Genomic DNA, 227,447 nt, shown 5'->3' on the forward strand with positions numbered 1-227,447 from the left:
CCGGGCGGCACAGCCCTTGCCGGACCGGAACGCGGCCAGAAATACTCTTGTCGTTGCCGGGCTCCACGCCTCCGCGCCACACTCGCGTCAACAGGCGGTCCGGGACCTGTCGGCCGGGGTCGCTGTGCTTCCGGGTGGGTCGGGGGGCGGGCGCTCACGGTGATCGAACTGCGACCGGATACGCTGGCCAATGGTGGAGACAGCGACAGATCGACATTCAGTTTGATCGTCAGCAGACAGGAGTACCCCTCGTGACCGTCGTCGGGCCCTTCGGGCTGAGCGTGCGGGACCAGGCTCTTGAGGCCGATGTCCAGGCCGGGTTGGCGGCTGTCGAGGAGGGCCTGCTGGAGGCCACGAAGAGCGACGTGCCGTTCATCACCGAAGCCGCGCAGCACCTCGTGCGCGCGGGCGGCAAGCGGTTCCGGCCGCTGCTGGTGACGCTGGCCGCCCAGTTCGGCGACCCCTACAGCCCGGGTGTGGTGCCCTCCGCGGTCGTCGTGGAGCTGACGCACCTGGCGACGCTGTACCACGACGACGTGATGGACGAGGCCGATGTGCGCCGCGGCGTGGCCAGCGCCAACGCCCGCTGGGGCAACTCCGTCGCGGTGCTGACCGGCGACTTCCTGTTCGCCCGCGCCTCGCACATCCTGGCCGACCTCGGGCCGGAGGCGGTCCGGATCCAGGCCGAGGCGTTCGAACGCCTGGTGACCGGCCAGATCCTGGAGACCGCGGGCCCGCGCGACGGCCGCGACCCCATCGACCACTACCTGGACGTCCTCGCCGGCAAGACCGGTTCGCTGGTCGCCGTCGCCTGCCGGTTCGGCGCGATGATGTCGGGCGCCGAGGAGTCCACGGTCAACATCCTCACCCAGTACGGCGAGCGGCTGGGCACGGCCTTCCAGCTGGCCGACGACGTGCTGGACATCGCCAGCGATTCGCACGAATCGGGCAAGACGCCCGGTACCGACCTGCGCGAGGGCATTCCGACCCTGCCCGTGCTGCACCTGCGGGCCCGCGCCGAGAGCAGCGCCGGTACGCCCGAGGACCGCGCCCTGGTCGAGCTGCTGGCCGGCGACCTCACGGACGACGCCCGGCATGCCGAGGCGCTGGCCGGCCTGCGCGCCCACCCGGCGCTCGAACAGGCCCGCCGCGACACCGTGCGCTACGCGCAGGAGGCCCGCGCGATGCTGGCCCCGCTGCCGTCCTGCACCGCCAAGTCGGCCCTGGAGGGGCTCTGCGACGCGGTGGTGCACCGGGCGGGCTGAGGCCCGAGCACGCTGCGCCACCCCGCGTCCCCTACGTCCCCGCCGCGCATCCCCTAGGGAACGGTCCGACTCCGGAGGTACGGAGTCGGACCTGAGGTGACCATGTGTCATACCTCAGCAGTAGGAAGAGTTGCTCCCGCTGGTTGACGTTATCCGCCGGGCGATTTGGTGAGATGAGAACACCAGAGCGCGGCGGCGGGTCACAATGAGCCCCAGGGGGACGAGTGGACAGCGCAGCAGCCGCCGCATACGACGGAGGTAGGGCAGATGTCATGGAACGAACCGACTCAGGTCACCGGCGAATGGGACGAGGGGCACTCCCCGCGGCGCCGTAAGGCGGCGCGGTACGCCGTGCCGGTCGCGGTGGCGGGAGTTGCGGCGGCCACGATCGGGCTGGTCCCGGCGTTCGCCGGTTCCGGTTCTCCGGACCTGCCGAAGATCTCGGCGCAGGACCTGATAGCCAAGGTCGCCAAGTCGGATGTCCAGCAGCTCTCCGGCACGGTCCGGGTCACCACCGACCTCGGTCTGCCGTCCCTGCCGGGCGGCGCGGCGGGCGGCTTCGCCGGCGGCCAGGCCGGTGCCGGAGGGAAGGGCGGCGACGGCGCCTCCGCGGCGCCCCAGAGCAAGCTGATGGAGCTGGCGTCCGGTTCCCACACGCTGCGCGTCGCGGCCGACGGCCCCGAGAAGCAGCGGGTGTCGATCGTCGACAAGGCCGCCGAGTACAGCCTGGTCCACAACGGCAACGAGCTCTGGGCCTACGACAGCGGCAGCAACACCGCCCTGCACAGCACCGACCTCGACGCCCAGAAGCACGGCTCCCGGCACGGCTCGGCCGAGGGCCTCCCCAAGGACCTGAAGAACGCCACCCCGCAGGACCTCGCCCAGCAGGCCCTGAAGGCGGCCGGCGACACCACCTCGGTCACCGTCGACGGCACCGCCAAGGTCGCCGGGCGGGACGCCTACCAGCTGCTGATCAAGCCCAAGCAGGCCGCCTCGACGGTCGGCTCGATCCGGGTCGCGGTGGACGCCGAGAACGGCGTGCCGCTGAAGTTCACCCTGACCCCCAAGAGCGGCGGCGCGGCCGCCGTCGACGTCGGCTACACGAACGTCGAGTTCGCCAAGCCCGCCGCGAGCACGTTCTCCTTCACCCCTCCCAAGGGCGCCAAGGTCGTCGACGGCGACAAGGTCGAGGCGCAGCGCAAGCACGGCAAGGACCTCCCGTCCGAGGGCGCGCGGGACTTCGCCAAGGACAAGGGCGGACCGAACGTCATCGGCAAGGGCTGGACGTCCATCGCCACGATCAAGGGTGAGGGCTCCGGCATGCCCTCCGGCAAGGAGCAGGGCGGCGCCGGCGGCGACGCGGCCACGTTCCTGGACAGCATCGGCGAGAAGGCGCACGGCTCCTTCGGATCCGGCCGGATCTTCAGCACCCGCCTGGTCAATGCCCTGATCACGGACAAGGGCACGGTCTACGTCGGCGCCGTCGACAAGCAGGCCCTGATCGACGCGGCCAACGCCGCCAAGTAACGGGCCTCGCCCGCACCCGGGACCGCCGCGCCACCCCTCCGCGGGTGGCGCGGCGCGGCCCGTGGGCCATCCGTACGACGTCGGGGGAGCCGATGCCACAGCCGCCCGCCCCGGGTCCCGAAGGCACCCGGCCGGCCGACGACGGACCGGCTCCCCGGCCGGCCGGGGACCTGGCGATCGAGACGCGGGGGCTGAGCAAGGGCTACCGCGGCGGCCGGCTCGCCGTCGACGGCCTCGATCTGGCCGTCCCGCGCGGCAGCGTCTTCGGCTTCCTCGGCCCCAACGGCTCCGGCAAGACCACCACCATCCGCATGCTGATGGGCCTGATCGAAGCGAGCGCCGGCAGCGCCCGGGTGCTCGGGCAGCCGATGCCCGCCGCGGGCCGCCGGGTGCTCCCCAGGGTCGGCGCCCTCATCGAGGGCCCGGCCCTCTACGGCTTCCTCAGCGGGCGGGACAACCTCCGGCGGTTCGACGCCGCCGACCCGTACGCCGACCCCCGTACCCGCACCGCACGGGTCGGGCGGGCGCTGGAGCGGGTCGGCCTGGCGGCCGCGGCAGGAAAGAAGGCCCGCGCCTACTCCCTCGGCATGAAGCAGCGCCTCGGTCTGGCCGCGGCCCTGCTCCAGCCCCGTGAGCTGCTGGTCCTCGACGAGCCGACCAACGGCCTGGACCCCCAGGGCATGCGGGAGATCCGGGCGCTGATCCGCGCCCTCGCGGCGGACGGCACCACCGTCTTCCTCTCCTCCCACCTCCTCGACGAGATCGGACAGGTCTGCACCCACGCCGCGGTGATGGCCCGCGGCCGGCTGGTCACCCAGGGCACGGTCGCCGACCTCTTCGCCACGGTCCTCGACGCGCGCGGCCACGGCCGGCTGACGGTGACCACCCCCGACACCGCCGACACGGTCCGGGTCCTGAAGGAGCACGGCCTGACCGGCCTGCAGGCCGCCGACGGCCGGGTGACGGGCGAACTCCCGCACCCGGACGCGGCGATGGGCGCACCGGGCGGCGGCACCCCGCCGGATCTCGCGGACCTCAACGCCGCGCTGGTGCACGCCGGTGTGCGGGTCCGCGGCTTCGGCACCGAGCGCGCGTCCCTGGAGGACATCTTCGTGCGACTGACCGGGGAGGGCTTCGATGTCGCAGGCTGAGGCGGCGCCGCGCACGCCCCGACCGCTGTGGTCGCTGGGCCTGCTGCGCAGCGAGATCACGATGACGTTCCGGCGCTGGCGCACCCTCGCGCTGCTGGCGGTGCTCGCGGGCGTACCCGTCCTGGTCGGCGTCGCCGTCAAGACCGAGACGGGCGACGGCGGCGGTGGCCCGGGGGGACCGGCGTTCCTCTCCCAGGTCACCCACAACGGGCTCTTCCTCGTCTTCACCTCGCTCGCGGTGACGCTGCCGTTCTTCCTGCCGATGTCCGTGGGAGTGATCGCGGGCGACTCCCTCGCCGGCGAGGCGCACGCCGGGACGCTGCGCTACCTCCTGGTGGCCCCCGCGGGCCGCACCCGCCTCCTGCTGGTCAAATACGCCACGACCCTGACGTTCTGCCTGGTGGGCACCCTGGTCGTGGCGCTCTCCGCCCTGGTGACCGGCGCCCTGCTCTTCCCCGTGGGCGAGGTCACCCTGCTCTCGGGCACCTCCGTCCCCTTCGCCGAGGGACTGCTGCGGGCGCTGGCCGTCGCGGTCGCGGTGGCGCTGTCCCTCGTCGGGGTGGCCGCCGTCGGCCTTTTCGTCTCCGCGCTCACCACCAGCGGCATCGCGGCCATGGCGACCACGGTCGGCCTGCTGATCACCGTGCAGATCCTGGACGCCCTCCCGCAGTTGCACGCCCTCCAGCCCTACCTGTTCCCGCACTACTGGCTGTCGTTCGCGGACCTGCTCCGTGACCCCGTCTACTGGGACCAGTTGCAGAAGAACGCCGGCCTGCAGGCGCTGTACGCCCTCGTCTTCGGCTCGGCGGCCTGGGCACGCTTCACGACCAGGGACGTCACCGCGTGAGACGGGGCGCCGTGGAGCCGGCGGGGGAGGGGCCCGAGGGCCGCGGTGTCACTGCGTGGAGCGGGGAGGCCGCGAGGTCTCGGCCGGTGCGTCGGTGAGCGGCGCCGCCGCGGGCGCCGTTGCCGCCGGGGCCGCCCGGTCCGCGTCCGCCGCCTGTACGGCTACCGCCGCTCCCGCCTCGCCCGCCTGGGCCGCGGCGGCGGCCAGTGCCGCCCGTCCGCGCCGGGCGGTCCGCAGCGCGTCCCAGGTCAGTACGGTCAGGGCCGCCCACACCAGGGCGAACCCGGCCCAGCGCTCCGCCGGCATCCGCTCGTGGAAGACAGTGAGCCCCAGCACGAACTGGAAGCTCGGCGCCAGATACTGCAGCATCCCGATCATCGTCAGCGGCAGCCGCATGGCCGAGGCGCCGAAGCAGATCAGCGGCACCGCCGTCGCGACACCGCAGCCCGACAGCAGCAGCGCCTGGCCCACCCCGTCGCTGGTGAAGCTGCACTCGCCGCGCAGCGCGAGGAACACCAGGAACCCCAACGCGGGCAGCGCCTGCAGGGCCGTCTCGGCGCTGAAGCCCTCGATCCCGTCGAGCTTGACGCTCTTCTTGACCAGCCCGTACGTCGCGAACGAGAAGGCCAGCACGAGCGCGATCCAGGGCACCTTGCCGTAGGCGGCGGTCATCACGACCACGGCCAGGACGCCGATCCCCACGGCGACCCACTGCAGCGGCCGCAGCCGCTCGCGCAGGAACAGCACGCCGAAGGCGATGCTGACCAGCGGGTTGATGAAGTAGCCGAGCGAGGCTTCCAGGACGTGCCCGGCGTTGACGGCCCAGATGTACAGGAACCAGTTCGTCGAGATGACCACGGCGCAGATCAGGATCAGCCCGAGCCTCCTGGGCTGCCGCAGCAACGGGCGGATCCACGACCAGCGGCGCAGCGCGGCCAGGATGACGACGGCGACGGGCAGCGACCACGCCATGCGATGGGCCAGGATCTCGGACGCGGAGGCGGCGCCCAGCAGATGCCAGTAGAGCGGCAGCAGGCCCCACATGGTGTAGGCGGCGATGCCGTAGGCGAGACCGACACGCTGATCGCTTCGAGGCTGCAAGGGGGACCTCCTGAGAACGCTTCGCCGCCTTGAGTGAAAGTAACGTCGCCGGGCCCTTCTGTCATGCCTGTTTCGCCATACGGTCATGACATCCCGGTGAAGGATGGTGAAGGGCCGCACGCGCGGACCGGATCGACCGGGGCGGGAGCGGGGGGGGGAGGAAGCGGGAACGGTGGGAGGAGGGGGCGCCAGGCCCCGGCGGCCCCCTCAGGCCGGCAGTTCCTTCAGCGCCTCCGTGATCGCCTCGGCGATCGGCGTGGTCGGGCGGCCGATCAGCCGGGACAGCTCGCCGGGCGTCGCGGCGAGCTCGCCCCGGGCGATCCCGGCGTCCGCCTCGGCGACCGCCCGCGCGCCCAGCGCCGACACCCCCGCCTCGGTCATCAGCGCCGCGTACCGCTCCTGCGGCAGGTCGCGGTAGGGGATCTCCCGGCCGGTCTGCCGGGACACCTCGGCCGCGTACTCGGCCATCGTCCAGGCGGTGTCGCCGCTCAGCTCGTACACCGTGTTCTCCCGGCCGCCGCCGGCGAGGACGACGGCGGCGGCCTCCGCGTAGTCCCGGCGCGCGGCGGTGGCCACCCGGCCCCCGCCGGCGCTGCCGACGACGGCGCCGGTCCGCAGGGCGCCGGCGAGCGCCCCGGTGTAGTTCTCGTGGGACCAGCCGTTGCGCAGCAGGCAGTACGGCACCCCGGAGGCGAGCAGCGCCTGCTCGGTCGCGAGGTGCTCCTCGGCGAGGGAGAACGTGGCGGACGGCCCGCCCAGCACGCTCGTGTACGCCAGCAGCGCGACGCCCGCCTCCCGTGCGGCGTCGATGACCGCGCGGTGCTGGTCGAGGCGCGCTCCGGCCTCGTTCCCGGAGATGAGCAGCACCCGGTCGCCGGCCCCGAACACGCCCTGGAGCGACTCGGGCCTGCGGTGGTCCGCGATCCTGACCTCGACGCCGCGGGCCGCGAGGCCGGCGGCCTTGGCCCGGTCCCGGGCGACCGCGACGATCTCGCCGGGTTCCACGCGCTTCAGCAGCTCCTCGACGACGAGCCGGCCGAGTGCCCCGGTGGCGCCGGTGACGACGATGCTCATGAGTGCCCCCTGTGAACGGTGCGCTGGCTGACGGGACCCGACTGTACGCCTGCCTTAAACAGTCGTCTATGACACTCGTATGAAACGCCGTCACACACGCGCCGCCCACACAAACGGGTGCCCCCGGAAGCGTCGTCAGACGCTCCCGGGGGCACCCGCGGGGCCGGGGCCGGGCCGGTCAGCCGACGACGGTCCAGGTGTCGTTGCCGGTCAGCAGGGCGGCGAGGTCGCCCTTGCCCTTCTGCTGGATGGCGTCGTCGAGCTGGTCGGACATCAGGGTGTCGTAGACCGGGCGGTCGACGTTGCGCAGGACCCCGATGGGGGTGTGGTGCAGCGTGTCGGGGTCGGCGAGCCGGGAGAGGGCGAACGCCGTGGTGGGAGACGGGTTGTGGGCGTCGTGCACCAGCACGCCGCCGGTGCCCTCCTCGCGGACGTCGATGACCTTGAGGTCGCCGGTGGCCGGGTCGCGGACCACGCCCTTGGAGCCGAAGCCGTCGGGGGCCAGGGCGCCGAAGCGGATCGGCTGCCCGTGCTCCAGGCGGATGACGGCCTCCTCGGCCTGTTCCTTGTCCTTGAGGACCTCGAAGGCGCCGTCGTTGAAGATGTTGCAGTTCTGGTAGATCTCGACCAGGGCCGTGCCGGGGTGGGCGGCGGCCTCGCGCAGCACCGAGGTGAGGTGCTTGCGGTCGGAGTCGACGGTGCGGGCGACGAACGACGCCTCGGCGCCCAGGGCCAGCGAGACCGGGTTGAACGGCGCGTCCAGCGAGCCCATCGGCGTGGACTTGGTGATCTTGCCGACCTCGGAGGTGGGGCTGTACTGGCCCTTGGTCAGGCCGTAGATCCGGTTGTTGAACAGCAGGATCTTGAGGTTGACGTTGCGCCGCAGGGCGTGGATGAGGTGGTTGCCGCCGATGGACAGCGCGTCGCCGTCGCCGGTGACGACCCACACCGACAGGTCGCGCCGGGAGGAGGCCAGGCCGGTGGCGATGGCCGGCGCGCGGCCGTGGATGGAGTGCATCCCGTAGGTGTTCATGTAGTACGGGAAGCGGGAGGAGCAGCCGATGCCGGAGACGAAGACGATGTTCTCCTTGGCCAGGCCGAGCTCGGGCATGAAGCCCTGCACGGCGGCAAGGACGGCGTAGTCACCGCAGCCGGGGCACCAGCGCACTTCCTGATCGGACTTGAAGTCCTTCATGGACTGCTTGGCGTCGGCCTTGGGCACCAGGGAGAGCGCCTCGATCTGCGAGGACCCCTCCGTGATCGTCTCAGTCATTGATGGCCTCCTTAAAGACCTCCGCGAGCTGCTCGGCCTTGAACGGCATTCCGCTGACCTGGGTGTGCGACTGCGCGTCGACCAGGTACTTCGCCCGGATCAGCGTGGCGAGCTGCCCGAGGTTCATCTCCGGCACGATCACCTTGTCGTAACGCCCCAGGACGTCCCCGAGATTCCCGGGGAAGGGGTTGAGGTGGCGCAGATGGGCCTGGGCGATGCGCCCGCCGGCACGCCGGACGCGCCGGACCGCCGCGGTGATCGGGCCGTAGGTCGACCCCCAGCCCAGCACGAGGGTGCCGGCGCTGCGGCCGTCGTCGTCGGCGGGGTCGTCGACGTCGAGGTCGGGGACCTCGATGCCGTCGACCTTCGCCTGGCGGGTGCGCACCATGAAGTCGTGGTTGGCCGGGTCGTAGGAGATGTTGCCCGTGCCGTCCTGCTTCTCGATGCCGCCGATCCGGTGCTCCAGGCCCGGCGTGCCGGGCACCGCCCAGGGCCTGGCCAGGGTCTGCTCGTCCCGCTTGTACGGCCAGAACACCTCGGTGCCGTCCGCCTGCTGGTGGTTGGGGCCCGAGGCGAACTGGACGCGCAGGTCCGGAAGTTCGTCGACATCGGGGATCCGCCACGGCTCCGAGCCGTTGGCCAGGTAGCCGTCGGAGAGCAGGAAGACCGGCGTGCGGTAGGTCAGCGCGATCCGGGCCGCGTCCAGCGCCGCGTCGAAGCAGTCCGCGGGCGTCTTCGGCGCCACGATCGGCACCGGCGCCTCGCCGTTGCGCCCGTACATCGCCTGGAGCAGATCCGCCTGCTCGGTCTTCGTCGGCAGACCCGTCGACGGCCCGCCGCGCTGGATGTCCACGATCAGCAGCGGCAGCTCCAGGCTGACCGCCAGGCCGATGGTCTCCGACTTCAGCGCCACACCGGGACCCGACGTGGTCGTCACCGCCAGCGCACCGCCGAACGCGGCGCCCAGCGCCGCCCCGATCCCGGCGATCTCGTCCTCCGCCTGGAAGGTGCGCACCCCGAAGTTCTTGTGCTTGGACAGCTCGTGCAGGATGTCGGAGGCCGGGGTGATCGGGTACGAGCCCAGATACAGCGGCAGGTCCGCCTGCCGGCCGGCCGCGACCAGGCCGTAGGACAGCGCGAGGTTCCCGGAGATGTTGCGGTAGGTGCCGGTCGGGAAGGCCCTGGTCGCCGGCGCGACCTCGTAGGAGACGGCGAAGTCCTCCGTGGTCTCACCGAAGTTCCAGCCCGCCCGGAACGCCGTGACGTTGGCCTCCGCGATCTCCGGCTTCTTCGCGAACTTCGCCCGCAGGAACTTCTCGGTGCCCTCGGTCGGCCGGTGGTACATCCACGACAGCAGCCCCAGCGCGAACATGTTCTTGCTGCGCTCGGCCTCCTTGCGGGAGAGCCCGAACTCCTTGAGCGCCTCGATCGTCAGCGTCGTCAGCGGCACCGGGTGGACGTTGTAGGCCTCCAGCGACCCGTCCTCCAGGGGGCTGGTCGCATAGCCGACCTTCGCCATCGGGCGCTTGGTGAACTCATCGGTGTTGACGATGATGTCCGCGCCCCGCGGCACATCCGCCAGGTTCGCCTTCAGCGCGGCCGGGTTCATCGCCACCAGCACGTTCGGTGCGTCACCCGGCGTGAGGATGTCGTGGTCGGCGAAGTGCAGCTGGAAGCTGGAGACGCCCGGCAGGGTGCCGGCGGGCGCGCGGATCTCGGCGGGGAAGTTCGGCAGCGTCGACAGGTCGTTGCCGAACGACGCGGTCTCCGAGGTGAACCGGTCGCCGGTGAGCTGCATACCGTCACCGGAGTCACCGGCGAACCGGATGATGACCCGGTCGAGGCGTCGGACTTCTTTGCCTGCGCCGCCGTCTCCGGAATCGCGCGCTTCCCCGACAAGCGCTGCGTCGGTCTGCTCGGCTGTGCTGTTGACCTGGCTGGTCACTGCTTCGGACCTCCCTCGAGGGGTGCGGCGTCCCCGCCGGAGGCAGGGCTCGGGACGTGTCGTACTGACCGGTTGTCCCATAAGCATCGTACGTGGGTAAGGGTGGCCTTCCCTGGGTTGCTCGCATGGTGGACGTCACCATGAGACACCGATCTGGTGTGTATTGTCATGAAATCACCACCCCCCGTGCCCCCTCATTCATGACGCTCCGGACTCCTCCATTGGTTCTACGACCAAAGTCCTGGACCTCGCTGGAAAACGCCTCGGGCCACCTATCTGACAGGGTGTCAGATGGCTAGGAGTTGAGGTAGGTGAGCACCGCGAGCACCCGGCGGTGATCCCCGTCACTCTGCGACAGGCCCAGTTTCTGGAAGATGTTGCTGACGTGCTTCTCGACCGCGCCGTCGCTGACCACCAGCTGCCGGGCGACCGCGGAGTTCGTCCGGCCCTCGGCCATCAGGCCCAGCACCTCCCGCTCCCGGGGTGTCAGATGGGCCAGCACGTCCTGCTTGCGGCTGCGGCCCAGCAGCTGCGCCACCACCTCCGGGTCCAGCGCCGTCCCGCCCCCGGCGACCCGGACGACCGCGTCGACGAACTCCCGCACCTCGGCCACCCGGTCCTTGAGCAGGTAGCCGACGCCCCGGCTCGACCCGGCCAGCAGCTCCGTCGCGTACTGCTCCTCGACGTACTGGGAGAGCACCAGCACCCCCAGGCCGGGGTGCTCCCGGCGCAGCCGGACGGCGGCCCGGACCCCCTCGTCGGTGTGCGTGGGCGGCATCCGTACGTCCGCCACCACCACGTCCGGCAGCGCCCCCGCGCCGGCCAGCTCCCCGATCGTCCCGATCAGCGCCTCGGCGTCCCCCACGCCCGCCACGACCTCGTGCCCCCGGTCGGTGAGCAGCCGGGTCAGGCCCTCACGGAGCAGCACCGAGTCCTCGGCGATGACCACCCGCACCTTGTCCTCCACGGCTCAGATTCCCCCATGCCTCATCGCATTCCGCCCCTGCCGGCCTCCAGCATCCCAGCATCCGGACGACGGCGCGGCGGATGCGGCGGATCAAGGGACCGGGGGGCGGAACGGGGCGGGCGGGCGCGAATCCGGGCGCGATTCCGAGGGGGGCCGGGCCGGGGCGGTTCCGTGATCAGCCGCGGGGCGGGGGCGCCGTCAGCCGCGCCACGGCAGCTCCGCGCTGACGGCTGTCGGGCCGCCGGCCGGGGACTCCACGACCAGCAGGCCGTCGACGGCGCCCAGCCGTTCGGCGAGGCCGGCCAGGCCCCCTCCCGCCGCCGTGTGCGCGCCTCCCCGGCCGTCGTCCGTGACCAGCAGCATCAGCCGGTCGGCGGTGTGCCAGACGTCCAGCGTCGCGCCGGTGGCCCCGGAGTGCCGGGAGACGTTCTGCAGCAGTTCGGAGACGGTGAAGTACGCGATGCCCTCGATCGCCGCGGCCGGCCGGTGGTCCAGGTCCACGGTCACCGTCACCGGGACCGTGCAGCGCGCGGAGAGCGCCGACAGCGCCGGGCCGAGCCCCCGGTCCGTGAGGATCGCGGGGTGGATGCCGCGGGCCAGGTCCCGCAGCTCCTGGAGCGCGATCTTCACCTCGCCGTGCGCCTCGTCCACCATCTTCGCGGCGGCCTCCGGGTCCTGCGCGAGCTTCTCCTTGGCCAGGCCCAGGTCCATGGCGAGCGAGACCAGCCGGGCCTGCGCCCCGTCGTGCAGATCCCGCTCGATGCGCCGCAGATCCCCCGCCGCGGTGTCCGCGACCACCCCGCGGTCCGACTCCAGCTCCGAGACCCGGGCGGCGAGGGAGGAGGGCCCCAGCAGGCTCTGGACCATGAGCCGGTCCACCTGCGTCAGCCCGTGGATCACCCACGAGCCGGCCACCACCAGCAGCAGTCCGGCCGCGCTGGTGAGCACGGTCTCCACCGGGGTGCTGAGGTAGATGCCGTTGCCGCTGCCGTCCCACCCCAGCTGGATGCCCGAGCGGCCGAGGTAGGCCGGGAACGTCCACCGCCACAGCGGGTAGGCCAGCAGCAGCCAGCCGAGCGTCCAGAAGGTGAACGAGGTGATGAAGGCGAAGAGTGCCCACGGGAAGTGCAGCAGGCAGTAGAGCACGTGCCGCCAGGACACCCCGCTCTTCAGCACGGCCCCGACCCACCCCATCAGACCGGGCCTGGACGGCCGGACGGGCTCCGGATCGGCGACGTCCAGTCCCAGCAGCGCACGGGCCCGCCGGCGCTCCAGGGCGCCCAGCGCGCGGATGCCGGCCAGGCCGCCCGCCAGCACCGGGATGCCGAGGAACGTGATCAGCAGACCGGAGCCCGTGGTGACCGCCACCATCGTGAAGACGAACATCCCGACGGAGAGCGGGAAGTTGAGCATGAGGTGGAGGAACTCCCGCCAGGTGCGCGCGGAGAACGGGGCGCGCAGCCCCGCGGGCACGCGGGAGCCGCCGGGCCGGTGTGCGTATGCGGTGTCCATCGTCTCGTCGTCCGTTCTGCCGATGTGGCCCTTGCCCTGTCGGATGCGCCGCCCGGGGTCCGGGCGGCTCGTGCCGCTGTGACAAGGGTCCGCGCCCGCCGCCCCGCGCACCATGAGGCTCTTCGCAGTCTTCTCCGGGGGTTTTCCCCACCCCCGGACCGAGGCCGGCACCCCTCCGCGGCGGCGCCCCGCAGCTCCCTGCCCCGACCGTCGGACGCTCCGTCAGCGGCCCCTCGGCGCCGCCTTCGCCGCCCTCCTCGGCGCCGGTCCCGTCCCGGCCGCCGCCCGCTCCCGCGGCCACCACGGCAGTTCCGCCGTCACCCGCGTGGGCCCGCCCTCCGGCGAGTCCAGCACGAACAGGCCGTCCACCGACCCCAGCCGCTCGGCGAGCCCGGCCATGCCGCTGCCGCCGTCCAGCCGCGCCCCGCCCTTCCCGTCGTCCGTCACCTGGAGCAGCAGCCGGTCCCCGGCCCGCCACACCTCGACCGACGCCTGCCGTGCCGCGCTGTGCTTGGAGATGTTCTGCAGCAGCTCGGAGACCGTGAAATAGGCGATGCCCTCGATGGCGGGCGCGGGCCGCTCGGCCAGGTCCACGGCCGTGGTGGCGGGCACCGTGCAGCGCCCGGCCAGCGAGGCGAGGGCCGGGCCCAGCCCGCGGTCGGTGAGGATCGCCGGATGGATGCCCCGGGCCAGGTCCCGCAGCTCCTGCAGCGCCAGCTTCACCTCGCCGTGCGCCTCCTCCACCATCGCCGCCACGCTGTCGTCGGCCCGGCCCTCCAGCAGCTTCTCCTTCGCCAGGCCGAGCCCCATGGCGAGCGCCACGAGCCTGGCCTGCGCGCCGTCGTGCAGATCCCGTTCGATGCGCCGCAGGTCGGCGGCCGCGGTGTCGGTGACCGTCACCCGGTCCGACTCCAGCTCGGCGATCCGCCGCTCCAGCTCGTCGGAGGGCGAGAGCAGCCCGCGCACCATGGCCCGGTCCACGTTCGTCAGCCAGCGCGCCAGCCACGGCAGCGCCGGCCACGCCACCAGGAGCGAGACCAGGGCGACCGAGAAGGTGAACGCGGCCCAGGGCAGCCGGAGGAACGCGAACAGCGCGTGCCGCCAGGCGACCGGGTCCTTCAGGCACAGCCACATCCAGGGCAGGAACCCCTGCTCGCGGGCCCGCAGCCGGCTCGGCTCCGGCACCCGCACCCCGAGCAGCGCCCGCGCCCGCGCCCGTTCCAGCCTCCCGTACGCCCGGCACGTCACCAGGCCGCTCGCCAGCAGCGGCAGCCCCGTGACCGTGACGGCCAGTCCGATGCCGAGGGTCAGCCAGACCACCAGCACCACGAACCCGGCGAGACCCAGCGGGAGATTGGACAGCAGGTACGCGATCTCCCGCCAGGTGGCGCCGCTGAGCGGCCTTTCCGGCGGCGGCGCGACACCGTCAGGGGCTTCGTCGACAGCGTCGACGGCGTCGGCGGGATCGGCACCACGGGGCCGGGATCTCTCGGTCATGCGCCCAGACTGCCCGGCCGCCGCCGCGCGTGCCATGGGGTGGCTGGGGTGACGGGGGTGGGGTTTTCCCCACCTTTCCTCCGCATCGCCGCAGTTGGACCCGCACGGCGGCGGGCAGCCCGCCGGTGACCGTTGTGGACAAGCCGTCGCGACCGCGCCGTATCGTGTGTGCCGGTTGTGCGGGGGCGGTCGTTCATCGTCGGCGAGTTGGCCGGTGGTTTGCGCGGGTGGCCCCCGGGAGCAAGTCCTACTGGCAGCAACGCGGGGGCCGCGTCGGCATGGTGAGTGTGAGTTCGGGGATGGATTCGGGGGCCGCGTCGCGCACCTCCCTGGGCCGGGTGACCCTCGTGGGCGAGCGGCGGCGGGCCGACCTCGTGCTCCCCGCGCGAGAGCCCCTCGGCGCGCTGCTGCCGGACGTGCTGCGGCTGCTCGGCGACCGGCCGGGCGACGGGACGCGGCGACGGCTGGTGACCGCGGACGGCTCGGTGCTCTCGCCGGACGACTCGCTGGCCTCGGCGCGGGTGCCCGACGGGGCCGTGCTGCGGCTCGTGGGGGAGCGGCAGACCCCGGCGGGGCCGTCGGCGCACGACGCCACGGGCGAGGCCGCCGACGATCTGGACGCGCGCGGCCGGCACTGGGGCCGGCGGAGCCGGACGTGGACGGCCGGCGCGGCGAGCGTGGCGCCGGCGCTGGTGGCCGGGGTGGCGGCGGCGCGCTGGTACGGGCCGGGGCGGGCCGCGCTCTGGCTCGGTGTCGCCGGGGTGCTGGCCGCGGCCGCCGGGGCGGCCGGCGCACGGCTCGGGCGACTCGGAAGGCTCGGCGCGCTCGGACAGCGTGCGACGAGCACCGCGCTGCTCGCCCTGGGCGGCGCGCTCGGCGTGCTCGCCTCCTGGCAGGCCGCCTCGCCGGGCGGGGCGCGGCTGGCGGCCGTCGGACTGACCGTCGCGGCGGCGCTCGCGCTGCTCGGGGTCTGCACGGAGCTGGGGCGCGGCGGCCTCGTCGGCGCGGCGGCGGTCGCGGTCGCGGTCGGGGCGTGGGAGGCCGGGCTGGCGCTGGCCGACCTGACCCGTACGGGAGTCGCGCTCGGCGTGCTCTCGGTGCTCGTGCTGGGCTACCTGCCCCGACTGGCCCTGACGGCGGCCGGGTTGACCCGGCTCGACGACCGGCGGTCCGGTGACGCGCCCGTGAGCCGCCACCAGGTCGGGGCCGCCCTCGGCGCGACCCACCGCGATCTGGCGCCGGCCACGGTCGCGATGGCGGTCTCCGCGGGTGCCGCGGGAGTGGTGGCCGCCGGGTCCGGCGACGGGTGGCCGGCCGCGGCCGCGGCGCTGCTGTGTCTGGTGACGCTGTCGCGAGCGCGCGCCTACCCCCTGACGGCCGAGGTCGTCGCCCTGCTGGCGGCCGGTACGGCGGTGGGGATGTCCCTGGTGCTCCGGTGGGCGGCGGGCCCGGGGAGTCCGGCGGGTGCGCTGGCCGTGCTGTGCGTCTGCGCGGTGCTGCCGCTCGGGGTGCTCGCGGTGCGCGTCCCGGAGCACGTCCGCGCCCGCCTGCGCCGCCTGCTGAACCTCGTCGAGTCGGTCGCCGTGATGGCGCTGATCCCGGTGGCCCTCGGGGCCTTCGGGATCTACGGCCGGCTGCTCCCCACGCTCTGAACCGGAAAGGCGACCATGGACGTGACTGAGCACTCGACGGGGGACGCGGCCGGACCGGCGGCAGGCGACGCGGCCGGTGACATGACAGGGGCCCCGGCCGGTGACGCGACCGGTGACATGACCGGGGGCGCGACGGGTGACGTGACCGGGGGCGCGGCCACTGACGTGACCGGGGGCGCGACCGTGTGGGACACGCCGGTGCCGGCGAAGGCGCAGCCGGCCGGGCCGGGCCCGGCGCACGTGCCCGGAGGGCCCGCCCCGGCGTCCGCGTACTCCGCCGGGCCGGGCTACGGCGGTGCCGGGTACCCGCCGGTGCCCTCCGTGCCGCCGCAGACACCGGCCGCCGCGGAGTACCGGGACCGTGCGGAGTTCCGGGACGGCGCTCCGGCCGGCCCGGCTGCCTCCGGTCCCATGCCGGGCGCCGGTTACGCGCCGCCCGCGGGCCACGTGCCGCCCGCGGGCCACGTGCCGCCCGCGGGCCACATGCCCGCCCCTGGCGCTCTGCCCGCTGCCGGACCCATGCCCGCCGGTGCCCCGATGCCGTACCCCGCACCGGAGCCGGCCCCTGCGCCGAATCCGCACGCCCCGGCGGCTCCGCACACCACTCCGGCCCCGCCCGCCTCCGAGGCCCCTTCCACCGACCCCCGGACACCCGAGCCCGCCCGGACACCGGCCCCCGCCCGGACGCCCGCGTCCGCCCCCGTCCACACCCCCACCCCGCTCCGCAGGTCCCACCCCACCCCCGTCTCGGTGCCGCTGATGCCGCCCGAGCTGGACGCCCTGCGGGCCAAGCCGCGGCACGGCGAGTCCGTCGCGCAGCGCGCGGGGCGTGCCGTGCGGCGGGCGATCGCCTCGTCGCCCGCGGCGGAGACCGCCGCCGTCACCCACACCGCGTACGCCATCCAGCAGCCGGTGACCACCGGCCGGCAGATCTCCGTGACGAGCATCCGGGGCGGCGCGGGCAAGTCCACCGTCGCCGCGCTGCTGGCCCTCACCTATGCGCACTACCGCGCCGATCCGGTGCTGGCGATCGAGGCCGACCCGGCCCTGGGTACGCTGCCGCACCGGCTGGGCGCCCGCGAAGTGCGCTGGTCGGGCACCGATCTCGCGCAGATAGTGGACCCGTCGATGCTGATCACGGACCTGACGGGCTACCTGATTCCGTTCCCCGGGGGCGGCTGGCTGCTGCCCGGCAGCCAGGGCGCCATCGGGACGCGGCTGGACATCGACACCTACCGGGTGGTGATGACCTCGCTGCGCCGCTACTTCGCGACCACCGTCGTGGACTGCGAGACGCTCCCCGCCGAGGTGGCGCGCACCGCGCTGGTGACCACGCAGGCGCGGGTGCTGGTCTCGCCGGCGACCCCGGAGGGCGTGGCGGCCACCCGCTCGGTCCTGGACTGGGTCGGCGGGCTCCACCCCGGCATGCTGCCGACGACGGTGGTGGTTCTCAGCCATGTGTCGCCCGATTCCGGCCTGGACGTGCGCAAGGCCACCGAGCACCTGGGCATCGGCGGCGCGACGGTGCTCCCCCTCCCGTACGACCGCCATCTCGCCGCGGGCGGCGCGATCCGTACGGAGCTGCTCGGCGAGCGGACGCTCCAGGCCGCCGCCCGGATCGCCGCCGAGGCGATGAACCGCGCGGTCTCGCGGGGACCGGGCCGGCAGCGTCCGGGCGGCGGCCCGGCCGCCCCGGCGACGGCCCCCGGCAGCCCCACCCGCCCCGGACCGGCCGACCCCTACGGAGGCCACGCCGCACCGGCCGACCCCCACGCCGCCCCGCCCCGGTGACCGAGCGCCGGGCATGCCGCCCTTTCCGGCCACAACGCCCATTCCTCCTCAAGCCGGCCATACCGGCCGCCTCGGGGTGCGTCCGAGCGCCCGCCGAGTCCGATCCGTGAGACGCCTTCTGAGACAACCGGCCGGGCCGTCTACGCTGCCCGCCGCCCAGGTAGGGCGAAGTGGGGACAACCCCACCGTCCGCGACGATCCGGCTGCTCACCGCGGCCGGGGCAGGGCCTAGACTCCCGTCCGTACAGATCGTCGAAGTCGTTGAAACAAGCGCAGTCAGGGAGCGAGGGGCGGACGTGCCGGACGCGACCGTACGCACCACTGTCGCCGCGGACTATTTCCAGGGCTACTCGGTCGTCGGGATCATCGCCGTGATCGGGGTGCTCTTCGTGGCCGTGGCCTTCGGTGCCGGGCGGCTGCTGAGGCCCGTGGTGCCGACACCCGAGAAACTGTTGACGTACGAGTGCGGCGTGGACCCCGTCGGCGAGGGCTGGGCGCACACCCAGGTCCGCTACTACGTGTACGCCTTCCTCTACGTCATCTTCGCCGTCGACTCGATCTTCCTGTTCCCCTGGGCGACGATCTTCGCCGCCCCCGGTTTCGGTGGCGTGACGCTCGTGGAGATGTTCATCTTCCTCGGCTTCCTCGCCATCGGCCTGCTCTACGCATGGAAGAAGGGCGTCCTGGAATGGACGTGACCCCCGCCTCCCACAGCTCCGCAGCCGCGTCCGAGGGCGCCGAGCCGCAGTTCCTGCCGGAGCCGCGGCGCCTGGGGACCCTGGCCCGGCTCGCGCCCGAGCCGATGAAGGTGGTCCTCAACTGGGGCCGCCGCTACAGCCTCTGGGTCTTCAACTTCGGCCTCGCCTGCTGCGCCATCGAGTTCATCGCCGCGTCCATGGCGCGCCACGACTTCATCCGGCTCGGCGTGATCCCGTTCGCGCCCGGCCCGCGCCAGGCCGACCTGATGGTCGTCTCCGGCACGGTCACCGACAAGATGGCGCCCGCGGTCAAGCGGCTCTACGAGCAGATGCCCGAGCCGAAGTACGTCATCTCCTTCGGGGCCTGCTCCAACTGCGGCGGCCCGTACTGGGATTCGTACTCCGTCACCAAGGGCGTCGACCAGATCATCCCGGTGGACGTGTACGTACCGGGCTGCCCGCCGCGTCCGGAGGCGCTGCTGCAGGGCATCCTCAAGCTCCAGGAGAAGATCGCCCGCGAGTCGCTGGGGGAGCGGTACGCGCAGGGCGGTTCGGCCCGGCCCTCCGCGGCCGCGCTGCGCAGCGGACTGGTCGCGCCGCCCCCGCCGAAGCCCACGGACGAGCCGAAGCCCGCCGACGAGCCGAAGGCGCCGGGGGAGGAGCCCCGATGAGCGAGCAGCCGAAGCAGCAGCCGGATCAGCCGGATCAGCCGGACCAGCCGGAGCGCCGGGCAGAGACCACCGAGCAGGCCGCGCAGGCGGAAGCGCCGGTTGCCGAGCCCGCGGCCGAGCCCGTTGCCGAGCCGGTCGTCGGCTGGCTGCCGCGGCCCGCGAGCGAGATCTTCGGTACGGGGGCCACGGCGGAGCTCGCGTACGACGTGCTGACCGTGGACGTCCCCGTGGACGGCTGGCTCACCGCGCTGACGGCCGCCCGCGACGACCTCGGCTGCAGCTACTTCGACTGGCTGAGCGCCGTCGACGAGCCCGGCACCGGATTCCGGATCTGTGCGCACGTCGCCGACGTGGCGCGGCCCGGTACCGTCCACCGCCTCATCGTGCGGACGACCGTGCCGCACGACGCGCCCGCCCTGCCCACCGCCCTCGGCGTGTACGCGGGCGCGGGCTGGCACGAGCGCGAGACCCACGAGATGTTCGGCGTCGACTTCACCGGCCACCCGCACCTCGTACCCCTGCTGCTCCCGGACAGCTTCGAGGGCCACCCGCTGCGCAAGGACTTCGTGCTGGCGGCACGGGTGGCGAAGGCGTGGCCGGGCGCCAAGGAGCCGGGGGAGCCGGCGGCGGGTGCTGCGCACGGCGGGCCCAAGCGCCGCCAGATGCTGCCCCCGGGCGTCCCGGACCCGAACGAATGGGGTCCGCTGAAGGGCCAGCTGCCGCCCGCTCCGGCGCGTCCGGCGCGGGGCGCACGGGCGGCCGGCGGCGCGCGTGCCGCCGGCGGTGCCGGTGCGGCCGCGGGCGAGCGCCCGGCCCGCCGTACCCGGACCGCGAGCGCCGGATCGGCCAGCCAGCAGACGGCGGGGGCGGGGGCCGAGACACCGGCCGCCGAGGCCGGTCCCGAGCGGCCGGAGCGGCCGGCACGCCGTACGCGGTCGGCGGGCGAGGGCTCGGCCGGGCAGCGACGGGCCGCCGAGGAGGCCACGACGGCCCCGGCGCCCGAGACGGCTGCCGCCGACCAGACCCCGGCGACGGCGGAGTCCCCCGAGAAGCAGACACCCCCGCCCTCCTCGGACGCGCCCTGGCACCACGCCCGCCCGGCCTTCGACGAGCCGGGGGAGCTGGAGAAACAAGAGAAGCCGGTGCCCCCGGAGAAGCCGGTGCCCCCGGAGAAGCCGGAGCCCCCGGAGCAGGCGGCGCCCCCGGAGCAGCCCGAGAAGCCCGCCGCCCCCGAGCCCCCACAGGACACCCCCCGAGACCCGGCAGGAGGCGACACCCCGTGAGCGACGCCCTCGACATCGCGCTGCGGCTGGTCGCGGTCTTCGTCGTCTTCCTGGTCTTCCCTCTGGTCATCGGGCAGACCGAGCACAAGGTCATGGCCCATATGCAGGGCCGGCTCGGGCCGATGTACGCGGGCGGGTTCCACGGCTGGGCGCAGCTGGTGGCCGACGGGGTGAAGTTCGCGCAGAAGGAGGACATCGTCCCGGCCGGCGCCGACCGGCGGATCTTCCAGCTCGCGCCGGCCGTCGCCCTGCTGCCGTACCTCCTGGTGATGGTCGCCATCCCGATAGGCCCGCACAACGCCGTGGGCCAGGCGCTGGACGCCGGGATCTTCTTCGTCCTGGCCGTCATGGGCGTCGGCGTGCTCGGCTCGCTGATGGCGGGCTGGGCGTCGGCCAACAAGTTCTCGCTGCTCGGCGGCCTGCGCACGGCGGCGCAGCTGCTGGCGTACGAGCTGCCGATGCTGCTCGCCGCGGCCTCCGTCGCGATGGCGGCCGGCACGCTCTCGCTGCCGGGCATCGTCGAGGCGTTCCACTGGTGGTGGGTGCCCTGGCAGATCGTCGGCGGCGTCGTGTTCTTCACCGCCGGGCTCGCCGAGCTGCAGCGGCCGCCGTTCGACATGCCGGTCGCCGACTCGGAGATCATCTTCGGTGCGTACACCGAGTACACCGGACTGCGCTTCGCGCTCTTCCTGCTCGCCGAGTACGCCGGCATCGTCGTCCTCTGCGCCCTGACCTCCGTCCTCTTCCTCGGCGGCTGGCACGGCCCGTTCGGCGCCGACGGCCTGGGCTGGCTGTGGACGCTGCTGAAGACCGTGATCCTCGCCTTCGGCGTCATCTGGCTGCGGGTGACCTACCCGCGGCTGCGCGAGGACCAGCTGCAAAAGCTCGCCTGGACGGTCCTCATCCCGCTCGCCCTCGCCCAGATCGCCCTCACCGGCGTCGTCAAGGTGGTGATCTCGTCATGAGCTTCCCCGGCTCCGGCCTCGCCAAGGGGCTGGCCGTCACCCTGCGGACGATGACGAAACGATCGGTCACCGCGCAGTACCCGGACGTCCAGCCCGACCTCGCGCCCCGCACCCGCGGCGTCATCGGGCTGTTCGAGGAGAACTGCACGGTCTGCATGCTGTGCGCCCGGGAGTGCCCGGACTGGTGCATCTACATCGACTCCCACAAGGAGACGGTGCCGCCCGCCGCCCCCGGGGGCCGCGAGCGCAGCCGCAATGTGCTGGACCGCTTCGCGATCGACTTCGCGCTGTGCATGTACTGCGGGATCTGCATCGAGGTCTGCCCCTTCGACGCGCTCTTCTGGTCACCGGAGTTCGAGTACGCCGAGACGGACATCCGCGATCTGACCCATGAGCGCGACAAGCTGCGCGAGTGGATGTGGACGGTGCCCGAACCGCCGGCGCTCGACCCGGCCGCCGAGGAGCCCAAGGAGCTGGCCGCCGCCCGCAAGGCGGCCGACAAGCTCGCCGCCCAGCAGCAGGCCGAAGCCGAGGCCGCCCGCGCCGGGACCGCGGAAGCGGACACGGACCGGGCCACCGACCAGAACCGACCGGACACCCCAGGGGAGGGAACGTGACGCTCGCCGCCACCGCAGCCGGCCAGGGCTTCCTCTCGCCCACCGGCGTGGAGATCGCCTTCGTCCTCGTCGGCATCGCCACCCTCGGCGCGGCCGTCGTCACCGTCACCACCAAGCAGCTGGTGCACGCCGCCCTCTGGCTGGTCGTCGCGCTCGGCGGGATCGCCGTCGAATACCTGCTCCTGACGGCCGAGTTCATCGCCTGGGTGCAGGTGCTGATCTACGTCGGTTCCGTCGTCGTCCTCCTGCTCTTCGGGCTGATGCTCACCAAGGCGCCCATCGGCCGCTCCCCGGACGCCGATTCGGGCAACCGCTGGGCCGCGCTCGCGGTGGCCCTCGCCTCGGCCGCCGCCCTCGTCTGGGTCGTCGTGGACGGCTTCCGCGCGACCTGGATCAACCTCGACGGCGCCGCCCAGGGCTCCGCCGAGGCCTCCGGGCGCAGCCTCTTCCAGTACTGGGTGCTGCCCTTCGAGGCACTGTCCGTGCTGCTGCTGGCCGCGCTCGTCGGCGCGATCGTGCTGTCCCGCAGGACCGGGGAGGACGCGCCCGCGGCGGCCCTCGCGAAGGCCGCCGCCCGCACCCCCGCGGCCCCCGCCCCGCGAGAGGAGCAGCGCTGATGCATCTCGCCTACCCGGCCGTCCTCGCCGTCCTCCTCTTCTGCACCGGGCTGTACGGCGTGCTCGCGCGCCGCAACGCGGTCCTGGTGCTGCTGTCCGTCGAGCTGATGCTCAACGCCGTCAACCTCAACCTCGTCGCCTTCGACGTCTGGCTGCGCGACACCCTGCACGCCGGCCAGGCGCTCACCCTCTTCACCATCGCCATCGCCGCCGCCGAGATCGGCATCGGCCTGGCGATCGTGCTGCTCGTCTACCGCAACCGCGGCAGCTCCGACATCGACCGGCTCCGTGACCTCGCCGAACGGGCGGACGCCGGGGACGGGGACCCGCAGCCGGACACCACGGCGGAGGCCGCCGCGTGACCCTCACGACCACCGCCGTTCTCGTTCCCCTCCTGCCCTTCCTCGGGGCCGTCGCCGGTCTCCTCCTGGGCAGGCGGGCGCCCGGCTTCGTCCGGCCGCTGGCCGTGCTGCCGACGCTGGCCGCGGCCGTGCTCACCGTGACCGTCGCCGTCGGGCAGGGCACCGGACCGGCCACCGACGTCGCCACCCGGCTCACCCCGACCGGCTCGATCCCCATCGACCTGGCCCTGCACATCGACGGCTTCGCCGCGCTGATCGCCGTCCTGGTCGGTGTCGTGGCGACCTGTGTGCAGATCTACTCCACCGCCTATCTGCGCGACGACCCGCGCTACCCCTCCTACGCCGCGCTGGTCTCGCTCTTCACCTCCGCGATGCTGCTGGTCGTCTACACCGGCGACCTGATGCTGCTGCTGGTCGGCTGGGAAGTCATGGGCATCTGCTCCTACTTCCTCGTCGGCCACTACTGGGAGACCGAGGCCGCCCGCGCCGCCTCCCTCAAGGCGTTCCTCGTCACCAAGCTCGGGGACGTCCCCTTCCTCTTCGGCATCTTCGCGCTCGCCGCCGACGCCGGGACCTTCCGCATCACCGGCATCCTCGGCTCCGTCGCCGCCGGCGGCCTGGACCACCCGACGCTGATCGCGCTGCTGCTGCTCGCCGGAGTCGCGGGCAAGTCGGCGCAGTTCCCGCTGCACACCTGGCTCCCGGACGCGATGGCCGGCCCGACGCCGGTCTCCGCGCTGATCCACGCCGCGACGATGGTGGCGGCCGGTGTCTACCTCGTGGCCCGTCTCCTCCCGGTCTTCGCCGCCTCCGCGGCCGCGCTGGTGGTGCTCGCCGTCATGGCCGCGGTCACCATGGTCGGCTCGGGGCTGGCCGCCCTGGCGCAGGACGACATCAAGCGCGTGCTGGCCTACTCGACGGTCGGCCAGCTCGGCTACATGCTCGGCGCGCTGGCCGTCGGCGACCGTGGTGCCGCCGTCTTCCACCTCCTGACGCACGGTGCGTTCAAGGCCCTGCTGTTCCTCGGCGCCGGCGTGATCATCCACGCCGCCGGCACCAACTCGCTGGCCGCCATGTCCCGGCTGAGCGGCCTGGCCCGGCGCGTCCCGGACGCCTACTGGACGGTGACCGTGGCGCTGCTCGCGCTCGCCGCGATCCCGCCGTTCGCCGGCTTCTTCTCCAAGGAAGCCGTCCTGGGCGCCGCCGAACACGCCGCCACCGGCGACGCGCACGGCATCCCCGGCGCGGCCGGCTGGACCGTGCTGGTCTCCGGCCTGCTCACCGCCCTGCTCACCGCGGCCTACGCCACCCGCCTGTGGCTGCTGGTCTTCAAGGGCAAGGGCGCCGAAGCCCCCGACCACGGCCCGCAGCCGGTCGCCATGAACGCCATGCTGTGGGTGCTCTTCGTCCCGACCGTCGCCCTCGGCCTCGCCGCCCCCTTCCTGCCCGGCTGGTTCGACGGGCGTTCGCTCGCGCCGACCCTGGCCACCTCCGTGCTGGGCACCGGTGGCGCCCTCGTCGGCGGCCTGGTCACCTACGCGGCCTGGCGGCACACCACCGCGCTCGCCGCCCGCGTCCCCCTCGGCGCGGTCGTCGCCGCCCCGGACGCCACCCCCGCGGTCGCCGAGGAGGTCGCGATCGACACCCACGCCCCGGCCTACGGCGACAACGCCGCGGCCCCGGACCCGGCCGACCCCGGCCGTCTCCTCCTGGGCCCGCTGCAGCGCCACGCGGCGGTCGGCTTCCACCTCGACGCCGTCTACTCCGCCCTGTTCGTCCGGCCCGTACGCGCCGCCGCCACGCTCGTCCGCTTCCTGGACCGCGAGGTCGTCGACACCTACGTGCGCGGCGCGGGCACCGCCCCCGGCCTGCTGGGCGCCGCGGTCCGCCGCGCCCAGACCGGGAACGTGCAGACCTATCTCGGCGCGCTGCTGGCGGGCTCGCTCGTCCTGGCCGTCGCCGCCGTCCTCGTCGCCACGGGTACGGGAGCCTGACCGATGCCGCACACCACTGGTGCACGCACCCCGCACCCCCAGCCGACACCCCTCGCGGCCGGGCTCGCCGGAGCCGAAACCCTGAGGAGGGCCTGACCCGTGAACCCCACCGTTCTGCAGTACCTCCTCGCGGCGGTCGTCGTCCTCCCCCTGCTGGGCGCGGTCGGCGCCCTGCTCCCCGCGCCCCCTGGCCTGCGGGGCCGCGACCCCGGCCAGGCCGTGCTGCGCCACGGCGTGACCGTCACCGGCGTCGTGCTCGCCGCCGCCCTCGCGCTGGCCGCCGGCTTCGACCACGACCACCCGGCCCGTATGCAGGCCACCACCGACATCAGCTGGATCCCGGCGCTGGACATCCGCATCCACCTCGGCATCGACGGCATCTCGCTCCCCCTCGTCGTGCTGACCGCGCTGCTGACCTTCCTCTGCGCGCTCTACAGCTACTTCCACCTGCCGAAGGGCCCGTCCCCCAAGGCGTTCGTGGCGCTGCTGCTCACGCTCGAAGCCGGCACCCTCGCCAGCTTCGCCGTCCTCGACCTGATGCTGTTCTTCCTGGCCTTCGAGACGGTCCTCATCCCGATGTACTTCCTCATCGCCCGCTGGGGCGGCGCGGGGAAGCAGGCGGCGGCCTGGAAGTTCATCCTCTACACGCTGCTCGGCTCCGTCGTGATGCTGCTCGGCCTCCTCCTCATCGGCGTGAAGTCCGGCACGTTCGACATGGTGGCACTCGCCACTGACAACGGCCCGAAAGCCCAGCTCAGCCACACCGTTCAGATCCTGGCGGTGCTGGCGATCGGCATCGGACTGGCCGTCAAGTCCCCGCTGTGGCCGCTGCACAGCTGGCTGCCCGACGCCCACACCGCCGCCCCCACCGTCGGCTCGGTGCTGCTGGCCGGAGTCCTGTTGAAGATGGGCACCTACGGCTTCGTGCGGATCGCGCTGCCCATCACGCCCGAGGGCATGCAGACCTTCGCGCCGTACCTCGCCGCGCTGGCCGCCATCGGCATCATCTACGGCTCGCTCGCCTGCCTCGCCCTCGTCCGCAAGGGCGCGGGCGGCGACCTGAAGCGCCTGATCGCCTACAGCTCCGTCGGCCACATGGGCTTCGTGCTGCTCGGCATCGCCAGCATGACCCCCACCGGCGTCAACGGCGCGCTGTTCGCCAACATCGCCCACGGCCTGATCACCGGCCTGCTGTTCTTCCTGGTCGGCGCCCTCAAGGACCGCACCGGCAGTACCGACCTCGACGCCCTGGCGGGCAGCACCGGCGCCGCCCTCTACGGCAGGGCCCCCCGCTTCGGCGGCCTGCTCGCCTTCGCGGCGGTCGCCTCGCTCGGCATCCCCGGGCTGGCCGGCTTCTGGGGCGAGATGCTGGCGATGTTCGGTGCCTTCCGGCCCGCCGCCGGCCTCAGCCGCCCCGCCTTCCTGACGTTCATGGCGCTGGCCGGCCTCGGCACCCTGCTGACGGCCGCCTACCTGCTGCTCGTCGTCCGCCGCGTCTGCATGGGCGGCACCCCGGCGCTCGCCGAGGCCGCCCCGGCGGCGGGGGAAGGCACCGCGACGGCCGCCGGGGCCCCGGCCCCCGTCCTCCCCGACCTCGCGCGCTACGAGTACGCGGCCTGGACCCCCCTCGCCGCCCTCACCGTCCTCGCCGGACTGTGGCCCGCGGCCCTCCTCGGCCTCACCGACCCGGCCGTCCAGCAGCTCCTCGGAGGCGGTAAGTGATGAGCACGGTGACCTCCCTGGTCCAGTCCGTCGACTGGCGCGCCCTCGCCCCGCCCACCCTCGCCGGGGCCGTCGCCCTGGTCGTCCTCGTCGCCGACCTCTTCCTCCCGGCGGCCCGCAAGCCGCTGCTGGGCTGGATCGCGACGGCGGGCCTGGCGCTCGCCGCGCTGGCCCTGCTGCCCCTCCTGGACGGCGACCGCCGCACCTTCTGCCTGCCCGCCCACCCGGACGTGTGCAGCTACGCGGCCGACCCGTTCGCCCTGGTCGTGCAGTTCCTGGTGCTCGGCGGGGCGCTGCTGACCGCCCTGCTGTCCATCGACACCGTCCGGGACCAGGACCTGCCCGCCGGCGAGTACTGGTTCCTGCTGCTCTCCTCGGCGGCCGGCGCCGCCCTGCTGCCCGCCTCCCGGGACCTCGCCACCCTCGTCATCGCCCTCGAAGTCGCCTCGCTGCCCGCCTTCGCGCTGGTCGGCCTGCGGCGCGGCGACCGGCTGTCCTCCGAGGCCGCCCTCAAGTTCTTCCTGTCCTCGGTGGCCGCCACCGCCGTGATGCTCCTCGGCGTGAGCTTCCTCTACGCGGCCACCGGCAGCCTCCACCTCTCCCAGGTGGCCCACGCGCTCACGGCCCTGCCCGACCCGCGGCTGGCCACCCTGGCGAGCGCCGGCGTCGCCCTCACCCTGGTCGGCTTCGCCTTCAAGACCGCCGCCGCCCCGTTCCACTTCTGGGTGCCGGACACCTACGTCGGCGCGCCGCTGCCCATCGCCGGCTACCTCTCCGTGGTGGGCAAGGCCGTCGGCTTCTCCGGCCTGATCCTCGTCACCGTCCAGGGCTTCCCCTCGTACGCGGACGTCTGGGGCCCGGCCCTGGCCGTCCTCGCCGCGCTCACCATGACCGTCGGCAACGTCGCGGCCCTGCGCCAGGACCCCCGCCGCGCGCACAGCGCCGTACGCCTGCTCGCCTGGTCCTCGGTGAGCCAGGCCGGCTACCTCCTGGTGCCGATCGCGGCCGCGGGCTTCGAGCGGGACCCGGGGCACGCCATCGGCTCCACCCTCGCCTACGCCCTGATGTACGCGGCCGTGAACCTCGGCGCTTTCGCCGTCGCCGCCCTGGTGGCCCGCACCCGCCCGGCGAACCGCATCACCGACTACCGGGGGCTGTACCACCGGCGTCCCGTCGTGGCGCTCGCCCTGGGCTTCTTCCTGCTCTGCCTGGCCGGCCTGCCGCCCGGCATCATCGGCCTGTTCGCCAAGGTCACGGTGTTCTCCGCGGCCGTGGACGCGGGCCTGGCCTGGCTCGCCGTGATCATGGCCGTCAACGTCGTGATCGCGCTCTACTACTACCTGCAGTGGACCACGGTCCTCTTCCGGGGCGCCGGCGAAGCGGAGCGCGCCGGAGACGCGGCAGCCACCGCGACTCCCGCGCCCGCGGGACACCCGTCCGGCGGCGGCATCCCGGCCCCCCTCGCCACCGCCATCGCCCTCGCCGCCGTCCTCGGCATCGCCCTCTCCGGCGCTCCGCAGCTCGTCCTGCGCTTCGCCTCCGGCGCGCTGCTCTGACGGCCCGAGGGAGCCGCACACGCCCCGCAGGCGGCCGCCACCGGCCCCCGCCCCACCCGTACGGCCCACGGCCCCACCGGGCGCGTCCTCGTGCCGCGCCCGGTGCGCCGCGCGCGGACCGGGGAACCAGGCTCGTTCATCTCGCGTTGACCAGTGAGTAAGGGTCCACTGGAGAGTGGAGAAACGCAGCACAGGGTTCCCCTGCCGCACCGCTTGGAGGGCGTACCGTGCACCGCCGGCACAACGGGCTCAGGACCGCCGTCCTCCTCGGGGGACTGTCCGCCCTCATCATCGTCATCGGCAGCCTGTTCGGCCGTACGGGCCTGATCATCGCCGTCGTCGTCGCCCTGGGCACCAACGCCTACGCCTACTGGAACAGCGACAAACTGGCCCTGCGGGCGATGCGCGCCCGCCCGGTCAGCGAGTTCGAGGCGCCCCAGCTCTACCGCATGGTCCGCGAGCTCTCCACGGCGGCCCGCCAGCCCATGCCGCGCCTGTACATCTCCCCGACCCAGGCGCCCAACGCCTTCGCCACCGGCCGCAACCCCCGCAACGCCGCGGTCTGCTGCACCGACGGCATCCTCCAGCTGCTGGACGAACGCGAACTGCGCGGCGTGCTCGGCCACGAGCTCAGCCACGTCCACAACCGCGACATCCTGATCTCCTCCGTGGCCGGCGCGCTGGCCTCCGTCGTGCTGTTCCTCGTCAACTTCGCCTGGCTGATCCCCATAGGCCGCTCCGACGACGACGAGGGCCCCGGCCTCCTCGGCATGCTGCTGATCATGATCCTCGGCCCGGTCGCGGCCTCGCTCATCCAGCTCGCCGTCAGCCGCTCGCGCGAGTACGAGGCGGACGCCGCGGGCGCCCAGCTCACCGGCGACCCGCTGGCGCTCGCCTCCGCCCTGCGCAAGCTGGAGGCCGGGACCCAGCAGCTCCCGCTCCCGCCCGAGCCGCGCCTGGAGACCGCGGGCCACCTGATGATCGCCCACCCGTTCCGGGGCGACGGCCTGTCCCGGCTGTTCTCCACCCACCCCCCGATGCGCGAGCGGATCAGCCGCCTCGAACAGATGGCGGGCCACCGCCCCTGACGCCCCCGGGGGACCGGTGGCCGTCACCACACCCCCGGCGGATGATGAACGCAACGGTTCACCAGGCTCGGCGCGTCTAGGACGGCGGAATCATTCTCCGCAGTGCCCGTGGAAGGCTGTTGATCATGAAGTTCATCCTTAACGTCCTCTGGCTGGTCCTCAGCGGCTTCTGGCTGGCGATCGGCTACGTCGTCGCGGGCGTCGTCTGCTGCATCCTGATCATCACCATCCCGTTCGGCATCGCGTCGTTCCGGATCGCGGGCTACGCCCTGTGGCCCTTCGGCCGGACGACCGTCGTACGCCACGACGCCGGCGTCGGCTCGGCGATCGGCAACGTCATCTGGATCATCTTCGCGGGCTGGTGGCTGGCCCTGGGGCACATCATCACCGGCCTCGCCCTGTGCGTGACGATCATCGGGATCCCCTTCGGCATCGCCAACTTCAAGATGATCCCGATCTCCCTCATGCCGCTGGGCCGCGACATCGTCCCCACCGACGAGCCCTTCGCCGCCCGCTGACCGCCCGCTCCGCGACACCGCTCCCGTAGGTTTCCGCCCCGACACACCGGTGGGGCGGCACGCCGAAGCGCGCCGCCCCATCCCGTGGCACCCGGAATCCGGGCCGCTACCGGTAGTTCACGAACTGCAGCGCGAAGTCCAGGTCCTTGCCCTTGAGCAGCTGCTGCACCGCCTGCAGGTCGTCCCGGCTCTTCGAGCTGACCCGCAGCTCGTCGCCCTGCACCTGCGCCTTGACGCCCTTCGGGCCCTCATCGCGGATGATCTTGGCGACCTTCTTGGCGTTGTCCTGCGAGATCCCCTCCTCGATCGAGGCGAAGATCTTGTACTCCTTGCCCGACGCCTGCGGCTCGCCGGCGTCCAGCGCCTTCAGCGAGATCCCGCGCTTGACCAGTTTGGACTGGAAGATGTCGAGTACGGCCTTCACCCGCTCCTCGGCGTTGGCCCGCATCTCGATCTTCTCGCCCGACCACTCGATCGACGCGCCCACGCCCTTGAAGTCGTAGCGCTGCGAGATCTCCTTGGCGGCCTGGTTGAGGGCGTTGTCGACCTCCTGCCGCTCTACCTTCGAGACGATGTCGAAACTGGAGTCGGCCATGTTGAGTTGGCTCCTCGTTACGTAGATCCGTCAGGGGTGCGGCCTTCCCCGGCCGCCTGCCAAGCCTAGCCACCCGGCCAAGATCCAGCGCTCTCGAATCGAGTGGCGAACCACCCCCAGCCATCGGGTATGGTTTACGTCGTTGCCACGGAGCACCGCCCCACAGCGGGTCTCCCGGCAGCAAACCCAGGCGGTGTGCCCGAGCGGCCAAAGGGAGCAGACTGTAAATCTGCCGGCTCAGCCTTCCCAGGTTCGAATCCTGGCGCCGCCACAGGTAGTGGAAAGGTCCCCGGACTGCGGAAACGCAGACCGGGGACCTTTTCGTCGTGCGCGTGCCCGCGCGTGTCCCCACGCTCCGGGCGGCCCGGCCGCCGGCCTGTTGCCGACCTCACACGACCGGGCCCCGCCCCGTACGGGCCCGCCGGCGCCCGGTGCCGCCACCGCGCCTTCGGCGGACGTCCTAGCCGCGCTGCGCCGCCGTCACCGCCCGCACCGCGTCCACCACCGGCACGTCCCCGCCGATCAGCTCCAACGTCCGGCCGATGGTGCCCGGTTCGTCGAGCAGCGCCAGCAAGGTGGCCGCCACGTCGTCCCGGGAGACCGCGCTGCGCCCCGTGGCGTCGGCCAGCGTCACCCGGCCCGTACCGGGGTCGTCCGTCAGCCGGCCGGGCCGCAGGATCGTCCAGTCCAGCCCCGCGCGCGAGCGGATGTCGGCGTCGGCGGCGGCCTTGGCCCGCAGGTAGGCGGCGAAGACCGGGTCGGTGCCCTCGGGCGGCTCGCGGTCCGTGCCCATCGAGGAGATGACGAGGAAGCGCCGCACACCCGCCGCCTCGGCCGCGTCCGCGAACAGCCGCGTCGCGCCGCGGTCCACCGTCTCCTTGCGTTCGATGCCGCTGCCCGGTCCGGCGCCCGCCGCGAAGACGGCCGCGTCGGCGCCCTCCATGTGCCGGGCCACGTCCTCCACCGACGCCGACTCCAGGTCGCAGACCACCGGCTCGGCGCCCGCGGCCAGCAGATCCCCGGCCTGCTCCGGCCGGCGGACGATGCCCGCGACCTCGTCCCCGCGCCCGGCGAGCAACCGCTCCAGCCGCAGCGCGATCTGACCATGTCCACCTGCGATGACAATGCGCATGATCCCGACCGTACGCCGAAGGCCCGCCGCCGGGCGCGGGACCGGCCGGGTCCCGGCGCCTTCTCGCCGCCGTGGCTCAGCGCTGCGACTGGCGCGGCAGCTCCAGCGCCACCTCCGCCGCCGAGTCGCAGTACTCCCGCACCGCGCTGGTACGGGCGACCACCCGCCCGCGGTGGATCACGATCCGGCTGTAGGCCAGCGAGAGCACCCCGGCGATCCGCTCCCCGCGCACCGCCAGCAGCTCCGCGGGAAAGCCCGCCTCGACACGCACCTCCGGCAGCCCCAGCGTCGCCCGCGCCGCCGAACTCACCGTCTCGTACGCCGCCTCCGGGGTGGCCTCCCCGAGGGAGGCCAGGAGATACGCGGCCTCCAGCGGGTCGCCCCGCCCCACCGGGTTCGCCACGTCCCGCAGCGCCCCGCTGCCCGCCGCCACCCGCACCCCGGCCGCCCGCAGCAGCCGTACGGGCGCCGGCCGCGACACCCGCGAGCCGTACCGCTCCAGCCCCGTGCAGTCGCCCTGCGGCAGGCAGACCACGGCGACCCCGGCGGCCGCCAACTGCTCGGCGACCCGCGCCGCCACGCTCCGCGGCATCCGCGCCATCCCGGCGCACGGCCCGAGGGCGACCCCCGGCCGCAGCCCGCCGGACATCGCCGCGAATCGCGCCAGCCGCGCCGGATCGTCGCCGTCGGTGTGCAGATCCACCGGGCAGCCGTGCTCCCCGGCCAGCTCCAGGACCGTCTCGACGTACCCGGCCGGATCGGGGTCGAGGTCCGGACAGCCGCCGATGACCGAGGCGCCCATCTTCACGGCGTCCCGCAGCATCGCCAGCCCGTCCGCCCCCGCCACCCCGGTCAGCACCCGCGGCACCGCGACCGCCGCCAGCTCGGCCAGCCCGCGCAGCGACCGGCGCGCCTGCAGCACCGCCTCCAGCGAACGCAGCCCCTGGACGTCACCGATCCGGACGTGACTGCGCGAGGCGGTGGCGCCGTGCCCCAGCTGCAGCAGCGCGGCCTCGGTCGTCCGCCGCTGCACGTCCTCGGGGGAGCCGGATGCGGGGCCGTCGGCGTCCGCCGTCAGGGCCGTGTCGCAGTGCGCGTGCGGTTCCGCGGGGGCGGGGAGCAGGAGGTAGCCGGCGAGGTCGATGCGGGCGCCCTGCGGGGCGAGGCTGCCGGCCGTCCCGACGGCCTCGATGTGTCCGCCGCCGAGCCGTACGTCCACCGTCCGGCCGTCGGCGAGCCGTGCCCCGCACAACACCAGTGCCCCGCTGTCCGCCCTGGCGTAGCGGCCGGTGCCGCCGGGACTTCCCGGCTGGGGCTGCGGCGAACTGCTGTCGGACATCGCGCTCCTCGAAGCCACCGGCGTGCAAGATCACGCAGCGTTCTTCCGAGCGTAGGGCGCTGCCGGGAGAGCTTCGCGCAGGCACGGAATAGTCGTACCGGTGTGGTGCGCGAGGCCGTTGGGGCACGGCCCGGATACGGATTTCACGTTTGGCGGCGGGCCGTGTAATGTCTTCATCGCTCGCCCCAATAGCTCAGTCGGCAGAGCGTCTCCATGGTAAGGAGAAGGTCTACGGTTCGATTCCGTATTGGGGCTCTGATGTGTGAGGTACCTCGCCTTCGGGCGAGGGACTCTTGCATCACAGCGGTGTAGCTCAGTCGGTAGAGCAAGCGGCTCATAATCGCTGTGTCACCGGTTCAAGTCCGGTCACCGCTACTGACAGTAGCCGATTGTGGGGTCGGTCCTCCGATCGGCTACTCTTTTATGCGTTAATCCGACCATCCGTCCGTCAAGGAGCACTCACGTGGCTGCCACCGACGTCCGCCCGAAGATCACGCTGGCCTGCGTGGAGTGCAAGGAGCGGAACTACATCACCAAGAAGAACCGGCGCAACGACCCGGACCGTCTTGAGATGAAGAAGCACTGCCCCCGTTGCAACTCGCACACCGCGCACCGCGAGACGCGATAACACAGGCTCGTCCGTGAGGCCGTCCCCATTCGTGGGGGCGGCCTCACGGCGTTATCACCATCAGTACAGGGAGGTTGCGAGCCCATGGCGCTCGACCAGTCTTTTGTCGGACGCACGTACCCGCCCACCGACCCGTACGAGGTCGGCCGGGAAAAGATCCGCGAATTCGCCGAGGCGATCGGTGACACCAACCCCGCATACACGGACGCCGAGGCGGCCAAGGCGCTCGGACACTCCGATGTGATCGCGCCGCCGACCTTTGTGTTCGCCATCACTTTCAAGGCGGCCGGCCAGGTCATCGAGGATCCGCAACTGGGCCTGGACTACAGCCGGGTGGTGCACGGCGACCAGAAGTTCGCCTACACCCGGCCGGTGCGCGGCGGGGACCGGCTGAGCGTCACCTCCACCATCGAGGCCATCAAGACCATGGCGGGCAACGACATCATCGACATCCGCGGTGAGGTCCACGACGAGGCGGGCGAACACGTCGTGACCGCCTTCACCAAGCTGGTGGCCCGCGCCGCGAAGGAGGCCTGAGATGACCGCCACGATTTCCTACGACGACGTCGAGGTCGGCACCGAACTCCCGGCGCGGACCTTCCCGGTGAGCCGCGCCACGCTCGTGCGGTACGCGGGCGCCTCCGGTGACTTCAACCCGATCCACTGGAACGAGAAGTTCGCCAAGGAGGTCGGGCTGCCGGACGTCATCGCCCACGGCATGTTCACCATGGCCGAGGCGATCCGGGTGGTCACCGACTGGGCCGGCGACCCGGGTGCGGTCGCCGAGTACGGCGTGCGCTTCACCAAGCCCGTCGTCGTCCCCGACGACGAGACCGGCGCGCTGATCGAGGTCAGCGCCAAGGTCGCCGCCAAGCTGGACGACGACGACCGCACGGTCCGCGTCGACCTCACCGCGATGAGCGCGGGCCAGAAGGTGCTGGGCATGTCCCGCGCCGTGGTCCGCCTCGCCTGATCCGCGCCCTACGGGGGCGGCCGGCCGAGCGCGGCCCGGCCGCCCCCGTACCCTGGGGCGCGTGCAGGAACTCCACGACGCGCCCCTCGCCCCGCTGACCACCTTCCGCCTCGGCGGACCGGCCACCCGCCTCGTCACGGCCACCACCGACGACGAGGTGATCGCGGCGGTCCGCGCGGCCGACGAAGCCGGGACCCCGCTGCTGATCATCGGCGGCGGCAGCAACCTCGTCATCGGCGACAAGGGCTTCGACGGCACGGCCCTGCGCATCGCCACCCGCGGCTTCGCGCTCGACGGCACCGACCTCACGCTCGCCGCGGGCGAGAACTGGTCCGACGCGGTCGCCCGCACCGTCGAGGCCGGGCTGGCCGGTGTGGAGTGCCTGGCCGGCATCCCCGGCTCCGCGGGCGCCACCCCGATCCAGAACGTCGGCGCGTACGGCCAGGAGGTCTCCGCCACGATCACCGAGGTCGTCGCCTACGACCGCCGGGCCGGCGAGACCGTCACGATCCCGAACGAGGAGTGCGGCTTCTCGTACCGCCACAGCCGCTTCAAGGAGCACCCCGACCGGTTCGTGGTGCTGCGGGTGCGCTTCGCCCTGGAGGACGCCGGCGGCCTCTCCGCGCCCCTGAAGTACCCCGAGACGGCCCGCGCCCTCGGCGTCGAGGCCGGGGACCGGGTCCCGGCCGCCGTCGCCCGCAAGACCGTGCTGGCGCTGCGCGCCGGCAAGGGCATGGTGCTGGACGCCGACGACCACGACACCTGGTCGGCCGGCTCCTTCTTCACCAACCCGATCCTCACCGAGGCCGAGCACGCCGTCTTCCTGCGGCGCGTCCAGGACCGTCTCGGCCCGGACACCGCCCCGCCCGCCTTCCCGGCCGGCGAGGGCCTGGTGAAGACCTCCGCCGCCTGGCTCATCGACCGGGCCGGCTTCACCAAGGGCTACGGCACCGGACCGGCCCGCATCTCCACCAAGCACACCCTCGCCCTCACCAACCGCGGCGGAGCCACCACCGAGGACCTGCTCGCCCTGGCCCGCGAGGTCCGCGACGGCGTCCACGCGGCCTTCGGCGTCACCCTCGTCAACGAGCCGGTCACGGTCGGCGTCAGCCTCTAGGAGCGAAGCCGCCCCCGGGGACCCGCCCCAGCGGGCCCAGGACCGGGCTCCAGGCCGCCCAGGCGGCCCCGGGACACTAGGCGGCCAGCCAGCCGTCGATCTCCGCCAGCAGCCGCTGCTGCTCGTCCTGCGGGGCGCGCGAGCCGCGGACCGACTGCCGGGCGAGTTCGGCCAGCTCGGCGTCCGTGAAGCCGTGCGCGCTGCGGGCGATCTCGTACTGCGCGGCCAGCCGCGAGCCGAACAGCAGCGGATCGTCCGCGCCCAGCGCCATCGGCACACCCGCGTCGAAGAGCGTCCGCAGCGGCACGTCCTCCGGCTTCTCGTAGACCCCCAGTGCCACGTTCGACGCCGGGCACACCTCGCAGGTCACCCCGCGCGAGGCCAGCCGGCGCAGCAGCACGGGGTCCTCCGCGGCGCGTACGCCGTGCCCCACCCGGCCGGCGTGCAGATCGTCCAGGCAGTCCCGGACGCTCGCCGGCCCCGAGAGTTCCCCGCCGTGCGGCACCGCCAGCAGACCGCCCTCCCGGGCGATGGCGAAGGCACGGTCGAAGTCCCGGGCGAATCCCCGGCGTTCGTCGTTGGACAGCCCGAAGCCGATCACCCCCTGGTCGGCGTAGCGCACCGCGAGACGCGCCAGCGTGCGGGCGTCCAAGGGGTGCTTCATGCGGTTGGCGGCGACCACGACGCGGATACCGAGCCCGGTGTCGCGGGAGGCGGCCCGCACCGCGTCCAGGATGATCTCCAGGGCCGGGATCAGGCCGCCCAGCCTCGGCGCGTACGACGTCGGATCCACCTGGATCTCCAGCCAGCGCGAGCCGTCGCGGACGTCCTCAGCGGCGGCCTCGCGGACCAGCCGCCGGATGTCGTCGGGCTCCCGCAGGCACGACCGCGCGATGTCGTACAGCCGCTGGAAGCGGAACCAGCCCCGCTCGTCCGTGGCCCGCAGCCGGGGCGGCTCGCCGCTCCGCAGGGCCTCCGGCAGGTGGACGCCGTACTTGTCGGCGAGTTCCAGCAGGGTCGTGGACCGCATCGAGCCGGTGAAGTGCAGGTGCAGATGCGCCTTCGGCAGTCGGCTCAGGTCTCGAACAGCGGCTTCACCGCGGGCAGGAACGCTCTCCATCCCAAGATCTTGCCGCATTCCGGCGGTGCGCCGGTAGGGCCTTTCCCGAAGGGGTGTCCCGGGGAACGCGCGAACGGGCCCCGGAACAGCGGGGCCCGTTCGCCATCGATCGGTGGCTGATGCCCTACTTGGCCTCGGCCAGCAGCTTCTGGAGCCGCGACACGCCCTCGACCAGGTCCTCGTCGCCCAGCGCGTAGGAGAGCCGCAGGTAGCCGGGGGTGCCGAAGGCCTCACCCGGGACGACGGCGACCTCGGCCTCCTCCAGGATCAGCTCGGCCAGCTCGACGCTGCTCTGCGGGCGCTTGCCGCGGATCTCCTTGCCCAGGAGCTCCTTGACCGACGGGTACGCGTAGAACGCGCCCTCCGGCTCCGGGCACAGCACGCCGTCGATCTCGTTGAGCATCCGCACGATCGTCCGGCGGCGGCGGTCGAAGGCGACCTTCATCTCCTCGACGGCCGTCAGATCGCCGGAGACCGCCGCGATGGCCGCGGCCTGGGCGACGTTGGAGACGTTGGACGTGGCGTGCGACTGGAGGTTCGCGGCGGCCTTGATGACGTCCTTGGGGCCGATCGCCCAGCCCACCCGCCAGCCGGTCATCGCGTACGTCTTCGCCACGCCGTTGACGATGATGCACTTGTCGCGCAGCTCGGGCACGACCACCGGCAGCGACGAGAACTCGGCGTCGCCGTAGACCAGGTGCTCGTAGATCTCGTCGGTCAGCACCCACAGGCCGTGCTCGGCGGCCCAGCGGCCGACCGCCTCGACCTGCTCGCGGGTGTAGACCGCGCCGGTCGGGTTCGACGGCGACACGAAGAGCAGCACCTTGGTGCGCTCCGTACGGGCCGCCTCCAGCTGCTCGACGGTCACGCGGTAGCCCGTGGTCTCGTCGGCGACCACGTCGACCGGCACACCGCCCGCGAGCCGGATCGACTCGGGGTAGGTGGTCCAGTACGGGGCGGGGACGATGACCTCGTCGCCCGGGTCGAGGATCGCGGCGAACGCCTCGTAGATGGCCTGCTTGCCGCCGTTCGTCACCAGGACGTTCGCGGCCTCGATCTCGTAGCCGGAGTCGCGCAGCGTCTTCGCGGCGATCGCCGTCTTGAGCTCCGGGAGACCGCCGGCCGGGGTGTAGCGGTGGTACTTCGGGTTGCGGCAGGCCTCGATCGCCGCCTCGACGATGTAGTCGGGCGTGGGGAAGTCGGGCTCACCGGCGCCGAAGCCGATCACCGGGCGTCCGGCCGCCTTGAGGGCCTTCGCCTTGGCGTCGACGGCGAGGGTGGCGGATTCGGAGATCGAACCGACACGGGCCGAGACCCGGCGGTCGGTGGGGGACGATGCGGAAGGGGTTGCAGCGCTCATATATGCATCGTTGCAGACCTCCGACGAGCCCGTAACACGGGTTTGCGGGCACCACCCGGGAGGATCGTGTTCGACGCCCGGCTCCGAACCACGTACACTCGCTGACCGTTGGCTCCCGACAGGTCGCCGCGCCGCACGCACTTAGTGCAGTCGGCCGCATGCGGTAGGTTGGGGGAACCACAAAGGGTCGTAGCTCAATTGGTAGAGCACTGGTCTCCAAAACCAGCGGTTGGGGGTTCAAGTCCCTCCGGCCCTGCTACACGCACTCTCCTACCGCAGTGCGTGCACGCGTACGTATGAAATGCACCGCCGTGCGGCTCAACCGGGCGCGGCACGGCCACGACCCGGATTCAGGTGAGGACGAGTGACGGACGCCCTGGGCTCCATCGACATGCCTGAGCGCGGTCGCTCCGAGGACGACACCGCGGAGTCCCAGAAGAAGCCCCGCCGCGGCGGCAAGCGCGGCAAGAAGGGCCCCTTCGCGCGTCTCGCGCTCTTCTACCGCCAGATCGTGGCGGAGCTCCGCAAGGTCGTCTGGCCCACGCGCAGCCAGTTGTCGACGTACACCAGCGTGGTGATCGTCTTCGTTGTCATCATCATCGGTCTCGTAACCGTGATTGACTTGGGAATCAACCGAGTCGTCGGGTACGTCTTCGGCTGATCCCGCGGAGGGCGCCTCAGCGGGCGCCCGTTTCGCATGTTCAACCCCTTGAAGCCAGGAAGAAGCAGCCACCGTGTCTGACCCGAACCTGAACGACGCCGCCGACTCCGCCGAGACGGCAGCGGCCGACGTGGACGCGGCTGCCTCGGCCGAGGTCGAGGGCGACGACACCGCGCTTGAGATCGTCGAGGGCGTCGACGAGGTCGACGAGCTCGACGCCGAGGACGCTGCCGCCGGCGAGCCCGCCGAAGAGGCCGCGGTGCACACCGAGGACGAGGCCGAGGCCACCGCCGAGGTCGACGAGGACGAGGAGCAGGAGCCGGTCGACCCGGTGGCCGCCCTCCGTGACGAGCTCCGCGGCCTGCCCGGCGAGTGGTACGTCATCCACACCTACGCGGGCTACGAGAACCGCGTGAAGACCAACCTCGAACAGCGTGCCGTCTCGCTGAACGTCGAGGACTTCATCTTCCAGGCCGAGGTGCCGCAGGAAGAGGTCGCCCAGATCAAGAACGGCGAGCGCAAGACCATCCGCCAGAACAAGCTCCCGGGCTACGTTCTCGTGCGCATGGACCTGACGAACGAGTCCTGGGGCGTCGTCCGCAACACCCCGGGCGTCACCGGCTTCGTCGGCAACGCCTACGACCCCTACCCGCTGACGCTGGACGAGATCGTCAAGATGCTCGCCCCGGAGGCCGAGGAGAAGGCCGCCAAGGAAGCCGCCGCGGCCGAGGGCAAGCCGGCGCCGTCCCGCAAGGTCGAGGTCCAGGTGCTGGACTTCGAGGTGGGCGACTCCGTCACCGTCACCGACGGTCCGTTCGCGACGCTGCAGGCGACGATCAACGAGATCAACGCCGACTCGAAGAAGGTCAAGGGCCTCGTCGAGATCTTCGGCCGCGAGACCCCGGTCGAGCTGAGCTTCGACCAGATCCAGAAGAACTAGGTTCTTCCGGACCACCAGCCAAACCGACCAGGTCAGACGGGCTCACAGCCGGTCTGACCTGCTCGGTTTTTGGCCGCGCGACGATACCCGTTATCGTTGTGCGGTATGCCTCCATCCGGATGACCGGATGGATCGGCGAAACACCTCTCACTAGGACCCGGAGAGAGCATGCCTCCCAAGAAGAAGAAGGTCACGGGGCTTATCAAGCTCCAGATCCAGGCCGGTGCCGCAAACCCGGCTCCGCCGGTCGGCCCCGCGCTGGGTCAGCACGGCGTCAACATCATGGAGTTCTGCAAGGCCTACAACGCCGCGACCGAGTCGCAGCGTGGCATGGTCGTGCCGGTGGAGATCACGGTCTACGAGGACCGTTCCTTCACCTTCATCACCAAGACCCCGCCGGCCGCGAAGCTCATCCTGAAGGCCGCGGGCGTGGAGAAGGGCTCCGGCGAGCCGCACAAGACCAAGGTCGCCAAGATCACCCGCGACCAGGTCCGTGACATCGCCACCACCAAGATGCCCGACCTGAACGCCAACGACCTGGACGCCGCCGAGAAGATCATCGCCGGCACCGCCCGTTCCATGGGCATCACGGTCGAGGGCTGATCCTCAGCCCTTCAGGCACCTCCGTGGCAGGACCAGGCGCTGGTCCGCACCACGACTCCACCCCACTGCACCAGGAGCAGAAGTGAAGCGCAGCAAGACTCTTCGCAACGCGGACGCGAAGATCGACCGGGAGCGCGTGTACGCCCCCCTCGAGGCCGTCCGTCTCGCCAAGGACACCGCGTCCGTCAAGTTCGACGCGACCGTCGAGGTCGCCATGCGTCTGGGTGTCGACCCGCGCAAGGCCGACCAGATGGTCCGTGGCACCGTGAACCTCCCGCACGGCACCGGTAAGACCGCCCGGGTCCTGGTCTTCGCGACCGGTGACCGTGCTGCGGCCGCGGAAGCCGCCGGCGCCGACATCGTCGGCTCGGACGAACTGATCGACGAGGTCGCCAAGGGCCGCCTGGACTTCGACGCCGTCGTCGCCACCCCGGACCTCATGGGCAAGGTCGGCCGCCTCGGCCGCGTGCTCGGTCCGCGTGGTCTGATGCCGAACCCGAAGACCGGCACCGTCACCCCGGATGTCGCCAAGGCTGTCACCGACATCAAGGGCGGCAAGATCGAGTTCCGCGTGGACAAGCACGCGAACCTCCACTTCATCATCGGCAAGGTCTCCTTCGACGAGGCCAAGCTGGTGGAGAACTACGCCGCGGCGCTCGAGGAGATCACCCGCCTCAAGCCGTCCGCCGCCAAGGGCCGCTACATCAAGAAGGCCACCATCACCACCACGATGGGCCCCGGCATCCCGCTGGACGCCAACCGCACCCGCAACCTCCTCGTCGAGGACGAGGCCGTCTGATCTCCTTGATCGACGCCTCGTAGCGCGTGATTCGTGCGTCAGGCCCCGTCCCTCCCGGAGGAGGAACGGGGCCTGACGCATGTGCTGTCGGTGCCCTGCACTACAGTCGCCCCGAGGTCCGTAAAGATGATCTAAGGGGGAGCCTCTCGTGCGTAGCACGCGTATAGCCGCCGCCGTGGCGGGTGCCGTGATCCTGGTGGGCGGCCTGACCGCCTGCAACGACGACGCCGGCAAGGCGTCCGGAGGCGGGAGCAGCAGCACCGGCAAGGGCGGCGCGGCGGACGGGAAGCAGGACCCGGCGCAGAACCCGGTCGACGCGCTGAAGGCGGCCCAGGAGGCCACCGCCGGCAAGAAGACCGCGAAGATCGACGGCTCCACGACCACGACCGTCGCCGGCAAGCAGATCAAGCAGGCCACCAAGGGCGGGCTGGACTGGTCGCAGGGCATGCAGATGAACGTGGAGAACACCATGACCGGCGGGGGCAGCCCCGGTAAGCCGATCAAGGCGGTCTACACCAAGGACGCCGTGTACATGAACATGGGCGGCGCCATGCCGGGCGGTGGTGGCAAGCCCTGGATGAAGTACACCTACACCACCCTGTCGAAGCAGCTGGGCGGCTCGGGCACGCTGTTCCAGGAAGCGCTGCAGAACGCCAACCCGGGCCAGCCGATCGATCTGCTGGTCGCCTCCGGCACGGCCAAGGTCGTCGGCAAGGAGGACGTCAACGGCGTCCAGGCGACGCACTACACCGGCACCCTCACGCTGGACCAGCTGAGCGGCAAGCTCGGCAAGGACCTCCGTGACATGATCCGCAAGCAGTTCGCGAAGGGCGGCGCGAAGAGCGAGCAGCTCGACGTCTGGATCGACTCGAACAACCTGCTGGTCAAGAAGACCGAGAAGCTCGGCGGCAAGCAGCCCAGCGACTCCACGGCCTTCTACACGGCCTACGGCACCAAGGTCGACGTGGCCCCGCCGCCGGCGAGCCAGACGGCGACCCCGCCCGGCGCCTGACCGGCACGGCAGACCGTGTGACGGGGGAGCGGGGGCGCGCCGATGCCTCCGCTCCCACCCGATTTGCCTGAGCGCGGGCCGCTCCCGTATCTTTTCCCGGAAGCCAAAGACCGCTGGTTGTCTCTGCGCGTCCGGTCCCGGACGTGTGGTGGCCGAAGGATCCGCTAGCTGCGGACGGCCTGCGCAGGTGTGTATGGATGAACTCCCGGGTGGATTTCCGCTCGGTCGAGTACGCCCCGTGCGCCTGCGCCGGGGCGTTTGTTTTGCCCAGCCCCTTCTGCGCGGTCCTCATCACCCGGAAGGAGGCCGAGGCTCATGGCGACGGATGACAAGAACGCAGCCGTTGCGGAGATCACTGAGAAGCTCCGTGACTCCAACGCAGCTGTTGTGACTTCTTACACCGGACTGACTGTGGCACAGCTCAAGGAGCTGCGTCGTTCTCTCGGCGAGAACGCTCAGTACCGTGTGGTGAAGAACACGCTGACCAAGATCGCGGCCAAGGAGGCCGGGATTCAGCTGGACGAGCACCTCAAGGGCTCGACCGCTGTTGCCTTCGTGACCGGTGACCCGGTCACGGCGGCGAAGGGTCTTCGTGACTTCGCCAAGGAAAACCCCGCTCTCGTCATCAAGGGCGGTGTCCTTGACGGCAAGGCGCTGTCCGCCGACGAGATCAAGAAGCTTGCGGACCTCGAGTCCCGCGAGGTTCTGCTCGCCAAGCTGGCGGGTGGCATGAAGGCGTCCATGGCCAAGGCCGCGGCGACCTTCCAGGCCCCGCTCACGAAGTTCGCCCGCACCGCGGACGCCCTTCGCAGCAAGGTCGAGCAGGGCGGTGCCGGTACGCCGGCTCCCGCCGAGGCTGCCGAGTAATCACTCGGACGCCCAGCGGGCCCGTAGTACGCCCGCCAGACATGTACATCCGGCACCAGCCGAATTAGTGGAAGGACCGCCACCATGGCGAAGCTCAGCCAGGAAGACCTGCTCGCGCAGTTCGAGGAGATGACCCTCATCGAGCTCTCCGAGTTCGTGAAGGCGTTCGAGGACAAGTTCGACGTCGAGGCCGCTGCCCCGGTCGCCGTTGCCGCCGCCGGTGCCCCGGGCGCCCCGGCCGCCGCCGCCGAGGAGGAGAAGGACGAGTTCGACGTCATCCTCACCGGTGCGGGCGACAAGAAGATCCAGGTCATCAAGGTCGTGCGTGAGCTGACCTCCCTGGGCCTGAAGGAGGCCAAGGACCTCGTCGACGGCACCCCGAAGCCCGTCCTCGAGAAGGTCGCCAAGGACGCCGCCGAGAAGGCCGCCGAGTCCCTCAAGGGCGCCGGCGCCTCCGTCGAGGTCAAGTGACCCACTGAGTCTCTGACTCACGTCCAGGGCGCCTGAGGCGCCTCGGACAGCAGCCAAGGGCGATCACCCATGCGGGTGGTCGCCCTTCGGCGTGCTCGTCACGGCTGCGTTGTCTCGCGCCTGCGTGCGAGTATGGTGATCATCGTTGCCCGGACGTGCCCCCATGTGACGATCTCCCAGAGGTGGGGGGCCTTGACGAACCGGACGCGGCGCGCAATTCTCGGGACGCGACGCTGAAGCGATCCAGGGTTCGAGGCATGGATCGCCGACGAAGAGGGAAGCATCGGTGTGCGCCACTGGCGCAGGGCTTTCGGCAGGCGCAGGGCAATGGGCGTAGAGAAGAACAACGAGGCGCTCCTCCGGTGGGAGGACAAGACCTCCCGGAGGGAGAAGATCGGTATCACGGCGCTGAACCGGTCTCCGGAAACTCGCTCTGGACATCAGTGTGCCAAGTGGCTACACTGACCCTTTGCGCTGCCTGTTAGCTGCTCCCTGCCCGTCACCAGGGGCATACCCGAGCCCGAGCAAAGCTGAATGAACCGCCCTGACCTGGGCTATCCCTCAGTCTGCTCGATTCGGGACCGGTACGCGCGTAGTGAGTCCGAGCCCTCGGAAGGACCCCCTCTTGGCCGCCTCGCGCAACGCCTCGACTGCCAATACGAACAACGGCGACAGCACCGCCCCGCTGCGCATCTCCTTTGCGAAGATCAAGGAGCCCCTCGGGGTTCCGAACCTCCTTGCGCTGCAGACCGAAAGCTTCGACTGGCTGCTCGGCAATGCCGCATGGAAGGGTCGCGTCGAGGCTGCGCTGGAGAGTGGGCAGGAAGTCCCCACCAAGTCCGGTCTGGAAGAGATCTTCGAAGAGATCTCCCCGATCGAGGACTTCTCCGGGTCGATGTCGCTGACGTTCCGCGACCACCGCTTCGAGCCCCCGAAGAACTCCATCGACGAGTGCAAGGAGCGCGACTTCACGTACGCGGCTCCGCTCTTCGTCACCGCCGAGTTCACCAACAACGAGACCGGCGAGATCAAGTCCCAGACGGTCTTCATGGGCGACTTCCCGCTCATGACGAACAAGGGCACCTTCTGCATCAACGGCACCGAGCGTGTCGTCGTCTCGCAGCTGGTCCGCTCGCCGGGCGTGTACTTCGACAGCTCCATCGACAAGACGTCCGACAAGGACATCTTCTCCGCCAAGATCATCCCGTCCCGGGGTGCCTGGCTGGAGATGGAGATCGACAAGCGCGACATGGTCGGTGTGCGCATCGACCGTAAGCGCAAGCAGTCCGTCACCGTCCTGCTCAAGGCGCTCGGGTGGACCACCGAGCAGATCCTCGAGGAGTTCGGCGAGTACGAGTCGATGCGCGCCACCCTGGAGAAGGACCACACCCAGGGCCAGGACGACGCACTGCTCGACATCTACCGCAAGCTGCGTCCGGGCGAGCCCCCCACGCGTGAGGCCGCGCAGACGCTGCTGGAGAACCTGTACTTCAACCCGAAGCGCTACGACCTCGCGAAGGTCGGCCGCTACAAGGTCAACAAGAAGCTCGGCGGCGACGAGCCGCTGGACGCCGGTGTGCTCACCACCGATGACGTCATCGCCACGATCAAGTACCTGGTCAAGCTGCACGCCGGCGAGACCGAGACGATCGGCGAGAACGGCACGGAGATCGTCGTCGAGACCGACGACATCGACCACTTCGGCAACCGTCGTCTGCGCAACGTCGGCGAGCTCATCCAGAACCAGGTCCGTACGGGTCTCGCCCGTATGGAGCGTGTCGTGCGCGAGCGCATGACCACCCAGGACGTCGAGGCGATCACGCCGCAGACCCTGATCAACATCCGGCCGGTCGTCGCCTCCATCAAGGAGTTCTTCGGCACCAGCCAGCTGTCCCAGTTCATGGACCAGACCAACCCGCTGTCGGGTCTGACCCACAAGCGCCGTCTGTCGGCGCTGGGCCCGGGTGGTCTCTCCCGTGAGCGGGCCGGCCTGGACGTCCGTGACGTGCACCCCTCGCACTACGGCCGCATGTGCCCGATCGAGACGCCCGAAGGCCCCAACATCGGTCTGATCGGCTCGCTGGCCTCCTACGGCCGGGTCAACGTCTTCGGCTTCATCGAGACGCCCTACCGCAAGGTCGTCGACGGCCAGGTCACGGAGGAGGTGGACTACCTCACCGCTGATGAGGAGGACCGCTTCCTGATCGCCCAGGCCAACGCGAAGCTGACCGACGACATGCGCTTCGCCGAGCAGCGTGTCCTGGTCCGCCGCCGTGGTGGCGAGGTCGACCTCGTCCCCGCCGACGAGGTGGACTTCATGGACGTCTCGCCGCGCCAGATGGTGTCGGCCGCGACCGCCATGATCCCCTTCCTCGAGCACGACGACGCCAACCGCGCGCTCATGGGATCGAACATGATGCGCCAGGCCGTTCCGCTGATCAAGGCGGAGTCGCCGCTGGTCGGCACCGGCATGGAGTACCGCTGCGCGGTCGACGCCGGCGACGTCATCAAGGCCGAGAAGGACGGTGTGGTCCAGGAGGTCTCCGCGGACTACATCACCGTCGCCAACGACGACGGCACGTACACCACGTACCGCGTCGCCAAGTTCACCCGCTCCAACCAGGGCACCTCCTTCAACCAGAAGGTCGTCGTGGACGAGGGCGCGCGGGTCATCGAGGGCCAGGTCCTCGCCGACGGTCCGTCCACGGACGAAGGCGAGATGGCGCTCGGCAAGAACCTGCTCGTCGCGTTCATGCCGTGGGAGGGTCACAACTACGAGGACGCGATCATCCTGTCGCAGCGCCTCGTGCAGGACGACGTCCTCTCCTCGATCCACATCGAGGAGCACGAGGTCGACGCCCGTGACACCAAGCTCGGCCCCGAGGAGATCACCCGGGACATCCCGAACGTCTCCGAGGAGGTCCTCTCCGACCTCGACGAGCGCGGCATCATCCGTATCGGTGCCGAGGTCGTCGCCGGCGACATCCTCGTCGGCAAGGTCACGCCCAAGGGCGAGACCGAGCTGACCCCCGAGGAGCGCCTGCTCCGCGCGATCTTCGGTGAGAAGGCGCGCGAGGTCCGTGACACCTCGCTGAAGGTGCCGCACGGTGAGATCGGCAAGGTCATCGGCGTCCGCGTCTTCGACCGCGAAGAGGGCGACGAGCTGCCCCCGGGCGTGAACCAGCTGGTCCGCGTCTACGTCGCGCAGAAGCGCAAGATCACCGACGGTGACAAGCTCGCCGGCCGTCACGGCAACAAGGGCGTCATCTCGAAGATCCTGCCGGTCGAGGACATGCCGTTCCTGGAGGACGGCACCCCGGTCGACATCATCCTCAACCCGCTGGGTGTCCCGTCCCGAATGAACCCGGGACAGGTCCTGGAGATCCACCTCGGCTGGCTCGCCAGCCAGGGCTGGAAGGTCGAGGGCGTCGAGGAGGAGTGGAAGAAGCGTCTCCACGCGATCTCCGCCGACGAGGTCGCCCCCGGCTCCAACGTCGCCACCCCGGTGTTCGACGGCGCGCGCGAGGACGAGATCTCGGGCCTCTTCGAGTCGACGATCCCCAACCGCGACGGCGAGCGGATGGTCAAGGGCTCCGGCAAGGCCCGGCTGTTCGACGGCCGCTCCGGCGAGCCGTTCCCGGACCCGATCTCGGTCGGGTACATGTACATCCTCAAGCTGCACCACCTGGTCGACGACAAGCTGCACGCGCGTTCGACCGGTCCGTACTCGATGATCACCCAGCAGCCGCTGGGTGGTAAGGCTCAGTTCGGTGGCCAGCGGTTCGGTGAGATGGAGGTGTGGGCGCTGGAGGCTTACGGCGCCGCGTACGCCCTCCAGGAGCTGCTGACGATCAAGTCCGACGACGTGACCGGCCGCGTGAAGGTCTACGAGGCCATCGTCAAGGGCGAGAACATCCCCGAGCCCGGCATTCCCGAGTCCTTCAAGGTGCTCATCAAGGAAATGCAGTCCCTGTGCCTCAACGTGGAGGTGCTGTCCTCGGACGGCATGTCCATCGAGATGCGCGACACCGACGAGGACGTCTTCCGCGCTGCGGAGGAGCTCGGCATCGACCTGTCCCGGCGCGAGCCGAGCAGCGTCGAAGAGGTCTGACGGGAGTCCGGCCGGGGAGTCAGCGATGGCTCCCCCGGCCGGCCCCAGGACCCCCGTTTCAGACCCCAAGACTTACAACCCTGAGAGGGATTGACGCATAGTGCTCGACGTCAACTTCTTCGATGAGCTCCGGATCGGTCTGGCCACCGCTGACGACATCCGTCAGTGGAGCCACGGCGAGGTCAAGAAGCCCGAGACCATCAACTACCGCACCCTCAAGCCCGAAAAGGACGGACTCTTCTGCGAGAAGATCTTCGGTCCGACCCGGGACTGGGAGTGCTACTGCGGTAAGTACAAGCGCGTCCGCTTCAAGGGCATCATCTGCGAGCGCTGCGGCGTCGAGGTCACTCGTGCCAAGGTGCGCCGTGAGCGGATGGGCCACATCGAGCTGGCCGCTCCCGTGACCCACATCTGGTACTTCAAGGGCGTGCCGAGCCGGCTGGGCTACCTGCTGGACCTCGCCCCCAAGGACCTCGAGAAGGTCATCTACTTCGCCGCCTACATGATCACGTGGGTGGACGAGGAGCGCCGTACGCGCGACCTGCCCTCGCTGGAGGCCCACGTCTCCGTCGAGCGCCAGCAGATCGAGCAGCGCCGCGACTCCGACCTGGAGGCCCGCGCCAAGAAGCTCGAGACCGACCTGGCCGAGCTGGAGGCCGAGGGCGCCAAGGCCGACGTGCGCCGCAAGGTGCGCGAGGGTGCCGAGCGTGAGATGAAGCAGCTGCGCGACCGCGCGCAGCGCGAGATCGACCGTCTCGACGAGGTCTGGAGCCGCTTCAAGAACCTCAAGGTCCAGGACCTCGAGGGCGACGAGCTGCTCTACCGCGAGCTGCGGGACCGCTTCGGCACGTACTTCGACGGCTCCATGGGTGCCGCTGCCCTGCAGAAGCGCCTGGAGACCTTCGACCTCGACGAGGAGGCCGAGCGCCTCCGCGAGATCATCCGTACCGGCAAGGGCCAGAAGAAGACCCGTGCGCTCAAGCGCCTCAAGGTCGTCTCCGCCTTCCTGCAGACCCGCAACAGCCCCAAGGGCATGGTGCTGGACTGCATCCCGGTGATCCCGCCGGACCTGCGTCCGATGGTGCAGCTGGACGGTGGCCGCTTCGCGACCTCCGACCTGAACGACCTGTACCGCCGTGTGATCAACCGCAACAACCGCCTGAAGCGGCTTCTCGACCTCGGCGCGCCCGAGATCATCGTGAACAACGAGAAGCGGATGCTCCAGGAGGCCGTCGACGCGCTGTTCGACAACGGTCGTCGCGGCCGTCCGGTCACCGGTCCCGGTAACCGCCCGCTGAAGTCCCTCAGCGACATGCTGAAGGGTAAGCAGGGCCGTTTCCGTCAGAACCTGCTCGGTAAGCGAGTCGACTACTCGGCGCGTTCCGTCATCGTCGTCGGCCCGCAGCTCAAGCTGCACCAGTGCGGTCTGCCCAAGGCCATGGCGCTGGAGCTCTTCAAGCCGTTCGTGATGAAGCGCCTGGTGGACCTCAACCACGCGCAGAACATCAAGTCGGCCAAGCGCATGGTCGAGCGCGGCCGCACGGTCGTCTACGACGTGCTCGAAGAGGTCATCGCCGAGCACCCGGTGCTGCTGAACCGTGCGCCCACCCTGCACCGTCTGGGCATCCAGGCCTTCGAGCCGCAGCTGGTCGAGGGCAAGGCCATTCAGATTCACCCGCTCGTCTGCACCGCGTTCAACGCGGACTTCGACGGTGACCAGATGGCCGTCCACCTCCCGCTGTCCGCGGAGGCCCAGGCCGAGGCCCGCATCCTGATGCTGTCCTCGAACAACATCCTCAAGCCGGCCGACGGCCGTCCGGTCACCATGCCGACCCAGGACATGGTGCTCGGCCTCTTCTTCCTCACCACGGATGAAGAGGAGCGCGAGGTCAAGGGCGAGGGCCGGGCCTTCGGCTCGGTCGCCGAGGCCATCATGGCCTTCGACGCCCGCGAGCTCTCGCTGCAGGCGAAGGTCGACATCCGCTTCCCGATCGGCACCGTCCCGCCCCGCGGCTGGACCCCGCCGGTTCCGGAGGAGGGCGAGCCCGAGTGGCAGCAGGGTGACAGCTTCCGGCTGCGCACCACCCTGGGCCGCGCGCTCTTCAACGAGCTGCTGCCCGAGGACTACCCGTTCGTCGACTACTCGGTGGGCAAGAAGCAGCTCTCCGCGATCGTCAACGACCTGGCCGAGCGCTACCCCAAGGTCATCGTGGCGGCGACGCTCGACAACCTGAAGGCGGCCGGCTTCCACTGGGCGACCCGTTCCGGCGTCACCGTCGCCGTCTCGGACATCGTCGTGCCGGAGGCCAAGAAGGCCATCGTCGCGGGCTACGAGGCCCAGGACGAGAAGGTCCAGAAGCAGTACGAGCGCGGTCTGATCACCAAGGACGAGCGCACTCAGGAACTGATCAACATCTGGACCAAGGCGACCAACGAGGTCGCCGAGGCGATGAACGAGAACTTCCCCAAGACGAACCCCATCTTCATGATGGTTGACTCGGGTGCCCGAGGAAACATGATGCAGATGCGGCAGATCGCCGGTATGCGTGGTCTGGTGTCGAACGCGAAGAACGAGACCATCCCGCGTCCCATTAAGGCGTCGTTCCGCGAGGGTCTGTCCGTGCTGGAGTACTTCATCTCCACGCACGGTGCCCGTAAGGGTCTGGCGGACACCGCCCTTCGTACCGCCGACTCCGGTTACCTCACCCGTCGTCTGGTCGACGTCTCCCAGGACGTCATCATTCGCGAGGAGGACTGCGGCACCGAGCGCGGCCTCAAGCTGCGGATCGCCTCGAAGGACGCCGCCGGTGTCCTGCGCAAGGCGGACGACGTCGAGTCCAGCGTCTACGCCCGCATGCTCGCCGAGGACGTCGTCGTCGACGGCAAGGTCGTCGCGCCGGCCAACGTCGACCTCGGTGACGTGCTCATCGACGCGCTGGTCAACGCGGGCGTCGAGGAGGTCAAGACCCGCTCGGTCCTGACCTGTGAGTCCGCGGTCGGCACCTGTGCCTTCTGCTACGGCCGTTCGCTGGCCACCGGCAAGCTGGTCGACATCGGTGAGGCGGTCGGCATCATCGCCGCCCAGTCCATCGGTGAGCCCGGCACCCAGCTGACGATGCGTACCTTCCACACCGGTGGTGTGGCCGGTGACGACATCACCCTGGGTCTGCCGCGTGTCGTCGAGCTCTTCGAGGCCCGTACGCCCAAGGGCGTCGCCCCGATCTCGGAGGCGGCAGGCCGCGTCCGGATCGAGGAGACCGAGAAGACCAAGAAGGTCGTCGTCACCCCGGACGACGGCAGCGACGAGATGGCCTACGGCGTCTCCAAGCGTGCCCGTCTGCTGGTGGGCGAGGGCGACCACGTCACGGTCGGCCAGCCGATGACCGTGGGTGCCGTCAACCCGCACGACGTGCTGCGGATCCTCGGCCAGCGTGCCGTCCAGGTCCACCTGGTCGGCGAGGTCCAGAAGGTCTACAACAGCCAGGGCGTGGCGATCCACGACAAGCACATCGAGATCATCATCCGGCAGATGCTGCGCCGCGTGACGATCATCGAGTCCGGCGACGCGGAGCTGCTGCCGGGCGAGCTGGTGGAGCGCACGAAGTTCGAGGGCGAGAACCGTCGCGTCGTGGCGGAAGGCGGCCACCCGGCCTCCGGCCGTCCGCAGCTGATGGGTATCACCAAGGCTTCGCTGGCCACCGAGTCGTGGCTGTCGGCGGCGTCCTTCCAGGAGACGACCAGGGTCCTGACCGACGCGGCGATCAACGCCAAGTCGGACTCCCTGATCGGCCTCAAGGAGAACGTCATCATCGGTAAGCTCATCCCGGCCGGTACGGGCCTGTCCCGCTACCGCAACATCCGGGTCGAGCCCACCGAGGAGGCGAAGGCCGCGATGTACTCGGCCGTCGGTTACGACGACATCGACTACTCGCCCTTCGGCACCGGCTCCGGCCAGGCGGTCCCGCTGGAGGACTACGACTACGGTCCGTACAACCAGTAATCCTGGTCCGTACGACAGCAACAGGGCGGCCATCCCTCACGGGATGGCCGCCCTGCGGCGTTGTCCGGCACATTCCCGCGGTCGTGGGCCGTGCGGGGGAACTTGTCCTCCCATTGCTGCGTCTGTGATGAGAAGATGGGGAGAACTGTCGAGCGGGGGGAGGTTCGCGAAGTGGCATTCCAGCCGTGGCAGGGCGGGCAGCCGGCTCAGCCGTCGCCTCAGGTGCCTGCCATGCGTGCCTCGCACGCCGATCGTGAGCGGACGGTCGATGTGCTCAAGGCGGGGTTCGCCGAGGGGCGGCTGCTGCAGCCGGAGTACGAGCAGCGGATCACGCGGGCCTACAAGGCGCAGACGCACGCCGAGCTGCAGATGCTGGTCGCGGACCTTCCGCAGGGGCCGGTGCCGCAGGCGCAGTTCGTGCCGCAGCGGCCGATGGTGCCGGCGACGTTCATGCCGATGCAGATGCCGGTGCCGGTGACGACGAACGGCTCGGCGACCGGCTCGTTGGTGTGCGGGCTGATGACGCTGCCGACATGGGGGCTGACCGCGATTCCGGCCGTCATCCTGGGCCACAAGGCACGCGCCGAGATCCGCCGCACCGGCGAGCGCGGTGACGGCCAGGCGATCACGGGGCTGGTGCTGGGCTGGCTGGCGATCGGCGGCTGGACGCTGTTCCTGCTGGTCTTCGTCCTGGCGGCAGCGGTCAATATCTGACCGGTGCGCGGGCCCGCGGCGCCGGCGGGGGAGGGGCGGTGGCGATGCCGCGGCGGCGGCGTGGCGCCTTCTTCCGTACGGTCGCCGATCGCACTACGGTGGCCGCATCGCCGTGAGGAGTCCGGCGTGTCCTTCGCGTGTGCATTTGTTTTGACCGCAGCCCATGCGGTAGGTACGCTCTGACCTTGTGCCTGGGGTGTCCCTGGGCTGCCGTGCGCGCACACCCCACAGCCTCTGGCCTGGAGCGCGACAGCACGGAAGCCGGGTTTTGACACCGCAATCTGCCGCCTCACTCGTTCCAGCGAGGGACCGGACTGCAGTATTCGACACACCCGACCGCGTGGGTCGGGGAATGTTCCAGGTTAGCTTTACCGAGACTGGCACACAGAAACCGGAGAAACGGTGCCTACGATCCAGCAGCTGGTCCGCAAGGGCCGGCAGGACAAGGTCGAGAAGAACAAGACGCCCGCGCTCGAGGGTTCCCCCCAGCGCCGTGGCGTCTGCACGCGTGTTTTCACGACCACCCCGAAGAAGCCGAACTCGGCCCTGCGTAAGGTCGCGCGTGTGCGTCTGACCAGCGGGATCGAGGTCACCGCTTACATTCCGGGTGAGGGCCACAACCTGCAGGAGCACTCGATCGTGCTCGTGCGTGGTGGTCGTGTGAAGGACCTGCCGGGTGTTCGGTACAAGATCATCCGCGGCTCCCTCGACACGCAGGGCGTCAAGAACCGCAAGCAGGCTCGCAGCCGCTACGGCGCCAAGAAGGAGAAGTAAGAATGCCTCGTAAGGGCCCCGCCCCGAAGCGCCCGGTCATCATCGACCCGGTCTACGGTTCTCCTCTGGTGACCTCCCTCATCAACAAGGTGCTGCTGAACGGAAAGCGCTCCACCGCCGAGCGCATCGTTTACGGCGCCATGGAGGGTCTGCGCGAGAAGACCGGCAACGACCCGGTCATCACGCTCAAGCGCGCGCTCGAGAACATCAAGCCGACCCTCGAGGTCAAGTCCCGCCGTGTCGGTGGCGCGACCTACCAGGTCCCGGTCGAGGTCAAGCCCGGCCGCGCCGCCACCCTCTCGCTCCGCTGGCTCGTGGGCTACTCCCGCGCCCGCCGCGAGAAGACCATGACCGAGCGCCTCATGAACGAACTGCTCGACGCCTCCAACGGCCTCGGCGCTTCGGTCAAGAAGCGTGAGGACACGCACAAGATGGCCGAGTCCAACAAGGCCTTCGCGCACTACCGCTGGTAGTCGCAACCCACATCGAGACCGAGAGAAGATTGAGCCACTATGGCTACCACTTCGCTTGACCTGGCCAAGGTCCGCAACATCGGGATCATGGCCCACATCGACGCGGGCAAGACGACCACCACCGAGCGGATCCTGTTCTACACCGGTGTCTCGTACAAGATCGGTGAGGTCCACGACGGCGCTGCCACGATGGACTGGATGGAGCAGGAGCAGGAGCGCGGCATCACGATCACGTCTGCCGCGACGACCTGCCACTGGCCGCTGGAAAACGTCGACAACACCATCAACATCATCGACACCCCGGGCCACGTCGACTTCACGGTCGAGGTGGAGCGCTCGCTGCGCGTCCTGGACGGTGCGGTGACGGTGTTCGACGGCGTTGCCGGTGTCGAGCCGCAGTCCGAGACCGTCTGGCGACAGGCGGACCGCTACGGCGTGCCGCGTATCTGCTTCGTCAACAAGCTCGACCGCACGGGTGCCGAGTTCCACCGCTGCGTCGACATGATCGTGGACCGCCTGGGCGCGACCCCGATCGTGATGCAGCTGCCGATCGGCACCGAGGCGGACTTCAAGGGCGTCGTCGACCTCGTCACCATGAAGGCCCTGGTCTGGTCGGCCGAGGCCGCCAAGGGCGAGATGTACGACACCGTCGACATCCCGGACACGCACCTCGAGGCCGCCGACGAGTGGCGGGGCAAGCTGCTCGAGGCCGTCGCCGAGAACGATGAAGAGATCATGGAGCTGTACCTGGAGGGCCAGGAGCCCACCGTGGAGCAGCTCTACGCGGCGATCCGCCGGATCACCATCGCCTCGGGCAAGGCCGAGAACACCACCGTCACGCCGGTGTTCTGCGGTACCGCGTTCAAGAACAAGGGCGTCCAGCCCCTGCTCGACGCGGTCGTGCGCTACCTCCCCTCCCCGTTGGACGTCGAGGCCATCGAAGGCCACGCGGTCAACGACCCGGAAGAGGTCATCAAGCGCAAGCCGTCCGAGGAAGAGCCGCTGTCCGCTCTTGCCTTCAAGATCGCGAGCGACCCCCACCTGGGCAAGCTCACCTTCATCCGGGTGTACTCGGGCCGCCTCGAGGCCGGCTCGCAGGTGCAGAACTCGGTGAAGGGCAAGAAGGAGCGCATCGGCAAGATCTACCGGATGCACGCGAACAAGCGTGAGGAGATCGAGTCGGTGGGTGCCGGTGACATCGTCGCCGTCATGGGTCTGAAGCAGACCACCACCGGTGAGACCCTCTGCGACGCGTCGAACCAGGTCATCCTGGAGTCGATGGAGTTCCCCGCACCGGTCATCCAGGTCGCCATCGAGCCCAAGTCCAAGGGCGACCAGGAGAAGCTGGGTGTCGCCATCCAGCGTCTCGCCGAAGAGGACCCCTCGTTCCAGGTGCACACCGACGAGGAGACCGGCCAGACCATCATCGCGGGTATGGGCGAGCTGCACCTCGACGTGCTGGTCGACCGTATGAAGCGTGAGTTCCGGGTCGAGGCCAACGTCGGCAAGCCGCAGGTCGCCTACCGCGAGACCCTGCGCAAGGCCGTCGAGCGTCTCGACTACACGCACAAGAAGCAGACTGGTGGTTCCGGCCAGTTCGCGAAGGTGCAGATCGCGATCGCGCCCCTCGAGGGCGACGGTTACGAGTTCGAGAACAAGGTCACCGGTGGCCGTATCCCGCGGGAGTACATCCCGTCCGTGGACGCGGGCTGCCAGGAGGCCATGGAGTTCGGTGTTCTCGCCGGCTACCCGCTGACCGGTGTCAAGGTCACCCTGCTCGACGGTGCCTTCCACGAGGTCGACTCCTCGGAAATGGCCTTCAAGATCGCCGGTTCGATGGCCTTCAAGGAGGCCGCCCGCAAGGCCTCCCCGGCCCTGCTCGAGCCGATGATGAAGGTCGAGGTCACCACGCCCGAGGACTACATGGGCGACGTGATCGGCGACATCAACTCCCGCCGTGGTCAGATCCAGTCCATGGAGGACCGCAGCGGCGCCAAGCTCGTCACGGGCCTGGTTCCGCTCTCGGAGATGTTCGGCTACGTCGGAGACCTCCGCAGCAAGACGTCGGGTCGCGCGAGCTACTCGATGCAGTTCGACTCCTACGCCGAGGTTCCCCGGAACGTCGCCGAGGAGATCATCGCGAAGGCCAAGGGCGAGTAGCTCCGTCTCCCGAGAGTCGGAACACGCTTTAGGCTTGACACCGTCTGACGGGGTGATCCCCGCAATCCGTGAGGATTGCCCCGTCAGCCGGCATCCCAGCAAAGATCACCTGGCGCCGATGAGTAAGGCGTACAGAACCACTTCAGGAGGAACCAGTGGCGAAGGCGAAGTTCGAGCGGACTAAGCCGCACGTCAACATCGGCACCATCGGTCACATTGACCACGGTAAGACGACCCTCACGGCCGCCATTACCAAGGTGCTGCACGACGCGTACCCGGAGCTGAACGAGGCCTCGGCCTTCGACCAGATCGACAAGGCTCCTGAGGAGCGCCAGCGCGGTATCACGATCTCCATCGCGCACGTCGAGTACCAGACGGAGAACCGTCACTACGCCCACGTCGACTGCCCGGGTCACGCGGACTACATCAAGAACATGATCACCGGTGCGGCGCAGATGGACGGCGCCATCCTGGTGGTCGCCGCCACCGACGGCCCGATGCCGCAGACCAAGGAGCACGTGCTCCTGGCCCGCCAGGTCGGCGTTCCCTACATCGTTGTCGCCCTGAACAAGGCCGACATGGTGGACGACGAGGAGATCCTGGAGCTCGTCGAGCTCGAGGTCCGTGAGCTCCTCTCCGAGTACGAGTTCCCCGGCGACGACGTTCCGGTCGTCAAGGTCTCGGCGCTCAAGGCGCTCGAGGGCGACAAGGAGTGGGGCGACTCCGTCCTCAAGCTCATGGCCGCCGTCGACGAGTCGATCCCGCAGCCCGAGCGTGACGTCGACAAGCCGTTCCTGATGCCGATCGAGGACGTCTTCACGATCACCGGCCGTGGCACCGTTGTCACCGGTCGTATCGAGCGTGGTGTCCTCAAGGTCAACGAGACCGTCGACATCATCGGCATCAAGACCGAGAAGACCACCACCACGGTCACCGGCATCGAGATGTTCCGCAAGCTCCTCGACGAGGGCCAGGCCGGTGAGAACGTCGGTCTGCTCCTCCGTGGCATCAAGCGCGAGGACGTCGAGCGCGGCCAGGTCATCATCAAGCCGGGCTCGGTCACGCCGCACACCTCGTTCGAGGCCCAGGCGTACATCCTGTCGAAGGACGAGGGTGGCCGCCACACCCCGTTCTTCAACAACTACCGCCCGCAGTTCTACTTCCGTACCACGGACGTGACCGGCGTCGTGACCCTCCCCGAGGGCACCGAGATGGTCATGCCGGGCGACAACACCGAGATGTCGGTCGAGCTGATCCAGCCGGTCGCCATGGAGGAGGGCCTGAAGTTCGCCATCCGTGAGGGTGGCCGGACCGTCGGCGCCGGCCAGGTCACCAAGATCACGAAGTAATTTCGCTGATCCGGTCGACCCGGTCGTAGCTCCCCGGAGCTCACAAGGAGCCCCGTCCACCATCAGGTGGGCGGGGCTCCTTGACAGTTGGGGTCCGATTGGCCTTGGGCGTCCCGGGTATGGCACACTGTCCAGGTTGCTCGGTTGAGTGCCGATGCTGCGCGCCTCCCGCCGGGAGGACCGGAAGCGAGTCCCAGGTATTCGTCGTCCCTTCTCAGGGCCGGAAATACGGGAATCTTCCGGGAAGCGTCAGCGGGGTGCCTCGGCCAGGCGCCCGGTGGGTGTTCTTCCCCTGCCTTCTCCTTCTCGAAGGATCCTCCCTGTGGGGATTTACGAGAAGGGGTGCGACACGCCCGACCGCGTGGGTCGGAGAAGAACGGGAACGTACCGGGTCCCAGAGCGTTACGAGAGACAGGACTACGAAGTAGCCATGGCGGGACAGAAGATCCGCATCCGGCTCAAGGCCTACGACCACGAGGTCATCGACACCTCGGCGAAGAAGATCGTCGAGACGGTGACCCGCACTGGTGCGTCGGTCGCGGGCCCGGTGCCGCTGCCCACTGAAAAGAACGTGTACTGCGTCATCAAGTCGCCGCACAAGTACAAGGACTCGCGCGAGCACTTCGAGATGCGCACGCACAAGCGCCTGATCGACATCCTCGACCCGACGCCCAAGACCGTTGACTCGCTGATGCGCCTGGACCTTCCGGCCGGCGTTGACATCGAGATCAAGCTCTGAGAGGCGCGGAAGAGATGGCTAAGCAGATCAAGGGCATCCTGGGCGAGAAGCTCGGCATGACCCAGGTCTGGGACGAGAACAACCGTGTCGTCCCGGTGACCGTGGTGAAGGCCGGCCCCTGTGTCGTTACCCAGGTGCGCACCAATGACCAGGACGGTTACGACTCCGTCCAGATCGCCTTCGGCGAGATCGACCCGCGCAAGGTGAACAAGCCCCTCAAGGGCCACTTCGCGAAGGCCGACGTCACCCCCCGTCGTCACCTCGTCGAGGTCCGTACCGCCGACGCCGGCGAGTACACCCTCGGCCAGGAGCTGACCGCTGAGACCTTCGAGTCCGGCGTCAAGGTGGACGTGACCGGCAAGAGCAAGGGCAAGGGCTTCGCCGGTGTCATGAAGCGTCACGGCTTCCATGGCGGCAAGGCCTCCCACGGTGCCCACCGTGTGCACCGTAAGCCTGGCTCCATCGGTGGCTGCGCCACCCCGGGCCGCGTGTTCAAGGGCATGCGGATGGCCGGCCGTATGGGCAATGAGCGGGTCACCACCCAGAACCTGACCGTCCACGCCGTTGACGCGGAGAAGGGTCTGCTGCTCATCAAGGGCGCAGTTCCTGGTCCGAACGGCGGCCTCGTCCTGGTCCGTACCGCGGCCAAGGGGGCCTGAGGTAACCGATGAGCACCATTGACATCCTTTCGCCGGCAGGCGACAAGGCCGGTACCGTCGAGCTCCCCGCGGAGATCTTCGACGCCAAGGTCAGCGTTCCGCTGATCCACCAGGTCGTTGTCGCACAGCTGGCCGCTGCCCGCCAGGGCACGCACAAGACCAAGACTCGCGGCGAGGTCCGCGGCGGTGGCAAGAAGCCGTACCGCCAGAAGGGCACCGGCCGGGCGCGTCAGGGTTCGACCCGTGCGCCGCAGTTCGCCGGCGGTGGCATCGTCCACGGCCCCGTGCCGCGTGACTACAGCCAGCGGACCCCGAAGAAGATGAAGGCCGCCGCCCTGCGCGGTGCCCTCACCGACCGGGCCCGCAACAGCCGTATCCACGTCGTTGCCGGCGTGGTCGAGGGCGACATCTCCACCAAGGCCGCCAAGACTCTCCTCGGCAAGGTCAGCGAGCGCAAGAACGTGCTCCTGGTCGCCGAGCGCAGCGACGAGGCCGCGTGGCTGTCCGCCCGCAACCTGCCCCAGGTCCACATCCTGGAGCCGGGCCAGCTGAACACGTACGACGTGCTCGTCTCCGACGACGTGGTCTTCACCAAGGCCGCCTTCGAGTCCTTCGTGTCTGGCCCCAAGGCCAACGCTGAGACCGAAGGGAGCGACGCCTGATGAGTGAGGCCGTCGTCACCAGCAAGACCTTCTCGGACCCGCGTGACGTTCTCGTCAAGCCGGTTGTCTCGGAGAAGAGCTACGCGCTGCTGGACGAGAACAAGTACACGTTCATCGTCGCGCCCGGCGCGAACAAGACCCAGATCAAGCAGGCCGTCGAGGCGGTCTTCTCGGTCAAGGTCACCGGGGTCAACACGATCAACCGGCAGGGCAAGCGCAAGCGCACCCGCACCGGTTACGGCAAGCGCGCGAACACCAAGCGCGCCATCGTGACCCTCGCCGAGGGCGACCGTATCGACATCTTCGGCGGCCCGGTCTCCTAACGGAGTCCGAGTCGTCCGGAATCGGACGAGGACTGAGAAATGGGTATCCGCAAGTACAAGCCGACGACCCCGGGCCGTCGTGGCTCCAGCGTCGCCGACTTTGTCGAGATCACGCGGTCCACGCCGGAGAAGTCGCTGGTCCGCCCGCTGCACAGCAAGGGCGGCCGTAACAACGCCGGTCGTGTGACCGTTCGCCACCAGGGCGGTGGCCACAAGCGCGCCTACCGAGTGATCGACTTCCGTCGTCACGACAAGGACGGCGTGCCGGCCAAGGTCGCGCACATCGAGTACGACCCGAACCGCACTGCGCGCATCGCGCTCCTGCACTACGCAGACGGCGAGAAGCGCTACATCATCGCGCCCCGTGGCCTGGTCCAGGGTGCTCGGATTGAGAACGGCCCTGGCGCCGACATCAAGCCGGGCAACAACCTGCCGCTGCGCCACATCCCCGTGGGTACGACGATCCACGCGATCGAGCTGCGTCCGGGCGGCGGTGCGAAGTTCGCCCGCTCGGCCGGTGCCTCCGTGCAGCTGCTGGCGAAGGAGGGCCGGATGGCCCACCTTCGTATGCCGTCCGGTGAGATCCGCCTGGTCGACGTGCGCTGCCGCGCCACCGTCGGCGAGGTCGGCAACGCCGAGCAGTCGAACATCAACTGGGGCAAGGCCGGCCGCATGCGCTGGAAGGGCGTCCGCCCGACCGTGCGTGGTGTCGTGATGAACCCCGTCGACCACCCGCACGGTGGTGGTGAGGGCAAGACCTCCGGTGGTCGCCACCCGGTCTCGCCGTGGGGTCAGAAGGAGGGTCGTACGCGTTCGCCGAAGAAGGCGAGCAACAAGTACATCGTCCGCCGCCGCAAGACGAACAAGAAGCGCTAGGAGCGGGTTTAGATGCCGCGCAGTCTCAAGAAGGGGCCCTTCGTCGACGACCACCTTTCCAAGAAGGTGGATGTTCAGAACGATGCCGGCACCAAGAACGTCATCAAGACCTGGTCCCGCCGCTCCATGATCGTCCCGGCCATGCTCGGCCACACGATCGCGGTGCACGACGGCCGCAAGCACGTCCCGGTGTTCGTCACCGAGTCGATGGTCGGCCACAAGCTCGGCGAGTTTGCGCCGACCCGCACCTTCCGTGGCCACGAGAAGGACGACCGCAAGTCGCGTCGTCGCTGATCGACCGGAGTGCGAAGACTATGACTGACACCGAAGGGACAACCATGGAAGCCAGGGCCCAGGCGCGGTACATCCGCGTCACGCCCATGAAGGCCCGCCGCGTGGTGGACCTTATCCGTGGCATGAATGCCACGGAGGCTCAGGCGGTCCTGCGTTTCGCCCCGCAGGCCGCGAGCGTGCCGGTGGGCAAGGTGCTGGACAGCGCCATTGCCAACGCCGCGCACAACTACGACCACACCGACGCCGGCAGCCTCGTCATTTCCGAGGCGTACGTCGACGAGGGCCCGACCCTGAAGCGGTTCCGTCCGCGTGCCCAGGGCCGTGCCTACCGGATCCGCAAGCGGACCAGCCACATCACCGTGGTCGTCAGCAGCAAGGAAGGAACCCGGTAATGGGCCAGAAGGTAAACCCGCACGGGTTCCGGCTCGGCGTCACGACGGACTTCAAGTCCCGCTGGTACGCCGACAAGCTGTACAAGGACTACGTCAAGGAAGACGTCGCCATTCGTCGCATGATGACGAAGGGCATGGAGCGCGCCGGTATCTCCAAGGTGGAGATCGAGCGCACCCGTGAGCGCGTCCGCGTTGACATCCACACCGCTCGTCCGGGCATCGTCATCGGCCGCCGCGGCGCCGAGGCCGACCGCATCCGCGGCGAGCTGGAGAAGCTGACCGGCAAGCAGGTCCAGCTGAACATCCTCGAGGTCAAGAACCCCGAGACCGATGCTCAGCTGGTGGCCCAGGCCGTCGCCGAGCAGCTGTCCTCCCGCGTCTCCTTCCGTCGCGCCATGCGCAAGAGCATGCAGTCGACGATGAAGGCCGGCGCCAAGGGCATCAAGATCCAGTGCGGTGGCCGTCTCGGCGGCGCCGAGATGTCCCGCTCGGAGTTCTACCGCGAGGGCCGTGTGCCCCTGCACACGCTCCGCGCGAACGTCGACTACGGCTTCTTCGAGGCCAAGACCACCTTCGGCCGCATCGGCGTGAAGGTCTGGATCTACAAGGGCGACGTCAAGAACATCGCCGAGGTGCGCGCCGAGAACGCTGCCGCCCGTGCGGGCAACCGCCCGGCCCGCGGTGGCGGCAACGACCGCCCGCGCCGCGGTGGCGAGCGTGGCGGCCGCGGTGGCCGCAAGCCGCAGCAGCAGAACGCCGCTGCCGAGGCCCCCAAGACGGAGTCTTCGGCGGCTGCTGCCTCTGCACCGGCTGAGACCCCCGGAACGGAGGCCTGACCGACATGCTGATCCCTCGCAGGGTCAAGCACCGCAAGCAGCACCACCCGAAGCGCAGCGGTATGGCCAAGGGTGGCACCGAGCTGGCCTTCGGTGAGTACGGCATTCAGGCCGTCACCCCGGCTTACGTGACGAACCGTCAGATCGAGTCCGCTCGTATCGCGATGACCCGTCACATCAAGCGTGGCGGCAAGGTCTGGATCAACATTTACCCGGACCGCCCGCTCACGAAGAAGCCGGCCGAAACCCGCATGGGTTCCGGTAAGGGTTCTCCGGAGTGGTGGGTCGCGAACGTCAAGCCCGGTCGGGTGATGTTCGAGCTGTCCTTCCCGAACGAAAAGGTTGCCAAGGAGGCGCTGACCCGCGCCGCCCACAAGCTTCCGATGAAGTGCCGCATCGTGCGGCGCGAGGCAGGTGAGTCGTGATGGCGGCCGGTACCAAGGCGACCGAGCTGCGCGAGCTGAACAACGAGGACCTCGTTGCCAAGCTTCGTGAGGCCAAGGAGGAGCTGTTCAACCTCCGCTTCCAGGCGGCGACCGGACAGCTCGAGAACCACGGTCGGCTCAAGTCCGTCCGTAAGGACATCGCCCGGATCTACACCCTGATGCGTGAGCGCGAGCTGGGCATCGAGACGGTGGAGAGCGCCTGATGAGCGAGAAGAATGTGACTGAGACGAACGAGCGCGGTTTCCGCAAGACCCGTGAGGGTCTCGTCGTCAGCGACAAGATGGACAAGACCGTCGTCGTCGCCGTCGAGGACCGCGTCAAGCACGCGCTGTACGGCAAGGTCATCCGCCGTACCAACAAGCTCAAGGCGCACGACGAGCAGAACGCTGCCGGTGTCGGCGACCGCGTCCTCCTGATGGAGACCCGGCCGCTGTCCGCCACCAAGCGCTGGCGCATCGTCGAGATCCTCGAGAAGGCCAAGTAATCCCTCCTAGGGGGACTCCCTAGGAACAGTTCCGCCAGGCTCGGCAGGGGCCCACTCAGCAGAGGAAAGCCCCTGCCGGGAACCGGCAGACACACAGGAGATAGACGTGATCCAGCAGGAGTCGCGACTGCGGGTCGCCGACAACACTGGTGCGAAGGAAATCCTTTGCATCCGTGTTCTCGGTGGTTCCGGTCGCCGCTACGCGGGCATCGGTGACGTCATCGTCGCCACCGTGAAGGATGCGATCCCCGGTGGCAACGTGAAGAAGGGTGACGTCATCAAGGCGGTCATCGTTCGGACCGTCAAGGAGCGCCGCCGTCCCGACGGCTCGTACATCCGCTTCGACGAGAACGCGGCCGTCATCCTCAAGAACGATGGCGACCCCCGCGGCACCCGCATCTTCGGCCCCGTGGGCCGGGAGCTGCGCGAGAAGAAGTTCATGAAGATCATCTCGCTCGCGCCGGAGGTGCTGTAACCGATGAAGATCAAGAAGGGCGACCTGGTCCAGGTCATCACCGGTAAGGACAAGGGCAAGCAGGGCAAGGTCGTCCAGGCCTTCCCCCGCGAGGACCGCGTCCTGGTCGAGGGTGTCAACCGGGTCAAGAAGCACACCAAGGCCGGACAGACCGCTCGTGGTTCGAAGACCGGCGGCATCGTGACGACCGAGGCCCCCATCCACGTGAGCAACGTTCAGCTCGTCGTGGAGAAGGACGGCAACAAGGTCGTCACCCGCGTCGGATACCGCTTCGACGACGAGGGCAACAAGATCCGCGTTGCCAAGCGGACCGGTGAGGACATCTGATGACTGCCACCACCAACGCGCCGCGTCTCAAGACGCGCTACCGCGAAGAGATCGCCGGGAAGCTGAAGGACGAGTTCTCGCTCGAGAACGTCATGCAGATCCCCGGTCTGACCAAGATCGTGGTCAACATGGGTGTGGGCGACGCCGCCCGCGACTCCAAGCTGATCGAGGGCGCCATCCGCGACCTCACCACGATCACCGGACAGAAGCCGGCCGTCACCAAGGCCCGTAAGTCCATCGCGCAGTTCAAGCTGCGCGAGGGCCAGCCGATCGGTGCCCACGTCACCCTCCGCGGTGACCGGATGTGGGAGTTCCTGGACCGCCTGCTGTCGCTGGCGCTGCCGCGTATCCGCGACTTCCGTGGTCTGTCCCCGAAGCAGTTCGACGGTCGGGGCAACTACACCTTCGGTCTCACGGAGCAGGTCATGTTCCACGAGATCGACCAGGACAAGATCGACCGGACGCGGGGCATGGACATCACCGTGGTCACCACGGCGTCCAACGACGATGAGGGCCGCGCCCTGCTTCGTCACCTCGGCTTCCCGTTCAAGGAGAACTGACCGTGGCGAAGAAGGCTCTGATCGCTAAGGCGGCTCGTAAGCCGAAGTTTGCTGTCCGCGCGTACACGCGCTGCCAGCGCTGCGGCCGTCCGCACTCCGTGTACCGCAAGTTCGGCCTGTGCCGCGTGTGCCTTCGTGAGATGGCTCACCGTGGCGAGCTGCCGGGCGTGACCAAGAGCTCCTGGTAATCCCTTCTTTGGGACGACCAGGACTCTCGGTAAGCATTCGGCCGGCGGGCGTCCACCCCTCCTTTCCCGTAGGGTAGAGGGGTTTGGACGCACCGCCGTCCGAGACCGACCGCGGGCCGAGCCCGCATAAAGTCGCTTACTACGCCGTAGGTCCCCGCGCCGCACCCGTCCCGACTCTGATCGGGGAGAGGGATGGCGCACATAGGAAACCCCGGCGAGAGAGGCCGAAGGCCAATTCATGACCATGACTGATCCCATCGCAGACATGCTGACCCGTCTGCGTAACGCGAACTCGGCGTACCACGACACCGTCGTGATGCCGCACAGCAAGATCAAGTCGCACATCGCGGAGATCCTCCAGCAGGAGGGTTACATCACCGGCTGGCGCGTCGAGGACGCCGAGGTTGGCAAGAACCTCGTCCTCGAGCTGAAGTTCGGCCCGAACCGCGAGCGCTCGATCGCCGGCATCAAGCGGATCTCGAAGCCGGGCCTGCGGGTCTACGCAAAGTCCACCAACCTGCCGAAGGTCCTCGGCGGCCTGGGCGTGGCGATCATCTCCACGTCCCACGGTCTCCTGACCGGTCAGCAGGCCAGCAAGAAGGGCGTGGGTGGGGAAGTCCTCGCCTACGTCTGGTAACCAGGGAACGGAGGAATAGCTAATGTCGCGTATTGGCAAGCTGCCCATCCAGGTTCCCGCTGGTGTGGACGTCACCATCGATGGCCGGACGGTCGCGGTGAAGGGCCCCAAGGGTTCTCTCTCGCACACCGTCGCGGCGCCCATCGAGGTCGCCAAGGGTGAGGACGGCGTCATCAACGTCTCCCGCCCGAACGACGAGCGTCAGAACAAGGCCCTGCACGGCCTGTCCCGCACGCTGGTGGCGAACATGATCACCGGCGTGACCCAGGGCTACAGCAAGGCGCTCGAGATCAGCGGTGTCGGTTACCGCGTCCAGGCGAAGGGCTCCAACCTGGAGTTCTCCCTGGGCTACAGCCACCCGATCCTGATCGAGGCCCCCGAGGGCATCTCCTTCAAGGTCGAGTCGCCCACCAAGCTCAGCGTCGAGGGTATCGACAAGCAGAAGGTCGGCGAGGTGGCGGCGAACATCCGCAAGCTGCGCAAGCCTGACCCGTACAAGGCCAAGGGCGTCAAGTACGCCGGCGAGGTCATCCGCCGCAAGGTCGGAAAGGCTGGTAAGTAAGCCATGGCATACGGTGTGAAGATCGCGAAGGGTGACGCCTACAAGCGCGCCGCCGCTAAGCGTCGCCACATCCGCATCCGTAAGCGGATTTCGGGTACCCCGGAGCGTCCGCGTCTGGTGGTGACGCGGTCCAACCGTGGCATCACCGCGCAGGTCATCGACGACATCGCGGGCCACACGGTGGCCTCGGCGTCGAGCCTGGACGCGTCGATCCGTGGTGGCGAGGGCGACAAGAGCGCTCAGGCCAAGAAGGTCGGCTCCCTGGTCGCCGAGCGTGCCAAGGCCGCCGGTGTCGAGGCCGTCGTGTTCGACCGTGGTGGCAAGCAGTACGCCGGGCGGATTGCCGCTCTGGCCGACGCCGCCCGCGAAGCCGGGCTGAAGTTCTAAGCCCCGGTTCCGGAGCTAGCGGACGTAACAGAGAGAGGTAAATCCAATGGCTGGACCCCAGCGCCGCGGGAGCGGTGCCGGTGGCGGCGAGCGGCGGGACCGGAAGGGTCGCGACGGTGGCGCTGCCGCCGAGAAGACCGCATACGTTGAGCGCGTTGTCGCGATCAACCGTGTCGCCAAGGTTGTCAAGGGTGGCCGTCGCTTCAGCTTCACCGCGCTGGTCGTGGTGGGCGACGGTGACGGCACCGTAGGTGTCGGTTACGGCAAGGCCAAGGAAGTTCCGGCTGCCATCGCCAAGGGCGTGGAAGAGGCCAAGAAGAACTTCTTCAAGGTCCCCCGTATCCAGGGCACCATCCCTCACCCCATCCAGGGCGAGAAGGCTGCGGGCGTCGTCCTGCTCAAGCCGGCTTCCCCCGGTACCGGTGTGATCGCCGGTGGCCCCGTGCGTGCCGTTCTGGAGTGCGCGGGCATCCACGACGTGCTGAGCAAGTCGCTCGGTTCGTCGAACCCGATCAACATCGTGCACGCCACGGTGACCGCGCTTCAGGGCCTGCAGCGCCCCGAGGAGATCGCGGCCCGTCGTGGCCTGCCGCTGGAGGACGTTGCTCCCGCCGCTCTGCTGCGGGCGCGTGCAGGGGTGACCGCGTAATGGCGCACCTCAAGATCACGCAGACGAAGTCCTTCATCGGCAGCAAGCAGAATCACCGCGACACCCTCCGTTCGCTGGGCCTCAAGCGGCTCAACGACGTGGTTGTCAAGGAGGACCGCCCCGAGTTCCGCGGCATGGTGCACACCGTCCGCCACCTCGTGACGGTTGAGGAGGTCGACTGACATGGCGGAGAACAACCCGCTGAAGGTCCACAACCTCCGGCCCGCCCCGGGTGCCAAGACCGCCAAGACCCGTGTCGGTCGTGGTGAGGCGTCCAAGGGTAAGACCGCTGGTCGTGGTACCAAGGGCACGAAGGCCCGTTACCAGGTTCCGGAGCGCTTCGAGGGTGGGCAGATGCCCCTCCACATGCGCCTCCCGAAGCTGAAGGGCTTCAAGAACCCCGCCCACAAGCAGTTCCAGGTCGTGAACCTGGACAAGCTGGCCGCGCTCTACCCGCAGGGTGGCGAGGTCACGGTGACCGACCTGGTCGCCAAGGGCGCGGTGCGCAAGAACGAGCTCGTCAAGGTCCTGGGCCAGGGCGAGATCTCCGTGGCGCTGCAGGTGACGGTCGACTCCGTCTCCGGCTCCGCCAAGGAGAAGATCGCCGCCGCCGGCGGCACCGTCACCGAGCTCATCTGAGTTCGCTGACTCAACTGACCGGGGATGCCCATCGTTTGGGGCATCCCCGGTTGGTCGTTCCACGGGGGTACGGTCGCCGGTAAGGTGGCATGGACTGTAGTTTCCGGGGCTTCGTCCCCGGCCCCCGCCGCGCGGGCCGTGTCCGCGCGGTATTCGTCCGCCCATTCGTCGATCCTCAAGACCGTCCCTCTCGCACAGGCGGGAGGCGCAGGAGGCACCGTGCTCACCGCGTTCGCCCGAGCGTTCAAGACGCCCGACCTGCGCAAGAAGCTGCTGTTCACGTTGGGCATCATCGTGCTCTACCGGATCGGCGCACACGTCCCGGTCCCCGGGGTGAACTACGCGAACGTCGAGACCTGCATGAAGCAGGCCGGCGGAAGCAGTGGGTTGTTCGCCCTGGTGAACATGTTCAGCGGTGGTGCGCTGCTGCAGATCACGATCTTCGCGCTGGGGATCATGCCGTACATCACGGCGAGCATCATCCTCCAGCTGCTGACCGTGGTGATCCCACGGCTGGAGGCCCTCAAGAAAGAGGGACAGTCCGGCCAGGCGAAGATCACCCAGTACACCCGCTACCTGACCGTGGCGCTCGCCATCCTGCAGGGCACCGGCCTGGTGGCCACCGCCCGCAGCGGTGCGCTCTTCCAGAGCTGCCCGGTCGCCAGCGAGATCGTGCCCAGCGACTCGATCTTCACCACGATCACCATGGTCATCACGATGACCGCCGGCACCGGCCTGATCATGTGGCTCGGTGAGCTGGTCACCGACCGCGGCATCGGCAACGGCATGTCGATCCTGATGTTCATCTCGATCGCCGCCGGCTTCCCGGGCGCGCTGTGGCAGATCAAGCTCACCGGCAAGCTGGCCGACGGCTGGATCGAGTTCTTCGCGGTGATCGCGGTGGGTCTGGCGATGGTCGCCCTGGTGGTCTTCGTCGAGCAGGCGCAGCGGCGCATTCCGGTGCAGTACGCGAAGCGGATGATCGGCCGCCGGTCCTATGGCGGAACGTCCACCTACATCCCGCTCAAGGTGAACCAGGCGGGTGTGATTCCCGTCATCTTCGCGTCATCGCTGCTCTACATTCCGGCCCTCGTCGCACAGTTCAGCGGGTCGAAGGCGGCATGGGCGACGTGGATCGCCACCAACTTCACCAAGGGAAATCACCCCGTTTACATCGTTACGTACTTCCTGCTGATCGTCTTCTTCGCCTTCTTCTACGTCGCCATCAGCTTCAACCCCGAAGAAGTTGCCGACAACATGAAGAAGTATGGTGGCTTCATCCCGGGTATCCGGGCTGGTCGCCCGACGGCCGAGTACCTCAGCTACGTGCTCAACCGGATCACGTGGCCGGGCTCGCTGTACCTGGGGCTGATCGCGCTCGTACCAACAGTGGCGTTGGTGCTTTTCAACGCGAACCAGAACTTCCCGTTCGGCGGGACGAGCATCCTGATCATCGTGGGTGTGGGTCTGGAGACCGTGAAGCAGATCGAGAGCCAGCTTCAGCAGCGCAACTACGAAGGGTTCCTCCGCTGATGCGAATCGTCCTCGTCGGACCCCCGGGGGCCGGCAAGGGTACGCAGGCTGCGTACCTTGCCAAGAACCTCGAGATCCCGCACATCTCCACGGGGGACCTGTTCCGCGCCAACATCAGCCAGGGCACGCCCCTCGGCCGCGAGGCGAAGTCGTACATGGACGCCGGCAACCTGGTGCCCGACTCGGTCACCATCGCGATGGCCGAGGACCGTATGGAGCAGCCCGACGCGGCCGGCGGTTTCCTCCTGGACGGCTTCCCCCGCAACCTTGGCCAGGCCAAGGCGCTGGACGAGTACCTCAAGGACAAGAACCTCACGCTCGACGCCGTCCTGGACCTGGAGGTCCCGGAGGACGAGGTGGTCAAGCGGATCGCCGGCCGGCGCATCTGCCGCAACGACAGCAGCCACGTCTTCCACGCCGAGTACAACAAGCCCCAGGCCGAGGGCGTCTGCGACACCTGCGGCGGCGAGCTGTACCAGCGCGACGACGACCGCGAGGAGACCGTCCGCAAGCGGCTGGAGGTCTACCACACGGAGACCGAGCCGATCATCGACTACTACAAGGACCAGGAGCTGGTCGTCACCATCCCCGCCATGGGGAAGGTCGACGAGGTCACCCGGCGCTCCATGGCGGCCCTGCCGTCCCGGGACGCGTAGCAGCACACGGCTTCCGATACGGCCGCGGTGCCCGCAAGGGCTACCGCGGCCGTATCGTGTACGGGGCGGTCGTCGCGGCCGCCGGAATATGCGTTGCAGTCGGTTCAGGAAGGCACCAGCCGCCATGGTGGAGATCAAGACCCCCGAGCAGATCGCGAAGATGCGCGAGGCGGGGCTGGTGGTCGCCGCCATCCACGCGGCGACCCGGGAGGCCGCGGTGCCCGGCGCCACGACCAAGGACCTGGACGACGCGGCACGCAAGGTACTGGCCGAGCACGGAGCGAAGTCGAACTTCCTCGGCTACGGCGGCTTCCCCGCGACGATCTGCACCTCGGTCAACGACGTCGTGGTCCACGGCATCCCCGACACCGAGACGGTGCTGCGCGACGGCGACATCATCTCCATCGACTGCGGCGCGATCATCGACGGCTGGCACGGCGACGCGGCGTACACCGCCTTCGTCGGCTCCGGTCACTCCGCGGAGCTGGTCGAGCTGAGCCGGGTCACCGAGGAGTCGATGTGGGCGGGCGTCGCGGCGGTCGCCAAGGGCAACCGGCTGGTGGACATCTCCAGGGCGATCGAGGGCTACATCCGCCGCCAGCCCCGTCCGGCGAGCGGGAAGTACGGCATCGTCGAGGACTACGGCGGCCACGGCATCGGCTCGCAGATGCACATGGACCCGCACCTGCTGAACTACGTCGACCGCAAGCGCGGCCGCGGCCCCAAGCTGGTGCCCGGCTTCTGCATCGCCATCGAGCCGATGGTCAATCTCGGCACGGCCAAGACCCACGTCCTCGACGACGACTGGACGGTCAAGTCGAACGACGGCAGCTGGTCCTCGCACTGGGAGCACTCGGTCGCGCTGACCGAGGACGGCCCGCTGGTGCTGACCGCGCCGGACGGCGGCAAGGCCAAGCTCGCGGAGCTGGGCATCACCGCGGCGCCCGACCCCCTGGCCTGACCCGCGCCGACGCCCTGACTCCTCGCGCCGACGCCGCGGCGCGACCCGCCCCGGTGCCCTGACGCGCCCGGCCGGTCGGCCGCGGGCGTAAGGATCTCCCCACGTGGGCAATAATCCTGGATTCGTCTTTTGCCGGGGGCTGACGTAGACTAACGCGTCGGCTCTCGTGCATCCGTATGCCCTCTTGGTCGAGGGTGTGGTGCGGGATAGTCGATCAAGGTAGCCGATTCGAAGGGCGAAGCGTGGCCAAGAAGCAAGGTGCCATCGAAATCGAGGGCACCGTGATCGAGTCCCTCCCGAACGCCATGTTCAAGGTGGAGCTCCAGAACGGTCACAAGGTCCTCGCGCACATCAGCGGAAAGATGCGGATGCACTACATCCGTATCCTCCCGGATGACCGGGTCGTCGTGGAGCTCTCTCCCTACGACCTGACGCGTGGCCGGATCGTCTACCGCTACAAGTAGATCTTGTCGCCGCCCCGCTCCCGTGGGGTGACGGCACTGACCCGGAGAACCTCACATCCCATGAAGGTCAAGCCGAGCGTCAAGAAGATCTGCGACAAGTGCAAGGTGATCCGCCGCCACGGCCGGGTCATGGTCATCTGCGACAACCTGCGCCACAAGCAGCGCCAGGGCTGACGCACGCCGACCACCTGCATTTCGCAGTTTTCGCGCGACGCAAGCACATACGTACATACGCAGTCACCCGACCCCCGCATCACTCGCGTGGGGACGACACCCCCGGCTCGGAGGCCGGGGACCCGGCTCGTAATTCTGCAGAGTCTTACGGGAACGGTGCTGCGGAAGACCTCCGAATAGCCATCAGGAGCCACATCAATGGCACGCCTCGCAGGCGTTGATCTCCCGCGCGAAAAGCGTGTGGAGGTCGCCCTCACCTACGTCTTCGGTATCGGGCGGACGCTGTCTCAGCAGACTCTCGCCGCCACCGGCGTGAACCCGGACACCCGTGTTCGCGACCTGGCCGAGGAAGACCTCGTCAAGATCCGCGAGTACGTGGACAACAACCTCAAGACCGAGGGTGACCTCCGTCGCGAGATCCAGGCCGACATCCGCCGCAAGGTCGAGATCGGCTGCTACCAGGGTCTGCGTCACCGCCGCGGTCTGCCGGTGCACGGTCAGCGCACCAGCACGAACGCGCGTACCCGCAAGGGCCCGCGTCGCGCGATCGCCGGCAAGAAGAAGCCGGGCAAGAAGTAGTCCTCAGCAGGACGCACTGTGTGCTCCGGGGGACGCCCCCCGGACCCCTGCAAGCGGTCTTCGCTGTAGGACCGACCACCTCCACGGGAGTAATGAATGCCTCCGAAGGGCCGTACGGCCGGCGCCAAGAAGGTGCGCCGCAAGGAGAAGAAGAACGTCGCCCACGGGCACGCTCACATCAAGAGCACGTTCAACAACACGATCGTCTCGATCACGGACCCCACGGGCAACGTGATCTCTTGGGCCTCTGCCGGCCACGTCGGCTTCAAGGGCTCGCGCAAGTCCACCCCCTTCGCCGCGCAGATGGCCGCCGAGTCGGCCGCCCGCCGCGCGCAGGAGCACGGCATGCGCAAGGTCGACGTCTTCGTCAAGGGTCCCGGCTCCGGCCGTGAGACCGCGATCCGCTCCCTCCAGGCCACCGGCCTCGAGGTCGGCTCGATCCAGGACGTCACCCCCACTCCGCACAACGGATGCCGCCCGCCCAAGCGCCGGCGCGTCTGACGCACTGAGGTAACGGAGACAACTGGAAAATGGCGCGATACACCGGGGCCGACTGCAAGCGTTGCCGTCGGGAGAAGCAGAAGCTCTTCCTCAAGGGGAGCAAGTGCGAGAGCGCGAAGTGCCCGATCGAGATCCGTCCTTACCCCCCGGGTGAGCACGGTCGCGGGCGCACCAAGGACAGCGAGTACCTGCTCCAGCTTCGTGAGAAGCAGAAGTGCAGCCGTATCTACGGTGTCCTGGAGAAGCAGTTCGTGAACTACTACAAGGAAGCGAACCAGAAGACCGGCAAGACCGGTGAGAACCTTCTGCGCATCCTTGAGACCCGCCTCGACAACGTGGTCTACCGGGCCGGCTTCGCCAAGTCCCGCGACCACGCCCGTCAGCTGGTCCGTCACGGTCACATCACCGTGAACGGCCGCAAGACCGACATCCCGTCGGCGCGGGTGGCCACGAACGACATCATCGAGGTCCGTGAGGGCTCTCGGAACCTGACCCCCTTCGAGGTGGCCAAGGCCGAGGCCGGCGAGAGGACCGTTCCGGCCTGGCTGGAAGCGATTCCCTCGAACCTGCGGATCCTCGTGCACAGCATGCCCGAGCGCCAGGTGATCGACACCCAGGTGCAGGAACAGCTGATCGTCGAGCTCTACTCCAAGTAAGAGCTGACGGGTGGGGGCGGTACGGAGCCGATGGCGCCGTACCGCCCGTACCCTTGTCAGTACAGCGGGCGTCAAATAGCGGGCGTCCACGACTGAAGGATCGAAACACCATGCTGATTGCTCAGCGTCCCTCGTTGACCGAAGAGGTCGTCGACGAATACCGCTCCCGGTTCGTGATCGAGCCGCTGGAGCCGGGCTTCGGCTACACCCTCGGCAACTCCCTGCGTCGGACCCTCCTGTCCTCGATCCCGGGTGCGGCGGTCACGTCCATCCGCATCGACGGTGTCCTGCACGAGTTCACCACCGTGCCGGGCGTCAAGGAGGACGTCACCGACCTCATCCTCAACATCAAGCAGCTGGTCGTCTCCTCGGAGCACGACGAGCCGGTCGTGATGTACCTGCGCAAGCAGGGCCCCGGCCTGGTCACCGCCGCGGACATCGCCCCGCCGGCCGGTGTCGAGGTGCACAACCCGGACCTGGTCCTCGCCACGCTCAACGGCAAGGGCAAGCTGGAGATGGAGCTGACCGTCGAGCGCGGCCGCGGCTACGTCTCCGCCGTCCAGAACAAGCAGGTGGGCCAGGAGATCGGCCGTATCCCGGTCGACTCCATCTACAGCCCCGTGCTCAAGGTCACCTACAAGGTCGAGGCGACCCGTGTCGAGCAGCGCACCGACTTCGACAAGCTGATCGTCGACGTCGAGACCAAGCAGGCCATGCGTCCGCGTGACGCCATGGCGTCGGCCGGCAAGACCCTGGTCGAGCTGTTCGGTCTGGCGCGCGAGCTCAACATCGACGCCGAGGGCATCGACATGGGCCCGTCCCCCACGGACGCCGCCCTGGCCGCCGACCTGGCGCTGCCGATCGAGGAGCTGGAGCTCACGGTCCGCTCCTACAACTGCCTCAAGCGTGAGGGCATCCACTCCGTGGGTGAGCTCGTGGCGCGCTCCGAGGCCGACCTGCTCGACATCCGCAACTTCGGTGCGAAGTCGATCGACGAGGTCAAGGCGAAGCTGGCCGGCATGGGCCTGGCCCTCAAGGACAGCCCGCCCGGATTCGACCCGACCGCCGCGGCGGACGCCTTCGGCGCCGATGACGACGCGGACGCGGGCTTCGTGGAGACCGAGCAGTACTAAGAGCTCGGGCCTTTCGGTCCGTACCCGGGTGCGGGTGTGCTGTGGCTGGTCGCGCAGTTCCCCGCGCCCCTTCCGGGAGCGCCCTTCGGGGCAGCTCCCGGTCTCTGACGGACAACCGTCTGCTCAGATACTGACCCCGGTACCTGATACGGCCGGGGCAGACACCAAGGAGAAGCACCATGCCGAAGCCCGCCAAGGGTGCCCGTCTGGGCGGCAGCGCTGCGCACGAGCGCCTCATGCTGCGCAACCTGGCCACCTCGCTCTTCGAGCACGGCCGCATCACGACGACCGAGGCCAAGGCCCGTCGTCTGCGTCCGTACGCGGAGCGTCTGGTGACCAAGGCGAAGAAGGGCGACCTTCACAACCGCCGTCAGGTCATGCAGCTGATCTCGGACAAGAGCGTCGTGCACACGCTCTTCACGGAGATCGCCCCGCGGTTCGAGAACCGTCCGGGTGGCTACACCCGTATCACCAAGATCGGTAACCGCCGTGGCGACAACGCGCCCATGGCCGTCATCGAGCTGGTGGAGGCGCTGACCGTGGCCCAGCAGGCCACCGGTGAGGCCGAGGCCGCGACCAAGCGTGCGGCCAAGGACGCGGAGGCGGCCACGGCTGCCGAGGCGGCCGAGGAGTCGAAGGACGCCTGAGTCCTGACCGACGTGTGAGCGGGTCCGCCCCTGGGGGCGGGCCCGCTTTCGCGTGCGCGGGGGCGGTGGCGGTGGCGGGCGGCCGTACGGCGGTGCGGGGCCCGGGGCGGGCCCGTGCGGAACGGCCGCCTGGGGTGTGAGGGAGGATTGGCGTCGTGAGTGACGAAGTGAAGCCCGGGTTCGTCCGGGTGCGGATGGACCTTTCCTACGACGGAAAGGACTTCTCCGGGTGGGCGAAGCAGGCCGGTGGCCGGCGCACCGTGCAGGGGGAGATCGAGGACGCGCTGCGCACCGTGACCCGGTCCCAGGAGACGTACGAGCTCACGGTCGCCGGGCGGACGGACGCGGGGGTGCACGCGCGCGGGCAGGTGGCGCACGTGGATCTGCCCGCCGCGCTGTGGGACGAGCACCGGGACAAGCTGCTGCGGCGGCTGGCCGGGCGGCTCCCCAAGGACGTGCGGGTCTGGCGGCTGGCCGAGGCGCCGTACGGCTTCAACGCGCGGTTCTCGGCGATCTGGCGGCGGTACGCGTACCGGGTGACCGACCACCACGGGGGCGTCGATCCGCTGCTGCGCGGCCATGTGCTGTGGCACGACTGGGAGCTGGACGTCGAGGCGATGAACGCGGCCTCGCGGCCGCTGCTGGGGGAGCACGACTTCGCCGCGTACTGCAAGCGGCGCGAGGGCGCGACGACGATCCGCACGCTGCAGGAGCTGAGCTGGTCGCGCGGGGCGGACGGGATCATCACGGCGACGGTGCGGGCGGACGCGTTCTGCCACAACATGGTGCGCTCGCTGGTGGGGGCGATGCTGTTCGTCGGCGACGGGCACCGGCCGGTGGAGTGGCCCGGGAAGGTGCTGGCCGCCGGGGTGCGGGACTCCGCGGTGCATGTGGTGCGGCCGCACGGGCTGACGCTGGAGGAGGTCGGCTACCCGGCCGACGAACTGCTGATGGCGCGCAACCAGGAGGCGCGCAACAAGCGGACGCTGCCCGGGGCCGGCGCGGGCTGCTGCTGAGCGCCGGCCCCCGCGGCCCTCGGGGCGCCGCCCGGCGGGGCGGCGCCCCCGGCGGCGGTCAGGACTTGCCGGCCTTCTTCTGCGCTTCCTTCAGCTGCTGCTCGGCGGCCTTCGCGGCCTGGTCCTTGCCGCGCTGGGTGATCTGGCTGAACGCGTAGGCGCCGCCGTCCCGGGCGATCTGCCGGGCCTTGGTCTCGTTGGCGGTGACGTCCTTGCCGTTGAGGTAGCCGGCGATGGTGAAGTAGGCGTAGCGGCCGGTGGCGTTGGTGGCCATCCGGCACTTGGTGCCCTGGCAGAAGTCCGCGGGGACGCCGGCGCCGGGCAGCGGCATGAGGTTCGCCCGGTTCTCGTTCATGACCTTGGCCGCCCTGGCGGGCGAGTCGAAGACCGCGACACCGATGGTGACGGCGACGCCGCCCTTGGCGTACGTGGCACGCAGCAGCTGCTTGCAGCCGTTGTGGGACAGCGAGGAGACCAGCGGACCCTGGGCGCCGGCGGTGCAGTCCTTGGTGCCGGCGGTGCGGGTGCGGGGGTAGGTGTGCTCGCCGACGACCATGCTCTTCTGCGGGAAGAGGGTGGCGGGGGTGAGCGGCGCCGTGTCCTTCTTCGGGTCGGAGATGAAGTCCCGCGGGTTGGGCGGGGGCGGCACGGAGACGTCGGGGAAGTTCGGCTTGTCGTCCGGCGCCGCGGCCTGGTCGGACGCCGTGGGCGACGCCGTCGGATTGCCGCCCGCGCCGCCGCTGCCACCGCTCAGGACGGCGACGGTGACGATGCCGGCCACCGCGAGGGCCGCCAGCGCTCCGCCGCCGATCCACAGCAGGCGTCTGCGGCGGGACCGCGCCTCGCTCTCCTCGGCGAGTGCGCTCCAGTCCGGCGTGGACGACGAGGAACCCCCGGGGCCGTCGAACGGCCCCCCTTGCCCAAAGCTCATGCCGCGCATCCTAATGGGGTTGGTGGAATGCGGAACGGGCGGTCACAATCCCGCTCATGGGACATCTTGAGGCCGGACATCTGGAGTACTGCCTGCCGGACGGGAGGGTCCTGCTGGGGGATGTGTCCTTCCGGGTGGGAGAGGGCGCGTCGGTCGCGCTGGTGGGCGCCAACGGCGCGGGCAAGACGACGCTGCTGCGCCTGATCGCGGGGGAGCTGCAGCCGCACGGCGGGGCGGTGACCGTCAGCGGCGGGCTGGGCGTGATGCCGCAGTTCGTGGGCTCGGTACGGGACGAGCGCACGGTGCGCGACCTGCTGGTCTCCGTGGCGCAGCCGCGGATCCGGCAGGCGGCGGCCGCGGTCGACGCCGCGGAGCTGGCGATGATGACCGCCGAGGGCGACGACGAGGCCGCGCAGATGGCCTACGCCCAGGCGCTCAGCGACTGGGCCGAGGCGCGCGGCTACGAGGCCGAGACGGCCTGGGACATCTGCACGACGGCGGCGCTGGGGATGCCGTACGAGAAGGCGCAGTGGCGCAAGGTGCGCACCCTGTCCGGGGGCGAGCAGAAGCGGCTGGTGCTGGAGTCGCTGCTGCGCGGCACCGACGAGGTGCTGCTGCTGGACGAGCCGGACAACTATCTGGACGTGCCCGGCAAGCGCTGGCTGGAGGAGCAGCTGCGCACCACCCGCAAGACCGTGTTGTTCGTCTCCCACGACCGGGAGCTGCTGGCCCGCGCCGCGGAGAAGATCGTCAGCGTCGAGCCGGGACCGGCGGGTTCCGACGTCTGGGTGCACGGCGGCGGCTTCGACACCTACCACCAGGCGCGCAAGGAGCGCTTCGCCCGCTTCGAGGAGCTGCGGCGGCGCTGGGACGAGAAGCACGCGCAGCTGAAGAAGCTGGTGGTCTCGCTGCGGCAGGCGGCCTCGGTCAGCCATGAGATGGCCTCGCGCTACGCGGCGGCGCAGACCCGGCTGCGGAAGTTCGAGGAGGCCGGGCCGCCGCCGGAGCCGCCGCGCGAGCAGGACATCACGATGCGGCTGCGCGGCGGGCGCACCGGCGTCCGGGCGGTGACCTGCGAGAACCTGGAGCTCACCGGCCTGATGAAGCCGTTCGACCTGGAGATCTTCTACGGCGAGCGGGTCGCGGTCCTCGGCTCCAACGGCTCCGGCAAGTCGCACTTCCTGCGTCTGCTGGCCGGCGACGAGGAGAACCCCGTCGCGCACACCGGCAGCTGGAAGCTGGGCGCCCGGGTCGTCCCCGGCCACTTCGCGCAGACCCACGCCCACCCCGAGCTGATGGGCCGGACCCTGCTCGACATCCTGTGGACCGAGCACGCCAGGGACAAGGGCCAGGCCATGTCGGCGCTGCGCCGCTACGAGCTGGAGCAGCAGGCCGAGCAGCGCTTCGAGCGGCTCTCCGGCGGCCAGCAGGCGCGCTTCCAGATCCTGCTGCTGGAGCTGTCCGGCACGACGGCCCTGCTGCTCGACGAGCCGACGGACAACCTGGACCTGGAGTCGGCGGAGGCGCTGCAGGAGGGGCTGGAGGCGTACGAGGGCACGGTGGTGGCGGTGACGCACGACCGGTGGTTCGCGCGGTCCTTCGACCGGTTCCTGGTGTTCGGCTCGGACGGGCTGGTCCGGGAGACGCCGGAGCCGGTGTGGGACGAGCGGCGGGTGGAGCGGCGGCGCTAGGCGGTCTCTCCGGGTGGCCGGGGCGGCACCGGCGGTGACGGTGCGGGGCGGCGGGACGGGGGCCGCGCGCCGGTCCGGGGGGCGTTTTGACCCCGCTGGGGACGGCCCGGTATTCTGCTGGTTCGTTATGCGTATTGGCTTGCTCTATCTCACGTGAGGGGCCCTTACGCCGGTCCCTGGGCCGATGACCAGCGGCGGACGATCGGGTTGCGTCACCCGTAGTGCCGCCCTGCTGCGTGATCGGCCACGGCGGCCAGTACAGGACCCATTCACTCAGAAGCGAAGGCTAAGACGTGCGTACGTTCAGCCCCAAGCCCGGCGATGTCCAGCGCCAGTGGCACATCATTGACGCGCAGGACGTTGTCCTGGGCCGTCTGGCCAGCCAGGCCGCGTCCCTCCTGCGGGGCAAGCACAAGCCGGTCTACGCGCCGCACGTTGACATGGGTGACTTCGTCATCATCGTCAACGCCGACAAGGTGCACCTGTCCGGCAACAAGCGGACCCAGAAGATGGCCTACCGCCACTCGGGCTTCCCGGGTGGTCTGCGCTCCGTCCGCTACGACGAGCTGCTCGACAAGAACCCCGAGAAGGCCGTCGAGAAGGCCATCAAGGGCATGCTCCCCAAGAACACCCTCGGCCGTCAGATGCTCTCGAAGCTGAAGGTCTACGCGGGCGCCGAGCACCCGCACGCTGCGCAGCAGCCGGTCCCGTTCGAGATCACCCAGGTCGCGCAGTAAGTCCGGCCACCCCCTAAGACGACAGAGAATTCTCAAGGAGCATCGTGGCTGAGACCACCCCCGAGACCCCGCTGGACGAGGTCGAGGAGTACACCACCGAGACCGAGGTCGTGGAGTCGGAGTACACCTCCGAGTCCCTCGCCTCCCGCTTCGGCGACCCGCAGCCCGCGGCCGGCCTGGGCCGTCGCAAGAACGCCATCGCCCGCGTCCGGATCGTCCCGGGCACCGGCCAGTGGAAGATCAACGGTCGCACCCTCGAGGGCTACTTCCCCAACAAGGTGCACCAGCAGGAAGTCAACGAGCCCTTCAAGGTGCTCGAGCTCGACAACCGCTACGACGTCGTGGCCCGCATCTCCGGCGGCGGCATCTCCGGCCAGGCCGGTGCGCTGCGCCTGGGTGTGGCCCGTGCGCTGAACGAGGCGGACGTGGACAACAACCGCGGCGCGCTGAAGAAGGCCGGATTCCTCAAGCGTGACGACCGTGCGGTCGAGCGCAAGAAGGCCGGTCTGAAGAAGGCCCGTAAGGCGCCGCAGTACAGCAAGCGCTAACCGCGCGCGCTGCACCATGCAGCTCTTGGCGAACGCCCCGGTGGCACCTCCGTGCTGCCGGGGCGTTCGGCTATCCGGGACCAGGGGCGTATACCTGGACTTCATGCTCTGGTCCAAGCTCATCTACTCGGAGGACACCAGTGGGACGACTCTTCGGCACTGACGGTGTGCGCGGTGTCGCCAATGCGGACCTGACGGCGGAGCTGGCGCTCGGTCTGTCGGTCGCTGCGGCGCATGTACTCGCCGAAGCCGGCACCTTCGAAGGTCACCGGCCGGTGGCGGTGGTCGGACGCGATCCACGCGCGTCCGGTGAGTTCCTGGAGGCCGCGGTCGTCGCGGGCCTGGCCAGCGCCGGCGTGGACGTGCTGCGGGTGGGTGTGCTCCCGACCCCGGCGGTCGCCTATCTGACCGGCTCGCTCGGCGCGGACCTCGGCGTGATGCTCTCCGCCAGCCACAACCCGATGCCCGACAACGGCATCAAGTTCTTCGCCCGCGGCGGCCACAAGCTCGCCGACGAGCTGGAGGACCGCATCGAGGAGACCTACCGGGCGCACAGCTCCGGTGAGCCCTGGGAGCGGCCGACCGGCGCCGGCGTGGGCCGGGTCACCGTCTACGACGAGGGTTTCGACAACTACGTCGCGCACCTCGTCGGCGTGCTGCCCAACCGCCTGGACGGGCTGAAGGTCGTCATCGACGGCGCCCACGGCGCGGCGGCGCGGGTCTCGCCCGAGGCGTTCGCGCGGGCCGGCGCCGAGGTCATCACGATCGGCACCGAGCCCGACGGCCTGAACATCAACGACGGCTGCGGCTCCACCCACCTGGGGCTGCTGCGCGCGGCCGTGGTCGAGCACGGCGCCGACCTCGGCGTCGCCCACGACGGCGACGCGGACCGCTGCCTGGCCGTGGACCGCGAGGGCAACGAGGTCGACGGCGACCAGATCCTGGCCGTCCTGGCGCTGGGGATGCGCGAGGCGGGGATGCTGCGCAAGAACACCGTCGTCGCCACCGTGATGTCCAACCTGGGCTTCAAGCTCGCCATGGAGCGCGCGGGCATCGACCTCGTGCGGACCGCGGTGGGCGACCGTTACGTCCTGGAGGAGATGAAGGCGCACGGCTTCGCGCTGGGCGGTGAGCAGTCCGGGCATGTGATCGTGCTCGACCACGCCACCACCGGCGACGGCACGCTGACGGGCCTGATGCTGGGTGCCCGGGTCGCCGCGACCGGCCGGTCGCTGGCCGAGCTGGCGGGCGTCATGGAGCGGCTGCCGCAGATCCTCATCAACGTCCCCGACGTCGACAGGACGCGGGTGGCCACCGCTCCCGAGCTGACCGCCGCGGTCGCCGAGGCCGAGCGGGAGCTGGGCGCCACCGGCCGGGTGCTGCTGCGGCCGTCCGGCACCGAGCCGCTGGTGCGGGTGATGGTGGAGGCCGCGGACATCGAGCAGGCGCGGGCGGTGGCCGAGCGGCTGGCCGACGCGGTCAAGTCCGCGCTGGGCTAGCCCGGCCCTGTCCTGGCACGGCGAAGGCCCCGGTCCCTGTACGGGGCGGGGCCTTCGCCGTGGGCCGGGTTCGCGGCGCGGGGGCTAGCCGGTCCGCGGACCGGTGTGGTGCCGGGCCCACAGGAGCTTCTGGGTGACCAGGGTGAGGGTGCCGGCGAGCACGATGCCCGCCAGGTTCAGCCCGAGCTGGGTGGAGGAGCCCCAGGTCTGCGCGTAGTCGCCGTAGGTGAAGGCGACCGCGGCGTTGGCGGCGGCGGGGACGGTCGTCACGGAGATCGCCACGCCCACCAGAGCACCGGACTTCGCCGAGGTCAGCGAGAGGGTGCCGGCGACACCGGCGAGGAAGGCCACCACGAACGACATCCAGTCCGGCTGCCAGATGAACGACGTGTTGGGCCGCGGGCCCTCGACCTGGTGCTCCGTGAACAGTCCCACCGCGTCCATGAAGTAGCTGAAGCCGCAGGTCAGCACCATGGCCACGACGAAGCCGACGACCAGCGCCACCAGCGAGCGCCAGGCCAGCCGCGGGGCGCGCCGCACCAGGGCCGTGGAGATGCCGGCCAGCGGGCCGAACTCGGGGCCGACCGCCATCGCGCCGACGATCAAAATGGCGTTGTCCAGCACCACACCACAGGCCGCGATCATCGTCGCGAGGGCCAGGAACGCCAGATAGGTCGCGGAGAGCGTGGACTCCTCGTGGGTGGCGTCGGCCAGCGACTCCCATAGCACGGCGTCCGCGCCCTCGCCGGGCGCCTCGTCCTCCGCCCGGTCGGCGCGCCGGGACAGCGACAGGTCGATGTTCTCGATCGCGATCGACCCGGTGGTGTCGAGACCCGTCTCCCGCAGCCGGGCGAGCAGTCCGTCACCGGCCTCCCGGGCGACGTCGCACATCACCACGTCGCCCTGCGGGTCGCGGGCCGCCCCGCCGAGCACCACCAGATGGGTCACCCCCACCGTGGTCTCCAGCAGCCGGAGCACCTCGTCCGTGCGGTCCCCGGGAACGATCAGGCGTAGATGCAGCACGGCGGGCGACTCCCTAGAGCTTGCGCAGCGACAGGCGCTGCACCTTGTGGTCCGGTCCCTTGCGCAGCACCAGGTTGGCGCGGCCGCGGGTGGGGGCGACGTTCTGCTGCAGGTTGGGCTTGTTGACGGTGCGCCAGATCATGCGGGCGTAGTCGAGGGCCTCGTCCTCGGAGACCTGGGTGTACTTGCGGAAGTACGAGAACGGGTTCTGGAAGGCGGTCTCGCGCAGCTTGCGGAAGCGGCCGAGGTACCACTTCTCGATGTCCTCGGTGCGGGCGTCGACGTAGACGGAGAAGTCGAAGAAGTCGGCGAGACCGAGGCGGGTGCGGCCGTCCTTGCCGGGCAGCGCCGGCTGCAGGACGTTCAGGCCCTCGACGATGAGGATGTCGGGGCGGTGCACGGTCAGCCGCTCGCCGGGCACGATGTCGTAGATCAGGTGCGAGTAGACCGGCGCGGTCACCTCGGCCTTGCCGGCCTTCACGTCCGCGACGAAGCGGGTCAGCGCCCGCCGGTCGTAGGACTCCGGGAAGCCCTTGCGGGACATCAGGCCGCGGCGGTGCAGCTCGCCGTTGGGGAACAGGAAACCGTCGGTGGTGACCAGTTCGACCCGCGGGTGCTCGGGCCACCGGGCCAGCAGCGCTTGCAGCAGCCGGGCGGTGGTGGACTTCCCGACGGCGACGCTGCCGGCGACCCCGATGACGAACGGGGTGCCGGTCTGGGGGCCGCCGCCCGCGTCGCCGAGGAAGGTGTTCAGCGCGCCGCGCAGGTTGCTGGTGGCGCCGACGTAGAGGTTGAGGAGCCGGGACAGCGGGAGGTAGACGTCGCGTACCTCGTCGAGGTCGATGACGTCGCCCAGGCCCCGCAGCCGTTCGACCTCGTCGGCCGTCAGGGGCAGCGGGGTCTTCTCCCGAAGGGCGCTCCACTGCGCGCGCGTCAGATCGACGTACGGGGAGCGCTCGGCGCGGCGTCGTTGCTGCGGATCGGTCGTCAGGGGCACGGGCCCATTGTGCGCAGCCGCCACACGCCGTTCATCTTGGGGTGTCCCGGCGGCGTCCGGTGGGGAGGGTCTTGTGGATGTCGGGGACGGCTTGGGGGCCTTGCTGCCTGCGTGTCTGTACCCGGCGGATATTGCCCGGTACGGTCGGCGGCGGGGAGAGGCCCGGCTGCGGGCCGTGGACGAAACAAGGGGTGCGTGTGCGAGCGCGTAGGGCCGGCCTGCTGGGACAGCGGCCGTGGGGGAGGACCAGGGGCGCGGACGACGACCGGGCGGCGGAAGCCGCGTCGGACGGATTCGCCGCGCGGGTGTACGCGGAGCTCGCGGAGCAGCTCCCGGACGAGGACCTGGGCGAGGATCTCGACGACGTCCTGGAGGGCTTCGAGCCGGGCAGCGGCCCGGGGGCGGACGCGGAGGCGGACGAGGAGTTCCTGGACACCGTGCGCGAGGCGCACGCGCGGATAGCACGGGGGTATTGAGGGGCCCCGGCGTACGCTGCCCTCATGTGCGGAATCGTGGGATATGTGGGCGGGCAGAGCGCCCTGGACGTCGTCCTGGCCGGATTGAAGCGGCTGGAGTATCGCGGCTACGACTCGGCGGGTGTCGCCGTGCTGGCCGATGGCGGGCTGGCAGCGGCGAAGAAGGCCGGGAAACTCGCCAACCTGGAGAAGGAGCTGGCGGACCGTCCGCTGCCGGCCGGGGCGGCCGGTATCGGGCACACCCGGTGGGCCACCCATGGCGGGCCGACCGACGAGAACGCCCATCCGCATCTCGACAACGCCGGCCGGGTCTGCGTCGTGCACAACGGCATCATCGAGAACTTCGCCGGGCTGCGCGCCGAACTCACCGACCGCGGGCACGAGTTGGCGTCCGAGACGGACACCGAGGTCGTGGCGCACCTGCTCGCCGAGTCCTACTCGTCCTGCGGGGAGCTGGCCGAGGCGATGCGGCAGGTGTGCCGGCGGCTGGAGGGCGCGTTCACGCTGGTCGCGGTGCACGCCGATGAGCCGGACGTGGTGGTCGGCGCGCGCCGGAACTCGCCGCTGGTGGTGGGCGTCGGGGACGGCGAGGCGTTCCTCGCCTCGGACGTGGCGGCGTTCATCGCGCACACCCGGGAGGCGATCGAGCTGGGCCAGGACCAGGTCGTGGAGCTGCGCCGGGAGTCGGTGACGGTCACCGACTTCGAGGGGGCGCCCGCCGAGGTGCGCGAGTACCACGTCGACTGGGACGCCTCGGCCGCCGAGAAGGGCGGCTACGACTACTTCATGCTCAAGGAGATCGCCGAGCAGCCGAAGGCCGTGGCCGACACGCTGCTGGGGCGGATCGACGGGTCGGGCGTGCTGTCCCTGGACGAGGTGCGGATCCCGCCGGCGGTGCTGCGCGAGGTCGACAAGGTCGTGATCGTGGCGTGCGGCACGGCGTACCACGCGGGGATGATCGCCAAGTACGCGATCGAGCACTGGACGCGGATCCCCTGCGAGACGGAGCTGGCGAGCGAGTTCCGCTACCGCGACCCGATCCTGGACCGGCGGACGCTGGTGATCGCCATCAGCCAGTCCGGCGAGACCATGGACACCTTGATGGCGCTGCGCCACGCCCGTGAGCAGGGCGCCAAGGTGCTGGCCATCTGCAACACCAACGGCTCGACCATCCCGCGCGAGTCGGACGCGGTGCTGTACACCCACGCCGGGCCGGAGGTCGCGGTGGCCTCCACCAAGGCGTTCCTGACCCAGCTGGTGGCCTGCTACCTGGTGGCGCTGTACGTCGCGCAGGTGCGGGGCACCAAGTGGGGCGACGAGATCCGCGACGTGGTGCGCGAACTGGCGGCCATCGGCACCCAGGTCGAGCAGGTGCTCGGGACGATGGAGCCGGTGCGGGCGCTGGCGCGCTCCCTCGCCGACAAGAACACCGTGCTGTTCCTCGGCCGGCACGTGGGCTACCCGGTGGCGCTGGAGGGCGCGCTGAAGCTCAAGGAGCTCGCGTACATGCACGCCGAGGGCTTCGCGGCCGGGGAGCTCAAGCACGGGCCGATCGCGCTGATCGAGGACGACCTGCCGGTGGTGGTGGTCGTGCCGTCGCCGCGCGGACGGTCCGTCCTGCACGACAAGATCGTGTCGAACATCCAGGAGATCCGGGCCCGGGGCGCCCGGACCATCGTGATCGCGGAGGAGGGCGACGAGACGGTGGTGCCCTACGCCGACCACCTGGTGCGCATCCCCCGGACGCCGGTGCTGCTGCAGCCGCTGGTGTCCACCGTCCCGCTGCAGGTGTTCGCCTGCGAGCTGGCCACCGCCCGTGGCAACGAGGTCGACCAGCCGCGCAACCTCGCCAAGTCGGTGACGGTGGAGTGATCATCGGAGTCGGGATCGACGTCGCGGAGATCGACCGCTTCGGCGCGGCGCTGGAGCGGACGCCGGAGCTGGCGCGCCGGCTGTTCCTCACCGAGGAGCTGCTGCTGCCCAGCGGCGAGCGCCGCGGCATCGCGTCGCTGGCGGCCCGCTTCGCCGCCAAGGAGGCGCTGGCCAAGGCGCTCGGCGCGCCGAGCGGGCTGCACTGGACCGATGCCGAGGTGTACGTCGAGGACAGCGGGCAGCCGCGGCTGCGGGTGCGCGGGACCGTCGAGGCGCGCGCCAAGGAGCTCGGGGTCCGCGGCTGGCACGTCTCGCTGAGCCATGACGCGGGGGTCGCCTCCGCCGTGGTGATCGCCGAGGCGTGAGACCGTACGGCGCCCGTTCCCGCCCGCCGGGGACGGGCGCCGTCCCCGCCCGGGGAAATCCGCCGCACCCCGCGGGCGAGGGGCGAGACTTGTCCGTATGAGGACTGCCTACAGCGTGGAGACCGTGCGGGCCGCGGAGCGGGAGCTCATGGCCCGCTTGCCCGAAGGGGCCCTGATGCAGCGGGCGGCGGCCGGACTGGCCGTCGCCTGCGCGGAGTTGCTGGGCCGGGTGTACGGCTCCCGGGTGGTGCTGCTGGTGGGCAGCGGCGACAACGGCGGGGACGCGCTGTACGCCGGCGCCCGGCTGGCGCGCCGCGGCGCCGGGGTGGCGGCCGTGCTGCTCTCGCCCGAACGGGCGCACCCCGGCGGGCTGGCCGCGCTGCGGGCGGCCGGGGGACGCGTCTCGGCCGACCCCGCGCGGGACCTCGCGCGGGCCGATCTGGCCGTGGACGGGATCGTCGGGATCGGGGGGCGGGGCGGGCTGCGCCCGGACGCCGCGCAACTGGTGCGCACGGCATGGGAGTCGGCGCCGGTGCTCGCCGTCGACCTGCCCAGCGGGGTGGACGCGGACAGCGGCGAGGTGCCCGGGGACGCCGTACGGGCCGACGCGACGGTGACGTTCGGCGCGTACAAGCCGGGGCTGCTGATCGACCCGGCGCGGGAGCGGGCCGGGGCGCTGCGGCTGGTCGACATCGGACTGGAGCTGCCGCGGGAGGCCGACGCGGAGGCGCTGCAGCACGCGGACGTGGCGGAGCTGCTGCCGCGTCCGGCGCCCGAGAGCGACAAGTACCGGCGGGGCGTGGTCGGGGTGGTCGCCGGGTCCGCGCGCTACCCGGGGGCGGCGGTGCTCGCGGTGGCGGGCGCGCTGCGGGGCGGCGCGGGGGCCGTGCGCTATGTCGGGCCGGCCGCCGAGGCGGTGCTCGCGCGGTTCCCGGAGACGCTGGTGCACGCCGGGCCGCCCGACAAGGCCGGCCGGGTGCAGGCGTGGGTGATCGGCCCCGGCCTCGGCGACGAGTCGGACGCGCTGGACGACGTGCTCGCGGCGGAGGTCCCGGTGCTGGTGGACGCGGACGGGCTGCGGTTCCTGACCCCGGAGCGGGTCCGGGCGCGGACGGCCGGGACGCTGCTGACGCCGCACGCCGGGGAGGCCGCCGCGCTGCTCGGACGCGGACGCGAGGAGGTCGAGGCGGCCCGGCTCGTCTGCGTACGGGAGTTGGCGGCGCGCTACGGCGCCACGGTGCTGCTCAAGGGCTCGACGACGCTGGTGGCGGACGCGCGGGGGCCGGTGCGGGTCAACCCCACCGGGACCGGCTGGCTGGCGACGGCCGGGAGCGGGGACGTGCTGTCGGGGCTGACGGGCTCGCTGCTCGCCGCGGGACTGGCCACGCGGGACGCGGGATCGGCCGGTGCGTACCTGCACGGGCTGGCGGCCCGCCGGGCGGCCGGGCCGGCCGGCGCGCCGATCCTGGCCTCGGAGGTGGCGGCCCATCTCCCCGACGCCTGGCGCGATGTGACGGAGTGACAGGAGGTGGCGGGCCGGCGTTACGCCCCGCGGGGGAATGGCGCGGGCACCAGGGCGAACCTGGCGCCCGTGGCGCGGGGCGGGCGCGCGGCCACGGCATGCGTCAGGGCATGAAACGCACTCTTCCCGCGCTGCTGGTCTGCGCCTCGCTGCTCGTCGTCGCCGGGCCGCCCGCGGTGGCCGCGGCGCCGTCGCCCACCGCGCGTGCGGTCCCGGGGGCCGCCCCGTACCCGGCCTACGACCTGGTCCCCGGCCTCGCGCGCGAGCTGCGCGCGGCGGCGCGGGAGACCCCGGGACGGGCGCACACGCGCGGGCAGCGGTGGCACATCGAGCGCGTGCCGCGGCCCGAGGCGGTGCGCCCCGGCGCCGAGACGGCGTGCAGCCGGTCCACCGGGCCCTACCAGCGGCAGGCGGAGCGCTATCTGGGGCGGCAGGCGGACGGGCGGCAGAGCACGGGGGACTGCCGGGCGATCCGGCGGTTCCAGCGGGCGCACCGCATCGCGCCGGCGACCGGGTTCGCCGGGCCGGTCACCGGGCAGATGGTGCGGCTGATGAAGGCCGGGAAGGACCCCAACCGGGCCGGCCACTGCCCCGACCGCCCGGAGCGGACCGTGTGCGCCGATCTGAACCGGCAGCTGCTGTGGGTCCAGCAGGACGGGCGGGTGATCTTCGACCCGGTCGTGATGCGCTCCGGCGCGCCGACGATGGAGACCCGTACCGGTACGTACCGCATCTATCTGCGCCACCGGCACCACATTTCGAACCTGTACCACACGTCCATGCCGTTCGCGCAGTTCTTCGACCGCGGGGAGGCGCTGCACGCCGTCTACGACGACATCTACCAGGGTCCGGGCTCGCACGGCTGCCTCAACCTCACATGGGAGGACGCGCGGAAGCTGTGGGATCTGCTGAAGAAGGGGGACATCGTGTACGTCTGGGGGCGGAAACCCGGCGTGTGAGCGCGGTTTCCCCGCCCGTCCCCCGGGGTGTCGGGGCGGCGCCTGCGACACTGAGGGGGATGAACGAGACAGCGAAGCGTGCCCGTGCCGCCATCGACGTCGCCGCCGTGCGGTCGAACGTCGGCGCGCTGCGGGCCCGTGCACCCCGGGCCGAGCTGATGGCCGTGGTCAAGTCCGACGGCTACGGCCACGGCGCGGTGCGCTGCGCGCGCGCCGCCCGTGAGGCCGGTGCGGGCTGGCTGGGCACGGCCCTGCCCGAGGAGGCGTTCGCGCTGCGCGCGGCCGGTGACACCGGGCGCCTGATGTGCTGGCTGTGGACGCCGGGCGGCCCCTGGCGGCGGGCGGTCGAGGAGGACATCGACGTCGCGGTGAGCGGGCTGTGGGCGCTGCGCGAAGTGACCGCGGCCGCCCGGGAATGCGGCCGCACGGCCCGCGTCCAGCTCAAGATCGACACCGGGCTCGGCCGCAACGGCTGCCCGCCCGCCGACTGGCCCGAACTCACCGCGGCGGCCCGCGCCGCCGAGGCCGAGGGCGCGCTGACCGTCACCGGCGTCTGGTCGCACTTCGCCTGCGCCGACGAGCCCGGCCACCCCTCGATCGCCGCCCAGCTGGACGTCTTCCACGCGGCGCTCAAGACCGCCGAGACGGCCGGACTGCGCCCCGAGGTGCGGCACATCGCCAACACCCCGGCGCTGCTGACGCTGCCCGAGGCGCACTTCGACCTGGTCCGCACCGGCATCGGCATCTACGGGATCTCGCCCGGCCCCGAACTCGGCACCTCCCGGGAACTCGGGCTGCGGCCGGCGATGACGCTGGAGGCCGCGCTCGCCTCCGTCAAGCGGGTGCCCGGCGGCCACGGCGTGTCGTACGGCCACCAGTACACGACGCCCGGGGAGACCACCCTGGCGCTGGTCCCGCTGGGCTACGCCGACGGCATCCCGCGGCACGCCTCCGGCGTCGGCCCCGTGCTGATCGCCGGCAGGTGGCGGACCGTCGCCGGGCGGATCGCGATGGACCAGTTCGTCGTCGACCTGGGCGGCGAGCACGCCGAGCCGGGCGACACGGCCGTGCTCTTCGGCCCCGGGGACCGCGGCGAGCCGACCGCGGAGGACTGGGCCAGGGTGGCCGGAACCATCGGGTATGAGATCGTCACCCGGATCGGATCCCGCGTGCCGCGCGTCTATGTGGACAGCGGCACACGGAGCCAGGCCGAAGGAGACAGCGCGCTCGCGGGGGGTACGGCATGACCGACGGACACGAGGCCGCCGCGCAGGCGGTCGAGACGGCGGCCGAGGTGGCCGGCAACTGGGCACGCGCGGGCCGGCACGCCGGGTTCGCCGGCGCCGCGATCGGCGTGGTCGCGGCGGGCGCCGCGGCCGGGGTGGCGATAGAGCGGCTGACGGTCGGCCGCGGCATGCGGCGCCGCGCCCGGCTCGCCCTGGACGCCGCCGGCCCCTACGGCACGCTGCGCGGCACCCCGGGCGCCGCGGTCGCCGAGGACGGCACCGAGCTGTACTACGAGGTCGACGAGCCGGGCCCGCCGGAGAAGGACGACGCGGGCAGGTCCGCGGTGAACGGCAAGCATCCCAAGCACGGCAGGAACGACCGGTCCGCCAAGCCGGTCCGCGGCAAGGAGGCCCGCGCCGCGCAGGAGGCCCACGGCGGCCTGCGCAAGCGGCTGACGGCGGCGCTGGGCCGGCGCTCGCAGGCCCCCACGGTCGTCTTCAGCCACGGCTACTGCCTGAGCCAGGACTCCTGGCACTTCCAGCGCTCCGCGCTGCGCGGCACGGTGCGCACCGTCCACTGGGACCAGCGCAGCCACGGCCGCTCCTCGCGCGGCCACGGCCAGATCGACGGTACGGAACCGGTCACCATCGACCTGCTGGGCCGGGACCTGAAGGCGGTGCTGGACGCCGCGGTGCCCGAGGGGCCGATCGTGCTGGTCGGGCACTCCATGGGCGGGATGACGGTGATGGCGCTGGCCGACCAGTTCCCCGAGTACGTCGCGGAGCGGGTGGTCGGGGTGGCCCTGATCGGCACCTCCGCCGGCCGGCTCAGCGAGGTCGGCTTCGGGCTGCCGTCCATGGGCGTCAAGGCCTTCCACTGGCTCGCGCCGGGCGTCCTCAAGGCGCTGGGCTGGCAGCGCGAGATCGTCGAGCGGGGCCGGCGGGCCACCGCCGACCTCTTCGCCGGGCTGGTCAAGCGGTACTCGTTCGGGACGCCCGAGAAGGTGGACCCGGGCATCGCCCGCTTCGGCGAGCGGCTGATCGAGGCGACCCCGATCGACGTGGTCGCCGAGTTCTTCCCGGCGTTCGCGGTGCACGACAAGACCGAGGCGCTGGTGGCCTACGACGCGGTGCCCGCGCTGGTGCTCGCCGGGGAGAGCGATCTGATCACCCCCGCCGACCACAGCCGGACGATCGCCGAGGTGCTGCCCCACGCGGAGCTGGTGTGCGTCCCCGGTGCCGGGCACCTGGTGATGCTGGAGCGGCCCGAGCTGGTGAACGAGCACCTGGTGTCGCTGGTGGAGCGGGCGAGCGCGGCGGCCCGCAGCTCGCGCCACGCCCGCGCCTGAGGCCACGGGCCTGCCGGGCAGCGGCCGGGCAGCCCGTCGCGCCGGGTCCGCCGGGGAGCGGGCCGGGCGGGCGCGGCCGGCAGCGGTCGCGCCGGGGCGTCGTACGCGAGTGGGCCGGGCCCCGTCGGGCGGGACGTACCATTTGCGGCATGAGCACCACCGGAGCGATTGCGCACGTGACCGTCAAGTCTCCCGAACAGATGCAGGAGTTGGGCCGCCGGCTGGCCCCGCTGCTGCGCCCCGGCGACCTGGTGCTGCTCACCGGTGAGCTGGGCGCCGGCAAGACCACGCTGACCCGCGGCCTGGGGGAGGGGCTGGGCGTGCGCGGCGCCGTGACCTCGCCCACCTTCGTCATCGCCCGGGTGCACCCCCCGCTGACCGGCGGCCCCGCGCTGGTGCACGTCGACGCCTACCGGCTCGGCGGCGGGCTGGACGAGATGGAGGACCTGGACCTCGATGTCTCGCTGCCGGAGTCGGTGGTGGTCGTGGAGTGGGGCGAGGGCAAGGTCGAGGAGCTGTCCGAGGACCGGCTGCACGTGGTCATCGGGCGTGCCGTGGGGGCCGAGGCGCCGGGCGGCGCGGACGGGCTCGTCGCGGACGACGTGGACGATGTGCGCGAGGTGACGGTCACCGGCCTCGGCGCGCGCTGGGCGGACGCCGGCCTGCCCGCGCTGGAGACCTGCTGACTCCGGCCCCGCCCGGGATCTGCCGGGGCGCCCCGGGCCCGCCGGCGGCGGGGAAGGCGGCCCGAGCGGCGCGGACCCGCGCGCCGGCGATCCCGCCACTCCTCCCGGTAGTTTCCGACAAGCCGTCGGTAAGATGTTGCGTACCCGGTGCCGGGCGTGGTGACATGGGTGGAGACCCCAGTTAGGTCTGCCTAAGTAGCGAGCCTGGCTTCTTCGCTCGTCCCAGGAGCCCCGGGAGGCGTCCATGTCGGCCCACCAGCCCTCCCCCACGCCCGAAGGGCGCGGGAGTGCCCCCTTCGCGGCGGACGGGCGCGTCGAGCACGAGGCGCGCGAGACGCCGACCATGAACGAACTGCTCGCGGCCTGCGCCGCGGCCAGCGCCGTCTCCACACCCCCCGACGCCGCAGGTGAGGCCCGTCAGGACGGACCCGGGGCGCCGGAAGCGGACGGCGCACGGGACGAGGAGCGCCCGGCGGGCCCGGGGACCGCGTCCACCGGCGGCCGCGACGCGGCGTAGCCCGTTAGGGCGAAGGGCGCACGGCCCCGCGCGGGGTCAGGAGACCACGGCGCGGTCAGGAGACCACGACGACCTTGGTGCCGTGCAGGGCGAAGTCCCACATCGCCTTGCCGTCCTCCCGCGACTCGCGGATGCCGCCGGTCTTCTTCGCCGAGCCCGGCTCGGGCAGGGAGCCGTCGACGGCCGCGCTGAAGCCGATGGTGACGCCGTCCACCGAGGCGAACCGCACCACGTGCTCGATGGCGATGCCGTCCGACCCCGTGACGCTCACCGACCGCGAGGCGACCGCGTAGGCCCCCAGCGGCGGGCTCACCGCGCTCGGCGCGACCCGGTACGTGCGCAGCGCCTTGTCGTTCGCGCCCACCAGCCAGACCCGCTTGGCGTCCAGCGAGTAGACGATCCGCCGGCCCGTGCCGGACGCGTCGGGGACCGGGGCCGGGGCGGGGGCCTTGTCCTTCTTGTCCCGCTCGCGGTGACTCTTGGGCGTGCTGTGGTGGCCGGCCTTGCGGGCCTGGGTGAGGGTGTCCGGAGCGGACGCCGCGGCCTGGTAGCCGAGCACCCCGACCACGATCACGGCGGCCGTCGTCAGCGCGGTGACGATCGTGCTGCTCTTAGCGGGCACCGCTGTGCCACCTTTCCTCCCTCTCCCTGCCACCGGCGGGGAGCCCCGGGCCTTGGAACGCCGGGCTGCTTGCTGCTGGGCTACGGGGCGACGGTAGCACCGCGACGGGTACCGCCCGCCGAGCCGTAGTCTTGAGGGCGTGCTGCTGCTAGCTCTTGACACCGCCACCCCCGCCGTCACCGTCGCGCTCCACGACGGCACCCGGGTCCTCGCCGAGTCCCGCCAGGTCGACGCCCGCCGCCACGGCGAGCTGCTGCTGCCCGCCGTCGACCGGGTGCTGGCCGAGGCCGGACGGAAACTCGACGACGTCAGCGACATCGTGGCCGGCGTCGGCCCGGGGCCGTACACCGGCCTGCGGGTCGGCCTGGTGACCGCCGCGACCTTCGGGGCGGTGCTCGGCGTGCCCGTCCACGGCCTGTGCAGCCTGGACGGCCTCGCCCATGCCTCCGGGCTCACCGGGCCCTTCGTCGCGGCCACCGACGCCCGCCGCAAGGAGGTCTACTGGGCACGCTACGAGGCCGGCCCCGCGACGAGCGGCTCCGCGCCCCGCCTGATCACCCGCCTGAGCGAGCCCGCCGTCGACCGCCCCGCGGACATCGCCGACCAGGTGGCCGGCGTCCCGGCCGTGGGCGCGGGCGCCGTGCTCTACGACACCGTCTTCACCGGCCTGCGGCGCGAGGCCCCCGAGCACCAGTCCGCCGGGGCGCTGGCCGCGCTGGCCGTCGCGAAGCTGGCCGCGGGCGAGGAGCTGCCCGCCCCGCAGCCGATGTACCTGCGCCGCCCGGACGCCCAGGTGCCCGCCAACTACAAGGTGGTCACTCCCCGGTGACCACCCGCCCGTCGCCCGACCGGCGCCCCGCGGCCGCTGGGCAGGACGCGTCGCTGCGCGAGATGCGCTGGTGGGACATCGCGCCGGTGCTGGAGCTGGAGCGGGAGCTGTTCCCCGAGGACGCCTGGTCGCCGGGCATGTTCTGGTCCGAGCTGGCCCGTGCGCGCGGCCCGTACGCCACCCGCCGCTACCTCGTCGCCGAACTGGACGCGCCGCCGGGCGGCGGGCGGGGCGGCCGGCTGGTCGGCTACGGCGGGCTGGCCGCCGTCGACGGCACCGGCGACATCCAGACCATCGCCACCGCCCGCGAGATGTGGGGCACCGGCCTCGGCGCCCGGCTGCTGACCGAACTCCTCGGCGCCGCGACCGACTTCGAATGCCACGAGGTGCTGCTGGAGGTGCGGGTCGACAACCTCCGCGCCCAGCGCCTCTACGAACGCTTCGGCTTCGAGCCGATCGGCTTCCGCCGCGGCTACTACCAGCCCGGCAACGTCGACGCCCTCGTCATGCGCCGCACCACCCAGACCTCCTCCGAAGCACCCTCCGTACAAGGAACTTGAGAACCATGGCTGACTCACGCGGCGGACCGCTCGTCCTCGGCATCGAGACCTCCTGCGACGAGACCGGTGTCGGCATCGTCCGCGGCCACACCCTCCTCGCCGACGCCGTCGCCTCCAGCGTCGACGAGCACGCCCGCTTCGGCGGCGTGGTGCCGGAGGTGGCCTCGCGCGCCCATCTGGAGGCGATGGTCCCCACCATCCAGCGCGCCCTGAAGGACGCCGGGGTCGCGGCCAGCGACCTGGACGGGATCGCGGTCACCGCGGGACCGGGCCTGGCCGGCGCGCTGCTGGTCGGCGTCTCGGCCGCGAAGGCGTACGCCTACGCGCTGGGCAAGCCGCTCTACGGCGTCAACCACCTCGCCTCGCACATCTGCGTCGACCAGCTGGAGCACGGCCCGCTGCCCGAGCCCACCATGGCGCTGCTGGTGTCCGGCGGCCACTCCTCCCTGCTGCTGGCCCCGGACATCACCTCCGACGTACGGCCGCTGGGCTCGACGATCGACGACGCGGCCGGCGAGGCGTTCGACAAGATCGCGCGGGTGCTGAACCTCGGCTTCCCCGGCGGCCCGGTCATCGACCGCTACGCCCGCGAGGGCAACCCCGACGCGATCCGCTTCCCGCGCGGGCTGACCGGCCCCCGCGACCCGGTCTACGACTTCTCCTTCTCCGGCCTGAAGACCGCCGTGGCCCGCTGGATCGAGGCCAAGCGGGCGGCCGGCGAGGAGGTGCCGGTGGCGGACGTCTCGGCGTCCTTCCAGGAGGCCGTGGTGGACGTGCTGACCCGTAAGGCCGTCCGGGCCTGCAAGGACAACGGCGTGGACCACCTGATGATCGGCGGCGGCGTCGCGGCCAACTCCCGGCTGCGGGCGATGGCCCAGCGCCGCTGCGAGGACGCCGGGATCACCCTGCGGGTGCCGCGGCCCAAGCTGTGCACCGACAACGGCGCGATGGTCGCCGCCCTGGGCGCCGAGATGGTGGCGCGGGGCCGGTCCGCCTCCGCCTGGGACCTCTCCGCCGACTCGTCCCTGCCGGTCACCGAACCGCATGTGCCCGGCGAGGAGCCGGCCGCCGCGCACCACCACGACCACGACCACGTCCACGAGACGAGCAAGGACAACCTCTACTCCTGAGGCCGCCGCGAGGGCTCGTTTTGTCGTGTCGCGAGTCCTCGCCGCCGTCCCCGGCCCGAGCTGGGGCCAGAGGTCTTACCCTGGCAGGCAGCACCGGGCGCGCGCGTGGGGAGGCGGCAGGCTGTGGACTGGTTCTGGTGGGTCTTCATCTTCTTCATGGCGGGCGGCTTCGCGAAGGTCGCCGACACCGCCCGCACGGCGCTGCGCACGCGGCACGAACGCAAGATGGAGCGGCTGGAGACCGCCCGTCAGGATCGGCAGGAGCTGGCCGCGGCGCAGCAGCCGCCGCAGCCGGTGTGCGGCTGCACCCACCACCTCGCCAAGCATGACAAAAAGGGCAAGTGTCATGAGCTGGTGGAGGTCCCCGTCGCCTGGGACGCCGACCGCAAACCGGTGCAGTACGAGGCGGGCCAGTGCACCTGCCAGCAGTACATCGGACCGCAGCCGCTCTCCCAGATCTACGCCGAGGACCTCACCGACCTGGCCTGAGCGCCGCTCAGGGCGCGTCCGCGGCCGGGTGCCCCAGCAGCATCATGGGGGCGCCGGCCACCCGGGTCAGGAAGATCGTGCAGGAGTTGCGGCCGCCGCCGAGCTTCAGCTTCCTGCGCAGCTCCTCCGGCTCCACCGCCGAGCCCCGCTTCTTGATCACGGCGATGCCGACCTCGCGCTCCCGCATCAGCGCCTTGAGCCGCTTGACGTGGAACGGCAGCACATCGGTGATCGCGTAGGCGGTCGCGTACGGCGTTGCGGTCAGCCGGTCCGCGGTCAGGTACGCGATCGTCGGATCGATCAGCCGCCCGCCGATCTCCCGGGCCACGTCCGCGACCAGATGCGCGCGGATCACCGCCCCGTCCGGCTCGTACAGCCAGTCCCCGACGGGGCCCGGCTCGGGATCCGGCAGCCCCGCGCCCAGCAGCGAGTCCCCGCCCGGCAGCAGCGTGGCCCGGCGGCCGCCCGGCGCGATGCGGTCGGCGCCGCCATGCGCCGCGTCTTCCGCCCTGTGCGCCGCCGCGTCCTCCGCCGCGCCGAACCACACCACGGCTTCTTTGACGTCGCCCCCGTCCGAGATCCACTCCGTCTCGGCGTCCTCGGGCAGCGCCTCGTGCGGCACCCCCGGCGCGATCTTCAACGCCGCGACCGGTGCCTTACGGGCCGCCTCGACGGCCCACGACAGCGGCGGCGAGTACGCCTCGGGATCGAAAATCCGCCCACCCCGGGGCTTGCTGCGCCGCGCCGGATCGACGAACACCGCGTCGTATCCCGCCGTGTCGACCTCCGTCACGTCCGCGCAGCGCACCTCGATCAGCTCCGCGAGCCCCAGCGCCTCGGCATTGGCCCGCGCCGCCGCACAGGCCAGCGGGTCACGGTCGACGGCCAGCACCCGGATCCCCGCCCGGGCCAGCGCGAGCGCGTCGCCGCCGATGCCGCAGCACAGGTCCGCCAGCGACCGCACGCCCAGCGCCGCGAGGCGCTCCGCGCGGTGGGCGGCGACCGAGGCCCGGGTCGACTGCTCCACGCCGTTCGGCGTGAAGTACATCCGGCCCGCGTCCGCCCCGAACTTCGCTGCCGCGCGCTGCCGTAGCCGGGCCTGGCCCAGCGCGGCGGAGACCAGCGCGGCGGGGTACGTGCGCCGCAGCCGGGTGGCTGCCGCCAGCTCGTCCGACGGGGTGTGGTCCCGTAGCTCGGCCAGCAAGGTTTGGCCTTCGGCGGTCAGCAGGTCGGCGAAGGTGTCGGCATCGTTCACGATGCCAATTGTCTCCCCACGTTTTTGGCTTTCCCGCCGTGGGTTCCGCTGCGCTTTGCTTGCCGCGTTTTTGGCTTTCCCGCCGTGGGTCTGTCTCGCCGTGGCGCCTGCGGCGGGCGGGTCCGCTGCGCGGGGCTGTGGGTGCGGTGACGGGCCTGCGGGGCAGGGGTGTGGGACTGCTTCGCTTTACGTCCCACACCCCTGCCCCTCCGGCCCGTCCCCTCCCGTGAGTGAGTGAAGTGATCGTGAGTGGGTGCGGGCGTCGATCACAGCCGATTCCCTGCGCCGCAGCCATTTCCCGATGTCCACGGCCGCTTTTCCACGTCCACAACGCGCACCGGACCGCCCAGATCCACCCCCACCGGCCTTCTTTCCCTCCCCTCAACGGGAGGGGACGGGCCGGAGCGGGTGGGGTGCCGGACGTAAAGCGAAGCAGTCCGGCACCCCACCCGCGGAGGCCCGGCACCGGCACCCGAAACGCCCCGCGCAGCGGCACCGCCCGCCGCAGGCGCCACGCCGGGCGCACCCGCGCAGCGGGGCGAAACACGGCGAGCAACCACCACGGCGGGAAAGACAAAAGCGTGGGAAAAGATCAAACCGGCTCACGCCGCCGCTGCGCGTGATCGCTGATCCGCAACAGCAGGGCCACCATGACCCAGTTGGCGACCAGCGAGGAGCCCCCCTTGGCGAGGAAGGGGAGGGCCTTGCCGGTGAGGGGGATGAGGCCGGTGACGCCGCCGGCGACGACGAAGACCTGGAGGAGCAGGGCGCCGGAGAGGCCGACCGCGAGCAGCTTGCCGAACGGGTCGCGGGCGCTCAGGCCGACGCGGAGACCTCGCTGGGCGAGGAGTACGTAGAGCATGATCACGACCATCACGCCGGCCAGCCCCATCTCCTCGCCGACGGTGGTGAGGATGAAGTCGCTGTTGCCGGCGAAGCCGATCAGCTCGGGGTGGCCCCGCCCGAGCCCGCTGCCGGAGATGCCGCCGCTGCCGAAGCTGAACAGGGCCTCGCCGAGCTGGTTGGACATGCCCTCCGCGATGCCTTGCTTGGTGAAGGCCCGCATCGGGTCGAGCCAGGCGGTGACCCGGCCGTGGACGTGGGGTTCCAGGGAGCCGACGACGGCCGCGCCGACGACGGCCATCAGCAGGCCGCAGATCACCCAGCTGGTGCGGTTCGTGGCCATGTACAGCATGATCACGAAGACGCCGAAGAAGATCAGCGAGGTGCCGAGGTCCCGCTCGAAGATCAGCACCAGGAGGCTGATCGCCCAGATGGTGAAGATCGGCGCGAGCTGCCGCCCCGGGGGCAGTTGGATGCTCAGGACACGGCGCCCGGCCAGTGCCAGGGCGTCGCGGTTGACGGTGAGGTAGCCCGCGAAGAACACCGAGATCATGATCTTCACGAACTCGCCGGGCTGCAGGGACAGCGGCCCGAGCAGGATCCAGCGCTTGGCGCCGTACATGTCGGCGCCGAAGAAGGCCGGGGCCATCAGCAGCACCAGCGCGACGACCATCGTCAGGTAGATGTAGCGCTGCAGGACGCGGTGGTCGCGCAGCACCAGCAGGATGACGATGCAGACCGCCACCCCGATCACCGTCCACACCAGCTGCCCGCTCGCCGCCTCGGCGATCTTGAGCCGCGGCGTCTGCGCGTAGGTGAGGTCGAGGCGGTGCAGCAGCACCAGGCCGACGCCGGTCAGCAGCGTCGCCAGCGGCAGGATCAGCGGGTCGGCGCGGGGCGCGTAGCGGCGCAGGACCAGATGCGGCACCAGCGCCACGAAGAACATGCTGACGGCGAAGCCGGCCAGTCCGCCGGGCAGCCGGCCGGTCATGGACAGGCCGGTGCAGGCGTAGCCGAAGTCCGCGATCAGCACGGCGAGGGCGAGCAGCCATGCCTCGGTGCGCCGCCGGTCCGGTGCCCGGGCGAGCGCGGCGAACGTCATGGTGCGTTCGACGTCGCTCTCCGGTCGCCGGGCCGCCCGGGGAACGCGGGTCTGTCCACGCACGGGTTTCCTCCGCCACTGATCGTCGAGGCCGCCGGCCGGCCGGGTCGTGCCCGGTTCGCCGACTCGGCAGTCGGGGAGGTAGACGAGGCAGCCCGTGGCGTGGTTGCGAGGGAACGGGAAGGTGTGTCCGATTTGATGGGAAGGTGGCCGTCTTGCGACTCCCGGTACGCCTTCGTTCCGGCCGTGCGGGGCCTGCGGGGCGGGGGTGCGGAGCCCCGGAGGTCACGGCTTCGCGGTGCCGGGCCGCCGGCGGGGAGAGAAGCGGACCTCGCCGCGCTGGCACTCCGCTTGACCGAGTGCTAACCGCGTCATAGTCTCGGCGTTGGCACTCTCCAGTGGGGAGTGCCAACACAGCGACGGGCAGGTCCGGCACCCGCGACGACGGATCCACCTGGTCGCCACCTCAGACAGTTAACCCCGTGAGATCTCCGAAGGGGGAGGTCGGATCGTGACGACCACCAGCTCCAAGGTTGCCATCAAGCCGCTTGAGGACCGCATCGTGGTCCAGCCGCTCGACGCCGAGCAGACCACGGCCTCGGGCCTGGTCATTCCGGACACCGCCAAGGAGAAGCCCCAGGAGGGCGTTGTCCTGGCCGTGGGCCCGGGCCGTGTCGAGGACGGCAAGCGCGTCGAGCTCGACGTGAAGGTCGGCGACGTCGTGCTCTACAGCAAGTACGGCGGCACCGAGGTGAAGTACAACAACGAGGACTACCTCGTTCTCTCGGCCCGCGACGTGCTCGCGATCGTCGAGAAGTAAGTCACCCGGTTTTGCCGTGATCTGCGCCCCTGGTTCCCGCGTCTAAACAACCCGGGGCAGGGGCGCAGTTCGTTTGAGCGACAGCGGTCCCCACGTCGTGGCCGAGGATCGCATTGAGAGGACTTGAAGCAACCCATGGCGAAGATCCTGAAGTTCGACGAGGACGCCCGTCGCGCCCTTGAGCGCGGCGTCAACAAGCTTGCCGACACGGTCAAGGTGACGATCGGCCCCAAGGGCCGCAACGTCGTCATCGACAAGAAGTTCGGCGCGCCGACCATCACCAACGACGGTGTCACCATCGCCCGTGAGGTCGAGGTCGACGACCCGTACGAGAACCTCGGCGCCCAGCTCGTCAAGGAGGTGGCGACCAAGACCAACGACATCGCGGGTGACGGCACCACCACCGCCACCGTGCTGGCCCAGGCCCTGGTCCGTGAGGGTCTGCGCAACGTCGCCGCCGGCGCCTCCCCGGCCGCCCTGAAGAAGGGCATCGACGCCGCGGTCAAGGCCGTGTCCGACGAGCTGCTGGCGACCGCCCGCCCGATCGACGACAAGACCGACATCGCCGCCGTGGCCGGCCTGTCCGCGCAGGACAAGCAGGTCGGCGAGCTCATCGCCGAGGCGATGGACAAGGTCGGCAAGGACGGTGTCATCACCGTCGAGGAGTCCAACACCTTCGGTCTGGAGCTGGACTTCACCGAGGGCATGGCCTTCGACAAGGGCTACCTCTCGCCGTACATGGTCACCGACCAGGAGCGGATGGAGGCCGTCCTCGAGGACCCGTACATCCTGATCCACCAGGGCAAGATCTCCTCGATCCAGGACCTGCTGCCGCTGCTGGAGAAGGTCATCCAGGCCGGTGCCTCCAAGCCGCTGCTGATCATCGCCGAGGACGTCGAGGGCGAGGCCCTGTCGACCCTGGTCGTCAACAAGATCCGTGGCACCTTCAACGCCGTGGCCGTCAAGGCCCCCGGCTTCGGTGACCGCCGCAAGGCCATGCTCGGCGACATCGCCACCCTCACCGGTGCGACCGTCATCGCCGAGGAGGTCGGCCTCAAGCTCGACCAGGCCGGTCTGGACGTGCTCGGCACCGCCCGCCGGGTGACCGTCACCAAGGACGACACCACCATCGTCGACGGTGGCGGCAAGGCCGAGGACGTCGCCGGCCGCGTCGCGCAGATCAAGGCCGAGATCGAGACCACCGACTCGGACTGGGACCGCGAGAAGCTCCAGGAGCGCCTCGCCAAGCTCGCCGGTGGCGTCTGCGTCATCCGCGTGGGTGCGGCCACCGAGGTCGAGCTCAAGGAGAAGAAGCACCGTCTGGAGGACGCCATCTCCGCGACCCGCGCCGCGGTCGAGGAGGGCATCGTCTCCGGTGGTGGCTCCGCTCTGGTCCACGCCGCCAAGGTGCTGGAGGGCTCCCTCGGCAAGGAGGGCGACGAGGCCACCGGTGTCGCCGTCGTCCGCCGCGCCGCCGTCGAGCCGCTGCGCTGGATCGCGGAGAACGCCGGCCTCGAGGGCTACGTCATCACCGCGAAGGTCGCCGAGCAGGACAAGGGCAACGGCTTCAACGCCGCCACCGGCGAGTACGGCGACCTGGTCAAGGCCGGCGTCATCGACCCGGTGAAGGTCACCCGCTCCGCCCTGGAGAACGCCGCGTCGATCGCCTCGCTGCTGCTCACGACCGAGACCCTGGTCGTCGAGAAGCCCGCGGAGGACGAGCCGGCCGAGGCCGGTCACGGCCACGGGCACGCGCACTGACGCACCCTGACGGGCAGGTGACTGCCTGACGGACCGAGACCCGGTCCCCGCCGCGCGCGGGGGCCGGGTCTCGTGCGTGTGCGGCGGGCGGCCCGCGGCGGCGCCCCGGGCGTTCACGCCGAGTGGCGCAGGTGCTCCGGCCGTACGGCGCCGGTGAACGGGAGACCCCGGGCATAGCGTTCGAGTTCGTCGAGGGCGTGGTCGGCCAGACGGTGGAGTTCGGTGCCCAGCGACCCCGCCACATGGGGTGTGAGCAGGACGTTCGGCAGCTCGTACAACGGCGAGCCGGGGGGCGGGAGGTCGGGCTCGGTGACGTCGAGGACGGCGTGCAGGCGGCCGGAGACCAGCTCGGGGAGCAGGGCCGCCTCGTCGACGAGGGAGCCGCGGGCGGTGTTGACCAGCGTCGCGCCGTCGGGCAGCAGGGCCAGTTCGCGGGCGCCGAGCAGATGGCGGGTGGCGGGCAGCTCCGGGGCGTGCACGGTGACGATGTCACTGTCGGCGCAGAGCGCGTCGAGGGGGACCGGCCGCACGCCGAGCCGGGCCGCCTCGGCGTCGGTCACGCAGGGGTCGTACAGCAGGACCCGCAGGTCGAACGGGCGCAGCAGCTCGATGACGCGGCGGCCGATGCGGGAGGCGCCGATGACGCCGACGGTGCGGCGGTAGTTGCCGGCCGCGCCGAGTTCGTGGTGCCAGTCGTGGGGTGCGCGCAGGCCGCGGTAGCGGTGCGCGGCGTGCAGCACGCGCTTGTTGGCGAAGAGGATCGCGGCGAGGGTGTATTCGGCGACCGGGAGCGCGTTGACGGCGGCCGCCGAGGAGACGGCCAGGCCGCGCGCCCAGCAGGCGTCGGTGAGGTGGTGCTTGACCGAGCCGGCGGCGTGCACGACGGCGCGCAGCCGCGGGGCCGAGTCCAGCACCCGCGCGGTGAGCGGCGGGGCGCCCCAGCAGGTCAGGAGCACCTCGGCGTCGGCGAGGGCGGCGGCCACCTCGGGGGCGGGGTCGGCCAGTTCGTGGGCGACGAGGCGGGGGTCGGTACGGGCGAGAGCCGTGAGGCGGTCGCGGTGGCGGGCGTCGAGGAGCCGCCCGGCGACGCCGGGGCCCATCGACAGCAGCACGGCGGGCCGGGCGGGGGACGCGGGCCGCTCCGCCCGCTCCACCGGTCCGGGGACGCGGTCGGGGGTGGCGGGGTGACGTGTGGTCATCGGCGCTCCTGGACGAGTGGCTGCGCGGCGGTGCCCACCGCCCGGGGAAGCCATGCCCGGACGCCGCCCCGCGCATCCCCGGGAGCCCGGAGCGGAACGGCAGACCCCTGCGGCACACCCGCCGCGGCGCCGCCCCCCTCCCGGCGCCGCGGGACGTCACCGCACGTCAGCACCGCACGTCAGCGCGGCCCGTACTTGCGGCCCGTACGGGACGTCATACCGCCCAGCACCCCACGGGGCGCCAGCTTCACGGCGCCCATGAGGGCCTTGTACCGCGGGTCCGGAATGGAGAGGGACTTCCCCCGCGTCAGGTCCTTCATCGCGGCGTCGACCAGCTTGTCCGCGTCCAGCCACATCCAGCCGGGGATGTTGTCCGTGCCCATCCCGGCCCGCTGGTGGAACTCGGTCCGTACGAATCCCGGGCACAGCGCCATCAGCCGCACGCCGCTGCCCGCCAGGTCCCGCGCGGCGCCCTGGGTGAACTGCACGACCCACGCCTTGCTCGCGCCGTAGGTGCCGCGCGGCACGAACGCCGCCACCGACGCCACGTTGACCACCGCGCCCCGCCGGCGGTCCCGCATCCCGCGCACCCCGGCCGTGGTCAGCCGCAGCACCGCCTCGCAGTGCACCTTCAGCATCGTCAGCTCGTCGGCCATCGGGACTTCGAGGTATTCGCCCTTGTTGCCGAACCCGGCGTTGTTCACCAGCAGGTCCACCGGGTGCTTGGGGTCCGAGAGCCGCGCCTCGACCGCGGCGATGCCCTCCTCGGTGGCCAGATCGGCGCTCAGCACCTCGGCCTCGATGCCGTGCCGGTCGTGCAACTCCGTGGCCTGCGCGTGCAGTCGCTTCCCGTCGCGCGCGACCAGCACCACGCTGTGGCCGTCACTCGCGAGCCGCCGGGCGAACGCCGCCCCGATGCCCGCCGTCGCTCCCGTGATCAATGCAGTCGTCATACGGGCACGCTATCCGCCCGGGGCACGACGCCCGCGCCCCTCCCCCCGGCGGCGCGGCCGCCCGCGGACGCCGCCCGTCCGGCCCTCGGGAAACCGGGACGCGGGGCCCGCGGCCCCCCGCCCGCGGGGCCCGTAGCCGCCCGGCCGCCGCGGGCCCGCCCCGCCGGCATCCCGGTCCGGCCCACGCGGCCCCGGCCGGCTCAACCGTCCTGCCGCGCCGCGTACTTCAGCGCCTTGCGCCGGGCCTCCCCGTGGAGCGCCTCGCCCGCCGCCAGCAGCCGGGGCAGCAGCTCCCGCGAGGTGGTCAGGGCCCGGAACGCCAGCCCGACGGTCACCTCGTGATCAGGGCGGCGCACCACCTCGACGGCGTCCCCCGCGCGGATCTCGCCCGCCTCGATCACCCGGAGATACGCGCCGGGCACCGCGGCCCGGGTGAACCGTTTGATCCAGCCGTGCTCGCCGATCCACCCGTGGAACGTGCGGCAGGGGGTGCGCGGTCCCGTGACCTCCAGCAGCAGCCGCGGGCCGACCCGCCATCGCTCGCCGATCAGGGCGCCGGTGACGTCGACGCCCAGGGTGGTGAGGTTCTCCCCGAAGCACCCGTTGGGCAGTTCACGGTCCAGCTCCCGCTGCCACGCGTCCAGGTCCTCGCGCGCGTAGGCGTAGACGGCCTGGTCGTCGCCGCCGTGGTGGCGCAGGTCGACCACGGCGTCACCGGCCAGCCCGCTGCCCGCGGTGCCGTGCGGCCCCGGGGCGGTCACCGCCACCGGGCCGTCCACGGGCCGCTTGTCGATGCCCGTGCCGCCCCCGGCATCGGTGTGCTCGGACGGGCTGGGCCGCCCCAGGTTCACGGTCAGCAGCTTCATGCGGTGCTCCGTCGTTCGATCGGCAAGGTCCAGGGAAAGGCCCGTCGGGCGTCCCGCCTCACGCATGCCCGCGATCCACCTCCCCGCAGGTCAAGCCACCCAAAAGCATGGACTCGTTTTTTCCCGTTCAACCCAAGACCCGCTTATGCTTGAGTCATGATCGAGGCCCGTCATCTCCGTGTGCTGCGCGCCGTCGCCAGGACCGGCTCGTTCTCCGCCGCCGCACGCGAGCTGGGCTGCACCCAGCCGGCCGTCAGCCAGCAGATGAAGGCCCTGGAGCAGTCCGCCGGCACCCCGCTGCTGGTCCGCGCGGGCCGCGAGATGCGGCTGACCCAGGCGGGCGAGGCCCTCGTCCGGCACGCCGTCGGCATCCTGGCCGGGCTCACCGCCGCCGAGGAGGAGATCGCGGCCATCGCCGGCCTGCGCGCGGGCCGGGTGCGGCTGGTCTCCTTCCCCTCCGGTAGCTCCACGCTGGTGCCGACCGCCCTGGCGACGATGCGCGCCGCCCATCCCGGCACCCGGGTCTCGCTGGTCGAGGCCGAGCCGCCGCGCTCCATCGAGATGCTGCGCAACGGCGACTGCGAGATCGCCCTGGCGTTCCGCTATCCGGAGGTGCGCGGCGCGGACCCGGCGGCCGGAGCGGAGTGGGACGACCTGGTGGTCCGCCCGATCCTGGCGGACCGGCTGGTGGGCCTGGTCCCGGACGGCCACCGGCTGGCCAAGGCGGGCACCGCGCAGTTCGCCGAGCTGGCCGACGAGGCCTGGATCGCGGGCTGTCCCCGCTGCCGCAGGCACCTCGTGGAGGTCTGCGAGAGCGCGGGCTTCACCCCGCGCATCGACTTCGCGACCGACGACTACCCGGCGGTGATCGGCCTGGTCGGCGCGGGCCTGGGGGTCGCCGCGCTGCCCGAGCTCACCCTGGAATCGGTACGCCCCAAGGGGGCCACGGCGATACGCATGGAGCCCGCCGTGCACCGCGAGATCGTCGCGCTCACGCTGCCGGACCTGGCACAGGTCCCCGCCGTCGAGGCGACCCTCGACCGGCTGGCGGACGCCGCCGGTCGCTGAGCCGGGGCGCGTGCGGGCACGCCGCGCGCGGGGACGCGAGGGGGCGTCCCGTCCGCCCCGGGTGCCGGGCCGCACCGAGCCCGCACCCGTCCGAGCCCGCCCCGCACCGAGCCGCTGCCGCCCGCCCGCGGCGGCAATCTCCCCGCCCACCCTGCCGGCCGACACCGTGCGGCCATGCAGGAACGTTTCTTCAGGGGCGGCGCGCTCCCGAAGGTTCAGGCGCCGGAGACGCCCGCGGAACCGGTCATGGAGGAGGCGGGGATCAGCCGGTGGCGGGCCCGGCCCATCAGTTCCTCGCGTTCGTCCTCCGTCAGGCCGCCCCACACCCCGTAGGGCTCACGGACGGCCAGCGCATGCGCCGCGCACTCGGCCCGTACCGGGCAGCGCATGCACACCTCCTTCGCCGATGTCTCACGCGCGCTGCGGGCCGCTCCGCGCTCACCCTCGGGATGGAAGAAGAGAGAGCTGTCCACGCCGCGGCAGGCGGCGAGCAGCTGCCAGTCCCAGAGATCCGCGTTCGGGCCCGGAAGGCGGGAGAAATCTGCCATTGCTTGTCCCCTCGAAGCGGTGCTGATGCGGGCTCGGTGCTCACGACGGTACATCTACTGTCGAAGTAGATGTAAATATGACTCATTGCGAATCTAGTCATAGTCACCATGAAAATGGAAGAAAGAGAGCCAAATAGGGCATAGGGTGCACGCGCGGATGCCGGTCGCCCGATGAGTCGTCTGCGTATCCGGCTCCTCACGGAGCGTGCTGAACTCGGTCGCCGAAGCCGTAACTCTTTCGAGTGACCGTCGTTGAGAGTGCGGAGGCGGTTGGCAGAGGTAGTCGTCGGGCAGATGTCCGAGGCCGCCAATCGCACAGGTGACGATACGTACCAGCCTGGAGGCTCAAGGTGACGCGCATCAGCTGCGGAGGGCGGTCATGACATCCGTCCTCGTCTGCGACGACTCCCCGCTTGCCCGAGAGGCGCTCCGTCGGGCGGTTGCGACCGTGCCCGGCGTCGAGCGTGTGACGACCGCGGCCAACGGCGAGGAAGTCCTCCGCCGCTGGGGTGCCGATCGCTCGGATCTGATTCTGATGGACGTACGGATGCCCGGTCTCGGCGGTGTCGAGACCGTGCGCCGGCTGCTGTCCGCCGACCCCGGCGCCCGGATCATCATGCTCACGGTGGCCGAGGACCTCGACGGTGTCGCGCTCGCGGTCGCCGCCGGCGCCCGGGGCTATCTGCACAAGGACGCCTCGCGCGCCGAGCTGCGGGCGACGGTGACCCAGGCGCTCGCCGACCCGACGTGGCGGCTCGCCCCGCGCCGGCTGCGGTCCGCCGAGATGGGCGCCGCGCCGACGCTGACCGCGCGCGAGATCCAGGTGCTGGAGGGCATGAGTCACGGCCGCTCCAACGCCGAGATCGGGCGTGAGCTGTTCCTCTCGGAGGACACGGTCAAGACCCACGCGCGGCGTCTGTTCAAGAAACTCGGCGCCTCCGACCGGGCGCATGCGGTGGCCCTGGGCTTCCGCTGGGGACTGGTCCGCTAAGGCGTTGTGACGTGCGTCGATGCGGGGGAGCGAAGATCCCCGCCCGCCCTGCGGCGGGCGGGGCTGTGAGGTGCTCCGCAGGCCGTCGCGTCCGCCGGCGGTCCGATTCGCCGCGCGGTGCCGCATCCTTGAGGTATGAGGTTCCTCGGGGACGGGTCGGTCGGGCACGAGGGGAGGGCGCAGGAGATGACAGCCGGCGCACCTGCCGCGCATAACGCTTCAGTGCACAAGTACGGACCTGATGCCGCGGATCGTGCGGCGCCAAGGCACCATGGTCCGATGCGTGATGACGGGAAGCAGGAAATCGGCGCTCTCGTCGCGCGAGCCGTCGAGGGTGACCAGCGGGCCACCCACGATCTCCTGGCGCATGTGCATCCCCTCGCGCTGCGTTACTGCCGCACCCGGCTGTCGAGGCTGCCGGGTGACGCCCGGCACTTCGTCGAGGACCTGGCGCAAGAGGTGTGTGTCGCGGTGCTCTGCGCGCTGCCGCGCTACCGCGACACCGGCAAGCCCTTCGAGGCGTTCGTCTTCGCCATCGCCGGTCACAAGGTCGCCGACCTGCAGCGCGCGGCGATGCGGCATCCGGGCAGCACGGCCGTGCCGTCCGACGAGATGCCCGAGCAGCCGGACGACTCCCTGGGCCCCGAGGAGCGGGCGCTGCTGAGCAGCGACGCCGAGTGGGCCAAGAAGCTGCTGGCGAACCTTCCGGAGAACCAGCGCGAGCTGGTCCTGCTGCGGGTGGCCGTCGGGCTGACCGCCGAGGAGACCGGGCAGATGCTGGGGATGTCGCCCGGCGCGGTGCGGGTCGCCCAGCACCGGGCGCTGAGCAGGCTGCGGGCGCTCGCCGAGCAGTAGCAGATTCCCGCTGTCCACGGCGGGATATCGCCGTAGAAATACACAAGTGACGAGGCCCTCATCGCTCGTGGATTGGGACACTTCCTTAGGCCGTTAGCATGGGAGTCCGCGCTGAGGCAAGAGCATTGGGGAAGGTGTCATGAGTGACAACGTCGACGGTATGCCCGCCAAATTCGCCATGCTCGGGCTGACATACGACGACGTGCTGCTGCTGCCCGGTGCGTCGGAGGTGCTGCCCAACGCGGTGAGCACCGCTTCCCGGGTCTCGCGCAACGTCGCGGTGAACATCCCGCTGCTCTCCGCGGCGATGGACAAGGTCACCGAGGCCCGGATGGCCATCGCCATGGCCCGGCAGGGCGGCGCGGGCGTGCTGCACCGCAACCTGTCCATCGAGGACCAGGCCAACCAGGTCGACCTGGTCAAGCGCTCCGAGTCCGGCATGGTCACCGACCCGATCACGGTGCGTCCCGACGCCTCGCTCGCCGACGCCGACGCGCTGTGCGCCAAGTTCCGCATCAGCGGGGTGCCGGTCACCGACGCCGCGGGCAAGCTGCTGGGCATCGTCACCAACCGCGACATGGCCTTCGAGATGGACCGCAGCCGCCAGGTCCGCGAGGTCATGACGCCGATGCCGCTGGTCACCGGCAAGGTCGGCATCTCCGGCGAGGACGCCATCGAGCTGCTGCGCCGCCACAAGATCGAGAAGCTGCCGCTGGTCGACGAGGCCGGCGTGCTCAAGGGCCTGATCACGGTCAAGGACTTCGTCAAGGCCGAGAAGTACCCGAACGCCGCCAAGGACGCCGAGGGCCGGCTGGTCGTCGGTGCCGCGGTGGGTGTCGGCGACGCCGCGTACGACCGGGCGCAGGCGCTGGTCGAGGCCGGTGCCGACTTCCTCGTCATCGACAGCGCGCACGGCCACAGCCGCGGCATCCTCGACATGATCGCCAAGGTCAAGTCCAACATCAACGTCGATGTCGTCGGCGGCAACGTCGCCACCCGCGACGGCGCCCAGGCGCTGATCGACGCGGGCGCGGACGGCATCAAGGTCGGCGTCGGCCCCGGCTCCATCTGCACCACCCGCGTCGTCGCCGGCGTCGGCGTGCCGCAGGTCACCGCGATCTACGAGGCGGCGCAGGCCGCGAACGCCGCGGGCGTCCCGCTGATCGGCGACGGCGGCCTGCAGTTCTCCGGCGACATCGCCAAGGCCATCGCGGCCGGCGCGGACACCGTGATGCTGGGCTCGCTGCTGGCCGGCTGCGAGGAGTCGCCCGGCGAGATGGTCTTCATCAACGGCAAGCAGTTCAAGTCGTACCGCGGCATGGGCTCGCTGGGCGCGATGCAGTCCCGGGGCCAGGCCCGGTCCTTCTCCAAGGACCGCTACTTCCAGGACAACGTGCTGTCCGAGGACAAGCTCGTGCCCGAGGGCATCGAGGGCCAGGTGCCCTACCGCGGGCCGCTCGCCTCGGTCGCCCACCAGCTCGTCGGCGGCCTGCGCGCCTCCATGGGGTACGTCGGCTCCGCCGACATCGCCGAGCTCAAGGAGAAGGGCAGCTTCGTCCGCATCACCTCCGCGGGCCTCAAGGAGAGCCACCCGCACGACATCCAGATGACGACCGAGGCGCCCAACTACTCGGGTCGCTGAGGTCCCCCGGACCAGGGGATCGGATGACCATCAAGGCGCGTCACTGCACACGGCGCTAGCACGGCCCTGCCGTGAAGCCCGCGGCCGCACCCCGGCCGCGGGCTTCGGTGTGTCGGGGATACTGGAAGCGCAGACGTAGAGGGAAAGGCCACACACGTGACTGAGATCGAGATCGGGCGCGGCAAGCGCGGCCGCCGGGCATACGCATTCGACGACATCGCCGTCGTACCCAGTCGCCGCACCCGCGACCCGAAGGAGGTCTCGATCGCCTGGCAGATCGACGCCTACCGCTTCGAGCTGCCGTTCCTGGCCGCTCCCATGGACTCGGTGGTCTCCCCGCAGACCGCCATCCGCATCGGTGAGCTGGGCGGCCTGGGCGTCCTCAACCTGGAAGGTCTCTGGACCCGTTACGAGGACCCGGAGCCGCTGCTCGCCGAGATCGCGGAGCTGGACGGCCCCACCGCCACCAAGCGGCTCCAGGAGATCTACGCCGCGCCGATCAAGGAAGAGCTGATCGGGCAGCGGATCAAGGAGGTGCGGGACGCGGGCGTGGTCACCGCCGCCGCGCTCTCGCCGCAGCGCACCGCCCAGTTCTCCAAGGCCGTCGTCGACGCCGGCGTCGACATCTTCGTGATCCGCGGCACCACCGTCTCCGCCGAGCACGTCTCCTCCGCGGCCGAGCCGCTGAACCTCAAGCAGTTCATCTACGAGCTGGACGTCCCGGTCATCGTCGGCGGCTGCGCCACGTACACCGCCGCGCTGCACCTGATGCGGACCGGCGCGGCCGGTGTGCTGGTCGGCTTCGGCGGCGGCGCCGCGCACACCACGCGCAACGTCCTGGGCATCCAGGTCCCGATGGCGACCGCGGTCGCCGACGTCGCCGCCGCGCGCCGCGACTACATGGACGAGTCCGGCGGCCGCTACGTCCACGTCATCGCCGACGGCGGTGTGGGCTGGTCCGGCGACCTCCCCAAGGCGATCGCCTGCGGCGCCGACGCCGTGATGATGGGCTCCCCGCTCGCCCGCGCCACGGACGCCCCCGGGCGCGGCCACCACTGGGGCATGGAGGCCGTCCACGAGGACGTGCCGCGCGGCAAGCGGATGGACCTCGGTGCGGTCGGCACCACCGAGGAGGTGCTGCTGGGGCCGTCCACGGTTCCCGATGGCTCGATGAACTTCTTCGGCGCGTTGCGGCGGGCGATGGCGACGACCGGGTACTCGGAGCTGAAGGAGTTCCAGCGGGTCGAGGTGACGGTGGCGCCACGGCGCTGAGGCTTCCCACGTTGCCGGGTGGCCCGCCGTTTTTCTTTCTGTTGTTCTTTCCCGCCTTCGGCGGGGGCGGGGTGGGTTGTGTGGGGTGGGGCCCCATGTTTGTGGTGGGTGCCGGGTTCGGGGCCTGCGGGGTGGGTTGTCGGACTGCTTCGCTTTACGTCCGACAACCCACCCCGCAGGCCCCGCCCCCTCCCGCCGTTTGTGGGGCCCCACCCCGGTGGGGGTGCAGCAAAACAAAAGACCAGTAGCTGGGCCCGCATCGTGGTGCGGGCCCAGCTACTGGTCTTTTGACAGATCCCCCCACCGGGCGGGGGGCGCCGTCCGGGCGGGGAGGTGGTGGGCCGGAGGGGCCTGTGTGGTGGACGTAAAGCGAAGCAGTCCACCACACAGGCCCCGGAGGCCCGCCACCGGCACCCACCGCACAGTAGAAGCGGCCCCGCCCAACAACCCCACCCCGCCGGAGGCGAACGGCAAACGGACGGCTACAACCGGTGCGCCGCACCGGTCGGCGTCGCCCCGCGAGTGTCCAGCAGCAGCTGCGCTTTGACCGACAGCCCCTGGAGGTCATACGTGCGGTGGGCCTGGAGAAGGACCGTCAGGTCGGCCGCGGCGGCGGCTTCGTAGAGGGAGTCGGCGCGGGGGACCGGGCGGTCCAGGACGTTCCACCGGTGGACGTACGGGTCGTGGTAGGTCAGGTGCGCGCCGAGTTCCATCAGGCGGGCGGCGATCTCGCGGGACGGTGAGCCCGTCTGGTCGGCGATGTCGGGCTTGTAGGTGACGCCCAGGAGCAGGACGCGGGCGCCGCGGGCGGACTTGCCGTGTTCGTTGAGGAGGGTGGCGCAGCGCTGGATGACGTAGCGCGGCATCCGGTCGTTCACCTCCTGGGCGAGTTCGACCATGCGCAGCGGGTGGCCGAGGGAACGGCCGGTGCCGGCGTAGTGGTTGGGGTCGACGGGGGCGGCGTGGCCGCCCACGCCGGGGCCGGGGCGGAAGGACTGGAAGCCGAACGGCTTGGTCTCCGCGCAGCGGATGACGTCCCACAGGTCGACGCCGATGTCGTGGCAGAAGACCGCCATCTCGTTCATCAGGGCGATGTTGATGTGGCGGTAGTTGGTCTCCAGGAGCTTGGCGGTCTCCGCCTCGCGGGGGCCGCGGGCGCGGACGACCTTGTCGGTGAGGCGGCCGTAGAAGGCGGCGGCGGCCTCGGTGCAGGCGGGGGTGAGGCCGCCGATGACCTTGGGCGTGTTGGCGTAGTGGTGGGTGCGGTTGCCGGGGTCGTGGCGGCCGGGGGAGCAGGCGAGGTGGAAGTCGCGGCCGGCGGTGAGGCCGGAGCCCTCCTCCAGGAGGGGGCGCAGGAATTCCTCGGTGGTGCCCGGGTAGGCGGTGGATTCGAGGATCACCGTGGTGTGCGGGCGCAGGTGCGCGGCCAGGGTGCGGGCGGCGTCGGCGAGGGCGGTGAGGTCCGGTGCGCGGTCCTCGCCGAGCGGTGTGGGTGCGCACAGGACCGCGGTGCGGACCCGGCCGAGGGCCGCGGGGTCGGTGGTGGTGCGGAAGCCGGCCGAGAGCAGGCGGCGGAGTTCGGTGGCGGTCAGCGGCCCGTCGGCGCCGGAGAGGGCGGCGGGCGGGTCGGGGTCGTAGCCGATGGTGCCGATGCCGGCGGAGGTGGCGGCCTGGGCGAGGGGGAGGCCGAGGTGACCGAGTCCGATGACGGCGAGGTCTGCGGGCATGCTGCGGCCGTCCTTCCCGAGCGACTGCGAATGACGTGTGCGCATGACGTGAGCGGCTGGCGATCGTGCATAAGTAGACTAAGCGGATATTTGACCCAGAATAGGGATTGATGGATCAAGGCGGCGGGGTGTTGTCGCCATTGAGCGGAGGGTGGATACCGGAACGCGGCGCGGACAGAATCGACGGACGGGGGGTGTGGCCCCGATCACAGCGGGAGGCAGCGGTGAAGACAGCGATACTGGGACCGGCGCAGCGGGCCGAGGCGCTCGCCCGAATGGCGGAGCGGGAGCTGGACATTCTCGTGGTCGGCGCCGGAGTCGTCGGCGCGGGGACGGCGCTGGACGCCGCGACCCGCGGTCTGTCCACCGGACTCGTCGAGGCGCGGGACTGGGCGTCGGGCACGTCCAGCCGGTCGAGCAAGCTCATCCACGGCGGTCTGCGGTATCTGGAGATGCTGGACTTCGCGCTGGTGCGCGAGGCGCTGAAGGAGCGGGGGCTGCTGCTGGAGCGGCTGGCGCCGCATCTGGTCAAGCCGGTGCCGTTCCTGTATCCGCTGCAGCACAAGGGCTGGGAGCGGTGGTACGCGGGCACCGGTGTGGCGCTGTACGACACGATGTCCATCTCGTCGGGGCACGGCCGCGGCCTGCCCCACCACCGGCACCTCTCGCACCGGCGGGCCCTGCAGGTCGCGCCCTGCCTGAAGAAGGACGCGCTGGTCGGCGCGCTGCAGTACTACGACGCGCAGATGGACGACGCGCGCTATGTGGCGACGATGGTGCGGACCGCGGCCGCCTACGACGCGCAGGTCGCCAACCGGGCGCGGGTGGTGGGTTTTCTGCGCGAGGGCGAGCGGGTGGTCGGCGCGCGGGTGCAGGACGTCGAGGGCGGCGGCGAGTACGAGATCCGGGCGCGGCAGGTCGTCAACGCCACCGGGGTGTGGACGGACGACACCCAGCGGCTGATCGGGGAGCGCGGGCAGTTCCACGTCCGCGCCTCGAAGGGCATCCACCTGGTCGTTCCCAAGGACCGGATCCATTCGACGACCGGGCTGATCCTGCGGACCGAGAAGAGCGTGCTGTTCGTCATCCCGTGGGGGCGGCACTGGATCGTGGGCACGACGGACACGGACTGGGACCTGGACAAGGCGCACCCGGCGGCCTCCAGCGCGGACATCGACTATCTGCTGGAGCATGTGAACGCGGTGCTGGCGACCCCGCTGACCAGGGACGACGTGGAGGGGGTGTACGCGGGGCTGCGTCCGCTGCTGGCCGGGGAGTCGGACGCCACCAGCAAGCTGTCGCGGGAGCACACCGTCGCGCACCCGGTACCGGGGCTGGTCGTGGTCGCGGGCGGCAAGTACACGACGTACCGGGTGATGGCGAAGGACGCGGTGGACGAGGCGGTGCACGGCCTCGACCAGAGGGTCGCGGAGAGCGTCACCGAGGACATTCCGCTGGTCGGGGCCGAGGGCTACCGGGCGCTGTGGAACGCGCGGGCCCGGATCGCGGCGCGCACCGGGCTCCATGTGGCGCGCATCGAGCATCTGTTGAACCGGTACGGCTCGCTCGCCGAGGAGCTGCTGGAGCTGGTGGTGGCCGATCCCTCCCTGGGCGAACCGCTGGCGGCCGCGGACGACTACCTGCGGGCCGAGGCGGTCTACGCCTGCACGCACGAGGGCGCCCGTCATCTCGACGACGTCCTGACCCGGCGCACCCGCATCTCCATCGAGACCTTCGACCGGGGCACCCGCAGCGCCCGCGAGGTCGCCGAGCTGATCGCGCCCGCGCTGGGCTGGGAGCGCGACCAGATCGAGAAGGAGATCACGCACTACCAGAAGCGGGTCGAGGCGGAACGCGAATCCCAGCGGCAGCCGGACGATCTGACGGCGGACGCGGCGCGGCTGGGGGCTCCGGACATCGTGCCGCTGTAGGCGCCGGGCCTCAGTGGTGCCGGGCCGCGCAGAACTCCGCGGTGAGCACCGCCGTGCCGTGCGCCGGGTCGGGCAGGGTGTCGGTGTTGACGCGGTAGCTGACGATGTGGCGGCCGTCGGCGGTGCCCGCGGTCCGGACGTAGGAGCCGTTGATCTCGCCGTCGTGGCCCCAGACGGTGACGCCGCAGGGCAGCCTGGTCGCGTACAGGCCGAGGCCGTAGGTGCCGCCGGTGGCCTTCTCGTCGCGTATCTCGGCCATCTGGCGCGGCGCCAGGAACCGGCCGCGGAGCAGCGCGGAGAAGAAGCGGTTGAGGTCGCCGAGGGTGGTGACCATCTCGCCGGCCGCGCCCGCCCGGCTGGGGTCCAGGGACGTGGCGTCCACCCGCCGGTCGCCGGCCCGGGAGTACGCGCGGCCGTGCGGGCGGGGCAGCACCGGGTCGGTGCCGGGGAAGGAGGTGTGGCCGAGCCGGGCGGGGACGAGGATGCGGCGGCGGATCTCGGTGGCGTACGGGTGCCCGGTGACCGCCCGGATGACCAGGCCGAGCACCAGGTAGTTGGTGTTGGAGTAGGAGTAGCGGGTGCCCGGGGCGGCCACCGGCGGGTGGCCGAGGGCGATCCGCAGCAGCTCGGCCGGGGTGTGGCTGTCGTAGCGGTGGGCGCCGAAGCCGGAGCCGAAGAGCTGTTCCGACAGCCGGGGGTCCCGGGTGTAGTTGAACAGGCCGCTGGTGTGGTCCAGCAGCTGGCGGATCGTCACGGTGCGCAGGGTGCTGCGGTCGCCGTCGCCCGCGGCCGGGACGCCGGGCGGGAGGTGGGCGGCGGCGCTGTCGTGCAGGGACAGCCTGCCCTCGGCGACGAGTTGCAGGACGACCGTCGCGACCAGGGTCTTGGTGAGGCTGCCGGCCCGGAAGTGGTCCCGCGGGCCGATCGCGCGGCCGCTGCGCAGATCGGCCACGCCGGCCGTGGCGTAGCGCGCGGCGGGGTATCCGGCGCGGGTGGTGAGGGCGGCCGCGCCGGGCACGCCGTCGTCGACCAGGCGCTGCAGGGCGGGCCGGGTCGCCGCGGGCGGCCGTTCGGGTGCCCGGTGCGCGACGGGGGCCGGTCCTGACGGGCCGGCGCAGCCCGTCAGGAGGAGTGCGGCCAGCGCGGCCGGGGCACCCGAACGGACCAGGGCGCGGCGCCGGCCGGTGACCGGGGGCGCGGGCGGGGGCGCGGGGGTCGTGGCCGGGCGTGGCGAGCGCTTGCGCATCGTGACTCCCGTTCGTCGGGGCCATCATGACGGGTGTGCGGTGGCGTTCGGCACAGACCCGGGCCTTCCGCATGGCCGTGGATGAGGGAGAATGAAGGCTCTGCCAGGGTGGGTTGTCCGAGTTGGGCCAGTTTGGTGATCGATGGGACGTCGAAGCTGCCAACTCGGCTGGATTGCAGAGGGGATTCAGTGGGCGACGAGGTCGAGATGGACGGCAAAGGGGGCAGGCTGCTCGCCGGGCGGTACCGGCTCGCCGATGTTCTCGGCCGGGGCGGCATGGGCACCGTGTGGCGGGCACGCGACGAGGTCCTGGGCCGCACGGTCGCGGTCAAGGAGCTGCGCTTCCCGGGCGGGGTCGAGGAGGACGAGAAGCGCCGCCTGATCACCCGCACGCTGCGCGAGGCCAAGGCGATCGCCCGGATCCGCAACAACGGCGCGGTGACGGTCTATGACGTGGTCGACGAGGACGACCGCCCGTGGATCGTGATGGAGCTGGTCGAGGGCCGCTCGCTGGCCGAGGTCGTCCGCGACGACGGCCCGCTCACCCCGCGCCGCGCCGCCGAGGTCGGCCTGGTGGTGCTCGACGTGCTGCGCGCCGCGCACGCCGAGGGCATCCTGCACCGCGATGTGAAGCCGTCCAACGTCCTGATCTCCGACGACGGCCGGGTCGTGCTGACCGACTTCGGCATCGCCCAGGTCGAGGGCGACCCCTCCGTGACCTCGACCGGCATGCTCGTCGGCGCCCCCTCCTACATCTCCCCCGAGCGCGCCCGCGGCCACAAGCCGGGCCCGCCCGCCGACATGTGGTCGCTGGGCGGTCTGCTCTACGCCTGCGTCGAGGGCGTTCCGCCGTACGACAAGGGCTCCGCGATCGCCACGCTGACCGCGGTGATGACCGAGCCCGTCGAGCCGCCGAAGAGCGCCGGCGAGCTGGAAGAGGTCATCTACGGCCTGCTGGTGAAGGACCCGGCGGCCCGGCTCGACGACGCCGGTGCGCGGGCGCTGCTGGAGGACGTGCTCCAGGCCCCCGAGGCGAAGACGCCGGAGCCCCCGATGGACGCGACCCGGGCGATGGCGCTGCCGACGGTGCCCCGGGAGCGGGCGGAGCCGAAGCCCAAGGCCAAGCCGAAGCAGAAGCCCGCCGCGAAGGCGCGGCCGGCGAAGACCGCCGCCGCGCCGGTGGCGAAGCCGGCGGCCGGGAAGACGGGCACGTCCGAGGCCGGCGCGGCGGGCGCCGCCGCGTCCGCAAAGGCCGGCACGGGCAAGGCCGGCACGGCCACGGCCGGTGCCGCCTCCGCCGCCGCGGCGAAGACGCCGGCGCGGACCGAGCGCCCGCAGCAGAAGGCGGCCGCCGCCACGGCCGAGGAGACGACCGGCCCCGGCCGGACGGAGACGGACCGTACGGACACCGCCGCCGCGGACCGCCCCGCGGGCGCCCGCCCCGGGTTCGACGCCGAGGCCGCCAAGGAGCGGCTGCGCGGCGCCCTGCAGACCGTCCGCGGCGCCGCCGCCGCGATGGCGGCCCGCGCGGACTCCGGCTCCGGTGACGGCAGCCGCCCGGCGACGCGCGCGTCGGTGACCGACGTCGTCCCGCGCCGGACGCTGATCGTGGTGGCCGTGGTCGTCGTCCTGGCCGTGCTGGGCACGATCCTGGCCGTCTCCCTGGGCGGTGACGACGCGACGGGCAAGAGCGGCAAGTCGTCCGGCAAGCAGGACAAGGCGACGTCCGCGAGCCGGGCGAAGCCCTCGGCGGACGCGGCCGACGCGAGCGGGGACGAGGCCAAGGGCCAGGACGCGTCGAGCCCGCAGCCGCCGCCGAACCTCACCCCCGCCGAGGACACGGGCGGCAAGGACGGCGACGGCGGCAAGGGCGGCAAGGACCTGCCGGGCGGCTTCACCCAGGTCACCAACGGCAGGTTCCACTTCCGTATGGCGATGCCCGAGGGCTTCCACCAGACGGGCACGGCGGGGGAGGGCTCCGGCGCCATATACAGCGCGTCGGGCGGCTTCCCGCGCATCCAGATCGACTACAACGCCAAGCCCGGCGACGACGCGGCGGCCTCGTGGCGCAGCCTGGAGCCGGCCGTGCGCTCCTCCAGCGAGGACTACCACTTCATCGGCATCAAGCCGGTGAAGTGGCGGGACTACCCGACCGTCGCCGACTGGTCGTTCACCCGCCGGCAGAGCGGCGAGAAGGTACGGGTCCTCGACCGCGGCTTCCGCGCCGACGACGACCACGGCTACGCCATCATGATCACCTGCAAGGCGGACGCCTGGTCGGACAAGCCCTGCCAGCAGATGATCAAGACCGCGTTCAAGACCTTCGCGCTGAAGGACTGAGCGGGGCGGCGGACGCGGGGCCCGGGTGCGGGGCCAGGGTGCGGGCCGTGCGGAGGGCACCGGTCGCGCGTCGTTGCGCCGAGCGGGCCGCAAGCGGCGATGCGGGCACGTATCGTAAGACCGCGAAGACCGTACGCATCCGCATTCGGCGGAAAGACGACCGGAAGTGACCGTTGGCGCCGACGCCGGCGGGCGGCTCCGGCGCGACGGTAGACACAGCGCGCGCTGCGGGGAGGCGTCGTGGACGAGTACGCGGGAAGGGTGCTCGCCGAGCGATACCGCCTGCCGTTGCGGCCCCTCGGCGACGACGACTTCACCGAGACCCGGGCGTTCGACACCTTCAGCGGCCAGGAGGTGCTGGTCCGTCAGGTGCCGCTGCCGGAGGTCGTCGAGGCGGAGGTCGTGGGCGCACCGGCGGCGGGTCCCGGCGAACGGGGCACGGGCGGCGGCCGCTTCGGCGCCGCGCGGGTGACGGCCGGGTTGCCGGCGGGGAAGGCTGACCGCAGTCCCGCCGACCCCACCGTGCGCCGCGCGCTGGACGCCGCGACGACGGCCGCGCAGCTGGCCGACCACCCGCGGCTGGAGCAGGTCTTCGACGCCTTCGCCCAGGACGGCAGCCTCTGGATCGTCGCGGAGCTGCTCACCGCCCGCCCGCTGTCCGCGCTGCTGGCCGAGCGGCCGCTGTCCCCGCACCGGGCCGCGGAGATCGCCGCGGACCTGCTGACCGCGCTGCGGGTGCTGCACGCCAACGGCTGGCTGCACCGCAACATCACCGCCCGTACCGTCCTGGTCTGCGACGACGGCCGGGCCATCCTGACCGGCCTGGCCGCGGGCGCGGCCCAGGAGGCGCTGTGCGGCTACGACTCGCCCGCCGCGGCCGGGGCGCCACGGGACCGGGCCGCCGCGGACGGACCGGCAGGGGACGGGCCGGAGGCCGACGGGCCCGCCGCCAGGACCTCGCTGACCAAGCCCGTGCCCGGCGACGACGCCCCGTACGGCCGGCCCTCCGCCGGGCTCGCCGCCGAGCGGGCGCGGCAGGCGCGGCTGACCGCCATCGGCCCGGTCACCGAGCGCTGGGCGCCCGAGCAGGCCGGACCGGTGCACGAGAACTGGCAGTTGGCGCCGCCGGTCGGCCCGGCCACCGACCTGTGGGCCGTCGGCGCGCTGCTCTACCGCAGCGTGCAGGGGCAGCCGCCGTTCCCGGAGGACAGCGTCACCGAACTGGCGCAGCTGGTCTGCTCGCAGCCGCCGGCGGTCGCCGAGGAGTGCGGGGCGCTGCGTCCGGTCGTGGAGTCCCTGCTGCGCCAGGACCCCGCCGACCGCCCGGATTTCGAGGAGCTGAGCGGCTGGCTGCGCTCGCTGATCCGTACGGCGCCGGAGCCGGAGGCCGGCAGCCTGCTGGTGACGGTGCCGGCGTCGCAGGGCGCCGATCCGGGGCGGCTGCCGATCGTGCGGCGCCGCGGTGAACTCGTCCGCAAGGGGCGCCACAAGAAGACCCGGGCATCGCGGCGCGCGCGGCCGCAGCCGGCACCGGCCGCCGTCGGGGCGGACCGGGCGCCGGCCGCCGCGGCCGCCCCGCCCGTCCCCGAGGCGCCGGAGCGGTCCGCGCCGCACGCTCCGGCGCCCCGTCCGCCGCGCCCCCCGAAGCAGCCGGGGCCGCTGGGTCAGCCCGCGCCGGTCCGGGCGGAGCGGCCCGCCGAGCCGTTCGCCGGGGCCGCCGGGGACGCGGACCGGGACCCGTACGAACAGCAGACGCTGGGCCAGGTCGGGCTGGCCTCCGGGCCGCGCCAGGGGCACCCGGCGCGCGCCCCGCGCCGCCTCGGCCGGCTGCTGCTCACCGTGGTCCTGCTCCTCCTCGTCGGCGCGGTCGTCTACGCGCTGGCGTTCCTGCCCGGCGCCGGGCGGGACAAGGGGGCCGGCGGGCGCGGCGCGGAGCGTGCGAGCACCTCGGGCGCGGCGCCCGGCACCGGGCCCACACCGTCCGCCGGCCCGGAGAAGGGCGACGGCGGGGCCCCCGGCGCGCCGCCGGCGACCCGGCCGACCGGTGCCGCCGACGGCTACGAGGTCCGCCGCGACCCCGGGGGCTTCCAGATCGCGGTCCGCAAGGACTGGCAGCGGCGCGGGGCGAACGACCGGCGCCAGGTGCGGTACGTCGGCGGGGACTTCGAGCTGGTGGTGGTGCCGGGCCGGGACACCACGGCGCACTCCGGCACCGACCCCATGGCGTACATGCAGGACAAGGAGCCCGAGCTGGCCCCGTACCGCTCCTCCGGGTGGGCGTCGGCCTCCGGTCTGCAGCGGATCGACGTCGGGAAGACGGCGATGGCCGAGGGCACCTTCTCCTGGCGGGACGGCAGCGGCCGCGAGGTGTACGTGCGCAACCTCGCGATGATCCACAACGGCCGCTACCACCTCGTCCTCGTCATCGGCCCGGACAGCGGCCGGCACGAGGTGGACAAGCTCTACGAGCAGGCGACGAGCAGCTACCGGCCGCGCTGAGGCGGCCGGGCGGCGGGGCCCGTCACCGGCTCAACTCCCGCTCCAGCGGGGTCCGGAAGCGCGGGGTGACGCGGACGTCCCCGATCCAGTCCGTCAGCCGGGCCGCCTCGGCCGCCACCGCGGCGGCCGCCTCGCCGCCGCTGTCCGCCAGCCGCCAGACGATCTCGCCGTCCGCGCGCTGGGCCCAGCCGCCGATGATCCGGCCGCACCACCACACCGTCGGCCCGATGTTGCCGCTGCGGTCGAAGAGCTGCGGTACGCGGGCCGGGTCGAGGTACCAGTCGCGGGCCTTCCAGCCCATCGCGGTGGGGTCGAGGCCGGGCAGCAGGGCGGCCCAGGGGGCGGGGGCGGCGACCGGTTCGAGGTCGTCGGGCAGCGCGACGCCGGGGGCGCCGTCGTCCAGGTCCACCTCGACGGCCCCGACGGCGGCCAGGGCCTGCCGGGTCGCGGTGAGCGTCCACCCCGTCCACCACGTGAGGTCCTCGACGGTCGCCGGGCCGTACGCGGCGAGCCAGCGGCGGGCGAGGGCGGCGCGCGCCTCGGGGGCCGGCGGCGCGGGCAGTTCGGCGAACGCGGTGCCCGGCCGCCAGCGGAAGGAGCTGCTGGTCCAGCCGCCGCGCGGGCGTCCGCGCCGGATGCGGCCCTCGGCGGCCAGGGTCCGCAGGATGCGGCTGGAGACGGCGACCGTGGCCTGGTACGGCTTGCCGGGGGAGTTCACGACGGTCTCGCGCAGGTCGGGCACCTCGGCGGCGAGTTCGGCGGCGGTGGCCTCGCCGTGGGCGCGCAGCGCGGCCAGCGTCCGCGCCTCGACGTCGGCCAGCCGCCGCTCGTCCCAGCCCGGGGCGCCCTCGGTGAGCCACTTGAGCGTGCCCGCCCGCTCCTTGGCGGCGATCGCCCGCGCGGTGGACGAGACGACGACCGGGGTCAGTGCGGCGCCGACCGCGAAGAGGGTGCGGCGCATGCACAGCAGCCGGACCAGTGATCCGTCGTCGTACAGCGCGCGTTCCACCGCGGCCGGGTCCGGGGCGGCCAGCCGGGCGCAGGCCGCCAGATGGACCGTCGCCGGGTCGCTGGCGTGCAGCGCCACGACCGCGTCGGCGACCTCCTCGCTGCGGGCGGCGCGGTGCGCGGGCGCGAGCAACTGCCGCCGTCCGAGGCGGGCACGGCGTTGGGCGGTGTCGATACGGGGGCGCGAGCGGGTCATACGGTGACGGTACGGGGCGGGTAGGACAGGTGGTGTCCTACCCGGGCGTCGCCTCTTCGGGGGCCTGTCCGGGCGGGGCCCCGCCGTCACCCCGCCCGGCGCCGTACCGCTCCCGCAGCTCCCGTTTGAGCACCTTGCCCAGGGTGGCGCCGCGCGGCAGGGCGGCCGGCAGCTCCAGGCGTTCGGGGAGCTTGTGCGGGGCGAGGCCCTGGGCGAGGAGGTGCGAGCGGACCTCGTCCAGGGTCAGCGCGGCGGCTCCCGGCGGCTGCTCGACGACGGCGCAGACGCGTTCCCCGCGCCGGTCGTCCGGCAGCCCGATGACCGCCGCGTCGGCGACGCCGGGGTGCCGATGGAGGAGTTCCTCGATCTCCTGGGCGGAGATGTTCTCGCCCTTGCGGATGATGATGTCCTTGAGGCGGCCGGTGACGACGAGGTGGCCGGTGGGCGTGAGGCGGCCGAGGTCGCCGGTGGGCAGAAAGCCGTCGGCGTCGAAGGGGGACGGCTCGTCGAGGTAGCCGCGGCAGACGGCCGGGCCGCGCACGGATATCTCCCCGGTGCCCGGGGCGATACGGATGTCCATGCCGGCGGGGGGCCGCCCGTCGGTGGTGGCGAGGAGTTCGGGGCTGTCGTCCGGATCGCCCATGGTGACCATCGGGGCCTCGGTCAGGGCGTAGCCGTGGGCCAGCCGGCAGCCGAGTGCGGCGACGACCTCGTGGTGGAGCGCGGGCGGCCGGGGCGCCCCGCCGCCTGCCAGCAGCCGCAGCGACGGCAGCAGCCGGCGGCCCGGCGGCAGTGTGCGCTGTTCGCCGAGGAAGAGGGAGTAGAAGGCGGTGGAGCCGCCGGCGATCGTGACGCGGTGGCGGCGGTAGGCGGGCAGCGAGCCGGGCAGCGCGAAGTGTTCCAGCAGGACGGCCGGGATGCCGTGCAGCAGGAGCAGGACGGTGTAGTCGGGGCCCGCGACATGGGCGTAGGGGAAGGCCATCGAGCCGACGTCGGACGGGCGCGGGCGCAGCGCCTCGCCCAGGGTGCGGCCGGCGGTGCGCAGGCTGTGGTCGGTGTGCAGCACCCCCTTGGGGCCCGCGGTGGTGCCGGAGGTCCAGTAGATCCACCGGACCTCGTCGGCGTCGGCGGGCGGCGGGGGCAGCACGGCCGGGTCGGCGTCGGGGAGGGTGCCGTACGCGTCGAGGACGGTGAGCGGTCCTGCCAGGCGGGCGGCCAGCCGGCGGGCCATCGCGCCGTGGTCGAAGCCGCGCAGGACGCCGGGGACGGCGAGGAAGGCGGCACCGGTGCGGCGCAGCACCTGGCCCACCTCGTGGTCGCGGTAGAGCGGGACGACCGGGCTCTGGACGGCGCCGATCCGGGCCAGGGCGAGGCTGAGCAGCACGGTCTCGATCCGGGTCGGCAGCTGCCAGACGACCCGGGTGCCGGGCCGTACGCCGCGTTCGTACAGGCCGGCCGCGACCCGTTCCGCGCGTTCGTGCAGGGCGCCGAAGGTGATCCGCCGCTCGTGCCGGGCGGACGCGGCGCCCTGGACGAGGGCGGTGGCGCCGGGGCTGCGGGCGGCCCGCCAGGCGACCAGGTCCCAGAGCGTGCTGCCGGTCATCCGCCCCTCCCACAGAGCTGACGAAGCGTCAGGCCAAGTGCCGAGATTAGAGGCCGGCGCCTTGTCGGTCCAGGGGGCCGCGGCTAGCCTGATAGCTGACGGCCCATCAGAAACGGTCGAGGGGGCGGCGATGGACCTCACGTACTCACCGGAAGAGGAAGACTTCCGGGCCCGGCTGCGCACCTGGCTCGGCGAGGTGCTGCCGGGCCTCCCCCCGAAACCCGCCGCGCGCGACTGGCCCGGCCGGCGGGCGTACGACACGGCCTGGCAGCGGATGCTGTTCGACGCCGGATACGCGGGCCTGCACTGGCCGCGGGACGCCGGCGGGCAGGGCGCCACCCCCACCCAGCACCTGATCTTCCTGGAGGAGACCGAGCGGGCCGGCGCGCCCTACGTCGGCGCGAACTTCGTCGGGCTGCTGCACGCCGGGCCCACCCTCGCCGCCGAGGGCAGCCCCGGGCAGCGCGCCCGCTGGCTGCCGCCGATCCTGCGCGGCGACGACGTCTGGTGCCAGGGCTTCAGCGAACCGGACGCCGGCTCCGACCTCGCCGCGCTGCGCACCCGGGCCGTGCGCGACGGGGACAGCTACGTCGTCAGCGGCGCCAAGATCTGGACCTCGCACGCCGAGGTCGCCGACTGGTGCGAACTCCTCGTCCGCACCGACCCGGACGTGCCCCGGCACCGCGGCATCAGCTGGCTGGCGATGCCGATGGACGCCCCGGGGGTGACCGTCCGGCCGCTGCGCACCCTGGCCGGCTCGACGGAGTTCGCCGAGGTGTTCCTCGACGAGGTGCGGATACCGGTCGGCAACCGCGTCGGCGCGGAGAACGACGGCTGGCGGGTGACGATGGTGACGCTGTCCTTCGAGCGCGGCACCGCCTTCGTCGGCGAGGTGGTCGCCTGCCGCCGGGTGCTCGGCGCGCTGGCCCGGGCGGCGCGCGCCAACGGCCGCTGGGACGATGACGTGCTGCGCCGCACACTGGGCCGGCTGAACGCGGAGTTCGCGGCGCTGTGGCGGCTGACCCAGTGGAACGTGAGCGAGGCGCAGCACGGTGGCGGCGTGCCGGGGACCGGCGGCTCGGTCTTCAAGCTCCGCTACTCCCACGCCCGCCAGGAGCTCTACGACGCGGCGGCCGAGGTGCTCGGCGCCGGCGCGCTGGACGCGGACCACGAGTGGGTCGCGGACCGGCTGTCGTCCCTCTCGTACACCATCGCGGCCGGTACCTCGCAGATCCAGAAGAACATCGTCGCCGAGCGCGTCCTCGGCCTGCCGAAGGGGCGGTGACGTGGACTTCCGACTCACCGAGGAGCAGCGGGCGTTGCGGGACGGCACCCGCGAGCTGCTGGCCAAACGCTTCGGCCGGGAGCGACTGCGGGCCGCGGTCGACGCCCCGGGGCTGGACCGTGCGCTGTGGCGGGAGCTGGGCGGGGCCGGGTTCTTCGCGCTGCGGCTGCCCGAGCGGGCCGGCGGGGTGGGGCTCGGCCTGCCGGAGGCGGTGCTGGTCCTGGAGGAGGCCGGGCGGGCGCTGCTGCCGGGGCCGCTGGTGGCCTGCCAGCTGCTGGCCGGGGCGGTGGACGGGGTCGCGGCCGGCGAGCGGATCGTCGCGCTGTGCGAGGCGGAGCGGGACCCGGTGCTGTGGGAACACCCCGGGGACTGCGATGAGTTGATCTTGGTGGAGGGCGGGGCGGGCCGCGGCGGCGCCGGGCCCGGTGGTGGGTCCGGCGACGGCCCCGGGGGCGCGCTGAGGGGCGCACAGGGGCGCACGGGCGGGGCCTGTCGGAGCGCGGCGGACCGGATCGCCCGCGCCCCGTTCACCTCCCTCGACCCCCTCACCCCCCTCGCCCGCGTCACGGACCTGCGCCGCACCGCGCCCCTCGCCCTGGACGTGCCCCGGCTCCGCCGCGAGGCCGCCCTGCTCACCGCGGCCCAGCAACTGGGCAGCGCCGTCCGCACCGTCGAGATGGCGGTGGGCCACGCCCGCGAGCGCGAGCAGTTCGGGGTGCCCATCGGCACGTTCCAGGCGATCAAGCACCTGTGCGCGCAGATGCTCGTCCGGGCGGAAATCGCCCGAAGTGCGGTGTATGCGGCGGCGGTCACGGAGCGTGCCGACGAAGTCACGGCCGCGAAGCTGCTCGCCGACGAGGCCGCGGTGCGCAATGCGCGGGACTGCCTGCAGGTGCACGGCGGGATGGGCTTCACCTGGGACGTCGACGTCCATCTGCATCTCAAGCGGGCCTGGTTGCGGGCCGAGCGCTGGGGGTCGGCCCGCGAGGCGGAGGAACTGCTGGCGGACGGCCTGCTCGCCTGACGGGGCCGGACGGCGGCCGCCGCGGTGACGGGTGGCGCCCGGCGATGCCGGACTCGGGCAACTCGTATGCGAAATGTCGGACTCGCCACACAGAAACGGTCACGCAGTGTCGATATCGGGTTGTGTCCTGGGCGTGACTCGTCACAGGGGGGAGTCGGCGCGCGGCTCGGGTACCCTCCGTGGGGTGCGAGTGGTTCTGTGGCGCAACGGACCCGGTGTCGTCGGTGAGACGGCTCCGGGGTACGGACTGCGCGCCGCTCGCCCTTGGGCGGGGCCCGGTCGCCCCCCTTGTTCGACTCCCCGCAAAGTGCGTCGCACAGTATGCAGGACGCATACTCCCTTGCGCTGGAATATGCCCGAAGCGCTTGTTGGGGTGACTCAACGTCAACCATGCTGTGCTTCACCGGGGTCACGCACCGTGACTCCGTGGAGGCGCGAGGCGATGTTTCCGCCGGTTCGGATGGTGTGAGCGGTGCAGGTGCTTCAGGTTCAGTTGGACGTACGGCCCGACCCGGCCGAGGTGGGGCGGGCCCGGCGGTGGGCCCGGTCGCGGCTCGTGGGTTCCGGTATAGGGGCCGACGAACCACTCGCGGAGACACTGATCCTCTTGATCTCCGAGCTCGTCACCAACGCCGTGGTGCACACCGGCGCGGCGGCCGAGCTGCGGATGTGCTTCTCCGGCTCGGGCGCCGTGGTCGGCACCGTCCGGGTCGAGGTGGTGGACGCCAGCGCCCGCCCGCCCCGTCAGCGGCACGCCGACGGCGACGACACCAACGGCCGCGGCCTGGAGCTGGTGGACGGCCTGGCCGACCGCTGGGGATGGCAGCAGGAGGGCGGCGGCAAGCGGATCTGGTGCGAGGTGGACCGCGGCCAGCCGCTGCTGATGGCGTCCGGATCCGACCTGGGGGCCTACGAACCGCAGCACGCGACGCCGCACGCCGTCTCGCACCAGGCGTGACCGCCCGGCCCGCTACGCAGGGTGAGATTTCCGGCGTATGCGGCAAAGCCGGGCGTCACTCCTGCGGCCCCCACCGGGTGTTGACGCGGCGTGCCCGGTTGATCACTCTTGGATGGAGCGATGCGCCGCGAGGGGACGTCGAGGTCGTGGGGCCGGGATGCCGGCCGGGGCCTCGGCGAGTGCGGATCGCGGCCTGGCGGGTTCCCCGCGACAGCGGGAGTGGTGGCGGTCCGCGGTGCCGTGCTCGGGGCGCGCACGGGCGCATCGCCACCGGCCGGCCGGGCGCCGTCGGGCCGCCGGCCGTCAGGGGCGGCGGCCCGTCGCGGCCCGCTCAGAGGATCGCCACGGGCGCGACCGGTGCCCCGGAGCCCCCGACGAACGGCTCGGCCATCGCGGACAGCAGGAACGTGTACCGCCCCGCCTCGGCGCAGGCCGCCGACAGCTCCTCCAGATTCCAGTTCTGGCCCTGCAGCATGCCCATCTCGACGAGGTGCAGCGCGTGCACCGGCATCCAGAGGTTCTCGATCTCCGGCGGGAAGATCTCGAAGGTCAGGGTGTCGTTGGCGACCGCCGCGACATCGCGCGCGTGGAACCACTCCGGGGTGCGCACCGACAGGCCGGGTGACGGGAACGCGTAGGACTGCCGGTCGCCGTCGAGGTAGTGCCGCAGCTGCCCGGTCCGTACGAGCACGATGTCGCCGGCCCGCACCGTCGTCCCGGCCAGCTCCTCGGCGGCGTCCAGGTCCTCCGGCGTGACGGCGTGCCCGCCGGACAGCCGGTCGGTGCCGTGGACGCGGGCCACGTCCAGGAGGATCCCGCGCGAGACGAGCGGGGCGGCCTTCTCGATGCCGAGGCGGGTGGCGCCGGCGTGCGCGGTGACCGAGTCGGCGGGGCGGTTGTTGTAGAGCCGCCCCGAGTGGGAGACATGGGCGAGGCCGTCCCAGTGGGTGGCGGCCTGGAGGCCCATCGTGACCGCGTCGTCCGTCGTCGCGACCGTGCCGGGGCCGAAGATCTCCTGGTTGACGGCGGTCATGGTGTGCAGCGGGTTGACCCGGCCGGGGATCACGCCGGTCTGTACGCCGTCCTGCCGGAGCGGGAGGGCGAGCGGCACGCGGCGGCCGCTGCGGACGCCGGCGGCGGCCTCCCGTACGACCCGGTCGGTGATCAGGTTGAGGGTGCCGATCTCGTCGTCCGCCCCCCAGCGCCCCCAGTTGTTCACGCGTTCGGCGATGTCGTGGAACTCCTGCGGCAGGGGCATGGGCCCTCCTCGGGCGGCCGGGTTCGATGCGCTCCGGGGTCTTGTGTTCGTTCGGTGTCTGCTCAAAAATCTAACGGTCCGTCAGAAACTGCGGGAAGGGTCACGGCATGGGGAACTTCTTGGCCGGCAAAGTGATCGCCGTCACGGGGGCGGGCCGCGGCATCGGCCGGGCGGTGGCTCTCGCCTGCGCGGAGCAGGGCGCCCGGGTGATCGTCAACGACTACGGGGTCGCCATCGACGGCGGCGGACCCAGCAGTGAGGTCGCCGAGGCCGTGGTGAAGGAGATCGAGGCGGCCGGCAAAACGGCCTCCGCGGTCGCCGACGACGTGTCCACCATGGCCGGCGGACAGCGGATCGTGGACACCGCGCTGGCGCAGTACGGGCGGATCGACGGCGTGGTCTGTGTCGCCGGGATCCTGCGGGAGCGGATGCTCTTCAATATGTCCGAGGAGGAGTGGGACCCGGTGATCGCCACCCACCTGAAGGGGACGTTCACCGTCTTCCGCGCGGCGTCCGCGGTCATGCGCCGCCAGGGCTCCGGGACCCTGCTGGGCTTCACCAGCGGCAACCACCAGGGATCGGTGTCCCAGGCCAACTACGCGTCCGCCAAGGGCGGCGTCATCTCGCTGGTCCGCAGCGCCGCGCTGGGCCTGCACAAATACGGGGTGACGGCCAACGCGGTGGCCCCGGTGGCGCGGACGAGGATGTCGGCGAACGTACCGATGGAACTGACGGAGATCGGCGAGCCGGAGGACGTCGCGGCGCTGGTCGTCTACCTGCTGAGCGACCGGGCCCGGGAGATCACCGGGCAGGTCTACACGGTCGCCGGGCCGAAGATCGCGGTGTGGGCCCAGCCGAGGGAGCTTCGCTCCGTGCACGCCGACGGGGGTGGGTGGACGCCGGAGCGGGTGGCGGAGGCGCTGCCGGGTTCCGTCGGGGCCGATCCCATGCCGATGCTGGCGCGGGTGGCGGAGATGGCGGCCGCGGCGGATGCGGGGGCGCGGCCGAACGTGTAGGTCTTTCCGCGTCTTTGGCTTTCCCGCCGTGGTTGTTGATCGCCGTTTGCCGCCCGCTGGCGCGGTGCGCTCGCCGTTGCTCCCCGTGGGTGGGTGGGGTCAGGTGGGCGGGGGTGGGCGAGGGAGGTTTTTGTGGACTTTGAGTTCGGGAGTGGGGACGAGGGGTTTCGGGCGGAGGCTCGTGACTGGCTTGCGGGGCATCTCGTGGGTGTCTATGCCGAGTTGGCGGGGCGCGGCGGGCCCGGGAGCGAGCACGAGGGGGTCGAGGGGCGGCGGGCCTGGGAGCGGGAGTTGGGGGCCGGTGGGTGGATCGGGCTCGGGTGGGAGTGCGCGGAGGGGGCGTACGGGAACCGGGTGGGGAGTCTGACGCAGCAGGTGGTGTGGGCCGAGGAGTATGCGCGGGCCAGGGCGCCGGGGCGGGCGGGGCACATCGGGGAGAACCTGTTGGCGCCGACGCTGCTCGCGTACGGGGACGAGGCGCAGCGGCGGAGGTTCCTGCCGGCCGTGGCCCGGGGCGAGGAGTTGTGGTGCCAGGGGTACAGCGAGCCGGAGGCCGGGTCGGATCTGGCGGGGCTGCGGACGGTGGCGGTCCGGGACGGCGGCGGGTATCGCGTCAGCGGGCAGAAGGTCTGGACGTCGCTGGCCCGGGAGGCCGACTGGTGTTTCGTGCTGGCGCGGACGGATCCGGGCGAGCGGCGGCATCGGGGGCTGTCGTTCCTGCTGGTGCCGATGGACCAGCCGGGGCGGATCGAGGTGCGGCCGATCCGGCAGATGTCGGGGACGGCGGAGTTCAACGAGGTGTTTTTCGACGGGGCGAGGGCCCCGTACGTGGTGGGCGGGGAGGGCGCCGGCTGGCGGGTGGCCATGGGGCTGCTGGCGCGGGAGCGGGGGGTGTCCACGCTCGTGCAGCAGATCGGGTTCGCGGCGGAGCTGGCGGAGGTCGTGGCGGCCGCGGTGCGCTCCGGTGCGCTGCGGGACCCCGTGCTGCGTGACCGACTCGTCGCGCAGTGGGCCGAGTTGAAGGTCATGCGGTGGAACGCGCTGCGGACCCTGGGCGCGGCCGGGGACGCCGGTGCGCCGAGTGTGGCGAAGCTGCTGTGGGGCGGCTGGCATCAGCGGCTGGGCGAGCTGGCGATGCGGGTGCGCGGGGCCGCCGCGGCGCTGGGCCCCGCCGACTGGACCGCGCGGGCGCCGTACGAACTCGACGCGCTGCAGCGGCTGTTCCTGTTCACCCGGGCCGACACCCTCTACGGCGGCTCGGACGAGATCCAGCGGAACATCATCGCCGAGCGGGTGCTCGGCCTGCCCAGAGTGGAGCGGATGTGAGAGGTGTCGTGTTCGACGGCGAGCAGCCCCGGGTCGTGGACGACCTGGAGGTGCGGGAGCCGGGGCCGGGCGAGGTGCTGGTCGGCATCCGGGCCGCGGGGCTGTGCCACAGCGATCTGTCGGTGGTCGACGGGACCATCCCGTTTCCGGTGCCGGTGGTGCTGGGGCACGAGGGGGCGGGGGTGGTCGAGGCCGTGGGCGCGGGCGTCGGCCATGTGGAGCCCGGTGATCATGTCGCGCTGTCGACGCTGGCCAACTGCGGGGCGTGCGCGGAGTGCGACCGGGGGCGGCCGACGATGTGCCGGAAGGCGATCGGGATGCCCCAGAAGCCGTTCCGGCGCGGCGAATCCGAGCTGTTCAGCTTCGCGTCGAACTCGGCGTTCGCGGAGCGTACGGTCGTCAAGGCGGTGCAGGCGGTGAAGATCGCCGAGGACATTCCGCTGACGTCGGCCGCGCTGATCGGCTGCGGGGTGTTGACCGGGGTCGGGGCGGTGCTCAACCGGGCGAAGGTGGACCGCGGGGACTCCGTCGTGGTGATCGGGGCGGGCGGGATCGGCCTCAACGTCCTCCAGGGGGCGCGGATCGCCGGGGCGTCGGTGATCGTGGCGGTGGACGCCAACCCCGCGAAGGAGACGGTGGCGCGGCAGTTCGGAGCCACCCACTTCATCGACGCGTCGGCGGCGCCGGACGGCGTCAAGGCGGTGAAGGAGATCCTGCCGACCGGCGCCGACCATGCCTTCGAGTGCGTGGGCAGCACCCGGCTGATCCGGCAGGCCGTCGACCTCCTGGACCGGCACGGCCAGGCGGTGCTGCTCGGCGTGCCGCCGGCCAGTGCGGAGGCGTCGTTCCGGGTGTCGTCGATGTACCTGGACAAGTCGATCCTGGGCTGCCGCTACGGCTCGTCCCGCCCGCAGCGGGACATCGCGCTCTACGCCCGGCTGTATCGCGAAGGGCGCCTGCTGCTCGACGAGTTGGTGACGAAGACGTACCCCGTGGAGGACTTCGCGAAGGCGGCGGACGACGCTCATCACGGGCGGGTGGCGCGGGCGGTGCTGACCTTCGGGTGAGGTGTGCCGGCCGGCTCCGGCCCGATCCTGAGGAACTCCGGCCCTGGCGGATCACTCCGTTACCGGCAGGCACTCGGCGAGCAGGGCGACGACGTCGCGCCAGGCCCGCCGCGCGTGCTGTGGGTGGTAGCCGACGCCGGGGCGCACGGGGTGGCCGACCGATGGGTGGTGGAAGGCGTGCAGGGCTCCGCCGTAGACCGCGAGGCGCCAGTCGACGCCCGCGGCCTGCATCTCGGCGGTGAACGCGTCCCGTTGCGCGGGCGGCATGATCGGGTCCTCCGACCCGACCCCGGCCCACACCGGGCAGCGGATGCGTGCCGCCTCGCCCGGCCGGCCCGTGGTCAGTGCGTTGACCGTCCCGATCGCACGCAGGTCCACGCCGTCGCGCCCGAGTTCCAGCGCGATCGCACCCCCGGTGCCGTAGCCGACGGCGGCGATCCGGTCGGGGTCGGCCCGCGGTTCGGCACGCAACACGTCGAGCGCCGCGTGGCCGATGCCCCGCATCCGGTCGGGGTCGGCGAGCAGCGGCATGCAACGGGCCAGCATCTCCTCGGGGTCGTCCAGATAGCGCCCGCCGTGGAGGTCGAAGGCCAGCGCCACATATCCCAGCTCGGCCAGCGCATCGGCCCGGCGGCGCTCGACGTCGCTGAGCCCCGTCCCTTCGGGGCCGATCAGGACCGCGGGCCGGCGGCCGGCACCGGCGGGGAGCGCGAGGTGCCCGGTCATCGTGAGGGCGTCGGCCGGGTAGGTGACCGTGCGCGTGGTGATCGTCGTCATGAGGTGGGACGGTAGTGACCGTCGAGCCCGGTGGGGCCGGTGTTCACCGAGGGCAGACGGTGGTCCGCCCCGGCTGTACCACCGGGCCGGCCGTGCTCACCCGCCGAGTTGCCCGAAGGAACCCCGGTGGAAGAGGAGCGGGCCGTGTGCGGCGGCGGACGGGTCCGTGCCGAGGGCTTCGACGTGGCCGACCACGATCAGGTGGTCGCCGCCGGTGTGCACGGCCTGGATCGTGCAGTCGATCCAGGCGGGCACGCCCGCGAGCCGTGGTGAACCGGTCGCCGGCGCGGCGGTGTGGTCCACACCGGCGAACTTGTCGCCGCCGCTGACCGCGAAGCCCCGGCACAGCTCGCCCTGGCCTGCGCCGAGGACGTTGACGCAGAACACCCCGGCGCGGGCGATCCGCGGCCAGGTCGTCGACGTGCGCGCCACCATGAACACCACCAGCGGCGGGTCGAGGGAGAGCGAGGCGAAGGACTGGCAGGCGAGACCGGCCGGCCCCGGCTCGCCGGGGGACGTGATGACCGTGACGCCGCTGGCGAAGTGCCCCAGGACCGCGCGGAATTCGGCCGGGTCCAGGGGGGCGCGCTCGTCGTCGCGTACCGCCCGCAGCGCCGGCCGAGGGTGGGGATCGGCGGGGGCGGCGGCCGTGGTGGGCGCGCCGACGGAGCGCAGGTACCGCACGGCCGTGGCCGCCATTGCAGCGTGTCCCATCATGGCTTCATTGAATCTGATGCAGCGTCAGATGTGAAGGAGCGGGACGCCGCGGCCACCCGCACGTGTGGTTTGCCGGGCGATCCGGGGCGATCTCGGCTGATTCGGGGGAGATTGGGAAGCGGATTCCTGATTGCGTGTCGACCGCGCGGGTAGCGTCCACCCCGGCCGCGTCCGTAGCCGAACACGGGGGAGAGTTCCGGTACATGGCCGATGCCAGAGCGTCGTCAGCTTCGTCCGCCGCGTCACCCACCTTCGACGAGGTCTTCTGCGGGCTGTTGCCCCGCCTCTACCGGAGGGCGGTGATGCTGGCCGGATCGCGACAGTCCGCGGAGGACGTGGTGCACGAGGCCTACCTCAGACTCGCGGCGCGTCCGCAGCGCTTCCTCGCCCATCCGGAGCCGTACGCCTACGCCTTCACCGCCGTGCTCAACGTCGCCCGGGACGCCTACCGCAAGGACCGGCGCCAGGTCCTGGTCGACGGGATGGACGGCGTGGAGGAGGGCGGGGCGGGCGCGGGATCCGGTGCGGCCCCGGGCGGCTGGGACGGCGGGGTGGAGCGGCGGCAGGCCGAGATCGAAGCGGTGCGGCTGCTGGGGAAGCTGTCGCACCGGCAGGCCGGCATCGTCATCCTGGTCGACCTCGACGGCTACACCCTCGACCAGGCCGCCAAGATCATGAAAGTGCACCGTGGTACCGCCGCCCGCCATCGCGCCCGCGCGCTGGACAGGCTCCGCGCCTACCTCGTTGCATCGGAGCACGGGCAGGCCGGGAGGTGAGCGGCGCGGTGGGTGTGGGGCCACGCTACGACGGCGGTGCGGGCAGTGCGGGCGGCGGCGGCCGGGACTTCGGGGGCGGCCGGGGCGGCGGCCCCGGGGACGACGCCGAAGCGCTGCTGCGGGCCCGGCTGCGGCTCGCGGACGAACAGATCGAGACACCGCCCGGCCTGTGGGGCCGCGTCAGGGACCCCGGCGCCACGCCGGCCCCCGCCGTGGCCGCACTGCCCCGGAGGCGGCCGTACGCGGTCGCGCTCGTGGTGGCGGCCGCGGTGGCCGCGGTGGTGCTGAGCGTGTGGTGGCTGGTGCGCCCCGGGCCCGTCGCGCTGCGGCCGGCGGGCCCGCCGGCGACGGTGAAGGTCACCGTCTACAACAGCGAACGGGCCTGCCGTACGGGCCGCTCCCTGGAGTGTGCCCTGCGGCTGGCCAGGGACCCGCGCGCCGAGTACGCCGCGCGCGGCAACTCCGCCGGCCGGGTCTGGCACGGCGACGGCCTCGCCGCGCACTGCGTGGTGACCGACGGCCGGATGGTCCGCGACGAGGCGGGCGTCACCTCCACCCGCTGGTATCTCGTCACCACCGGGCAGGGCGTGCGTGGGTGGCTGCCGGGGGTGCGGACGCGGAACACCCGCGAGGTGCGGGAGTGCCCGGGGGGGGAGAGGTAGGGCGGGCGGCCGCCGGGCCGGGGGTGCGCCTGTGGTCCGGGGCCGGGGCCGGACCGTGGCCGGAACGGTCGGCTCCGCCCGTACGGTCCGGATCACCGGCCCCGGTAGGCGGGGGTGCGGCGTGCCACGAAGGCGGCGACGCCCTCCTGGGCGTCCGTCGTCGTCATATTGATCTCCTGGGCGGTGGCCTCGGCGGCGAAGGCCGTCGCCCGGTCGGCGTCGAGCGAGGCGTTGACCAGCTGCTTGGTCAGGGCCAGTGCCCGGGTCGGGCCCGTCGCCAGCCGCTCCGCCCACTCCCGTGCCGTCTTGGTCAGCTCGCCGTCGGGGACGACGCGGTTGACCAGTCCCAGCCGGGCCGCCTCGGCAGCCGGTACGGCGTCGCCGAAGAACATCAGCTCCTTGGCGCGCTGCGGGCCGATCAGCCGCGGCAGGAGGTAGGCGCCGCCGCCGTCCGGGACCAGCCCGCGGCGTACGAACACCTCCAGGAAGCGGGCCGATTCGGCGGCCAGCACCAGATCGCAGGCGAGCGCGAGGTGGGCGCCGAGCCCGGCCGCGGTGCCGTTGACGGCGGCGATGACCGGCTTCTCGCAGTCCAGCACCGCCGCGATGAGCCGCTGGGCGCCGTCGCGGATCAGCCGGGCGACATCGCCGGCGACCCGTTCCCGCGACGACGGCGAACCGCGGAGGTCCGCACCCGCGCAGAACCCCCGGCCGGTCGCGGTGAGGACCACGGCCCGTACGCCGGGGTCGGACGAGGCGTCGGCGAGCCGGCGGATGAGGCGTTCGCGCTGCTCCTGGGTGAGGGCGTTCATCGCCTCGGGCCGGTTGAGGGTGAGCCACGCGACGCCGTTGTCAGTGGTGTGCAGTATCAAGGAATCGACGGGGTCCGCGCGGTCGGGGGAAACGGCACGGGCGGCGCCGTCGGCGGGCCGGCCGGGCCCGGCGGGCTCGACGGGCCCGGTGGGGCCGGCGGCAGGGGGAACGGCATCGGGGGACGGTGAGGGCGTCATGGGGGAGCGGCTCCCAAGGGTGCGGTCGTGGTGGGCATGGGTGCGGGCACGGGCATGGGTGCGGGTGCGTGGACGGGTGCGCGGGTGGTCAGGGGCAGATGGCCAGCGCGTCGAGGGCCACGGCGCCCTCCCCGCGGGGCAGCACCACCAGCGGATTGATGTCCAACTCGGCGAGTTCGCCGTCGAGTTCGAGCGCCATGCGCTGCACCCTGAGCACGACCTCGACCAGCGCGTCGACGTCCGCGGGCGGTGCGCCGCGCACCCCGTCCAGCAGGGCGCGGCCGCGGAGTTCGGCGAGCATCGCGCGCGCCCGGTCCTCGCCGAAGGGCGGAATGCCCACCGCGACGTCCTGCAGGACGTCCACGAGCACCCCGCCGAGCCCCACGGTCACGGTCGGTCCGAAGAGGCTGTCGTGGGTGATGCCGACGACCATCTCGACGCCCCGCTCGATCATCTGGCAGACCAGCACACCGTCCAGCGGGACGTCCTCGTAACGGGCGATGTCGGTGAGCTCGCGATAGGCGTCCCTGACCTGGCTGGCCGAGGTCAGCTGGACCTTGACCAGGCCGAGTTCGGTCTTGTGCGCCAGCTGCGGCCCGGAGGCCTTCATCACCACGGGATAGCCGACCAGGCTCGCCGCCCGTACGGCCGCCGCGGCGCTGGTCACCAGCTGTTCGCGCGGGACCCGGATGCCGTAGGCGCGCAGCAGCTGCTTGGCCGCGTGTTCGCTGAGCGGCTGGCCCGGGCGCATCAGCGCCCGTGCCTTGCGCGCGGAGGGGGACGCGGTGCGCGGGGCGTCGTCGAAGGGGGAGCGGTAGCCGGCGACGAAGCGGTGGTGGTCCAGATAGGCGCGTACGGCGGTGATGCAGTTGGCGAAGGTGCGGAAGGTCGCCACCCGCGAGGAGCCGAGGAGGGTGCCGCGGTAGGCGTCCTCGGTGCCGACCGGCGAGCCCCACACCACACATACCAGCTTGTCCGTCTGCTCCGCCGCGTCCACCAGGTCCTGCGCGAGCTTGTCGCTCATGGGCGGGAAGGGGCCGGTGATCGGGCAGATCAGGACGCCGACGGACGGGTCGGCCAGGAGGGCGTCGATGATCTTGCGGCCGCGCCAGTCGCCGACCGGGTGCCCGCCGTTGTCGACGGGGTTCGCGACGCTGAGGTAGTCCGGTATCCACTGGTGCAGCTCGGCCTGCTTGGCGTCCCCGAGGGTGGGCAGCCGCAGCCCCGCCGCGGTCGCCAGGTCGGAGAAGTGGGCACCCGTGCCGCCGGAGATCGAATAGACGGCCACGCCCTCCGCGGTGGGCTTCCTGGCGCGGGCCAGCAGGGCCGCGGTGTCCTGCAGCTCGTCCAGCCCGTCCACCCGGATCACGCCGAACTGCCGCATCGCCGCGTCCACGACCCCGTCGGCGCCGGTGAGCTTGCCGGTGTGCGAGAGCGCCATCCGGGCGCCGGTCTCGGTGCGTCCGACCTTCACGGCGACGACGGGCACCTTGTTGCGGGCGGCGCGGTCGGCGGCCAGCAGAAAGCTGCGGCCGTCCTTGAGGCCCTCCACATAGGCGGCGATGGCGCCGACCTCGGGGCGGGTGGCGAAGTAGGAGAGGAAGTCGGCGGTCTCCAGATCGGCCTCGTTGCCGGTGGGGGCCCAGTGCGAGAGGCGGATGCCCAGTTCCTGGAGGCTGAAGACGGGGCGGCCCTGGTGGCCCGACTGCGTGATCAGGGCGATGGCCGGGCCGTCCAGGTCCTCGCGGAACCTCTCGAAGGCGTTGAGGTTGGTGTTCGGGCCGAGCAGCCGCAGGCCGGAACGCTCGACCACCTCGGCCAGCCGGGCCTGGGCGGCCGCGCCGCGCTCACCGGTCTCGGCGAAGCCGGAGGCGAACGCCACGGCGAACTTCACCTTGGCCTCGCCGAGCTGCTCGATGACGGGCAGCGGGTCGCCGACGAGGAGCACGGCGAGATCGACGGTCTCCGGCAGGTCGGCGACGGTGGCGTGACAAGGGCGCCCGAAGACCTCGGCGCGTCCCGGATTGACGGGGTGGAGCCGGGCGCCGACCCGCTCCGCCCAGGCGATCAGCTGCCGGGTGATGCCCGTGTTGGGGCGGCCCTCGCTGTCCGAGGCCCCGATCACGGCCACGGACTCGGGCCGGAAGAACCGCTCCAGGTCGGGCACCGGAGCCTGCAGCGGACGCCCGCTGACATCGCGGTCGACCGCCCGTGCGCCCTGTCCGCCGTCGCCGGGATGAGGTTCACTGATGCCGTGCACGGTGTGCGGTGGTTGCTCCCCACAGGCCAAGACGCGGGCCGGCCGGGAGTGCGTGGTGAGGGTGCCGTGAGTCGATCCAAGCATCGCAGACGCCCGCTCCTGTGTGAGGCCTCTCGTTCCATCAACTGACGCATAGTCAGATTACTGAACTGACGGCACGTCAGGAATGGTCGTGCACGGGAAAGCTTGTGCGGTCCGGGGCGTGCGGGGTTGGTGGCGCGGAAGCGGCGGGCGGCGGTGGCGGGTTTCGCGAGCATCAGAACTGACGTACCGTCAGAACGGATCGATGGAGAGCGGAGCAGGAGCGGCAGTGCGGCGGGCCGCGCCGGCTTCCCGGCCGGCCCGTTGGCGATGAGGCGGCCGGCGGCGGCGTCGTTGGCTGATGACGTGAGGGGGCGGTTTCGTGAAGGGCGGGGCTGTGGGGGCGGAAGGGGCGCTGGGGGCCGGGGCGCGGGTGGCGCGGGGCGGGGTGCGGGGTGATCTGCCGGAGGTCGACGCGTTCACCAGGCCGTACTGGGACGCGGCGGCCGAGGGGCGGCTGCTGGTGCGCCGTTGCCGTGCGGAGGGGTGCGGCGTGGCCCATCACTACCCGCGCGAGTTCTGCCCGCGCTGCTGGAGCGAGGACGTGGGCTGGGAGCAGGCCGGCGGCCGGGCCGCCCTCTACACCTGGTCCGTCGTGCACCGTAACGACCTCCCGCCGTTCGGCGGCCGGGTCCCGTACATCGCGGCCGTGGTCGACCTCGCCGAAGGCCCCCGGATGATGACCGAGATCGTCGACTGCCCGGAGTCGGAACTACGGATCGGCATGCCGCTCGTGGTGCACTTCCGCCGCGGTGGCGGAGAGGGCGAGGGCGACGGCGGCGAAGGGGGCGCCATCCCCGTCTTCCGGCCCGCGTGACGCCGTCCCGTGCCTCGCCCCATAAGCGCCTCGGCCCCTCGCCCTCCGGCCCTCTCGCCCCTCGCCCCCGCGGCTCCGATGCTCCGGGGCCCCTCGGTTCTGCGGCTCTGAGGCTCTGGGCCCCTCGCTTCGTGGCTCCGGGGCTCTTAGCCCTGCGCAGGCCGGGGCGAATTCCGGTGGCGGTCGCGGCGGGTGCCGGGGGATGCTGTGGTCGTGTTGATCCGTGAGGCGACCGCGGGTGACTGGCCCGCCATCTGGCCCTTCCTCCACGCCATCGTGGCGGCGGGGGAGACCTACACCTATCCGCGGGACCTCGATGAGGCGACGGCCCGCGAGATGTGGATGCTGACGCCGCCGGGCCGCACGGTCGTCGCCGTCGACGAGTCCGGCACGGTGCTCGGCACGGCCAAGATGAACCCCAACCACATGGGCGGCGCCGCGCACATCGCCAGTGCGAGCTTCATGGTCGACCCGCAGTACGGCGGCCGCGGCACCGGCCGGGCCCTGGGCGAACACGTACTGGACTGGGCCCGCGCCGAGGGCTATCGCGCGATGCAGTTCAACGCCGTGGTGGAGACCAACACCGGCGCCGTCGCTCTTTGGGAGTCCCTGGGTTTCCGGATCATGACGACGCTCCCCGAGGGCTTCCGGCACCCCACCAAGGGCTATGTGGGGCTGCACATCATGTACCGGCAGTTGTGAGGACGTACCGGCAGTCGTGAGGGTGCGTGGGGAGCCGGCCGCCGACGACCCGACGATCACTCCCCCTGGCTCACGGCCAGAGCAGCTCCTTCGCCCAGCCCTCGCCCTCGTAGCGGTAGTTGAGACGTACGTGGCGCCGCCGCGCATCGCCCTGGAAGAACTCGACCTCCTCGGCGCGCAGCACGTACAGCGTCCAGCTCGGCACCGGGGCCTCCGGCTCGCGCCGGGCCCGCTCCCACGCGGCGTCGGAGGCGCGGGCCAGCTCCGCCGTCGAGCCGAGCGCCTCGCTCTGCCGCCCGACCAGCGCCGCGGCCAGCGCGCCCGTGGAACGACGGTGCAGATCGGCCGCGCTCTCCTCGGGGCCCGCCGCGGTCACCGACCCCCGGACCCGTACCTGACGGCCGACCGCCGCCCAGTAGAAGCCGAGCGCGGCGCGCGGCCGCACCGCCAGTTCGCGGCCCTTACGGCTGCCGCGGTGCGAGGCGAAGTGCCAGCCGCGCTCGTCGGCGTCGTGCAGCATCAGGGTCCGCACGGAGGGGTCGCCGGACGCGTCGGCCGTGGCCAGCGTCATGGTGTGCGGCTCGGGGACACCGGCCTCGGCGGCCTCCCGCAGCCACTGCCGGAACAGCGGCAGCGGGTCGTCCGGCGCCGCCGCCGGGTCGAACGACGGCAGCTCGACGTCCCAGACCCGCAGCCCGCGCAGCAGCTCACGGAACGCGCGGGACTCCGCGGTGTCGGAGTGGCGCGCGTGCGGGGGCGCGGCGGCGCCGGTGGGCGTGGCATCCGGCGTGTCCTGGTGCCCGGGGTGATCAGCCATGTCAGGCAGCGTACGTGGGACCTGCGGCGGAGGGGACGGGGCCGGCTGCCGCCCCGCTCGGTGCCGGTGACGCCGATGGTGTCGGTGATGCCGATGGCGTCGGTGACGCCGGTGACATCGGCGTTGCCCGTGTCGCCCCTGAGGTCAGTGGGGTCGCCGGCACCGGATAGTCCTTGAGCGTGATCGCGTTGGCCCCGCGCTGCACGTCCTCGGCGATCTTCTTCGCGACCAGGTTCTTCCACGGCATGTGGGGCAGCATCCGCATCATCAGGTGCCGGAACCGGATCTGGCGGCGGGTGTCCGCCGTCATGTCCCGGGCGAACTTCCGTGCCAGCGCGTGGTTGACCGCGACATAGCCGCGCATCTCCGCTTCGTAGCGCCGCAACGCCTCGCCCGGCCCCTGGCCGTCCGCCGCCAGCTCCCCGGCCAGGACGTACGCCCCGACCAGCGCCATCCCCGTGCCCTGGCCCGACGCGGGCGAGGCGCAGTGCGCGGCGTCGCCGAGCAGCACCACCCGGCCGCGCGACCAGCGGTCCATCTCGATCAGATACATCCCGTCGAAGTAGAAGTCGTCCGCCTCGCGGGCCGCGGCGAGCAGCCGTGGGACCTCCCGCCAGCCGCGGGCCCCGTCGGTGCCCATCCCCGCGAACGCGGCCTCCAGCAGGGCCAGTTGCGGTTCCCGGTCGCGGTGGTCGTAGCTCAGCCGTGGCGAGCGGAAGGAGAGCCAGCCCTTGGCCGCCGGGTCCCCGGCGCAGCGGTAGGCGCAGATCAGCCGGCCGGGCTGGGCGTGGTACAGCTCCTCGCGGTCCAGGCCCAGGTCGTTCGGCAGGGAGAAGGCGGAGATGTAGGCCCCGAGGTGCCGCAGGAACTGCTCCTCGGGGCCGAAGGCCAGCCGCCGGACGGTGGAGTGCAGGCCGTCCGCGCCGACGACGAGGTCGAAGCGACGGGGAGCGGCATGCTCGAAGGTGACCTCGACGCCGGCGCCATCGTCGCCGGCGCGCCACCCGTCCGGCGCGGTCGATGCGCCGGGCTCCGCGGCGGCGGTCGGGGCGACGGGTATGAGGGAGGCGATCGAGTCGCCGAAGAGGTACTCGACGCCCGCCCGGGTGCGTTCGTAGAGGATGCGTGCCAGATCGCCGCGCATGATCTCGTCGTCCCGGCCGGTCCGGGCGCCGAAGATGTCGGCGGGGAGGGAGGCGATCCGCTTGCCGTCGTCGTTCACATACGCACCGCCGCGCATGTCCGTACTGGCGCGCCGGATGTCCTCCAGGATCCCCATCCGGTCGGCGACCTCGATCGCCGCGCCCCGGATGTCGACCTTGTAGCCGCCGGTCCGCAGTGCGGGGGCACGCTCGACGACGGTCACCGCGAAGCCGTAGCGGTGCAGCCAGTGGGCGAGCGCCGGGCCGGCGATGCTCGCGCCGGAGATCAGCACGGTCCGGCGGGTGGCGGTGCCGGGTGAGGAGTCGGCGCGGGGCGATGAGTCGGTGCCGGGCATGGCGGGATTCCCTTCGGGTGCGTGGTGCTCCGGAACGGCTTGACTGCGCCGGGGTGGTCGCGGCGCTCGGTCGTGGTGCACGCGCTGACCGGTGACGGTGACTATACGAGCGTCTTAAACGTTTGTCTATGACGTTTGTTCAAATAGCCTGGCCTGGCCTGGCCTGGCCTGCGCCTGCGCCTACGCCGGCCCGGCCCGGCGCACCGCCGCACCGCACGCACCGCACGCACCCCCGCGCCGCCGTGAACACCCGCCGGGCCCGGCGGCGGGAAGTAGGACACTTCCCGACCTCGATGCTCACTAGCGTCGCCCTTGTCAGCACCGCCGCGAAGGAGCAGAAGTTGAGCAGGATCAGTACCAACCAGCCGCTCGGAACGCCGGCCTGGATCGATCTCGGGGTCCCCGACCTCGACCGTGCGAAGACGTTCTACGGCGCGCTCTTCGGCTGGGAGTACGAGGAGCGGTCGGCGGCGACCGGCCCCTTCACCCTGTGTCTGCTGCGGGGCCGGCGGGTGGCGGCGCTGCGGCCCGTTTCGGCCGCCGACGTCGAGGGCGAGTCCTGGTGGCACGTCCATGTCGCCACCGACGACTGCGACCGGACGGCCAAGCAGATCGTCGTCCACGGCGGAAGCGTGCTCGCGGCGCCCGAGGACGTGGCGGACCTGGGCCGTACGGCCGTCGTGGCGGACCCCACCGGTGCCCGCTTCAGCCTCTGGCAGGGGCGTTTGCTGCCGGGCTGCGAACTGGTCAACGAGCCCTGCACCCTGGTCCGCAACGACCTCGCGTGCCCGGACCCCGGCCCCGCCCGCCGCTTCTACGCCGCCGTCTTCGACTTCACCCTCGACGGCAACGACGACCTCCCCGACTTCGACTTCACCTTCCTGCGCCGCCCCGACGGTCATGAGATCGGCGGCGTCTTCGGCGATCCGGCGGCCACCGCGTCCCGTTGGCAGACGGTGTTCGAGGTCGCGGACACCGACGAGGCGGTGGCCCGCGCCCTCGCCGCGGGAGGTACCGCGGGCACCCCTGAGGACGCCCCCTACGGGCGCATGGCCCCGATCACCGACCCCTTCGGAACGTCCTTCAGCGTCATCACCCGCCCACCGGCGGCCGGTTAGTCACGGCCACCGGACAACCCCGGGCACCGGCCACCGGACACCCCCCGGGCATCGGCCGCCGGACAGCCCCCAGGCGCCGGCCCGGCCCTCTCCATCCCGCCGCCACCGCGGAAAACCCGTCGCGGCCCCCCAAGGCGACCGCTTACGCTCCCCCCATGTACTTCCACCAGATCTACGGCTGACACGGCCGAGGGCGTTCCACCGCCCCGCCCGCACCCAGGCGCGCCCGCGGCGCGGCCGGCTTTCCCCGCCGGTGTCGCGCGATGCCGCCCGGGCTGTCGGGTTTCCGTGTCCCGTTCCGTCGCTCTGTTCCGAAGGAAGTCCCAGCCTTATGCGTTCCTCTGTCCCGGCTGTCTTGTCCGCCCCGGCCGTCTCGTCCACCCCGGCTGTCTCGTCCACCCAGGCTGTCGCATTCGTCTCGCCGGCCCCAGCTGTCTCCGCGCCCGCCCATATCGCCATGATCGGCGCGCCCATGGTCAGCCATGTGCTGCCCAGTCTGGAGATCATCCGGGAGCTGGTGGCCCGCGGCCATCGTGTGACGTACGCGAACACCGACCACGTGGCCGACCTCATCGCCCCCACCGGCGCCGAGTTCGTCCGCTGCACCTCCACTCTCCCGGTCGTCGACAACGACTGGCCGCAGGACCCCATCGCCGCCGCCTCGCTCTTCCTCGACGACGCGATCGCGGTACTGCCGCAGTTGCGCGCCGCGTACGACGACGACCCCGCCGACCTCTACCTCTACGACGTCGCCGCCTACGCCGCCCGTGCGCTGGCCGAGGCGCAGGGCCGCGACCTCGTCCAGCTGTCCCCGACCTATGTGGGCTGGGAGGGTGCGCAGGAGGAGATCGGCGCGCAGTTGGCCGCCCTGCCCGGGGCGGACGCCTACCGCGCGCGGTTCGCCGACTGGCTGGCCGGGTGCGGTGCCGTCACCACCGACGTGGACGAGTTCTCCGGCAGGCCGCGGCGGGCGCTGGCGATGATCCCGCGCGCCATGCAGCCGTGTGCGGACCGGGTCGATGCCGCCAAGGTGACCTTCGTCGGCCCGTGCCTGGGCAGCCGTGCGGAGCAGGGCGGCTGGACGCGGCCGGCCGGTGCCGAGAAGGTGCTGCTGGTGTCGCTGGGCTCGGCTTTCACCAGGCAGCCGGAGTTCTACCGGCAGTGCGTGGCGGCGTTCGGGGACCTGCCGGGGTGGCATGTGGTGCTGCAGATCGGCAGGTACACCGACCCGGCGGAGCTGGGGGACCGTATCCCCGCGAACATCGAAGTGCGGTCGTGGGTCCCGCAGTTGGCAGTGCTGGAGCAGGCGGACGCGTTTGTGACGCATGCCGGGATGGGCGGCAGCAGCGAGGGGCTCTACACGGGAGTGCCGATGATCGCCGTTCCCCAGGGCGCCGAGCAGTTCGCCAACGCAGACCGGCTGGTGGAGCTGGGCGTCGCCCGGCGCCTCGACACCGCGGACGCCACGGCCCGGTCCCTGCGCCGCGCCCTGACGGAACTCACCACCGATCCGCGGGTCGCCGCGCGCTCGGCCGCGCTACGGGCGGAAGCCCGCGCGGCAGGGGGCGCCCGCCGGGCCGCTGACCTGATCGAGGAGCGGCTGGGCTGATGATCCCGGGCGAGGCCGACGGAGGGTGACGGGGGTGACGGGAGTGACGGGGGTGTGCCGGGGAGGCACGGAGTGGCGGGGTGCGGCGCGGCTCGGCCCCGTCACTCCCCGCCGTGCAGCCCTTAGGGGCTGTTCCCCGCCACCCCCTTCACCCCCGCCCCAACACCACCGTCCCCGACGAGCAGAACCAGCCGCCCGTGCCCGAGGCGACCGCGAGCTGGGGCAGCACGCCGCCGGCTTTGCGCACCTGGCGGTCCGGGCCGGCCTCGCCGCGGAGCTGCCGTACCGCCTCGACCAGCAGGAACAGCCCGCGCATACCGGGATGGCAGGCGGCCAGCCCGCCCCCGTCGGTGTTGACCGGCAACTCCCCGTCCCGCAGCAGCCGCCCCTTCTCGACGAACGCGCCGCCCTCCCCCTTGGCGCAGAAGCCCAGGTCCTCCAGCGTCACCAGGGTCATATAGGTGAAGGCGTCGTAGAGCTCGGCGAGGTCGATCTCGGCGGGGCGGACACCGGCGCGTTCGAAGGCCAGACGGCCGGAGACCGCCGCGGGTGAGACGGTGAAGTCGTCCCACTCCGACATGGCGGCGTGCGAGACGGCGGTGCCGGAGCCCAGCACCCATACCGGCGGCTTGGCGAGGTCCGGTACGTAGTCCTCGGCGACGAGCAGGACCGCGCAGCCGCCGTCGGAGCGGATGCAGCAGTGCAGTTTGGTGAACGGGTCGGCGATTACCGGGCCGGACAGGACGTCGTCGACGGTGATCGGCTCGCGGTACATGGCATCCGGGTTGGCCGCCGCGTTGGCCCGTGCCTGGACGGCTATCTGGGCCAACTGCTCCAGTGTGGTGCCGTATTGGTGCATATGGCGGCGGGCGGCCATGGCGTATTTGGCGATCAGGGTGTGCCCGTAGGGGACCTCGAACTGCAGGGGGCCGCGCGACCCGAAGGAGAGGTTCGCGGTGCGGCGCCCGGCCTTGATGTCGGCGCGGGCAGTGGAGCCGTAGACGAGGAGGACGGCGTTGGCGTGGCCCGCGGCGATCGCGTCGGCGGCGTGCGCGGCCAGGACTTCCCAGGTGGAGCCGCCGACCGAGGTCGAATCGACCCAGGTGGGGTGCAGCCCCAGGTACTCGGCGACTTCGACGGGCGCGAGGGTCCCCAGGCCGGCCGACGCGAAGCCGTCGATCACCGAACGGTCCAGCCCGCTGTCGGCGAGTGCCCGGCGCGCGGCCTGGGCGTGCAGGGCATAGGGGGTGGCGTCGTCCACGCGCCCGCAATCGGACAGGGCCACTCCGGCGACGGCGACCTTGCGATTCCCGTAAGGGGTGCCTGGGGTCATGAATCTGACGGTACATCAGATATGTGGGGGCGGGCAGGGGGCGGAGGGCCCGGGGACGCGCCTGCCCGCCTGCCCGCACGCTCGGCCGGCTCACGGGTTCCCGGCGGCGAGGAGCCCCGGGGAGGGCGAAGCGCCGGGACGGCCGGCCCGGGGCGGCCGTCCCCGGAAGGCCGTCCCGGCAAACGCTCCGCGAGGTGATTATCGGAGAATCGGAGATAACGGCACGGTCTTTCCAGGCTTTCCCGGGCCGGGTATTCTCCATGCGCTGTGTGTAATTCACCGGCCTTCCTTTCGGCCGGTTGACTGCTCGCTGTTGCCCATGCGGTGGAGCAGGCATTTCCGTGTGCGGGAGCAAGAGGTTCCCGCCTGTCCCAGGGAGTGTCATGTTCGCTTTCGCATCGCGGTTGCCGGCGCCTGTCCGGGCGTGCGGTTCCGGAAAGAAGTACGAGTTCTCGGCGTGCGGTGTCCCTTCCGGCGCCGCTGTTTTCGGCTCCCCGGCGGCGTACCCGCTCACATGACCGGCTGAAATGCGTGAACAGTACGAGTGGGGTAATGGCACCCCGGAGGGACGGCATCGGAATGGCGCCTCCGGCATGCGTCCTGGCGTTCGCTCTGCCGTCCGCCTGACGTCCTTATGCCGGCCGGCCCGCAATCAGCGCCGTAGGCCATCCGTCCCGTAATCCGCCCTGCCGTTCGCGCGATACCGGGCCGGAATCAATTTCTCGTTACCCACCCCCTCGCCCGGCGAATTTCCACTTCGCCCGGCACATGGCAAGTGAATTCCCCTTACAGTCCCACAGGAGGAAATCGTGCGCGTCTTCAAGCATCTCGCCCTCAGTGCGGTCACCGGATTGGCCGCCCTGCTTTTCTGTGCGCCCTCGGCATCGGCTGCGGCCGGTGCCGGACGCGGGCCGAATCCCCCGGGAGAGGAGGTCCTCCAACTGGTCGCCAAGCAGACGCAGGGCGGTCTCGTCGATGTGGACGGATCGGGCGGGCCGAGTCTGGGTGACGAATACGTCCTCAGCGGGGACCTCTTCCGCGGCAGCACCGCGGTCGGCACGTACAGCGAGATCTGCACACTGACCCGCTTCGTCCCCACCGACCAGTTCGACCTGCAGTGCGCGGCGGACCTGGCCCTCTCCCAAGGGCAGATCACCGTGCAGGGCCGGTTCACCGTCACCACGGCCGGCCCCGGAAACATCGATCTGGCGATCACCGGAGGCACCGGCCGCTACCGCACGGCCCACGGCTACGTCCACGCCGTCAACGTGACCGACACGGAAACGCGCCTCACGGTCCATCTCACCCTCTGACGGTGCCGACGACTCTCCGCGGGCGGCGGATCCGGGCGCTCCCGGGTCCGCCGCCCGCTGGGGTTCCGCGGGCCCGGCCGCGTCGAAACGAGCCGGGGGAACGGCCTAGGAAAGTGCCACCCCCGTCCCTACTATGACGGCCCGTCAGATCGGAAGCGGGGGCCCGTCGGACCGGACGGGCGTCGTCGCACGGCCGGGAGGAGCCCGCCGATGGATGCCGCGTTCACCGAGGAGCAGCAGGAAATCCGCCGTACGCTGCGCGCACTGCTGCTCAAGCGCTGTGGTCCGGACGAGGTCAAGGCGGCCGTACGCACCCCACCCGGCTACGACGAGGGCCTCTGGCGGCAGCTCGCCACCCAGCTCGGCCTGCCGGGCCTGGCCCTGCCCGCCGCCTACGGGGGAGTGGACTGCGGGCCCACCGAACTCGCCCTGGCCTGCGAGGAGACCGGCCGCGCCGTTCTGCCCTCGCCGCTGGTCGCCACCGCCGCGCTGGCCGCGCCGCTGATCCTCGCGCTGGGCGGCGAACGCCGGCGCGCCGAACTCCTGCCGGCCCTCGCCACCGGGGAGCGCACCGCAACGCTCGTCGTACCGGGCGGGCGGCTGGCCACCGCCCTGGCGCTGACCGGGCCGAACGACGGCGACTGGGCGGGCGGCGGCCGGGCCGGCGGAATCCAGGCGCGGCGGCAGGACGGAACCTGGCGGCTGTACGGGGAGGCCGGGCAGGTGCTGAACGGCCACACCGCCGACGTGCTCGTGGTGGCCGCGCACACCGGAGGGTTCGCACGCGGCCGCACCCTGCTCTTCCTCGTACGGGCGACGGCCTCCGGCCCGGCGGCCCCGTCGGACACCCGGCGCGCCGGAAGGGCAGAAGGGGCGGAGGGGGCGGAGGAGGCCCATGGGGCCGGTGCATTCGGCGGTGCCGACGTGCCCGGTCTGCTGCGCACCCGGCAGACGGCGCTGGACGAGACCCGTCCGCAGGCGCGCCTCGAACTGCGCGACGTCCCGGCGGAATTGCTGGGGGAGGAAGGCGAGGACGGGGGCGGGGACGCGGCGGCGGTGGCCGCCGCGCTCGCCGCGACCGGGGTGACGGCGGCCGCGGTGCTGGCCGCCGAGGCGGTGGGGGCGGCCGACGCCGCGCTGGCCCGTACCGTCGCCCACGTCCGGCAGCGCGAGCAGTTCGGCCGGCCCATCGGGTCGTTCCAGGCCGTGCAGCACCGGCTCGCCGATCTGTATGTGCTGCTCCAGGCGGCGCGCTCGGCGGCGTACTACGCGGCCTGGTCGGCGGGCGGCGGCCGGGCCGGGGGCGGGGGCGCCACGGGCGCGTACGGTGCGGCCGAGCCCGGGGTGGGGGCGCTCGCGCTGGCGCAGGCGCTGGAGACGCTGCGTGCGGTGGCGGCCGAGGCGGTGCAGCTGCACGGCGGCATCGGCTTCACCTGGGAACACGAGGCGCACCTGTACTTCAAACGGGCGGCCTGCGACGAACTGCTGCTGGGCCCCGCCCACCGCCTCCGGGCCCGGGCCGCCGAGGAGGCGGGCCTGTTCACGGACGGGGCACGTGAGACCGGCGGAGGCGGAGGAGCCGGCGGAGGCCGAGGGCCCGGCGACAGCCGTGGTGCGGACGGTCACCAAGCGGCACCCGCGCCCCCAGGGGTCGGCGAGGCGCCTGAAAGGGGCCGGGCCGCAGAGGCGGTCGAGGCGTGAGGCTGTCGGGGGAGCGCTTGGTGCAGAAGGTCTCCGCGACCCGTGCGTTCGCCCGGATCGCGCCGCACGTCGTTCCCGCGCTGGACCGTGCCGTGCACCGGCTGACCCGGGGAAAGGTGCTGCTCAGCGCGCGGATGCTGCCGGGTGTGGTGCTGACCGCGACCGGGGCCAGGAGCGGGCTGCCGCGGCGTACTCCGCTGGCGTGCGTGCCGGAGAAGGAGGGCGGCTGGCTGCTGGTGGGCAGCAACTTCGGGCGGCCGGGGCATCCGGCGTGGACCGGCAACCTGCTGAAGAACCCGGAGGCCGAGGTGAGTTGGCGCGGCCGGGACATCCCGGTGCGGGCCCGGCTGCTCACCGGCGAGGAACGGGCGCTGGCCTGGCGGGCGGCGCTGGAGTTCTGGCCGCCGTACGCCGCGTATCAGGCGCGGGTGGCGCGGGAGATCCGGCTGTTCCGGCTGGAGCGGCGGTGAGCCGGCCGGCCGGGAGCGGGGCTTCGCCCTGGCCCGTGCGGTCCGCCGGGCACACAGCGGGCGCCGCGGCGAACCCTTGAGGGGCCGCGCGGCGCCCGCTGTGTGTGCGGTACAGCTATGGCAGGACGGATACGGGATCGATGGCGAACCGCCCGGGGAAATCCGGGACTTTCGAGGTGCGGCTGCTTCTCGGGCCGCTTCCCCGGGAGCTTTTCGGCTGCTTCGTTATTTGGTCGGCTTCTTGCCGGTGATGCCGAGGTGCACCAGCAGCGCCAGATTCGGCTTGAGCTCGGCCTGTTTGACGCCCCAGCTCTGGAAGCCCTTCTGGTGCCCGGCGACCGCCGCCAGCATCGCGACGAGCGAACCCGCCATCGCGGGCGCACTCACGTCCTTGTCGACCTTGCCCTTGCTCTGCAGTTCCTTGATCGAATCGGTAAGGGAGTTGGTGACGGCATTAAGGATCTTCATGCGGATCTTGTAGAACCGCTTGTCGCCTTCGGCGGCACCCAGGTCGATCACGCGCAGAATCGCGTCGTGCTTCCGCCAGAAGGAGAGGAAGCCCTCGACCAGATCCTCCGCCGCCTGCCAGGCGGACTTGCCCACCCAGGAGCGTCCGGCGACAAGATCGGTCAGAGTGGCGCCTTCTTTGGCCATCTCCTCGGCGATTTCGAGGACGGCGCCCTCGACGTCCGGGAAGTACTGATAGAACGTTGCGGGTGAAGTCCCCGCTTTTCGGGCTACATCGATGACCTTGACGTCCCGATAGGGGGACGAACTGAGCATTTCGCTGAGGCAGTCGAGAAGCTTTTGCCGCGTCGCCTGTCCGCGGCGGCCGGCAACTCTGCCGTCGACGGTTCGAACTTGTCCTGTCATGCCGTCAGCTTACCGAGGGGTGATCGGAGCGCGATTTGGCTGCCTGCAAATGGGGATGGGGGAGTTCGGGGTGCGAGACCCCCGTGAGCGTGCCGGCGGCGGAGCCGCCCGAGGGGCACGGTCGCGGGCGACCGATTGGTCCGATCCGGTGAAGAGTGTTATCAACAGGCTGTGGACAACTTTGGTGGATAAGTGGTCACCGTCCGTGCCGCAAGTGCGCCGCGATGGCCGTCAGTTGAACATCCGCCCCGCCGTCGCCACGTTCCGCATACCTCGCGGTAATCGACCGTGCGTACGAATACCCGCCGGGCAAATCGCACGAAGCGGCGCTAGCTTGGACATCTGGCCGCCGTCGCGGCCGGCGCTCCGGCCTGCCCCGATGTCCGGGACGGCGCCACGCCAGGCGTCCTGGCGCCGAAATGACCTTCGAACGCGCAGAATTGGGCCGTGGGGTCACGAGCGACGACGGGGGCGGCATGACCGGTGGGGGATGGGTGAGCACAGCCGGAGGGACGGCATGGTTTCGGCCACCGCGGCCGCCGGACGTCCGAGGGTGTGAACCGCCGCCTCCGCGACGCCGTCAAACAAAGTGGTGAGCGTCCGTATTTCGGGCGGTGTCGCGCCCGGCGGGTGGGCAACCCGCTGGTAACCCGCTCGGCAATCGCCCGTCAAGGGACGTATCGCAGCACGTCAGGCGGGGTTGGGTTACGTCGGGTAACGGTCCCGGTGCGGGTCACGGCGGGCATGCCGTGACACGGCGGACAGGCCCCGGGTTCGCAACCGTCGGCCCGGCCAGGAACAATCAGCACGCGTACGGCCGTTTCGACAGTCCTCGCCGCAGGCGGGGAGACGCTGCACGGGGCAGTGGCTCTCGTCGGTTCGTGGCCATGGAGAGTCTCTTTTACGCCCCACGGGGAGGTGGCAGGCAAGTGGTGGAGCAGCTGACGCAGCTGACGCAGCACGATCCCCGGCGGATCGGCCCGTTCGAGGTGCTCGGCCGTCTCGGGGCCGGCGGCATGGGACTGGTCTATCTGGCGCGTTCCGCGTCCGGCCGGCGCGTGGCGATCAAGACGGTGCGCACCGAGCTCGCCGAGGACCAGCTGTTCCGGGTCCGTTTCACACGCGAGGTCGAGGCGGCCCGTGCGGTCAGCGGCTTCTACACGGCCGCGGTGGTGGACGCCGATCCGCGCGCGGCGGTGCCCTGGCTCGCGACGGCCTATGTCCCCGCGCCTTCCCTCGAGGAAATAGTCAATGAGTGCGGGCCGCTCCCGGCCCAGGCGGTGCGGTGGCTGGCGGCCGGGATCGCCGAGGCGCTGCAGTCCATCCACGGCGCGGGCCTGGTGCACCGCGACCTGAAGCCGTCGAACGTGCTGGTCGTCGAGGACGGCCCCCGGGTGATCGACTTCGGTATCGCCTCCGGGGTGTCCAACACCCGGCTGACGATGACCAACGTCGCCGTGGGCACGCCCGCCTACATGTCGCCCGAGCAGGCCCGTGACTCGCGCAGCGTGACGGGCGCCAGCGATGTCTTCTCCCTCGGCTCGACGCTGGTCTTCGCCGCCACCGGCCACGCGCCGTTCCATGGCGCCAACCCCGTCGAGACCGTCTTCATGCTGCTGCGCGAGGGCCCCGACCTGACCGGGCTGCCGGACGAACTGCGTCCGCTCCTGGAGTCCTGTATGCAGATGGAGGCCGGCCAGCGGCCGTCCCCCGCCGATCTGCAGTCCCAGCTCGCGCCGCACCTCTTCGGCTCCGGCAGCGACGACAGCGGCACCGCCTCCGCCTGGCTGCCGGCCGGCGCGGTCGCGCTCATCGAAGGCCGCCGCGGCGGCCGCTCCACCGTGGCGAACGGCGGCCAGCGGGCCGGCTCCGGGCGCGGCGCCGCCCGTCAGGCGCCCGCCGCGCCGCCGGCCCCGCCCGCGGCGCCCCCGCGGCCCGCCCAGGCGCCGCCGCGGCCGGAGAACGCACCGGCGGCCGCGGAGACCGGCTGGCCCGGCCATGTCGGCGCGGGCCCCGGCGCCCACCGCGGCACCGACCCGCGTGCGGGCCACCCCGGCCCGATGCCGCAGCCCGCGGCGCTCGGCCCGGACGCCGCGACGGCCCGCGCGACCCCGGTCTCCGCGGCGCCGCCCACCACCTCGCCGTCCCCCGCCGCCGCACTCTCCACCGCCCCGCCGGCCGTCACCGGCGACGGCGCCGCCGGTCCCGTACGCCTCGGTGGCTCGGCCGCCCCCATAGGGCCGGGACCGCGCGCCGACGCCCCCGGGCCGCAGCCGCGCGGGCAGGCCGGTGCCGCGACCAACTGGGTACGGCCGCCCGGTGCCGGACCCGCGACCGGTGTACCGCCGCAGGGCCCGGCCGGTGGTGCCGGCGAGGGCCCGGCCCGCGGCGAGGCCGCCGCGCCCCCTCCGCCCGAGGCCCCGCCCGCCGAGCCGGGCCGCTGGCGCCCCTGGCGCTTCCGGATGTCGAACGACGTGTGGGGCACCCCCGCCGTCGCCGACGACCTGCTGTACGTCACGTCCTTCGAGGTGCACGCGCTCGATGTGGCCAGCGGGCGCCGCAAGTTCAAGACCCGTGACGTCGCCTGGGCGATGGCGGTCGCGGACGGCCGGATCCATGCCTCGGACGGCCCGAGCCTGTACGCGCTGGACGCCGGCGACGGCACCGAGCGCTGGCGGCTGCACACCGAGGGGTGGGTCTACGCCCTCCGGGTGGACCGCGGGACCGTCGTCACCAGCACCCGGGGCGGCGGCGTCCAGGCGTGGGAGGCGGCCACCGGCGAACTGCTGTGGGAGACCGGCGGCGTCCAGACCGACTTCGAGACCGCCGAGGCCGCACCCGTGGTGCACGACGGCACGGTCTTCGTCTGGGCCGACGCACGGCTGAAGGCGCTGGAGGCCCGGACCGGCGCCGAGCGCTGGTCGTACCCGGTCGGCGACGCCGCGTCCTGCGGCGGGGTGCCGGTGCGGCTGGTGCCCGGTTCGGACGGCGCGGTCTACGTCGTGGCCGGCACCCGGGTGCTGGCGATCGACATCGCCCGCGGCGATGTGCGCTGGCACTTCGAGGCGCCCGCCGTGTTCCTGAGCCCGCCCGCCTTCGCCCCCGGCCCGGCCGTCACCGGCGGCGGGGTCTATCTGGCGGACTACCTCGGCACGGTCTACGCCCTGGACGCGGCGGACGGCCGCGACCGCTGGCGGATCGCCACCGAGGCGCGGCAGTCCACCGAACCGGTGCTGAGTCGCCCACGGCGCCGTCCACCTGGGCAGCGGCAAGGCGCTCTACACCCTGGACGCGGTGACCGGCACCCCGCGCTGGCGGTTCCAGGCCGGCGCCGAGGTCGTCGGCGCACCGGTCGTCGCGGAGGGCCGGGTGCACTTCGGCTCGGCCGACCACTGCCTCTACACGCTCGACGCGATGGGCGGCCAACTGCGCTGGAAGCTGGAGACCGGCGGCGAGATCACCGGTTCACCGGTGGCGGTCGGCGGCGTGGTGTACGCCTGCAGCAAGGACCGCTGTGTGTACGCGCTGGACGCGGCCAAGGGGACGGGGCTGGCGCGGCGGACATGATGCGGGCCCGGGTGCGGAGGGCGCGGTGGCCGTGAGCCGCTGACGCCGGTCGTGGCGGGGCGGGGGCGTGCGCCAGAGGGCGTGTGCCGAGAGCCGTGCGTCAGAGGGCGTGCGCCGTGTCCGCGTGGTCGTCTACTGCCGGTCGTCGGGGGGCGGTTCGGTGCCTTCGGGGCGGCCGGGCTGTCCGGGCTGGTCGGGGTGGCCGGGCTGTCCGGTCCGGCCGGGCTCGCCGGGCTGCGAAGGCGGCGGTTGCCGGTGTTCCCTGGCCCACTCCACCGGAGGGGTGGGGGGCTGTTGATGCGCCGGCTTCGTCTGTGATGGCGGCGGCGGCGGTGGTGGTGACTGCTGGGGCTGCCGCGGTTGTTGAGGCCGCTGAGGCTGTTGCGTCGGCTGAGCCTGCTGTTGCTGTTCTTGCTGCGGTGGGGCGGGTGGCGGCGGGGTGACCGGCAGGGGAGCGGTGGGGGTGTCCTCCCGCGGGCCGTGGGCGCCGTGGCCGTGTCCGCCGGGCGCCGCCGGGCCGCCCGGACCGGGGCCGGTCGGGTACGGCTCGGGGTTCCACTCCTCGCCCCCCGGGCGGCCCGCGTCCCAGGGCTCGGGCGTCCCCGGCGGGTAGGGCGCGTACGGGTCGTGCGGCGCGCGCCGGTCGTAGCGGTCGTCGTGCGCGGTGGGGCCGTAGCGGCCGTCTTCGTACTGCCGGTCGTCCAGGCCGCGGTCGTAGACCCGGCGGCCCCGGCCTCGCATGATCAGGGCACCGAGCAGCAGCAGCGCGCCGCCGCCCAGGGCACTGGCCACGCCGATCCCGAGACCGCGGGCGCCGGCCGTCAGTTCGCTGGTGGCCTGGCCCTGGCGGACCATCCACAGGATCGTGAAGCCGAGCACCACCAGGCCCGCGACGGTGATCAGCGCCCGGGAGCGCAGGGCCACACCGATCAGGGTCAGCAGGGCCGCGAAGGCCATCGGAAGGAGCACGGAGCCGAAGAGCGCGGCGCTGGTGGGGGTGATGCCGTTGAAGAGGTCTTCGATCCGGATGTCGCGGCCGCGACGGCCGTCGTACCAGGGACGGAAGGGGCTCCATACGGCGGCCGCCGCTCCGGCGAGGGCGATCAGCGACCCGAGAACGTTGCGCACCACGGGCGTCGCCTCGCTTCGAGTTGTCCGGTCGTCCTCCGTGACCGACGCTACGCCGGACCTCCGGCGCCCGCGAGAGAAGTACGCCCGCCCGCGTTGCCGGTGCCCGTACGGGGTGTCACCGGGCCTTGCTAGGGTGCCGTGCACGCGTCAAGCCAGGGGCTGGCGGGGTTCAGGTTTTTTCACGGGGGACGGACAGCAGAATGATGCAGCGCGCATGCCCGGACGGCCTTGAGGGCGGCCGCCGGGGGATCAGGGCAGTGGTGGCGACGGGACTGGCGCTGGCCACGGTCGCCACGGTCGGTGGCTGTGCCTTCGCCCGGCCACGGGTCAAGGTGCCGGTGTACCTTCCGAGTCCCTCGTCGAGCAGCGGTTACGACGCGTCGAGCGACCCGTCCTCGGCGTACGAGCCCACCTACTCGCCCTCGCCGACCCAGGAGACCTACGACCCGGACGGGCGCTCGGACGTCAGCGGCAGCAACTGCGACTTCTCCGATGCGCTGCGCCAGTTCACCTACACGGTCTCGATCACCAATCCGTCGACGACCGACTCGTTCTCCTACGACATGGCCGTCAACTGGATGAAGGCCAAGCCGGCCGACGGCAAGGCGTACGGGCTGCACGAGCGCTCGGTCATCGTCGGCCCCGGGGACACCGAGACGTACACCGCCAAGTACACCGTCAACCAGTCCTCCATCGGGCAGTTCTGGTACACCTGCCAGATCACCCGGGCGCACAAGACCCGGATGTGAGGGTCATCTGACCGGTGGCCGGTCCTCCCGGCCGCCCTTCCCGCCGCCGTCGCGCCGGCGGGCGGCGAACAGCCGGGCCTGGTCGTCCGGGGGCAGGTTGCCCAGGGCGATCAGGTGGGGGGCGTGGGCCAGGGCCGGGGCCCGGGCCGCCTCCTTGGCCGCCCACAGGGCGCGTACGGTGCCCTGGACCGGTGCGGTCGGCTGAGCGGCGAGCACGGCGGCGCGGCGCAGCGCCACCTCGGCCGCGGCGCCGGGCGGGGTCAGCTCGGAGACCAGCCCGATCTCGTACGCGCGGGCCGCGCCCAGCCGCTCCGCGGTCCCCATCAGGGTCATCCGGGCGATCTCCCCCAGGGGCATCCGCTGCGCCATGAGGATGGACTCGTACGCGCTGACCATCCCGTAGGTGGTGTGCGGGTCGAAGAAGGTGGCGTTCTCGGAGGCGATGAGGAACTCGGCCTCGCCCAGGAGATAGAAGGCGCCGCCGCAGGCCATGCCGTCGACGGCGGCGATCACCGGCTTCCACAGGTCGTTGGCCTTCGGGCCGATACGGAGCAGCGGGTCGTCGAGGGAGTAGGGCGAGGACGGCTGGGGGACGTCGGCGTCGCGGTCGACGCCGGTGCAGAAGGCGCGGCCGCCGGCGCCGGTGAGGACCACGGCCCGTACGGCGTCGTCGAAGCGGAACGACCGCCAGGTGGCGGCGAGTCGGCCGGCGGTGTCCAGGTCGATGGCGTTGTGCCGCTCGGGCCGGTCGAGGGTGACCAGGGCGACCCCGTCCGCGACCTCCGTGCGGACCGTCATGGGCGCTCCAGGAGCCAGCGGGGTACGGTCACGCCTCCCGGCAGGGTGTGGAAGGCGGCTTTGACCGGGGCGCCGATGCGCAGCCGCGCCGGTTCGACGGAGTTGAGGGGGGCGTCGGCGGCGGCGACGAGGTTGCCGACGAGGCGGATGTGCGGGGCGTCGGCCAGCTCCACGACGATCGCGTTGTAGCCCGGCAGGGCGGCGTACGCGGGCAGCAGCGGCGGGTGCGGGACGACGTAGGACCAGATGCGGCCGCGGCCGCTCATCCGCTGCCAGTGTGCGGCGAACGACTGGCAGTGCGGACAGCAGGGCCGGGGCGGGAAGCGCAGTGCGTCGCAGCCGGAGCAGGTCTGGATGCGCAGTTCGCCCCGGGCGGTGTACTCCCAGAAGGGCGCGCCGTCGTCGTCGGGGACGGGAAACAGCAGGTCGGCGCCGCTGTCGGGCCGGTTGTCAGTGGTGGGTGTCACGATCGGGGACATGGCATCGCGTACGGACTCGGCGGACGGGGCCGAGGGGGCCGGCGCGGCGGACGCGGCCGGTTGATCCGGCTCGGCGGAGGGGGCGGGGACGGTGGACTCGACGGCTTCACGGGCGCTCATGGCGTGTCAACTCCTCAGCAGCAGGGCCGAGGTGGGGACGCCCTCGCCCGCGGTGACCAGGCAGGTGGCGGCGTCGGGGACCTGCGCGGTGCTGGTGCCGCGCAGTTGCCTGACGCCTTCGTTGATCAGGTTGAATCCGTGGACGTACGCCTCGGAGAGGCCGCCGCCGCCGGTGTTGAGGGGCAGCCGGCCGCCGATCTCCAGCGCGCCGCCCTCGGTGAAGGCCGCGCCCTCGCCGCGCCCGCAGAAGCCGTAGCCCTCCAGGGAGAGGGGGATCAGGGGGGTGAACGCGTCATAGATCTGCGCCACGTCGACGTCCTGCGGTCCGAGGTCGGCGCCCTTCCACAGGTGGCGGGCGGCGGTCCAGGCGGGGCCGGTGAGCGGGTCGTCGTTCCAGTAGTTGACCATGCCGTGGTGCTGGGCGGGCAGGCCCTGGGCGGCGGAGTGGACGTAGACGGGCCGCTGCCGGCAGTCGCGGGCCCGCTCGGCACTGACCACGACACAGGCCAGCGCGCCGTCGGTCTCCAGGCAGTTGTCGAAGAGGCAGAGCGGCTCGCTGATCCAGCGGGCGGTCATGTACATCTCGCGGGTCAGCGGGCGTTCGTACATGATCGCGGCCGGGTTCTGGTTGGCGCGGTTGCGGCAGGCGAGCGCGACGTTGAAGAGGTGGTCGCGGGTGGCGCCGTATTCGTGCATGTAGCGGCGGGCGAGCATGCCGATCTCGTCGGCGGGGCGCAGCAGCCCGAAGGGCCGGGTCCACTGTCCCGGGGTCGGCAGCTGGACCTGCGTGTTCTTCCAGGGGCGCGGTCCCGAACCGCGCTTGCGCGACCGCCAGGCGACGCCGACGCTCGCCTGGCCGGTGGCGATGGCGGCCGCCAGGTGGGCCACCGTCGCGCAGGAACCGCCGCCGCCGTAGCCGACCTTGGAGAAGTGGGTGACGTCCCCGGCGCCGATGGCCTTGGCTATCTCGACCTCGTCGGTCTCCTCCATGGTGTAGGAGGCGAAGGCGTCCACCTCCGAGGCGGCGATCCCGGCGTCGTCCAGTGCCGCGACGATCGCCTGGCAGGCCAGCGCCTTCTCGGAGGCGGGGAGTCGCTTGGCGAACGGGGTCTGTCCGATGCCGGCTATCGCCGTAGCGTCCTTGAGGGTCGGCCCCATCGCCACCTCCGCGGTCGGTCGTCAGTGCTGACAGCGGAGGAGGCTACCGCTAATCTGACGGACAGTCAGCTAGTGGCGCAGGGGCTCTTCGGCGGGAGGCGACGCGATGCGTGACGACCTGGAGACGCGGGCGGATCCGGCGGCGGGGGAGCCGGCGGCGCCGGGGGAGCAGGAGACGCGGGCGGATCTGGAGTACGGCGTCATCCCCCGGCTGGTGCGTGCGGCCGCCCGGCGGTACGCCTCCCGGGAGGCCGTGGTCGAGGGCCGCACCCGGGTGTCGTACGCCGAGCTCGGCGAGCGGGTGTCCCGGGCCGCGGCCGCCTGCGTCGCCGCCGGGGTCGAGCCCGGCGACCGCGTCGCCGTCTGGGCGCCCAACACCCTCGACTGGATCGTCTCCGCCCTCGGGGCCGTCACCGCCGGTGCCGTCCTCGTCCCCGTCAACACCCGCTTCAAGGGCACCGAGGCCGCCTACGTCCTGCGCCGCACCCGCGCCAGGCTGCTCTTCGTCACCGGCACCTTCCTCGGCACCTCCTACGTCGCCTCGCTCCGCCGCGCCGCCCAGGAGGGCACGGGCCGCGGCCCGCTGCCCGGACTGCCGCGGCTGGAGAAGGTCGTGGTGCTCGCCGAGGACGCCCCCGCCGACTTCACCACCTGGCAGGAGTTCCTCGCCGGCGGCGCCGCGGTCTCCCCCGAAACGGTCCGCGAGCGGGCCGACGCCCTGCACCCCGACGCCCCCTCCGACATCGTCTTCACCTCCGGCACCACCGGCCGCCCCAAGGGTGCGGTGATCACCCATGCCCAGACCCTGCGCGCCTACGACGTGTGGAGCGAACTGGCCGGCCTCCGGGAGGGCGACCGCTATCTGATCGTCAACCCGTTCTTCCACACCTTCGGCTACAAGGCCGGCATCATCGCCTGCCTGCTGCGCGGCGCGACGATGATCCCGCAGCCGGTCTTCGGCGTGGAGACCGCGCTCGCCAACATCGCCGCCGAACGGGTCTCCGTCCTCCCCGGCCCGCCCACCCTGCACCAACAGCTCCTCGACCACCCCGCCCGCGCCCTGCACGACCTCTCCGCGCTGCGCGTGGTGGTCACCGGCGCCGCCGTGGTCCCCCTGGAGCTGGTCGAGCGGCTGCGCAGCGAGCTGCGGATCGCCACCGTGCTGACGGCGTACGGCCTCTCGGAGAGCTCCGGTGTGGTCACGATGTGCCGCCGCGGCGATCCGCCCGAGGTCATCGCCACGACCTCGGGCCGGGCCATCCCCGGCACCGAGGTCCGGGTCGTCGACGCCGTCGGCCGCCCGGCGCCGCCCGGCGACCCCGGCGAGGTGCACGTCCGCGGCTACCACGTGATGGCGGGCTACTTCGAGGACCCGGCCGCCACCGCCCGCGTGCTCACCCCCGACGGCTGGCTGCGCACCGGCGATGTGGGGGTCCTCGACGCGGCGGGCAACCTCCGGATCACCGACCGCATCAAGGACATGTTCATCGTCGGCGGCTTCAACGCCTATCCCGCCGAAATAGAGCAACTCCTCGGCCGCCACCCGGACATCGCCGAGGTCGCCGTCGTCGGCATACCCGACCCCCGCCTCGGCGAGGTCGGCAAGGCCTACGCGGTCCGCCGCGCCGGCTCCCAGCTCACCGCCGACGACCTGATCGCCTGGTCCCGCCGGGAGATGGCCAACTACAAGGTCCCGCGCGAGGTCGCCTTCGTCCCCGCGCTCCCGCGCAACGCCAGCGGCAAGATCCTCAAGACCCTGCTGCGGAACGGCAACCCGGGGCCGGCGCCGGCGTGACCGGGCCCGGCCCTCACGCCCCCGGCGGCGCCCAGTCGGGCCGGCGGCCGCTGAGGGCCACCACCTGGTCGAGGAGCGGGGCGTCCGCGGCCACCGCCACGGGCGGGCCGAAGACCGGTACGCGCTCCGGGCTCTCGGCCATCGGCGCGAGCAGGGCGTACGACACCCCGAGGCCGGTCGCGTCCGGGGCGTACTCCTGGCCGGTGGCGCGCGCCAGGTCCCAGCCGTGCAGCACCAGCTCGTTCAGGGCGAACCGGCCCGCGAGGGCGGCGGGCAGGGTCACCCCGCCCGCCTGGGTCTCGCCCTCCCAGGCCGCCGGATCGTGCCAGGCCCCGGCCATCGCGTCGAGGTTCCGGGCCAGTTCGTCCCGCCAGCCGGGCGCGACGTCCGGCACCGACGCGTCCGGCGGGACGCTGGTCATCGGCCCCAGGTCCTTGCGCGCCGTGTGCTGGAACGCCGCGGACAGCCCGACGAGGTGGCCGAGCAGATGGCGCACCGCGTAGGACTCGCAGGGGGTGGGGGCGCCGAGCTGCTCGTCGGCGGTCCGCGCCGCCAGCCGCGACACCAGCCGGGCCTGCGCCGTGAAGTCGATCGTGTCGGTCATCGTCCGGGTCCTTCCGTCCTGCCGGCGCATGCGGCCGGGGCGTCCTGCCGGGTCCGTCACCGCAGGGCCCGCCCTCCGGTGACGCTCCCAGTGAAGACGTCGCCGGGCCCCGGAACTCATCGCCACACCGCCGTGGCGCCCCCGGCTACTCCGTATACCGCTCCCGCAGCACCGTCTTGAGCACCTTGTTCAGCGGCCCGCCGCGCGGCAGCTCGCCGACGGTCTCCAGCTGCTCGGGAAGCTTCTGCGTCATCAGCCCGGCCGCCCGCAGATGCGCGGTCAGCCCCTCCAGGGTCAGCGGCGGCGCGGCCGGATCGGCGGGCGTGACCACCACGCACACCCGCTCGCCGCGCTCCCGGTCCGGCAGCCCGATCACCGCGGCCTGGGCCACCGCCGGATGGGTGTGCACCAGGTCCTCGATCTCCTGCGCGGAGATGTTCTCGCCCTTGCGGATGATGATGTCCTTGAGCCGCCCGGTCAGCACCAGATGCCCGTCGGGACGCAGATACCCCAGGTCACCGGTGCGGAAGGAGCCGTCGGCGGTGAACGCCTCCCGGGTCAGCGCCGGGTCCGTGTACTGCCGGAAGAGCATCGGGCCCTTCAGCGTCACCTCACCGGACTCCCCGGCTGCGGCCTCGCTCCCGTCCGGCCGGGCGATCCGGATCTCCGCGCCCACCACCGGCCTGCCGACCGTCCGCGACAGCTGCTCTTCGTTGTCGTACGGGGTGCCCATCGTGATCATCGGGCATTCGGTCATGCCGTACCCGTGGACGATCGCGCACTCCAGCTCCCGCCCGGCGGCCGCGTACAGCTCCGGAGGCATCGGCGCCCCGCCGCCGGACAGCAGACGCAGCGAGGGGATCAGGGGCCCGGCCTGCGGACCGCGCTCCCGCCGGCGCCGCGACTCATCGAGAAACGCCTGGTAGAAGGCGGTGCTGCCGCCGGCCATGGTCACGCCGTGCCGCCGGTAGACCTCGGCCGCCCGGCCCGGCTCGAAGGCGTCCAGGACGACCGCGGGGAACCCGCTGACCAGCATGGCGATGACGTAGTCGGGCCCGGCGATATGCGCGTAGGGGAAGGCGATCGAGCCGATGTCGTCCGCGGACATGCCGAGCGCGGTGGCCAGCCCGATGCCGCCGGCGAGGAGGGTGGCGTCGGTGTGCTCGACGCCCTTGGGGGAGGCGGTGGTCCCCGAGGTGTAGTAGATCCAGGTGGTGCGCCCGGCGTCCCCTCCGTGCTCGCCCTCCGCGCGCCGGCCCTCGCCGGCACCGGCCCTCGCGCGGGGCCCGCGCCCCGCGCCGGGCCCGTTCCCCCCGCCTGCTCCGGCCGCTCGGCCCGCTCCGGCCGTCGCGGCCGGCAGCGCCCCCGGATCCCCCTCCGGCAGCCCGCCCGCCACCGAGACCACCCGCACCCCGTCCCCGGCGAGCTTGCGCACCATCGCGGCGTGGTCGAACCCCCGCCACTCGCCCGGTACGAGCACGAACTCCGCCGCCGACTCCGCCAGGATGAAGCCGACCTCGCGCTCCCGGTGGAGCGGTATGACCGGAGTCTGTACGGCCCCGAGCCTGGCCAGCGCCAGGGAGGCCACCACGGTCTCGATCCGCGTCGGCAACTGCCAGGCCACCCGGCTCCCCGCCCCGATCCCCAGCTCCCGGAACCCGGCCGCCACCCGCAGCGCCTGATCGCGCACCCCGTCGAAGGTGACGCTCCGCCCGTCCCCGTCGTAGAACATCGGCGCCCCGCGCGAGACCCGCGCGCGGTACTCGACCAGTTCCCAGAGCGTGTGGATACGGGCGAGTTCGAACACGGCGCCTCCTCGCGGGTCGCGGGTGGCGTGACTGTAGCACCGGGAGCTGACGATTCGTCAGATACGTGTCACAGCGGAAAACTCGGCCCCGGACGTCAGGGGGTGTGGCTGTCCAGCGGTATCAGCGGGGTGTGGCTGTCCGACGGCGACACCGGCAGGTGGTTGTCCAGTACGAAGGCGGTGTGGGGCGGCGCGGGCGTGTGGCTGTCGGCAAGGGCCGGCGCGGCGGCGCCGCCGAAGGCGACGAGTGTGAGTGCGCCGACGGCAAGAGCCTTCTTCATGTATGTCATGCCAACTCCTCTATCAATAAAGGGATGTGTTCCTACGTCATAAAAATAGTGGCTCATGGGGGCAGATGTTCGACTTCTTGCCCCGGAGGTGAATCATCCGGTCTGTCCTGCCGGAAAAATGCCGCAGGGACCGGTGTCGGTGGCTTCCCCTCCCCGCCATCGACACCGGTCCCTGCGATCCCCCGAATACCCCCGTTGGTTCAGTGGGTCCTACTGGGGCTTGCCGACCGGCTGGTGGTTGTCCCCCGTGAGCCGCTCGCCGGGCGTCGGCTGGTGATTGTCGTCCGCAGTGGCCTGGACGCCGCTGCCCGCAATGGGCTGGTGGTTGTCGAGGGGTTTGATGACATCGCGGTCCCCCTGGGGCGACGCCTTGGGCGCGACGCCCGCCCCCGCGATGGGCTGGTGGTTGTCCAGCGGCTTGACGATGTCGCGGTCCCTCAGATGCTGTACCTGCTTCTCGGTGCTCATTGCGATCAACTCCTGTGTGGGCGCTTACTGCCGCGCCCGCCCGGAGACTCCCCCGAGGGCCGCCGGACGGGCGCGGCGCGGCCGCTCACCTTAACGGGGCGACCTGGTCACCGAGCCGCTTGCCCCCCGAGGCGGCGGATCGGATGAGTAAGAGATTGGCCCTCGGCGATGAACGATCGATAAACGCCCACGATGAGCGCCCGCACCTGCGCTTATGCGACGACCACGGGAGTCAGCAGCGCCTGGACCGCGGTGCTTTCCGGTGACCCGACGCGCTCGAAGATGGCCAGCGCCTCCTGCCAGCACACCCGTGCCCGGTCGGTGTGCCCTATGTCGTTGAGCGCCCGGCCGAGCGTGGTCAGGACGCCGGCCCGCCGGGCCTCGCCGCCGATGCCGCGCAGGGCGGCCAGCGCCTGCTCGGCGTGGTTGGCGGCCGCGGCCGGCCGGCGCGCCGCGAGATCGACCTCGGCGAGCCGGAAGTTGGTCATGCCCTCCCAGAACCGCTGACGGCTGTCCTGGAAGATGGCCAGGGCGGCGCGGAGCTGCTCGGTCGCCTCCGTCAGCCGGTTGGCCTGCGTGTACGCCAGCGCGAGGGCGTACATGCCGTTGGCGAGGCGCCGCTTGGCGCCCACCCGGCGGTAGATGGCGATGCCCTCCTCCGCGAGCTGTATGGCGCTGTCGACCCGCCCGGTGTCCAGGTGGACCCGGGAGAGGTTGCACAGCGCGCTGGCCTCGGACTGCCAGTTGCGGTCCTCGCGGAAGGCGATCAGGGCCTGCCGCAGATAGGCCTCCGCGTCGGCGTGCCGGTGCTGGGAGTTGGCGATGATGGCCCGGTCGTTGGGCGCGTACGAGGAGGAGAACGGGTCCTCGGCGGCCACGCCCAGCAGCATGGCGGCCTTGGCGTTCTCGTCCGCCTCGTTCAGCCGCCCGGAAAGCGTGCGGGAGTAGGTCAGCGCGGTGTGGATCCTCGCCTGCGCGTGCTGGTCGCCGATCTCCTGGGCGGCGGCCAGCAGGGAGACGTTGGTCTGCTCGTACTGAAGGGCGTCGGCACCGGATTCGGCCAGGTCCTTGGTGAGCAGCAGGAGGTCGACGGCGCGCCGCAGGGTCTCCGATCCGCCGCACTGGCGGGCGCAGGCCAGCAGGCAGCCGGCCTCGCTGAACAGCCACTCCAGGGCGGTGGTGCGGTCGGCGAACTCCAGGCCGGGGTAGGCGGTGGCCTCCCGGTGGTCGACGAGCCGGTCGCCGGGGCGTTCGAGGACGTACATGTTGGCGGCCGTGGCGGAGTAGAAGTCCAGCAGCCGGGAGAGCGCGGCGGTCCGCTCGGAGGGCGGCTGCTCGTCGCGTTCGGCGCAGGAGCGCGCGTAGAGCCGTACGAGGTCGTGGTAGCGGTAGCGTCCCGGGGCCGCGGACTCCAGCAGGGAGGTGTCCACGAGGGACTCCAGCAGCTCCTCGGCGTCGTCGGCGTCCAGATCGAGCATGGCGGCCGCCGCCGCCAGGGAGATGTCAGGGCCGTCGGCCAGGCCCAGCAGGCGGAAGGCGCGGGCCTGCTGGGGCTCCAGCTGGCCGTAGCCCAGCTCGAAGGTGGCCTTGACGGCGAGGTCGCCGGCGCGGAGCTCGTCCAGGCGGCGGCGCTCGTCGGCCAGCTTGCGGGCCAGGTTCGAGACCGTCCACGTACGGCGCGCGGCGAGCCGGGAGGCGGCGATGCGGATGGCCAGGGGAAGGAAGCCGCAGGCTCCGACGACCGCCATGACGGCCTTGCGTTCGGAGGCGACGCGCTCCTCGCCGACGATCCGGGTGAAGAGGCTCATGGCCTCCTCGGGGCTCATCACGTCGAGGTCGATGAGGTGCGCGCCGGCCAGGTCGATCATGCGAGCGCGGCTGGTGATCAGGGCGGCGCTGCCCTCCGTGCCGGGGAGCAGCGGCCGGATCTGGGCGGCGTCGCGCGCGTTGTCCAGCAGCGCCAGGACGCGGCGCCCGGCGAGGGTGGAGCGGTAGAGGGCGGCACGCTCCTCCAGCCCGTCGGGGATGGAGGAGTCCGGGGTGCCCAGGGAACGCAGGAAGGCGCCGAGTACGGCCTCGGGTTCGCAGGGGGTGTGCCCCGCGCCCTGGAGGTCGATGTACAGCTGCCCGTCGGGGAAGTGCTCGCGGGCGGTGTGCGCGACATGGACGGCGAGGGTCGTCTTGCCGACGCCGCCGATGCCGGTGAGCGCGGACACGGCCATCACGCTGCCCTCGGCGGTGGCGAGTTGTGCCCCGAGTTCGGCGACGAAGGCGGTGCGGCCGGTGAAGTCCGCCACGGTGGCGGGCAGCTGCTGGGGGCGCATCACGACCTGGTCGGCGGAGCCCGGGTCGTCGCTGGTCGCGGGCGGTGCGTCCAGGTCGGTGTCGGCGCGGAGAATCCGCTGGTGCAGGTCGGACAGCGAGGCGCACGGGTCGACGCCCAGCTCGTCGGCGAGCAGCCGGCGGGTGTCGGCGTACACCGCGAGCGCCTCGGCCTGCCGTCCGCTGCGGTACAGCGCCAGCATCAGCAGCTCCCGCAGCCGCTCGCGCAGCGGGTGGGAGGCGGTGAGGACGGTCAGTTCGGAGACCGCGTCGGCGTGGCACCCGGCGTCCAGGATGAGTTCGAGCCGGGTTTCGGTGAGGGAGAGCCGCCACTCGTCGAGGCGGATGCGCTGGGTCTCGGCGTACGGACCGGCGAGTCCGGCCAGCGGCTCGCCGTCCCACAGCGCCAGGGCGCTCTCCAGGAGTTCGCGGGCGCGGCGGCGGTCGCCGGCAGCCCTGGCCTTCTCCGCCTCGGCCGCGTACTGCTCGGCGAGGTCGTGATCGAGGTCCAGGGCCCGGCCGTTGACCGGCCGGATCGCATAGCCGCCGGACTCGCTGACCAGGGCGTCGGCGTCGGCGCCCAGCGCTTTGCGGAGCCGGGAGGCGTAGGTGCGCAGCGCGGCGAGCGCGGCGTGCGGCGGTTCGTCGCCCCAGAGCGCGTCGACGAGTTCGGGCGCGGTGGCGGTATGTCCACCGCGCAGGAGTAGTGCGGCGAGCAGCGCGCGCTGCTGCGGGGAGCCCGCTGCCAGCGGCGTTGCGCCACGCCAGGCCCGTACGGGACCGAGCACGGTGAAGCGGAGCCGCTCCCGCCCCGGACCGTCGTCCATGGTGTCCCCCTGCTCTCAGTCATGTTGTTCGCACTGTGCGCACCACCTCGCTGTGCGCAACGGTCAGTCTGCCTTGTCGCGCCCTTTTCCGTCAGTAGGGGTCCGGGCCGTCCACAAAGCCTCCCCGGCCGATCGGGGGCGGAGGGCGGAGCGACGTACGGCGGGGGCGTGAAGCCCGCGTTCCCGCGCGCCCCCGGGTGCCGTCCGGCCCTTCCGCGATTACTGACGGATCGTCAGATCAGCGCTACCGTATCCGGCATGGAGACCTTCCCGAAGATCATCTCGGTGGACGACCACACGGTGGAGCCCCCGCACGTCTGGCAGGACCGGCTCCCCTCGAAGTACCGCGACATCGGCCCGCGCATCGTCCGGGCGCCCGTCCGGGAGATGACCTTCGTGGGCGGGAAGTTCGCCCCGAAGATGGGCGCCGCGGGTGACGACGGGCCGATGGCCGACTGGTGGGTCTACGAAGATCTGCTGCGGCCGCTGACCCGTCTCGACACCGCCGTCGGTTGCTCCCGCGACGACATCAAGCTCGAAGGCATCACCTACGAGCAGATGCGCCCCGGCTCCTTCAGCGTGCCCGAACGGCTGGCCGACATGGACGTCAACCACGTCCAGTCCGCCCTGTGCTTCCCCACCTTCCCCCGCTTCTGCGGCCAGACCTTCACCGAAGCGAAGGACCGCGAACTGGGGCTGCTGGGGGTGCGGGCGTACAACGACTGGATGGTGGAGGAGTGGTGCGGCCCGCAGGCGGAGGGCCGGCTGATACCGCTGACCCTCGTCCCGCTGTGGGACGCGGAGCTGGCGGCCGCGGAGGTGCGGCGCAACGCGGCCCGCGGTGTACGGGCTGTCTGCTTCAGCGAGATCCCGCCCCATCTGGGGCTGCCCAGCATCCACACCGACTACTGGGACCCGTTCCTGCGCGCCTGCGACGAGACCGGCACGGTCGTCGCCATGCACATCGGCTCCTCGTCGAAGATGCCCTCGACCTCCGCCGACGCCCCGGCCGCCGTCGGCTCCACGATCACCTTCGCCAACTGCTGCTTCTCGATGGTCGACTGGCTGATGAGCGGCAAGTTCGACCGCTTCCCCGGCTTGAAGATCATGTACGCCGAGGGCCAGATCGGCTGGATCCCGTACATCCTCGAACGCGCGGACGTGGTCTGGGAGGAGAACCGCGGCTGGGGCGGCGTCGCCGACAAGGTCCGCCGCCCGCCGTCCGAACTCTTCGCCGAGCACGTCTACGGCTGCTTCTTCGACGACGCCTTCGGGCTGCGGAACCTCGACGCGATCGGCGTCGGGAACGTCCTGTACGAGACGGACTACCCGCACTCGGACTCGACCTGGCCCACGTCGCGGGAGGTCGGCGAGTCCCAGATGGGGCACCTCGCGCCGGACGTGGTGGAACAGATCGTTCGGGGGAACGCGATCGCGCTGCTGGGGTTGACGCGGGAGGGGCTGTGGGGGCCGTCGGCGGGGCCGGGGGCCTGAAGGTCAGAAGGTCAGATTCGTCGGATCCGGATCCTGCCGGGAGGGTGTATGGACAGCGCGTGCGAGGCGGTATGGCGGCCCGAGGCGGGGCGGCCGGCCTATGGGATGCAGCTTCCGGTGCAGGCGCAGAGCCCCCTGTTCGCGGAGGGCTGGGAGCCGGGGGCGGGGCCCGGCGAGCTGGTGGCCGTGGCGCGCGCCGCCGACCGGTACGGGTTCGCGTACGTCGCCTGCTGTGAGCACATCGCGATTCCGCGGCGGCTGGCCGAGGCGATGAGCACCGTCTGGTACGACCCGGTGGCCACCCTGGCGCATCTGGCCGCCGTCACCGAGCGGGTGCGGCTGCTGAGTCATGTGGCGGTGGTGGGGCTCAGGCACCCGCTGGTCACGGCCAAGCAGTACGCGACGCTGGACCGGCTCTCCGGGGGGCGGCTGATCCTCGGGGTCGGGGCCGGGCATGTGCGCGAGGAGTTCGACGCGCTCGGGGTGGACTTCGCGCGGCGCGGCGCGGTGGTGGACGAGGCCGTCGACGCGCTGAAGGCGGCGCTCGGGCCGGAGGAGTTCCCGAAGTTCGCGGGGGAGCGCTTCCCGTTCGAGGGACTGGGGCAGGCGCCGCGGCCCGTGCAGGCGCCGCGGCCGCCGATCTGGGTGGGCGGCTCCTCGCCCGCCGCGGTCCGCCGCGCCGCGGTGCGCGGCGACGGCTGGCTGCCGCAGGGCGACCGGCGGGCCGAACTGCCGGCGCAGATCGGGAAGCTGCACCGGCTGCGGGAGGCGGCCGGCGTCACGGAGCCGGTCGTGGTGGGCGCCATCACCGAGCCGCTGTACGTCGGCGCGCCGGGGTGGGAGGTCGGCCGGCGGACCCTGTCCGGGGCGCCGGAGCGGATCGCGGAGTCGCTGCGGGAGTACGGGGCGATGGGGGTGCACCAGATCCAGGTGCGGTTCCGCAGCCGCAGCGCCGACGAACTGACGGATCAGATGGCGGCGTTCGGGACGGATGTCGCGCCGTTGCTCAACGGCTGACGGCTGACGGCTGACGGCTGACGGCTGACAGCGGGTGGCCGGCGGCCGATGGCGGCCGGCCGGCGGCCCCCTGGCGGCATACCGACGGCCGCCACCGGCCGTCGGCGGCCCATGCCGCCGGGCCCCGACCAGGCGGCCCCGCACGCACCGGAAACAGGCGACCACGTACGCACCAGCAGAGGAGTGCAGGCATGGGCAAGCTCGACGGGCGGGTTGTCATCGTGACGGGTGCGGCGCGTGGGCAGGGTGAGCAGGAGGCGCGGCTGTTCGTGGCGGAGGGCGCGAAGGTCGTGCTCGGGGATGTGCTGGACGGACAGGGCGAGGCGCTCGCCAAGGAGCTGGGGGAGGAGCGGGCCCGGTTCGTGCACCTGGACGTGACGCGGGAGGCGGACTGGGAGGCGGCGGCCGTCGCGGCGAAGGACGCCTTCGGGAAGATCGACGGGCTGGTCAACAACGCCGGGATCCTGCGCTTCAACGAGCTGGTGTCGACGCCGTTGGAGGAGTTCCAGCAGGTGGTGCAGGTCAATCAGGTCGGCTGCTTCCTCGGGATCCGTACGGTGGCGCCGGAGATCGAGGCGGCCGGCGGCGGCACGATCGTCAACACCGCCTCGTACACGGCCCTGACGGGCATGGCCTTCGTCGGCGCCTACGCCGCGACCAAGCACGCGGTCCTCGGGCTCACCCGGGTCGCCGCGGTGGAGCTGGCCGCCAGGAAGATCCGGGTCAACGCGGTGTGCCCGGGGGCGGTGGACACCCCGATGACCAACCCCGCGACGCTGGACCCGGGCGCCGATCCCGCCGAGTCGAGGCGGGCCGTGGACGAGCTCTACCGGAAGCTGGTGCCGCTGGGCCGGATCGGCCGGCCGGAGGAGGTCGCCAAGCTGGCGCTCTTCCTGTCCTGCGAGGACTCGTCGTACATCACCGGGCAGCCGTTCGTCGTCGACGGCGGCTGGCTGGCGGGGGTCAGCGTCTTCTGACGGTTCGTCAGGCGACCGGGCGGCGGCTATTGACGCTCCCCGTGCGCGGTGGAACAGTCGGCACATCGAATCTGACGGTTCGTCAGAAATGGCGAACGGCTCTCAGGGGACGGTGAACCTCCTTGGAATTCGGGCTCTTTGTACAGGGATATGTGGGCAAGCGGGCCGAGACCGATCCGCTCGCGGAGCACAAGGCGCTGATGGAGGAGACCGAGTACGTCATCCAGGCGGACAAGTCCGGCTTCAAGTACGCCTGGGCGTCCGAGCACCACTTCCTGGAGGAGTACTCGCACCTCTCCGCCAACGACGTCTTCCTCGGCTATCTGGCCCACGCGACCGAGCGGATCCACCTGGGCTCCGGGATCTTCAACCCGCTCGCCCAGGTCAACCACCCGGTGAAGGTCGCCGAGAAGGTCGCCATGCTCGACCACCTCAGCGAGGGCCGCTTCGAGTTCGGCAGCGGGCGGGGCGCCGGCAGCCACGAGATCCTGGGGTTCCTGCCGGGCATCACCGACATGAACCACACCAAGGAGATCTGGGAAGAGACCATCGCCGAGTTCCCGAAGATGTGGCTCCAGGAGGAGTACCCCGGGTTCCAGGGCAAACACTGGCAGCTGCCGCCGCGCAAGATCTTCCCCAAGCCGTACGGGGCCGCGCACCCGGCGATGTGGTACGCGGCCGGCTCCCCGTCCTCGTACGCCATGGCGGCGAAGAAGGGTCTGGGCGTCCTCGGCTTCAGCGTGCAGAAGGTCTCCGACATGGAGTGGGTGCTGGAGCAGTACAAGACGGCGATCCGGGACGCCGAGCCGGTCGGCGGCTTCGTCAACGACAACGTGATGGTCACCTCCACCGCGATCTGCGCCGAGACGCACGACAAGGCCGTCGAGATCGCCGTGGGCGGCGGGCTGAACTACCTGCAGTCGCTGGTCTTCCGCTACCACGACACCTTCCCGCGCCCCGACGGCATCCCCGAGTGGCCCGAGCTGCTGCCCGACTACACCGCCGAGGTCATCGAGCTGCTGATCGCCGAGGAGCTGATGATCTGCGGCGACCCGGACGAGGTGCTCGGGCAGTGCAGGCGCTGGGAGCGGGCCGGCGCCGACCAGCTGAGCTTCGGCCTGCCGATCGGGATCTCGTACGAGGACACCATGAACACGGTCAAGCTCATCGGCGAGCACGTGATCCCGAAGATCGACACCGATCCGGTGCACCGGACGACCCGGTTCCGTCAGGCCGCGGGCAGCTGAGTCCGCCGAGGGAAGGGGGCGCTCCGCCCATGCTCGACCACCTGATCAAGGGCGCGACCGTCGTCGACGGGACGGGCACGCCCTCGTACACCGCCGATGTCGGCATCCGCGACGGCCGGATCGCCGTCGTCGCCCCGGCCGGCACCGTCACCGAGGAGGCGAGGACGAGCGAGGACGCCACCGGGCTGGTCCTCGCCCCCGGCTTCGTCGATCCGCACACCCACTACGACGCGCAGCTCTTCTGGGACCCGTACGCCACCCCCTCGCTCAACCACGGCGTGACGACCGTGGCGGGCGGCAACTGCGGCTTCACCCTGGCACCGCTGCACCCCGAACGGCCCGCCGACGCCGACTACACCCGGCGGATGATGTCCAAGGTCGAGGGCATGTCCCTGGTGGCGCTCGAAGAGGGCGCCCCCTGGACGTGGCACTCCTTCGGCGACTACCTGGACGCGCTGGAGGGACGGATCGCCGTCAACGCGGGCTTCATGGTGGGCCACTGCGCGCTGCGGCGGTACGTCATGGGCGCGGACGCCGTCGGCGGGCAGCCCACCCCCCGGCAGCTGGACGAGATGCTGGCGCTCCTCCACGAGGCGATGGACGCCGGGGCCTGGGGCTTCTCCACCACGCAGTCCACCACCCACTCCGACGGGGACGGCCGGCCGGTCGCCTCCCGGCACGCCGGACCGGAGGAGCTGCTCGCCCTCTCGCGAGCCGTCGCCGCACACGAGGGCACCCAGATCGAGGCGATCGTGGCGGGCTGCCTCGACCAGTTCGACGACGACGAGATCGAGCTGTTCGCGGCGATGAGCGCGGCGGCCGGCCGCCCGCTGAACTGGAACGTCCTGACGATCGACGCGGCCGTGCCCGAGCGGGTGCCGCGCCAACTGGCCGCCGCCGAACGGGCCCGGGAGACCGGCGGCCGGATCGTGGCCCTGACGATGCCGATCCTCACCCCCATGAACATGTCCCTCGGCACCTTCTGCGCCCTGAACCTCATCCCCGGCTGGGGCGAGATCCTGGGCCTCCCGGTACCCGAGCGCATCGAAAGGCTCCGCGACCCCCACGTCCGGGCCGAACTGCTGCGGCACGCCGGCAGCAAGGAGGCGGGCGTCTTCCGGCGGCTCACCGACTTCGGCCGGTACGTCATCGGGGACACCTACTCCCCGCAGAACGAGGGCCTGACCGGACGCGTCGTCGAGGACATCGCGGCCGAGCGCGGCCTGGAGCCCTTCGCCTGCATGGTCGAGATCTGCGCCAACGACCGGCTGCGGACGGTGCTGTGGCCGATGCCGACGGACAACGACCCGGCCTCCTGGGCCCTGCGCGCCGAGACCTGGCAGCACGAGGACGTGCTGCTCGGCGGGTCCGACGCGGGCGCCCACCTGGACCGGATGTGCGGCGCGCCGTACACGACGCGCTTCCTCGGCGACTGCCTGCGGGGCAGGAAGCTGGTGGGCCTGGAGCAGGCGGTGAAGATGCTCACCGACGACCCCGCCCAGCTCTTCGGCCTGCGCGAGCGCGGCCGCATCGAGGAGGGCTGGCACGCGGACCTGGTCCTCTTCGACCCCGAGCGGATCGACGCGGGCAAGGCCACGCTCGTCCACGACCTGCCCGGCGACAGCCCGCGGCTGGATTCCCGGGCGATCGGCGTCACCGCGGTGTGGGTCAACGGCGTCGAGACGATCCGCGGGGACGTGGTGACCGGCGCGGTGCCGGGGACGGTGCTGCGGTCGGGACGGGACACGCGGACGGTGAGCACGAAGTGAGCGAGGCCGGGCGGCTGTTCATCGGTGGTGAGTGGGTCGAGCCCGACGAGGGCCACTACGAGGTCGTCGATCCGGCGACGGAGGAGGCCGTCGGGCTCGCGCCCGAGGCGAGCCGGGCGCAGGTGCACCAGGCGGCGGCCGCGGCGCGGGAAGCCTTCGCGACCTGGTCGCGTACCTCGCCGCAGGAGCGGGCCGCGGTCCTCGACCGGGCCGCGGAGGTGATGCAGCGCGACTTCGCGGCGCACGCCGAACTGGCGCGGGCGGAGAGCGGGGCCACCACCGCGACGGCGCGCGGGATGCAGGTCGCGGTGGGAGTGGCGCGCTTCCGGCGCTACGCGAAGGGGGCGCTGGAGCCGGTCGAGGAGGGGCTGCCGCCGCAGATCAACGAGGCCGGGCCGATGGGGCGGGCGGCCGTGCTGGGCGCCCTCGCCGGACGCCGGCCCGTCGGCGTCGTCACCTGCATCACCTCGTACAACAACCCGTGGGCGAACCCGGCGGGCAAGATCGCCCCGGCGCTGGCGATGGGCAACACCGTCGTGGTGAAGCCCGCTCCGCAGGACCCGCTGTCGGTGTACCGGATGGCGGCGGCGCTGGCGGAGGCGGGGGCGCCGCCGGGAGTGGTGAACGTGGTGAGCGGCGCGTCCGCCGAGGTGGGCGAGGCGGCCGTGGACGCGCCGGACGTGGACATGGTGAGCTTCACGGGCTCGACGGCCGTCGGGCAGCGCATCGCCGAGGTGTGCGGGCGCGGGATGAAACGCCAGCTCATGGAGCTGGGCGGCAAGGGCGCCGCGGTGGTCTTCGACGACGCGGACCTCGACGCGGCGGTGGCCGGCATCGGCACCACGTACTCCTTCTACAGCGGGCAGATCTGTACGGCGCCCACGCGGGTGATCGTGCAGCGCGGGGTGTACGAGGCGCTGGTGGCGCGGCTGACCCGGTACATCGGGCAGCTCACGATCGGCGATCCGCGCGCCCGGGGGACGGTGGTCGGTCCGGTGATCTCGGCCGCGCACCGCGACCGGGTCGAGTCGTATGTGGAGCTGGGCAGGAAGGAAGGCGCCCGGGTCGTGGCGGGCGGCGCACGGCCGTCCGCCCCGGAGCGCGGCTTCTACGTCGCGCCGACGCTGCTGGCCGACTGCACCCCCGGGATGCGGGTCGTGCGGGAGGAGATCTTCGGTCCGGTCGTCGTGGTGCTGCCCTTCGACGGGGAGGACGAGGGGGTGGCCCTCGCCAACGACAGCGACTACGGGCTCATCGACTACGTGTGGTCCGGCGACGTCGCCCGCGCCTTCCGGGTGGCCCGGCAGCTACGGGCCGGCGGGGTCGGCGTGAACACCGTCGGCCGGAACATGGAAGCGCCCTTCGGCGGCTTCAAGAAGAGCGGGGTCGGGCGGGACGTGGGTTCCTACGCGCTCCATGCGTACAGCGAACTGCAGGCGATCGTGTGGGCGGGGTGAGGCCGCTTCCGCGTGGCGCGTGCCGGCCTGTCGGGCTGCTGGCCTGTCGGCCTGTCGCCCCGGCGTCCGGAAAGCGGACGGGAAAATTTGGAACTGGGGCAAAAGGGGCAGGGCTGCGGTTCTCGCAATGCGAAAGATGCATGTCGAAACCTTCGCATCAAAGGCTGTGCGTGGGGCTTTCGTTGATGTGGTCGGCTTGATGCCCCTGAAATCCCTTGACATGAAAGGGTCGGCTCGCGGAAGTGGATCTTCCGGATACGGATACAGCAGCCCTTAACGTCCTGTTCATGGTTCAGGTTGACCCCCGCCCCCAGACCGGAGACACGGTAACGAGCGTCGGCGCTGCCGGCGGCGGGAGCAGCAGTAGCACCCGCAGCAAGGGCCTCAGCGGCAACTCCGTGGGCCTGCTCGGCAGCGCGGTCATCGGCATCTCGACCGTCGCGCCCGTCTACTGCCTCACCTCGACGCTCGGTCCCACGGTCGGCGAGGTCGGGGTGCAGATGCCCGCGGTGTTCCTCGCCGGGTTCCTGCCGATGCTGCTGGTCGCCTTCGCCTACCGCGAGCTCAACAACGCGGTCCCGGACTGCGGCACCTCCTTCACCTGGACGGTCAAGGCGTTCGGCCCCCGCGTCGGCTGGATGTGCGGCTGGGGGCTGGTGATCGCGACGATCATCGTGCTCTCCAACCTGGCCGGCGTCGCCACCTCGTTCTTCTACCTGCTGCTCGGCGAACTCACCGGCAGCCCGGCCGTCGCCGCCCTGGACGACAACAGGGCCGCGCACGTCCTGACCTGCCTGGTCTTCATCGCCGCCGCCACGGCCGTCAGCTATCGCGGGATGACCGCCACCAAGGGCGTCCAGTACACCCTGGTCGGCCTGCAGCTCGCGGTGCTCGCCGTGTTCGTCGTGCTGGCCGTGATCAAGGCGCGGTCCGGCGACTTCGCCGGCTCCGTCGACTTCTCCTGGACCTGGCTCGACCCGTTCGCCGTCCGGTCGTTCTCCGCCTTCACGGCCGGCCTGTCGCTGTCGATCTTCATGTTCTGGGGCTGGGACACCTGCCTCACGGTCAACGAGGAGACCGCCGGCAGCGCGAAGACGCCCGGCCGCGCCGCCCTGCTGGCCATGGTCGTGCTGATCGGCTCCTACCTGCTCACCGCCGTCGCCTCGCAGATGTTCTCCGGCGTCGGGCACGAGGGCCCGGGCCTGGGCAACCCGGACACCGCCGACAACGTCTTCGCCGCGCTCGCCAACCCCGTCATGGGCACCGTGCTCGGCGTGCTGCTGTTCGTCGCGGTCCTCGCCTCGGCCGCGGCCAGCCTGCAGACCACCTTCATCCCGGTGGCCCGGACGGTGCTGGCGATGAGCACCTACGAGGCGCTGCCGGCGTCCTTCGCCAGGATCCACCCGCGCTTCCGCTCCCCGGGCCGGGCGACCGTCGCGGCCGGCGTCGCCACCGGTGTCTTCTACTCCGTGATGAGCTTCCTCAGCGAGAACGTGCTCATCGACACGATCTACGCGCTCGGCCTCATGATCTGCTTCTACTACGCGATCACCGCCTTCTCCTGCGCCTGGTTCTTCCGCCGCGAGCTGCGGAACTCGGCCCGTGACCTGCTGTTCAAGGGCGTCTTCCCGGTCCTGGGCGGCATCCTGCTCGCGGCCGTCTTCTTCAAGACCCTGACCGACATGTGGAACCCCGCCTACGGTTCGGGCAGTTCGGTCCTCGGCGTCGGCTCGGTCTTCGTCATCGGCGTCGGCCTGCTGCTCCTGGGCCTCGTGCTCATGCTCGTGATGCAGCGGCGCAGCCCGGGCTTCTTCCGCGGCACGGTCCTGACCCGGGCGACGCCGGCGTTGGTGGTGGAGGACTGAGGGGCGTGGGGCAGGGAGGGATTCGGCGCCGGGGGACGGTGGTGCCGCCTCGGGGGCGGCGGTTCGGGCTCCTGGGTGAGCACGCGGTCCTCATGGGCGGAGGACCAGCTTTCCCTTCGTGCGGCGGGCGAGCAGGTCCTCGTGGGCGTCGCGGGCCCGCGCGAGGTCGTACTCCGCGCCGACCAGGGGCCGCAGCCGCCGCCGCGCCGTGAGGCCGAGCAGCTCCTCCAGGACCGGACCGCCGGCGCCGTTCCGGGCGAGGAGCGGAACCAGCCAGAAGCCGGCGACGCCGATGTTCTCCACCGCCAGGCGGCTCGGGTCGAGGGCCGAGGCGGCCTTGCGGGACGAGGCGCCGTAGGTGACCAGCCGGCCGAGGTGCCCGAGGGAGTCCAGGGCGGCATCGAGGACGGGGCCGCCGACGGCGTCCAGCACGACGTCCACCGGGCGCCCCTGATTGGCGTCGAGGACGCGCTCCCGGTAGCCCTCCGCCTCGCCGTCTACGGCCGCGTCCGCGCCGAGTCCGAGGGCGAAGGCGCGCTTCTCTTCGGAGGAGGCCGTGGCGATGACACGGCCCGCGCCGAACTCCCTGGCCAGCTGGACGGCGAGGCTGCCCGTCCCGCCCGCGGCGGCGTGCACCACGACGCTCTCGCCGGGCCGCACCCGCGCGACCGACCGCAGCAGATGCCACGCCGTCAGCCCCTGTATGAGCAGCGCCAGAGCCTCGCCCGCGCTCACCCCGTCCGGTAACGCGACCAGGTCGCGGTCGCGGACGGCCGTCTTCGCCGCGTAGCCGCCCTGGAGGACGTAGCCGAGCACCCGCCGCCCGTCCGCGGTCCGGCCGACGACCTCCATGCCGGGGATGCGCGGCAGCGGCCCCTTCGGCGCGTAAGGGCCGTCGGGTTGCTCGCCCGCCATCTGTTTGATGTCACCGAAGTTGACGCCGGCGGCCGCCACCTCGACCAGCGTCTCGCCCGGCCCCGCCACCGGTTCCGGCACCTCGGCCTCCTCCAGGACCTCCGGTTCACCGAATCGCTCGAACTGCATGGCACGCATGACGCCCCTCCCGGACGGGTCGAACTCCCCGGCAGCCGGTCATGTCCCGCCGACGGCCGGTCCCTGGACCGCCGCAATCGCTACGATCGCCGCGATCGATGTCTCTCCCTCTCCGCCAAATTACGTGGCCCGCAGTGGTCTTGGCGGCCACGCATGGCGTTGCGCGGCGAGCATGGCCCGCGGTCCTCGTCACCCGGGTCCGGCCCGGACCGGCGTGCGCGCCGCGGGTGCCGCGCGTGGCCGGGCCGGCGGGCCGTGGTCAGCCCCAGTGCCCCACGAAGACCGGGTTGGTCATGGCCGCCATCGGGCCCGGCAGGCCCGCGGTCGCCGAGGGATGGCGGACTTCCGCGCGTATGTAGGCGGCGTACTCCGCGGTGGTCTGCCAGCTGACGGTGCCGTCGCCGGAGGCGGGCAGCGGGGTGGAGTACAGCGTCCCCTGGTCGGTGACGAAGGAGACCGTGCGCCCGGGGGCGCCGGAGACCGTGAGGCGGGCCGTGACCTTCGCCGTACGGGGGACCGCCAGGCGTTCGGCGATCCCGGCGTGTTCGCCCCGTTCACCGGTGACGGAGAAGGCCAGATCGACCTTCGACGACTCGGCGATCCACACCCGGCCCGCCCGGATGCCGTCCAGCAGGGCACGGCGCGAGAGATCGTCGGCGAGGACCACGGTCTGCGGCAGGCCCACCACGTCCGGGTCGCGGTGGGCGTCGCTGTGGCCGACGGCCGGCAGCCAGTCCGCGCGGCCACGGGTGTGCGCGACCAGGGCGTTGTCCCACTCGGCGAGGGTGATCTCGTCATCGGGGGTGTACGGGCCGTTCCAGACCTCCACCGCGTCCGCTTCGTTCAGCCCGAACTTCCAGTTGCAGCCGACGCAGGTGGCGTGCGGATGCGCCGGGACGACCAGCCCGCCGGCCCGCCGGATGGCGCGCGCGTACTTCCCGAAGGCGTTGTCGCGGGCCCGGTAGCGCCAGTCGATGAAGACCTCGGGGTCGGTGCCCAGCGCGACCACGTGCCCGTTGCGGGTGGTGACCTCCTCGCCGGTGAGGATCAGCAGGTCGTCGCCCCACAGGCCGTCCCAGGCGCGGTGCGCGGAGGTGGTGTTGTGCTCGGAGGTGTTGATGAAGTCCAGCCCGGCGGCGCGGGCCAGCGCGGCGATCTCGGCGGGGGTGCGCCTGCCGTCGGAGTGGACGGAGTGCAGATGGCCGTCGCCGCGGTACCAGGCGCGGCCCCGGCCCCGGGCACGTTCGGGCGGATGGACGGGCGCCGGGGTGCGCCCCGGGGGCCCGTACCGCAGGGTGACCGTGACGTCGTAGGAGAGACCCTGCGGCGCGACCGTGTACGGCCCCAGGGCGATGTGCCAGGTGCCGGCGTTGACGGGGCCCGGCAGATATCCGGGCGTGGCGTCGTCGGCGCGCAGGAAGAACTCCGTCCGCGCGCCGCCGGACCAGCCGCGGAAGCCGGCGCCGCCGAGGTCAGTGCCCCGTTCGTCGAAGACGCCGATGTCGCAGGCGTTGCCGGCCGTGCCCGCGGGGACGGCCGGCCTGTCGTAGTCGTAGGCCACGGCGATCTCGCGGACGCCGGGCGGCACCTCGACCGGAAGGTAGACGAAGTCCGGGGCGCCCGTCGGCAGATGGCCCCGCACCCGCCGGGTCTGCTCGCCGGGACCGCCCCCGGGCCGCCCGGCGGCGGGTGCGGCGTCGGCGAAGCTCACACGTCCGAGCGTAAGCGCGCCCGTCGCGCCCGCAACCGCCGAAAGTCTCAGCACCTCACGTCGTTCCATCCCCGCCCCCTGCCGTCCTGTGTCGTCTTGCGCCTTCTTCCGCCCGCCCGGACCCCGTGTCGCATCAGCCCCGTCCCTGCGTCTGCGACCCGCGCGGGCCCGTGCCGCGCCGGTCTGTTTCCGCCGCGCGGCCGGCTCGTCGCGCCGCGTGAAAACTGTTGTACGCGCGTGCGGCGGGGAGGGAAAGGGCTGTGGATAACCGTCGGTCGGTGCGGCAACATTCGGTCCCACACACGCCTGACGCGGAGGTGTCCCGTATGCGGATCGCGACCACGATCTTCCTGACCGACGAGACGATCCGGCCCGACCGGCTGGGCCGCGAGCTGGAGCAGCGCGGCTTCGACGGCCTCTATCTCCCCGAGCACACCCACATCCCCGCCAGCCGGGACACCCCCGCCCCCATGGGCGAGCCGCTGCCCCGCGAATACGGCCGCACCCTCGACCCGTTCATCGCGCTCGGCCAGGCCGCCGCGGTCACCGAGCGGCTCGCGCTCGGCACCGGCATCACCCTCGTCGCCCAGCACGACCCGGTCGACCTCGCCAAGCAGATCGCCACCCTCGACTTCCTCTCCGGGGGCCGCTTCACCCTCGGCGTCGGCTACGGCTGGAACGTCGAGGAGGCCGCCGACCACGGGGTCGAGTGGTCGACCCGGCGCGCGCTGACCCGGGACCGGGTGGCGCTGATGCGCGCCCTGTGGGCCGAGGAACCGACCGCGTACGAGGGCGCATTCGGCTCCGTGCGGGCCTCGTTCGCCCACCCCAAGCCGGTGCACGGCGCGCCGCGCATCCTCCTGGGCGGCGCGGCCGGCCCCAAGCTCTTCGGGCAGATCGCCGAGTACGCCGACGGATGGCTGCCGATCGGCGGCGGCGGGTTGGCGGAGACCGTTCCGGTGCTGCGGCGGGCCTGGGCGGACGCCGGGCGCGCCGGCGAGCCGGTCGTGGTGCCCTATGCGGTCCGTCCCTCGGCCGGGAAGCTGGCCCACTACCGCGAGCTGGGCGTCCGGGAGGTGGTGCTGCAACTGCCGCCGGCCGGGGAGGGCGAGGTGCTGCGGACCCTGGACGACTTCGCGCAGTACCTGTGACGGGTGACGCAGGGGAGCGCGGCGTGCGGGAAGGGTGATGACGGACGGGGCGCGGGGGCGCACGGTCCCTGGGAGGCCGTCTTGCCCGCCCCCTGACGGGCGCCCCGCACGGGCCTAGGACCAGCGGTGTACCGCCTTCCGCCCGGGTCGGTACCGGAGAACGATCCGCCGCGGCCCGTGCGGTCGTAGCGTCGAAGGGGAAGGGCCGCGGATCCCCGTGGAGCGGCGGCCCGACGAGAACGGTCACCGGCCGGAAGATCAGGGCTCCACAAGAGCCCGGAGATCAACGGCCCACGACGGGCAACGGTCCGCGCCGCCGCGGCAGCTCAGGGGACGCGTTGCCCACGCGACCCGAGAGATCAGGGAGATCCCATGCCTCGCCTCGACCACACGATCGTGCACAGCACCGACCGTTTCGCCTCCGCCCGGTTCCTGGCCGACCTGCTCGGCGCGCCCGAACCCAAGGCGTTCGGCCCCTTCGCCGCCCTCAAGCTCGACAACGGAGTGGCCCTGGACTACGCCGAGCACGTCGCCAAGGGAGAGTTCGTCCCCACGCACTACGCGTTCCTGGTCACCGAGGACGAGTTCGACGGGATCTTCGCCCGCATACAGGAGCGCGGGCTGCCCTACTGGGCCGACCCCATGCACACCAGGCCCCAGGAGATCAACACCCTGGACGGCGGCCGCGGTCTCTACCTCGACGACCCCGACGGCCACAACATGGAGTTCCTGACCAGGACCTACTCCGACGAACTCCTGGCCAGTATGTGACCGACCGCGCCGCACCCCTGCCGGGCCGGTTTCCGCCGCGTTCGGCGAGGGTGTGGGCGACGAGTGCGTTGGCCGTGTCAGGCGAAGTGCCGGGGCGGCACGAGGAACGCGGCGCACAGCGCGAGGTAGCCCACCATGCCGCTGCACATGTGGACCGTTCCGCGCACGCGCCAAGCGTGCCGGGAGCCGCCGCCGGGAAGTGCCCGTTCCGGGCCCGGACGGAACCACCGTCCGTAGTGATCAGTGGCACAACGGCCGCTCGTTCTCCGGCGGCGGCGCTGTCGGTGGGCGCTCGTATCCTCGGAGGATGACTTCCAGCGCGCAGGGACCTGACCAGGCGTCCGACCGAGGGACCGACCGCGAAACGGCTTCCGGGACGGCCCCGCGGAGCCGCCCGACGGCCAACGCCATGCGCCGCGCCCTCAAGCGGGCCCGCGACGGCGTGGCGCTGGACGCCGGCGAGGCCGCGGTGCTGCTGCAGGCGCGCGGCGCCGACCTCACGGACCTGTGCGCCTCCGCGGCCCGGGTGCGGGACGCCGGCCTGGAGGCCGCGGGGCGCCCCGGAGTCATCACGTACTCGCGCGGCGTCTTCATCCCCCTGACGCGCCTGTGCCGGGACAAGTGCCACTACTGCACCTTCGTCACCGTCCCCGGCAAGCTGCGCCGCGACGGCCACGGGATGTTCCTGTCCCCCGACGAGGTGCTGGGCATCGCCCGCCGCGGCGCCGAACTGGGCTGCAAGGAAGCCCTCTTCACCCTGGGCGACAAGCCGGAGGACCGCTGGCCCGAGGCCCGCGAGTGGCTGGAGGCGCACGGCTACGACGACACGCTCTCCTACGTCCGCGCCATGGCCATCCGCGTCCTGGAGGAGACCGGACTGCTGCCGCACCTCAACCCCGGGGTGCTGTCGTGGACGGACTTCCAGCGGCTCAAGCCCGTCGCCCCGTCCCTGGGGATGATGCTGGAGACGACCGCCGAACGGCTGTGGAGCGAGCCCGGCGGCCCCCACTACGGATCGCCCGACAAGGAACCCGCCGTCCGCCTGCGCGTCCTGGAGGACGCCGGCCGCTCCAACGTCCCCTTCACCACGGGCCTGCTCATCGGCATCGGCGAGACCTACGAGGAGCGCGCCGAGTCCCTCTTCGCGCTGCGCCGCATCCAGCGTGCCTACCACGGCATCCAGGAACTGATCATGCAGAACTTCCGCGCCAAGCCGGACACGGCGATGCGCGGAATGCCGGACGCCGAGCTGGAGGAGCTGGCCGCGACCATCGCCGTGGCCCGGCACATCATGGGCCCCTCGACCCGCATCCAGGCGCCGCCCAACCTCGTCGACGGCGAGTACGCGCTGCTCATCGACGCCGGTATCGACGACTGGGGCGGTGTCTCCCCGCTCACCCTCGACCATGTGAACCCCGAGCGCCCCTGGCCGCAGATCGACGAGCTGACCGAGCGCTGCGCCGCCTCCGGGTTCGAGCTGCGGGAACGGCTGCCCATCTACCCGGAGTTCCTCCAGCGCGGCGAGCCGTGGCTCGACCCCCGTCTGCTGCCGCATGTCCGCGCGCTCGCCGACCCGGAGACGGGCCTGGCCGTGGAGGACGCCCCCGTGGTCGGGCGCCCCTGGCAGGAGCCCGACGAGGGCTTCACGGCGAGCTCCTCGGGCCGTACGGACCTGCACCGCACCATCGACACCGACGGCCGCACCGCCGACCGCCGCGACGACTTCGACGAGGTCTACGGCGACTGGGAGGCGCTGCGGGAGGCCGCCGCCCCCGGGATGGTGCCGGAGCGCATCGAGACCGACGTACGCCAGGCCCTGTCGCAGGCCGCCGACGACCCCACCAAGCTCACCGACGCGCAGGCGCTGGCGCTGCTGCACGCCGACGGGCCCGCCCTGGACGCCCTCTGCGGCATCGCCGACACGCTGCGCCGCGACACCGTCGGCGACGACGTCACCTACATCGTCACCAGGAACATCAACTTCACCAACGTCTGCTACACCGGCTGCCGCTTCTGCGCGTTCGCCCAGCGCCGCACCGACGCCGACGCCTACACCCTCTCCCTCTCCCAGGTCGCCGACCGCGCCCAACAGGCGTGGGAGGTCGGTGCGGTGGAGGTGTGCATGCAGGGCGGCATCCACCCCGACCTGCCCGGCACGGCGTACTTCGACATCGCGCGCGCCGTGAAGGAACGCGTCCCCGGTATGCATGTGCACGCCTTCTCGCCCATGGAGGTCGTCAACGGCGCGACGCGTACCGGGCTGTCCCTCCGTGACTGGCTCGGCGAGGCCAAGGCCGCCGGTCTGGACAGCATCCCCGGGACCGCCGCCGAGATCCTCGACGACGAGGTCCGCTGGGTCCTCACCAAGGGCAAGCTGCCCACCGCGACCTGGGTCGAGGTCATCAAGACCGCCCATGAGCTGGGCATCCGCTCGTCCTCGACGATGATGTACGGCCATGTCGACCAGCCGCGCCACTGGCTCGGGCATCTGCGGCTGCTGGCGCAGATCCAGCAGGAGACCGGTGGCTTCACGGAGTTCGTCACCCTCCCGTTCATCCACACCAACGCCCCCGTCTACCTCGCCGGTATCGCCCGCCCCGGCCCCACCGCGCGCGACAACCGTGCGGTGACGGCGATGGCCCGGGTGCTGCTCCACCCGCACATCACCAACATCCAGACCAGCTGGGTCAAGCTCGGCGCGGACGGCGCCGCCGAGATGCTCCGCTCCGGCGCCAACGACCTGGGCGGCACCCTGATGGAGGAGACCATCTCCCGGATGGCGGGATCGAGTTACGGCTCCTACCGCTCCATCCAGGACCTCGTCGCCATCGCCGACCTGGCCGGCCGCCCGGCCCGTCCCCGCACCACGACCTACGCCCCGGTCACCGAGGAACGCCGCACCTCCGCCCTGGCTTCGGACGGCCACCTTCCGGAACTGCTGCCCGTGGTCGAGTAGGCCGGCCGGCCGGGCGGGGCGGGCCGGACGGGCCGAATGGGCTTAATCGGCCGCTCGGGCCGGGCCCTCACTCGCCCTCGTACTCGGCCTCGTGCTGCAGGATGCACTGCTGCCACTGCGACAGCGCCTCTTCGCGGTCGCCTCCGCTGTCCTGGGCGGCGACGATCAACGCATCGGCAGCCATGGCGGCGAGCCGCACCGCGATATGGCAGACGTCGCTCTGGGGGAGCGGACGGAGGAGTTCCACCGCGCCGTCGCTGTCCCCGGAAAGCGCGGAGGCGACGACGGCCATGGTGGTGCGATCCCACTCGTACTCGGACATGGGGAGAGCATGCCCAGCGCGCGTCCCCGCCATCATCGAACGCATGCGCCCCGGGTGCGGAGGGTGACACCCCCACGCCGACGCCTCCCATGCCGACGAACGCCCGCGCCGATGCCCCTCGTACCGACGAACCCGTACCGATCGATACCGACCGACTCGTTTCGGCCATGGCCGTATCGGCCGAGCCCCGGCCCATCGGGGCGGTACCCGGTCAAAAGCCTCCTTGCGAGTGACTAGCCGCAATACCCGCCTGGCCCAAAATTGATCATTCCTGGTCGATTACAGTGCTGCGCCAGGGGCCCCGCAAGGCCCCGGGATGTTGTCAGTTTCTGGAGGGCGCAGTGAGCGCAGCGGGAGGCGGCGCCGCTATCTGGGGCCGCGCGGAACAGCAGGACTTCCGTAGCCGGGTACGCGGCTGTCTGCTCGGCGGCGCCATCGGCGATGCCCTCGGCGCCGGTATCGAATTCGACTCGCTCGACGCGATCCGCACGGCACACGGCCAGGAAGGCGTGTCCGATTTCGTACCCGCCTACGGGCGGCGCGGCGCGGTCACCGACGACACCCAGATGACCCTGTTCACCGTGGACGGCCTGATCCGGGCCCAGGTGCGCCGCGACACCGGCGCCTGGCATCCGCCCACCGACGTCCACCGTGCCTACCTGCGCTGGGCCGCCACCCAGCGCGACTGGGGCCCGGACGAGCGCAGGAAGGACGACGGCTGGCTCGCCCGCGAGGAATGGCTGTACTCCCGCCGGGCGCCCGGCCGGGCCTGCCTGAGCGGCCTCGGCGACGAGGTCATGGGCACGCTGGAGAAGCCCAAGAACCCGGACTCGAAGGGCTGCGGCGCGGTGATGCGCTCCGCGCCGTTCGGACTGCTGGTCGGCTGGGAGCCGCAGCTGGTCTTCCAGCTCGCCGCCGAGTGCGCGGCGCAGACCCACGGCCACCCCACCGGCTACCTGGCGGCCGGCGCCTTCGCGGTCATCAGCCACTCGCTGGCCCGCGGCGAGGACCTCGACGGCGCCGTGCAGAAGGCGCTGGCGCACCTGGCCACCCGCCCCGGCCACGAGGAGACCACCGACGCCCTCAAGCGCGCGCTCGGAGCCGTGCGGCAGGGCATGCCGACGCCCGCCCGGGTGGAGTCGCTCGGCGAGGGCTGGACGGCCGAGGAGGCGCTGGCGATCGGCGTGTACTGCGCCCTGGTCGCCGAGGACATCCGCCACGGCCTGCTGCTCGCCGTCAACCACGGCGGTGACAGCGACTCCACCGGCGCCATCTGCGGCAACCTGCTGGGCACCCTGCACGGCGAGACGGCGCTGCCGCCGGTGTGGCTGGTCGAGCTGGAGGGCCGGGAGACGATCCTCCAGCTGGCCGACGACTTCTCGATGGAGATGACGCAGGGCCCCGCCCTGCACGGCCCGGCCGGCTCGTCACCGGGCTGGCTCGCCCGGTACCCGCGGGCCTGAGGGGCGCGCCGACCCGCTCCGCCCCGCCGGCCCGGCCCGGGCCCTACCGCATCAGCTCTCCCGCGTTGACCAGCAGCGACTGGCCGGTGATGGCGCGTGCCCGGTCGGAGGCCAGGAAGACCGCGCTCTCGGCCACATCCGCGTCCGTCGCCAGCTCGGGCAGCGCCATCCGCTCCGTCAGCCGGCCCAGCACCTCGGATTCCGGGATGCCTTCGGTCTGCGCCTGGAACCGCACGTACGCCTCCACCGGCGGGCCCCACATCCACCCGGGCTGCACGGTGTTGACCCGTATCCGCTCGGGCCCCAGCTCGCGCGCCAGCGAGTACATCGCCGACACCAGCCCGCCCTTGGACGCCGCGTACGCCGCCTGCTGCACCTGCGTGGGAGCGGCCACCGACGACTGGGTGCCAATGATCACCACCGACCCGCCGCCGCGTGCCGCCAAGGACGGCAGGCAGGCCCGGGTCATCCGCAGCGTGCCGAAGAGGTTGACGTCCACGACGTCGCGCCAGGAGGCGAAGTCGGCGTCGCGCAGGCCCCCGAAGAGCGAGTCCAGCGCGGCGACATGGATCACCGCGTCGATGCCGCCGAACCGCTCCACGGCCAGCGCGGCCAGCGCCTCGCACTGCGCCTCGTCGCCGATGTCGGTCGCCCGCCACGCCGTCCGCCCGCCCGACGGGTCGATCCGCGCCGCCGACTCGGCGAGATTCGCCTCCGTACGGGCTCCCAGCACCACCGAGGCGCCGTCCCGCACGCAGGCCGCCGCGACCTGGTGGCCGAGCCCGGCGCCCACACCCGAGACGATGACGGTCTTGTTCTCCAGCAGCATGCGTGCCTCCCGGACGGGCCCCTCGGCTCACTCCTGACGAAGCGTCAGATTAGGCCCGCCGCCCGGGGAAGACCAGAGTCGGCCCGCGTCTCACCCGCCCCGCCCCACGCCCTCCAGCGCCTTCCGCAGCCGTCCCAGCCCCTCCCCGATCTCCTCCGGCGAGTGGGTCACGAACGACAGGCGGACGGCGGTCGCGTCCGGCGGGCCCGCGAAGAACGGCGCCCCGGGGACGTAGGCGACGTCGTGCCGCACCACCTCGGGCAGCAGTGCCGTCGCGTCGTACCCCTCGGGCAGCGTCGCCCACACGAACATGCCGCCCGCCGGACGGTTCCACCGCGACCCCTCGGGCAGTGCCGCGGGCAGCCCGTCGACCAGGGCGTCCCGCCGCGCACGGTAGGCGTCGCGCACCCGCCGCAGATGCGCGTCCAGGTCGGCGACCGACAGGTACCGTGCCGCGGCGGCCTGGTCGACGGTCGAGGTGTGCAAATCGGCGGCCTGCTTGGCGATCACACAGGCGCGCCGCAGCGCGGCCGGCGCCCGCAGCGAACCCAGCCGCAGACCGGGCGCCATCACCTTGGAGAACGAGCCGAGCAGCACCGTACGGTCCTCGGCCCCGGGGAAGGAGGCGATCCACGGCACCGGCTCGCCCTCGAACCGCAGCTCGCCGTACGGGTCGTCCTCGGCGATCCACAGCCCGCGCCGGGCGGCGACCCCGGCGACCGCGGCCCGGCGCTCGGCGGACAGGGTGCGGCCGGTCGGGTTCTGGAACGTCGGCACGAGGTAGAGCAGCTTGGGCCGCTCGCGCGCGGTGATCTCGTCGAGCGCGGCCGGGTCCAGGCCCTCGTCGTCGGTCGGCACCGGCACCACCCGGGCGCCGGTGAAGGAGAAGGTCTGCAGCGCCGCGAGGTAACAGGGGTCCTCGACCAGCACCACGTCACCGGGCTCCAGCAGAGCCGTGGCCAGCAGCGTCAGCCCCTGCTGCGAACCGGTGGTGATCAGCAGGTCATCGGCGTCGGTGGGCAGCCCGCGCGCGGTGGTGCGCGCCGCGACGGCCGCGCGCAGCGCCGGATCGCCCTCCGTGGTGGAGTACTGCAGCGCGCGCATCGGCTCCTCGGCCAGCACGTGCTGGAAGGCGGCCGCGATCCCGGCCGCGTCGAACAGCTCGGGCGCGGGCAGCCCGCCGGCGAACGAGATGACCTCGGGCCGCGCGGTGAGCGCCAGAATCTCGCGCACGGGCGAACTCCCGGTCCGCGCCACCCGCCCCGCAAGCCCCGGGACGGCACCGCCCACGCCCCTGCCCCCAGGCCCCTCTGTCCCGTCCGACATGGCAGCTCCCCTCGCTCGCGCCTGCGACAGCCCGACCCCCGCCACAGCCAACCGGCAGCTTAAGCGCGCACCGCACCGGTGTGCAGGGGGAATCGCATGGCGGGCTGCCACATCGGGGAAGCCTCGGAACGATGTCGTGGGGTCCGGCTACGGTGACGTCCGGACAGGGACTCTTCGAATGGGGGGGGGCGGAATGGATCCGTTGGTACTCGCGGCGGGCACTGCCGTGGTGAGCAGCATGGCCACCGACGCCTGGCGGCAGGCCCGCGAGGCGACGGTGGCGCTATGGCGTCGGGTGCATCCGGAACGGGTGCCTGCCATCGAGGCCGAACTCGCCGACGTCCGGGCGGAGGTGATCGCGGCCCGCGAGGAGGGCGATCCGCAGGCGGAGGAGGACCTCGCCGCCGACTGGCAGCGCCGACTCCGCCGGCTGCTCCGGGACGATCCGTCCCTCGCGGACGAACTGCGCCGCGTGCTGGACGAAGAGCTGAACCCACTGCTCGCCCCGGCCGAGCAGACCCGCATCGGGGTCCAGATGACCGCGACGGCCTCCGGGCACGCTCGCATCTATCAAGCGGGGCGCAACCAGACCATCCGGGAAGCCTGAGCGGGGTTCGCCCGGGGCGGTCCTGACGCCCTGAACGGCACGCCCATGGAGCGTGGCAGCCAACCGGCGGGGCCGGCGGAGGAGTGCAAGAGAATGTCGGAGCAGCAGCCTCGAGGGTATGCCGGGGGTCCCGGAGCCGTGGCCGAAGGCCACGGGAGGGTATTTCAAGCGGACGGAGACCAGCACATCACCGAGCATCACCACCACTACAGCGGTGATGCGACGGGGCCGAACGTCCCTCGGCGGTCCGAGGGCACCGGGCCGGACTCGATCCGGGTGCCCTTGGCGGCACCGAAGCCGGTCGTCGTACGTGACCGGGACGAGGCGAAGGCGAAACTCCTCTCCGCCGTGACGGCTCTGAGCGGCGCGCGCATCCATGTGCTCCATGGCATGGGGGGATGCGGCAAGACCACCCTGGCCCGGTACGTGTTCGACGAAACGGTCAACAGCCGTGCCGTCGAGGGCTTCTGGGTGAACACCGCCAGCCGTTCCGCACTGCGTGCGGGCATGCTGTCGGTCGCCGCCGAGCGAGGCGCCACCGCCGCGGAACTCGAAGCGGTCCACCGGGGGCACCGGCCGGCCGCGGATCTGGTCTGGGGCTATCTGGACCGGCCGGGCACACCGTGGGTCCTCGTGATGGACAACGCGGACGACCCCGCCTTCCTGGACGGCGGATGGATCAGGCCCAGCCGGTACGGCACCGTCCTGGTGACGACGCGGCAGGGCCAGTCGCCGGTGTGGACGGACGCCGAACTCCACCCCATCGGTCTGCTGCCGCCGCAGGACGCGGCCCGGGTGCTGAGCGACCTTGCGCCCTCCACCGGCAGCGACGAGGACGCACTGCAGCTGGCGCAGGCGGTGGGCCGTCTGCCGCTGGCCCTCACGCTCGTCGGCTCGCAGCTCTCCGACCAACTGCTGGAGGCGGTCACCATGGCCGACTTCCGGCGTCGGCTGGCCCATGAACCGAGCTTGCAGATCGACAACGGCAGCGTCCCCTGGGATTCCGATCTGCGGCGGACCCTCGGCAGTACCTGGCAGCTCTCCCTGGACGCGCTGGCCGAGCGGGGGCTGCCCGATGCCGGCACGCTGATGCGGCTGTTCAGCTGCTTCGCCCCCGACCCACTGCCCATCAGCCTCATCCGGCCCGGCGGCCTGGAAGCCGCCGGTCTGGGAAGGCTCGAACCGCCGCTTTCCAGCAGCCGGGTCGAGGCCTGTCTGCGCGGGCTCCTCGGCCAGGCCCTGGTCCTGGTCGAGGATGCCCCCGGCCGGCGTGGTGAACGGCCCACGCGTATCGTGCAGCTTCACTCGCTGGTGCTCGACACGGTCTTCGGGGGCATCCCGGCACGCATGCGGGGCCCCCTGCTGGCGGCGGCTTCCTCCCTCTTCCTCCGGGCCCTTCCGGAGGAAGTCCCCACACCAGCTGGAGATCGCATGCGAAACATGATGGTCCCGCACGCTGTCCAACTCCTTCGGAACGCGGAAGCGGAGGGCGGCGAGGACGTCGTTGCCGCCGCCTTGGCCTCGGCCCGAGGGCTCCGCGACGACTTGATGGAGCGCGGCGAGGGACTCACCGCCCTCACGCTGGCGCAACTCGTCGTCGATGTGGCACGGCGGAGTGTTCCGGCAGATGACCCGGTACTCCTCGAAGATCAGCATCAGCTCGCCAGAGCTCTCCTCTGGACCGACGAACACAGCGCCGCGATCTCCTTGCACAGTGAGGTGCTGACCCGGCGCGAGCGCACTTTGGGCACCGATGCCCCGGACACCCTGCGCAGCGCCCATGAACTGTTCTTCAACCACTACCACCTGGGGGACTGGCCGGCCGCCGAGCGCACGATCCGCCGGGCCGCGGAAGGGCGCGAGCGGGTCTTGGGCGAGGGGCACCCTGACACGCTGCACAGCCGGGGCCTGCTGGCAGAGGTGCTGTGCCGCATGGGGGACAAGGAGGAGAACGTCCGGATCTCCGAAGAGATCTGCGAGGTCAGCGAAAGGGTGCTGGGCGCGGAGCACCCCATCACCATCAGCAGCACCCTCACCAGGGCGTTTGTGCTCGACGAAGTGGGCAGGCCGGCGGACGCGGAGGGCCCGGCCCGCCGCGCGCTGGAGAGCTGCAGAAGGGTGCACGGCGAGCAGCACTGGCTCACGATGGCCAGCGCGAACCGGCTCGCCATGGTCCTGCGGGGCCTTGGCCAGTGGGAGGAAGCCCAGCAGCTGGCCGAGGAGGTTCTCGGTGTCCGGCAGTCGATGCTCGGGGACGAGCATCGGCTCACACTGCTCATCCGCATCGAGCTCATCCGTATCGCGCATGTTGCCGGGCGCACCGAAGAGGCGGTCCTGAGGGGGACGGAGACGCTGGAGGCCTGCCGACGCGTGTACGGAGAAGATCACCAAGAGACGATCGACTGCCGCACCGCGCTGCGGGCGGCGGAGGAGGCCGCGCGATAGCCGGTCGCACCCCTGGCCATTGATCTGACGGGGCATCAGAATTGTGATGCCCTGCCGGATCTGCCTGCCGTGGGAGTGCCGCAATGAGCGATGTGACGCATGTCGAGACGTATGCCCGACTGGCCGGTGCGGGGCCGTACGGCGTCAGTCCCGGCCATGCGCTGATCACGATGGTGGAGCCGCACCCCGGCCATGAGCGTGCCTACAACAGGTGGTACGAGGACGACCATTTCATCGCCGGGGCCATGGCCATGCCGTGGATGTATGCGGGCCGCCGATGGGTGGCGACGCGTGACCTCCAGCTTCTCAGGTACCCGGCGGAATCCGCGGTCGCGCGCCCGGTGACCAGCGGTTGCTACCTCTCGACGTACTGGGTGACGCAGGGCCGCTATCCCGAGCACATCAAGTGGAGTGTGGGGATCAATCAACGGCTCAACCGGGACGACCGTGTCTATCGCGAGCGGACCCACGTCTTCACGGCGTTCCACGAGCATGTCGCGACGGTGTACCGGGACGGCGGCAACGGTCCCCGCGATTTCCATGCCTTGGATTACCCGTACGACGGTCTGGTCGTGGAGGTGATCGACGCCGCCGATGCCGGCCGGCGTTCCGAACTGCTCGAGTGGCTGTGCGCGGAGCACCTCGAGGAGCGAATTCGGGGTTCCGCGGCGGCCATGGTGATGGCCTTTCGCCCCCATCCGCTGCCCGAAGACCGGATGTCCTACGTCAAGCAGGTGGAGGGTGTGGAGAACCGCTTGACGCTCCTCTGGTTCCTGGAGCAGGATCCGCGAGCGTGCTGGCGCGAGCAATTCACCGGCGTCGATTCCCTCGTCGCGGAGCGGGGTCTCGGCTCTGTCGAATTGGTCGCGCCGTTCATTCCCACCTTGCCGGGGACCGACCGCTATGTCGACGAACTCCGCTGAACGAGGCTCCTTGCGGGGGAGACGCGAAGGGGCGACAGGGGGTCAGGGGCGGCGCGGCGGGCGAGGCAGAGCCCCCTCGGCCAGGACGGCGGACCAGTCGAGAGGGCTCGTGTCGTAAGGCAGGGTGACGGCGGCGTCAGGCGCTGCCCAGGCGGCCGCGGTCGATATCCGAGAGCAAAGCCGTCCAGGCCTGCTCCGAAAAGGAGAGAACCGGTCCACGAGGTGCCTTGCTGTCGCGGACGGCTACCGCAGAATCCTCCAGGGGGGCCACCTCGACGCAGTTTCCGTCCTTGCCCGAGTAAGTCGACTTCCGCCACATCAGAGCCGTGTTGAGATTCCTCGTCATGTGCACTCCCGTGCGTTCGGGTGGGCGAGAAGTGGTGACTTCTCGGAGTGCTGACGACGCTACGCTCCAACATCGCTAACAGGGGGAGCCGATCACTCGACCGGATGACATATGCCCGAGGGCTCTTCCGTCGAGGTGTGGTGGTGGTGTACTTTCCGCCCCCGCGAAATCAGGTGGCGTACTCCTTGGCCACATCCGAGATGAACTTCCGGGTCTCGTCCGCATTCAGCGCCTGGGCTCGCAGATGCTCGTACATGATCCCGTACTTGTGGACGTCCCCGTGCTTCTCCAGGTAGAGGTCGCTGGTGACGCCTTCCAAATAGACCGTGGTCGAGTCCGAAGGGTCGTCGAACTCCAGGATGGAGAACGTCCCGGTCATTCCGGGGTGCGATCCCACCGCGTACGGCACCACCTGCAGGGTGACGTGGGGAAGCTGACTCAACTCGACCAGATGCTCGAGCTGTTCGCGCATCGTCTGGCGGTTCCCGACGATCCGGCGGGTGGCCGACTCGTCGATCACGGCCCAGAAGCGGAGCGGGGACTCGGACGCGCGAAGCCGCTGCTGCCGCTTGAGGCGCACGCCGACCCGGCTCTCGACGTCCTCCGGAGTGGCCTCGGGCCACATCCCGCGGATCACGGCTTCCGCGTACTCGGGCGTCTGCAGAAGGCCCGGAACCAGAAGCGATTCGTAATTCCGCACGGAAAGCGCGTCGGCCTCCAGCCCGATGTAGACGCTGTAGCTCGGCGAGAGGCTGCCGAATGCGTGCCACCAGCCCTGCTGACGGGACTCCTTGGCCATTTGCATGAGGGATTCGACCATGTGCTGATCGGCAACCTCGTAGACCCCGCACAGATCGCGGACGTCGCGCTGGCTGATGCTGCGGCGGCCGTTCTCGAGTCTGCTGATCTTCGACTGCGAGACGAGCAGCCGGTCCGCCACCTCTTCTGCCGTCATGCCTTTGGCCTCTCGAAGCCTGCGCAGCTCCTGGCCCAATCGGCGTCGCCTGACGGTGGGGTTGACGTTGGACGCCACGCTAAGTGCACCTCCGGCTCCGTACTGCTGTTTTCTGGTCAGCAGACTGCCACCAACGGTCCGCGCCGCGCTGGCAAATGGCTGGACAAGGTGGTCACGGTGGAATTTTGGGGCCGGAATCGCGAAAATGCGCCCGCGCATGCGCGCGGGGTGGCGGGGCCGGCCGTCGTCCAGAACGGCCGGCCCCGCCACCCCGCGCTTCTTGCTGCGGCTCCCGAACGGGATCGTGGGGACGGTGGTCGGTGGTGCGGCGGTGGCGCGGCAGGACCCCGCCGGTGTCCTACGGCGTCAGCGGGCGCCTACCCGGGCCATCCGGCCGTGGCCGTGCCGCGACTGGCCCGGCGCACCGGCCGGCTCCGCCGTGGCCCGCGCCGCCGGTTGCCGTACGGCTCCCGCGCCGGCTGCCTGCGGACGCCGCGGCTGGGCCGCGACGCCGTTCTGCACATCCATGACGGCGTGTGCGACCAGCCCGCCCATCGGGTCGTGGCGGATCAGATCCCGGAGACGGGAGCGCGATGAACGCCCTTCGTTCCCTGGATACAGGTGCTTGCCGAGGCCGACCGCATGGGCCAGCGCGGCGAGTGCCGCGGTCCGCGGGTCCGGGGGTACGCCGGTGCGGATCGCGTTGTCCAGCCGGGCCCTGATTTCCCGGCTGATGGCCGTCTCCGTCGCCTGGTAGCGCGTCGTCGGCAGCACCCCGCACATCTGGCCCGCCACGGCATGCACCATGCCGCACCGTTCCAGGTGCGTGAGGTAGGTCTGGCGCAGCCCCAGCCGGGGCCCGCCGATCCAGTGGACCGCGCGTACCGGACTGCCGCGTCGGCGCAGCAGTTCCAGCGCGGAGTCCAGAGTTGGATCTCCTGTCGGCCGTGCCATCACCACGGCGATACGATCCCCGTCTGGGGCTATCCGTCCTGCCAGAGCCAGCTCTACTAGCTGGGCCCCGGCCAGGCCGAGGTCGAGCGACTGCGGCTGCGCTGTGGTACCCGTCGTCGGGTCCAGAGCGAGCAGCAGAAGCTCCTCCGGAATTGTTCTGCGGCTCCTGCCCATCCATGCCTCCCCGCGTGGATGAATGACAGGGTGACCCCTCTCACATTCATCTGTCGAGGGTGCGTGGGGGGTTCGGTAGGGAACCGGTAGGTATGTCGTTCTCGTCTTGCACGTCGGCGACATCTTTCTGTGGGGTGCCACGCCTACCGGTACGCGTGGCGGCGAGATGGTGCTACGTGGACACAGGACACTTGGATCACAGGGCCAGGCAGCGGGCGACGTATGAAGGAGACATCGGTGGCGGGCGAGTCCCCCGACAAGTCGGACAAGAAGCAGTCGTCGGGGGAGACGGCGCGGAGCAAACGCGATCCGCGCCTGTCCGCCTTCCGCGGGGAGCCGGCCGAGCCGGCGAAGGAATCGGGGTCCGGGACGGACTCGAAGCCTGAGAAGAAGCCGGAGGCTGCGGCGGCGCCGAAGCCTGCGGCGAAGTCGGGATCCGCGGCGAAGCCGGGGTCCGGGACGAAGTCGAGGTCTGGAGTGAAGTCGGGGTCTGCCGCCGAGTCGAAGTCCTCGGCCGAGCCGGAGTCTGTCGTCGAGCCGGAGTCTGCGGGCTCCTCCGCGGCGTCCGCGGGGGCCGATGCCTCCAAGGCGCCGGAAGCGCCCCAGGAGGCCGCTGAGGGCGCCGGCGAGGGCAAGGGCGGCGAGGGCGGTGGCGACGACCGTCTGCGGGCCGCTGTGGCCGCTTGGGTCTCGGGGAAGAGCGACGAGAGCGACGAGGGCGCCGAGGGCGCGGAGGCCGAAGGCGCCCAGGACGCCGAGGGCGGTGACGGCCGCGACGCCGATAAGGCTTCCGCGGGTTCCGGCGATCTTGGTGAAGGTGCGGACGGGGGCGTGGACGTGGACGGGGGCACGGGCACGGACGAGGGTGCGGATGGTGCCGTCGCGAAGCCGTCCGTAGAGCCGGAAGCGGCGGCGGAGCCGAAGGCCGAGGACGCGGCGCGGTCCGACGTGAAGGGCTCGGGTGACGCGGGCTCGGGCGGCAAGGCCGGTGCGAAGGCCGACGCGGAGGTCGGTGGAAAGGCCGACGGGAAGGCCGACGGGAAGGCTGCGGCGAAGGGGGCGGGCGTGGCCGAGTCCGCGCCCAGGACCGAGTCCGGAGCCGAGCCCAAGGCTGAGGCCGAGTCCAAGACCGCGACCAAGGTTGTCGATCAGCCGACCGCCGTTTTCAAGACCGTGGGGCCGCAGAAGGGCAAGCCCGACGAGAAGGGCGGCGCTGCGGCTGACGGCAAGGGCAAGGGCAAGAGCGACGGCAATGGTGACGGCGGCGATGAGGGGGACGCCGACGTCGATGAGTCGGCGGTGGATGAGGCGACCCGTGTCTTTGCCGTCGCGAAGCTGAAGGGGAAGGGCGCGGCGGCCGGTGCCGTCGACCAGGCGACCACCGCGTTCAAGATCAACGCGCCCGCCAAGAGCAAGGACGCGGCCAAGGGCAAGGACGCGACCGAGAGCAAGGGCGCGACCGAGGACAAGGCTGCGGGCGAGAGCGGGAGCAAGGCGGAGGCCAAGCCCGGAAGTGCGGCCGCCGGCAAGGGCAAGTCCGGCGCCAAGGGCGGCGCCGACGCCAAGACCGGGCCCAAAGCCGACGCCAAGGCTGATGCCGAGACCGACGCGAAGTCGGATGCCAAGGCCGGCTCCAAGGCCGGCGAGAAGGCTGACGCGAAGGCCGGCGACAAGGACGACGCCAAGCCCGGGTCCAAGGCCGACTCCAAGGCGCCCGGTACCTCCGAGCGGGACTCCGAGCGGACCAGTCAGTTCGTGGCGCTGAAGTCGGCGGACGACGGCACGGCGGGCAAGTCGCTGGGCAAGACGGCGCCCCGGACTCCTGCCCGTACGTCCGACAAGGCCGGCGACAAGGCCGCTGAGAAGCCCACGGAGAAGTCCGGGAGCCAGGCGGCGGCCAAGACGGCCGACAAGGCCGCGGACAAGCCGGCAGGAAAGCCGGAGGACAAGGCCGCCGGCGCGCTCCCGGCCACCAAGCCGGCCAAGCCTGCCGAGGGCGCCGAAGCGACCGCACCGTCCAAGGCCGCCGACCGGCCGGGCGCCATGCCGTCCGCTGCCACGGGGGCCACGGCCGCCGGTGCTCCCGGCGCGCTGCCCGAATCCGAGCGGACCAAGCAGGAGCCCCTGCCGCCGCTCGACCTCCTGGCGCAGCTCACCAACACCCCGCCGCCGCCCGAGACCCCGCTGCGCACGGTCGTCCGCCGGTTCAAGATCTGGACCCCGCTGGCGGTGCTGCTGGTGATCATCTTCGTGGTCGCCCAGGCGGTGCGGCCGCTGCCCGACCCGACGCTCACCGTCGGCGACGCCAAGTCCTCGTTCACCTTCGAGGGCGGCAAGCTCGCCGTCCCGTGGCCCGAACACGGGCAGGCGGCGGTCAAGGTGGTCGGCTCCGGGGACCTGGGGACGTTCGGCCCGCAGAAGCCGGTGCCGACCGCGAGCGTGGCCAAGATCATGACGGCCTATGTCATCCTTCGGGATCACCCGCTCAAGAAGGACGACAAGGGCCCGGACATCGAGGTCGACGCCAAGGCGGTGACCGAGGGCGGCTCCAGGCACGAGTCGCGGATCGAGGGGCTCAAGGCGGGGCAGAAGTTCAGCCAGCAGGACATGCTGAAGATGCTGATGATCCCGTCCGGCAACAACATCGCCCGGCTGCTGGCCCGTTGGGACACCAAGTCCGCCAACGAGGGGGCGTTCGTCAAGAAGATGAACGCCGCAGCCAAGGAACTGGGCATGAAGAACACCACGTACACCGACCCCAGCGGCCTGGACCCCAAGACCGTCAGCACCGCCGTCGACCAGCTCAAGCTGGCCGAGGCCGTCATGAAGTTCGACGCCTTCCGGCCGATCGTCGCCATGCCCAACGCCGAGATCCGGGGCCTTCCGGGGCGGATCAACAACAACAACGACGATCTGCTGCTGGCGGGGCTGAGCATCAAGGGCATCAAGACCGGCTCCAGCACGGCGGCCGGCGGCACGCTGTCCTGGGCGGCCTACAAGACGGTGGACGGCAAGGACCGCCTGATCCTCGGCACCATGATGGACCAGCACTTCAAGGGTCTGGACCCGGACGCCTCCAACAGCCTCACCATGGTCAAGAACAACAGCAAGCAGGTCGTCCAGGTCGTACGCGACGCGCTGACCTCGGCCCCGGCGGTGAAGAAGGGCCAGGTCGTCGGCTATGTCGACGACGGCCTGAACGGACGCACGCCGGTCGTCGCCACCAAGGACCTGAAGGCGGTCGGCGTCCCGGGCCAGAAGCTGAAGTTGAGCGTCGGTAGCGGGGGCAAGACCATCCCGCACACCGCCAAGGCCGGTACCGAGGTCGGTGTGCTGACGGTCGGCAACGGCGAGAGCACGCAGAAGGTGCCGGTGGCCCTGCAGAAGGACCTGGTCGAGCCGACCTTCGGCGCGAAGCTGATCCGCATCACCTGAGTGAAGCCGCTCCGAGCGGAGTCGCTCCGAGCGGAGCGGAAGAGAACGGACCGAGGGGCTCCGGGCGGCCGGCCCGGGGCCCCTCGGCCTACCGGGGCCGGCCCTCGGCCCCGGGGTCTCCGCCGAATCCGTCCCCTCCCCCCCCCCGCGTGTCCGTCCCCGTGTAACCGTCCCGCATGTGTGTGATCGTTCGTCCGTTCGTTCATCCGTCCGTCCCGCGCGTGACCGGAGTCCGTCATCGACGTAGCGCAAGCGCAGAAGACGTATGTGCCCGACGCGGCCGGCCGTGGCGCCCGGGTGGCGCGGGGCCTGGTGGTGTTGTTGCCCGCGGGGCTGATGCTGCTCTTGGGGGCGTGGGGGATCCGTCGGCAGGACGCCATATGGCGGGACGAGGCGGTCACCCTCGACATGGCGCACCGCGGCCCGGCCGATCTGTGGGCCACGCTGCTGCACGTCGATGTCGTGCACGGCCTCTACTACGCGCTGATGCACCTCTGGTTCGCCGGATACGACGCCACGCTCCGCGGCGCGTTCGGCGACGCGGTCGGTCTGCGGCTGCCGTCCGTGGCGGCGATGACGGTCGCCGCCGTGGGCGTCGCGCTGCTGGGGGAGCGCCTCGTCGGCCGGCGGGCGGGGCTGTGCGCGGGCTGCACCTTCGCGCTGATCCCGGTCGTGCAGCAGTACGCGCAGGAGGGGCGCTCGTACGCGACGGTCTGCGCGCTGGTCGTCTGGGCTTCCTACCTGCTGGTGCTGGCCGCCGCCGGTCCGCGCAGGGGGCTGTGGCTCGGCTACACGGTGCTGATGCTGGTCGCGTGCCTGCTGCACGAGTTCGCGTCGCTGGCGCTGCCCGCGCACGGCGCCGCGGTGATCCTCGCCCGGCTGCCCCGCCGGGTACTGCGGGCCTGGCTGCTCTGCGCGGTCACCACGCTCGCCGGGCTGGCCCCGCTCGCGGTGTTCAGCACCCGGCAGTCCGCGCAGATCAGCTGGCTGATGTGGCCGGACCCCGTGCAACTGCTGACCTTCGCCGTGCTCGCGGTCCTCGGCGTCGCCTGCGCCCGCGTCCGGGTCCGCTCCCGCGGCCCGATCGGGCTGCGCGCGCTCGGCGTCCCCCTGCTGCTCCTGCCCACCCTTCTCCTGCTGCTCCTCTCCCACGTCGAGCCGGCCTACGTGGACCGCTACGTCCTCTACTACGTCGTCGGGTTCGCGCTGCTCGCGGGCGCCGCACTGGCGCGGCTGCTGCGGCCGGCCGGCGAGTCGGGCCAGACCCGCGGCAGGCGGCTGCGGTGGGCGGTGACGGCCGGGCTGGTGCCGGTGGTGCTGCTGCCCGTCAACGTCCATCTGCGCAGCCCGGACAGCCGTGTGGACGATGTCACCGCGATCGCCCACGCCCTACGGGAGGTGGCCGAGCCCGGCGACGGCCTGCTGTTCATGCCGTCCCGCAGGCGGATCTGGCGGGCGACCCTGCCGCACGAGTTCCGCGGGCTGCACGACCTCGCCCTGGCCAAGAGCCCGTCGGCCTCCCACACCCTCTACGGCACCGAGCGGTCCGGCGACGCGATCCGCGACCGGATGCTGGCCGCCCGCCGGATCATCGTCGCCGGCGACCCCGACGGCCAGCCGGTCGACGACAACGACCAGGAGATCGCCAAACGGTCCACGCTGCACTCCGCGTTCACCATCTGCCGCACGGTGCAGGTCCGCGGCGCCCGGATCACGGTGTACGGGCGGCCGGGGGCGTGCGGAGGGGGCGGGTAGGGGCCGGGGGCGAGGTCCCGCCGCATGCGGCTCTACGTCCCATACGGCCTCCGAGCCGCCCAACACTCCGTGAAGTGCGGCATGTTGGGGGTGGCCTTCATCATGGCCCCACCGCACCCGTCCTCCCCCTCACATCAGATCCGCCGCCGCCCCGTCGATCCCCAGCAGGTCGTGCAGTGCCGTCGCGCCCTCCGGGGTGAGGCGGACGGCTCTGGTGGTGCCGATGCGGCGGATCCAGTGGCGTGCCAGGAGTTGGTCGCAGAGGCGGGCGCCGGCCGTGCCCGCGAGGTGGGTCCGGCGCTCGGTCCAGTCCAGGCAGGCGCGGGCCTGTGGCCGCCGTCCCGGGGAGAGTGTGGCCGGTTCGATGCCCAGACGGTCGGTGAGCCAGTTCCGTCCGGCGTCGGTGAGGGCGAACCCGCCGTCCTGGTCGAGCAGTCCCCGTCCGGTCATGGCGTCGGTGATCGTGACACCGAGCCGGCCGGCCAGGTGGTCGTAACAGGTGCGGCCCCGGGCGAGTGCGGCGGAGGCGCTCACGGCGCGCAGCCCGCGGGGGCGCTCGGCCGGCGGGTCGAGGTGCGCGGTCAGGGACTCCAGCAACTCGGCGACGCGCGGCCCGGCGAGCTGGACGTAGCGGTGGCGGCCCTGGTGGCGTTCCACCAGCAGCCCGCCGTCGGTGAGCCGGGTCAGGTGCTCGCTCGCCGTCGACGGCGCGACCTGCGCGTATGCGGCCAGCTCGCCGGCGGTCCAGGCCCGGCCGTCGAGCAGGGCCAGGCAGAAGGCGGCGCGGGTGCGGTCCGCGAGCAGTGCGGCCAGCCGTGCGAGCTCGGAGCTGTACGCCGGAGTGGTCATGACTCCATTGTCCGCCGCGAGTCTTCGGCGCCTACCGAAGCGACCGCGGCCTACGGTGCCCGTATGAGCACCTCCCCGGAGTACGCCACCTTCCACTTCCATGCGCTGCACCACGCCGACCAGCCGCTGCTGCTGCCCAACGCCTGGGACGTGATCTCGGCCGTCGCCCTCGCCGGGGCCGGATACGCGGCGGTCGGGACCACGAGCCTGGGCGTCGCCGCGGCCCATGGCTATCCGGACGGGCGGGGGTTCGCCGAGGCCCGGGACGCGACGGTGGCGCTGGCGCTGCGGCTCAACGGCCGGCTGTCCTGCCCGTACACGATCGACGTGGAGGGCGGGTTCGGTGGCGACGCCGGCCAAGTGGGCGACCTGGCAGCCGAGTTGGCGGAGGCGGGGGCCGCCGGGCTGAACCTGGAGGACGGGCTGCCCGGCGGCGAGGGGCTGCAGGACCCGGTGCGCCAGGCCGCGGCGATCACCGCGGTGAAGGAGCGGGCGCCGGGTCTGTTCCTCAACGCCCGGATCGACACCCACTGGCTGGCGGACAGCCCGCCGCCGCTGTCGGTGACGCTCGAACGCGCCGAGACCTATCTGACGGCGGGCGCGGACGGCATCTTCGTGCCGGGCGTGATCGCCGACGAGGACGTGTCGGTGCTGGTCGCCGAGATCCCCGCGCCGGTGAACATCCTGTTCGCCCCCGGGCGGCACACCGTCAGCCGCCTCGCGGACCTCGGCGTACGCCGCATCAGCACGGGCTCGCTGCTCTTCCGTACGGCGTTGCAGGCCACCCTCACGGCGGCGGACGCGATCCGTACGGGCCGGCGGCCTGCCGACGCGGCGGGGGCGGGCGGCGAGGTGCTGGGCTACGAGGACGTGCAGCGGTTGGTGGGGGAGGAGTAGCGGCTGCGCGGGCCGGGTGGGGCGCGTCGGCACGGGGCGAGACGCGTGGGCCGGGCCGCGCGGGCCGGGTGGGTGTGTGGGGCGTTCCGCGCGGGCTGGGCTGTGTGGGGCCGGGCTGGGCGGGCGCGGATTCCGGGGCGGGGCGCCCGGGGTCAGACCTGGCGCCCCCGGCTGCCGTGGCGGCGGCGGTGCACGGCGATCACCGCACCCGCCACACCCAGCGCACCCGCACCGCCTATCACCCCGACCTTGGGCAGGTGACCGGCCTTCTCGGCCAGGCCGGCCAGGCCGTTGTCGGGCAGCATGATCGACGTCCGGCTCTCCGTGGGCGCGGTGGAATCGGCGGCGAAGGCGGCGCCCGCGGGAAGCAGCAGGACGGCCAGCGCACCGGTCGCGACGGTGGCGGTGCGGATCACGGAGCGGTGCTGGGCCCGCATGGGGTACTCCTCGTCGTGGGCGGCTCGGGCCGCCGTAGGGGTGCGGTTACTAAGGAGCACGCTACGGAGCGTCCTTAACGGTAATCCGTACGTTGTGTAACAGTCGCTGTGATCTCTGGGAGTGGTCATGTGAAGGAACGCCGGCTCCACGGGGTCAAAAGGCCGCAAACGCCGCCGGAATGGCCGACTCAAAGATTCCGTTCGCTACTGACTTGGATAGCTTTGGTTCGTATTACGTCCGCATATGGGACGCATGAGCGGCGTATATGAGGCGCTTTCTGTGCAGAGTGGTCACGAGGGGTGATCGGCTTGAGGGAGCGGTCCGGCCGGCGGGACCAGGGTGCGCCGGCGCGAGGGTGAGAAGGCGCGAGGGCGCAGAGGTACGAGGGCGGTGGCGACGACATGCGACGGCTGCGACCCCGCACGACGCTGCCCCTCCGCAGAGGCGCCTCCCCGCACCCCGCCCGCTCCCCGCTCTCCGCCCGCTCGCTGCTCTCCCCCCTCCCTTTCCTCGCCACCCTCGGCGTCCTGGTCTCCCTCGCCCTTCTCGCCGCCGGATGCGCGGACGTGGAGGGGCTGGAGAGCGAGGGGCGCGCCCGGGACGTGGACGCGCCGCTGGTGCTGTGGCCGGACTACTCGCCCGCGCCGCCCCGGCGGGACGAGAATCCGGCGGCCCTCGTGCCCGTACCGCATGTCCCGCGCGTCCCCAGCGGCAGCATGGCCGACGCGAAGCCACTCACCGTCCTCGACGCGGACATCGCCGGGCAGGGCCAGACGCCGCCGGCGGCGAAGGCGGTGCGCCGCCCCGAGCTGCACGACGTCACGGGCGACGGCAAACCGGACCTGCTGATGGCGGTCAACCTCGATCCCCGCGACAGCGAGCTGCGGGTGTACACCGTCCGGGGCTCGGTGGTGACCCGGGTGCTCGCCCTGCGCGGTGTGCTGGCCGGTGTCGAGCTGGCGGCCGGGCATCTCGCCATCCGCGAGCCCACCAAGGACCCGCGCTATGTCAGCGTCATCGACTATCTCTGGGACGGCGACTCGATGAGCCTGTGGAACCTCACGCTCGACGACGCCCGCACGTCCCAGACCCCGCAGCCCGGCGGCGGCAGCCCGTGAAACGCCCCGCGGTCTCCCTCCGCTGGAAGATCGCGCTGACCGTGATGGCGGTGAGCTGCGCGGTCGCCGCCGTCCTCGGCGCCCTCGTCCACGACGCGGTGGCCCGTCAGACCGTCGGCCAGGTCCGCAAGGAGACCCGCGCGAACCTCGACACCGCCCTGGACCTCTTCGAGTACGGCACCTCGCGCGAAGGGCTCAACTCCCTCCTCGACCCGCGTGAACTGCCCGCCGCCCTCGGTCGGCTGGCGCGCTCCGGTCAACGCGGCACCATGGTGGGGACGTACCGGGGGCGCCCCGTCATGTGGGCGGCGGCGCCGGCCGACGGTCATGTCATGGCCGTCTGGTCGCCCTTCGGCAACACCCGCCGCTCCCTGGACAACCTCGACACCGCCATCCTCGGCTCGGCCGTGCTCGCCGCCGCGGTCGTCGCCCTCGCCGGACTGTTCCTGGCGCACCGCATCAGCCGTCGGCTGGCCACCACGGCGGCGGTCGCACGCCGGATCACCGCCGGCGATCTGGACGCCCGGGTCGGCGACGGCGCGGATCAAGGACTGGGCGGCGGCTCGACGGGGCAGGACGAGGTGGCGGCGGTGGCCGCGGCGCTGGACTCGGTGGCGGGCTCCCTGCAGAGCCGTCTGGAGGCGGAGCAGCGGTTCACCGCCGATGTCGCGCACGAGCTCCGTACGCCGCTCACCGGCATCCTCGCCTCGGCCGAGCTGCTCCCGGAGGGCCGGCCCAAGGAGATGATCAACGACCGCCTCCGGGCGCTGCGCCGCCTCATCGAGGACCTGCTGGAGATCTCCCGGCTGGACTCCGGCACCGAGCGCGCCGACCTCGCCGCCTACGACCTCGGCACGCTCGTCGAAGGCTCCGTCCGCGCCACCGGCTTCGACACCGTGGTGCGGATCGCCGCCGACGCGGTGGTCGAGACCGACCGCCGCCGCCTCGACCGGATCGTCGCCAACCTCGTCATCAACGCCCACCGGCACGGCCGGCCCCCGGTCCTCGTCACCGTGGACGCCCCGCCCGACGGCCCGCCGGCCATCGAGGTACGCGACCACGGCCCTGGTTACCCCCTCGACCTGCTGCATCACGGCCCGCAGCGCTTCCGCACCGACGCCCCGGGCCGGGGCAAGGGCCATGGCCTGGGCCTGACCATCGCCGTCGGCCAGTCCGCCGTCCTGGGCATCGACCTCCGCTTCACCAACGCCCCCGACGGCGGCGCCCGCGCGGTCCTCCGGCTTCCCCCGGACGCCTCCCGTACGGCTTCCTGACCGGGCCGCCGACGGCATGGGGCGGCCCGGCGCGGGGGCGGCGGGCACGGCGCGGGACGGCGCGGCGCGGTGCGGGGCGACCGGGACGGCCCGGCCCCGCCCCCCCGCCCGCTACCGGCCGGGCCTGACGCCTCACCGGTCGATGTCATCCGGTTCACCAGTCGATGTCGTCCGGCGGCTCCGGGAACGCCTCCTCGTCGATGGGCTCCGGCGGCACCGGGCCGCCCCCTGTCGCACCGTTCGGCCCGGCCGTCCCCGCGGCCCCGGCCATCCCCGACGCCCCGGCCGCGGCGTCGGCTGCCCCCGCTCCCGCCGTCGCCGCCGGCGCGCCATCGCCCTGTCCCTCTTCCCCGGACGTCTCCCGCCCCGCCAGCACGTCCAGGATCTGCGTGCCGTACTTCGCGAGCTTGTTCTCGCCGACCCCGCTGATCGTGCCGAGCTCGGCCGTGGACGCCGGCCGGAGGGTGGCGATCTCCCGCAGGGTGGCGTCGTGGAAGATCACATACGCGGGTACGCCCTGCTCCTTGGCCGTGCGCCCCCGCCAGCCGCGCAGGGCCTCGAAGACCGGCAGTGCCTCCTCCGGCAGGTCCGCCGGCGCCGCACGCTTGCCCTTCGTCCTCGCCTTGGCCGCCCGCGCCGCCTTCTCCGGCTCCCGCCGCATCGGCACCTCGCGCCGGCCGCCCAGCACCTCGCCGCTCGCGTCCGTGAGCACCAGCGTGCCGTAGTCACCCTCGACGGCGAGCAGCCCCTGGGCCAGCAACTGCCGTACGACGCCGCGCCATTCGGCCTCCCGGAGGTCGCTCCCGACCCCGAAGACGCTCAGCCCGTCATGATCGAACTGGATGACCTTGGCGGTCTTCTTCCCCGTCAGGATGTCGATGATCTGGCCCGCGCCGAACTTCTGCCCGCGCTCCCGCTTGAGCCGTACGACCGTGGACAGCAGCTTCTGCGCGGCGACCGTGCCGTCCCAGGTCTCCGGCGGGGCCAGGCAGGTGTCGCAGTTGCCGCACGCGCTGCTCTCCTGGCCGAAGTAGGCCAGCAGCCGGACCCGCCGGCACTGCACCGTCTCGCACAGCGCCAGCATCGCGTCGAGATGGGCCGCCAGCCGCCGCCGGTGCGCCTCGTCGCCCTCCGACCCGTCGATCATCTTCCGCTGCTGGACCACGTCCTGCAGCCCGTACGCCAGCCAGGCCGTCGACGGCTGGCCGTCGCGCCCCGCACGCCCGGTCTCCTGGTAGTAGCCCTCCACGGACTTCGGCAGGTCGAGATGCGCCACGAACCGGACGTCCGGCTTGTCGATGCCCATCCCGAACGCGATCGTGGCGACCACGACCAGCCCGTCCTCGCGCAGGAAGCGCGACTGGTGCTCGGCGCGCATCCGCGCGTCGAGTCCCGCGTGGTACGGCACCGCCGGGATGCCGTTCTCCACCAGGAACTGCGCGGTCTTCTCGACCGAGGCCCGCGACAGGCAGTAGACGATCCCCGCGTCCCCCGCGTGCTCGGTGCGCAGCAGCTCCAGCAGCTGCTTCTTCGGCTCGCTCTTCGCCGCGATCCGGTACTGGATGTTCGGCCGGTCGAAGCTCGCCACGAAGTGCCGGGCGTCCGCCATCCGCAGCCGCGTGGTGATCTCCTGGTGGGTGGCCTCGGTCGCCGTGGCGGTCAGCGCGATCCGCGGCACCTCGGGCCAGCGCTCGTGCAGCATCGACAGCGCCAGGTAGTCCGGCCGGAAGTCATGGCCCCACTGCGCGACACAGTGCGCCTCGTCGATCGCGAAGAGCGAGATCTTGCCCCGGTCCAGCAGGTTCAGCGTCTGCTCGACCCGCAGCCGCTCGGGCGCCAGATACAGCAGATCCAGCTCCCCGGACAGGAACTCGGCCTCGACGAGCCGCCGCTCCTCCAGATCCTGCGTCGAATTGAGGAACCCGGCCCGCACCCCGAGCGCCCGCAGGGCGTCGACCTGGTCCTGCATCAAGGCGATCAGCGGTGAGATCACCACCCCCACACCGCCTCTGACCAGCGAGGGAATCTGGTAGCACAGGGACTTTCCGCCACCGGTCGGCATCAGGACGACGGCGTCCCCGCCCCCGATGACGTGCTCGATGATCTCCTGCTGGCTGCCGCGGAACGATTCGTACCCGAACACCCGGCGCAGCACCTGCACCGCCTCGCTGGTGTCCGAAGCGCCTTCCACATCCATGTCCACGACCACTTCCACGTCCGCCTGAGCCATTCCAGAAGCCTACGAGTTCGGAGGGGGTCCTCGTCGACCCTGTGGATATCTCACGCCGCGGCCCGGACGGCCCCCGGCCCGGACGGCCCCCGGCCCGTGCGGACCCGCCCGGCCAGGCCGATCGGGCACGTCGAAGAGGGAGCTGCCGCCACGGCTCCGGGCCGGGCAGGCTGAACCGCACCGCACCACCCGCTCGCTTCCGTGTCCCGCTGAGGAGAATCCGCCATGGCTCTGACCGTCGAACCGTCCCTGAAGACCGCTGCCCCCAGTTCCGGCACGGCCGCCGCCGACCTCTCGGTCCGCTCCCGGCTGACCGGTCTGAACGCCTTCCTGCTGAGCGGCCTGACCCTGTGGCTGGGCCTGGTCACCCTCAACAACCTGACCGACTTCGGCACCAACCGTGCGCTGATCGCCCGGATGCTGACCATGACCGACCTGGTCCACGACCCGGTGCGGGGCAACGGCCTGGAGTGGAAGGCGATGCCGGAGTCGTTCGCCACCCCGGCGCTGATCGGCGTGATCGTCTACGAGGTGGCCGCGGTGGCGCTGCTGGCCTGGGCCGCGGTGGGCATGGTGCGCCGGGCCCGCGGCGCGCGGACGGGCATCGCGACGACCCGGCGGGCCAACCTCGCCCTCGGCGTCTTCGTCGGGCTGTTCCTGATCTTCCTGTCCGGCGGCATGTGGTTCGGCTACTGGATCTACATCGGCGCGGCCCAGCAGGTGCACTTCACCGGCCTCATCATCGGCCTGCTCGCGGCGCTGCTGGTGAACCTGCCCTCGGTGACCGGTGCGCAGCGGGAGCAGTGACCCGCGAGGCCCCCGATGCCGGGCCGCACATGCTCCGCCGGTGGGTCATCCGATACCCCCACATCCCCCTAAAGGGGTATCGGATGACCTGCCGACGGGGCATGTGCGGTCTCTGCCGTCTGGCTACTGTTCCGGGCATGGGGGATTACTTAGCGCACATACCGAGAAACACCTCGTTAGTCCGCGCGACGGGCGCGGTGCGGGCCGTCCGCCTCTTCCTGGAGGAGTGCCGCCCGTGCGTACAGATCATCTTCTTCCTGCGGTTCCTGGCCGGGGCCCTCACCACGACGGCGCACCGCCCTGCGGGGTGGGGTCACCAGCTGGCCGGTCCGGGGGTCTCGTGGGTGCTGGCCTCGCTGTTCGCGTACGGCATCAACGGCGTCTCGGACGTGTCGGAGGACCGGGTCAACGCCACCGGCCGGCCGATCGCCCGCGGGGAGCTGTCGCCGCGGACCGCGGCCACCCTGACCTGGCTGGCCGCGGCCGGCTCCGTGATCACGGCCCTGGCCTGCGGTGACGCGCTGTTCACCGGGCTCGTCCTGGTCTATCTGGTGATCGGCTACGCCTACTCCGCGGCCCCGTTCCCGCTCAAGTGCAGCGCCCTGGGCGCCTCCGGGGCGGTGCTGGCGATGGGGCTGCTGACGTACGCGGCGGGCTGGCAGGCCACCGGCGGGGGCACGCCGTCCGGGGCGACCGTCGCGCTCGCGGTGACCATGTCGCTGTGGATGGCCGTGGTCGGCGCGGTGACCAAGGACTTCTCGCACGCCGCGGGGGACGCCGCGGCCGGCCGCCGTACGTCCGTCACCGCCTGGGGGCCGTCGGCCGCGCGGCTGGTCGCCGCGGCCGGAGCGCCGGCCGTCGCGGCCGGGTTCCTGCTCGCGGGGCTGCCGTGGCCGGTGCTGCGGGTGCCGTCGCTGGTGCTGCTCGGCGGGGCCGTGACCGTGGCGGTGCTGTGCTGGACGACCCGGCGCGATCCGGCACGCGGCCGGACGCCGTACCGCGCCTTCATGGTGTCCCAACACCTGGTGCACGGGGCGCTGTTCCTGCAGCTCGCCCTCTGAGCACCCGCCGCGCCGGGCCCCGGCGCGGCGCTCGGCCTCCGCACCGGAGCGTGCGGAGGCCGAGCGCGTGCGGCCGTCGGCGGGCCGGGCGGTCAGAAGACCTGGCGCGCGGGGAAGCGTGCCAGGGAGGACGGCCCGCTGTGCCGGCGCGGCAGCATGCCGAGGCCGGTGGCCTTGTTGACGGCGTCGATCCGGGAGACGGCGTCGAGCTTGCTGAAGATGTTGCGCATATGGCGCTTGACCGTCCCCTCGGCGATGCCCAGCCGGGCCGCGATCTGCCGGTTGCTCATCGCCTGGGCCACCAGCGCCAGCACCTCGGCCTCGCGCTCGGACAGCCGGTCGGTGCCCTCGGGTTCGGGAGCCCGGGCGCGCAGACTGTCCGGCGAGATGGAGACCGTGACGGTGTTGCGGCTGCTGAGCACACAGTCCCGGATGGCCGTCACGAGCGTGTCGCGCCCGGTGCTCTTGTGCAGGTAGCCGCGGATGCCGAGCGCGAGCAACTCCTGTACGAGGTGCTGTCCGTCGTACATGCTCAGCACGATGATGTGCAGGCCCGGATCGCGCTCCAGGAGGCGGCGTACGGTCACGGGCGGGTCGTTGCGCGGCATCTCGATGTCGAGGAGGACCACTTCGGGCCGCAGCTCCGCGGCCATCCGGATGGCGTCCTCGCCGTTGCCCGCCTGCCCGACGATGTCGAAGCTGGGCTCGGACCGCAGCAGGTCGCACAGCGCCTCGCGGAGCAGGGTGTGGTCGTCCGCGACGAGTATCCGTACCGGGGCGGCGGTCATCGGCGTCCCTCTGTCTCCGGTGCCCGGCCCGGCGCCGGCGGCGGGGACGCGGGGTCCTCCTTGATCGGGATCCAGATCGTGACGTGGGTGCCCCGGCCGGGGGAGGAGTCGATGTTGAGGGTGCCGTCCAGGAGTTCGGCGCGCTCCTCCAGGCCGGTCAGCCCGTTGGAGCGGCCGCCGGCGTGCACCGAGGCGAGGTCGAAGCCGAGGCCGTCGTCGATGACCTCGGTCTGGATCTCGTGCGGGGCGATGTCGATGTGGACGACGACATTGCCCGCCTCCGCGTGGCGGTAGACGTTGCGCAGGCACTCGCGGACCATGAGGAAGAGTTCCTCGGACACCGCCGTCGGGATCCACTCGTCCAGCCCGCGGACCCACAGCTGGACCGGGGTACGGGCGTCGCCCATGGACATGACGAAGTGGTTCAGGGCGGTCTCCAGCGAGCCGGCCACGGTCGGCCTGCGCAGCTCGGTGACCAGCTCCCGGGTGCTCGCGAGGGTCTCCAGCACGGCTTCCCGCGCGGCCCGTACGTGCTTGGGCACGTCCGCGCCGCGGTCGCGCAACTCCAGTTCGTACAGCTCGATCTGGCGCATCGCCAGGCTCAGGGAGTTGCCGATCTGGTCGTGGATCTCGCGGGCGAGCTTGCGGTGCCCCTGTTTGTGCACCTCCCGGACCCTGGCCAGCATGAAGGAGTCATAGCCGATGGAGCCCGCCTCCAGGCGGCGGCCGACGCTGTGCTGGAGCGAGCGCACGGCCGCGGCGTAGGCGCTCCAGGGTGCCCCGTCGGCTTCGGTCCACTCGACGACCTGGTCCAGGACGAGGTCGAAGAGGAGCACGCCGGCCCGCACCGAGTGGGTGAGATGGACGCCTTGGCGTACCCGCTCCCCGCCGAGGTCGACCACCTCGGCGATGTGGGTGTCGGAGACGAGCGGCTTTCCGGCCGTGTAACTGCGGGTGCAGTCCCGGTAGATGCGGCGGGCCTGGAGCTCGCACTGGGCCCAGGCCTCGGCGCTCAGGGCGAGCGGGCTGTTGATGGCGCGGAGCCGTTCGCGGTACTGGGCGATGACCAGGTCCTCGGAGGTCCGTAAACGACTTTCGGACATGGTGCCTGCGCTGTGGAGCGGTGCCTCGCCGTTCATGCGCCCGCCTTCCCCGCACGTCTGAGGTGCGGACCGGTGGCGCGAACGGGCAGCAGTGTTTTCGTGAACAGCACTTGTGTCCTCCCCCAGCGGAATGTCCACCGCCCTGGCCGGGCCGTGGCTCATTTCCCACCGCACAATGCGAGGGCATCTTAGCTGACTGTGCTGTCAGCCACAGGAGTTGCCCGAGCGGGCGGGGGGCGGGAGACGGCAGTCCCGTCTCCCGCCCGCCGGCCGCCGCTGAAGGGGCGTGGCCGCACCGGACGCGACCGATCGATCTCAGCCCTTCCGCCGGAGCACGGCGGCGCGGATCTTGAGCAGGTTCGGCACCAGGACGTAGACCACGAGCGGCACCACCAGCCCGGTGATGACCAGGACGCGGAGGGCCACGGGCAGCGGCATCAGCGCCGGGCCGAGCGCGATCTGCGCGAGCGTGATGCAGGGGTAGACGGCCAGCCAGGTCAGCAGGGCCCGCATGTGGACGGAGGGGAGGGCGGGCGCGGGCGCCGGGGCGGCGTGCTGGGCGGTGCGGTCGGAGGCGGAGGCGGGGGCGGGGGCGGTGGTCATGGTGGTCATGGCGTTCTCCTCGGTGGCGGTGCGGAGCGGGCGGGCGGGGCGGTCGGAACTCATACGAGGGCGTACGGCGCGGACGGCTGGGCGCCGGTGCCCTCGCGGGCGGCGATCCAGCTGTCGTGCAGCCACATCTCGGTGCCGCGGCGGCCGGCCGCGGAGTCCCAGCGGATGTCGCGTTCGAAGGTGAGGACGGTGCGGTCGGCGCCGACCACGACCCAGGCGTAGAGGCCGTCGGTGTGGCGGGTCTTGACCTTGGTGCCGGACAGGGCGGCCGGTGCTCCGTCGGGGGCGGTGATCTGCTCGTGGTGCGGGGCGATCCACTGGACGGTCAGGGCGGCCGCGTACCGCGGGTCGAGCGCGGTCAGGAACCGGAAGGCCACGGTGCGGGCCTCGTCCTCGCCGGGCAGGTCCCGTTCCGCACCGGCCGGGGGCGCGGTGAGCCGGGTGTAGCCGAGGAGGACGTCCTCGTCGTCGAGCACCACGCTCAGGTGGGGCCCGCCGGGAGCGGCGGCCCGCCGCGCTGCGGACTGCTGGAAGCGGACGACGGTGACGGGGCGGCCGTCGTGGGTCTCCCGGCGGGTCCCGGCCGCCTCCCAGCCTCCGTGGAACGGCAGGCCGGCTCGGGACAGCGCCAGGCCGGTGCGGGCGATGTCGCTGGTGGTGGTGGCAGCCATGGGGCGGGTCCTCACTCTGCTCGGAAGGGCGGTGGACGCGGGGCGTACGGGTCGGGCGAGGCGTGCAAGTGGTGCGGGGGGTACGGGTGTTGCGTGTCCTGGGGCCGGTCGGGGAGCCCGTTTCCGGGTTCCCGTCGTGGCGACACCCTGAAGGTAGGCAACCAACCAGTTGGTTGTCAACCATCTAGTTGGTTGGCTTCTGGGGGCAGCCGCTCTACGCTGGAGCCATGACCCAGGACACGACCCAGACCAAGGCCCGGCTCCTCGCCGCCGCCAAGAAGGAATTCGCAGCTCACGGCATCGCGGGCGCCCGGGTGGACCGCATCGCCGAGCTGGCGGGCGTGAACAAGGAGCGCATCTACGGCTACTTCGGGAACAAGCAGAAGCTCTTCGACCTGGTGGTGGCCGGTGCCCTGGACGAGCTGGCCGAGGCCGTACCGCTGGAGCCCGGCGACGACCCCGCCGAGTACGTGGGCCGGGTCTACGACTTCCACAGCGCCCACCCGGAGCTGGTGCGCCTGTTCCTCTGGGAGGGGCTGCACTACCGGGACGACGTGCTGCCCAACGAGGTCCAGCGCGCCGGCCACTACGAACGCAAGGTGCAGGCCCTCGCCGCGACCTTCGGCACCGAGGACGCCCCGAAGGTGGCCGCCTGCCTGCTGAGCCTGATCGGGCTCGCCGCCTGGCCGAACGCGGTGCCGCAGATGGCCCGGCTGATCCTCGGCGACACCGCGGCGGGGGCCGATCTGCGCACCCAGGTGGTCGAGTTCGCCCGCCAGGCCGTCGCGGGCTCCTTCCCGTCCACCGTGGGGGCCTGACGCCGCGTCCACCGTGGGGCGTGACGCCGCGGCGCCCCCTCCGAGCAGCCGGACCCCCGATACCGCTCCGGGACCGGCTGCTACTCCTTTCTGAGCACCGGCCGCCCGGCCTTGGGGGTAGTGGAGCCCTGCTGAGCCCTGTGCACGGCTAGCGTCCGTGACGCGGGTGCCATCGCATGCACCCAGATGGGGGTTCAGATTTCATGTTGCGACACAGCGCGGCGCCGCCCGATTCCGCCGCACCGCCGGCGGTCTTCCTCGCGATACCCAACGAACTGCAGCGCTTCGGCATGGTGGGCATGCTCCGGTCCGTGGAGTCGGCCGGCCACTGCACCGCCCACGCGACGCTCGCCGACGCCGTCGCCGCCGTACGCGATCCGCGCGGCAGCATCCTGCTGACCACTCCGGACGCCGTCGACCCGGCCGGTGAAGTCGCCCTGCGCCGGGCCGCGCACGGCGGCCTGCGGATCCTGCTCCTGCTGCCGGACGCCGAGGACGCGACGCTCGGGCAGGCCGGCATCCTGCCGGGCGCGTCCCTGCTGGTCTGCGACGACCTGAGCACCAGGACCCTCACGGAGAGCCTGGCCGCCACGGCCGCCGGGGAGACCTACGTCCCCGCCGCCCTCACCCACACCCTGCTGCGCCGGGCCGGCCACGGCGAGGTCCGCGCCGGTGGCGCGCCCCGGCTGACGCCCCGTGAACGCGAGACGCTGGTCCTGCTCGTCGACGGCTACAGCAACAAGCAGATCGCCCGCCGGCTGCGGATCTCCGAACACGGCGCCAAGCGCCTGGTGGCCAACATCCTCGCCAAGCTCAACTGCCCCAACCGCACCCTGGCGGCCGCGCGCGCCCTCCGCGAAGGGCTGTGCGCCGAACGGACCGGGCCCTCCACCGCCTTCCCCCACACCGGGCCCGTCCCGGTGCCCGACACAGTTGCAGGATGGTGAATGTCCCCATGGGCACCCACGCACGAGCGGCGTTCTTCGATGTCGACGAGACGCTGCTCAACACCAAGAGCATGTTCCACTTCCTGCGCTTCTGGATGGCGCGCCAGGGCGACGACGGCAGCGCGTACGACGCCGTCATGGCCGAGGTGAACTCCCAGGCGGCGTCCGGCGTTCCCCGTACGGAGATCAACCGCCGCTACTACCGGCGCTTCGCCGGGGTCGACCACGCCGAGCTGACGCGGGCCGGCCGCGACTGGTACGACGCCTACCGGCGCGAGGGCTCGGCCGTCGTGGTCGCCGCCTGGGCCGCCGCGCGGCGGCACGCCCTGGCCGGCGACCTGGTGGCGCTGGTGTCCGGATCGTTCCGGGCGCTGCTGGAACCGCTCGCCGGCGACCTCGGGGCGGACCTCATCCTCTGCTCCGAGCCGCTGGTGGGCGAGGACGGCCGACTCACCGGCGAGATCCGGCGCCCGATGATCGGGGCGATCAAGGCGGACGCGGTCCGCGAAACGCTCGCCGCGCGGGGCCTGTCGGCCGAGGAGTGCTCCTGCTACGGCGACCACGCCAGCGACCTCGACATGCTCCAGGTCGTCGGGGACCCGGTCATCGTCGGCGCCGACCCCGTCCTGCTGGAACGCGCACAGGCCCTGGACTGGGCGGTGCTCTCGGCGGCCGCCGGCCCGCTGCGGGCCCGTACCCCGGGCGCCGTACGGATCAGCGCGCGGCGCGGCCCCGTCGCAGCGCGAGAGCGGTGAGGACCAGCCCCCCGCGGAGCGCCCAGTGGCCGGTGAGCCAGGCCGGCCGCCTGCCGTCCACGTCCGGGCCCGGCACCAGCAGCCGGGCCCGGAACGTGCCCGCGGCCGGATCGAACGTCATCCGGGCGTCCCGGAAACCGAGCCAGCGGCCGGTGAGCGGGTTGAACACCTTGTAGACCGTCTCCTTCGCGCTGAACATCACCGTCCCCCAGTGGACCTCGGGGAACTCCCGCTCCAGGGACCGGAGATGCTCCCGCTCCGAGGGCACCGAGATGCTGTCGAGGACGCCCGGGGGCAGCGGCCGGTGCGGCTCCGCGTCGATGCCCACGGCATGCAGGTCGGTGGTGCGCGAGAGCGCCGCCGCGCGGTAGCCCTCGCAGTGCGTCATGCTGCCGATGACCCCGGCGGGCCAGCGCGGTTCGCCTTTGGGGCCCGACGGGATGCCGGCCGGCGGCACGCCGAGCGCGGCCATCGCCCGCCGCGCGCAGTGCCGGGTGGTGGTGAACTCCCGCCGGCGCGGCTCGGTGCACGCCTCCAGGGCGGCCGCCTCCTCGGGAGCCGTCGGGGCGTCCAGCACGTCCGCGGTGGTGTCCACGCAGGCGACGGCCGAGGGCAGGATCTGCTGCATCATCACTTCTCCTGGGATGGTGCCGCGAGCGCTCGGCGCATCGCGGAAACAGGGCGCGGCGGCAGACGGCACGCGCCGGGGGCGCCGGCGAAGGCCGGCCGCCCACTGCCATCCCAGGACAGGTCACGGCAGTACAGCTGTACGTCTCGCATGGTGCCGTCCCGGTGCCCTCCGGGGCCACCCGCCACATCGGCCAGGCCGTTCGGGCACACCCTCCGGGCACTCCATCCGGGCATCCCCGTTCGGGCATTCCCTCCGGACGGTCCGGCCGGACACTCCCTTCGGATGCGCCATTCCGCCGCCCCCTTCAGGCACTCCGCCCGGATATTTCATCCGGCCATTCCGGTGTACCTGCCCCTGTGAACGCACCGGCCGAGCTGCCGGTATTGAGGCGTTGTCGCCGCGGAAAAGGGGCGCCTAGAGTTCGGGCAACGAAAAGGGCACCGCACAAAAGCGATCGAGCGTCACAGCGGAAAATCCTGATGCGCACCGGCGAAATCACCAGCGAAAACACCTTGGAGTGACACGCAATGACCCACCCGTTTCTGGACCGGCTGAAATCCTTCGGGTACGCCGAGGCCGTGGTCTTCGAAAAGCGCAGCTACCGCTACGACGACCTGCTGCGTCTGGTGGCCGAGTGGCGGATGTTCCTCGACCGGCACGACGTCGCCGCCGGCCAGGTCGTCACGCTGGAGGGCGCCTACTCGCCCGAGGCCTGCGCGGGGCTGCTGGCGCTGATCGAACGCGGCGTGATCGTGGTGCCGCTGACCACGCTGCCCGCCGCCAAGCGCGCCGAGTTCCTGGACGTGGCGATGGTGGAGACGGTGATCCGGGTCGACCCGGGCGGCGCGCACCACTGCGAGTCCACCGGGCGGCGCGCCGACCACGAGCTGTACGGCCGGCTCCGCGAGGCCGGCCACCCGGGCCTGGTGCTCTTCAGCTCCGGCACCTCGGGCCGCAGCAAGGCATCGGTGCTGGACTTCGAGAAGGTGCTGGCGCGCTACGGCGAGCCCACCCGCCCGTCGCGGATCCTGTCGTTCCTGAGCCTGGACCACATCGGCGGCGTCAACACCCTGCTGCACACCCTCAGCCAGGGCGGCACCGTGATCACCGTGGCCGAGCGCACCCCGGAGTCGGTGTTCGAGGCGATCGCCGACCACCAGGTCCAGATCCTGCCGACCACCCCGACGTTCCTGAACATGGTGCTGATCTCCGGCGTCCACGAGCAGTACGCCACCGACTCGCTCACGCTGGTCACCTACGGCACGGAGCCGATGCCGGAGCGGACCCTGGAGCGGCTGACCGCGGCGCTCCCCGCGGCCCGGCTGAAGCAGACGTACGGCCTGTCCGAGCTGGGCATCCTGCCGACCCGCTCGCGCGGCGACGGAAGCCTGTGGCTCAAGCTCGGCAGCGCCGGCTTCGAGCACAAGATCATCGGCAATGTGCTGTGGATCCGCTCGGAAATGGCGATGCTCGGCTACCTCAACGCGCCCGCCCCCTTCGACGACGAGGGCTTCTTCAACACCCAGGACGTCGTCCGGACGGACGGTGAGTGGATCCGCATCCTGGGGCGCGACTCCGAGATCATCAACGTCGGCGGCGAGAAGGTCTACCCCAGCGAGGTGGAGTCCGTCCTGCTGGAGCTGGACAACATCGCCGAGGCCACGGTCAGCGGCCGCCCCAGCCCGGTCACCGGGATGGTCGTCAAGGCCACCGTGACCCTGATCGAGGACGAGGACCGGCGCTCCGTCACCCGCCGGGTACGGGAGTTCTGCGGCCGGCGGCTGGAGCCCTTCAAGGTGCCGGTGCTGGTGGAACTCGCCTCCGCGCCGCAGCACTCCGACCGGTTCAAGAAGATCCGGAGCGCCGCGTGAACGCCCCCGGGGGCGAGCGGGTCGCCCTGATCAGCGGCGGCAGCCGCGGACTCGGCCGGCTGCTCGTCACCCGGCTGCTGGACGACGGCTGGCGGGTGGCCACCTTCAGCAGATCGGCCAACGACTGGGTGAAGGACCTCCACGCCGAGCGGCCCGACCGCTTCCGCTGGGAGGCCGCCGACCTCACCGACCAGGCCGCGCTGCGCGCCGTCGTACGCGGGGTCATCGGCTGGGCCGGCCGCGTCGACCTGCTCATCAACAACGCGGCGGTGCTGCACCAGGAGCTCTTCCTGACCACCGCCCCCAAGAAGATCGAGCAGCTGATCGCGGCGGACCTGCTGGCCCCGATCACCCTTGCCCAGAGCTGTGCGCGGGCGATGACCCGGCAGGGCGGCGGCCAGATCCTCAACGTGTCGTCCATCAACGCCATCCGCGGATTCCGGGGAGTGGCGGCCTATTCCGCCGCCAAGGCCGGGCTCGACGGTTTCAGCCGCAGCCTGGCCCGGGAACTCGGCGCCTTCAACATCCGGGTGAATTCCCTCGTTCCGGGATTCTTCGACAGCGATATGACCGTCGAGGTGACCGAACGGAACAAGGAACGCATTCAAAAGCGCACCCCGCTCGGCCGGCTCGCGGACGTCGGCGAAATCGCCGACGCCGTGCTCTATCTGACCTCGCCCGGTGCCTCGTTCATCACCGGCCAGACCCTTGTCGTAGACGGAGGAATCACATGCTGAACGCACAGGAGATCCAGGGAAAGATCCACAGCGAGATCGTCGCGCTGCTCGCCGAGGCCGAACTGCCCATCCCGGTCCTCACCGGCAGCGAGATCCTCAACAAGATCGGGCTCAGTTCGCTGCTGCTGGCACGGCTGGTCATCCAGCTGGAGATCGAGTTCGGCTTCGACCCGTTCGAGGAGGAGTACGTCATCTCCGACGTACGGACCCTCAAGGCGCTGGTCGACGCGTACGTGGACATGGCCGGCCGGGCGGCCGTCGCGGCCTGAGCGCCCGCCCCGCCCCCCTCGCGGACGGAGATCCGTCCGCGGCCGTGCCCGGCACACCCGTTGCTCCACCCATCGTCATCCGCCACCACGAGGAGGAAGAGACATGTCGCACGCCGCGCAGGAAACGCACGAAGCGCTCGTCGTCGTAGGGGACCGGTTCGAGGAGTTCCTCGTCAACCGCGGGACCATCGCCCACTCCGCGCTGCTGACCCGGCTGCGCACCGGCGAGCTGCCCGAGAGCCTGGCCCTCAGCGTCGGCCAGGGGCTCTCGGCCGGCCAACTGGACGAGCTGCGCGAGCTCGTGGAACTGCGCTCGCCCGCCGTCGCCTTCGGCAAGCAGGGCCTGCCGTCCCACGCCGAACAGCGCCTGACGCACAAGCACAAACAGCGCAACGTTCTCGTCGGCCCGGTCGGCCAGATCGGCGAGCGGCGGTTCGTCGCCGACCTGGTGCTGGACGAGCGGGTCGAGGTGCTGGAGGACCACCTCACCGGCCAGCACATACCGGCCATCACCCTGCTGGAGGCGGCCCGCCAGTTCTGGACGGTGGTGACCGAGCAGTTCCTGCTCACCGGCACCGACCGCACCCGGTTCGTCATCGGCTCGGTCAACTCCTCGTTCCACAGCTTCGTGTTCCCGATGTCCGCCACACTCAGCTACGAACTCCTGGAGCACACCCGCACCCCCGTCGGCACGGTCTTCCGCTGCCGGATCGGCTTCCACCACGGCGAGGCGACGGCACCGGCCGCCGAGGTCGAGGCCGAGTACCGGGTGATCCCCGAGAAGATCAGCGCCAAGCAGGAGGCCCTCGCCGCCCGGCAGGCCGTGGTCTCGGAGGTCGCTCGGCTCCGGGAGCAGACCACACCGGCCGAGAGCGTGGCGGTCTGACCGGGAAGGGGAGGGCGGCCGGCGAGGCGGTCCGAGCGCGGACGGGCCGGGCGGGGCGCCCCCCCGCGGGCCCCCACCCAGGCCGCCGGCAGTCCCGCGGTCCCGCCACCGGCCGTACCGCGCCGACTCCCCCCTCACCCCATCCGTCGCCACCGCCCCACCACCACCCCGAGGAGAAGCACATGCTGTGGGTGATCCACTGCCTGGACGGTCCGGACACCGCCGAACTCCGGGCAGCCACCCGGCCCGCACACTCCGCCCGGCTCCGGACGGCGGACCTCCGCCCGGTGCTCTACGGCCCCCTGGTGCCGGACGACGGCGCCGGGGCGATCGGCAGCCTCCTCGTCGTGGAGGCCCCGACCCGGCAGGCGGTCGCGGACTTCGTCGCCCGTGACCCCTTCACGGTCGCCGGCGTGTGGGACCGCGTCTCGATCCACGCGTTCACCGCCTCCGAACGGTCACCGGTCCGCCTGCCGCCCGCACCCGTGGAGGGGAGCCGGCCGTGACCGGCGCGCCCTCCCGGCAGGCGGGCCACCGGCGGGCGCCCGGGCCGGCGTCGCACGGACCCCGGCCCGGCCGCCCCGGACCCGCCCCCGGACCCCAGGGCGCCGACCAGTAACGCCACCCCTCACCCGAAGGGAATCCACCCATGCACACGGACGCCGCCCCGCCCACCGCCACCCTCGCCCCGCCCCCGCTCCCCCCGGCCGACGGCCTGGAGGAAGGTTTCGCCGCCCCCTCGGCCATCCCCTCCCTGCGCACCCGTACCGTCGAACTCGAAGGCATGCGCCGCGGCGTCGCCGAGGGCGATCCGCGGGCGACCGAACGGCAGCACGCCAAGGGCAAGCTGACCGCCAGGGAGCGCATCGCTCTGCTGCTGGACGAGGACTCCTTCCACGAGGTCGAACCGCTGCGCCGGCACCGCGCGACCGGCTTCGGCCTGGAGGCGAAGAAGCCGCACACCGACGGCGTGGTCACCGGCTGGGGCACGGTCCACGGCCGGACCGTCTTCGTCTATGCCCATGACTTCCGGATCTTCGGCGGCGCCCTCGGGGAGGCCCACGCCACCAAGATCCACAAGATCATGGACCTGGCGCTGCAGGCCGGCGCGCCCCTCGTCTCCCTCAACGACGGCGCCGGCGCCCGCATCCAGGAAGGCGTCACCGCCCTCGCCGGCTACGGCGGCATCTTCCAGCGCAACACCAGGGCCTCCGGCGTCATCCCGCAGATCTCCGTCATGCTCGGCCCCTGCGCCGGCGGCGCCGCCTACAGCCCGGCCCTGACCGACTTCGTCTTCATGGTCCGCGACACCTCCCAGATGTTCATCACCGGACCCGACGTCATCCAGGCCGTCACCGGCGAGTCCGTCACCCAGAACGGGCTCGGCGGCGCCGACGTCCACGCCGGGACCTCGGGCGTCGCCCACTTCGCGTACGACGACGAGGAGACCTGCCTCGAAGAGGTCCGCTACCTCCTCTCCCTCCTCCCGCAGAACAGCACCGAGTCCCCGCCGGCACACGCCCCCGACGACCCGGCCGACCGCTCCTGCGACGCCCTCCTCGACCTCGTCCCCGCGGACCCCTCCCGCCCCTACGACATGCGCGCGGTCCTCCGCGAGGTCCTCGACGACGGCGAGTACCTCGAAATCCACGAGCGCTGGGCCACCAACATCCTCTGCGCGCTCGGCCGGCTCGACGGCCGCCCCGTCGGCGTGGTCGCCAATCAACCGATGTCCCTGGCAGGCGTGCTGGACATCCACGCTTCCGAGAAGGCGGCCCGCTTCGTCGCCCTCTGCGACGCCTTCAACATCCCCCTGGTCACCCTCGTCGACGTCCCCGGCTTCCTGCCCGGCGTCGACCAGGAACACGGCGGCATCATCCGCCACGGCGCCAAGCTGCTCTACGCCTACTGCAACGCCACCGTGCCCCGCATCTCCATCGTGCTGCGCAAGGCATATGGCGGCGCCTACATCGTCATGGACTCCCGCTCCACCGGCGCCGACCTCTCGTACGCCTGGCCCAGCAACGAGATCGCCGTCATGGGCGCCGAGGGCGCCGCCAACGTCATCTTCCGCCGGGAGATCGCCGCGGCCGACGACCCCGAAGCCGTCCGGGCCGAACGGGTCGCCGCCTACCGCTCCGAGCTCATGCACCCGTACTACGCCGCCGAACGCGGCCTGGTCGACGACGTGATCGCGCCCCAGCACACCCGCCGGGTCCTGGCCGCGGGCCTGCGCATGCTCACCGGCAAGACGGCACCGCTCCCGCACCGCAAACACGGGAACCAGCCCTCATGACCCTCCGCATCCTCTCCGGCAGCCCCACCCGCGAAGAACTGGCCGCCGTCCTCGCCGCCCTGACCGCCCTCTCCACCAGAACGGCCCAGGCCCCCACACTCGCCACCACGCCCCCCGAAGCCTCCTGGGCCCGCCGCAGCATCGCCACCACCCTCACCACCTGGCACCACAACCCACCCCGACAGGAGACCCCCTGACCCCACGCCCGCTCCGGCGACACCCGTCACCGGCCACCGCCGCCCCCGCACGACCCCGGCCCCGGCGACGCGCGCCCCCCTCACGAACACCACGCCCACGCCCACCAGCACGACCACGACCACGACCACGACCAAGGCCCAGGCACCCGGTTCACCACCGGCCGGCCCGGGCCTTCGTCGTCCCCACCACCCACGCGGCGCAGGACGCACTCGTGCTCGTGCTCATGCTCGTGAAGCTGAAGAATTCCTCGCCCGTGCCCTACACGCTGGGCGCGCGGAAGGGGACTTGCCGGCGGGCGGCCTCGTCGACCTCCTCGACGGTGAGGAGGGGCGTGGCCCGGGTGTGCAGGCCCCCACTGGCCTTGACGGTGAGGCTGATGGCGGCCATGGAGACCGGGTCGGGCAGATCGATGATGAGCACGACATCGTCCTGCCCGAAGGCGAAGTACACCGCCTCGACCGTCCCCCCGAGCCCCGTGACCACCTGCTCGACGGCAGCCCGGCGCCCACTCCCGCCTTCCTTGAGCAACCCCTTGGTGCCCTCGGACGTATAAGTGGCCTGAATCAGAAACTTCGGCATCGGGACGCTCCCTGCCCATCGCATGTCCGGTGTCCAGAGGGCCTTCCCCCTGCCACACCGCCCACCACGCACCGAATGCCCTGATTCACCCGTTGGATGCCAATACGGCGAACCCGCCTGCCGACGGCAGCCGCCTTCACGCCGACGCGGCGGGCGCAACGGCGTCTCCTTCGCACCACTCACCGACGGAAAGGTCGGCATCGTGGTCGCGATGCCGCCGCCCCGCCGCCCCCACACGGCACAGGCTGCTGCCTCACGCGCCGCCCATGGGGTCGAACATCCGCATGCGGTCCAGCACTCCGTCCGCCGTCGGCTGCTGCAGTTCGTCGACGATCCTGCCGTCGGCGAGGAAGACCACGCGGTCGGCGTAGGAGGCGGCCACCGGGTCGTGCGTCACCATGACGATGGTCTGCCCGAGCCGCTGGACCGACTCCCGAAGCAGCCGCAGCACCTCGGTCCCCGCCTGGGAATCGAGGTTCCCGGTGGGCTCGTCCGCGAAGATGATCTCCGGCTGGTTCAGCAGCGCGCGGGCACAGGCGACTCGCTGCTGCTGACCGCCGGACAGCTGAGGGGGCCGGTGGGCCAGCCGCTCCCGCAGGCCCAGCGTGGCGATCACTTCCGTGAGCCATTGTTGGTCCGGACGCTTACCGGCAAGGGACATCGGCAGCGTGATGTTCTCCATGACGGTCAGGGTCGGCAGCAGATGGAAGGCCTGGAAGATGAAACCGATCCGGTCCCGGCGCATCAACGTCAGCTGCCGGTCCGACAGCTCGGCGAGATTGACCTCGCCGATCCATGCCGCGCCGGAGGAAGGGGAGTCCAGGCCGGCCAGACAGTGCATCAGGGTGGACTTGCCGGAACCCGAGGGGCCCATGATGGCGGTGAACTGCCCTTGGTGGACGTCGAAGGACACCTGGTCCAACGCTGTTACCCGGTGGCCGCCCATGTCGTGGACCTTGGTGAGGTCGCGGGCAGTGGCTGCCGAGTGATGGCCCGGACGGCCCAACGGGGGGTGCGACGGGATCATGCGCGGCTCCTCATCTGTAGTTCTTGACCGTCGGTTGCTGATTGCCGGCCCTGGGGTGCCGATCCGTCACTGTCGGCTCGGCTCCGTCGGCCGTGGTGTGTACGGGGGTGAGGCGTGGAGGTGGCGAGCTGTGACGACGCCGCCGACGAGGGCGAGGAGCACCACCAGCAGCGCGGCCCCCAGCACGGTCGGGAAGAGCCCGAAGGCTCGGGTGGACACGGCCACGAGGGTGGGGCCCAGTGGAGAGATGGCCTGGGCGAGGAACCCGGTCCCGCTGTGCACCCGACCCTGGAGCTCAGCCGGTGTCATCCGGATCTGCGCGGTGGCGAGCAGGACGGTGACCACCGGTCCGCAAGCGGAGGCGAGAGCGAGCAGGAACGCGGCAGCCCCGTGGTCGCGGACGGTGGCAAAGCCCACCAGCGCCACAGCGATCACGCCGGTGGACAGGGCGATCCCAAGCGTCGCTGGGAGATGTCGGGCGGCCGGAGCGGCGATCAGGGAGCCTCCCAGGGCCCCGGCCCCGATCGCCGCGGTCTGCGCCCCGATGCCCAGAGCGGCCTGTGCCCCGCCGTCGGTCGAGGCGATGACGACGATCAGCAGGCCGTTGAAGACCAGGTTGAGAACGGCCGCGTTGACCGCCGCGTACCGCAGGAACGGCGAGCGCCACAGGAAGCGGACCCCTTCGCAGGCGGCCTTCAGCGTGGGCTGCCCGACACCGACGGGGCCCGCTCTCGAGGGCAGGGCCGCCATACAGGCGGCCGCGACGAGATATGTGGCGGCGTCGAGAGCGAAGACCCACACCGGTTGCGTTGCGAGCAGTGCGCCGCTGGCCGCCGGCCCCGCGATCAAGGTCGCGGCAGTCCGCGCCTGGGTCAACGACAGTGCCCTGGCGAGGAGACCGGGGTGGACGAAACTCCGGATGGCGACGCTCTCGGCCGGGGACAACGTGCTGCCGACCATGCCCAGAAGCAGCGCGGCAAGTATCAGCAGGGGCAGGGAAAGGGCATCCCGTGCCTGGACCAGCGCCAGAGTTCCCAGAATTGCCGCACCGAGCAGATTGCCGCCGAGCAATATCGCCCGGCGGTCGAAACGGTCCGCGAACACCCCGGCAGGCAGACGGGCCAGGAGAACGCCCGCGGACAGCGCCGTACTGGCCAGTCCCGCTTCCCGTACGTCCCCGGATGCCTGCAACGCGACCACCGGCAGTGCGACGATCGAGGCGGACGTTCCGAAAGCCGATGCGGCCTCCCCGCCGAACAACAGCCAGAACGGTCTGCCCAGAGCCGGCTTCGACGGCACTGCCCTCACTGCCCTCTCCGGGCGAACTGCCCTTGGACGGACAACAGCGGATGGGCGGTCATGGCTGCGGGAACGCCGAGCGCCACAACGGCACCCGCCAGGACACCCACGGTCCACGGGCCGTCGAACGTCGGCAGCGGGCCGAGGCCGAGCGTCACGGACAAGGGGACCAGGCACACCACGGCGACGAGGCCGGACAGCGCCACTCCGATCGCTCCCGCGCCCAGTGCCTCGTAGAGCACACAGCGCAGCATCTGGAAGCGACTGAGTCCCAGGGCCCGCAGATGGGCGCGCTGCGCCACCCGGTCACGTTGCGCCAGCGCACTGGTATTGGCCGCCGCCAACAGCGCGTACGCCGCGACCACCGCCGCTATCAGGCGCGTGGCCAGGTCGTCGGCGGGACTGCGGGTGAAGGTCTGCGCGTAGCCCTCGCGCGAGGCGATGGTCTGCCCCTCTGCCACTGGCCAGGCGCTGCTCGGTCCGGTCAGGAAAATGCGGTCGGCGGTGGGAGAGGGGGTGTGGGCGAGCGCGGTGGCACGCGGGAGAATCAGGTGGGGAAAGGCCAGGTCGCGTGCGTAGACGGCGACGAGGGTGAGCCGCTTTGGCCTCCCGTCGGCCAGGGTCAGTTGCACGGACTGGCCGACCTTCCACTTCGCCTGGTCCGCGAGTTCCGCACCCGCGGCGAAGGTACCCTCGCCCACCTTCGTGACGTTGCCCTCTCGCTCGGACAGGTCCAGCACTCGCGACAGCACGCGTCCGTCCACTCCCCAGGCACGGGTCGGTTTGGGCGCTGAATGGCGTTTGGGACCGGGCACAGTGACCTTGGTGGCTATCACAGGGGTGGCGGTGGCTCCGGAGAGCGGGCCGGGGGCGGCCGGAAGCCGCGCGCCGGGTTCCGCGCTGATCACGGCGTCGGCTCGGAGCGCCGCCTCGACCTCCTGCTGGGTCGCGCGCGCCATGGTGGTGCCGCCGCCGAGCAGACAGGCGGTGACTCCTACGGACAACAGGACGGGAACGGCCAGGGCCGTGGTGCGCGCGGGCGTTGCTCGCAGGCCGGCAGCGGCGATGGTGCCCACGCGCCGATCCAGCACGCGCAGGACCGCGCACACCGTGCCCGTCAACGGCGGGAGGACCCACGGGGCGAGCACGGCCAGGGTGGGGATGACGAAGAGAGCCAGCCCTGGGGCGACACCGGCGCGTACCTTCGGAGGCAGCCCCGGAACCGCCATGACGACCAGCAGTGGGGCACAGAACAGCGCCGCCATGGTCAGACCGGTGATCAGCCGGGCCCGGCTGCGCTTGGTACCCGGCGCGCCCTCGTGGTCCTTGAGGAGATCGATCGCGTTGACCCGTCCGGCGGCCCGCACGCTCAGCAGCGCGGCGAGCACGCTCATACCGACAGTTCCCAGGCACACGGCGACGCAGGCACCCCAGGTCTGGGCGGGCGGCGGCAGCTCGGTGACGGCGGGGAACAACTTCTGTTCGATGAGGATGCGGCGTCCGAGCGCCGCCAGCGGCAGTGCTCCGGCCGCGGCGCCGAAGGCCGCCGAGACGAGGGCCAGGCGTGCCACGTCCATGGCCGCCATGCGCCGCAGCCGTGCGGCGGTCATCCCCAGGGCCCTGAGGACGGCGAACTGCCGCAGCCGTTGTCCGGTCCACAGCGAGACGGTGGAGCCGATGACCAGTACCGCGCACATCAGCAGCAGGGACATCAGCAGTGCCATGATGTCCTGGGTGCTCTTGGCGGCGGCTGCTTCGGGCGAGTCTGCCGGGAGATCGGCAAGGCTCGCGCCCAGCAGCAGGATCAGGCAGGCCCCGACACCCGCCGCGGTGGCGCAGCATGCTGTCGCCGCGCCGATGACCCGCCCGGGATAGGCCCGTATCTCCGACAAGAGGAGACGGGTCGGGGTGGTACGGGTGGTGGTCGGCGGGGGCGGGGTGGGAAGCGCTGCAGACACGGATTCCTGTCCTCCACGGGGCGATACGCTGGAGACGGTGCGGGGAGGCCACCCTCATCGTGGCCTCCCCGCACTGGTCTCTCATGAACGAGAGCTATCAGGTGTCGCAGGCGATGAAGCTGATGGTGCTCGGCATCTCCTCGAGGCGGGTCTCCTCGGTGAGTTCCTGCAGTGCGAGAACGTTCGTCATGATCGGTCACCTCCTTTCACGGTGTCGGTGAGTGGGAGCCGGCGAGCCGCTCCGTCCGGTGCTCGACCCGGGTCGGGGTGAGCACCGGGGAGCAGGCGGGCGCCGGGGGTCTTGGCTGCCTCCATTGCCAGCAGGACACCGGCAGTTCCGGTGGCCAGGTCTACTGACAGGCGCAGAAGTTGACCGCCGAAAAGGGCTTGTCCCCCGTCGTGGTCAGCCACATGCAGTGACAGGAGGCGCAGCTGGTCCTCGGCCCACGAGCGTGCTTGCCGGAGGCGAGTCGCGGCGTGGGTGAGGAAGTAGATGTTCCCGGCTCGGCCGTTGAACAGGCCGCCTTGGGAAACGGTTTGGACTGCTGTGGCGTGCGCCGTTCCTGCCACGATCTCGTCGGCCCCGATCGCGGCAGCCTGGGGCCCGGGGAGCGCCATGGCGGCCAGGGCGACTCCGGCCGAGCCCTCGGCGAGGTAGGGGAGCAGCCGCTGGGAACTGCTCATCTGGAGCCCCCCGTCCAACTGCCGTGCGTGCTCGAGGTCGGCTCGTACGGCGGTGGCGGCGGCCTCGGCCCAGTCCGCGTCGCCGGTCAAGCGGGCGCAGCGGGCGAGCAGTACGGCCGGTCCGGACCAGCCGTACATCAGTCCGGGGCGGTCCAACACCCCGTCTTCGCCGATGCGTTCACGGACGGTCGCGGCCAGCTTGAGTGCTTCGTCGCGCAGGCCGGCGTCCAACAGGAGGTGAGCGATGCCGGTCAGGCCGTTGAACAACCCGGGAGAGGAGGGAAGCCGGCTGGAGAGGATGCGGTCGATGAGCTCCTTGCCCAGTGGGTTGTCGAGTCGGTGCAGCAGCCATGCCGTGCCGGCCAGCCCGTCGTACAGCCCGAGCGGGGTGCGGGCCGGGGCCCGGCGGGCCGCGTCCTCCAACCACGCGAGGTGTTCGGGGTCCGCGGAGGAGCCTGCGCCCAGTTGGGCCAGGAGGACCCCGGGAGTTCCGTAGGCGAGTCCCAGTGCCGCGCCTTCCCGGTTCCCGGCGATGTCGCCGGGGAAGAGGCGGTCGATGCGAGTGGGGTCGGCGGACCGGCCGATACCTCGTAGCAGGGAGTCGACGCGCGGGGGCGCGAGCGTGGGCACCGCGTCGGCCCGGTGTCCGGGAAGGTGGGACGCACCCTCGGGGACAGCGCCAGGCGCTCGGCCATTCGCTCGACGTACGCCGCGGGCAGTGTCGGGAAGGCGGTGGTTGTCAATTCGATCAGGTGGCCGATGACCGCTGGAGTGCGCTGCACCAGACCGGTGAGCGGCATGAACACGGAGAGCTGACAACAGCCCAGGGAGTAGAGATCGCTGTCGCGGGCGTTGGTGAGCGACAGGTCGACGAATCCCGGGGCGCCGAGCACGGCGGTGCGCGCGGTGTCAACAGACGTGGCGATCTCGAAGTCCACCAGGGCGATGGTGTCGTCGTCACGGATGAGGATGTTGTGCGGGTGAAGGTCACCGAAGGCCGTCCCTGCCTTGTGCAGGGTCTCGATCGCGGCCTCCGCCTGTCCGAGGTAGTCGACGGCCTGTGCGGTGTACTCGGCGCGTGCCCGCTCGTCCGGTGCGTGGCGGGTGAGGGGATAGTCCCGGCCCATCCACGTACTGAGGGACTGCCCCTGGATGTGCTCCATGGCCAGGTAGTGGTGCTCCCACGCGGTGAAGTACTCGATGGGGCTCGGGACGAACGGCAGGTGGCCGACGGTTTTCAGGGCCGACCATTCGTTGCGCAGCCGGGCCACTGCGTCGGCGCCGGCCGCGTCCAGGCCCGCGTGCGGTCGCGCCTCTTTCAGGACGACCTGAGTACCCTCAGGGGCCTTGGCCAGGTACACACCTCCACCGTTGGAGAAGTGCAGGGCCTTGAGGACCGTGTAGCCGTTGAGTGTGGCGTCAGTGCCCTCGGCCGCTGCGGCGAGGCTGGTGGCGAGGAAGCCCGGGGTCTCGGCCCACTCGGGAACGGTGAAAGCCGGCCGTCGCCGGTCGGGAACGGCGTTGCCCTGCGGATCGTGCAGTGCCGGCACCCGGGAGCCGTCGGGCAGTTCGCACCACATGAGCGCGAACGCTCCGTACCGGACCGACGCCGGCCCCTTGTTCCAGCGGTGGTCGGAGAGGATGTACGGGCCGGGGCGGCCACCGAGTACCGCATCGAGCTCGGTGAGGGCGGTGTGCAGCTCTTCCGCGTCGCGCGGGTAGACCGTGACGACCTTGCCGCTGGCGGCGCGATTGGCGTACTTGCTGTTGAGTACGGTCGTGATGCGGCGGCTGCGCAGGAACTTCCAGGGCAGGTTCAACCGCTGACACACTGCCCAGGTCTGCTCGATGGTTTCCTCGGCGGTATCGGGCGTGGCAGTGATGTGAATCTTCCAGCCCTGCCGGGGTAAATTCTTGCCACCGACCGGAGCGAGAACTTCCCAGACGCCTTGCTGGTCCC

General features: G+C 71.9%; 211 protein-coding genes and 4 tRNA genes (1 of these 215 only partly in view). 148 read left to right on the plus strand and 67 right to left on the minus strand.

The annotated features are described in order from the left end of the window. Window positions 1-251 precede the first annotated feature (251 nt). The 4 genes from K7396_RS20170 (at window position 252) to K7396_RS20185 (ending at window position 4,790) form a co-directional block, all read left to right on the plus strand. The gene (locus tag K7396_RS20170) at window positions 252-1,265 is read left to right on the plus strand and encodes a polyprenyl synthetase family protein (protein WP_086721300.1); all 1,014 of its coding nucleotides are present in this window, start codon (window positions 252-254) and stop codon (window positions 1,263-1,265) included. Between the two features lie 267 nt (window positions 1,266-1,532). After that, window positions 1,533-2,792: a LolA family protein gene (locus K7396_RS20175; protein ID WP_086721299.1), complete on the plus strand. Its 1,260-nt coding sequence runs from the start codon at window positions 1,533-1,535 to the stop codon at window positions 2,790-2,792. 92 nt (window positions 2,793-2,884) lie between these two features. Beyond that, on the plus strand, window positions 2,885-3,943 hold the full coding sequence (locus K7396_RS20180; RefSeq protein ID WP_086721298.1) for an ABC transporter ATP-binding protein: 1,059 nt from the start codon (window positions 2,885-2,887) through the stop codon (window positions 3,941-3,943). After that, on the plus strand, window positions 3,930-4,790 hold the full coding sequence (locus tag K7396_RS20185; protein ID WP_086721297.1) for an ABC transporter permease: 861 nt from the start codon (window positions 3,930-3,932) through the stop codon (window positions 4,788-4,790). The genes K7396_RS20180 and K7396_RS20185 overlap by 14 nt, the downstream gene beginning before the upstream one ends. 48 nt (window positions 4,791-4,838) lie before the next feature. On the opposite strand, the gene rarD is transcribed toward K7396_RS20185, so the two are convergent. From rarD to K7396_RS20220, 7 genes are all read right to left on the minus strand, one after another. Next, window positions 4,839-5,891 (minus strand): EamA family transporter RarD, encoded by a 1,053-nt coding sequence (gene rarD, locus K7396_RS20190; protein ID WP_174886998.1) that lies wholly within the window; start codon window positions 5,889-5,891, stop codon window positions 4,839-4,841. A 207-nt stretch (window positions 5,892-6,098) separates the two neighbouring features. Continuing rightward, window positions 6,099-6,965 carry an SDR family oxidoreductase gene (locus K7396_RS20195; protein ID WP_086717158.1) on the minus strand — a complete coding sequence of 289 codons (867 nt, stop codon included), beginning with the start codon at window positions 6,963-6,965 and terminating at the stop codon, window positions 6,099-6,101. A gap of 178 nt (window positions 6,966-7,143) precedes the next feature. Continuing rightward, entirely contained in the window at window positions 7,144-8,238 is a 1,095-nt protein-coding gene (locus K7396_RS20200) for a 2-oxoacid:ferredoxin oxidoreductase subunit beta (RefSeq protein WP_086717157.1), read from the minus strand. Then, complete coding sequence (locus K7396_RS20205) at window positions 8,231-10,183, minus strand: 2-oxoacid:acceptor oxidoreductase subunit alpha (RefSeq protein ID WP_086717156.1); 1,953 nt, start codon at window positions 10,181-10,183, stop codon at window positions 8,231-8,233. Before K7396_RS20205 ends, K7396_RS20200 begins: the two co-directional genes overlap by 8 nt. A 295-nt stretch (window positions 10,184-10,478) precedes the next feature. After that, window positions 10,479-11,138, minus strand: a complete 660-nt coding sequence (locus K7396_RS20210) for a response regulator transcription factor (RefSeq protein WP_152105015.1) — start codon at window positions 11,136-11,138, stop codon at window positions 10,479-10,481. Window positions 11,139-11,348: 210 nt separating this feature from the next. Then, complete coding sequence (locus tag K7396_RS20215; RefSeq protein WP_152104998.1) at window positions 11,349-12,662, minus strand: sensor histidine kinase; 1,314 nt, start codon at window positions 12,660-12,662, stop codon at window positions 11,349-11,351. A gap of 222 nt (window positions 12,663-12,884) precedes the next feature. Next, entirely contained in the window at window positions 12,885-14,159 is a 1,275-nt protein-coding gene (locus K7396_RS20220) for a sensor histidine kinase (RefSeq protein ID WP_086721578.1), read from the minus strand. 299 nt (window positions 14,160-14,458) lie between these two features. Here K7396_RS20220 and eccD point away from each other — a divergent pair, with 299 nt between their 5' ends. From eccD to K7396_RS20290, 14 genes are all read left to right on the plus strand, one after another. After that, on the plus strand, window positions 14,459-15,811 hold the full coding sequence (gene eccD, locus K7396_RS20225; protein WP_086721521.1) for a type VII secretion integral membrane protein EccD: 1,353 nt from the start codon (window positions 14,459-14,461) through the stop codon (window positions 15,809-15,811). 537 nt (window positions 15,812-16,348) lie between these two features. Continuing rightward, complete coding sequence (locus K7396_RS20230; protein ID WP_223660123.1) at window positions 16,349-17,602, plus strand: hypothetical protein; 1,254 nt, start codon at window positions 16,349-16,351, stop codon at window positions 17,600-17,602. A gap of 296 nt (window positions 17,603-17,898) precedes the next feature. Then, window positions 17,899-18,300 (plus strand): NADH-quinone oxidoreductase subunit A, encoded by a 402-nt coding sequence (locus K7396_RS20235; RefSeq protein WP_152104997.1) that lies wholly within the window; start codon window positions 17,899-17,901, stop codon window positions 18,298-18,300. Beyond that, the gene (locus tag K7396_RS20240; RefSeq protein WP_170314304.1) at window positions 18,291-18,971 is read left to right on the plus strand and encodes an NADH-quinone oxidoreductase subunit B; all 681 of its coding nucleotides are present in this window, start codon (window positions 18,291-18,293) and stop codon (window positions 18,969-18,971) included. Before K7396_RS20235 ends, K7396_RS20240 begins: the two co-directional genes overlap by 10 nt. Further along, the gene (locus K7396_RS20245) at window positions 18,968-20,254 is read left to right on the plus strand and encodes an NADH-quinone oxidoreductase subunit C (protein WP_152104996.1); all 1,287 of its coding nucleotides are present in this window, start codon (window positions 18,968-18,970) and stop codon (window positions 20,252-20,254) included. Before K7396_RS20240 ends, K7396_RS20245 begins: the two co-directional genes overlap by 4 nt. Continuing rightward, a complete protein-coding gene (locus K7396_RS20250; RefSeq protein WP_152104995.1) occupies window positions 20,251-21,219 on the plus strand; it encodes a complex I subunit 1/NuoH family protein in 969 nt (322 codons plus the stop codon). Before K7396_RS20245 ends, K7396_RS20250 begins: the two co-directional genes overlap by 4 nt. Beyond that, entirely contained in the window at window positions 21,216-21,836 is a 621-nt protein-coding gene (locus K7396_RS20255; protein WP_086721254.1) for a NuoI/complex I 23 kDa subunit family protein, read from the plus strand. Before K7396_RS20250 ends, K7396_RS20255 begins: the two co-directional genes overlap by 4 nt. Next, the gene (locus K7396_RS20260) at window positions 21,833-22,453 is read left to right on the plus strand and encodes an NADH-quinone oxidoreductase subunit J family protein (RefSeq protein WP_086721255.1); all 621 of its coding nucleotides are present in this window, start codon (window positions 21,833-21,835) and stop codon (window positions 22,451-22,453) included. The genes K7396_RS20255 and K7396_RS20260 overlap by 4 nt, the downstream gene beginning before the upstream one ends. Next, on the plus strand, window positions 22,453-22,815 hold the full coding sequence (gene nuoK, locus K7396_RS20265; RefSeq protein ID WP_086721256.1) for an NADH-quinone oxidoreductase subunit NuoK: 363 nt from the start codon (window positions 22,453-22,455) through the stop codon (window positions 22,813-22,815). The genes K7396_RS20260 and nuoK overlap by 1 nt, the downstream gene beginning before the upstream one ends. Continuing rightward, window positions 22,812-24,809: an NADH-quinone oxidoreductase subunit 5 family protein gene (locus K7396_RS20270; protein WP_086721257.1), complete on the plus strand. Its 1,998-nt coding sequence runs from the start codon at window positions 22,812-22,814 to the stop codon at window positions 24,807-24,809. Before nuoK ends, K7396_RS20270 begins: the two co-directional genes overlap by 4 nt. 114 nt (window positions 24,810-24,923) lie before the next feature. Next, window positions 24,924-26,531 carry a complex I subunit 4 family protein gene (locus K7396_RS20275; RefSeq protein ID WP_086721259.1) on the plus strand — a complete coding sequence of 536 codons (1,608 nt, stop codon included), beginning with the start codon at window positions 24,924-24,926 and terminating at the stop codon, window positions 26,529-26,531. Beyond that, window positions 26,531-28,087: an NADH-quinone oxidoreductase subunit N gene (locus K7396_RS20280; protein WP_086721258.1), complete on the plus strand. Its 1,557-nt coding sequence runs from the start codon at window positions 26,531-26,533 to the stop codon at window positions 28,085-28,087. The genes K7396_RS20275 and K7396_RS20280 overlap by 1 nt, the downstream gene beginning before the upstream one ends. Window positions 28,088-28,314: 227 nt before the next feature. Further along, on the plus strand, window positions 28,315-29,175 hold the full coding sequence (gene htpX, locus K7396_RS20285; protein WP_086717568.1) for a zinc metalloprotease HtpX: 861 nt from the start codon (window positions 28,315-28,317) through the stop codon (window positions 29,173-29,175). 125 nt (window positions 29,176-29,300) lie between these two features. Next, window positions 29,301-29,693 (plus strand): YccF domain-containing protein, encoded by a 393-nt coding sequence (locus K7396_RS20290; protein WP_086717635.1) that lies wholly within the window; start codon window positions 29,301-29,303, stop codon window positions 29,691-29,693. A gap of 106 nt (window positions 29,694-29,799) precedes the next feature. On the opposite strand, the gene K7396_RS20295 is transcribed toward K7396_RS20290, so the two are convergent. Then, a complete protein-coding gene (locus K7396_RS20295; RefSeq protein WP_018090929.1) occupies window positions 29,800-30,288 on the minus strand; it encodes a YajQ family cyclic di-GMP-binding protein in 489 nt (162 codons plus the stop codon). Between the two features lie 189 nt (window positions 30,289-30,477). Here K7396_RS20295 and K7396_RS20300 point away from each other — a divergent pair. Continuing rightward, window positions 30,478-30,559, plus strand: a tRNA-Tyr gene (locus tag K7396_RS20300). 189 nt (window positions 30,560-30,748) lie between these two features. Here the strand turns inward: K7396_RS20300 and K7396_RS20305 are convergent. Together K7396_RS20305 and K7396_RS20310 are read right to left on the minus strand one after the other, a co-directional pair. After that, a complete protein-coding gene (locus tag K7396_RS20305; RefSeq protein ID WP_086717569.1) occupies window positions 30,749-31,420 on the minus strand; it encodes an NAD(P)H-binding protein in 672 nt (223 codons plus the stop codon). Between the two features lie 76 nt (window positions 31,421-31,496). Continuing rightward, complete coding sequence (locus K7396_RS20310; protein WP_086717570.1) at window positions 31,497-32,759, minus strand: amidohydrolase family protein; 1,263 nt, start codon at window positions 32,757-32,759, stop codon at window positions 31,497-31,499. A gap of 182 nt (window positions 32,760-32,941) precedes the next feature. Between K7396_RS20310 and K7396_RS20315 the strand changes: the two genes are divergently transcribed. The 6 genes from K7396_RS20315 to K7396_RS20340 all read left to right on the plus strand — a co-directional run bounded on the left by K7396_RS20315 (window position 32,942) and on the right by K7396_RS20340 (window position 35,477). Continuing rightward, window positions 32,942-33,014: transfer RNA gene (locus K7396_RS20315), tRNA-Thr, on the plus strand. 47 nt (window positions 33,015-33,061) lie between these two features. Beyond that, window positions 33,062-33,134 (plus strand) — tRNA-Met (locus tag K7396_RS20320). A gap of 88 nt (window positions 33,135-33,222) precedes the next feature. Further along, a complete protein-coding gene (gene rpmG / locus K7396_RS20325; protein WP_006604855.1) occupies window positions 33,223-33,387 on the plus strand; it encodes a 50S ribosomal protein L33 in 165 nt (54 codons plus the stop codon). A gap of 84 nt (window positions 33,388-33,471) precedes the next feature. Next, the gene (locus K7396_RS20330; RefSeq protein WP_086717571.1) at window positions 33,472-33,924 is read left to right on the plus strand and encodes a MaoC family dehydratase N-terminal domain-containing protein; all 453 of its coding nucleotides are present in this window, start codon (window positions 33,472-33,474) and stop codon (window positions 33,922-33,924) included. A gap of 1 nt (window position 33,925) precedes the next feature. Continuing rightward, window positions 33,926-34,360 (plus strand): MaoC family dehydratase, encoded by a 435-nt coding sequence (locus K7396_RS20335; protein ID WP_086717572.1) that lies wholly within the window; start codon window positions 33,926-33,928, stop codon window positions 34,358-34,360. A 61-nt stretch (window positions 34,361-34,421) separates the two neighbouring features. Further along, entirely contained in the window at window positions 34,422-35,477 is a 1,056-nt protein-coding gene (locus tag K7396_RS20340) for a UDP-N-acetylmuramate dehydrogenase (RefSeq protein ID WP_086717574.1), read from the plus strand. A 76-nt stretch (window positions 35,478-35,553) separates the two neighbouring features. On the opposite strand, the gene K7396_RS20345 is transcribed toward K7396_RS20340, so the two are convergent. Continuing rightward, window positions 35,554-36,597: an adenosine deaminase gene (locus K7396_RS20345; protein WP_086717576.1), complete on the minus strand. Its 1,044-nt coding sequence runs from the start codon at window positions 36,595-36,597 to the stop codon at window positions 35,554-35,556. A gap of 124 nt (window positions 36,598-36,721) precedes the next feature. Continuing rightward, window positions 36,722-37,957, minus strand: coding sequence for a pyridoxal phosphate-dependent aminotransferase (locus K7396_RS20350; RefSeq protein ID WP_086717578.1), 1,236 nt, complete (start codon window positions 37,955-37,957; stop codon window positions 36,722-36,724). Between the two features lie 183 nt (window positions 37,958-38,140). Here K7396_RS20350 and K7396_RS20355 point away from each other — a divergent pair. From K7396_RS20355 to truA, 47 genes are all read left to right on the plus strand, one after another. Continuing rightward, window positions 38,141-38,213: transfer RNA gene (locus tag K7396_RS20355), tRNA-Trp, on the plus strand. Between the two features lie 108 nt (window positions 38,214-38,321). Then, window positions 38,322-38,618 carry a preprotein translocase subunit SecE gene (gene secE / locus K7396_RS20360; protein ID WP_086717580.1) on the plus strand — a complete coding sequence of 99 codons (297 nt, stop codon included), beginning with the start codon at window positions 38,322-38,324 and terminating at the stop codon, window positions 38,616-38,618. Window positions 38,619-38,691: 73 nt separating this feature from the next. Beyond that, window positions 38,692-39,558 (plus strand): transcription termination/antitermination protein NusG, encoded by an 867-nt coding sequence (gene nusG / locus K7396_RS20365; protein ID WP_086717582.1) that lies wholly within the window; start codon window positions 38,692-38,694, stop codon window positions 39,556-39,558. Window positions 39,559-39,726: 168 nt separating this feature from the next. Beyond that, window positions 39,727-40,161 (plus strand): 50S ribosomal protein L11, encoded by a 435-nt coding sequence (rplK, locus tag K7396_RS20370; protein WP_009715899.1) that lies wholly within the window; start codon window positions 39,727-39,729, stop codon window positions 40,159-40,161. A gap of 82 nt (window positions 40,162-40,243) precedes the next feature. Then, complete coding sequence (rplA, locus tag K7396_RS20375) at window positions 40,244-40,960, plus strand: 50S ribosomal protein L1 (RefSeq protein ID WP_086717584.1); 717 nt, start codon at window positions 40,244-40,246, stop codon at window positions 40,958-40,960. Between the two features lie 148 nt (window positions 40,961-41,108). Continuing rightward, a complete protein-coding gene (locus tag K7396_RS20380; protein ID WP_158101119.1) occupies window positions 41,109-41,972 on the plus strand; it encodes a hypothetical protein in 864 nt (287 codons plus the stop codon). A gap of 315 nt (window positions 41,973-42,287) precedes the next feature. Next, window positions 42,288-42,839, plus strand: coding sequence for a 50S ribosomal protein L10 (gene rplJ / locus K7396_RS20385; RefSeq protein WP_086717588.1), 552 nt, complete (start codon window positions 42,288-42,290; stop codon window positions 42,837-42,839). A gap of 84 nt (window positions 42,840-42,923) precedes the next feature. Further along, window positions 42,924-43,310: a 50S ribosomal protein L7/L12 gene (gene rplL / locus K7396_RS20390; protein ID WP_086717591.1), complete on the plus strand. Its 387-nt coding sequence runs from the start codon at window positions 42,924-42,926 to the stop codon at window positions 43,308-43,310. 625 nt (window positions 43,311-43,935) lie between these two features. Beyond that, window positions 43,936-47,421, plus strand: a complete 3,486-nt coding sequence (gene rpoB, locus K7396_RS20395; RefSeq protein ID WP_086717594.1) for a DNA-directed RNA polymerase subunit beta — start codon at window positions 43,936-43,938, stop codon at window positions 47,419-47,421. A 100-nt stretch (window positions 47,422-47,521) separates the two neighbouring features. Continuing rightward, window positions 47,522-51,421, plus strand: a complete 3,900-nt coding sequence (locus K7396_RS20400) for a DNA-directed RNA polymerase subunit beta' (RefSeq protein ID WP_086717596.1) — start codon at window positions 47,522-47,524, stop codon at window positions 51,419-51,421. A 231-nt stretch (window positions 51,422-51,652) separates the two neighbouring features. Next, entirely contained in the window at window positions 51,653-52,135 is a 483-nt protein-coding gene (locus tag K7396_RS20405; protein WP_086717598.1) for a DUF1707 and DUF4190 domain-containing protein, read from the plus strand. 402 nt (window positions 52,136-52,537) lie between these two features. Then, entirely contained in the window at window positions 52,538-52,909 is a 372-nt protein-coding gene (gene rpsL / locus K7396_RS20410) for a 30S ribosomal protein S12 (RefSeq protein ID WP_003948652.1), read from the plus strand. A gap of 2 nt (window positions 52,910-52,911) precedes the next feature. After that, window positions 52,912-53,382, plus strand: a complete 471-nt coding sequence (gene rpsG, locus K7396_RS20415; protein WP_004571813.1) for a 30S ribosomal protein S7 — start codon at window positions 52,912-52,914, stop codon at window positions 53,380-53,382. A 39-nt stretch (window positions 53,383-53,421) separates the two neighbouring features. Then, window positions 53,422-55,542, plus strand: a complete 2,121-nt coding sequence (gene fusA, locus K7396_RS20420; protein WP_086717601.1) for an elongation factor G — start codon at window positions 53,422-53,424, stop codon at window positions 55,540-55,542. A gap of 155 nt (window positions 55,543-55,697) precedes the next feature. Next, complete coding sequence (gene tuf / locus K7396_RS20425) at window positions 55,698-56,891, plus strand: elongation factor Tu (RefSeq protein ID WP_086717603.1); 1,194 nt, start codon at window positions 55,698-55,700, stop codon at window positions 56,889-56,891. A 430-nt stretch (window positions 56,892-57,321) separates the two neighbouring features. Continuing rightward, on the plus strand, window positions 57,322-57,630 hold the full coding sequence (gene rpsJ, locus K7396_RS20430) for a 30S ribosomal protein S10 (protein ID WP_004571821.1): 309 nt from the start codon (window positions 57,322-57,324) through the stop codon (window positions 57,628-57,630). Between the two features lie 14 nt (window positions 57,631-57,644). Continuing rightward, entirely contained in the window at window positions 57,645-58,289 is a 645-nt protein-coding gene (gene rplC, locus K7396_RS20435) for a 50S ribosomal protein L3 (RefSeq protein WP_042155856.1), read from the plus strand. An 8-nt stretch (window positions 58,290-58,297) separates the two neighbouring features. Beyond that, on the plus strand, window positions 58,298-58,951 hold the full coding sequence (gene rplD / locus K7396_RS20440; RefSeq protein ID WP_086717605.1) for a 50S ribosomal protein L4: 654 nt from the start codon (window positions 58,298-58,300) through the stop codon (window positions 58,949-58,951). Continuing rightward, the gene (gene rplW, locus K7396_RS20445) at window positions 58,951-59,274 is read left to right on the plus strand and encodes a 50S ribosomal protein L23 (protein ID WP_018090901.1); all 324 of its coding nucleotides are present in this window, start codon (window positions 58,951-58,953) and stop codon (window positions 59,272-59,274) included. The genes rplD and rplW overlap by 1 nt, the downstream gene beginning before the upstream one ends. A gap of 39 nt (window positions 59,275-59,313) precedes the next feature. Beyond that, window positions 59,314-60,150 (plus strand): 50S ribosomal protein L2, encoded by an 837-nt coding sequence (gene rplB / locus K7396_RS20450; protein ID WP_042155863.1) that lies wholly within the window; start codon window positions 59,314-59,316, stop codon window positions 60,148-60,150. 12 nt (window positions 60,151-60,162) lie between these two features. Then, entirely contained in the window at window positions 60,163-60,444 is a 282-nt protein-coding gene (gene rpsS, locus K7396_RS20455; RefSeq protein ID WP_018090899.1) for a 30S ribosomal protein S19, read from the plus strand. A gap of 44 nt (window positions 60,445-60,488) precedes the next feature. Beyond that, window positions 60,489-60,836, plus strand: a complete 348-nt coding sequence (rplV, locus tag K7396_RS20460) for a 50S ribosomal protein L22 (RefSeq protein ID WP_037839423.1) — start codon at window positions 60,489-60,491, stop codon at window positions 60,834-60,836. Beyond that, window positions 60,836-61,672, plus strand: coding sequence for a 30S ribosomal protein S3 (gene rpsC / locus K7396_RS20465; RefSeq protein WP_086717607.1), 837 nt, complete (start codon window positions 60,836-60,838; stop codon window positions 61,670-61,672). The genes rplV and rpsC overlap by 1 nt, the downstream gene beginning before the upstream one ends. A 5-nt stretch (window positions 61,673-61,677) precedes the next feature. Further along, window positions 61,678-62,097, plus strand: coding sequence for a 50S ribosomal protein L16 (gene rplP, locus K7396_RS20470; RefSeq protein ID WP_006604880.1), 420 nt, complete (start codon window positions 61,678-61,680; stop codon window positions 62,095-62,097). Then, a complete protein-coding gene (gene rpmC / locus K7396_RS20475; protein ID WP_030283449.1) occupies window positions 62,097-62,321 on the plus strand; it encodes a 50S ribosomal protein L29 in 225 nt (74 codons plus the stop codon). Before rplP ends, rpmC begins: the two co-directional genes overlap by 1 nt. Further along, window positions 62,321-62,602 (plus strand): 30S ribosomal protein S17, encoded by a 282-nt coding sequence (rpsQ, locus tag K7396_RS20480; RefSeq protein WP_006604882.1) that lies wholly within the window; start codon window positions 62,321-62,323, stop codon window positions 62,600-62,602. The genes rpmC and rpsQ overlap by 1 nt, the downstream gene beginning before the upstream one ends. A 106-nt stretch (window positions 62,603-62,708) precedes the next feature. Then, window positions 62,709-63,077 (plus strand): 50S ribosomal protein L14, encoded by a 369-nt coding sequence (gene rplN / locus K7396_RS20485; protein ID WP_003992364.1) that lies wholly within the window; start codon window positions 62,709-62,711, stop codon window positions 63,075-63,077. Between the two features lie 3 nt (window positions 63,078-63,080). Next, complete coding sequence (gene rplX / locus K7396_RS20490) at window positions 63,081-63,404, plus strand: 50S ribosomal protein L24 (RefSeq protein WP_086717609.1); 324 nt, start codon at window positions 63,081-63,083, stop codon at window positions 63,402-63,404. Beyond that, window positions 63,404-63,964 carry a 50S ribosomal protein L5 gene (gene rplE, locus K7396_RS20495; RefSeq protein WP_086717611.1) on the plus strand — a complete coding sequence of 187 codons (561 nt, stop codon included), beginning with the start codon at window positions 63,404-63,406 and terminating at the stop codon, window positions 63,962-63,964. Before rplX ends, rplE begins: the two co-directional genes overlap by 1 nt. A gap of 2 nt (window positions 63,965-63,966) precedes the next feature. After that, window positions 63,967-64,152, plus strand: coding sequence for a type Z 30S ribosomal protein S14 (locus tag K7396_RS20500; RefSeq protein WP_004571834.1), 186 nt, complete (start codon window positions 63,967-63,969; stop codon window positions 64,150-64,152). A 238-nt stretch (window positions 64,153-64,390) separates the two neighbouring features. After that, window positions 64,391-64,789, plus strand: coding sequence for a 30S ribosomal protein S8 (gene rpsH / locus K7396_RS20505; RefSeq protein WP_006604885.1), 399 nt, complete (start codon window positions 64,391-64,393; stop codon window positions 64,787-64,789). Window positions 64,790-64,811: 22 nt separating this feature from the next. Then, window positions 64,812-65,351, plus strand: a complete 540-nt coding sequence (gene rplF, locus K7396_RS20510) for a 50S ribosomal protein L6 (RefSeq protein WP_086717613.1) — start codon at window positions 64,812-64,814, stop codon at window positions 65,349-65,351. A gap of 3 nt (window positions 65,352-65,354) precedes the next feature. After that, window positions 65,355-65,738 (plus strand): 50S ribosomal protein L18, encoded by a 384-nt coding sequence (gene rplR / locus K7396_RS20515; RefSeq protein WP_086717614.1) that lies wholly within the window; start codon window positions 65,355-65,357, stop codon window positions 65,736-65,738. Between the two features lie 46 nt (window positions 65,739-65,784). Then, window positions 65,785-66,387 carry a 30S ribosomal protein S5 gene (rpsE, locus tag K7396_RS20520; RefSeq protein WP_006604888.1) on the plus strand — a complete coding sequence of 201 codons (603 nt, stop codon included), beginning with the start codon at window positions 65,785-65,787 and terminating at the stop codon, window positions 66,385-66,387. After that, window positions 66,387-66,569 (plus strand): 50S ribosomal protein L30, encoded by a 183-nt coding sequence (rpmD, locus tag K7396_RS20525; RefSeq protein ID WP_030074796.1) that lies wholly within the window; start codon window positions 66,387-66,389, stop codon window positions 66,567-66,569. Before rpsE ends, rpmD begins: the two co-directional genes overlap by 1 nt. A gap of 1 nt (window position 66,570) precedes the next feature. Further along, entirely contained in the window at window positions 66,571-67,026 is a 456-nt protein-coding gene (gene rplO / locus K7396_RS20530; RefSeq protein ID WP_086717616.1) for a 50S ribosomal protein L15, read from the plus strand. A gap of 219 nt (window positions 67,027-67,245) precedes the next feature. Further along, entirely contained in the window at window positions 67,246-68,559 is a 1,314-nt protein-coding gene (gene secY, locus K7396_RS20535) for a preprotein translocase subunit SecY (protein WP_086717619.1), read from the plus strand. Continuing rightward, window positions 68,559-69,215, plus strand: a complete 657-nt coding sequence (locus K7396_RS20540; protein ID WP_086717620.1) for an adenylate kinase — start codon at window positions 68,559-68,561, stop codon at window positions 69,213-69,215. The genes secY and K7396_RS20540 overlap by 1 nt, the downstream gene beginning before the upstream one ends. A gap of 124 nt (window positions 69,216-69,339) precedes the next feature. Beyond that, window positions 69,340-70,176 carry a type I methionyl aminopeptidase gene (gene map, locus K7396_RS20545; protein ID WP_086717622.1) on the plus strand — a complete coding sequence of 279 codons (837 nt, stop codon included), beginning with the start codon at window positions 69,340-69,342 and terminating at the stop codon, window positions 70,174-70,176. Window positions 70,177-70,418: 242 nt separating this feature from the next. After that, window positions 70,419-70,640 carry a translation initiation factor IF-1 gene (gene infA / locus K7396_RS20550; protein WP_003956442.1) on the plus strand — a complete coding sequence of 74 codons (222 nt, stop codon included), beginning with the start codon at window positions 70,419-70,421 and terminating at the stop codon, window positions 70,638-70,640. 60 nt (window positions 70,641-70,700) lie between these two features. Beyond that, window positions 70,701-70,814 (plus strand): 50S ribosomal protein L36, encoded by a 114-nt coding sequence (gene rpmJ / locus K7396_RS20555; RefSeq protein ID WP_003956441.1) that lies wholly within the window; start codon window positions 70,701-70,703, stop codon window positions 70,812-70,814. 198 nt (window positions 70,815-71,012) lie between these two features. After that, window positions 71,013-71,393, plus strand: coding sequence for a 30S ribosomal protein S13 (rpsM, locus tag K7396_RS20560; protein ID WP_006604894.1), 381 nt, complete (start codon window positions 71,013-71,015; stop codon window positions 71,391-71,393). Between the two features lie 96 nt (window positions 71,394-71,489). After that, window positions 71,490-71,894 (plus strand): 30S ribosomal protein S11, encoded by a 405-nt coding sequence (gene rpsK, locus K7396_RS20565; protein WP_004571845.1) that lies wholly within the window; start codon window positions 71,490-71,492, stop codon window positions 71,892-71,894. A 29-nt stretch (window positions 71,895-71,923) separates the two neighbouring features. Then, the gene (rpsD, locus tag K7396_RS20570; protein WP_086717624.1) at window positions 71,924-72,550 is read left to right on the plus strand and encodes a 30S ribosomal protein S4; all 627 of its coding nucleotides are present in this window, start codon (window positions 71,924-71,926) and stop codon (window positions 72,548-72,550) included. 110 nt (window positions 72,551-72,660) lie between these two features. After that, window positions 72,661-73,683, plus strand: coding sequence for a DNA-directed RNA polymerase subunit alpha (locus K7396_RS20575; protein WP_003956430.1), 1,023 nt, complete (start codon window positions 72,661-72,663; stop codon window positions 73,681-73,683). Between the two features lie 179 nt (window positions 73,684-73,862). Further along, window positions 73,863-74,330, plus strand: coding sequence for a 50S ribosomal protein L17 (rplQ, locus tag K7396_RS20580; protein WP_086717626.1), 468 nt, complete (start codon window positions 73,863-73,865; stop codon window positions 74,328-74,330). Window positions 74,331-74,485: 155 nt separating this feature from the next. Further along, window positions 74,486-75,346, plus strand: a complete 861-nt coding sequence (truA, locus tag K7396_RS20585; RefSeq protein ID WP_086717628.1) for a tRNA pseudouridine(38-40) synthase TruA — start codon at window positions 74,486-74,488, stop codon at window positions 75,344-75,346. Window positions 75,347-75,404: 58 nt separating this feature from the next. On the opposite strand, the gene K7396_RS20590 is transcribed toward truA, so the two are convergent. Next, on the minus strand, window positions 75,405-76,277 hold the full coding sequence (locus K7396_RS20590) for a hypothetical protein (protein WP_086717630.1): 873 nt from the start codon (window positions 76,275-76,277) through the stop codon (window positions 75,405-75,407). A 56-nt stretch (window positions 76,278-76,333) separates the two neighbouring features. On the opposite strand from K7396_RS20590, the gene K7396_RS20595 reads away from it, so the two are divergent. The 4 genes from K7396_RS20595 to glmM all read left to right on the plus strand — a co-directional run bounded on the left by K7396_RS20595 (window position 76,334) and on the right by glmM (window position 80,752). Then, the gene (locus K7396_RS20595) at window positions 76,334-77,968 is read left to right on the plus strand and encodes an ABC-F family ATP-binding cassette domain-containing protein (RefSeq protein ID WP_086717633.1); all 1,635 of its coding nucleotides are present in this window, start codon (window positions 76,334-76,336) and stop codon (window positions 77,966-77,968) included. Between the two features lie 293 nt (window positions 77,969-78,261). Then, entirely contained in the window at window positions 78,262-78,705 is a 444-nt protein-coding gene (rplM, locus tag K7396_RS20600) for a 50S ribosomal protein L13 (RefSeq protein ID WP_042155907.1), read from the plus strand. A 44-nt stretch (window positions 78,706-78,749) separates the two neighbouring features. Continuing rightward, a complete protein-coding gene (gene rpsI, locus K7396_RS20605; RefSeq protein ID WP_086719508.1) occupies window positions 78,750-79,253 on the plus strand; it encodes a 30S ribosomal protein S9 in 504 nt (167 codons plus the stop codon). A gap of 140 nt (window positions 79,254-79,393) precedes the next feature. Next, entirely contained in the window at window positions 79,394-80,752 is a 1,359-nt protein-coding gene (gene glmM, locus K7396_RS20610) for a phosphoglucosamine mutase (protein ID WP_086719509.1), read from the plus strand. 84 nt (window positions 80,753-80,836) lie between these two features. Here the strand turns inward: glmM and K7396_RS20615 are convergent, their stop codons facing one another. Together K7396_RS20615 and coaA are read right to left on the minus strand one after the other, a co-directional pair. Then, window positions 80,837-81,775, minus strand: a complete 939-nt coding sequence (locus K7396_RS20615) for a DUF389 domain-containing protein (RefSeq protein ID WP_086719510.1) — start codon at window positions 81,773-81,775, stop codon at window positions 80,837-80,839. A gap of 13 nt (window positions 81,776-81,788) precedes the next feature. Then, entirely contained in the window at window positions 81,789-82,772 is a 984-nt protein-coding gene (gene coaA, locus K7396_RS20620) for a type I pantothenate kinase (protein WP_086719511.1), read from the minus strand. A 197-nt stretch (window positions 82,773-82,969) separates the two neighbouring features. Between coaA and K7396_RS20625 the strand changes: the two genes are divergently transcribed. The 9 genes from K7396_RS20625 (at window position 82,970) to K7396_RS20665 (ending at window position 91,744) form a co-directional block, all read left to right on the plus strand. Next, window positions 82,970-83,248, plus strand: a complete 279-nt coding sequence (locus K7396_RS20625; RefSeq protein WP_223660126.1) for a hypothetical protein — start codon at window positions 82,970-82,972, stop codon at window positions 83,246-83,248. A 24-nt stretch (window positions 83,249-83,272) separates the two neighbouring features. Beyond that, the gene (gene glmS, locus K7396_RS20630; protein ID WP_086719513.1) at window positions 83,273-85,120 is read left to right on the plus strand and encodes a glutamine--fructose-6-phosphate transaminase (isomerizing); all 1,848 of its coding nucleotides are present in this window, start codon (window positions 83,273-83,275) and stop codon (window positions 85,118-85,120) included. Continuing rightward, window positions 85,117-85,485: a holo-ACP synthase gene (locus tag K7396_RS20635; protein ID WP_086719514.1), complete on the plus strand. Its 369-nt coding sequence runs from the start codon at window positions 85,117-85,119 to the stop codon at window positions 85,483-85,485. The genes glmS and K7396_RS20635 overlap by 4 nt, the downstream gene beginning before the upstream one ends. Before the next feature lie 97 nt (window positions 85,486-85,582). Next, complete coding sequence (locus K7396_RS20640) at window positions 85,583-87,007, plus strand: NAD(P)H-hydrate dehydratase (protein ID WP_086719515.1); 1,425 nt, start codon at window positions 85,583-85,585, stop codon at window positions 87,005-87,007. 110 nt (window positions 87,008-87,117) lie between these two features. Next, the gene (locus K7396_RS20645) at window positions 87,118-87,966 is read left to right on the plus strand and encodes a L,D-transpeptidase (protein ID WP_223660128.1); all 849 of its coding nucleotides are present in this window, start codon (window positions 87,118-87,120) and stop codon (window positions 87,964-87,966) included. Between the two features lie 59 nt (window positions 87,967-88,025). Further along, window positions 88,026-89,213 (plus strand): alanine racemase, encoded by a 1,188-nt coding sequence (gene alr, locus K7396_RS20650; protein WP_086719517.1) that lies wholly within the window; start codon window positions 88,026-88,028, stop codon window positions 89,211-89,213. Next, window positions 89,210-90,541 (plus strand): alpha/beta fold hydrolase, encoded by a 1,332-nt coding sequence (locus K7396_RS20655; RefSeq protein WP_086719518.1) that lies wholly within the window; start codon window positions 89,210-89,212, stop codon window positions 90,539-90,541. Before alr ends, K7396_RS20655 begins: the two co-directional genes overlap by 4 nt. A gap of 149 nt (window positions 90,542-90,690) precedes the next feature. Continuing rightward, on the plus strand, window positions 90,691-91,227 hold the full coding sequence (tsaE, locus tag K7396_RS20660) for a tRNA (adenosine(37)-N6)-threonylcarbamoyltransferase complex ATPase subunit type 1 TsaE (RefSeq protein ID WP_086719519.1): 537 nt from the start codon (window positions 90,691-90,693) through the stop codon (window positions 91,225-91,227). A gap of 244 nt (window positions 91,228-91,471) precedes the next feature. Continuing rightward, window positions 91,472-91,744 (plus strand): hypothetical protein, encoded by a 273-nt coding sequence (locus tag K7396_RS20665; protein ID WP_086719520.1) that lies wholly within the window; start codon window positions 91,472-91,474, stop codon window positions 91,742-91,744. Between the two features lie 55 nt (window positions 91,745-91,799). Here the strand turns inward: K7396_RS20665 and K7396_RS20670 are convergent, their stop codons facing one another. After that, window positions 91,800-92,366 carry a L,D-transpeptidase gene (locus K7396_RS20670; RefSeq protein WP_086719521.1) on the minus strand — a complete coding sequence of 189 codons (567 nt, stop codon included), beginning with the start codon at window positions 92,364-92,366 and terminating at the stop codon, window positions 91,800-91,802. A gap of 139 nt (window positions 92,367-92,505) precedes the next feature. Here K7396_RS20670 and tsaB point away from each other — a divergent pair, with 139 nt between their 5' ends. From tsaB to K7396_RS20690, 4 genes are all read left to right on the plus strand, one after another. Beyond that, window positions 92,506-93,195, plus strand: a complete 690-nt coding sequence (gene tsaB, locus K7396_RS20675) for a tRNA (adenosine(37)-N6)-threonylcarbamoyltransferase complex dimerization subunit type 1 TsaB (RefSeq protein WP_086719522.1) — start codon at window positions 92,506-92,508, stop codon at window positions 93,193-93,195. Between the two features lie 62 nt (window positions 93,196-93,257). Then, entirely contained in the window at window positions 93,258-93,755 is a 498-nt protein-coding gene (gene rimI, locus K7396_RS20680; protein WP_086719526.1) for a ribosomal protein S18-alanine N-acetyltransferase, read from the plus strand. Between the two features lie 5 nt (window positions 93,756-93,760). Continuing rightward, window positions 93,761-94,885, plus strand: a complete 1,125-nt coding sequence (tsaD, locus tag K7396_RS20685; RefSeq protein WP_086719523.1) for a tRNA (adenosine(37)-N6)-threonylcarbamoyltransferase complex transferase subunit TsaD — start codon at window positions 93,761-93,763, stop codon at window positions 94,883-94,885. Between the two features lie 123 nt (window positions 94,886-95,008). Then, on the plus strand, window positions 95,009-95,374 hold the full coding sequence (locus tag K7396_RS20690; RefSeq protein WP_086719524.1) for a hypothetical protein: 366 nt from the start codon (window positions 95,009-95,011) through the stop codon (window positions 95,372-95,374). Window positions 95,375-95,381: 7 nt separating this feature from the next. Here the strand turns inward: K7396_RS20690 and K7396_RS20695 are convergent, their stop codons facing one another. Both K7396_RS20695 and K7396_RS20700 read right to left on the minus strand, forming a co-directional pair. Beyond that, window positions 95,382-96,629, minus strand: a complete 1,248-nt coding sequence (locus K7396_RS20695) for a class I SAM-dependent methyltransferase (RefSeq protein WP_086719525.1) — start codon at window positions 96,627-96,629, stop codon at window positions 95,382-95,384. Between the two features lie 592 nt (window positions 96,630-97,221). After that, complete coding sequence (locus tag K7396_RS20700; protein WP_086721978.1) at window positions 97,222-98,574, minus strand: FtsW/RodA/SpoVE family cell cycle protein; 1,353 nt, start codon at window positions 98,572-98,574, stop codon at window positions 97,222-97,224. A gap of 511 nt (window positions 98,575-99,085) precedes the next feature. Between K7396_RS20700 and groES the strand changes: the two genes are divergently transcribed. Together groES and groL are read left to right on the plus strand one after the other, a co-directional pair. Continuing rightward, a complete protein-coding gene (gene groES, locus K7396_RS20705; RefSeq protein WP_018090856.1) occupies window positions 99,086-99,394 on the plus strand; it encodes a co-chaperone GroES in 309 nt (102 codons plus the stop codon). A gap of 135 nt (window positions 99,395-99,529) precedes the next feature. Beyond that, the gene (gene groL / locus K7396_RS20710; RefSeq protein WP_086721771.1) at window positions 99,530-101,155 is read left to right on the plus strand and encodes a chaperonin GroEL; all 1,626 of its coding nucleotides are present in this window, start codon (window positions 99,530-99,532) and stop codon (window positions 101,153-101,155) included. Window positions 101,156-101,268: 113 nt separating this feature from the next. On the opposite strand, the gene K7396_RS20715 is transcribed toward groL, so the two are convergent. The 3 genes from K7396_RS20715 to K7396_RS20725 form a co-directional block, all read right to left on the minus strand. Continuing rightward, a complete protein-coding gene (locus K7396_RS20715; RefSeq protein ID WP_152105161.1) occupies window positions 101,269-102,255 on the minus strand; it encodes a hydroxyacid dehydrogenase in 987 nt (328 codons plus the stop codon). A 278-nt stretch (window positions 102,256-102,533) separates the two neighbouring features. Further along, on the minus strand, window positions 102,534-103,307 hold the full coding sequence (locus K7396_RS20720; RefSeq protein ID WP_152105153.1) for an SDR family NAD(P)-dependent oxidoreductase: 774 nt from the start codon (window positions 103,305-103,307) through the stop codon (window positions 102,534-102,536). A 200-nt stretch (window positions 103,308-103,507) separates the two neighbouring features. Next, a complete protein-coding gene (locus tag K7396_RS20725; protein ID WP_086716393.1) occupies window positions 103,508-104,173 on the minus strand; it encodes an MOSC domain-containing protein in 666 nt (221 codons plus the stop codon). 156 nt (window positions 104,174-104,329) lie between these two features. On the opposite strand from K7396_RS20725, the gene K7396_RS20730 reads away from it, so the two are divergent. Beyond that, complete coding sequence (locus tag K7396_RS20730) at window positions 104,330-105,241, plus strand: LysR family transcriptional regulator (protein WP_086716392.1); 912 nt, start codon at window positions 104,330-104,332, stop codon at window positions 105,239-105,241. A gap of 215 nt (window positions 105,242-105,456) precedes the next feature. Here K7396_RS20730 and K7396_RS20735 read toward each other — a convergent pair whose 3' ends face one another. Next, complete coding sequence (locus K7396_RS20735) at window positions 105,457-105,789, minus strand: WhiB family transcriptional regulator (protein ID WP_086716391.1); 333 nt, start codon at window positions 105,787-105,789, stop codon at window positions 105,457-105,459. 379 nt (window positions 105,790-106,168) lie between these two features. Here K7396_RS20735 and K7396_RS20740 point away from each other — a divergent pair, with 379 nt between their 5' ends. From K7396_RS20740 to K7396_RS20755, 4 genes are all read left to right on the plus strand, one after another. Further along, a complete protein-coding gene (locus K7396_RS20740; RefSeq protein WP_003948568.1) occupies window positions 106,169-106,780 on the plus strand; it encodes a response regulator transcription factor in 612 nt (203 codons plus the stop codon). 279 nt (window positions 106,781-107,059) lie between these two features. Then, window positions 107,060-107,635: a sigma-70 family RNA polymerase sigma factor gene (locus tag K7396_RS20745; protein WP_043264857.1), complete on the plus strand. Its 576-nt coding sequence runs from the start codon at window positions 107,060-107,062 to the stop codon at window positions 107,633-107,635. A 139-nt stretch (window positions 107,636-107,774) separates the two neighbouring features. After that, the gene (guaB, locus tag K7396_RS20750) at window positions 107,775-109,277 is read left to right on the plus strand and encodes an IMP dehydrogenase (protein ID WP_086716389.1); all 1,503 of its coding nucleotides are present in this window, start codon (window positions 107,775-107,777) and stop codon (window positions 109,275-109,277) included. 156 nt (window positions 109,278-109,433) lie between these two features. After that, a complete protein-coding gene (locus K7396_RS20755) occupies window positions 109,434-110,549 on the plus strand; it encodes a GuaB3 family IMP dehydrogenase-related protein (RefSeq protein WP_088798368.1) in 1,116 nt (371 codons plus the stop codon). Window positions 110,550-111,031: 482 nt separating this feature from the next. On the opposite strand, the gene K7396_RS20760 is transcribed toward K7396_RS20755, so the two are convergent. Next, window positions 111,032-112,276 (minus strand): nucleotide sugar dehydrogenase, encoded by a 1,245-nt coding sequence (locus K7396_RS20760; RefSeq protein WP_152105152.1) that lies wholly within the window; start codon window positions 112,274-112,276, stop codon window positions 111,032-111,034. A gap of 224 nt (window positions 112,277-112,500) precedes the next feature. Here K7396_RS20760 and K7396_RS20765 point away from each other — a divergent pair, with 224 nt between their 5' ends. Next, complete coding sequence (locus tag K7396_RS20765) at window positions 112,501-114,207, plus strand: glycerol-3-phosphate dehydrogenase/oxidase (protein ID WP_152105151.1); 1,707 nt, start codon at window positions 112,501-112,503, stop codon at window positions 114,205-114,207. A 10-nt stretch (window positions 114,208-114,217) separates the two neighbouring features. Here K7396_RS20765 and K7396_RS20770 read toward each other — a convergent pair whose 3' ends face one another. Then, entirely contained in the window at window positions 114,218-115,453 is a 1,236-nt protein-coding gene (locus tag K7396_RS20770) for a serine hydrolase domain-containing protein (protein ID WP_152105150.1), read from the minus strand. Window positions 115,454-115,660: 207 nt separating this feature from the next. Here K7396_RS20770 and K7396_RS20775 point away from each other — a divergent pair, with 207 nt between their 5' ends. Continuing rightward, window positions 115,661-117,793: a serine/threonine-protein kinase gene (locus tag K7396_RS20775; RefSeq protein WP_373866975.1), complete on the plus strand. Its 2,133-nt coding sequence runs from the start codon at window positions 115,661-115,663 to the stop codon at window positions 117,791-117,793. Between the two features lie 240 nt (window positions 117,794-118,033). Continuing rightward, complete coding sequence (locus K7396_RS20780; RefSeq protein ID WP_086720283.1) at window positions 118,034-120,292, plus strand: protein kinase; 2,259 nt, start codon at window positions 118,034-118,036, stop codon at window positions 120,290-120,292. Window positions 120,293-120,314: 22 nt separating this feature from the next. Here K7396_RS20780 and K7396_RS20785 read toward each other — a convergent pair whose 3' ends face one another. Both K7396_RS20785 and K7396_RS20790 read right to left on the minus strand, forming a co-directional pair. Next, a complete protein-coding gene (locus tag K7396_RS20785) occupies window positions 120,315-121,496 on the minus strand; it encodes a DNA glycosylase AlkZ-like family protein (RefSeq protein WP_086720282.1) in 1,182 nt (393 codons plus the stop codon). A gap of 37 nt (window positions 121,497-121,533) precedes the next feature. Beyond that, entirely contained in the window at window positions 121,534-123,099 is a 1,566-nt protein-coding gene (locus K7396_RS20790; RefSeq protein ID WP_086720281.1) for a class I adenylate-forming enzyme family protein, read from the minus strand. A 130-nt stretch (window positions 123,100-123,229) separates the two neighbouring features. On the opposite strand from K7396_RS20790, the gene K7396_RS20795 reads away from it, so the two are divergent. The 3 genes from K7396_RS20795 (at window position 123,230) to K7396_RS20805 (ending at window position 126,366) form a co-directional block, all read left to right on the plus strand. Beyond that, window positions 123,230-124,384 carry an acyl-CoA dehydrogenase family protein gene (locus K7396_RS20795; RefSeq protein ID WP_152105148.1) on the plus strand — a complete coding sequence of 385 codons (1,155 nt, stop codon included), beginning with the start codon at window positions 123,230-123,232 and terminating at the stop codon, window positions 124,382-124,384. Window position 124,385: 1 nt separating this feature from the next. After that, entirely contained in the window at window positions 124,386-125,408 is a 1,023-nt protein-coding gene (locus tag K7396_RS20800) for an acyl-CoA dehydrogenase family protein (protein WP_152105147.1), read from the plus strand. A gap of 472 nt (window positions 125,409-125,880) precedes the next feature. Continuing rightward, window positions 125,881-126,366: an ATP-binding protein gene (locus tag K7396_RS20805; protein WP_086720996.1), complete on the plus strand. Its 486-nt coding sequence runs from the start codon at window positions 125,881-125,883 to the stop codon at window positions 126,364-126,366. A 331-nt stretch (window positions 126,367-126,697) separates the two neighbouring features. Here K7396_RS20805 and K7396_RS20810 read toward each other — a convergent pair whose 3' ends face one another. Then, a complete protein-coding gene (locus K7396_RS20810) occupies window positions 126,698-127,624 on the minus strand; it encodes a cyclase family protein (RefSeq protein ID WP_086720995.1) in 927 nt (308 codons plus the stop codon). Window positions 127,625-127,731: 107 nt separating this feature from the next. Here K7396_RS20810 and K7396_RS20815 point away from each other — a divergent pair, with 107 nt between their 5' ends. The 3 genes from K7396_RS20815 (at window position 127,732) to K7396_RS20825 (ending at window position 131,033) form a co-directional block, all read left to right on the plus strand. Next, on the plus strand, window positions 127,732-128,640 hold the full coding sequence (locus K7396_RS20815) for an SDR family oxidoreductase (protein ID WP_086720994.1): 909 nt from the start codon (window positions 127,732-127,734) through the stop codon (window positions 128,638-128,640). A gap of 132 nt (window positions 128,641-128,772) precedes the next feature. Then, entirely contained in the window at window positions 128,773-129,966 is a 1,194-nt protein-coding gene (locus K7396_RS20820) for an acyl-CoA dehydrogenase family protein (protein WP_152105146.1), read from the plus strand. Further along, a complete protein-coding gene (locus K7396_RS20825; protein ID WP_086718711.1) occupies window positions 129,963-131,033 on the plus strand; it encodes a Zn-dependent alcohol dehydrogenase in 1,071 nt (356 codons plus the stop codon). The genes K7396_RS20820 and K7396_RS20825 overlap by 4 nt, the downstream gene beginning before the upstream one ends. A gap of 51 nt (window positions 131,034-131,084) precedes the next feature. Here the strand turns inward: K7396_RS20825 and K7396_RS20830 are convergent, their stop codons facing one another. Both K7396_RS20830 and K7396_RS20835 read right to left on the minus strand, forming a co-directional pair. Further along, complete coding sequence (locus K7396_RS20830; protein ID WP_086718712.1) at window positions 131,085-131,810, minus strand: dienelactone hydrolase family protein; 726 nt, start codon at window positions 131,808-131,810, stop codon at window positions 131,085-131,087. 96 nt (window positions 131,811-131,906) lie between these two features. Beyond that, on the minus strand, window positions 131,907-132,527 hold the full coding sequence (locus tag K7396_RS20835; RefSeq protein ID WP_223660133.1) for a flavin reductase family protein: 621 nt from the start codon (window positions 132,525-132,527) through the stop codon (window positions 131,907-131,909). Window positions 132,528-132,730: 203 nt separating this feature from the next. On the opposite strand from K7396_RS20835, the gene K7396_RS20840 reads away from it, so the two are divergent. Together K7396_RS20840 and K7396_RS20845 are read left to right on the plus strand one after the other, a co-directional pair. Continuing rightward, on the plus strand, window positions 132,731-133,303 hold the full coding sequence (locus K7396_RS20840) for an RNA polymerase sigma factor (protein WP_152105145.1): 573 nt from the start codon (window positions 132,731-132,733) through the stop codon (window positions 133,301-133,303). A gap of 8 nt (window positions 133,304-133,311) precedes the next feature. Beyond that, complete coding sequence (locus K7396_RS20845; RefSeq protein ID WP_223660134.1) at window positions 133,312-133,965, plus strand: hypothetical protein; 654 nt, start codon at window positions 133,312-133,314, stop codon at window positions 133,963-133,965. A 92-nt stretch (window positions 133,966-134,057) separates the two neighbouring features. Here K7396_RS20845 and K7396_RS20850 read toward each other — a convergent pair whose 3' ends face one another. Continuing rightward, complete coding sequence (locus K7396_RS20850; protein WP_152105143.1) at window positions 134,058-134,975, minus strand: enoyl-CoA hydratase/isomerase family protein; 918 nt, start codon at window positions 134,973-134,975, stop codon at window positions 134,058-134,060. 88 nt (window positions 134,976-135,063) lie between these two features. After that, entirely contained in the window at window positions 135,064-137,319 is a 2,256-nt protein-coding gene (locus K7396_RS20855) for an acetate--CoA ligase family protein (protein WP_086721532.1), read from the minus strand. A gap of 352 nt (window positions 137,320-137,671) precedes the next feature. Between K7396_RS20855 and K7396_RS20860 the strand changes: the two genes are divergently transcribed. Together K7396_RS20860 and K7396_RS20865 are read left to right on the plus strand one after the other, a co-directional pair. Further along, complete coding sequence (locus K7396_RS20860; protein ID WP_373866974.1) at window positions 137,672-138,133, plus strand: Zn-ribbon domain-containing OB-fold protein; 462 nt, start codon at window positions 137,672-137,674, stop codon at window positions 138,131-138,133. Window positions 138,134-138,346: 213 nt separating this feature from the next. After that, window positions 138,347-138,835: a GNAT family N-acetyltransferase gene (locus K7396_RS20865; protein WP_086720585.1), complete on the plus strand. Its 489-nt coding sequence runs from the start codon at window positions 138,347-138,349 to the stop codon at window positions 138,833-138,835. A 70-nt stretch (window positions 138,836-138,905) separates the two neighbouring features. Here the strand turns inward: K7396_RS20865 and K7396_RS20870 are convergent, their stop codons facing one another. Further along, on the minus strand, window positions 138,906-139,652 hold the full coding sequence (locus tag K7396_RS20870) for a pyridoxine/pyridoxamine 5'-phosphate oxidase (protein ID WP_086720580.1): 747 nt from the start codon (window positions 139,650-139,652) through the stop codon (window positions 138,906-138,908). A gap of 1 nt (window position 139,653) precedes the next feature. Next, the gene (locus K7396_RS20875) at window positions 139,654-141,150 is read right to left on the minus strand and encodes an FAD-dependent monooxygenase (RefSeq protein WP_086720581.1); all 1,497 of its coding nucleotides are present in this window, start codon (window positions 141,148-141,150) and stop codon (window positions 139,654-139,656) included. Between the two features lie 341 nt (window positions 141,151-141,491). On the opposite strand from K7396_RS20875, the gene K7396_RS20880 reads away from it, so the two are divergent. Further along, window positions 141,492-142,268: a VOC family protein gene (locus K7396_RS20880; RefSeq protein ID WP_086720582.1), complete on the plus strand. Its 777-nt coding sequence runs from the start codon at window positions 141,492-141,494 to the stop codon at window positions 142,266-142,268. A 457-nt stretch (window positions 142,269-142,725) separates the two neighbouring features. Continuing rightward, window positions 142,726-143,877, plus strand: coding sequence for a macrolide family glycosyltransferase (locus K7396_RS20885; RefSeq protein ID WP_086720583.1), 1,152 nt, complete (start codon window positions 142,726-142,728; stop codon window positions 143,875-143,877). A gap of 148 nt (window positions 143,878-144,025) precedes the next feature. Here K7396_RS20885 and K7396_RS20890 read toward each other — a convergent pair whose 3' ends face one another. Further along, window positions 144,026-145,210 carry a thiolase C-terminal domain-containing protein gene (locus K7396_RS20890; RefSeq protein WP_152105141.1) on the minus strand — a complete coding sequence of 395 codons (1,185 nt, stop codon included), beginning with the start codon at window positions 145,208-145,210 and terminating at the stop codon, window positions 144,026-144,028. 809 nt (window positions 145,211-146,019) lie between these two features. Between K7396_RS20890 and K7396_RS20895 the strand changes: the two genes are divergently transcribed. The 3 genes from K7396_RS20895 (at window position 146,020) to K7396_RS20905 (ending at window position 148,694) form a co-directional block, all read left to right on the plus strand. Beyond that, on the plus strand, window positions 146,020-146,523 hold the full coding sequence (locus K7396_RS20895) for a dirigent protein (protein WP_086721873.1): 504 nt from the start codon (window positions 146,020-146,022) through the stop codon (window positions 146,521-146,523). A gap of 210 nt (window positions 146,524-146,733) precedes the next feature. Further along, window positions 146,734-148,224: an acyl-CoA dehydrogenase family protein gene (locus K7396_RS20900; RefSeq protein ID WP_152105140.1), complete on the plus strand. Its 1,491-nt coding sequence runs from the start codon at window positions 146,734-146,736 to the stop codon at window positions 148,222-148,224. Between the two features lie 2 nt (window positions 148,225-148,226). Then, window positions 148,227-148,694 carry a nitroreductase family deazaflavin-dependent oxidoreductase gene (locus tag K7396_RS20905; protein ID WP_086719996.1) on the plus strand — a complete coding sequence of 156 codons (468 nt, stop codon included), beginning with the start codon at window positions 148,227-148,229 and terminating at the stop codon, window positions 148,692-148,694. A 225-nt stretch (window positions 148,695-148,919) separates the two neighbouring features. Here K7396_RS20905 and K7396_RS20910 read toward each other — a convergent pair whose 3' ends face one another. After that, window positions 148,920-149,567: a TetR family transcriptional regulator gene (locus tag K7396_RS20910; protein ID WP_086719994.1), complete on the minus strand. Its 648-nt coding sequence runs from the start codon at window positions 149,565-149,567 to the stop codon at window positions 148,920-148,922. 887 nt (window positions 149,568-150,454) lie between these two features. Between K7396_RS20910 and K7396_RS20915 the strand changes: the two genes are divergently transcribed. Then, window positions 150,455-153,169: a protein kinase domain-containing protein gene (locus K7396_RS20915; RefSeq protein WP_455430841.1), complete on the plus strand. Its 2,715-nt coding sequence runs from the start codon at window positions 150,455-150,457 to the stop codon at window positions 153,167-153,169. Window positions 153,170-153,266: 97 nt separating this feature from the next. On the opposite strand, the gene K7396_RS35990 is transcribed toward K7396_RS20915, so the two are convergent. Next, on the minus strand, window positions 153,267-154,265 hold the full coding sequence (locus K7396_RS35990; RefSeq protein WP_152105138.1) for a hypothetical protein: 999 nt from the start codon (window positions 154,263-154,265) through the stop codon (window positions 153,267-153,269). A 200-nt stretch (window positions 154,266-154,465) separates the two neighbouring features. Between K7396_RS35990 and K7396_RS20925 the strand changes: the two genes are divergently transcribed. Beyond that, a complete protein-coding gene (locus K7396_RS20925) occupies window positions 154,466-155,014 on the plus strand; it encodes a hypothetical protein (RefSeq protein WP_086720504.1) in 549 nt (182 codons plus the stop codon). A 3-nt stretch (window positions 155,015-155,017) separates the two neighbouring features. Here K7396_RS20925 and K7396_RS20930 read toward each other — a convergent pair whose 3' ends face one another. The 3 genes from K7396_RS20930 to K7396_RS20940 form a co-directional block, all read right to left on the minus strand. Further along, window positions 155,018-155,812 carry an enoyl-CoA hydratase/isomerase family protein gene (locus K7396_RS20930; RefSeq protein ID WP_086720503.1) on the minus strand — a complete coding sequence of 265 codons (795 nt, stop codon included), beginning with the start codon at window positions 155,810-155,812 and terminating at the stop codon, window positions 155,018-155,020. Further along, window positions 155,809-156,291, minus strand: coding sequence for a Zn-ribbon domain-containing OB-fold protein (locus K7396_RS20935; protein ID WP_086720506.1), 483 nt, complete (start codon window positions 156,289-156,291; stop codon window positions 155,809-155,811). The genes K7396_RS20930 and K7396_RS20935 overlap by 4 nt, the downstream gene beginning before the upstream one ends. 126 nt (window positions 156,292-156,417) lie before the next feature. Beyond that, a complete protein-coding gene (locus tag K7396_RS20940; protein ID WP_086720502.1) occupies window positions 156,418-157,569 on the minus strand; it encodes a lipid-transfer protein in 1,152 nt (383 codons plus the stop codon). 106 nt (window positions 157,570-157,675) lie between these two features. Here K7396_RS20940 and K7396_RS20945 point away from each other — a divergent pair, with 106 nt between their 5' ends. Further along, the gene (locus K7396_RS20945; RefSeq protein WP_152105137.1) at window positions 157,676-159,364 is read left to right on the plus strand and encodes a FadD3 family acyl-CoA ligase; all 1,689 of its coding nucleotides are present in this window, start codon (window positions 157,676-157,678) and stop codon (window positions 159,362-159,364) included. A gap of 13 nt (window positions 159,365-159,377) precedes the next feature. On the opposite strand, the gene K7396_RS20950 is transcribed toward K7396_RS20945, so the two are convergent. The 5 genes from K7396_RS20950 to K7396_RS20970 form a co-directional block, all read right to left on the minus strand. Continuing rightward, entirely contained in the window at window positions 159,378-159,968 is a 591-nt protein-coding gene (locus K7396_RS20950) for a TIGR03086 family metal-binding protein (protein ID WP_086721728.1), read from the minus strand. Window positions 159,969-160,113: 145 nt separating this feature from the next. Continuing rightward, complete coding sequence (locus tag K7396_RS20955) at window positions 160,114-161,775, minus strand: class I adenylate-forming enzyme family protein (protein WP_152105136.1); 1,662 nt, start codon at window positions 161,773-161,775, stop codon at window positions 160,114-160,116. A gap of 95 nt (window positions 161,776-161,870) precedes the next feature. Next, complete coding sequence (locus K7396_RS20960) at window positions 161,871-162,065, minus strand: hypothetical protein (RefSeq protein WP_086719039.1); 195 nt, start codon at window positions 162,063-162,065, stop codon at window positions 161,871-161,873. 210 nt (window positions 162,066-162,275) lie between these two features. After that, window positions 162,276-162,533 carry a hypothetical protein gene (locus tag K7396_RS20965; protein ID WP_086719040.1) on the minus strand — a complete coding sequence of 86 codons (258 nt, stop codon included), beginning with the start codon at window positions 162,531-162,533 and terminating at the stop codon, window positions 162,276-162,278. A gap of 212 nt (window positions 162,534-162,745) precedes the next feature. After that, window positions 162,746-165,682, minus strand: a complete 2,937-nt coding sequence (locus tag K7396_RS20970; RefSeq protein WP_086719041.1) for an AfsR/SARP family transcriptional regulator — start codon at window positions 165,680-165,682, stop codon at window positions 162,746-162,748. 258 nt (window positions 165,683-165,940) lie between these two features. Between K7396_RS20970 and K7396_RS20975 the strand changes: the two genes are divergently transcribed. From K7396_RS20975 to K7396_RS21005, 7 genes are all read left to right on the plus strand, one after another. Then, entirely contained in the window at window positions 165,941-167,176 is a 1,236-nt protein-coding gene (locus K7396_RS20975; RefSeq protein WP_152105135.1) for an amidohydrolase family protein, read from the plus strand. A 48-nt stretch (window positions 167,177-167,224) separates the two neighbouring features. Continuing rightward, a complete protein-coding gene (locus tag K7396_RS20980; protein ID WP_152105134.1) occupies window positions 167,225-168,193 on the plus strand; it encodes a TIGR03619 family F420-dependent LLM class oxidoreductase in 969 nt (322 codons plus the stop codon). 191 nt (window positions 168,194-168,384) lie between these two features. Then, on the plus strand, window positions 168,385-169,170 hold the full coding sequence (locus K7396_RS20985; RefSeq protein ID WP_086715918.1) for an SDR family NAD(P)-dependent oxidoreductase: 786 nt from the start codon (window positions 168,385-168,387) through the stop codon (window positions 169,168-169,170). Window positions 169,171-169,292: 122 nt separating this feature from the next. After that, on the plus strand, window positions 169,293-170,417 hold the full coding sequence (locus K7396_RS20990; RefSeq protein ID WP_086715916.1) for an LLM class flavin-dependent oxidoreductase: 1,125 nt from the start codon (window positions 169,293-169,295) through the stop codon (window positions 170,415-170,417). 29 nt (window positions 170,418-170,446) lie between these two features. After that, entirely contained in the window at window positions 170,447-172,186 is a 1,740-nt protein-coding gene (locus K7396_RS20995; protein ID WP_086715914.1) for an N-acyl-D-amino-acid deacylase family protein, read from the plus strand. Then, entirely contained in the window at window positions 172,183-173,643 is a 1,461-nt protein-coding gene (locus tag K7396_RS21000; protein WP_086715912.1) for an aldehyde dehydrogenase family protein, read from the plus strand. The genes K7396_RS20995 and K7396_RS21000 overlap by 4 nt, the downstream gene beginning before the upstream one ends. A 287-nt stretch (window positions 173,644-173,930) precedes the next feature. Then, on the plus strand, window positions 173,931-175,508 hold the full coding sequence (locus K7396_RS21005) for an APC family permease (RefSeq protein ID WP_152105133.1): 1,578 nt from the start codon (window positions 173,931-173,933) through the stop codon (window positions 175,506-175,508). Window positions 175,509-175,598: 90 nt separating this feature from the next. On the opposite strand, the gene K7396_RS21010 is transcribed toward K7396_RS21005, so the two are convergent. Both K7396_RS21010 and K7396_RS21015 read right to left on the minus strand, forming a co-directional pair. Further along, entirely contained in the window at window positions 175,599-176,561 is a 963-nt protein-coding gene (locus K7396_RS21010) for a quinone oxidoreductase family protein (RefSeq protein ID WP_152105132.1), read from the minus strand. 259 nt (window positions 176,562-176,820) lie between these two features. Continuing rightward, on the minus strand, window positions 176,821-178,341 hold the full coding sequence (locus tag K7396_RS21015; protein WP_174887020.1) for a CehA/McbA family metallohydrolase: 1,521 nt from the start codon (window positions 178,339-178,341) through the stop codon (window positions 176,821-176,823). Between the two features lie 257 nt (window positions 178,342-178,598). Here K7396_RS21015 and K7396_RS21020 point away from each other — a divergent pair, with 257 nt between their 5' ends. The 3 genes from K7396_RS21020 (at window position 178,599) to K7396_RS21030 (ending at window position 183,150) form a co-directional block, all read left to right on the plus strand. Beyond that, window positions 178,599-179,423 carry a TIGR03619 family F420-dependent LLM class oxidoreductase gene (locus tag K7396_RS21020; RefSeq protein ID WP_086720492.1) on the plus strand — a complete coding sequence of 275 codons (825 nt, stop codon included), beginning with the start codon at window positions 178,599-178,601 and terminating at the stop codon, window positions 179,421-179,423. A 372-nt stretch (window positions 179,424-179,795) separates the two neighbouring features. After that, window positions 179,796-180,194, plus strand: a complete 399-nt coding sequence (locus K7396_RS21025) for a VOC family protein (RefSeq protein ID WP_086720493.1) — start codon at window positions 179,796-179,798, stop codon at window positions 180,192-180,194. 307 nt (window positions 180,195-180,501) lie between these two features. After that, a complete protein-coding gene (locus K7396_RS21030; RefSeq protein WP_086720494.1) occupies window positions 180,502-183,150 on the plus strand; it encodes a bifunctional FO biosynthesis protein CofGH in 2,649 nt (882 codons plus the stop codon). Window positions 183,151-183,217: 67 nt separating this feature from the next. Here the strand turns inward: K7396_RS21030 and K7396_RS21035 are convergent, their stop codons facing one another. Next, window positions 183,218-183,472 (minus strand): hypothetical protein, encoded by a 255-nt coding sequence (locus tag K7396_RS21035; protein ID WP_086720495.1) that lies wholly within the window; start codon window positions 183,470-183,472, stop codon window positions 183,218-183,220. A 341-nt stretch (window positions 183,473-183,813) separates the two neighbouring features. On the opposite strand from K7396_RS21035, the gene K7396_RS21040 reads away from it, so the two are divergent. Further along, window positions 183,814-184,935, plus strand: a complete 1,122-nt coding sequence (locus K7396_RS21040) for an ADP-ribosylglycohydrolase family protein (protein ID WP_174887019.1) — start codon at window positions 183,814-183,816, stop codon at window positions 184,933-184,935. 43 nt (window positions 184,936-184,978) lie between these two features. Here the strand turns inward: K7396_RS21040 and K7396_RS21045 are convergent, their stop codons facing one another. Together K7396_RS21045 and K7396_RS21050 are read right to left on the minus strand one after the other, a co-directional pair. Then, on the minus strand, window positions 184,979-185,764 hold the full coding sequence (locus K7396_RS21045; protein WP_086720496.1) for an SDR family oxidoreductase: 786 nt from the start codon (window positions 185,762-185,764) through the stop codon (window positions 184,979-184,981). Between the two features lie 90 nt (window positions 185,765-185,854). Next, entirely contained in the window at window positions 185,855-187,090 is a 1,236-nt protein-coding gene (locus tag K7396_RS21050) for an aminotransferase-like domain-containing protein (RefSeq protein ID WP_152105130.1), read from the minus strand. Between the two features lie 193 nt (window positions 187,091-187,283). Between K7396_RS21050 and K7396_RS21055 the strand changes: the two genes are divergently transcribed. The 3 genes from K7396_RS21055 (at window position 187,284) to K7396_RS21065 (ending at window position 191,065) form a co-directional block, all read left to right on the plus strand. Further along, entirely contained in the window at window positions 187,284-187,697 is a 414-nt protein-coding gene (locus K7396_RS21055) for a hypothetical protein (RefSeq protein WP_086718141.1), read from the plus strand. A gap of 282 nt (window positions 187,698-187,979) precedes the next feature. Continuing rightward, window positions 187,980-190,142: a tetratricopeptide repeat protein gene (locus K7396_RS21060; protein ID WP_158101122.1), complete on the plus strand. Its 2,163-nt coding sequence runs from the start codon at window positions 187,980-187,982 to the stop codon at window positions 190,140-190,142. An 83-nt stretch (window positions 190,143-190,225) separates the two neighbouring features. Next, window positions 190,226-191,065, plus strand: coding sequence for a hypothetical protein (locus K7396_RS21065; RefSeq protein ID WP_086718139.1), 840 nt, complete (start codon window positions 190,226-190,228; stop codon window positions 191,063-191,065). 136 nt (window positions 191,066-191,201) lie between these two features. On the opposite strand, the gene K7396_RS21070 is transcribed toward K7396_RS21065, so the two are convergent. The 3 genes from K7396_RS21070 to K7396_RS21080 form a co-directional block, all read right to left on the minus strand. Next, window positions 191,202-191,411, minus strand: coding sequence for a DUF397 domain-containing protein (locus tag K7396_RS21070; RefSeq protein ID WP_086718138.1), 210 nt, complete (start codon window positions 191,409-191,411; stop codon window positions 191,202-191,204). Window positions 191,412-191,580: 169 nt separating this feature from the next. Continuing rightward, entirely contained in the window at window positions 191,581-192,444 is an 864-nt protein-coding gene (locus tag K7396_RS21075; RefSeq protein ID WP_223660135.1) for a helix-turn-helix domain-containing protein, read from the minus strand. A 288-nt stretch (window positions 192,445-192,732) separates the two neighbouring features. Next, window positions 192,733-193,494 carry a GOLPH3/VPS74 family protein gene (locus tag K7396_RS21080; RefSeq protein WP_086718136.1) on the minus strand — a complete coding sequence of 254 codons (762 nt, stop codon included), beginning with the start codon at window positions 193,492-193,494 and terminating at the stop codon, window positions 192,733-192,735. 237 nt (window positions 193,495-193,731) lie between these two features. Here K7396_RS21080 and K7396_RS21085 point away from each other — a divergent pair, with 237 nt between their 5' ends. Together K7396_RS21085 and K7396_RS21090 are read left to right on the plus strand one after the other, a co-directional pair. Beyond that, window positions 193,732-196,929 (plus strand): serine hydrolase, encoded by a 3,198-nt coding sequence (locus K7396_RS21085; protein ID WP_086718135.1) that lies wholly within the window; start codon window positions 193,732-193,734, stop codon window positions 196,927-196,929. A gap of 336 nt (window positions 196,930-197,265) precedes the next feature. Continuing rightward, window positions 197,266-198,684, plus strand: a complete 1,419-nt coding sequence (locus tag K7396_RS21090) for a glycosyltransferase family 39 protein (RefSeq protein WP_170314313.1) — start codon at window positions 197,266-197,268, stop codon at window positions 198,682-198,684. Window positions 198,685-198,813: 129 nt separating this feature from the next. On the opposite strand, the gene K7396_RS21095 is transcribed toward K7396_RS21090, so the two are convergent. After that, the gene (locus tag K7396_RS21095) at window positions 198,814-199,533 is read right to left on the minus strand and encodes an ArsR/SmtB family transcription factor (RefSeq protein ID WP_152105128.1); all 720 of its coding nucleotides are present in this window, start codon (window positions 199,531-199,533) and stop codon (window positions 198,814-198,816) included. Between the two features lie 63 nt (window positions 199,534-199,596). Between K7396_RS21095 and K7396_RS21100 the strand changes: the two genes are divergently transcribed. After that, on the plus strand, window positions 199,597-200,430 hold the full coding sequence (locus K7396_RS21100; protein WP_086720317.1) for an isocitrate lyase/PEP mutase family protein: 834 nt from the start codon (window positions 199,597-199,599) through the stop codon (window positions 200,428-200,430). Between the two features lie 152 nt (window positions 200,431-200,582). Here K7396_RS21100 and K7396_RS21105 read toward each other — a convergent pair whose 3' ends face one another. Then, window positions 200,583-200,867 (minus strand): hypothetical protein, encoded by a 285-nt coding sequence (locus K7396_RS21105; RefSeq protein ID WP_086721647.1) that lies wholly within the window; start codon window positions 200,865-200,867, stop codon window positions 200,583-200,585. A gap of 402 nt (window positions 200,868-201,269) precedes the next feature. Here K7396_RS21105 and K7396_RS21110 point away from each other — a divergent pair, with 402 nt between their 5' ends. Continuing rightward, the gene (locus tag K7396_RS21110) at window positions 201,270-201,986 is read left to right on the plus strand and encodes a hypothetical protein (RefSeq protein WP_152105127.1); all 717 of its coding nucleotides are present in this window, start codon (window positions 201,270-201,272) and stop codon (window positions 201,984-201,986) included. Continuing rightward, complete coding sequence (locus tag K7396_RS21115) at window positions 201,983-203,260, plus strand: sensor histidine kinase (protein WP_223660137.1); 1,278 nt, start codon at window positions 201,983-201,985, stop codon at window positions 203,258-203,260. Before K7396_RS21110 ends, K7396_RS21115 begins: the two co-directional genes overlap by 4 nt. Before the next feature lie 154 nt (window positions 203,261-203,414). On the opposite strand, the gene recQ is transcribed toward K7396_RS21115, so the two are convergent. Continuing rightward, window positions 203,415-205,490: a DNA helicase RecQ gene (recQ, locus tag K7396_RS21120; RefSeq protein ID WP_174887018.1), complete on the minus strand. Its 2,076-nt coding sequence runs from the start codon at window positions 205,488-205,490 to the stop codon at window positions 203,415-203,417. A gap of 225 nt (window positions 205,491-205,715) precedes the next feature. On the opposite strand from recQ, the gene K7396_RS21125 reads away from it, so the two are divergent. After that, entirely contained in the window at window positions 205,716-206,297 is a 582-nt protein-coding gene (locus tag K7396_RS21125; protein ID WP_152105126.1) for a DUF2165 family protein, read from the plus strand. A gap of 137 nt (window positions 206,298-206,434) precedes the next feature. Then, window positions 206,435-207,358, plus strand: coding sequence for a UbiA family prenyltransferase (locus tag K7396_RS21130; RefSeq protein WP_223660139.1), 924 nt, complete (start codon window positions 206,435-206,437; stop codon window positions 207,356-207,358). Window positions 207,359-207,450: 92 nt separating this feature from the next. Here the strand turns inward: K7396_RS21130 and K7396_RS21135 are convergent, their stop codons facing one another. The 4 genes from K7396_RS21135 to K7396_RS21150 form a co-directional block, all read right to left on the minus strand. Beyond that, window positions 207,451-208,146 carry a response regulator gene (locus K7396_RS21135; RefSeq protein WP_152105125.1) on the minus strand — a complete coding sequence of 232 codons (696 nt, stop codon included), beginning with the start codon at window positions 208,144-208,146 and terminating at the stop codon, window positions 207,451-207,453. After that, a complete protein-coding gene (locus K7396_RS21140) occupies window positions 208,143-209,249 on the minus strand; it encodes a sensor histidine kinase (protein ID WP_223660141.1) in 1,107 nt (368 codons plus the stop codon). The genes K7396_RS21135 and K7396_RS21140 overlap by 4 nt, the downstream gene beginning before the upstream one ends. A 315-nt stretch (window positions 209,250-209,564) precedes the next feature. Beyond that, window positions 209,565-209,861, minus strand: coding sequence for a hypothetical protein (locus K7396_RS21145; RefSeq protein ID WP_223660143.1), 297 nt, complete (start codon window positions 209,859-209,861; stop codon window positions 209,565-209,567). Window positions 209,862-209,911: 50 nt separating this feature from the next. Further along, window positions 209,912-210,532, minus strand: coding sequence for a hypothetical protein (locus K7396_RS21150; RefSeq protein ID WP_086720823.1), 621 nt, complete (start codon window positions 210,530-210,532; stop codon window positions 209,912-209,914). Window positions 210,533-210,759: 227 nt separating this feature from the next. Between K7396_RS21150 and K7396_RS21155 the strand changes: the two genes are divergently transcribed. The 3 genes from K7396_RS21155 (at window position 210,760) to K7396_RS21165 (ending at window position 213,052) form a co-directional block, all read left to right on the plus strand. Further along, on the plus strand, window positions 210,760-211,350 hold the full coding sequence (locus K7396_RS21155) for a TetR/AcrR family transcriptional regulator (RefSeq protein ID WP_086720822.1): 591 nt from the start codon (window positions 210,760-210,762) through the stop codon (window positions 211,348-211,350). A 203-nt stretch (window positions 211,351-211,553) separates the two neighbouring features. Continuing rightward, window positions 211,554-212,297 (plus strand): response regulator transcription factor, encoded by a 744-nt coding sequence (locus K7396_RS21160; RefSeq protein WP_223660145.1) that lies wholly within the window; start codon window positions 211,554-211,556, stop codon window positions 212,295-212,297. Beyond that, on the plus strand, window positions 212,291-213,052 hold the full coding sequence (locus K7396_RS21165; protein WP_223660146.1) for an HAD family hydrolase: 762 nt from the start codon (window positions 212,291-212,293) through the stop codon (window positions 213,050-213,052). The genes K7396_RS21160 and K7396_RS21165 overlap by 7 nt, the downstream gene beginning before the upstream one ends. Here K7396_RS21165 and K7396_RS21170 read toward each other — a convergent pair. Next, window positions 213,012-213,683, minus strand: coding sequence for a 4'-phosphopantetheinyl transferase family protein (locus tag K7396_RS21170; RefSeq protein ID WP_086720820.1), 672 nt, complete (start codon window positions 213,681-213,683; stop codon window positions 213,012-213,014). The two genes, K7396_RS21165 and K7396_RS21170, sit on opposite strands and share 41 nt — an antisense overlap. A gap of 527 nt (window positions 213,684-214,210) precedes the next feature. Here K7396_RS21170 and K7396_RS21175 point away from each other — a divergent pair. From K7396_RS21175 to K7396_RS21205, 7 genes are all read left to right on the plus strand, one after another. Next, entirely contained in the window at window positions 214,211-215,554 is a 1,344-nt protein-coding gene (locus K7396_RS21175) for an ANL family adenylate-forming protein (protein ID WP_086720819.1), read from the plus strand. Further along, window positions 215,551-216,291 (plus strand): SDR family NAD(P)-dependent oxidoreductase, encoded by a 741-nt coding sequence (locus K7396_RS21180; RefSeq protein ID WP_086720818.1) that lies wholly within the window; start codon window positions 215,551-215,553, stop codon window positions 216,289-216,291. The genes K7396_RS21175 and K7396_RS21180 overlap by 4 nt, the downstream gene beginning before the upstream one ends. Beyond that, a complete protein-coding gene (locus K7396_RS21185; RefSeq protein ID WP_086720817.1) occupies window positions 216,285-216,560 on the plus strand; it encodes a hypothetical protein in 276 nt (91 codons plus the stop codon). Before K7396_RS21180 ends, K7396_RS21185 begins: the two co-directional genes overlap by 7 nt. 103 nt (window positions 216,561-216,663) lie before the next feature. After that, on the plus strand, window positions 216,664-217,446 hold the full coding sequence (locus K7396_RS21190) for an AfsA-related hotdog domain-containing protein (RefSeq protein ID WP_086720816.1): 783 nt from the start codon (window positions 216,664-216,666) through the stop codon (window positions 217,444-217,446). 182 nt (window positions 217,447-217,628) lie between these two features. Further along, window positions 217,629-217,952, plus strand: coding sequence for a YciI family protein (locus K7396_RS21195; RefSeq protein WP_152105123.1), 324 nt, complete (start codon window positions 217,629-217,631; stop codon window positions 217,950-217,952). Between the two features lie 278 nt (window positions 217,953-218,230). Further along, complete coding sequence (locus K7396_RS21200; RefSeq protein WP_152105154.1) at window positions 218,231-219,742, plus strand: acyl-CoA carboxylase subunit beta; 1,512 nt, start codon at window positions 218,231-218,233, stop codon at window positions 219,740-219,742. After that, window positions 219,739-219,939 (plus strand): acyl-CoA carboxylase epsilon subunit, encoded by a 201-nt coding sequence (locus K7396_RS21205; protein WP_152105122.1) that lies wholly within the window; start codon window positions 219,739-219,741, stop codon window positions 219,937-219,939. The genes K7396_RS21200 and K7396_RS21205 overlap by 4 nt, the downstream gene beginning before the upstream one ends. Window positions 219,940-220,198: 259 nt before the next feature. Here the strand turns inward: K7396_RS21205 and K7396_RS21210 are convergent, their stop codons facing one another. The 7 genes from K7396_RS21210 to lanKC all read right to left on the minus strand — a co-directional run. Next, a complete protein-coding gene (locus K7396_RS21210; protein ID WP_086721552.1) occupies window positions 220,199-220,519 on the minus strand; it encodes a GYD domain-containing protein in 321 nt (106 codons plus the stop codon). Window positions 220,520-220,772: 253 nt separating this feature from the next. Next, the gene (locus K7396_RS21215) at window positions 220,773-221,546 is read right to left on the minus strand and encodes an ABC transporter ATP-binding protein (protein WP_086721553.1); all 774 of its coding nucleotides are present in this window, start codon (window positions 221,544-221,546) and stop codon (window positions 220,773-220,775) included. A gap of 66 nt (window positions 221,547-221,612) precedes the next feature. Further along, the gene (locus K7396_RS21220) at window positions 221,613-222,854 is read right to left on the minus strand and encodes an MFS transporter (RefSeq protein ID WP_223660147.1); all 1,242 of its coding nucleotides are present in this window, start codon (window positions 222,852-222,854) and stop codon (window positions 221,613-221,615) included. Further along, window positions 222,851-224,803, minus strand: a complete 1,953-nt coding sequence (locus K7396_RS21225) for an FtsX-like permease family protein (RefSeq protein ID WP_152105121.1) — start codon at window positions 224,801-224,803, stop codon at window positions 222,851-222,853. Before K7396_RS21225 ends, K7396_RS21220 begins: the two co-directional genes overlap by 4 nt. 97 nt (window positions 224,804-224,900) lie before the next feature. Further along, entirely contained in the window at window positions 224,901-224,993 is a 93-nt protein-coding gene (locus K7396_RS21230; RefSeq protein ID WP_208629223.1) for a class III lanthipeptide, read from the minus strand. Further along, the gene (locus tag K7396_RS21235; protein WP_086721675.1) at window positions 224,990-225,754 is read right to left on the minus strand and encodes a glycoside hydrolase family protein; all 765 of its coding nucleotides are present in this window, start codon (window positions 225,752-225,754) and stop codon (window positions 224,990-224,992) included. The genes K7396_RS21230 and K7396_RS21235 overlap by 4 nt, the downstream gene beginning before the upstream one ends. Continuing rightward, on the minus strand, window positions 225,739-227,447 hold the 3' portion of the coding sequence (gene lanKC / locus K7396_RS21240) for a class III lanthionine synthetase LanKC (protein WP_143589291.1). 124 nt of this gene lie beyond the right edge of the window; 1,709 of the gene's 1,833 nt are visible here — the last part of the coding sequence; the start codon falls outside the window, past its right edge; its stop codon occupies window positions 225,739-225,741. Before lanKC ends, K7396_RS21235 begins: the two co-directional genes overlap by 16 nt.

Source organism: Streptomyces angustmyceticus (genome assembly GCF_019933235.1).
GTDB lineage: Bacteria > Actinomycetota > Actinomycetes > Streptomycetales > Streptomycetaceae > Streptomyces > Streptomyces angustmyceticus.

Coding starts and splice junctions, on each gene's coding strand:
- rplD (WP_086717605.1), top strand. CDS start 58,298: ATGAGCACCATTGACATCCTTTCGCCGGCAGGCGACAAGGCCGGTACC.
- K7396_RS20785 (WP_086720282.1), bottom strand. CDS start 121,496: ATGACCCGCTCGCGCCCCCGTATCGACACCGCCCAACGCCGTGCCCGC.
- rpsQ (WP_006604882.1), top strand. CDS start 62,321: ATGAGCGAGAAGAATGTGACTGAGACGAACGAGCGCGGTTTCCGCAAG.
- K7396_RS20595 (WP_086717633.1), top strand. CDS start 76,334: ATGGGACATCTTGAGGCCGGACATCTGGAGTACTGCCTGCCGGACGGG.
- alr (WP_086719517.1), top strand. CDS start 88,026: ATGAACGAGACAGCGAAGCGTGCCCGTGCCGCCATCGACGTCGCCGCC.
- K7396_RS20980 (WP_152105134.1), top strand. CDS start 167,225: ATGGACAGCGCGTGCGAGGCGGTATGGCGGCCCGAGGCGGGGCGGCCG.
- K7396_RS20985 (WP_086715918.1), top strand. CDS start 168,385: ATGGGCAAGCTCGACGGGCGGGTTGTCATCGTGACGGGTGCGGCGCGT.
- rplF (WP_086717613.1), top strand. CDS start 64,812: ATGTCGCGTATTGGCAAGCTGCCCATCCAGGTTCCCGCTGGTGTGGAC.
- rpsK (WP_004571845.1), top strand. CDS start 71,490: ATGCCTCCGAAGGGCCGTACGGCCGGCGCCAAGAAGGTGCGCCGCAAG.
- K7396_RS21170 (WP_086720820.1), bottom strand. CDS start 213,683: ATGATGCAGCAGATCCTGCCCTCGGCCGTCGCCTGCGTGGACACCACC.
- K7396_RS20700 (WP_086721978.1), bottom strand. CDS start 98,574: ATGACGTTCGCCGCGCTCGCCCGGGCACCGGACCGGCGGCGCACCGAG.
- K7396_RS21025 (WP_086720493.1), top strand. CDS start 179,796: ATGCCTCGCCTCGACCACACGATCGTGCACAGCACCGACCGTTTCGCC.
- K7396_RS20590 (WP_086717630.1), bottom strand. CDS start 76,277: ATGAGCTTTGGGCAAGGGGGGCCGTTCGACGGCCCCGGGGGTTCCTCG.
- K7396_RS21105 (WP_086721647.1), bottom strand. CDS start 200,867: ATGCGGGCCCAGCACCGCTCCGTGATCCGCACCGCCACCGTCGCGACC.
- K7396_RS21065 (WP_086718139.1), top strand. CDS start 190,226: ATGAGCGATGTGACGCATGTCGAGACGTATGCCCGACTGGCCGGTGCG.
- rplX (WP_086717609.1), top strand. CDS start 63,081: ATGAAGATCAAGAAGGGCGACCTGGTCCAGGTCATCACCGGTAAGGAC.
- K7396_RS21200 (WP_152105154.1), top strand. CDS start 218,231: ATGCGCCGCGGCGTCGCCGAGGGCGATCCGCGGGCGACCGAACGGCAG.
- K7396_RS20855 (WP_086721532.1), bottom strand. CDS start 137,319: ATGCTTGGATCGACTCACGGCACCCTCACCACGCACTCCCGGCCGGCC.
- K7396_RS20305 (WP_086717569.1), bottom strand. CDS start 31,420: ATGCGCATTGTCATCGCAGGTGGACATGGTCAGATCGCGCTGCGGCTG.
- rpsE (WP_006604888.1), top strand. CDS start 65,785: ATGGCTGGACCCCAGCGCCGCGGGAGCGGTGCCGGTGGCGGCGAGCGG.
- K7396_RS20735 (WP_086716391.1), bottom strand. CDS start 105,789: ATGGCAGATTTCTCCCGCCTTCCGGGCCCGAACGCGGATCTCTGGGAC.
- K7396_RS20180 (WP_086721298.1), top strand. CDS start 2,885: ATGCCACAGCCGCCCGCCCCGGGTCCCGAAGGCACCCGGCCGGCCGAC.
- K7396_RS20975 (WP_152105135.1), top strand. CDS start 165,941: ATGGAGACCTTCCCGAAGATCATCTCGGTGGACGACCACACGGTGGAG.
- K7396_RS20290 (WP_086717635.1), top strand. CDS start 29,301: ATGAAGTTCATCCTTAACGTCCTCTGGCTGGTCCTCAGCGGCTTCTGG.
- rplL (WP_086717591.1), top strand. CDS start 42,924: ATGGCGAAGCTCAGCCAGGAAGACCTGCTCGCGCAGTTCGAGGAGATG.
- K7396_RS20640 (WP_086719515.1), top strand. CDS start 85,583: ATGAGGACTGCCTACAGCGTGGAGACCGTGCGGGCCGCGGAGCGGGAG.
- K7396_RS20185 (WP_086721297.1), top strand. CDS start 3,930: ATGTCGCAGGCTGAGGCGGCGCCGCGCACGCCCCGACCGCTGTGGTCG.
- K7396_RS20900 (WP_152105140.1), top strand. CDS start 146,734: ATGGATGCCGCGTTCACCGAGGAGCAGCAGGAAATCCGCCGTACGCTG.
- rpsJ (WP_004571821.1), top strand. CDS start 57,322: ATGGCGGGACAGAAGATCCGCATCCGGCTCAAGGCCTACGACCACGAG.
- rpsC (WP_086717607.1), top strand. CDS start 60,836: ATGGGCCAGAAGGTAAACCCGCACGGGTTCCGGCTCGGCGTCACGACG.
- fusA (WP_086717601.1), top strand. CDS start 53,422: ATGGCTACCACTTCGCTTGACCTGGCCAAGGTCCGCAACATCGGGATC.
- K7396_RS20970 (WP_086719041.1), bottom strand. CDS start 165,682: ATGGACGACGGTCCGGGGCGGGAGCGGCTCCGCTTCACCGTGCTCGGT.
- K7396_RS20775 (WP_373866975.1), top strand. CDS start 115,661: ATGGACGGCAAAGGGGGCAGGCTGCTCGCCGGGCGGTACCGGCTCGCC.
- rplB (WP_042155863.1), top strand. CDS start 59,314: ATGGGTATCCGCAAGTACAAGCCGACGACCCCGGGCCGTCGTGGCTCC.
- K7396_RS20740 (WP_003948568.1), top strand. CDS start 106,169: ATGACATCCGTCCTCGTCTGCGACGACTCCCCGCTTGCCCGAGAGGCG.
- K7396_RS20850 (WP_152105143.1), bottom strand. CDS start 134,975: ATGACGCCCTCACCGTCCCCCGATGCCGTTCCCCCTGCCGCCGGCCCC.
- K7396_RS21145 (WP_223660143.1), bottom strand. CDS start 209,861: ATGACCACCATGACCACCGCCCCCGCCCCCGCCTCCGCCTCCGACCGC.
- rplV (WP_037839423.1), top strand. CDS start 60,489: ATGGAAGCCAGGGCCCAGGCGCGGTACATCCGCGTCACGCCCATGAAG.
- K7396_RS20330 (WP_086717571.1), top strand. CDS start 33,472: ATGGCGCTCGACCAGTCTTTTGTCGGACGCACGTACCCGCCCACCGAC.
- groL (WP_086721771.1), top strand. CDS start 99,530: ATGGCGAAGATCCTGAAGTTCGACGAGGACGCCCGTCGCGCCCTTGAG.
- K7396_RS20935 (WP_086720506.1), bottom strand. CDS start 156,291: ATGTCCCCGATCGTGACACCCACCACTGACAACCGGCCCGACAGCGGC.
- K7396_RS21135 (WP_152105125.1), bottom strand. CDS start 208,146: ATGACCGCCGCCCCGGTACGGATACTCGTCGCGGACGACCACACCCTG.
- K7396_RS21130 (WP_223660139.1), top strand. CDS start 206,435: ATGGGGGATTACTTAGCGCACATACCGAGAAACACCTCGTTAGTCCGC.
- K7396_RS20830 (WP_086718712.1), bottom strand. CDS start 131,810: ATGACGACGATCACCACGCGCACGGTCACCTACCCGGCCGACGCCCTC.
- rplW (WP_018090901.1), top strand. CDS start 58,951: ATGAGTGAGGCCGTCGTCACCAGCAAGACCTTCTCGGACCCGCGTGAC.
- K7396_RS21055 (WP_086718141.1), top strand. CDS start 187,284: ATGGATCCGTTGGTACTCGCGGCGGGCACTGCCGTGGTGAGCAGCATG.
- K7396_RS20645 (WP_223660128.1), top strand. CDS start 87,118: ATGAAACGCACTCTTCCCGCGCTGCTGGTCTGCGCCTCGCTGCTCGTC.
- K7396_RS20215 (WP_152104998.1), bottom strand. CDS start 12,662: ATGGACACCGCATACGCACACCGGCCCGGCGGCTCCCGCGTGCCCGCG.
- rpmD (WP_030074796.1), top strand. CDS start 66,387: ATGGCGCACCTCAAGATCACGCAGACGAAGTCCTTCATCGGCAGCAAG.
- K7396_RS21205 (WP_152105122.1), top strand. CDS start 219,739: ATGACCCTCCGCATCCTCTCCGGCAGCCCCACCCGCGAAGAACTGGCC.
- K7396_RS21100 (WP_086720317.1), top strand. CDS start 199,597: ATGAGCACCTCCCCGGAGTACGCCACCTTCCACTTCCATGCGCTGCAC.
- K7396_RS20220 (WP_086721578.1), bottom strand. CDS start 14,159: ATGACCGAGAGATCCCGGCCCCGTGGTGCCGATCCCGCCGACGCCGTC.
- K7396_RS20995 (WP_086715914.1), top strand. CDS start 170,447: ATGCTCGACCACCTGATCAAGGGCGCGACCGTCGTCGACGGGACGGGC.
- K7396_RS20730 (WP_086716392.1), top strand. CDS start 104,330: ATGATCGAGGCCCGTCATCTCCGTGTGCTGCGCGCCGTCGCCAGGACC.
- K7396_RS20575 (WP_003956430.1), top strand. CDS start 72,661: ATGCTGATTGCTCAGCGTCCCTCGTTGACCGAAGAGGTCGTCGACGAA.
- K7396_RS20910 (WP_086719994.1), bottom strand. CDS start 149,567: ATGACAGGACAAGTTCGAACCGTCGACGGCAGAGTTGCCGGCCGCCGC.
- K7396_RS20295 (WP_018090929.1), bottom strand. CDS start 30,288: ATGGCCGACTCCAGTTTCGACATCGTCTCGAAGGTAGAGCGGCAGGAG.
- K7396_RS20195 (WP_086717158.1), bottom strand. CDS start 6,965: ATGAGCATCGTCGTCACCGGCGCCACCGGGGCACTCGGCCGGCTCGTC.
- K7396_RS20815 (WP_086720994.1), top strand. CDS start 127,732: ATGGGGAACTTCTTGGCCGGCAAAGTGATCGCCGTCACGGGGGCGGGC.
- K7396_RS20790 (WP_086720281.1), bottom strand. CDS start 123,099: ATGACCGGCAGCACGCTCTGGGACCTGGTCGCCTGGCGGGCCGCCCGC.
- K7396_RS20745 (WP_043264857.1), top strand. CDS start 107,060: ATGCGTGATGACGGGAAGCAGGAAATCGGCGCTCTCGTCGCGCGAGCC.
- K7396_RS20200 (WP_086717157.1), bottom strand. CDS start 8,238: ATGACTGAGACGATCACGGAGGGGTCCTCGCAGATCGAGGCGCTCTCC.
- K7396_RS20840 (WP_152105145.1), top strand. CDS start 132,731: ATGGCCGATGCCAGAGCGTCGTCAGCTTCGTCCGCCGCGTCACCCACC.
- K7396_RS21150 (WP_086720823.1), bottom strand. CDS start 210,532: ATGGCTGCCACCACCACCAGCGACATCGCCCGCACCGGCCTGGCGCTG.
- K7396_RS21090 (WP_170314313.1), top strand. CDS start 197,266: ATGCTGCTCTTGGGGGCGTGGGGGATCCGTCGGCAGGACGCCATATGG.
- K7396_RS20335 (WP_086717572.1), top strand. CDS start 33,926: ATGACCGCCACGATTTCCTACGACGACGTCGAGGTCGGCACCGAACTC.
- glmS (WP_086719513.1), top strand. CDS start 83,273: ATGTGCGGAATCGTGGGATATGTGGGCGGGCAGAGCGCCCTGGACGTC.
- K7396_RS20350 (WP_086717578.1), bottom strand. CDS start 37,957: ATGAGCGCTGCAACCCCTTCCGCATCGTCCCCCACCGACCGCCGGGTC.
- K7396_RS21140 (WP_223660141.1), bottom strand. CDS start 209,249: ATGTCCGAAAGTCGTTTACGGACCTCCGAGGACCTGGTCATCGCCCAG.
- rplQ (WP_086717626.1), top strand. CDS start 73,863: ATGCCGAAGCCCGCCAAGGGTGCCCGTCTGGGCGGCAGCGCTGCGCAC.
- rplR (WP_086717614.1), top strand. CDS start 65,355: ATGGCATACGGTGTGAAGATCGCGAAGGGTGACGCCTACAAGCGCGCC.
- rpmJ (WP_003956441.1), top strand. CDS start 70,701: ATGAAGGTCAAGCCGAGCGTCAAGAAGATCTGCGACAAGTGCAAGGTG.
- K7396_RS21110 (WP_152105127.1), top strand. CDS start 201,270: ATGCGACGGCTGCGACCCCGCACGACGCTGCCCCTCCGCAGAGGCGCC.
- K7396_RS21080 (WP_086718136.1), bottom strand. CDS start 193,494: ATGGGCAGGAGCCGCAGAACAATTCCGGAGGAGCTTCTGCTGCTCGCT.
- K7396_RS21155 (WP_086720822.1), top strand. CDS start 210,760: ATGACCCAGGACACGACCCAGACCAAGGCCCGGCTCCTCGCCGCCGCC.
- K7396_RS21020 (WP_086720492.1), top strand. CDS start 178,599: ATGCGGATCGCGACCACGATCTTCCTGACCGACGAGACGATCCGGCCC.
- K7396_RS21195 (WP_152105123.1), top strand. CDS start 217,629: ATGCTGTGGGTGATCCACTGCCTGGACGGTCCGGACACCGCCGAACTC.
- K7396_RS20960 (WP_086719039.1), bottom strand. CDS start 162,065: ATGACATACATGAAGAAGGCTCTTGCCGTCGGCGCACTCACACTCGTC.
- rpsS (WP_018090899.1), top strand. CDS start 60,163: ATGCCGCGCAGTCTCAAGAAGGGGCCCTTCGTCGACGACCACCTTTCC.
- K7396_RS21035 (WP_086720495.1), bottom strand. CDS start 183,472: ATGTCCGAGTACGAGTGGGATCGCACCACCATGGCCGTCGTCGCCTCC.
- K7396_RS20230 (WP_223660123.1), top strand. CDS start 16,349: ATGCCGTACCCCGCACCGGAGCCGGCCCCTGCGCCGAATCCGCACGCC.
- K7396_RS20405 (WP_086717598.1), top strand. CDS start 51,653: ATGCGTGCCTCGCACGCCGATCGTGAGCGGACGGTCGATGTGCTCAAG.
- K7396_RS20725 (WP_086716393.1), bottom strand. CDS start 104,173: ATGAAGCTGCTGACCGTGAACCTGGGGCGGCCCAGCCCGTCCGAGCAC.
- K7396_RS20540 (WP_086717620.1), top strand. CDS start 68,559: ATGCGAATCGTCCTCGTCGGACCCCCGGGGGCCGGCAAGGGTACGCAG.
- K7396_RS21185 (WP_086720817.1), top strand. CDS start 216,285: ATGCTGAACGCACAGGAGATCCAGGGAAAGATCCACAGCGAGATCGTC.
- K7396_RS21175 (WP_086720819.1), top strand. CDS start 214,211: ATGACCCACCCGTTTCTGGACCGGCTGAAATCCTTCGGGTACGCCGAG.
- rplE (WP_086717611.1), top strand. CDS start 63,404: ATGACTGCCACCACCAACGCGCCGCGTCTCAAGACGCGCTACCGCGAA.
- K7396_RS20665 (WP_086719520.1), top strand. CDS start 91,472: ATGTCGGCCCACCAGCCCTCCCCCACGCCCGAAGGGCGCGGGAGTGCC.
- K7396_RS21165 (WP_223660146.1), top strand. CDS start 212,291: ATGGTGAATGTCCCCATGGGCACCCACGCACGAGCGGCGTTCTTCGAT.
- K7396_RS20715 (WP_152105161.1), bottom strand. CDS start 102,255: ATGGGCCCCGGCGTCGCCGGGCGGCTCCTCGACGCCCGCCACCGCGAC.
- K7396_RS20240 (WP_170314304.1), top strand. CDS start 18,291: ATGGACGTGACCCCCGCCTCCCACAGCTCCGCAGCCGCGTCCGAGGGC.
- K7396_RS20965 (WP_086719040.1), bottom strand. CDS start 162,533: ATGAGCACCGAGAAGCAGGTACAGCATCTGAGGGACCGCGACATCGTC.
- tsaD (WP_086719523.1), top strand. CDS start 93,761: ATGGCTGACTCACGCGGCGGACCGCTCGTCCTCGGCATCGAGACCTCC.
- rplJ (WP_086717588.1), top strand. CDS start 42,288: ATGGCGACGGATGACAAGAACGCAGCCGTTGCGGAGATCACTGAGAAG.
- K7396_RS20760 (WP_152105152.1), bottom strand. CDS start 112,276: ATGCCCGCAGACCTCGCCGTCATCGGACTCGGTCACCTCGGCCTCCCC.
- K7396_RS20950 (WP_086721728.1), bottom strand. CDS start 159,968: ATGACCGACACGATCGACTTCACGGCGCAGGCCCGGCTGGTGTCGCGG.
- K7396_RS20915 (WP_455430841.1), top strand. CDS start 150,455: ATGGAGAGTCTCTTTTACGCCCCACGGGGAGGTGGCAGGCAAGTGGTG.
- rpsM (WP_006604894.1), top strand. CDS start 71,013: ATGGCACGCCTCGCAGGCGTTGATCTCCCGCGCGAAAAGCGTGTGGAG.
- K7396_RS20940 (WP_086720502.1), bottom strand. CDS start 157,569: ATGGGGCCGACCCTCAAGGACGCTACGGCGATAGCCGGCATCGGACAG.
- rpsH (WP_006604885.1), top strand. CDS start 64,391: ATGACCATGACTGATCCCATCGCAGACATGCTGACCCGTCTGCGTAAC.
- K7396_RS21015 (WP_174887020.1), bottom strand. CDS start 178,341: ATGGAACGACGTGAGGTGCTGAGACTTTCGGCGGTTGCGGGCGCGACG.
- guaB (WP_086716389.1), top strand. CDS start 107,775: ATGAGTGACAACGTCGACGGTATGCCCGCCAAATTCGCCATGCTCGGG.
- K7396_RS21210 (WP_086721552.1), bottom strand. CDS start 220,519: ATGCCGAAGTTTCTGATTCAGGCCACTTATACGTCCGAGGGCACCAAG.
- K7396_RS20770 (WP_152105150.1), bottom strand. CDS start 115,453: ATGCGCAAGCGCTCGCCACGCCCGGCCACGACCCCCGCGCCCCCGCCC.
- K7396_RS20280 (WP_086721258.1), top strand. CDS start 26,531: ATGAGCACGGTGACCTCCCTGGTCCAGTCCGTCGACTGGCGCGCCCTC.
- rpmC (WP_030283449.1), top strand. CDS start 62,097: ATGGCGGCCGGTACCAAGGCGACCGAGCTGCGCGAGCTGAACAACGAG.
- map (WP_086717622.1), top strand. CDS start 69,340: ATGGTGGAGATCAAGACCCCCGAGCAGATCGCGAAGATGCGCGAGGCG.
- K7396_RS20870 (WP_086720580.1), bottom strand. CDS start 139,652: ATGGCTGATCACCCCGGGCACCAGGACACGCCGGATGCCACGCCCACC.
- rplO (WP_086717616.1), top strand. CDS start 66,571: ATGGCGGAGAACAACCCGCTGAAGGTCCACAACCTCCGGCCCGCCCCG.
- K7396_RS20245 (WP_152104996.1), top strand. CDS start 18,968: ATGAGCGAGCAGCCGAAGCAGCAGCCGGATCAGCCGGATCAGCCGGAC.
- tsaE (WP_086719519.1), top strand. CDS start 90,691: ATGAGCACCACCGGAGCGATTGCGCACGTGACCGTCAAGTCTCCCGAA.
- rplK (WP_009715899.1), top strand. CDS start 39,727: ATGCCTCCCAAGAAGAAGAAGGTCACGGGGCTTATCAAGCTCCAGATC.
- K7396_RS20945 (WP_152105137.1), top strand. CDS start 157,676: ATGCGTGACGACCTGGAGACGCGGGCGGATCCGGCGGCGGGGGAGCCG.
- K7396_RS21050 (WP_152105130.1), bottom strand. CDS start 187,090: ATGTCGGACGGGACAGAGGGGCCTGGGGGCAGGGGCGTGGGCGGTGCC.
- K7396_RS21045 (WP_086720496.1), bottom strand. CDS start 185,764: ATGCTGCTGGAGAACAAGACCGTCATCGTCTCGGGTGTGGGCGCCGGG.
- K7396_RS21190 (WP_086720816.1), top strand. CDS start 216,664: ATGTCGCACGCCGCGCAGGAAACGCACGAAGCGCTCGTCGTCGTAGGG.
- nuoK (WP_086721256.1), top strand. CDS start 22,453: ATGCATCTCGCCTACCCGGCCGTCCTCGCCGTCCTCCTCTTCTGCACC.
- rimI (WP_086719526.1), top strand. CDS start 93,258: ATGCGCTGGTGGGACATCGCGCCGGTGCTGGAGCTGGAGCGGGAGCTG.
- K7396_RS20345 (WP_086717576.1), bottom strand. CDS start 36,597: ATGGAGAGCGTTCCTGCCCGCGGTGAAGCCGCTGTTCGAGACCTGAGC.
- K7396_RS21095 (WP_152105128.1), bottom strand. CDS start 199,533: ATGACCACTCCGGCGTACAGCTCCGAGCTCGCACGGCTGGCCGCACTG.
- K7396_RS20255 (WP_086721254.1), top strand. CDS start 21,216: ATGAGCTTCCCCGGCTCCGGCCTCGCCAAGGGGCTGGCCGTCACCCTG.
- K7396_RS20310 (WP_086717570.1), bottom strand. CDS start 32,759: ATGTCCGACAGCAGTTCGCCGCAGCCCCAGCCGGGAAGTCCCGGCGGC.
- K7396_RS20875 (WP_086720581.1), bottom strand. CDS start 141,150: ATGCCCGGCACCGACTCATCGCCCCGCGCCGACTCCTCACCCGGCACC.
- K7396_RS20795 (WP_152105148.1), top strand. CDS start 123,230: ATGGACCTCACGTACTCACCGGAAGAGGAAGACTTCCGGGCCCGGCTG.
- rplP (WP_006604880.1), top strand. CDS start 61,678: ATGCTGATCCCTCGCAGGGTCAAGCACCGCAAGCAGCACCACCCGAAG.
- K7396_RS21125 (WP_152105126.1), top strand. CDS start 205,716: ATGGCTCTGACCGTCGAACCGTCCCTGAAGACCGCTGCCCCCAGTTCC.
- recQ (WP_174887018.1), bottom strand. CDS start 205,490: ATGGCTCAGGCGGACGTGGAAGTGGTCGTGGACATGGATGTGGAAGGC.
- K7396_RS21160 (WP_223660145.1), top strand. CDS start 211,554: ATGTTGCGACACAGCGCGGCGCCGCCCGATTCCGCCGCACCGCCGGCG.
- K7396_RS20175 (WP_086721299.1), top strand. CDS start 1,533: ATGTCATGGAACGAACCGACTCAGGTCACCGGCGAATGGGACGAGGGG.
- K7396_RS21215 (WP_086721553.1), bottom strand. CDS start 221,546: ATGATCCCGTCGCACCCCCCGTTGGGCCGTCCGGGCCATCACTCGGCA.
- K7396_RS20810 (WP_086720995.1), bottom strand. CDS start 127,624: ATGCCCCTGCCGCAGGAGTTCCACGACATCGCCGAACGCGTGAACAAC.
- K7396_RS21010 (WP_152105132.1), bottom strand. CDS start 176,561: ATGCGTGCCATGCAGTTCGAGCGATTCGGTGAACCGGAGGTCCTGGAG.
- K7396_RS21030 (WP_086720494.1), top strand. CDS start 180,502: ATGACTTCCAGCGCGCAGGGACCTGACCAGGCGTCCGACCGAGGGACC.
- rpsG (WP_004571813.1), top strand. CDS start 52,912: ATGCCTCGTAAGGGCCCCGCCCCGAAGCGCCCGGTCATCATCGACCCG.
- K7396_RS21070 (WP_086718138.1), bottom strand. CDS start 191,411: ATGACGAGGAATCTCAACACGGCTCTGATGTGGCGGAAGTCGACTTAC.
- K7396_RS20930 (WP_086720503.1), bottom strand. CDS start 155,812: ATGACGGTCCGCACGGAGGTCGCGGACGGGGTCGCCCTGGTCACCCTC.
- K7396_RS20655 (WP_086719518.1), top strand. CDS start 89,210: ATGACCGACGGACACGAGGCCGCCGCGCAGGCGGTCGAGACGGCGGCC.
- K7396_RS20885 (WP_086720583.1), top strand. CDS start 142,726: ATGATCGGCGCGCCCATGGTCAGCCATGTGCTGCCCAGTCTGGAGATC.
- rpsD (WP_086717624.1), top strand. CDS start 71,924: ATGGCGCGATACACCGGGGCCGACTGCAAGCGTTGCCGTCGGGAGAAG.
- eccD (WP_086721521.1), top strand. CDS start 14,459: ATGGATTCGGGGGCCGCGTCGCGCACCTCCCTGGGCCGGGTGACCCTC.
- K7396_RS20720 (WP_152105153.1), bottom strand. CDS start 103,307: ATGACGACTGCATTGATCACGGGAGCGACGGCGGGCATCGGGGCGGCG.
- rplC (WP_042155856.1), top strand. CDS start 57,645: ATGGCTAAGCAGATCAAGGGCATCCTGGGCGAGAAGCTCGGCATGACC.
- K7396_RS21005 (WP_152105133.1), top strand. CDS start 173,931: ATGGTTCAGGTTGACCCCCGCCCCCAGACCGGAGACACGGTAACGAGC.
- K7396_RS20890 (WP_152105141.1), bottom strand. CDS start 145,210: ATGACCCCAGGCACCCCTTACGGGAATCGCAAGGTCGCCGTCGCCGGA.
- K7396_RS20835 (WP_223660133.1), bottom strand. CDS start 132,527: ATGATGGGACACGCTGCAATGGCGGCCACGGCCGTGCGGTACCTGCGC.
- K7396_RS21230 (WP_208629223.1), bottom strand. CDS start 224,993: ATGACGAACGTTCTCGCACTGCAGGAACTCACCGAGGAGACCCGCCTC.
- K7396_RS20925 (WP_086720504.1), top strand. CDS start 154,466: ATGATGCAGCGCGCATGCCCGGACGGCCTTGAGGGCGGCCGCCGGGGG.